Annotated in this window: 203 protein-coding genes, 1 tRNA gene and 3 riboswitches (1 of these 207 running past the window's edge); of the genes, 39 read left to right on the plus strand and 165 right to left on the minus strand. The window is 35.9% G+C overall.

Going from position 1 to position 230686, the window contains the following annotated elements; all coding sequences use genetic code 11:
- Positions 1 to 97: 97 nt before the first annotated feature.
- Positions 98 to 706, plus strand: coding sequence for an IS110 family transposase (locus ACECE_RS28775; RefSeq protein ID WP_010252053.1), 609 nt, complete (start codon positions 98 to 100; stop codon positions 704 to 706).
- Positions 707 to 818: 112 nt separating this feature from the next.
- Here the strand turns inward: ACECE_RS28775 and fabD are convergent, their stop codons facing one another.
- From fabD to ACECE_RS31390, 20 genes are all read right to left on the minus strand, one after another.
- A complete protein-coding gene (fabD, locus tag ACECE_RS0224065) occupies positions 819 to 1793 on the minus strand; it encodes an ACP S-malonyltransferase (RefSeq protein WP_010252056.1) in 975 nt (324 codons plus the stop codon).
- A gap of 63 nt (positions 1794 to 1856) precedes the next feature.
- A complete protein-coding gene (locus tag ACECE_RS0224070; RefSeq protein WP_010252059.1) occupies positions 1857 to 2852 on the minus strand; it encodes a beta-ketoacyl-ACP synthase III in 996 nt (331 codons plus the stop codon).
- Entirely contained in the window at positions 2836 to 3855 is a 1020-nt protein-coding gene (gene plsX, locus ACECE_RS0224075) for a phosphate acyltransferase PlsX (RefSeq protein ID WP_010252062.1), read from the minus strand. Before plsX ends, ACECE_RS0224070 begins: the two co-directional genes overlap by 17 nt.
- Before the next feature lie 155 nt (positions 3856 to 4010).
- Entirely contained in the window at positions 4011 to 4577 is a 567-nt protein-coding gene (gene fapR / locus ACECE_RS0224080; RefSeq protein ID WP_010252070.1) for a transcription factor FapR, read from the minus strand.
- A 355-nt stretch (positions 4578 to 4932) separates the two neighbouring features.
- A complete protein-coding gene (pgsA, locus tag ACECE_RS0224085; protein ID WP_010252072.1) occupies positions 4933 to 5550 on the minus strand; it encodes a CDP-diacylglycerol--glycerol-3-phosphate 3-phosphatidyltransferase in 618 nt (205 codons plus the stop codon).
- The gene (gene rimO / locus ACECE_RS0224090) at positions 5534 to 6892 is read right to left on the minus strand and encodes a 30S ribosomal protein S12 methylthiotransferase RimO (protein WP_010252073.1); all 1359 of its coding nucleotides are present in this window, start codon (positions 6890 to 6892) and stop codon (positions 5534 to 5536) included. Before rimO ends, pgsA begins: the two co-directional genes overlap by 17 nt.
- 153 nt (positions 6893 to 7045) lie before the next feature.
- Positions 7046 to 7294 (minus strand): hypothetical protein, encoded by a 249-nt coding sequence (locus tag ACECE_RS0224095; protein ID WP_010252075.1) that lies wholly within the window; start codon positions 7292 to 7294, stop codon positions 7046 to 7048.
- Positions 7294 to 8745 (minus strand): AAA family ATPase, encoded by a 1452-nt coding sequence (locus ACECE_RS0224100; RefSeq protein ID WP_010252076.1) that lies wholly within the window; start codon positions 8743 to 8745, stop codon positions 7294 to 7296. Before ACECE_RS0224100 ends, ACECE_RS0224095 begins: the two co-directional genes overlap by 1 nt.
- A complete protein-coding gene (locus tag ACECE_RS0224105) occupies positions 8742 to 9731 on the minus strand; it encodes a metallophosphoesterase family protein (protein WP_010252078.1) in 990 nt (329 codons plus the stop codon). Before ACECE_RS0224105 ends, ACECE_RS0224100 begins: the two co-directional genes overlap by 4 nt.
- A gap of 6 nt (positions 9732 to 9737) precedes the next feature.
- Positions 9738 to 10430, minus strand: coding sequence for a histidine phosphatase family protein (locus ACECE_RS0224110; protein WP_010252080.1), 693 nt, complete (start codon positions 10428 to 10430; stop codon positions 9738 to 9740).
- 31 nt (positions 10431 to 10461) lie between these two features.
- Positions 10462 to 11385 (minus strand): dihydroorotate dehydrogenase, encoded by a 924-nt coding sequence (locus ACECE_RS0224115; RefSeq protein ID WP_010252082.1) that lies wholly within the window; start codon positions 11383 to 11385, stop codon positions 10462 to 10464.
- The gene (locus tag ACECE_RS0224120) at positions 11378 to 12163 is read right to left on the minus strand and encodes a dihydroorotate dehydrogenase electron transfer subunit (RefSeq protein WP_010252084.1); all 786 of its coding nucleotides are present in this window, start codon (positions 12161 to 12163) and stop codon (positions 11378 to 11380) included. Before ACECE_RS0224120 ends, ACECE_RS0224115 begins: the two co-directional genes overlap by 8 nt.
- Positions 12164 to 12314: 151 nt before the next feature.
- Positions 12315 to 15527 (minus strand): carbamoyl-phosphate synthase large subunit, encoded by a 3213-nt coding sequence (gene carB / locus ACECE_RS0224125; RefSeq protein ID WP_010252087.1) that lies wholly within the window; start codon positions 15525 to 15527, stop codon positions 12315 to 12317.
- A gap of 34 nt (positions 15528 to 15561) precedes the next feature.
- A complete protein-coding gene (locus ACECE_RS0224130; RefSeq protein WP_010252089.1) occupies positions 15562 to 16632 on the minus strand; it encodes a carbamoyl phosphate synthase small subunit in 1071 nt (356 codons plus the stop codon).
- A 108-nt stretch (positions 16633 to 16740) separates the two neighbouring features.
- Complete coding sequence (pyrF, locus tag ACECE_RS0224135; RefSeq protein ID WP_010252092.1) at positions 16741 to 17679, minus strand: orotidine-5'-phosphate decarboxylase; 939 nt, start codon at positions 17677 to 17679, stop codon at positions 16741 to 16743.
- A 56-nt stretch (positions 17680 to 17735) separates the two neighbouring features.
- Positions 17736 to 19022: a dihydroorotase gene (locus tag ACECE_RS0224140; RefSeq protein ID WP_010252096.1), complete on the minus strand. Its 1287-nt coding sequence runs from the start codon at positions 19020 to 19022 to the stop codon at positions 17736 to 17738.
- Positions 19006 to 19944 (minus strand): aspartate carbamoyltransferase catalytic subunit, encoded by a 939-nt coding sequence (locus ACECE_RS0224145; protein ID WP_010252098.1) that lies wholly within the window; start codon positions 19942 to 19944, stop codon positions 19006 to 19008. Before ACECE_RS0224145 ends, ACECE_RS0224140 begins: the two co-directional genes overlap by 17 nt.
- Positions 19945 to 20295: 351 nt before the next feature.
- Positions 20296 to 20850, minus strand: coding sequence for a bifunctional pyr operon transcriptional regulator/uracil phosphoribosyltransferase PyrR (pyrR, locus tag ACECE_RS0224155; protein ID WP_010252103.1), 555 nt, complete (start codon positions 20848 to 20850; stop codon positions 20296 to 20298).
- Between the two features lie 352 nt (positions 20851 to 21202).
- Entirely contained in the window at positions 21203 to 21637 is a 435-nt protein-coding gene (locus tag ACECE_RS0224160) for a TIGR04086 family membrane protein (protein WP_010252106.1), read from the minus strand.
- Positions 21638 to 21717: 80 nt separating this feature from the next.
- Positions 21718 to 21885 (minus strand): hypothetical protein, encoded by a 168-nt coding sequence (locus ACECE_RS31390; protein WP_162862630.1) that lies wholly within the window; start codon positions 21883 to 21885, stop codon positions 21718 to 21720.
- A 185-nt stretch (positions 21886 to 22070) separates the two neighbouring features.
- Between ACECE_RS31390 and ACECE_RS0224170 the strand changes: the two genes are divergently transcribed.
- Together ACECE_RS0224170 and ACECE_RS0224175 are read left to right on the plus strand one after the other, a co-directional pair.
- Positions 22071 to 24227, plus strand: coding sequence for a YcdB/YcdC domain-containing protein (locus ACECE_RS0224170; protein ID WP_010252109.1), 2157 nt, complete (start codon positions 22071 to 22073; stop codon positions 24225 to 24227).
- A gap of 216 nt (positions 24228 to 24443) precedes the next feature.
- On the plus strand, positions 24444 to 24917 hold the full coding sequence (locus ACECE_RS0224175; RefSeq protein ID WP_010252111.1) for a carbohydrate-binding protein: 474 nt from the start codon (positions 24444 to 24446) through the stop codon (positions 24915 to 24917).
- Between the two features lie 70 nt (positions 24918 to 24987).
- On the opposite strand, the gene yajC is transcribed toward ACECE_RS0224175, so the two are convergent.
- From yajC to ACECE_RS0224195, 4 genes are all read right to left on the minus strand, one after another.
- Positions 24988 to 25272 (minus strand): preprotein translocase subunit YajC, encoded by a 285-nt coding sequence (gene yajC, locus ACECE_RS0224180; RefSeq protein WP_010252113.1) that lies wholly within the window; start codon positions 25270 to 25272, stop codon positions 24988 to 24990.
- 26 nt (positions 25273 to 25298) lie between these two features.
- The gene (gene tgt / locus ACECE_RS0224185) at positions 25299 to 26417 is read right to left on the minus strand and encodes a tRNA guanosine(34) transglycosylase Tgt (RefSeq protein WP_010252116.1); all 1119 of its coding nucleotides are present in this window, start codon (positions 26415 to 26417) and stop codon (positions 25299 to 25301) included.
- 19 nt (positions 26418 to 26436) lie between these two features.
- Positions 26437 to 27462, minus strand: a complete 1026-nt coding sequence (gene queA / locus ACECE_RS0224190; protein ID WP_010252118.1) for a tRNA preQ1(34) S-adenosylmethionine ribosyltransferase-isomerase QueA — start codon at positions 27460 to 27462, stop codon at positions 26437 to 26439.
- Between the two features lie 224 nt (positions 27463 to 27686).
- Complete coding sequence (locus tag ACECE_RS0224195; RefSeq protein ID WP_010252119.1) at positions 27687 to 29405, minus strand: SpoIID/LytB domain-containing protein; 1719 nt, start codon at positions 29403 to 29405, stop codon at positions 27687 to 27689.
- Positions 29406 to 29746: 341 nt separating this feature from the next.
- Positions 29747 to 29924: riboswitch (Lysine riboswitch) on the plus strand.
- Between the two features lie 254 nt (positions 29925 to 30178).
- On the opposite strand from ACECE_RS0224195, the gene ACECE_RS0224200 reads away from it, so the two are divergent.
- The 4 genes from ACECE_RS0224200 to ACECE_RS0224215 all read left to right on the plus strand — a co-directional run bounded on the left by ACECE_RS0224200 (position 30179) and on the right by ACECE_RS0224215 (position 33560).
- Positions 30179 to 31177 carry an aspartate-semialdehyde dehydrogenase gene (locus ACECE_RS0224200; RefSeq protein WP_010252122.1) on the plus strand — a complete coding sequence of 333 codons (999 nt, stop codon included), beginning with the start codon at positions 30179 to 30181 and terminating at the stop codon, positions 31175 to 31177.
- A gap of 105 nt (positions 31178 to 31282) precedes the next feature.
- The gene (dapA, locus tag ACECE_RS0224205) at positions 31283 to 32161 is read left to right on the plus strand and encodes a 4-hydroxy-tetrahydrodipicolinate synthase (protein ID WP_010252124.1); all 879 of its coding nucleotides are present in this window, start codon (positions 31283 to 31285) and stop codon (positions 32159 to 32161) included.
- 83 nt (positions 32162 to 32244) lie between these two features.
- Positions 32245 to 33003: a 4-hydroxy-tetrahydrodipicolinate reductase gene (dapB, locus tag ACECE_RS0224210; protein ID WP_010252126.1), complete on the plus strand. Its 759-nt coding sequence runs from the start codon at positions 32245 to 32247 to the stop codon at positions 33001 to 33003.
- Positions 33004 to 33083: 80 nt separating this feature from the next.
- On the plus strand, positions 33084 to 33560 hold the full coding sequence (locus ACECE_RS0224215) for an ACT domain-containing protein (RefSeq protein WP_010252128.1): 477 nt from the start codon (positions 33084 to 33086) through the stop codon (positions 33558 to 33560).
- Between the two features lie 226 nt (positions 33561 to 33786).
- Here the strand turns inward: ACECE_RS0224215 and ACECE_RS0224220 are convergent, their stop codons facing one another.
- The gene (locus ACECE_RS0224220; protein WP_010252131.1) at positions 33787 to 34317 is read right to left on the minus strand and encodes a cob(I)yrinic acid a,c-diamide adenosyltransferase; all 531 of its coding nucleotides are present in this window, start codon (positions 34315 to 34317) and stop codon (positions 33787 to 33789) included.
- Positions 34318 to 34505: 188 nt separating this feature from the next.
- Here ACECE_RS0224220 and ACECE_RS0224225 point away from each other — a divergent pair.
- Positions 34506 to 34588 (plus strand) — tRNA-Leu (locus ACECE_RS0224225).
- Between the two features lie 84 nt (positions 34589 to 34672).
- On the opposite strand, the gene ACECE_RS0224230 is transcribed toward ACECE_RS0224225, so the two are convergent.
- The 3 genes from ACECE_RS0224230 to ACECE_RS0224240 form a co-directional block, all read right to left on the minus strand.
- On the minus strand, positions 34673 to 36133 hold the full coding sequence (locus tag ACECE_RS0224230; RefSeq protein ID WP_010252135.1) for an amino acid permease: 1461 nt from the start codon (positions 36131 to 36133) through the stop codon (positions 34673 to 34675).
- Between the two features lie 115 nt (positions 36134 to 36248).
- Positions 36249 to 37304, minus strand: coding sequence for a HAMP domain-containing sensor histidine kinase (locus ACECE_RS0224235; RefSeq protein ID WP_010252138.1), 1056 nt, complete (start codon positions 37302 to 37304; stop codon positions 36249 to 36251).
- Positions 37301 to 37975 carry a response regulator transcription factor gene (locus ACECE_RS0224240; protein WP_010252144.1) on the minus strand — a complete coding sequence of 225 codons (675 nt, stop codon included), beginning with the start codon at positions 37973 to 37975 and terminating at the stop codon, positions 37301 to 37303. The genes ACECE_RS0224235 and ACECE_RS0224240 overlap by 4 nt, the downstream gene beginning before the upstream one ends.
- A 340-nt stretch (positions 37976 to 38315) precedes the next feature.
- Between ACECE_RS0224240 and dnaK the strand changes: the two genes are divergently transcribed.
- The 5 genes from dnaK to ACECE_RS0224265 all read left to right on the plus strand — a co-directional run bounded on the left by dnaK (position 38316) and on the right by ACECE_RS0224265 (position 43510).
- On the plus strand, positions 38316 to 40064 hold the full coding sequence (gene dnaK / locus ACECE_RS0224245) for a molecular chaperone DnaK (RefSeq protein WP_010252146.1): 1749 nt from the start codon (positions 38316 to 38318) through the stop codon (positions 40062 to 40064).
- Between the two features lie 69 nt (positions 40065 to 40133).
- Positions 40134 to 40955, plus strand: a complete 822-nt coding sequence (locus ACECE_RS0224250; RefSeq protein WP_010252148.1) for a DUF5685 family protein — start codon at positions 40134 to 40136, stop codon at positions 40953 to 40955.
- On the plus strand, positions 40952 to 41629 hold the full coding sequence (locus tag ACECE_RS0224255) for a J domain-containing protein (protein ID WP_010252150.1): 678 nt from the start codon (positions 40952 to 40954) through the stop codon (positions 41627 to 41629). Before ACECE_RS0224250 ends, ACECE_RS0224255 begins: the two co-directional genes overlap by 4 nt.
- Positions 41630 to 41661: 32 nt before the next feature.
- Positions 41662 to 42072 carry a hypothetical protein gene (locus ACECE_RS0224260; protein ID WP_010252152.1) on the plus strand — a complete coding sequence of 137 codons (411 nt, stop codon included), beginning with the start codon at positions 41662 to 41664 and terminating at the stop codon, positions 42070 to 42072.
- Between the two features lie 265 nt (positions 42073 to 42337).
- Positions 42338 to 43510, plus strand: a complete 1173-nt coding sequence (locus tag ACECE_RS0224265) for an ammonium transporter family protein (RefSeq protein ID WP_010252154.1) — start codon at positions 42338 to 42340, stop codon at positions 43508 to 43510.
- 117 nt (positions 43511 to 43627) lie between these two features.
- Here the strand turns inward: ACECE_RS0224265 and crcB are convergent, their stop codons facing one another.
- From crcB to yfmF, 26 genes are all read right to left on the minus strand, one after another.
- Positions 43628 to 44011 carry a fluoride efflux transporter CrcB gene (gene crcB / locus ACECE_RS0224270; protein ID WP_010252156.1) on the minus strand — a complete coding sequence of 128 codons (384 nt, stop codon included), beginning with the start codon at positions 44009 to 44011 and terminating at the stop codon, positions 43628 to 43630.
- Positions 44012 to 44057: 46 nt separating this feature from the next.
- Entirely contained in the window at positions 44058 to 44435 is a 378-nt protein-coding gene (locus tag ACECE_RS0224275) for a PH domain-containing protein (protein ID WP_010252158.1), read from the minus strand.
- A 58-nt stretch (positions 44436 to 44493) separates the two neighbouring features.
- Positions 44494 to 44913, minus strand: a complete 420-nt coding sequence (locus ACECE_RS0224280) for a GNAT family N-acetyltransferase (RefSeq protein ID WP_010252160.1) — start codon at positions 44911 to 44913, stop codon at positions 44494 to 44496.
- A 316-nt stretch (positions 44914 to 45229) separates the two neighbouring features.
- On the minus strand, positions 45230 to 46129 hold the full coding sequence (locus tag ACECE_RS0224285) for a cation diffusion facilitator family transporter (protein WP_010252162.1): 900 nt from the start codon (positions 46127 to 46129) through the stop codon (positions 45230 to 45232).
- Between the two features lie 16 nt (positions 46130 to 46145).
- Positions 46146 to 46556 (minus strand): hypothetical protein, encoded by a 411-nt coding sequence (locus ACECE_RS0224290; RefSeq protein WP_010252164.1) that lies wholly within the window; start codon positions 46554 to 46556, stop codon positions 46146 to 46148.
- 55 nt (positions 46557 to 46611) lie between these two features.
- A riboswitch (NiCo riboswitch) is annotated at positions 46612 to 46705 on the minus strand.
- 221 nt (positions 46706 to 46926) lie between these two features.
- Positions 46927 to 48549: a ribosomal protection-like ABC-F family protein gene (gene abc-f, locus ACECE_RS0224295; RefSeq protein WP_010252165.1), complete on the minus strand. Its 1623-nt coding sequence runs from the start codon at positions 48547 to 48549 to the stop codon at positions 46927 to 46929.
- Positions 48550 to 48884: 335 nt separating this feature from the next.
- Positions 48885 to 50312, minus strand: coding sequence for a copper amine oxidase N-terminal domain-containing protein (locus tag ACECE_RS0224300; RefSeq protein WP_010252167.1), 1428 nt, complete (start codon positions 50310 to 50312; stop codon positions 48885 to 48887).
- Positions 50313 to 50334: 22 nt separating this feature from the next.
- Positions 50335 to 50808 carry a DinB family protein gene (locus tag ACECE_RS0224305; protein WP_010252169.1) on the minus strand — a complete coding sequence of 158 codons (474 nt, stop codon included), beginning with the start codon at positions 50806 to 50808 and terminating at the stop codon, positions 50335 to 50337.
- A 173-nt stretch (positions 50809 to 50981) separates the two neighbouring features.
- Positions 50982 to 51530, minus strand: coding sequence for a hypothetical protein (locus ACECE_RS0224310; RefSeq protein WP_010252171.1), 549 nt, complete (start codon positions 51528 to 51530; stop codon positions 50982 to 50984).
- A 59-nt stretch (positions 51531 to 51589) separates the two neighbouring features.
- Positions 51590 to 52063: a GNAT family N-acetyltransferase gene (locus ACECE_RS0224315; RefSeq protein ID WP_010252173.1), complete on the minus strand. Its 474-nt coding sequence runs from the start codon at positions 52061 to 52063 to the stop codon at positions 51590 to 51592.
- A 367-nt stretch (positions 52064 to 52430) separates the two neighbouring features.
- Positions 52431 to 53840, minus strand: a complete 1410-nt coding sequence (locus ACECE_RS0224320) for a dockerin type I domain-containing protein (protein ID WP_010252177.1) — start codon at positions 53838 to 53840, stop codon at positions 52431 to 52433.
- Between the two features lie 426 nt (positions 53841 to 54266).
- On the minus strand, positions 54267 to 54677 hold the full coding sequence (locus tag ACECE_RS0224325) for a UDP-N-acetylglucosamine 1-carboxyvinyltransferase (RefSeq protein ID WP_010252179.1): 411 nt from the start codon (positions 54675 to 54677) through the stop codon (positions 54267 to 54269).
- 268 nt (positions 54678 to 54945) lie between these two features.
- Complete coding sequence (gene murG, locus ACECE_RS0224330) at positions 54946 to 56040, minus strand: undecaprenyldiphospho-muramoylpentapeptide beta-N-acetylglucosaminyltransferase (protein ID WP_010252181.1); 1095 nt, start codon at positions 56038 to 56040, stop codon at positions 54946 to 54948.
- A gap of 13 nt (positions 56041 to 56053) precedes the next feature.
- Entirely contained in the window at positions 56054 to 57163 is a 1110-nt protein-coding gene (gene ftsW / locus ACECE_RS0224335; RefSeq protein ID WP_010252183.1) for a putative lipid II flippase FtsW, read from the minus strand.
- A gap of 42 nt (positions 57164 to 57205) precedes the next feature.
- Positions 57206 to 58195, minus strand: a complete 990-nt coding sequence (gene mraY, locus ACECE_RS0224340; RefSeq protein ID WP_010252185.1) for a phospho-N-acetylmuramoyl-pentapeptide-transferase — start codon at positions 58193 to 58195, stop codon at positions 57206 to 57208.
- Positions 58196 to 58335: 140 nt separating this feature from the next.
- A complete protein-coding gene (locus ACECE_RS0224345) occupies positions 58336 to 59709 on the minus strand; it encodes a UDP-N-acetylmuramoyl-tripeptide--D-alanyl-D-alanine ligase (protein ID WP_010252187.1) in 1374 nt (457 codons plus the stop codon).
- Positions 59710 to 59728: 19 nt separating this feature from the next.
- On the minus strand, positions 59729 to 61183 hold the full coding sequence (locus ACECE_RS0224350) for a UDP-N-acetylmuramoyl-L-alanyl-D-glutamate--2,6-diaminopimelate ligase (RefSeq protein WP_010252190.1): 1455 nt from the start codon (positions 61181 to 61183) through the stop codon (positions 59729 to 59731).
- Between the two features lie 55 nt (positions 61184 to 61238).
- The gene (locus tag ACECE_RS0224355) at positions 61239 to 63437 is read right to left on the minus strand and encodes a PASTA domain-containing penicillin-binding protein (protein ID WP_010252193.1); all 2199 of its coding nucleotides are present in this window, start codon (positions 63435 to 63437) and stop codon (positions 61239 to 61241) included.
- Between the two features lie 331 nt (positions 63438 to 63768).
- Positions 63769 to 64260: an FtsB/FtsL family cell division protein gene (locus tag ACECE_RS0224360; protein WP_010252195.1), complete on the minus strand. Its 492-nt coding sequence runs from the start codon at positions 64258 to 64260 to the stop codon at positions 63769 to 63771.
- Between the two features lie 634 nt (positions 64261 to 64894).
- Positions 64895 to 65836, minus strand: a complete 942-nt coding sequence (gene rsmH, locus ACECE_RS0224365) for a 16S rRNA (cytosine(1402)-N(4))-methyltransferase RsmH (RefSeq protein WP_010252204.1) — start codon at positions 65834 to 65836, stop codon at positions 64895 to 64897.
- 24 nt (positions 65837 to 65860) lie between these two features.
- Positions 65861 to 66292, minus strand: coding sequence for a division/cell wall cluster transcriptional repressor MraZ (gene mraZ, locus ACECE_RS0224370; protein ID WP_010252207.1), 432 nt, complete (start codon positions 66290 to 66292; stop codon positions 65861 to 65863).
- A gap of 190 nt (positions 66293 to 66482) precedes the next feature.
- Positions 66483 to 67619 (minus strand): FtsW/RodA/SpoVE family cell cycle protein, encoded by a 1137-nt coding sequence (locus tag ACECE_RS0224375; RefSeq protein ID WP_010252210.1) that lies wholly within the window; start codon positions 67617 to 67619, stop codon positions 66483 to 66485.
- 225 nt (positions 67620 to 67844) lie between these two features.
- On the minus strand, positions 67845 to 68003 hold the full coding sequence (locus ACECE_RS30430) for a Spo0E family sporulation regulatory protein-aspartic acid phosphatase (RefSeq protein ID WP_010252212.1): 159 nt from the start codon (positions 68001 to 68003) through the stop codon (positions 67845 to 67847).
- A 179-nt stretch (positions 68004 to 68182) separates the two neighbouring features.
- Positions 68183 to 69169 carry a prolipoprotein diacylglyceryl transferase gene (gene lgt / locus ACECE_RS0224385; protein ID WP_010252214.1) on the minus strand — a complete coding sequence of 329 codons (987 nt, stop codon included), beginning with the start codon at positions 69167 to 69169 and terminating at the stop codon, positions 68183 to 68185.
- An 11-nt stretch (positions 69170 to 69180) separates the two neighbouring features.
- Complete coding sequence (gene yfmH / locus ACECE_RS0224390; protein ID WP_010252215.1) at positions 69181 to 70464, minus strand: EF-P 5-aminopentanol modification-associated protein YfmH; 1284 nt, start codon at positions 70462 to 70464, stop codon at positions 69181 to 69183.
- An 86-nt stretch (positions 70465 to 70550) separates the two neighbouring features.
- Positions 70551 to 71840: an EF-P 5-aminopentanol modification-associated protein YfmF gene (yfmF, locus tag ACECE_RS0224395; RefSeq protein ID WP_010252217.1), complete on the minus strand. Its 1290-nt coding sequence runs from the start codon at positions 71838 to 71840 to the stop codon at positions 70551 to 70553.
- A 207-nt stretch (positions 71841 to 72047) separates the two neighbouring features.
- On the opposite strand from yfmF, the gene ACECE_RS31395 reads away from it, so the two are divergent.
- Positions 72048 to 72218 carry a hypothetical protein gene (locus tag ACECE_RS31395; protein WP_010252219.1) on the plus strand — a complete coding sequence of 57 codons (171 nt, stop codon included), beginning with the start codon at positions 72048 to 72050 and terminating at the stop codon, positions 72216 to 72218.
- 208 nt (positions 72219 to 72426) lie between these two features.
- Here ACECE_RS31395 and ACECE_RS0224405 read toward each other — a convergent pair whose 3' ends face one another.
- A complete protein-coding gene (locus tag ACECE_RS0224405) occupies positions 72427 to 73911 on the minus strand; it encodes a methyl-accepting chemotaxis protein (protein ID WP_010252221.1) in 1485 nt (494 codons plus the stop codon).
- Positions 73912 to 74363: 452 nt separating this feature from the next.
- On the opposite strand from ACECE_RS0224405, the gene ACECE_RS29845 reads away from it, so the two are divergent.
- Positions 74364 to 75092 carry a stalk domain-containing protein gene (locus tag ACECE_RS29845; protein ID WP_010252223.1) on the plus strand — a complete coding sequence of 243 codons (729 nt, stop codon included), beginning with the start codon at positions 74364 to 74366 and terminating at the stop codon, positions 75090 to 75092.
- Between the two features lie 145 nt (positions 75093 to 75237).
- Here ACECE_RS29845 and ACECE_RS0224415 read toward each other — a convergent pair whose 3' ends face one another.
- The 19 genes from ACECE_RS0224415 to rpsB all read right to left on the minus strand — a co-directional run bounded on the left by ACECE_RS0224415 (position 75238) and on the right by rpsB (position 93395).
- Complete coding sequence (locus ACECE_RS0224415; protein ID WP_010252225.1) at positions 75238 to 76176, minus strand: bifunctional riboflavin kinase/FAD synthetase; 939 nt, start codon at positions 76174 to 76176, stop codon at positions 75238 to 75240.
- A gap of 152 nt (positions 76177 to 76328) precedes the next feature.
- Positions 76329 to 77216: a tRNA pseudouridine(55) synthase TruB gene (gene truB, locus ACECE_RS0224420; protein ID WP_010252227.1), complete on the minus strand. Its 888-nt coding sequence runs from the start codon at positions 77214 to 77216 to the stop codon at positions 76329 to 76331.
- A gap of 2 nt (positions 77217 to 77218) precedes the next feature.
- A complete protein-coding gene (locus tag ACECE_RS0224425; RefSeq protein WP_010252229.1) occupies positions 77219 to 78175 on the minus strand; it encodes a DHH family phosphoesterase in 957 nt (318 codons plus the stop codon).
- Positions 78176 to 78296: 121 nt separating this feature from the next.
- The gene (rbfA, locus tag ACECE_RS0224430; protein ID WP_010252232.1) at positions 78297 to 78653 is read right to left on the minus strand and encodes a 30S ribosome-binding factor RbfA; all 357 of its coding nucleotides are present in this window, start codon (positions 78651 to 78653) and stop codon (positions 78297 to 78299) included.
- A 30-nt stretch (positions 78654 to 78683) separates the two neighbouring features.
- Positions 78684 to 82049, minus strand: a complete 3366-nt coding sequence (infB, locus tag ACECE_RS0224435; RefSeq protein ID WP_010252235.1) for a translation initiation factor IF-2 — start codon at positions 82047 to 82049, stop codon at positions 78684 to 78686.
- Positions 82042 to 82380, minus strand: a complete 339-nt coding sequence (locus tag ACECE_RS0224440) for a L7Ae/L30e/S12e/Gadd45 family ribosomal protein (protein ID WP_010252238.1) — start codon at positions 82378 to 82380, stop codon at positions 82042 to 82044. The genes infB and ACECE_RS0224440 overlap by 8 nt, the downstream gene beginning before the upstream one ends.
- On the minus strand, positions 82370 to 82645 hold the full coding sequence (gene rnpM / locus ACECE_RS0224445) for an RNase P modulator RnpM (RefSeq protein WP_010252240.1): 276 nt from the start codon (positions 82643 to 82645) through the stop codon (positions 82370 to 82372). Before rnpM ends, ACECE_RS0224440 begins: the two co-directional genes overlap by 11 nt.
- A 49-nt stretch (positions 82646 to 82694) precedes the next feature.
- Positions 82695 to 83810, minus strand: coding sequence for a transcription termination factor NusA (gene nusA / locus ACECE_RS0224450; protein WP_010252241.1), 1116 nt, complete (start codon positions 83808 to 83810; stop codon positions 82695 to 82697).
- Positions 83811 to 83865: 55 nt separating this feature from the next.
- Positions 83866 to 84327 (minus strand): ribosome maturation factor RimP, encoded by a 462-nt coding sequence (gene rimP / locus ACECE_RS0224455; protein WP_010252244.1) that lies wholly within the window; start codon positions 84325 to 84327, stop codon positions 83866 to 83868.
- 420 nt (positions 84328 to 84747) lie between these two features.
- Complete coding sequence (ispG, locus tag ACECE_RS0224460) at positions 84748 to 85812, minus strand: flavodoxin-dependent (E)-4-hydroxy-3-methylbut-2-enyl-diphosphate synthase (protein WP_010252255.1); 1065 nt, start codon at positions 85810 to 85812, stop codon at positions 84748 to 84750.
- 127 nt (positions 85813 to 85939) lie between these two features.
- Entirely contained in the window at positions 85940 to 87229 is a 1290-nt protein-coding gene (rseP, locus tag ACECE_RS0224465) for an RIP metalloprotease RseP (RefSeq protein WP_010252257.1), read from the minus strand.
- Between the two features lie 107 nt (positions 87230 to 87336).
- Positions 87337 to 88476 (minus strand): 1-deoxy-D-xylulose-5-phosphate reductoisomerase, encoded by a 1140-nt coding sequence (locus tag ACECE_RS0224470; RefSeq protein WP_010252258.1) that lies wholly within the window; start codon positions 88474 to 88476, stop codon positions 87337 to 87339.
- A gap of 12 nt (positions 88477 to 88488) precedes the next feature.
- Complete coding sequence (locus ACECE_RS0224475; protein WP_010252259.1) at positions 88489 to 89331, minus strand: phosphatidate cytidylyltransferase; 843 nt, start codon at positions 89329 to 89331, stop codon at positions 88489 to 88491.
- Positions 89332 to 89333: 2 nt separating this feature from the next.
- Positions 89334 to 90098 carry an isoprenyl transferase gene (locus ACECE_RS0224480; protein WP_010252260.1) on the minus strand — a complete coding sequence of 255 codons (765 nt, stop codon included), beginning with the start codon at positions 90096 to 90098 and terminating at the stop codon, positions 89334 to 89336.
- 146 nt (positions 90099 to 90244) lie between these two features.
- Positions 90245 to 90445, minus strand: coding sequence for a hypothetical protein (locus tag ACECE_RS0224485; protein ID WP_010252261.1), 201 nt, complete (start codon positions 90443 to 90445; stop codon positions 90245 to 90247).
- Position 90446: 1 nt separating this feature from the next.
- Positions 90447 to 91004, minus strand: a complete 558-nt coding sequence (gene frr / locus ACECE_RS0224490; RefSeq protein ID WP_010252263.1) for a ribosome recycling factor — start codon at positions 91002 to 91004, stop codon at positions 90447 to 90449.
- Positions 91005 to 91053: 49 nt separating this feature from the next.
- A complete protein-coding gene (pyrH, locus tag ACECE_RS0224495; protein WP_010252265.1) occupies positions 91054 to 91761 on the minus strand; it encodes a UMP kinase in 708 nt (235 codons plus the stop codon).
- A gap of 98 nt (positions 91762 to 91859) precedes the next feature.
- Complete coding sequence (gene tsf / locus ACECE_RS0224500) at positions 91860 to 92507, minus strand: translation elongation factor Ts (protein WP_010252267.1); 648 nt, start codon at positions 92505 to 92507, stop codon at positions 91860 to 91862.
- 132 nt (positions 92508 to 92639) lie between these two features.
- Entirely contained in the window at positions 92640 to 93395 is a 756-nt protein-coding gene (gene rpsB / locus ACECE_RS0224505; protein ID WP_010252268.1) for a 30S ribosomal protein S2, read from the minus strand.
- 245 nt (positions 93396 to 93640) lie between these two features.
- Between rpsB and typA the strand changes: the two genes are divergently transcribed.
- The 4 genes from typA to ACECE_RS0224525 all read left to right on the plus strand — a co-directional run bounded on the left by typA (position 93641) and on the right by ACECE_RS0224525 (position 98812).
- A complete protein-coding gene (typA, locus tag ACECE_RS0224510) occupies positions 93641 to 95473 on the plus strand; it encodes a translational GTPase TypA (RefSeq protein ID WP_040428858.1) in 1833 nt (610 codons plus the stop codon).
- A 137-nt stretch (positions 95474 to 95610) separates the two neighbouring features.
- On the plus strand, positions 95611 to 96759 hold the full coding sequence (gene mltG, locus ACECE_RS0224515) for an endolytic transglycosylase MltG (protein ID WP_407636680.1): 1149 nt from the start codon (positions 95611 to 95613) through the stop codon (positions 96757 to 96759).
- Positions 96760 to 96833: 74 nt separating this feature from the next.
- Positions 96834 to 97472, plus strand: coding sequence for an O-methyltransferase (locus ACECE_RS0224520; RefSeq protein WP_010252274.1), 639 nt, complete (start codon positions 96834 to 96836; stop codon positions 97470 to 97472).
- A gap of 116 nt (positions 97473 to 97588) precedes the next feature.
- Positions 97589 to 98812: a peptidase U32 family protein gene (locus ACECE_RS0224525; protein ID WP_010252276.1), complete on the plus strand. Its 1224-nt coding sequence runs from the start codon at positions 97589 to 97591 to the stop codon at positions 98810 to 98812.
- Between the two features lie 126 nt (positions 98813 to 98938).
- On the opposite strand, the gene ACECE_RS29850 is transcribed toward ACECE_RS0224525, so the two are convergent.
- Positions 98939 to 100987, minus strand: coding sequence for a dockerin type I domain-containing protein (locus ACECE_RS29850; RefSeq protein ID WP_010252279.1), 2049 nt, complete (start codon positions 100985 to 100987; stop codon positions 98939 to 98941).
- 584 nt (positions 100988 to 101571) lie between these two features.
- On the opposite strand from ACECE_RS29850, the gene ACECE_RS0224535 reads away from it, so the two are divergent.
- On the plus strand, positions 101572 to 103227 hold the full coding sequence (locus ACECE_RS0224535; protein ID WP_010252281.1) for a peptidoglycan D,D-transpeptidase FtsI family protein: 1656 nt from the start codon (positions 101572 to 101574) through the stop codon (positions 103225 to 103227).
- A gap of 155 nt (positions 103228 to 103382) precedes the next feature.
- Here ACECE_RS0224535 and ACECE_RS0224540 read toward each other — a convergent pair whose 3' ends face one another.
- The 8 genes from ACECE_RS0224540 to ACECE_RS0224575 all read right to left on the minus strand — a co-directional run bounded on the left by ACECE_RS0224540 (position 103383) and on the right by ACECE_RS0224575 (position 113371).
- Positions 103383 to 104042 (minus strand): hypothetical protein, encoded by a 660-nt coding sequence (locus tag ACECE_RS0224540; protein ID WP_010252285.1) that lies wholly within the window; start codon positions 104040 to 104042, stop codon positions 103383 to 103385.
- 29 nt (positions 104043 to 104071) lie between these two features.
- Positions 104072 to 106423: an S-layer homology domain-containing protein gene (locus ACECE_RS0224545; protein WP_010252286.1), complete on the minus strand. Its 2352-nt coding sequence runs from the start codon at positions 106421 to 106423 to the stop codon at positions 104072 to 104074.
- A gap of 54 nt (positions 106424 to 106477) precedes the next feature.
- Positions 106478 to 107686 (minus strand): ABC transporter permease, encoded by a 1209-nt coding sequence (locus ACECE_RS0224550; RefSeq protein ID WP_010252288.1) that lies wholly within the window; start codon positions 107684 to 107686, stop codon positions 106478 to 106480.
- Positions 107683 to 108414 carry an ABC transporter ATP-binding protein gene (locus ACECE_RS0224555; protein ID WP_010252290.1) on the minus strand — a complete coding sequence of 244 codons (732 nt, stop codon included), beginning with the start codon at positions 108412 to 108414 and terminating at the stop codon, positions 107683 to 107685. The genes ACECE_RS0224550 and ACECE_RS0224555 overlap by 4 nt, the downstream gene beginning before the upstream one ends.
- Positions 108411 to 110279, minus strand: a complete 1869-nt coding sequence (locus tag ACECE_RS28795) for an efflux RND transporter periplasmic adaptor subunit (protein WP_010252291.1) — start codon at positions 110277 to 110279, stop codon at positions 108411 to 108413. The genes ACECE_RS0224555 and ACECE_RS28795 overlap by 4 nt, the downstream gene beginning before the upstream one ends.
- Positions 110280 to 110535: 256 nt before the next feature.
- Positions 110536 to 111150 carry a lipoate--protein ligase family protein gene (locus ACECE_RS0224565; protein ID WP_010252293.1) on the minus strand — a complete coding sequence of 205 codons (615 nt, stop codon included), beginning with the start codon at positions 111148 to 111150 and terminating at the stop codon, positions 110536 to 110538.
- A gap of 53 nt (positions 111151 to 111203) precedes the next feature.
- Positions 111204 to 112697, minus strand: coding sequence for a sensor histidine kinase (locus ACECE_RS0224570; RefSeq protein ID WP_010252295.1), 1494 nt, complete (start codon positions 112695 to 112697; stop codon positions 111204 to 111206).
- Positions 112694 to 113371 carry a response regulator transcription factor gene (locus ACECE_RS0224575; protein WP_010252297.1) on the minus strand — a complete coding sequence of 226 codons (678 nt, stop codon included), beginning with the start codon at positions 113369 to 113371 and terminating at the stop codon, positions 112694 to 112696. The genes ACECE_RS0224570 and ACECE_RS0224575 overlap by 4 nt, the downstream gene beginning before the upstream one ends.
- A 277-nt stretch (positions 113372 to 113648) precedes the next feature.
- On the opposite strand from ACECE_RS0224575, the gene sigK reads away from it, so the two are divergent.
- Entirely contained in the window at positions 113649 to 114359 is a 711-nt protein-coding gene (gene sigK / locus ACECE_RS0224580) for an RNA polymerase sporulation sigma factor SigK (protein ID WP_010252299.1), read from the plus strand.
- A 16-nt stretch (positions 114360 to 114375) separates the two neighbouring features.
- On the opposite strand, the gene ytvI is transcribed toward sigK, so the two are convergent.
- On the minus strand, positions 114376 to 115458 hold the full coding sequence (ytvI, locus tag ACECE_RS0224585; protein WP_026073991.1) for a sporulation integral membrane protein YtvI: 1083 nt from the start codon (positions 115456 to 115458) through the stop codon (positions 114376 to 114378).
- Between the two features lie 330 nt (positions 115459 to 115788).
- Positions 115789 to 118170: an endonuclease MutS2 gene (locus ACECE_RS0224590; protein WP_010252304.1), complete on the minus strand. Its 2382-nt coding sequence runs from the start codon at positions 118168 to 118170 to the stop codon at positions 115789 to 115791.
- A 286-nt stretch (positions 118171 to 118456) separates the two neighbouring features.
- Here ACECE_RS0224590 and ACECE_RS0224595 point away from each other — a divergent pair, with 286 nt between their 5' ends.
- A complete protein-coding gene (locus ACECE_RS0224595) occupies positions 118457 to 119104 on the plus strand; it encodes an HAD-IA family hydrolase (RefSeq protein WP_040428861.1) in 648 nt (215 codons plus the stop codon).
- Positions 119105 to 119271: 167 nt separating this feature from the next.
- Positions 119272 to 119484, plus strand: a complete 213-nt coding sequence (locus ACECE_RS0224600; protein ID WP_010252308.1) for a hypothetical protein — start codon at positions 119272 to 119274, stop codon at positions 119482 to 119484.
- 129 nt (positions 119485 to 119613) lie between these two features.
- On the opposite strand, the gene ACECE_RS0224605 is transcribed toward ACECE_RS0224600, so the two are convergent.
- The 28 genes from ACECE_RS0224605 to gpr all read right to left on the minus strand — a co-directional run bounded on the left by ACECE_RS0224605 (position 119614) and on the right by gpr (position 151307).
- Entirely contained in the window at positions 119614 to 120672 is a 1059-nt protein-coding gene (locus tag ACECE_RS0224605; protein WP_010252310.1) for an N-acetylmuramoyl-L-alanine amidase, read from the minus strand.
- A gap of 103 nt (positions 120673 to 120775) precedes the next feature.
- Positions 120776 to 120958 carry a hypothetical protein gene (locus ACECE_RS32730; protein WP_456049047.1) on the minus strand — a complete coding sequence of 61 codons (183 nt, stop codon included), beginning with the start codon at positions 120956 to 120958 and terminating at the stop codon, positions 120776 to 120778.
- A gap of 363 nt (positions 120959 to 121321) precedes the next feature.
- Entirely contained in the window at positions 121322 to 122176 is an 855-nt protein-coding gene (locus tag ACECE_RS0224615; RefSeq protein WP_010252312.1) for a carbohydrate ABC transporter permease, read from the minus strand.
- Entirely contained in the window at positions 122176 to 123159 is a 984-nt protein-coding gene (locus ACECE_RS0224620; RefSeq protein WP_010252313.1) for a carbohydrate ABC transporter permease, read from the minus strand. Before ACECE_RS0224620 ends, ACECE_RS0224615 begins: the two co-directional genes overlap by 1 nt.
- 145 nt (positions 123160 to 123304) lie before the next feature.
- Positions 123305 to 124708, minus strand: coding sequence for a sugar ABC transporter substrate-binding protein (locus ACECE_RS0224625; protein WP_010252314.1), 1404 nt, complete (start codon positions 124706 to 124708; stop codon positions 123305 to 123307).
- A 620-nt stretch (positions 124709 to 125328) separates the two neighbouring features.
- The gene (spoIVA, locus tag ACECE_RS0224630) at positions 125329 to 126810 is read right to left on the minus strand and encodes a stage IV sporulation protein A (RefSeq protein WP_010252315.1); all 1482 of its coding nucleotides are present in this window, start codon (positions 126808 to 126810) and stop codon (positions 125329 to 125331) included.
- Between the two features lie 332 nt (positions 126811 to 127142).
- Positions 127143 to 128165 (minus strand): NAD(P)H-dependent glycerol-3-phosphate dehydrogenase, encoded by a 1023-nt coding sequence (locus tag ACECE_RS0224635; protein WP_010252316.1) that lies wholly within the window; start codon positions 128163 to 128165, stop codon positions 127143 to 127145.
- Between the two features lie 10 nt (positions 128166 to 128175).
- The gene (gene plsY, locus ACECE_RS0224640) at positions 128176 to 128829 is read right to left on the minus strand and encodes a glycerol-3-phosphate 1-O-acyltransferase PlsY (protein WP_010252317.1); all 654 of its coding nucleotides are present in this window, start codon (positions 128827 to 128829) and stop codon (positions 128176 to 128178) included.
- Between the two features lie 5 nt (positions 128830 to 128834).
- The gene (gene der / locus ACECE_RS0224645) at positions 128835 to 130157 is read right to left on the minus strand and encodes a ribosome biogenesis GTPase Der (RefSeq protein ID WP_010252318.1); all 1323 of its coding nucleotides are present in this window, start codon (positions 130155 to 130157) and stop codon (positions 128835 to 128837) included.
- A 38-nt stretch (positions 130158 to 130195) separates the two neighbouring features.
- Positions 130196 to 131518 carry a DUF512 domain-containing protein gene (locus ACECE_RS0224650; RefSeq protein ID WP_010252319.1) on the minus strand — a complete coding sequence of 441 codons (1323 nt, stop codon included), beginning with the start codon at positions 131516 to 131518 and terminating at the stop codon, positions 130196 to 130198.
- 160 nt (positions 131519 to 131678) lie between these two features.
- Complete coding sequence (gene rpmF, locus ACECE_RS0224655; RefSeq protein WP_010252321.1) at positions 131679 to 131858, minus strand: 50S ribosomal protein L32; 180 nt, start codon at positions 131856 to 131858, stop codon at positions 131679 to 131681.
- Between the two features lie 58 nt (positions 131859 to 131916).
- A complete protein-coding gene (locus ACECE_RS0224660) occupies positions 131917 to 132414 on the minus strand; it encodes a YceD family protein (protein WP_010252323.1) in 498 nt (165 codons plus the stop codon).
- A 100-nt stretch (positions 132415 to 132514) separates the two neighbouring features.
- Positions 132515 to 133744 (minus strand): ABC transporter permease, encoded by a 1230-nt coding sequence (locus ACECE_RS0224665; RefSeq protein WP_010252325.1) that lies wholly within the window; start codon positions 133742 to 133744, stop codon positions 132515 to 132517.
- 123 nt (positions 133745 to 133867) lie between these two features.
- Entirely contained in the window at positions 133868 to 135073 is a 1206-nt protein-coding gene (locus ACECE_RS0224670) for an ABC transporter permease (protein WP_010252327.1), read from the minus strand.
- A gap of 10 nt (positions 135074 to 135083) precedes the next feature.
- Positions 135084 to 136019 (minus strand): daunorubicin resistance protein DrrA family ABC transporter ATP-binding protein, encoded by a 936-nt coding sequence (locus ACECE_RS0224675; protein WP_010252329.1) that lies wholly within the window; start codon positions 136017 to 136019, stop codon positions 135084 to 135086.
- A 62-nt stretch (positions 136020 to 136081) separates the two neighbouring features.
- Positions 136082 to 137107 carry a hypothetical protein gene (locus ACECE_RS0224680; RefSeq protein WP_010252330.1) on the minus strand — a complete coding sequence of 342 codons (1026 nt, stop codon included), beginning with the start codon at positions 137105 to 137107 and terminating at the stop codon, positions 136082 to 136084.
- A 212-nt stretch (positions 137108 to 137319) separates the two neighbouring features.
- Positions 137320 to 137952 carry a response regulator gene (locus ACECE_RS0224685; RefSeq protein ID WP_010252332.1) on the minus strand — a complete coding sequence of 211 codons (633 nt, stop codon included), beginning with the start codon at positions 137950 to 137952 and terminating at the stop codon, positions 137320 to 137322.
- A complete protein-coding gene (locus tag ACECE_RS0224690) occupies positions 137945 to 139147 on the minus strand; it encodes a sensor histidine kinase (RefSeq protein ID WP_010252334.1) in 1203 nt (400 codons plus the stop codon). Before ACECE_RS0224690 ends, ACECE_RS0224685 begins: the two co-directional genes overlap by 8 nt.
- A gap of 197 nt (positions 139148 to 139344) precedes the next feature.
- On the minus strand, positions 139345 to 140538 hold the full coding sequence (locus ACECE_RS0224695; protein ID WP_010252335.1) for an acetate kinase: 1194 nt from the start codon (positions 140536 to 140538) through the stop codon (positions 139345 to 139347).
- A 33-nt stretch (positions 140539 to 140571) separates the two neighbouring features.
- Entirely contained in the window at positions 140572 to 141564 is a 993-nt protein-coding gene (pta, locus tag ACECE_RS0224700; RefSeq protein WP_010252337.1) for a phosphate acetyltransferase, read from the minus strand.
- A 298-nt stretch (positions 141565 to 141862) separates the two neighbouring features.
- Entirely contained in the window at positions 141863 to 143293 is a 1431-nt protein-coding gene (gene gatB, locus ACECE_RS0224705; RefSeq protein ID WP_010252339.1) for an Asp-tRNA(Asn)/Glu-tRNA(Gln) amidotransferase subunit GatB, read from the minus strand.
- Positions 143294 to 143306: 13 nt separating this feature from the next.
- Positions 143307 to 144764, minus strand: coding sequence for an Asp-tRNA(Asn)/Glu-tRNA(Gln) amidotransferase subunit GatA (gene gatA / locus ACECE_RS0224710; protein ID WP_010252341.1), 1458 nt, complete (start codon positions 144762 to 144764; stop codon positions 143307 to 143309).
- Positions 144765 to 144899: 135 nt separating this feature from the next.
- Positions 144900 to 145187: an Asp-tRNA(Asn)/Glu-tRNA(Gln) amidotransferase subunit GatC gene (gene gatC, locus ACECE_RS0224715; RefSeq protein ID WP_010252343.1), complete on the minus strand. Its 288-nt coding sequence runs from the start codon at positions 145185 to 145187 to the stop codon at positions 144900 to 144902.
- 359 nt (positions 145188 to 145546) lie between these two features.
- Positions 145547 to 146104, minus strand: a complete 558-nt coding sequence (locus tag ACECE_RS0224720; protein WP_010252345.1) for a hypothetical protein — start codon at positions 146102 to 146104, stop codon at positions 145547 to 145549.
- 98 nt (positions 146105 to 146202) lie between these two features.
- Positions 146203 to 148194, minus strand: a complete 1992-nt coding sequence (ligA, locus tag ACECE_RS28800) for an NAD-dependent DNA ligase LigA (protein ID WP_010252347.1) — start codon at positions 148192 to 148194, stop codon at positions 146203 to 146205.
- A gap of 18 nt (positions 148195 to 148212) precedes the next feature.
- The gene (locus ACECE_RS0224735; RefSeq protein ID WP_010252350.1) at positions 148213 to 148905 is read right to left on the minus strand and encodes a M50 family metallopeptidase; all 693 of its coding nucleotides are present in this window, start codon (positions 148903 to 148905) and stop codon (positions 148213 to 148215) included.
- Between the two features lie 165 nt (positions 148906 to 149070).
- A complete protein-coding gene (locus tag ACECE_RS0224740) occupies positions 149071 to 149916 on the minus strand; it encodes an N-acetylmuramoyl-L-alanine amidase family protein (RefSeq protein ID WP_010252352.1) in 846 nt (281 codons plus the stop codon).
- A gap of 386 nt (positions 149917 to 150302) precedes the next feature.
- On the minus strand, positions 150303 to 151307 hold the full coding sequence (gene gpr, locus ACECE_RS0224745; protein ID WP_010252354.1) for a GPR endopeptidase: 1005 nt from the start codon (positions 151305 to 151307) through the stop codon (positions 150303 to 150305).
- A 155-nt stretch (positions 151308 to 151462) separates the two neighbouring features.
- On the opposite strand from gpr, the gene rpsT reads away from it, so the two are divergent.
- Positions 151463 to 151729: a 30S ribosomal protein S20 gene (gene rpsT / locus ACECE_RS0224750; RefSeq protein WP_010252356.1), complete on the plus strand. Its 267-nt coding sequence runs from the start codon at positions 151463 to 151465 to the stop codon at positions 151727 to 151729.
- A gap of 167 nt (positions 151730 to 151896) precedes the next feature.
- Here rpsT and holA read toward each other — a convergent pair whose 3' ends face one another.
- The 4 genes from holA to ACECE_RS0224770 form a co-directional block, all read right to left on the minus strand.
- On the minus strand, positions 151897 to 152910 hold the full coding sequence (gene holA / locus ACECE_RS0224755; RefSeq protein ID WP_010252358.1) for a DNA polymerase III subunit delta: 1014 nt from the start codon (positions 152908 to 152910) through the stop codon (positions 151897 to 151899).
- A gap of 5 nt (positions 152911 to 152915) precedes the next feature.
- Positions 152916 to 155246 carry a DNA internalization-related competence protein ComEC/Rec2 gene (locus ACECE_RS0224760; RefSeq protein ID WP_456049048.1) on the minus strand — a complete coding sequence of 777 codons (2331 nt, stop codon included), beginning with the start codon at positions 155244 to 155246 and terminating at the stop codon, positions 152916 to 152918.
- Between the two features lie 204 nt (positions 155247 to 155450).
- Positions 155451 to 156527, minus strand: a complete 1077-nt coding sequence (locus ACECE_RS0224765; protein WP_010252362.1) for an SH3 domain-containing C40 family peptidase — start codon at positions 156525 to 156527, stop codon at positions 155451 to 155453.
- Between the two features lie 296 nt (positions 156528 to 156823).
- Complete coding sequence (locus ACECE_RS0224770; protein WP_010252363.1) at positions 156824 to 157345, minus strand: GNAT family N-acetyltransferase; 522 nt, start codon at positions 157343 to 157345, stop codon at positions 156824 to 156826.
- 275 nt (positions 157346 to 157620) lie between these two features.
- On the opposite strand from ACECE_RS0224770, the gene ACECE_RS0224775 reads away from it, so the two are divergent.
- Positions 157621 to 157824, plus strand: a complete 204-nt coding sequence (locus tag ACECE_RS0224775; protein WP_010252365.1) for an alpha/beta-type small acid-soluble spore protein — start codon at positions 157621 to 157623, stop codon at positions 157822 to 157824.
- A gap of 141 nt (positions 157825 to 157965) precedes the next feature.
- On the opposite strand, the gene ACECE_RS0224780 is transcribed toward ACECE_RS0224775, so the two are convergent.
- The 11 genes from ACECE_RS0224780 to ACECE_RS0224830 form a co-directional block, all read right to left on the minus strand.
- Positions 157966 to 158787 carry a hypothetical protein gene (locus ACECE_RS0224780; RefSeq protein WP_010252367.1) on the minus strand — a complete coding sequence of 274 codons (822 nt, stop codon included), beginning with the start codon at positions 158785 to 158787 and terminating at the stop codon, positions 157966 to 157968.
- Positions 158788 to 158880: 93 nt separating this feature from the next.
- Positions 158881 to 159315: a hypothetical protein gene (locus tag ACECE_RS0224785; RefSeq protein ID WP_010252369.1), complete on the minus strand. Its 435-nt coding sequence runs from the start codon at positions 159313 to 159315 to the stop codon at positions 158881 to 158883.
- Positions 159316 to 159390: 75 nt separating this feature from the next.
- Entirely contained in the window at positions 159391 to 160002 is a 612-nt protein-coding gene (locus ACECE_RS0224790; RefSeq protein ID WP_010252370.1) for a hypothetical protein, read from the minus strand.
- Between the two features lie 845 nt (positions 160003 to 160847).
- Positions 160848 to 162146 carry a phosphomethylpyrimidine synthase ThiC gene (thiC, locus tag ACECE_RS0224795; protein ID WP_010252371.1) on the minus strand — a complete coding sequence of 433 codons (1299 nt, stop codon included), beginning with the start codon at positions 162144 to 162146 and terminating at the stop codon, positions 160848 to 160850.
- Entirely contained in the window at positions 162147 to 162812 is a 666-nt protein-coding gene (gene thiE / locus ACECE_RS0224800; protein ID WP_010252372.1) for a thiamine phosphate synthase, read from the minus strand.
- 102 nt (positions 162813 to 162914) lie between these two features.
- Positions 162915 to 163529, minus strand: coding sequence for a sulfur carrier protein ThiS adenylyltransferase ThiF (gene thiF / locus ACECE_RS0224805; RefSeq protein ID WP_010252373.1), 615 nt, complete (start codon positions 163527 to 163529; stop codon positions 162915 to 162917).
- A 95-nt stretch (positions 163530 to 163624) separates the two neighbouring features.
- Positions 163625 to 164728, minus strand: a complete 1104-nt coding sequence (thiH, locus tag ACECE_RS0224810; RefSeq protein WP_010252374.1) for a 2-iminoacetate synthase ThiH — start codon at positions 164726 to 164728, stop codon at positions 163625 to 163627.
- A gap of 47 nt (positions 164729 to 164775) precedes the next feature.
- The gene (locus tag ACECE_RS0224815; protein ID WP_010252375.1) at positions 164776 to 165543 is read right to left on the minus strand and encodes a thiazole synthase; all 768 of its coding nucleotides are present in this window, start codon (positions 165541 to 165543) and stop codon (positions 164776 to 164778) included.
- Positions 165544 to 165547: 4 nt separating this feature from the next.
- Entirely contained in the window at positions 165548 to 165748 is a 201-nt protein-coding gene (gene thiS, locus ACECE_RS0224820; RefSeq protein ID WP_010252376.1) for a sulfur carrier protein ThiS, read from the minus strand.
- Between the two features lie 64 nt (positions 165749 to 165812).
- Positions 165813 to 165914, minus strand: a riboswitch (TPP riboswitch).
- Positions 165915 to 165984: 70 nt separating this feature from the next.
- Positions 165985 to 166566 (minus strand): ribosome biogenesis GTP-binding protein YihA/YsxC, encoded by a 582-nt coding sequence (gene yihA / locus ACECE_RS0224825; protein ID WP_010252377.1) that lies wholly within the window; start codon positions 166564 to 166566, stop codon positions 165985 to 165987.
- Positions 166567 to 166736: 170 nt separating this feature from the next.
- A complete protein-coding gene (locus ACECE_RS0224830; RefSeq protein WP_010252379.1) occupies positions 166737 to 167777 on the minus strand; it encodes an SIR2 family protein in 1041 nt (346 codons plus the stop codon).
- Between the two features lie 127 nt (positions 167778 to 167904).
- Between ACECE_RS0224830 and ACECE_RS30800 the strand changes: the two genes are divergently transcribed.
- The 3 genes from ACECE_RS30800 (at position 167905) to ACECE_RS0224845 (ending at position 169420) form a co-directional block, all read left to right on the plus strand.
- Positions 167905 to 168042 (plus strand): LPXTG cell wall anchor domain-containing protein, encoded by a 138-nt coding sequence (locus ACECE_RS30800; protein WP_235716001.1) that lies wholly within the window; start codon positions 167905 to 167907, stop codon positions 168040 to 168042.
- 318 nt (positions 168043 to 168360) lie between these two features.
- A complete protein-coding gene (locus tag ACECE_RS0224840; protein WP_010252381.1) occupies positions 168361 to 168561 on the plus strand; it encodes a hypothetical protein in 201 nt (66 codons plus the stop codon).
- A 565-nt stretch (positions 168562 to 169126) separates the two neighbouring features.
- Entirely contained in the window at positions 169127 to 169420 is a 294-nt protein-coding gene (locus ACECE_RS0224845) for a hypothetical protein (protein WP_010252383.1), read from the plus strand.
- A 165-nt stretch (positions 169421 to 169585) separates the two neighbouring features.
- On the opposite strand, the gene ACECE_RS0224850 is transcribed toward ACECE_RS0224845, so the two are convergent.
- From ACECE_RS0224850 to ACECE_RS0224860, 3 genes are all read right to left on the minus strand, one after another.
- Positions 169586 to 171898 carry a YfhO family protein gene (locus ACECE_RS0224850; protein ID WP_010252385.1) on the minus strand — a complete coding sequence of 771 codons (2313 nt, stop codon included), beginning with the start codon at positions 171896 to 171898 and terminating at the stop codon, positions 169586 to 169588.
- Entirely contained in the window at positions 171885 to 172895 is a 1011-nt protein-coding gene (locus ACECE_RS0224855; protein ID WP_010252386.1) for a glycosyltransferase family 2 protein, read from the minus strand. Before ACECE_RS0224855 ends, ACECE_RS0224850 begins: the two co-directional genes overlap by 14 nt.
- A gap of 176 nt (positions 172896 to 173071) precedes the next feature.
- A complete protein-coding gene (locus tag ACECE_RS0224860; RefSeq protein WP_010252387.1) occupies positions 173072 to 173362 on the minus strand; it encodes a DUF503 domain-containing protein in 291 nt (96 codons plus the stop codon).
- 297 nt (positions 173363 to 173659) lie between these two features.
- On the opposite strand from ACECE_RS0224860, the gene ACECE_RS0224865 reads away from it, so the two are divergent.
- From ACECE_RS0224865 to ACECE_RS0224880, 4 genes are all read left to right on the plus strand, one after another.
- Positions 173660 to 174826, plus strand: a complete 1167-nt coding sequence (locus tag ACECE_RS0224865) for a SpoIIE family protein phosphatase (RefSeq protein ID WP_010252388.1) — start codon at positions 173660 to 173662, stop codon at positions 174824 to 174826.
- A 37-nt stretch (positions 174827 to 174863) separates the two neighbouring features.
- On the plus strand, positions 174864 to 176621 hold the full coding sequence (locus ACECE_RS0224870; protein ID WP_010252389.1) for a PAS domain-containing sensor histidine kinase: 1758 nt from the start codon (positions 174864 to 174866) through the stop codon (positions 176619 to 176621).
- A gap of 82 nt (positions 176622 to 176703) precedes the next feature.
- Positions 176704 to 178470 carry an Rqc2 family fibronectin-binding protein gene (locus tag ACECE_RS0224875; RefSeq protein ID WP_010252390.1) on the plus strand — a complete coding sequence of 589 codons (1767 nt, stop codon included), beginning with the start codon at positions 176704 to 176706 and terminating at the stop codon, positions 178468 to 178470.
- A gap of 14 nt (positions 178471 to 178484) precedes the next feature.
- Complete coding sequence (locus tag ACECE_RS0224880; protein ID WP_010252391.1) at positions 178485 to 179675, plus strand: pyridoxal phosphate-dependent aminotransferase; 1191 nt, start codon at positions 178485 to 178487, stop codon at positions 179673 to 179675.
- 135 nt (positions 179676 to 179810) lie between these two features.
- Here ACECE_RS0224880 and ACECE_RS0224885 read toward each other — a convergent pair whose 3' ends face one another.
- The 22 genes from ACECE_RS0224885 to ACECE_RS0224990 all read right to left on the minus strand — a co-directional run bounded on the left by ACECE_RS0224885 (position 179811) and on the right by ACECE_RS0224990 (position 200570).
- On the minus strand, positions 179811 to 180446 hold the full coding sequence (locus ACECE_RS0224885; RefSeq protein ID WP_010252393.1) for a thiamine diphosphokinase: 636 nt from the start codon (positions 180444 to 180446) through the stop codon (positions 179811 to 179813).
- A 104-nt stretch (positions 180447 to 180550) separates the two neighbouring features.
- Entirely contained in the window at positions 180551 to 181204 is a 654-nt protein-coding gene (gene rpe / locus ACECE_RS0224890; protein WP_010252395.1) for a ribulose-phosphate 3-epimerase, read from the minus strand.
- 27 nt (positions 181205 to 181231) lie between these two features.
- Complete coding sequence (gene rsgA / locus ACECE_RS0224895; protein ID WP_010252397.1) at positions 181232 to 182119, minus strand: ribosome small subunit-dependent GTPase A; 888 nt, start codon at positions 182117 to 182119, stop codon at positions 181232 to 181234.
- Between the two features lie 117 nt (positions 182120 to 182236).
- Complete coding sequence (gene pknB / locus ACECE_RS0224900) at positions 182237 to 184219, minus strand: Stk1 family PASTA domain-containing Ser/Thr kinase (RefSeq protein ID WP_010252398.1); 1983 nt, start codon at positions 184217 to 184219, stop codon at positions 182237 to 182239.
- Positions 184220 to 184359: 140 nt separating this feature from the next.
- A complete protein-coding gene (locus tag ACECE_RS0224905) occupies positions 184360 to 185097 on the minus strand; it encodes a Stp1/IreP family PP2C-type Ser/Thr phosphatase (protein WP_010252400.1) in 738 nt (245 codons plus the stop codon).
- A 74-nt stretch (positions 185098 to 185171) separates the two neighbouring features.
- Positions 185172 to 186215 carry a 23S rRNA (adenine(2503)-C(2))-methyltransferase RlmN gene (gene rlmN / locus ACECE_RS0224910; protein ID WP_010252402.1) on the minus strand — a complete coding sequence of 348 codons (1044 nt, stop codon included), beginning with the start codon at positions 186213 to 186215 and terminating at the stop codon, positions 185172 to 185174.
- Positions 186216 to 186219: 4 nt separating this feature from the next.
- A complete protein-coding gene (gene rsmB, locus ACECE_RS0224915) occupies positions 186220 to 187572 on the minus strand; it encodes a 16S rRNA (cytosine(967)-C(5))-methyltransferase RsmB (protein ID WP_010252404.1) in 1353 nt (450 codons plus the stop codon).
- A gap of 5 nt (positions 187573 to 187577) precedes the next feature.
- Positions 187578 to 188273, minus strand: a complete 696-nt coding sequence (locus ACECE_RS0224920; RefSeq protein WP_010252406.1) for a zinc metallopeptidase — start codon at positions 188271 to 188273, stop codon at positions 187578 to 187580.
- Between the two features lie 85 nt (positions 188274 to 188358).
- Positions 188359 to 189144 carry a DUF116 domain-containing protein gene (locus ACECE_RS0224925; RefSeq protein ID WP_040428867.1) on the minus strand — a complete coding sequence of 262 codons (786 nt, stop codon included), beginning with the start codon at positions 189142 to 189144 and terminating at the stop codon, positions 188359 to 188361.
- Positions 189122 to 190054 (minus strand): methionyl-tRNA formyltransferase, encoded by a 933-nt coding sequence (gene fmt / locus ACECE_RS0224930; RefSeq protein ID WP_010252409.1) that lies wholly within the window; start codon positions 190052 to 190054, stop codon positions 189122 to 189124. Before fmt ends, ACECE_RS0224925 begins: the two co-directional genes overlap by 23 nt.
- A gap of 58 nt (positions 190055 to 190112) precedes the next feature.
- Positions 190113 to 190580, minus strand: a complete 468-nt coding sequence (gene def, locus ACECE_RS0224935; RefSeq protein ID WP_010252411.1) for a peptide deformylase — start codon at positions 190578 to 190580, stop codon at positions 190113 to 190115.
- 49 nt (positions 190581 to 190629) lie between these two features.
- Entirely contained in the window at positions 190630 to 193077 is a 2448-nt protein-coding gene (gene priA / locus ACECE_RS0224940) for a primosomal protein N' (RefSeq protein WP_010252413.1), read from the minus strand.
- Between the two features lie 246 nt (positions 193078 to 193323).
- Positions 193324 to 193737, minus strand: a complete 414-nt coding sequence (locus tag ACECE_RS0224945; RefSeq protein WP_010252415.1) for a hypothetical protein — start codon at positions 193735 to 193737, stop codon at positions 193324 to 193326.
- Positions 193738 to 193816: 79 nt separating this feature from the next.
- Positions 193817 to 194338, minus strand: coding sequence for a Gx transporter family protein (locus ACECE_RS0224950; protein WP_026073997.1), 522 nt, complete (start codon positions 194336 to 194338; stop codon positions 193817 to 193819).
- A 54-nt stretch (positions 194339 to 194392) separates the two neighbouring features.
- Positions 194393 to 194785, minus strand: coding sequence for a NusG domain II-containing protein (locus tag ACECE_RS0224955; RefSeq protein WP_010252419.1), 393 nt, complete (start codon positions 194783 to 194785; stop codon positions 194393 to 194395).
- Positions 194757 to 195794, minus strand: coding sequence for an FAD:protein FMN transferase (locus ACECE_RS0224960; RefSeq protein ID WP_010252421.1), 1038 nt, complete (start codon positions 195792 to 195794; stop codon positions 194757 to 194759). Before ACECE_RS0224960 ends, ACECE_RS0224955 begins: the two co-directional genes overlap by 29 nt.
- A gap of 368 nt (positions 195795 to 196162) precedes the next feature.
- A complete protein-coding gene (locus ACECE_RS0224965; RefSeq protein WP_010252423.1) occupies positions 196163 to 196858 on the minus strand; it encodes a single-stranded DNA-binding protein in 696 nt (231 codons plus the stop codon).
- 347 nt (positions 196859 to 197205) lie between these two features.
- Positions 197206 to 197928: a Mur ligase family protein gene (locus ACECE_RS0224970; protein ID WP_010252425.1), complete on the minus strand. Its 723-nt coding sequence runs from the start codon at positions 197926 to 197928 to the stop codon at positions 197206 to 197208.
- Between the two features lie 13 nt (positions 197929 to 197941).
- Positions 197942 to 198712, minus strand: a complete 771-nt coding sequence (locus ACECE_RS0224975; protein WP_010252427.1) for a polysaccharide deacetylase family protein — start codon at positions 198710 to 198712, stop codon at positions 197942 to 197944.
- Between the two features lie 116 nt (positions 198713 to 198828).
- On the minus strand, positions 198829 to 199257 hold the full coding sequence (locus ACECE_RS28805) for a hypothetical protein (protein WP_010252429.1): 429 nt from the start codon (positions 199255 to 199257) through the stop codon (positions 198829 to 198831).
- 137 nt (positions 199258 to 199394) lie between these two features.
- Entirely contained in the window at positions 199395 to 200078 is a 684-nt protein-coding gene (locus ACECE_RS0224985) for an endonuclease III domain-containing protein (RefSeq protein ID WP_010252431.1), read from the minus strand.
- Positions 200079 to 200312: 234 nt separating this feature from the next.
- Positions 200313 to 200570, minus strand: coding sequence for a hypothetical protein (locus ACECE_RS0224990; RefSeq protein WP_010252432.1), 258 nt, complete (start codon positions 200568 to 200570; stop codon positions 200313 to 200315).
- A 247-nt stretch (positions 200571 to 200817) separates the two neighbouring features.
- Here ACECE_RS0224990 and asnB point away from each other — a divergent pair, with 247 nt between their 5' ends.
- Positions 200818 to 202662 carry an asparagine synthase (glutamine-hydrolyzing) gene (asnB, locus tag ACECE_RS0224995; RefSeq protein ID WP_026073999.1) on the plus strand — a complete coding sequence of 615 codons (1845 nt, stop codon included), beginning with the start codon at positions 200818 to 200820 and terminating at the stop codon, positions 202660 to 202662.
- Between the two features lie 119 nt (positions 202663 to 202781).
- Here asnB and ACECE_RS0225000 read toward each other — a convergent pair whose 3' ends face one another.
- Entirely contained in the window at positions 202782 to 204020 is a 1239-nt protein-coding gene (locus tag ACECE_RS0225000; RefSeq protein ID WP_010252436.1) for an MFS transporter, read from the minus strand.
- 191 nt (positions 204021 to 204211) lie between these two features.
- Between ACECE_RS0225000 and ACECE_RS0225005 the strand changes: the two genes are divergently transcribed.
- Positions 204212 to 204928, plus strand: a complete 717-nt coding sequence (locus ACECE_RS0225005) for a L,D-transpeptidase family protein (protein ID WP_235716004.1) — start codon at positions 204212 to 204214, stop codon at positions 204926 to 204928.
- Positions 204929 to 204951: 23 nt separating this feature from the next.
- Here the strand turns inward: ACECE_RS0225005 and ACECE_RS0225010 are convergent, their stop codons facing one another.
- Positions 204952 to 205959 carry a VanW family protein gene (locus tag ACECE_RS0225010; RefSeq protein ID WP_010252438.1) on the minus strand — a complete coding sequence of 336 codons (1008 nt, stop codon included), beginning with the start codon at positions 205957 to 205959 and terminating at the stop codon, positions 204952 to 204954.
- A 222-nt stretch (positions 205960 to 206181) separates the two neighbouring features.
- Here ACECE_RS0225010 and ACECE_RS0225015 point away from each other — a divergent pair, with 222 nt between their 5' ends.
- Positions 206182 to 206625: an EamA family transporter gene (locus ACECE_RS0225015; protein ID WP_010252439.1), complete on the plus strand. Its 444-nt coding sequence runs from the start codon at positions 206182 to 206184 to the stop codon at positions 206623 to 206625.
- A 220-nt stretch (positions 206626 to 206845) separates the two neighbouring features.
- Here ACECE_RS0225015 and ACECE_RS29855 read toward each other — a convergent pair whose 3' ends face one another.
- The gene (locus ACECE_RS29855) at positions 206846 to 207646 is read right to left on the minus strand and encodes a L,D-transpeptidase (protein ID WP_010252440.1); all 801 of its coding nucleotides are present in this window, start codon (positions 207644 to 207646) and stop codon (positions 206846 to 206848) included.
- A gap of 290 nt (positions 207647 to 207936) precedes the next feature.
- On the opposite strand from ACECE_RS29855, the gene ACECE_RS0225025 reads away from it, so the two are divergent.
- Positions 207937 to 209208, plus strand: a complete 1272-nt coding sequence (locus tag ACECE_RS0225025; protein ID WP_010252441.1) for a M14 family metallopeptidase — start codon at positions 207937 to 207939, stop codon at positions 209206 to 209208.
- A gap of 113 nt (positions 209209 to 209321) precedes the next feature.
- Here ACECE_RS0225025 and ACECE_RS30805 read toward each other — a convergent pair whose 3' ends face one another.
- Both ACECE_RS30805 and ACECE_RS0225035 read right to left on the minus strand, forming a co-directional pair.
- Positions 209322 to 209492 carry an orn/lys/arg decarboxylase major region gene (locus ACECE_RS30805; protein ID WP_010252442.1) on the minus strand — a complete coding sequence of 57 codons (171 nt, stop codon included), beginning with the start codon at positions 209490 to 209492 and terminating at the stop codon, positions 209322 to 209324.
- 25 nt (positions 209493 to 209517) lie between these two features.
- Positions 209518 to 213291: a phosphoribosylformylglycinamidine synthase gene (locus ACECE_RS0225035; protein WP_010252443.1), complete on the minus strand. Its 3774-nt coding sequence runs from the start codon at positions 213289 to 213291 to the stop codon at positions 209518 to 209520.
- Between the two features lie 215 nt (positions 213292 to 213506).
- Between ACECE_RS0225035 and ACECE_RS0225040 the strand changes: the two genes are divergently transcribed.
- From ACECE_RS0225040 to ACECE_RS0225050, 3 genes are all read left to right on the plus strand, one after another.
- Entirely contained in the window at positions 213507 to 214394 is an 888-nt protein-coding gene (locus ACECE_RS0225040) for a LysR family transcriptional regulator (protein WP_010252445.1), read from the plus strand.
- Positions 214395 to 214754: 360 nt separating this feature from the next.
- Entirely contained in the window at positions 214755 to 215306 is a 552-nt protein-coding gene (locus ACECE_RS0225045) for a helix-turn-helix domain-containing protein (RefSeq protein ID WP_010252447.1), read from the plus strand.
- Between the two features lie 15 nt (positions 215307 to 215321).
- Complete coding sequence (locus ACECE_RS0225050; RefSeq protein WP_010252449.1) at positions 215322 to 216974, plus strand: AMP-binding protein; 1653 nt, start codon at positions 215322 to 215324, stop codon at positions 216972 to 216974.
- 98 nt (positions 216975 to 217072) lie between these two features.
- Here ACECE_RS0225050 and htpG read toward each other — a convergent pair whose 3' ends face one another.
- From htpG to ACECE_RS0225085, 7 genes are all read right to left on the minus strand, one after another.
- Entirely contained in the window at positions 217073 to 218986 is a 1914-nt protein-coding gene (htpG, locus tag ACECE_RS0225055) for a molecular chaperone HtpG (protein ID WP_010252451.1), read from the minus strand.
- Between the two features lie 267 nt (positions 218987 to 219253).
- Complete coding sequence (locus ACECE_RS0225060) at positions 219254 to 219682, minus strand: Fur family transcriptional regulator (protein ID WP_010252453.1); 429 nt, start codon at positions 219680 to 219682, stop codon at positions 219254 to 219256.
- A 149-nt stretch (positions 219683 to 219831) separates the two neighbouring features.
- Positions 219832 to 220365, minus strand: coding sequence for an A24 family peptidase (locus tag ACECE_RS0225065; protein ID WP_083878939.1), 534 nt, complete (start codon positions 220363 to 220365; stop codon positions 219832 to 219834).
- Between the two features lie 150 nt (positions 220366 to 220515).
- Positions 220516 to 222171, minus strand: a complete 1656-nt coding sequence (locus tag ACECE_RS0225070; RefSeq protein WP_010252457.1) for a DUF6382 domain-containing protein — start codon at positions 222169 to 222171, stop codon at positions 220516 to 220518.
- A gap of 190 nt (positions 222172 to 222361) precedes the next feature.
- Positions 222362 to 227824 (minus strand): diguanylate cyclase, encoded by a 5463-nt coding sequence (locus ACECE_RS0225075; protein WP_010252459.1) that lies wholly within the window; start codon positions 227822 to 227824, stop codon positions 222362 to 222364.
- 498 nt (positions 227825 to 228322) lie between these two features.
- Positions 228323 to 228949: a prepilin peptidase gene (locus tag ACECE_RS0225080; protein ID WP_010252461.1), complete on the minus strand. Its 627-nt coding sequence runs from the start codon at positions 228947 to 228949 to the stop codon at positions 228323 to 228325.
- A gap of 79 nt (positions 228950 to 229028) precedes the next feature.
- On the minus strand, positions 229029 to 230686 hold the end of the coding sequence (locus ACECE_RS0225085) for a diguanylate cyclase (protein WP_010252462.1). 2098 nt of this gene lie beyond the right edge of the window; 1658 of the gene's 3756 nt are visible here — the last part of the coding sequence; the start codon falls outside the window, past its right edge; its stop codon occupies positions 229029 to 229031.

The raw sequence follows: 230686 nt of genomic DNA on the forward strand, positions 1-230686 counted from the left end.
AAGATATTTTCAGATACATTTGGTGCTACATCCAGCAGCATTATTGAAGAATTCTTTTCTGTTGATGAAATTTCGTATATGCCAATTGAAGAACTGGTTGACTTTATCAGCAAAAAAGGTAAGGGGCCGCTTTGATAATCCTGATGAAATTGCAGCCACTCTTCAGAAAGCTGCAAGAAGTTCATACCGTCTTCCCAAAACGGTTACTCATTCAGTAAATCAGGTACTTGCTGTGTCTTTTTCGGCTATAAAAGCTTATAAGGAACAGCTCAAAATCTTTGATAAGGCTATTGAGGAACAAATTAAACTTATTCCTAATCCTTTAACCTCTATCAAAGGAATCGGCCCTGTATACTCTGCCGGAATAATAGCAGAAATTGGTGATATTCATCGTTTCAAAGATCATGCTGCATTAGCTAAATTTGCGGGTATTTCCTGGACAAAACACCAATCAGGAAACTTTACGGCTTCAAATACTAAATTAATTAAGTTTGGTAACCGTTATTTGCGTTACTACTTCATGGAAGCAACTAACAAAGTGAGATTGCACGATCACGAGTTAAAACGCTTCTATGAATTAAAATATAGCCAAACCCCAAAAACAGCTCATAAAAGGGCACTTGCATTAACTGCCAGAAAATTCGTTCGACTTGTCTATGCACTGCTGCATAGCAATCGACTTTATATTCCACCAAAAGGAGATTAATTTCCATTTGGTTAACCATATCCTACCATATTTACAAACTTACTTTGGTAGGCTTAATAGGTGATGCCTTTTTATGCTCAAAACCGGTAAAATATCATCAATATTTCTAAATTTATTTCCAATTTGGTATTGACATTTTACCGCTGGACTTTAAAGCACCAAGTTCTCTGAGTGTAGTGTTTAAAGACTCCAGATCATCAACATTCAATGTTTTAACATCCTTATTTATCTTTTTGACAAACCCTATTAAGGTCTTTCCTGGACCAATTTCCACAAAAGTGTCTACTCCATCATCAATCATTTTTCTAATGGATTCCTCAAAAAGAACAGGACTGCTAACCTGACTGACAAGCAAGTCTTTAACCACTGATTTATCTAAAATATATTCAGCTGTAACATTTGTTACTACAGGAATTTTCATATCATTAAACATTATTTTATCAAGTTCTGCCGAGAGTTTTTCCCCTGCTGGTTTTAACATACTGCAATGGAAAGGTGCACTTACTGGCAGCATCATAGCCCTTTTAGCTCCAGCTTCTTTTGCCAGTTCCGCAGCTCTTTCAACTGCTTTCACTTCCCCAGCAATAACTACCTGACCAGGACAGTTAAAGTTTGCAGGTCCAACTATGCCATCTGAAGCTGCGGTCTTACAGCATTCTATTACTTTTTCGTTATCCAATCCCAGTATAGCCGCCATTGCTCCAACGCCTACCGGAACAGCTTCCTGCATAAACTTCCCTCTTTTTCTTACAAGCGCAACAGCGTCTTTAAATGACATAGTACCTGCTGCTACATGAGCCGAATACTCACCAAGACTAAGCCCTGCTACAACATCAGGCTTGATTCCGTTTTCTAAAAGAGGTTGAAGACACGCTATGCTTGTGGTCACAATAGTAGGCTGTGTATTCTCGGTTATTTTTAATGTTTCATCATCACTCTCAAAAACCATTTTTTTCACATCAAAGCCTAAAGCTTCTGATGCCTGATTAAACACCTCGTCTGAAGCCTTATATGCCTCAGCTATTTCCTTTCCCATACCAACATATTGTGCACCTTGGCCGGAAAATATAAACGCTAGCTTTCCCATTTACTCCCCTCCATATTCATAAAGATTTTTTCTGCCTTCTGCTTTCAATACCAATTTTAATCTTTACTTGCTCCATTTTATCACTGCAGAACCCCAGGTCAAACCACCCCCGAAGCCAACCAAAACTAAATTGTCACCCTTGTTGATTTTACCGCCTCTATAAGCATCATTAAGACCAACAGGAATTGAAGCCGATGAAATGTTACCGTATTTTTGAATATTAGAAAATACTTTATCACTAGTAACACCTAGTCTTTTTGCTGCTCCCTCAAGTATTCTGATATTAGCCTGATGTGGAACAATAAGCTTAACATCATCCAATTTGAGACCTATCTCTTCTAACGCTTTATTTGTTCCATATTCCATTATCTTTACTGCAAATTTAAATACCTCACTGCCATCCATCCAGAAGACCCTTTTATCTTCTCCCTGCCTTTTTGCCGCCTCAGCTTCATTTACATAACAGCATGGAAGTGTTATATTATGGCCCATTTCTCCTACTGCTCCAATGCAAGTATTCAACACACCATAGCCTTCTTCTACAGGTCCAAGTACTGCTGCTCCTGCCCCATCACCGAAAAGCACACATGTATTTCTATCATTCCAATCCATCGCCTTAGTGAGAGATTCACATCCAACTACCAGAATATGCTTATACATTCCTGTTTTAATAAATTGCCCTGCAACAGTCATACTGTAAATAAAACCGGAACATGCTGCATTAAGATCAAAAGCAGCAGCCTTCTTAGCTCCAATCCCATTTTGGATCAAGCACGACATAGATGGAGTAAGATAATCCGGAGTCTCGGTTGCAACAATAATTAAATCCAGATCTTCGGCGTTTAAACCAGCATCTTCCAAAGCCCTCTTTGCAGCCTTAACTCCAATTTCATGCCCCGGTTCATTCTTTTCAAGAACTCTTCTTTCCGATATACCTGTTCTTTTAGTAATCCATTCATCCGTTGTATCAACCATCTTTTCCCAGTCAAAGTTAGTTAAAATCTTTTCTGGTAAACAGCTTCCAATCCCTAAAATCCCATAGCTACAAGTCTTGTTCAATGTCCTCAACCTCCATATTCACAAACTCATTTTTTATTGTTTCTACAATCCTGGTCCTTCCCAATATGTTTGCTTTTAATATTACATTCTTTATAGTCTTCATATTTGAATTACCATGGCTTTTTAGTACCAGACCATTTACCCCAATAATTAGGGCGCCTCCATTTTCATCAGGGTCAAGCAATTTTTTGACTTCCTTCATATCTTTCTTAAGCAATAGTGCACCAAGTTTAGTCTTAAGATTCTTATAAAAAACACCTTTAATCATACCAAACAAGAATGATGCCGAACCTTCTATAGTTTTAAGTGCAACATTCCCAACAAAACCATCACACACAGCAACTTCAGCCTTACCTCTGAAAATGTCAGTCCCTTCAATATTTCCAACAAAGTTTATATTTGACTCTTCAAGCAAGTTATGCGCCTGCTTGATAACCTCGTTCCCTTTCCCTTCTTCGGAGCCAATATTCAGAAGCCCAACCTTTGGATTTTCAATATTGAACATCTCCTTCATAAATATTGATCCCATAATAGCAAACTGCTGATAGTTGACTGGTTTACAAACTGTATTAAGTCCCGCATCTATAATTATGCATTTCCCGGTTTTTGTTGGTATTATGGCCGGGAAAGCTGGTCTATCCACGCCTTTAATCCTACCTAATATGAGCAATGCCCCAGTCATCAGAGCACCACTATTTCCACAAGAAATGAATATATCACCTTTTTTTTCTTTTAATAAATCAAAACCTACTACCATTGACGAGTCTTTCTTAGTCTTTATTGCTTTAGTAGGAGAATCCTCCACAGTAATAACTTCTGAAGCATGATGTATCTTAATTCTTGGGTTTAATAAGTTTTTCTCCCCAAGTATTTCTTCAATCTTATCTTTATCACCAATTAACAATATATCAAAACCTTGCGACTCATTAACTGCTTCAACACATCCTTTAACAATGTCTTGTGGTGCATTGTCCCCACCCATCGCATCTACTAATATAACCAAGAACATTCACTCCTACAAAAGTTTTGTCCGATAAAGCATCTTTTCACACGTTAAAAAAGCCTCAAATCTCATAAATATTATTAAAATACTTCCCTCTAAAACGCTTCTTTAACCGCATATTACGATTACCGCACCTAAATAAAATACTATGTCTCTCATATTTTTTCAAGGGATACCAGTATATATTTCCCCCGAAAAACTTCAACCTGCTTTTCTGTAATCTTCACCCATACTATATATTTATTGTCAATAGCTTTTTTAACTTCTGCTTTCGCAACAAGCTTGCTTCCTGCATATACCGGAGTTTTATATTTTATATTTGCAACACCAACCAGTGCAACATGCGCATCTATAACTGCTATCGCAAGTGACTCTGCCAAAGAATATATATAATGTCCCTGGATAACTTTAAACTTTTTAAAAGCCATCTTTTCGTTAGTTTCCAATATCGATATTCCACTTTTACCAAGGGAAATATCGACGAGTTCTCCAACAATATCCCCGCTTTGAATAGACTTTACCTTACTGTAATTTTCTTCTGCTACGTTCTTAATACGTTCCCGCAGTTCAGGAATACCCAATTCCAGTCTATCCAATCTAATAGTAGGTATACTTACACTAAATATTTCAGACAATTCTTCATCTGTAAGGAATGGATCCTGCTTCAATCTTTCTAGAAGAATAGACTGCCTTTCCTTTTTCATGCCTGATGACCTACTCATCAATCCACCTCTTGTTCGTTATGATAAAAAACTACCTCCCAAATACCAGCGATTTTTAACATCAAGCTTTCCAATCACTATGTTAAAAATGTACATCACCCTTTAAGGGCCGTTATACTTCGAATTTTATTCTTTAAAACCAATATCTTTTGTACTATTATATGCAAATAATTTTTAAATTATTACCTGGTACTAATTGCTGCTGATAAAAGTATATAATACAATTCTAAATTATGCAATATTTTCATGGTAATTTTAAAAAAATTATTTTATTCTGAACTCTATTAAAACAAAAAAACGCACCAGTCTACAGCATCTCGCCGTAATCTGGTGCGTTTATATTTTTTTAAAATATTCAGGAATTGTGGTCGATCACATTTGCATTCTTAACAATATAATCATAAGCCGAGTAAATGGTGGCAATAACTGCTAAAAACATTGCTATTTCGTCAAAAGGGAAATCAACCAACCACCTGATAGGATAATTCTTGAAAAGCATCGCAATTATCGCAATCATCTGTGTTATTGTTTTAATCTTTCCCCAACTACTTGCAGCAATAACTATACCTTCACTGGCAGCTACGAGCCTTAACCCGGTTATTATAAACTCGCGGCCTATAATAATAACTGCTACCCACGTTGAAAGATCTCCCCTTTCAACTAAGGCAATTAATGCTGCTGATACTAAAAGCTTATCGGCGATAGGATCCAAGAACTTTCCGAACTTGGTTATCTGCTTTGTCTTTCGTGCAATATACCCATCAAGCGCATCCGTACTTGATGCAATTATAAACACCAACGCCGCTACATAGTTTCCATAGTTATAAATAAAGTTGTTTATCCAAGTTAATTGAGGATTAATAAAACCCAACAAACTGCTATCCACAATCCACTGCGGAATAGGAACTATAATGAGCATAAAAACCGGTACAAGTAAAATTCTAAGTATAGTAAGCTTATTTGGAAGATTCATTTACAACCTCTCCTATTAAATCATATTCATCAATATTCAATATCTTAACCTCGACAAAGCTCCCAAATTCGAGAGGATCTTTGCTTGTAAAGTAAATCAAGTTGTCAATTTCGGGTGCCTCAGCATATGATCTCCCAGTGTAAAATAGTCCATCATCAGCTACACCTTCAACAAGTACAGTATAAACCTTATTTAGCCTTGCATTGTTTTTTTCCAAAACAATCTCTTTCTGCAACTGCATTATATCACTTAATCTTGACTCTTTAACACTCCTCTTAATCTGAGGCTTCATATCAAAAGCTAAAGTCCCCTCCTCTTTAGAATAGGGGAATACTCCCAACCTATCAAATTGGTGCTTTTTCACAAATCCATACAAAATTCTGAAATCCTTTTCATCTTCCCCAGGAAAACCTACAATCAAAGTAGTACGGATTACAATATCGGGTATCCTTTCCTTGAGCTTTGTAAGAAGTGCTTCCAGATTCTCAAATGTTCCTCTTCTACCCATGGCACTTAATATTTTGTCACTTGCGTGCTGAATAGGCATGTCCAAATATTTCAGAATTTTAGGGTTACTTGCCATTTCACTTATCAGGTTCTCGTCAATTTCCTCCGGATAACAATACAGAAGTCTTATCCATTCAATGCCTTCTATCCTGCAAATTTGCCGAATCAACTCAACAAGTTTTTTTTCATTGTATATATCTTCGCCATACCGGGTAATATCCTGTGCTACAAGTATTACTTCCTTGACTCCCTGTTTAGCCAAATGACCGGCGTCTTGTATTATGTCCTCCATAGATCTGCTGGTATATGGTCCTCTTAATGAAGGAATTACACAATAAGTACAACAGTTATCACAACCTTCTGCAATCTTCAAATAGGCATAGCCCTTCTTAGAAGAAAGCACGCGCTCCTCTTTCATATACTCGACATTGTACTCAAAATCAAGAAATAATCTTTTATCTTGAGGAGTTTTCGCTTCAGCTTCATATAGCTTATCTATAATTTCTGCTATTTGCCCATATCCTCCGGTACCAACAACAGCATCAACTTCAGGTATCTCTTTTAATATCTGCTCCTTATATCTTTGAGCAAGACAACCAGTAACAATAAGAAGCCTGCATTTATGCTGCTTATAACCTACCATCTCCAGTATAGCATTTATAGATTCCTCAATAGCAGACTCAATAAATCCGCAAGTATTTACAATAATGATGTCTGCATGCTTTTCATCCGGAGTAATCTCATAATCTTTTTTCTTAAGTGTCCCAAGCATTATTTCACTATCAACAAGATTTTTTGGACACCCAAGTGAAACAATACCTATTTTCTTCTTCAAGTTATACACCTCGAACCAGAATTTATTTGATTTCTATTTTAATTCACCACTAACCATTATTTACTTTTCAGCTTGAAATGTCAATTACTTTTTTAACCTCTCCTAAATAAAATGAAAGCGGCAAAAACGCTAAGGTTTGATGCCCCAAAGCTTTTATTTTATAAGTTCTTCGGGAATAAGCTTTTCTGCTTTGTCTATCAAATCCTCAATTTCACTCTTAAGTCTACTTATTTCACCCTCAAGTTCCTCTGGTGACACTCCAAGTTCTTTAAGTTCTCCCAATATTTCTTCCTTTTGCTTGTTTAATTGTTCCAGTCGTGCTTCAGCCCTAATTCTCATATTCTTTGCCTTATCAAGGTTTTCCTTGATTTGACTAATCTTCTTTTCATATTCAAGAGCCATCAATGAACCTCCTCATATTGCTTAATGATATCGCCCAATTTATCCTCACTGATTTTGCTATTACATAAAGGGCATTTTCCATTTTCCTTCAATAAATCTACATAAGCCTTAAGGTATTTTTCAATGTCCTCTTTATTGCTGTTAAGATAATTATTTCCTTCAATAATATTATGTACTATTGGATCATATTTGCTTCTTAAGGATTCCAATCTAGCACAAAGTTCCCTTTTATTATTGATTGAGCTGATAATGTCATTGGATTCAACTAAATCAACACTTTTCTTTAACAAATTATGTACTTTCATAATCTCCTGATCATAATCAACAAGCTTTTCCTTAATTGCAATAAGCCTTATCATTCTTATAATATTTTCCCCAATTTGACTAACTAAAACATCGGACTTTACAATATTTTTTGTACTGTCTATTATATCTGTAGCCTTTACCAGTTCATTCCCTATCTCTTCCAATATTCTATTAGCCTTTATCAAACTTTCATACCTATTGGTCTTTTCATTTATCTGTTTGAGCAAACTTATACCATCATTGACCTTGTCCGTATTTGCAAGAATATTTGACATTTCCGTAGATGCAAACGAATTATCCTTGTATCTGTTACGCAAATTGTCCATTGACCTTAACCTCATATAGCCAATTTCAACTTTTTTTAAAAGCATCTCGCACTCATCAAGTTTTTCCAGCCTTGTAAGCTCGTAAGCTGCTTTACTATACATTTGATTAATATCTAAAAGGCTGCCGTTGATACTTGTCAGAGTACTGATTCTATCAAGATACTCTTCTATTCTTTTAATATGATTTGAAGAAACTTCTATTCTGTCCTCTAGTAAGTCAAGGTATCTAAATTCATTAAGCTTTTCATCTACGCTAACCAATTCATCATTAATCCTGTCCCGTGTTTGATTCTCACGCCTTAAATCAGTTGCACTGTCACGGATGGATTTGTCAATTATATGGAGTCCCGTAAGCCGGCCTATTGCTTTTGCACGAACAGAACCTGATTCTGATATAAGGAATGGTCCTTCAAGCTGCCCCCCCATATTAATGCTTGAATTTATATCGGTATCCAGCATTACCTTTGGTATTCCATGTGCCTTTATAACCTCATGAGGTACCTCGTTTCCAAAACCTTCATACACATTTGAATTACCATCATTGTCTGATAATATGTATCTATTCTTGCTCGGAGTACGTTCCCTGGTTATTGTATAGCCGGTATTTAGCCAAAGAGTTACCCTGGCAAAGTTTGATCCCTGACGTATAAATTCGTTACCTCTTGGCTCATTATATAAAACCCACTTTATAGCCCTTATGACAGCAGACTTTCCATGGTCAGAAGGCCCAATAATTACATTTAGGCCATCATGAAAAGTAAGCTCTGTATTCTCATGCGATTGAAAATTTTCAATTAACACTTTGTTAATACAAATCATTCTTCCTCTTGCCCCATCGCAAAACTTTCCTGGGCAAGTGCTATCCTCCTTAAAGCTTCTTCTTTTACTTCCCTGCTCAAATCCTGGTTTGAAGCTATCTCTTCAACTATATTTGCAAGGTCAATTTTCTTATAATCCATCGATTCTGCAATTCCCTGATAGAATTGATGCAGTTTAAGGCTCCGGTCCTTAGACATCTCCAATGCTTCCCTGTCTAAAACCTCTTCCCCGGGTAAAGCAGACTTCAATTCTATTTCCTGTATAGTAATTCTATCTGTAAGCTCTACATATACTACTTTTGGCTTTCTTTCAATCTCTCCTATGCTGTTGGAAATCCTAACAACACTTCCAGGATTGACAAAATACTTGCTGTCGATGTGTTTTACCCCAAAGCCGCTGTGGTAATGACCTGCAAACGTAATATCAGCCTCTGTGTCTTTGAGATCGTCCAGCAAAGTATACTGTATTCCCTCGTAAAATGGCTTCTGAAGCAACATTCCATGGACAATATTTATTGCATAATCCACATTATTGTTTTTCTTTACTATATAATATTTTGCGTAATCCGGTCCATCAATATCGTAATTGTACGACTTCCCTGTAAGCTGTACACTAACCCCATCCTTTTTGAGCACAACCTCATCATTATCATTGAGAAGCTTTACAACTCCAGTTCCCTCTAGTATCCCCAACATGGTTCTGCTGACTGTTCCTGGATTATGTCCATATATATCATGATTTCCGGCAACCGTATATACTTCTTTTCCAAAGTTTTTTATAATTATTGCAAACTCTCTTACTATGGCAGGTGATATATCCGGCCTGTCAAACCAATCTCCTCCATGAAGAATGTAGTCAACATTCAGTTCATTTGAAATATCATATATTTCGAGAAACTTTCTTTTTAATGTCTCATAAAAGTTGTCTTTGCGATTCTTAGGAGTAGTCCCTTTTATATGGGTATCTGTAAAAAAGAGGAGCTTCATTTATTCTCACTCCTCCAATTCCGATCTTTGGTCATACTTCGCCATGTATTCATTCCACCATTTTTGATTTTGCAGGGTACTAAGCTCCCTGTCCAAATGCGAAGCGTCTCCTTCAACAACAACATGAAACTCGCCATTTTCATAGTCAACTATTGAAATGGACGTATTATCATACCACTTGATATTGACCATCCCCTCCAGATTACAGTAAAAAAAGTGGCACATAAGAGCCCGTATAGCAGTTCCATGCGTTACAATACATATGTTTTTGCCCTTGTTGTTGTCTATAATATACATTACTTCATTTTTAAGTCTTTCCTGAAACTCTTGCATAGTTTCACCATTTGGCATTCTGTGAATATGCGGCTCGTTTTCCCATGTATGGTATTCATCCGGCCAGATTCCGGGCAATTCATCCCATTTTCTTCCTTCCCAATCTCCGCCATTAATTTCTTTAAGCTTGTCAGTCCTTATGATTGGAAGTCCCTTAATATCAGCAATGTACTGTGCAGTTTGCATGGTCCTCTTCAAACTGCTTGAATAAATGACATCTATTTTTACATCTTTTAATCTTTCTGCAGCTTTTTTAGCCTGAATATGTCCCTTTTCAGTAATACCTGAATCCGTCCAGCCGTGAAAAATCCTGTAAAGATTTCCCTCAGCCTCTGCATGTCTGACAAAAATAACTCTGGTTTTCAATCCAGTAACCCTCTTTCATTATCTTTAGGCCTTAGTTTAACTTAAGTGTTCCTATTATATCATTAACATCATTAGTGTTATACATACCAAGATAATTTTGAATACCTTTTACAACATCCAAACACGCAGCAGGATTTACAAAATTAGCAGTTCCCACCATAACTGCTCTTGCACCAGCCAGCATAAACTCAACAGCATCATCACCTGTCGTTATTCCACCCATACCTATTACCGGTATCTTAACAGTATTTGAAACTTCATAAACCATTCTCACAGCAACAGGCTTTACTGCAGGTCCTGACAGTCCACCAAAATTGTTGGCAAGGATAGGCCTTCTCCTGTGAATATCAATAGCCATTCCATATAGTGTATTAATTAACGATATAGCATCAGCCCCTTCAGCTTCTGCTGCCAATGCTATTTCTTTGACATCAGTAACGTTAGGAGTCAACTTTACTATCAAAGGCTTTTTACAATGCTTTCTTACTTCCCTTGTTATCTCAGTTATTCCAGCAGTAGTGTTTCCGAATGACATACACCCTTTTTTTACATTAGGGCATGAAACGTTTAGTTCAACAGCATCTATATCCTCAACCGATAATATATCTGCCATCTCACAGTAATCTTCAAGAGTATTGCCTGCTATATTTGCAATAATCGCTGTATCAAACCTTCTCAAAAACGGGATTTCCTCTTTTATAAATGTCTTTACACCAGGATTCTGAAGTCCTACACTGTTCAAAATACCTGCAGGTGTTTCAGCTATTCTAGGAGGTTTGTTTCCCTGTCTAGGTTCTAAGGTAAGACCTTTGACTGAAATTCCTCCTATTTGGTTTAAATCCATATACTCACTATACTCTCTTCCAAATCCAAAAGTACCCGATGCAGCAATAACAGGATTTTTCAATTTTAAACTTCCAATCCGAACTTCCATTTTAGGCATGTTGTCAGTCATCAAAAATCACCTCATCACTCCAGAATACAGGTCCGTCTTTACACACATGACTATATTCCCAACCATCTTCCTTTTTCGTTTTACATGCGCAAACCAGACAAGCACCAATGCCACAGCCCATTCTTTGCTCCATGGAAACCTGGCATTTTATATTATTCTTATGTGCAATTTCAACTACTCTTTTTATCATTGGCATAGGTCCACAGGTATATATCATATCAAACCCGCCAGCTTCCAGATCATCTTCCAGAAGTTTCGTAACAAGTCCCTTATACCCCATGCTTCCGTCATCTGTTGATATATTTAAGAAGTCGCAATTTGATTCAAATTCGTCTAAAAGCACTGCATAATCTTTATTCCTAAATCCAATATACGCTCTTTTATCTGCACCCTTTATCTCTCTTAGTAAGTAGAGCAGCGGGAAGATACCTATTCCCCCTCCAACTACTGCAATTCTCTTATTTTTCCCATCGATATCAAAAGGAGTTCCAAGAGGGGCAATCAAATCCACTTCGCTGCCTACCAGCTTCTGGGACAGGTATTCCGTCCCTATTCCCTTTATTTGAAATACAATATCGAAAGTTCCTCTGTCCCTATCAACGTTACATATGCTAATAGGCCTTCTAAGCAGGGCATTTATCCCTTCACTGCATTTTACATTTACAAACTGGCCAGGTCTGGCATATCCAGATACATAATCGGACTTAATTGTCATTCTGTATATCGACTTTGCCACTTGTTCAATTTTTTCAACCTTTTCAATTAAAACCTTAGACATTTTATCCTCCGAAACAATAGTTTTTGTTTATTAAAAAATCTCAGAGACTATTAGTCCTACTAGATTTTGCACACTTACTTCTCAAATTCCCCAATTAAAAATCTAGGGGGCATTTAGCCCCACCCAATTTTACAACATTTACATACAATTTTTAATCAAAAACACTTAGGTTTAGAACTTCGAGATCTTTTTCTTCTTTTCCAAGCTTCAAGCATTCCAATACTGCCTTTGCTGTATCTAGAGAAGTCAAGCATGGTATTGATATTTCAACGGCTTTTCTTCTTATCTTGAATCCATCTCTTTCAGGCTTTCTACCCTTTGTTGGTGTATTAATTATCAAGCTTATCTTGCCTGACTGTATCAAATCAAGTATATTAGGCTCTCCTTCTTCAATCTTCTTTACTGCATTTGTGGCTATCCCCTGATTATTTAACATATTTGCAGTCTTACCAGTTGCATAAAGCTTATAGCCCAACTTTTCAAACTCTTCAGCTATCGGAATCAATTCAGTCTTATCAGTGTCACGGACAGTCATCAGTATACCTCCGCTCTTTTTAGGAAGCTTAATTCCTGAACCAACAATTCCTTTAAACAGAGCATCCGGAAAATTCTTTGCAATTCCAAGAACCTCTCCTGTTGACTTCATTTCAGGTCCTAAGCTTGTGTCAACATCATGCAGCTTTTCGAAAGAGAACACCGGAACCTTAACTGCATAGTACTCAGACTCTTTATATAGACCAGTACCATATCCGAAGTCCTTAAGCTTTCTGCCCATCATAATTCTTGTAGCAATATTAACCATAGGAATTCCGGTTACCTTGCTTATATATGGTACCGTACGGCTTGAACGCGGATTTACCTCTATAACATAGAGTTCATGATTATAATAAACATACTGAATATTTACAAGTCCTATTACATGAAGAGCTTTCGCAAGCTTCTTTGTAAAGTCAACAATCTTTTCTTTTAGCTTGTCACTTATCGAAAGGGAAGGATATACAGATATACTGTCCCCTGAGTGAACTCCTGCTCTTTCAAGGTGTTCCATAATACCCGGAATCAATATATCTTCACCATCGCAGATAGCATCTACTTCTATCTCCTTGCCCATCATATATTTATCTACCAGTATAGGATGTTCCTGCTTTACCCTTGTTATGATTTCCATAAATTCTTGTACATCCTTGTCACTGAAAGCAATCTCCATACCCTGCCCACCTAAAACATATGACGGTCTTACAAGTACAGGATATTTAAGTTCATTGGCAGCTTCAAGAGCCTCTTCAAGAGTGAACACCGTCTTACCCTCAGGTCTTGGTATTCCTATTTCCTCAAGCACGGCATCAAACTTTTCACGGTCTTCTGCAGCATCTATATAGTAGGGTTCTGTACCAAATATCTTTACGCCCATCTGATCCAATGCTTTTGTAAGCTTGATAGCTGTCTGCCCACCGAACTGAACAATAACTCCATCAACTTTTTCAGTTTCAACAATGTTTTCAACATCTTCAGCTGTAAGAGGCTCAAAGTAAAGTCTGTCAGCAGTATCAAAGTCTGTACTTACTGTTTCAGGATTGTTGTTGGCTATTATGGTTTCATATCCTTCTTCCTTTAATCCCCACACTGAATGTACAGAACAGTAGTCAAATTCAATACCCTGACCGATTCTAATTGGTCCTGAACCCACAACAAGCACTTTTTTCTTATCTGATCTTTTTGCTTCACATACCTCATCAAAAGTTGAATAGTAGTATGGAGTCACAGCTTCAAACTCAGCAGCACACGTGTCAACCATTTTGTAGGTCGCACAAATGCCAAGCTCCTTCCTTTTAACAAGTATATCTTTTGCGGTGCATCCCATGTATTTTGCAATAACCATATCCGGGAATCCCATCTTCTTAATCTTCTTAAGGGTATCCTTTGTCATATCTTCAAGTTTCATCGTCTTAAGCTTTTCTTCAGTTGTAACAAGATCCTTAATCTTATTTAAGAAGTATAAGTCAATCTTCGTTATTTCATTTATTTCTTCAATAGTAATTCCCCTTCTTATAGCCTCAGCTAAGACAAGGAGTCTTTCATCATTTATGTCCTTAATTTTTTCACGTATTTCACTATCACTAAAGCTCTTGTATATATCCTGCTCCAGTGTAAAGATACCCAGCTCTAGAGAACGCAACGCCTTCATTAAAGCCCCTTCAAAGGAACTGCTGATAGCCATTACCTCTCCTGTTGCTTTCATCTGCGTGCCAAGAGTTCTTTTTGCCTTAACAAACTTGTCAAACGGCCACTTTGGAATCTTTACTACAACATAGTCCAACGTTGGCTCAAAACAAGCATAGGTTTTTCCCGTTACTGCATTCTGGATTTCATCAAGACCATATCCTATGGCAATCTTTGAAGCAACCTTTGCAATCGGATAACCGGTTGCTTTTGAAGCAAGCGCCGATGAACGGCTAACTCTTGGGTTTACTTCTATAACAGCATATTCAAAGCTGGTAGGGTGAAGTGCAAACTGAACATTACATCCACCCTGGATTCCCAATTCGGAAATAATATTAAGTGATGCCGTACGGAGCATTTGGTATTCCTTGTCTGTAAGTGTCTGTGAAGGCGCAACAACGATACTGTCCCCTGTATGAACTCCTACAGGGTCAATATTTTCCATATTACATACAGTAATTACATTCCCCTTGCCGTCGCGCATTACCTCGTACTCAACTTCCTTCCATCCGGAAATACACTTTTCTATGAGTACCTGAGTTACCCTGCTAAGCCTTAATCCATTGCTTCCTATTTCAAATAGTTCCTCTTCATTGTACACTATTCCTCCGCCGGAACCTCCAAGGGTATAGGCAGGTCTAACAATTACAGGATATCCGATCAGGGCTGCAAATTCCATAGCGTCTTCTATTGTAGTTACTACCTTGCTTGCTATGCAAGGCTCACCTATTCTTTCCATGGTATCTTTGAATGCCTGTCTGTCCTCAGCCATCTTTATAGTTTCAGTTGCAGTTCCAAGGAGTTTTACTCCCTGCTCTTCCAAAAATCCCGATTCTGCAAGCTCCATTGCAAGATTAAGACCTGTTTGACCACCTAATGTAGGCAATATACTGTCAGGCTTCTCTTCTATTATAATCTTTTTGACTATTTCAGGTGTGAGAGGCTCTATATATACTTTATCTGCAATGTTTGTATCTGTCATAATTGTTGCAGGATTGCTATTTACCAATATAACTTCAATGTTTTCTTCCTTTAATGCACGGCAGGCCTGTGTTCCGGCGTAGTCAAACTCTGCAGCCTGACCGATAATAATAGGTCCTGACCCTATAACTAAAACTTTCTTAACATCATTTCTTTTAGGCATTTAATATCCCCCTTAAATCCTTCTACACGATATATTACTTATACTTATTCATTAACTCAATAAATTCATCAAAAAGATAAGCTGTATCTTTCGGTCCTGGTGATGCTTCCGGATGAAACTGTACTGTAAATACAGGTACATCCTTATATCTTACACCTTCTATAGTACCATCATTCATATTTCTATGGCTTACTTCCATCCTTGAAGCATCTAAGGATGCTTCTATAATCGTATATCCATGATTCTGAGAAGTTATATATGTCAAATCCTTCTCAAGGTCCTTTACAGGATGGTTACATCCCCTATGGCCGTATTTTAGCTTTTCCGTATCAGCGTTATTTGCCAGTGCTGTAAGCTGATGTCCAAGGCAAATTCCAAACATCGGCTTTTTACCTATAAGTTTCTTGATAGTATCAATTGTTTCTACACAATCCTTTGGATCACCAGGTCCATTTGACAACATTATGCCGTCAGGATTGACAGCCATAATTTCATCAACTTTTGCATTTGCAGGATATACATATACATCGCAGCCTCTTTTTAGTAGTGATCTGACAATATTTTGCTTGATACCAAGATCGAGCAGAGCCACCTTCAGGCCATCCCCTTTGTAATGTATAACCTCTTTTGTCGTAACACACATAACAGGATCTTTAATCTCATAAGCCTTGATTTCATCAATCTTGTCTTCTAAACTAAAATTAGGATCAGTTGTAATAATCCCTTTCATAGTTCCTTTATCACGCAGTATCCTGGTAAGAGCCCTTGTATCAATTCCCTGAATACCAATTATATTATGACGCTTAAGGTATTCTTCCAAAGTCTCTACAGACCTCCAGTTGCTTGGATTGTCACAAAGCTCCCTTACAATAAATCCCTTAACCTGAGGCTTGCCCGATTCAATATCGTCAATGTTAACACCATAGTTACCAATAAGTGGATACGTCATTGTAACCACCTGCCCACAGTAAGAAGGATCCGTCAGTACTTCCTGATAACCTGTCATGCCTGTATTAAACACGATTTCTCCAATTACTTCGCCTTCTATTCCAAAGTTTTCACCGTGAAAAATCGTGCCGTCTTCTAATGCTAGTATTGCTTTCATTAATTAACCACCCCATATAATACGTTAGTTTTTTAGATATAGACAGCTAAACATTATTTTGCAATATTTGAATTAACGAATGAAAAGTAATATTGCAAAATGTAATCATCAAGCACCAATAACTTGATTTATGTCATCCTTCATTCTCAATGCTTCAGCTCTTGAAGCTTCATTAAATTTGTCTTCAGTATATATCCCACTCCAGTGTTCATCCTTATATGCACACATTATGCTCCTTGAAGCATTCACCAGGGCACCTAAACCATCACTGTTAAATGAATGCGCAACATCCCTTGCAGTTCCCCCCTGTGCTCCATAACCTGGAACCAGTATATAAGCGTTTCTTAATATTTTTCTTAATATCTTTGCCTGATTGGGGTATGTAGCCCCTACAACTGCACCAACACTACTGTATCCATATTTACCTATAACATTTGCGCCCCAATCATTTACATATTCAGCTACTTTTTCGTAAATGCTTTTGCCTTCCTGAGTCAGAAGATCCTGAAGTTGCCCGGAAGACTTGTTTGAAGTCTTTACAAGAACGAAAATTCCTTTACCAAAATTGGCACAATCATTTACAAATGGCTTGATTCCATCAACTCCAAGATAAGGATTTACTGTCAGCGCATCTACATCAAACGCAGCCTCCATGCAATTGTCATCAACCTTGGTATTTCCAAGGAAAGCAGAGGAATAAGCCTCTGCAGTCGTTCCAATATCATTTCTCTTACCGTCAGCGATACATATTAATCCTTTTTCCTTTGCATATTTGCACGTTTCGTAGAAAACCCTCACTCCCTCAACACCATACATTTCATAGTATGCAAGTTGCGGTTTGACAGCAGGTACAATATCATATATGGAATCAATCAACATTTTGTTAAACTTAAGTATTGCCTCTGCTACACCTTTTAAATTGGCTCCGTACTTTTGGAACATCTCTTCTTTAATGAAAGACGGAACATAATCAATTTTAGGATCAAGACCTACAACTGTAGGATTATTTTTCTCTTTAATTTTCTCAATCAGTGTATCAATAAACATCTTATACTCTCCTTATTTCATCAATTTATATCAAGAAATTAGCGAAACGCTTGCTTTTATAATAATACTTTCTCTCTAACAATCACATTACCATTTACAATTGTGTAATAAACTGTACCTTGTAATTTAAAACCATTAAACGGTGAATTTTTGCTTTTTGAACTAAACTTCTGTATATCCACTTCAAATTCTTCATTAATATCAAGTATTGTCAAATCTGCACAACTTCCTACTTCTATAGAACCTTTATTTAATCCAAGGATTTTTGAAGGATTTACGCACATTTTTTCAACCAATTGCTCAATGGTTAGATGTCCAGGTTTTACAAGGTAAGTTACGCAAAGTGGCAGAGCAGTCTCAAACCCAACCATCCCGTTTGCAGCAATAGCAAATTCAACATTCTTTTCATCAGCATGGTGCGGAGCATGATCTGTTGCAATTATATCGATTGTTCCATCCTTTAGTCCCTCTATTATTGCTTGAACATCCTTATTTGTTCTGAGCGGAGGATTTACTTTCGCCAAAGTGTTAAAACCCTCACACGCCTCCTCAGTAAGTGTAAAATAATGAGGGCAGGTTTCGCAGGTTACTTTGACTCCACGTTTTTTCGCATGCCTTATAAGATCAACTGAAAGTTCAGTGCTCACGTGAGCAATATGAACAGGAATTTTTGTGTATTCAGCCAATATAAGATCTCTAGAAACCATTATTTCTTCAGCAGCTGAAGGTATACCCTTTAATCCCATGATTGTGGACAGGTAACCCTCATTCATGGTACCTTCGTCTACCAGCTCCAAATCCTCGCAGTGTGATATTACTGTTATATCAAACATTGAAGCATATTGAAGTGCCTTTTTCATTAATGAAGAACTCTTAAGAGGCTTTCCATCATCTGAAATAGCAACTGCACCAGCAAACTTCAACTCTCCTATTTCTGAAAGTTCTTCGCCCTTAAGCCCCTTTGATATGGCTCCTATCGGATAAACGTTTACTACTCCTTCTTGTTTTGCTTTATTTATAATATATTTTACAATAGCCTGATTATCAATTACCGGGTTTGTATTGGGCATACATGCAATAGATGTAAACCCTCCCTTGGCAGCACTTCTTGTGCCTGTCTCTATATCTTCCTTGTATTCAAAACCCGGGTCTCTTAAATGGCAATGAGCATCAACAAGCCCTGGCAAAACATATTTACCCTCTGCATAAATAATATCACCACTTACAAACTCAAGGTTTTTACCGATTTCAACAATCTTGCCATCATCTATTAATATATCTAGACAATCGTCAATTTTCGATTTTGCATCAACAACATGACCGCCTTTAATTAATGTTCTCACTAGAATCCCTCCTTGTCAAAAGATACAACAGTGCCATTCTGACAGCTACTCCATTTTGAACCTGTTCATTTATAAGCGACTTGTCACCGTCTACAACACTAGATGACAATTCCACTCCCCTGTTTACAGGACCAGGATGCATTACAAGCGCATCTTCCTTGGCAAGCTTCAGCCGCTTTTCATCAAGTCCGAAGAATCTTGAATACTCCCTTATACTTGGGAACAGCCCTTTTTTCTGCCTTTCAAGCTGAATTCTAAGTCCCATAACCACGTCAGCATCAATCAATGCCTCCTGAACCGTATTAAACGCTTTAACTCCTGTTTTCTCAATTTCCGGCGGCAGTAAGGTTGATGGACCAGCCACACAAACTTCAGCTCCAAGTTTTGTCATTCCCCATATATTACTTCTGGCAACCCTGCTATGATACACATCTCCAATAATAGCAACTTTTAAACCTTTCAAACTTCCCTTCTTTTCGATTATTGTAAACATATCAAGCAGTGCCTGGGTAGGATGTTCATTCATTCCGTCACCTGCATTAATAACCGAAGCATTGATATTCCTGGCAAGAAGATGCGGTGCTCCGGACATTGGGTGCCTTATGATAACAACATCTGTTCCCATCATATCTATTGTCTTTCCAGTATCAATAAGTGTCTCACCTTTAGATACACTGCTGCTTGAAGCAGACACGTTTGCAGCACTTGCACTCATGTACTTCGACGCGAGTTCAAAAGACAATCTTGTCCTGGTACTGTTTTCATAAAACAAAGTTATTATAGACTTTCCCTGAAGGTGTGGAGTCTTCTTGTTTTTTGATGTAACAATAAGCTTCATAGTCCTTGCCGTGTTTAAAATGTGTTCAATTTCTTCGCTTGTAAGATCCTTAAGTCCTAACAGATCTTTTGACTTTAAAATCATCATAGCACCTCACTCACATAAACTTATATTTAAATGTAAATATAAAAAACTTGATTTAATTGACATTAGTTGCTTTATGCCATCTTTATACACATGTAGATTTTTAAATCCAATGTGAAAAATTGGCACCTGATAAAAAAAATAGTAAGGAAATATATCCTTACCATTTTTGAAAATAAGTATTCTATTAATTGAATCAAAAGTCGTTCCACTAACTATATAAATAAGAAAAGCAGAATACATCTCTATTTTTTGCTTTAATTTAATTATAAAGACGTTCATCAGACTTTTCATCACAAATATCCTTTCACTATAATCATTCTAAAATATCCACAAAACTTCTATATAAACCTAATGACTGATTCCTTTTTCAATATCACTGATCGTAACAATATTCACCTTATCAACATCATATAATTTAACATTTACTACCTCAAACTTAGAAGTTGGAACATTTTTCCCAACATAATCAGCTCGGATAGGAAGTTCTCTATGTCCTCTATCAACCAAAACAGCAAGCTGAATCATTTTCGGTCTGCCAATATCCATAATTGCATCTATTGCAGCCCTAGCTGTTCTACCTGTGTATATTACATCATCAATCAGTATAATCTCCTTACCATTAACAGAGAAATTTATTTCTGTGCCGTTTATTATTGGATGTTCTGCCAACATACTTAAATCATCTCTATAAAGTGTTATGTCCAAAATTCCTACAGGAACCTCTTTACCCTCAACACCCTTTATTTTTTCAGCAATCATTTTTGCAAGAGGCACACCTCTTCGCTGAATACCAATGAGAACAATATTCTCTACACCCTTATTCTTCTCAATAATTTCGTGAGCTATTCTTGTAACAGCTCTAATTATTCCACTTTCATCCATTATTTCAGCTTTATCAACCATATTTTATACACTCCAAAATTATTTAATACATTCAAAATCATAGGAACTGCATTTTAACATTTTGTATGACTAGAAACCTGAAATCTAAAAGTACTGGGCGTCAAAAAAGCTTCCTACCAGATGACGGCAAGAAGCTAAATCACAATGTGTATTTATACAAAATTGTATACTCTCAGCGCCACCTTTCTAGCCTCTCTGGACTCAATTAAAGGTAACTATTTAATTAAATATTATAGTAACACAATTTGTATCTATTGTCTATATATTTTTAATGATTTTTTAATCTTATTTTTGAATTTATATTCCTCATGGATGAAGAAAATATAACTTTTACAGCTATTTCACTTATTCCTTATCTACCCGACCTTAGCTTAGGCTCTCTTCTTAAATTTATTCCCAATATTCCGCCAATTGAACCTGTAAGAACACCGGCAACCAACATTATTATAACATGACTGTTGACCGAAAAATCTCTATATGTCAGACTGCTAACAAGGAACAGGATAGCCATATACAAAAAACCTATAATCCCTCCATTCATCCAACCTCTGCTCTGCACTCTGCAGGTAGAAGACCAGCCAGCTATTATTATGCTGATTAAGGTCGTAATAATCACCGCTGACGGAAGAAACTTTTCCGGGAAATCCATATAGGTTAGAAAGAATGAAAAAACCATGAATAGCGGTATCGTGATTAAGTATGCAATAGCAATGCCTTTAATCATTGATACTATATTGGCATGCTCACTTATAATATTTTTGGCCGTCTGGCTCGTTTTGTTTGTCATAACAACCCCCCAATAGATTAATAGTGTGTTTATACTATTAATCTATTGGAATTTTAAGCTTGTTAGAACAAGAAAATAAATTACTTGTTTTCTTCTTTCAAATCATTTTCGTAAAGCATTTTTAAACATTCATCAAGCTGTTCCTCGGTAAACACGCCATCCCGAACCATTTTTCTATATACCGGTTTATCTCTCATCATACTCAAATAAACTTCAGTCTCATTATTCGCTTTTTTGTCCGCTGTCATTCCAATACCCCCTACTCTTCTGTCATTTCCTTGAGCATACTATAATATTTTTAAAAAAAAGGTAATTTTTTTCAATAGCGAATTAATATTTTTAAATATATTTTAATTTTTGCAGAACTTTTTTTTGAGTCTACCTGTCTAATATGTATAAATTATCAAAATATTAACCAAGGAGTGAAGAAAATATGAAAACAAAAATGGCGCTATTTGTTGCGCTAATCATGATTATTACTGTATCCATACCCGGTTTTGTATTTGCTGCAAGTGATCCTGGGCTTGAAAGTGCAATTAAGTCAGCAAAGCAAATGTTTGATATCCCCGAAGACTATAACAATTTTTCTTATAGTGTCAGAACTGAAGGCGATACAAAGATATGGGATCTTAACTGGAGCTCAAAAAGCGATAACGGTTCAAGCATCCAGATAACAATTGATAACACTGGAGATATATTAAACTATTATAATTACAAGAATACAAACTACGAAAACATTAAAAAGCTCCCGGCAATAAGTAAATCTGCTGCTCAAACTAAAGCTGAAGAAACTGTTAAAAAACTGAATCCTGATATTTTTAGCAGCTTAAAGCCGATGGAAAATAGTCAAAGTATGTCTATTAATGAAAGTTGCTATTCTTTTGGCTATGAAAGAACATACAACGGCATCCCGTTTCCACAAAACGGAATAAGTATATACATAGACAAACAGACTGGTGAAGTTCAGAATTACAACAAAACATGGATAAAAAACATTACCTTTCCTTCAAGCGAAAAAGCCATAAGTCTTAAGGAAGCCCAAGAGGCATATATTAAGAACCTCGGTCTTAGGCTTACATACCAGACCTCTACTGATGAAGGCAGTTTAAAAGTATTCGGAGCATATGTACCTGTATATAATTCAAGCTATTATATTGATGCTTTAACAGGTGAAAGGGTAAATTTAGAGCAATATTATTACGGTGGGAGATACGGAGATGAAAAACTTAAGTACAATGTCGCCTTCAGTACTACTGCAGGAGATATCATACTCACGCCTGAAGAAATAGAGGCGGTAGAAGAAGTCTCAAAACTTATCAGCCAGGAAAATGCAGAAAAGATAGCTAGAGAATTAAAGATTCTCGAACTTGATGAAACCTTCACCCTACAAAGCGCAAGTCTTTTTAAAGGTTGGTCTGGAATAAAAGGCTACCAGTGGGAACTGTATTTTACCAAGTCAAATGATAAAGACTACAGGAATGTAAATGTCGCTATTGATGCTACTACCGGGGAGATAACAAGCTTTTACACAGGTTATCCAAGCAGTGAAGACAGTACTCCCAAATATGACAAGGATGCTGCAAAAAAAGCTGTCGAGGAGTTTTTAAAACAATTTCAAGCAAATAAGTTTAAAGAAACTCAATATGAAGAAATAAATAACTACCCAGGCACTTACCCTGCTGATTATAAGCCTACAAACTTTTGGTTTAAATATGAAAGAACTGTAAACGGTATCCCTGTTCCTGAAAATAATATTTCTGTTGAATTTGATGCTATATCAGGTAAGATTACAAACTACGGTTTAGCATGGTTTGATACAAAATTCCCTTCCCTGGACAATGCTGTTGCCATCGATGACATCTATGAAATTTTCTTTAAGGACATTGGATTGAAACTTCAGTATACAACAGGAAATTCAGATATTATTTACACTAAAGAATCGGGCCAAAATGCAACAGTTCAGAAGGAAGCAAAGTTGGTATACACTGTAAATCCCGACAAACCCTCAAGCCTTGATGCTTTAACTGGGGTGATTTTAGATTCATATGGAAAACCTTACGAAGAGAAAAAGCAATTGGAATACACTGATATTTCGGGACATTATGCTCAAAAAGAAATTGAGCTTCTTGCGCAAGCAGGTATTGGCCTTGAAGGACCAGAACTAAAACCAAATGAACAAATCAAGCAAAAGGACTTCCTGCTATTAATATCACAAGTAATCAGCAACGGATATCGTTTTTATGGAAAAACTACCCTGGCCAATACTGATGAAACAGAGGATCTTTATAAATTACTAATACAAGAAGGTATCATAAAAGAGAATGAAAAAAATCCTGAAGGATCTTTGACAAGAGAGGACAGCGTCAAATTTGTAGTAAGGGCATTAAAGTATGAAAAAGTAGCTGCACTGAGCGACATTTTTAATTGTAAATTTAAAGACAAGAACGAAATAAGCCCTGATCTCATTGGACACGTAGTGATTGCTAAAGGACTTAAGATTATAAACGGCCACGGAGATTACTTCAGACCAAAGGCAAAACTAAAAAAAGCAGACGCACTAATTATAATATACAATTACCTGCAAATTTAACATTTTATTAAATACACGAGGAGGTCCTTGTGCCTCCTCTCCCTCTTTAATTTTCAAATTTTTAAAAGGTCTTTAAGGCCTTTTTTTAATGTGATTTTGACTTTTTTAATTTTTTTAGTATATACAAGCTAAAATGGATTTAATTAATTAAATAAACTTTTTAAAATAGTTAAAACTAAATACGAATAAGAATAACATTTGAAGGAGGGTACAAACATGGGCTTTTTTGATTTTTTCTATAATAATGATGCGTTGAAAAACCTAAATAAATCGAGTGAGAATACACGTGAAAATGCTTCAAGGTTTCAGCCGTTTAATGAAGAGTTCTCAATGGATATGACTACAGAACCCTATGGTACCAATATAAAAGAATTGGACAATTCTTATTCAAGCAGCGGTGTTGAAATTCATGATACCAGAAACACTCTTAGGGTGTTGTACAGCGGTATATTAGCTAAAAATGGCGCTAAAGAGATATATGCAGTTATAGGATATGGTGATAATCTGAACTGGGAAAATGTTCAAGAGTATCCTATGCACAAGCTGTCAAACAAAAAATATGAGTTAATTTTCCCGGTGAACAGGGCAGGAGAAATAAATATGGCCTTCAAAGATTCGGCAAATAACTGGGATAACAATTCAGGAAGAAACTTTACATTTACTAACTATGTTTACGAGGGCAGCCATTAGGCTGCCCCCTTTTTTGAACACTATTGAAACCTCTTTATTGGTATAAAAAAAACGCTTGATCATCAAGCGTTTATTTCTTTTCCGGTGTTGTAATACTATCAATTGCAAACCTTAAAAGCTTTAACTGTGTTTTTGCAACGCCAGTTTCAATTGTAATCTCATCATCTTTAACATTTACTACTTTGCCTATTATTCCACCGATTGTTACTACCTCATCCCCATCTTTGATGGAATCTTGCATATCCTTCCTTGCCTTGTCTTTCTTTTTTTGTGGCATGAATATCATGAAATACATAATTGCAATGAATGCCACTGGCAGCAACAAAGCGCTGATTATTTGCTGAACACCTTGCATAGTAGACCTCCTAGTTTTATATAAATTTATTTATAGCCAAATTTACTAAAAAACTCATTTTTGAAATCTCCAAGTCTATCTTCCATTATAGCCTTTCTAACATTTTCCATCAAGTTAAGCAAGAATCTTAAGTTATGCCATGTAGTAAGTCTTATTCCTAAGACCTCTCCTGTTTTTAACAAGTGCCTGATATAAGCCCTTGAAAAATTCCTGCAGCAATAGCAATCACACTCAGGATCTAGCGTGGAATAATCTCTGGCATAAGCAGCATCTCTGATTATAACTTTTCCTTTGCTTGTAAGAACAGTCCCGTTTCTCCCAATACGGGTTGGAAGAACACAGTCAAACATGTCTATTCCTCTTAGTGCACCTTCTATCAAGTAATCCGGGCTACCAACACCCATAAGATATCTTGGTTTGTCTTGAGGGAGTAGTGGTACTGTACAGTCAAGCATAGCATACATTTCTTCTGCTGGCTCTCCTACACTCAACCCTCCAATTGCATAGCCCGGGAAATCAAGCTCTAAAAGTTCATAAGCACTTTGCTGCCTGAGTTCCTTGTACATTCCCCCCTGTACTATTCCGAAAAGTGCCTGTTTATCAGTATTTTTATGAGTATCTTTGCACCTTTTTGCCCATCTGGTAGTTCTCTCGAGAGAGTTTTTCGCATAGTTGAAATCCGCAGGATAAGGTATACATTCATCAAAAGCCATAATTATATCTGCTCCCAGATCATTCTGTACCTTCGTTGCCATCTCAGGAGTAAAAAAGTGTTTTGATCCGTCAATGTGAGACTTGAAAGTAACACCTTCCTCTTTGATATTTCTCAAATCACTAAGGCTAAATACCTGAAAACCTCCGCTGTCAGTCAAAATTGGTCTATCCCAATTCATAAACCCGTGCAATCCGCCGGCTTCCTTCACAATATCCTGACCAGGTCTCATATAAAGGTGATATGTATTGCTTAATATAATCTGGGCCTCAATAATCTTAAGCTCATCAGGCGACATACCCTTAACCGTTGCCTGAGTTCCCACAGGCATAAATGCAGGTGTATCAAAATACCCATGCGGCGTATGTACCCTTCCCAATCTTGCTCCCGTCTGTTTACATTTTTTAATCAATTCATATCTAATTGCGCTCATATTCACCATATTCCTTAATCTATTTTATAAACATGGCATCTCCAAAACTGAAGAACCTGTATTTTTCATTTACTGCTTCATTATATGCTTTCATAATTGTATCCCTGCCGGCTAATGCACTCACCAGCATCAGCAGTGTTGATTCTGGCAGATGAAAATTTGTTATCAATTTATCTACTACTTTAAAATTGTAGCCAGGATAAATAAAAATATCCGTCCATCCGCTCTGGGGCTTTAAAGCGCCAAATTCATCCCCAATTGTCTCAATAACCCTGCAGCTTGTCGTTCCCACTGCTATAATCTTTCCGCCATTTTTCCTTGTGTTATTGATTTTGTTACAGTCCTCTTCCTTCAAATTATAGTACTCACTATGCATTTTATGCTCAAGTATATTTTCAACTTTCACAGGTCTAAAAGTTCCAAGTCCTACATGCAGAGTAACATAAGCAATTTCTATGCCTTTTTCCTTAATTTTCTCCAAAAGCTCCGTTGTAAAATGCAAGCCGGCAGTTGGAGCCGCTGCAGAACCTTTGTGCTTGGAATATACCGTCTGATATCTCTCCTTGTCTTCAAGCTTTTTTGTTATATATGGCGGCAGAGGCATTATTCCAACTCTATCTAATATCTGTTCGAATACTCCCTCGTACTCAAATCTAACAAGCCTGTTTCCTTCTTCTACTACATCTATAATTTCAGCCTTAAGCTCTCCATTTCCAAACACAAACCTCGAACCTGGCTTAGCCCTTCTTCCGGGCTTCAATATCACTTCCCATATATCCCCGCCGGTATTTTTCAAAAGTACAAATTCAATCTTACCGCCTGTATCTTCCTTCTCCCCAAGAAGTCTGGCAGGGATAACTCTTGTATCGTTTAAAACCAGGCAATCGCCCGTATTCAAATATTCTATTATATCTTTAAATATTCTATGCTCAATCTCACCCGTTTTTCTGTCAACCACCATTAAACGGGATTGTTTCCTATCCTGCAAAGGTTCCTGAGCAATAAGTTCTTCCGGCAGATCATAGAAAAATTCACTAACTCTCATCGTTTACCAAACACCATTTCTTAAAAATTGATTACAACACATGTAGAATAATACATTAAAAAACTATCTATTGCAAGGTATAATAAGAAATTACATATACATATTATTATTGATAATTACATAAAAATTATGATAAAAAGCCTTATGTAATCAATAATTTTATCCCAGTTTCGGTAACAATGAAAAAGGTTATTTTGATTTTAAATGATACTAAGTATTTTCAGCTATTCAACCTTGGTACCTGTAAAGTAATGTGTTAGAATCTCCTTATACGTAAGTCCTGCATTTGCCATACCCTTTGCCCCTTCCTGACTCATCCCAATTCCATGGCCCCAGCCTTTTCCTGTAAAGATGTACGTAGTAGGAACAGCAGGTACTGTCTTTTTTGTATTATTCGAACTTATTATACTAACATTATTTGAGGTACTTATTGTCTTCACGCCTGAGGAAGTCATAACTTTTTTCCCTGAGAGTTGAGTATTTGAAGAGCTGCCATCCTGCTTCAAAACAGCCACGTCAGAATCGGTGGTAATGTCAAACCACTGGCTGTCAAGGCTTAGAAACGATCTGGTATTGCCATTTGTATAAATACGCTGATCATTTGCTCCCTTAACAACAAGTTCGGTTGCCCTTCCTGCTTCCGACCTTTTCGTAATAAATACAGCCTGTATATTTCCAAGTTTATAACCTCTTTTGGTCATTATTTCGCCAATTTTTTGTGCAGTATAAGATACCTGCCAATTGTAATGCCATGACTTACCCGATTCATATGGATCATCTACGCTTACCAGATACGGATAATCCTCACTACCCCATACATTCTTTACATCCTCTGTTTTACCACCACTTGAACTGAAATAAAAAACCGCTGCCGGTTTGCCTTTATATGTAACAATCTCTCCCTTTGTATCATCGATAGCCTTATTTGTTGCCTTATCTTCAACACTATAGCCTTTATAGACCTGAGAATAGGTTGTTGTACAAAGATTAAATTTCAGATGGCTGTATTTTGATAAATTATTAAGTGTATATGTTCTAGCTGCAACAGCTTGTGCCTTCAGTGCTTCAACATGTGAACCTGCACCTATTTCTCCGGGAACAACTCCATAAAGGTATTCTTCAGTAGGTAAAACATTTATAACCGTCATATCACTTCCGGTTTGTCTTAACACCTCAAGCCCTCCACGAAATACCTTTTTATTGTCGCTATTGAGCTTAAATAAAGAAGGTGAACCACCTTCATGCGGATAAACTCTAAAAGCTCCGTTTACGCTATCATACATCAATTTTACCTGGCCATCGGAAGACAGAATAACAATCCTCTTGGATGAAGGAGGAATAACACTATAGTCTGCAATACCTCCTAATGCCACCTGTGCAGCATTTTCATCCAAGTAAAATCCGCTCCATATCTGCCATGTATCTGAAAATACCGGATATGCATCAATCCCATTTTTTTTGTATTCTTCAAGCTGCGCAGTCATTGCGTAGTAACTGTCATAGCTGCCTCCCAGATTGGCATGATAAGCTCCAATTTTCTCACCATCAGGTATTGCTGCTGATTCCGGGCTATATTCGGTAAGAGTACCTTTATTATTTACATAAAAGGCATCCTTTCTTATTATTATAGCATTATTTGTCGTTTCTTCAGTAAGAACTGTAAAACCACTGTCTGAATAACTCCCTATCTGAAGTCCACTTTCACTATCAACGGTAAAGCTTGAGAGCGCTGTATATTGCTTAGTTTTATCATCATTAAAATACAGTCCTATTCTTACCTGCCCTGGCACACCTGAATATGCCCAACACACATTGCACATTAAAAATGAAATTATTAGCGGCAGTAAAATGAAAATTGCATTTTTAAAATGAAATAACCGAGCCTTATGTACACACTCTTCTTGCATAAACTCAATATCCCTATGACAAAATTCGCCCAACATACCCTTTCCCCCAATTTATCCTTTGTAAAATTAACTTTTTAAACCATATATATTCATATATTCGACAAAAGTTTCCACGCCCCTTTATTGTAACATAAATGTAAAACTTAAAATCACCATTTATACGCCTTAAGGGATTTTTATAAAATTGCTAAAGAATAAACTTTTTAGGAATTCTGAAAATATAACTTCAGCTAAGTTCACAAATTTATTGGGGGTGCATATAATATTAATATACAAAACAATAAAAAGGGCACCAAATATGCTTTTCTGTCCTTTTTCTACACTTCAAAAAACAGTTTGACAATCAGTACTCAAGATGTTAGAATAATAAAAAAATAATGTGTGGTAGAGGCGCGGTTTTCAATAGTATGCTTACTGAGAAGTATGGGCTTTGTTGATGTAAGTTGAAAGGGTAAACTGCCGAAGAATGGATTTCCCAAATAGAATTTCGTTCTGGTTATTCGGTTAACAGCCGTATGACTGTCATCAATCGTTTGATGGAGCGCTATCAGTTCATACACTAAAGTTGTACATAGTACTTCTTTTATACAAAACAAATGAACTGCTGGTATCCATACCAGCTTTTTTATTTGGTAAATCTTTGGAGCGGATGTCATAAAATTGAATGGAGTTAATGCTTCCAGAGATGATTATATTTGCATAGGAAAACGTTCTTTCCTAATAATATAAGATGGTACAGCGTTAAACACACATGGTTTTGAAAAATAATAAACACAAAATATTGTGAAAAATTTTAGGAGGCAATTACAATGAAGAAAATTAACTTGGCAGTTGTTGGAGCTACAGGAATGGTTGGTAGAACTTTTATAAAAGTATTGGAAGAAAGAAATTTACCTATTGAAAATATATATTTCTTTTCTTCAAGCCGTTCAGCAGGATCAAAAATTACTTTTAACGGAAAAGAATACACTGTAGAAGAGCTTACAGAAACTTCTTTCGACAGAGGCATTGACATTGCACTTTTCTCAGCTGGTGGAAGCACAAGCGAAAAATTTTCACCTATAGCTGCTTCAAAGGGATGTGTAGTTGTAGATAACAGCAGTCAATGGAGAATGGACCCGGCTGTTCCATTGGTAGTACCTGAAGTTAACCCACAGGACATCGCATGGCATAAAGGTATCATTGCAAATCCAAACTGTTCAACTATACAGGCAGTTGTAGCTTTAAAACCACTGCATGACAAATACAAGATCAAGAGAATAGTTTACTCAACATACCAGGCTGTTTCAGGAGCAGGTATGAAGGGTTATTCTGACCTTGAAAACGGACTTAAAGGTGAAGCTCCTAAGAAGTTCCCTCACCCTATTGCCGGAAACTGTCTGCCTCACATTGACGTATTCCTTCCAAACGGTTATACAAAGGAAGAGGAAAAAATGGTTAACGAGACAAGAAAGATTTTAGGAGACCAAAACTTAAGAGTTACTGCTACAACAGTTAGAGTACCTGTATATAACGGACACAGTGAATCAATTAACGTTGAGTTCGAAAAACAGTTCGATTTGGATGAATTAAAGGAAGCTTTAAAAAATGCTCCAGGCTTAATAGTAGAAGACGATCCACAAAACAATGTATATCCTATGGCTTTAAGTGCATCAGGTAAGGATGAAACTTTCGTAGGTAGAATCCGTCGTGATGAAAGTGTTGAAAGCGGAGTAAATCTATGGGTTGTTGCAGATAATATAAGAAAAGGTGCAGCTACAAATGCTGTTCAGATTGCTCAAGAACTCATTAAAATGTGGAATAAGTAATAAAATATTGGCCCAAGTTATTAGCAATTAAGCAACTCTAGTAGAGTAGATTTGCAGCACATAAAGTTAATGTGTTGCAAACTACCTTAAGAAAGGATGTTAAATATGAGAAATCCAGTATTCACAGGTTCAGGCGTAGCAATTATTACACCATTTACCGACAACGGTATAGACTTCGAAAAGTTGGAAGAACTCATTGAATTTCAGATAAAAGAAGGTACTGATGCACTTATAATATGCGGTTCTACAGGTGAAGCATCTACACTGCCTGATGATGAGCACAAATCAGCAATTAAGTTTGCTGTTGATAAAGTAAACAAGAGGATACCTGTTATTGCCGGAACAGGTAGTAATGATACAAAACACGCAGTACATTTAACGGAATACGCTGAATCTGTTGGTGCTGATGCTATTTTGAGCGTTACTCCTTATTATAATAAAACTACACAAAAAGGGCTTTATGAACATTTTAAGATAATAGCTAATAGTGTAAAGGTACCTGTTATACTTTATAATGTACCTTCAAGAACAAATTTGAATATTGACCCTCAGACTGTTAAAGCTCTATCTGAGATAGAAAATATAACTGCCATAAAGGAATGCAATTTAAATCAGGTTGGCGAAATTATAAACCTTTGCGGAGATAGCTTCTCAGTATATTCAGGAAATGATGATCAAGTACTGCCGCTTCTTGCTCTTGGGGGAAAAGGTGTAATTTCGGTAATGGCAAACATTATACCAAAAGATACCCACGATCTGGTTGCTACTTTTATGTCTGGTGACATTGCTACAAGCAGGAAAATCCAGCTTAGGCTTTTAGACCTTGTTAAAGCACTGTTCGTTGAAGTAAGTCCTATACCGATCAAGGCAGCAATGAACCTTATGGGTATGAATGTTGGAAAATGCCGTCTGCCTTTGGTTGATATGAGTGAAAAGAATTTTAAGTACTTACAGGATACCTTAAAACAATATGGTCTGATTTAATTTTGACTGCGCCGTATTTATACGGCGTTTAAAATTTTTTAAAAAGAGTATACTTAAAGTAAGAAAAGGAAGTGAATGTTCAAATGATAAATATATTGTTAAGCGGCTGCAACGGCAGAATGGGTCAGGTAATTACCAGACTTGCATCACAAAGGGACGACTTAAAAATTGCAGCGGGTTATGACCAAAACACATCCATCCAAAATACATACCCTGTTTTTTCAGACTTGAGCAAATGTGATGTGAACGTAGATGTTATTATTGATTTTTCTCACCCTGCTGCTCTAGACAGTTTGATGAGCTATGCAATTACAAAAAAAGTGCCCGCAGTGGTAGCAACAACAGGACTTTCCAATTTACAGATACAGGTTCTGAAAGATGCCTCCAAAAGAATTCCGGTATTTTTTTCAGCTAATATGTCATTAGGTGTAAATCTTTTGATTGATCTTGTAAAAAAAGCTGCACGTGTTCTTGAGAAAGACTTTGATATTGAAATCGTAGAAAAGCATCATAACCAAAAAATTGACGCTCCAAGCGGTACAGCATTAGCAATTGCTGATGCAATCAACACCTCTTTAGAGCAGCAACAGGAATACATTTATGACAGACACTCTAGAAGGAAGAAAAGAAGCAAGACAGAAATTGGAATACATGCTGTTAGAGGTGGAACTATAGTTGGTGACCATTCCGTTATATTTGCCGGCAATGACGAAATAATTGAAATAAACCATACAGCCATGTCAAAAGAAATATTTGCAGTCGGATCGCTTAATGCTGCAGCATTTCTATACAAGAAAAATCCCGGTATGTATAACATGGATGATCTCATTCAAAGTAAGTAATAAAATGGGGTACTTTCGCCCCCAAGCTGTTTTGAAATAATTGATTCATTATTCTCAAAAAACTTCAGGAGGTGTTTTTGATGTCTCAAAAACCAGTTACAAGTATTGATGTTACATATAATGTTTCACTCATTACACTCGATAACCTTCCTAACGACATCAAGCTTATATCGGAGATATTTACTTCTATAGCTAACGAAGGTATCAGCATCGATATGGTAAGTAAATCTCCCTCAGTGAAAGGTAATACAACAATATCCTTCAGCCTGCTTTACGATGATCTTGTTAAAGCTATGAGCTCCTTAAATAAATTTAATGAGCATGTTCATAATCTTAGCATTGAAATTGATAGTTTTAACACTAAGTTCTGTATATTCGGCAAAAATATGAAGGATATTCCTGGAGTTGCTGCGAGATTATTTACAGTGCTTGCAAGTGAAGGCATTGAGGTTAAGCTTGTTACTACTTCTGAATCGGATATTTCATGCCTGATCGATGAAAAAGATGCCGATAAAGCTTGTGAATCTGTAAAAAAAGAATTTTCCCTAGAAGAATAGCAAATTCTACTTACATAAAATTGCTATTTTAGAAATCACGTAAAGTATTACATAACTTATAAATATATAATAAAATTTTACGTTATTCGAACTTATTAATATAAAAAGAATATTTCAATAAATTTCAGAACAAGAATTATCAACCACTAAATTAGAAGCAGTTTTCCAGTTTAGTGGTTGATATATTTTTGAGCAACATAAACTAATTGCCAAAAATGCAAAGTTCTTAAAACTCTATACCTTCCCTTGCAGGTATACCTTTTTCAAAAGGATGCTTTATGCATGCAATTTGCGAAACATAGTCAGCCACTTCTATTATTTCTGCCGGAACATTTCTTCCTGTAAGAATCAATTCGACCTGCTCAGGTTTGCCCTTAATTACATCCAGTACAAAATCAATATCTATAAGCCCATTTCCAAGCACACCCATAATTTCATCAAGTATCAGCACGTCACATGATTTTTCTTTGAAAGTATTTCTAACAAAATCAAATGCTTTGGCTATTTCACCCTTTAGCTCTTCAATTTCTTCCTTACCCAGATTCCAAACAAAACCTCTTTGTTTTTCGAAGCGGAACACCTTAAACCCGGGCTCAAATTTCTTTAAAGCCATTAGCTCTCCTGTTTCGCTACTCTTAAGGAATTGAAGCATATATACTATTTTACCTCTACCGTAGGCTCTAATCCCCTGTCCAATTGCAGCTGTTGTTTTACCCTTGCCCTCTCCGGTATATACCTGAACCAAGCCCTTATCCATTTTCATCCCATGCCTTAAAGTTATTTGCCAATTATTTTAACAATTTTGCAAAAGTTTTTCAACCTTAATATTTCCAAAAAAAAATATAAAAAAGCTATTGACATAAACAATTTAAGTTAGTATAATCTATTATGCTGATTGAAACATTGCAAGGATTACTTCTTGTAGTTTATATTATCAGTTAATATGCGGTCGTGGCGGAACTGGCAGACGCGTACGTTTGAGGGGCGTATGGGAGACCGTATGGGTTCAAGTCCCATCGTCCGCACCAAAGAAAAACCATCGAGTAATCGATGGTTTTTTGTTTTTCTCTAATATTTTTTCTTTTAATATCTGTCATAGTATATGTTTACTGCTAATCTAAATCTTCCCTCTCGTCTCTGTTTTTCCTCTCCATATCTTCCTTATGAAGCTCTTCGTTTAATTCCTTTGATGCCTCGGTTAATAAACCCGATTGATATCTTTTACTCAGACTTCTATAAATCTCACGTCTTTTTTCTTTAAATGTAAATATCATATAGATGGCCGAATACAGAACCGTCATTATTATACCTGCTATCAGCCCAGATGCCTGTCCCGGAATAAAAGGCATACTTATAATTACAAAAATCAAACTTATTAATACTATCCATGAGGTATATGGGTATCCCGGTAACTGGCATTTTCCATTAGGCGGGCATCCGTTTGCTTTCCTGAATCGAATATGTGTGGCCATAATTACAGCATAGACGAATAATAATGAAAATCCCCCGGAACTTACAAGAAATAAATAAACTTTTGGGAGTAAAAGCCCCATTCCTAATCCTAAAAGCATTGCAAGCCCCGAAAATAATATGCCACGATAAGGTACTCTTTTTTCATCTTTTAGCCATTTAGGAGCAAGTCCTTCATCTGCAAGTGACTTTATCATTCTTCCAAGCCCAAACATAGCTGCCAGCATTGTAGAAAGTATTGCTGTAATAAGTACCAGATTAAGTACCGTACCAGCCCAGCCAATTCCCAATCTACTCAGGGCCGCTACCATTGGACTCACATCTTCACTAAGTTCAGCTGTAGGAATCAGAGGAAGAAGTACTGCTACAGAAATTATATAAAAACAAACTAGGCATATAACTGTATAATTAATTGCTTTTGGAACAACCTTTGCAGGATTATCTGTCTCTGATGAAGCCAAGCCGATTATCTCAAAGCCGGCATAAGCAAACATTACTATAAGCATGCTTCCCGCAATCCCCTTTAAACCTCCTGGCATAAAGTTTTCATTAGCTAATACACCTGTTCCGATTGGTGAAAATCCCGGCATAAATCCCGCAATCAATAGTAACGCTAAAATTATAAAGGATGCTATCGCTAACAACTTCACTGCTGCAAGTCCACTTTCCAGCTTGCTTAGCTTATCGGCTCCCAATAGGTTGAGCAGCGTAATAGCAATTATAATTATACTCCCCAGTAATGGTATTGATATATTAGGAATCCATTTCCTTACGAGAATTGATACAGCAGTAGCTTCACTTGACATAGCCAGAGACATCCCGGTCCAGTACACCCACCCTACAATAAACCCGGCTCCACGTCCAAAGCTTTGAGCTGCGAAAGTTCGAAAAGATACAGCATGAGGGTTTGCTATGGTCATCTCAGATAACGCATAAAGTATAAAATATACTAATACTCCCCCCAATATATATGATATCAATATTGCAGGCCCTGCAGCATGAATAGCTACTGACGAGCCAAGAAAAAAAGAGCCCCCAATTACTGTCCCTAATGCCATCATTGTAAGCTGCCATGCAGACAACCCTTTATGTTCTTTAACCATAATCTTCTTCTCCTTGCCTGGTGCTTTTTCATAAATTGAATTTCTGGACAATTAGTTTCAAAACTATTATCCCTCAAATTGAAAAATACATTCCAGCAAGTAAATAGTAATTATGTTACTCAGTCTGCTGACATTCGCTTTCCGATTTCGGCAACTTCACGGTAAAGGTTGTGCCCTTTTGAGTTTCACTATCTACTACAATTTCTCCTTTGCAAAGTTCAACAATTCGTTTGACAATCGAAAGGCCCAGCCCATTTCCCTGAACTGCATGTGAGTTATCACCTTGATAAAATTTATCAAAAATATGTTTTAGTGTATTTTCATCCATACCATTTCCGTCATCACTTATCTTAAATTGAATACCATTAACTGTTCCATAGCATCTGATTGCCACATGTCCATTGTCGTTCGAGTACTTAATTGCGTTTTCAATAAGATTTATCCAAAGATGTGAAAGCATCTCTTGATTATTGTAAATTTTTAAAGGTTCCAAATCGAGATTGATTTCTATATTTTTCTTACTCCACTGCTTTTCAAAAAGTATGATACAATCCCTGATTTGTTCATCTAATTCGTATTCTGTTTTATTTGTTATAAATTGTTGATTTTCAAATTTGTTAAGAATAAGAACATTTGCAGACATGTTAGCAAGCCTTTCGGATTCACTTATAATAATATCAGTGTATTCTTTTCGCTTTTCAGGTGAAAGATTGTCATTTTGCAGTTGTTTGGCAAATCCCCGGATTGAAACAATAGGTGTCTTGAATTCATGAGAAAAATCATTGATAAAACTATTACGAAACATTTCTATACTGCCAAGCTCTTCTGCCATATGATTAAAATTTCTAATTAAATTAGCCATTTCGGAATGGTCGTTAATTTCTTCAACACGAACACTAAAATCTCCCGTGGCTACTACTTTGATTGCCTTAACGAGCTGATTTAGCGGTTTCAACATTTTTTCACCTGCCATAGCCGAAATGGAGGTTCCAATAATGATGCTGACAAGTAATGCAACTAACGGATATAGAATTGGGGTAAGTTGAGGAATTGGTAAAATACCTGCTGCATATAAAAATAAAAAACATACCCCTGTCAATAATCCTGAAGATATCATAATGTAAAAAACCAGAATTACCATCTGTATATTTAAAGTTCTTCCTCTGTTCATGCTTTTACCACCGCCTTGTATCCAAGTCCCCGAACTGTAATTATTTCGAAATCCGGATTTTCTTTTAACCTATCACGCAAACGATTTATGTGAACATCTACCGTTCGTTCATCAGTATCAGAATTCATCCCCCAAATTTCATCCATCAAACTGCGCCTCGTAAAAATTTTGTTCTGGTAGGACAACAATTTGTATAACAGAGTGAATTCTTTATTCGGTAATTCCTGAACATAACCCATATAAGAAACAGTAAGTTCATCATAATCCAAAACAGTTTCTCCCACTGTAAGCCGATGCTCATTTACAATTTTGGAACGGCGAAGAAGTGCTGCAATTCTCAGAATCATCTCCTCCTCATCAACCGGTTTTACCATATAATCATCCGTTCCTACAAGAAACCCCTTCTTTTTATCGGCAGGTGTTTCTTTTGCCGTTACCATTAATATAGGCAGGTTACAGTTACATTTACGCAAAGTTTCACTTAATTCATAGCCATCCATGCGTGGCATCATAAGATCGAGAACAATCAAATCCACATGATGGTTGTCCATTTTTTCAAGCGCATCGATACCATCCTTGGCAAGGATAACTTCATAACCGTTTTGAATCAATACAGCTTCCATTAATTTTCTTGTATTGTTGTCATCTTCTACCACCATGATGTGAAACATTGAAATGCCTCCCTTTTTCTTTATATATTTACTTTATCATTCTATTTTAAACTGATTTTAAACAAACAAAAACCATTGTAACTTTTGACTTTTACTATTTTTCTTTGAAGTAGTATTTCGCCCGCCTCTTAATATTTTGTTAATATTCAGTCTATATTTACCCTATACAATGAACATTATAATTTAGTAAAATAAGAATCACAATCATATTCTGGTTCTTAAAGGATGAGTGAAGTACTCCCACTTTTCATGTAACCTGGTTTTCATCAAATAAGGCTTTAAGTGAAATAGCAGCGGAAGTTATATTTTCACTATTCCCAATATAGAGGAGAGAGGCATTATGTCTAAAGTAATTGGTATTGATTTAGGTACTACAAATTCTTGCGTTGCTGTTATGGAAGGCGGTGAAGCTGTCGTAATTCCTAATGCCGAGGGTGGACGAACTACTCCTTCGGTAGTTGCGTTCTCCAAAACCGGAGAGCGTATGATAGGACAGCTTGCTAAGCGTCAGGCAGTTACCAATCACGAACGTACCATCAGTTCCATCAAGCGTGAAATGGGAAGCAATTATAAAGTTGATATTGAAGGTAAAAAGTATACTCCACAGGAAATTTCGGCAATGATTTTACAAAAGTTGAAAACCGATGCAGAAAGCTATCTTGGAGAAACGGTTCAGGATGCAGTAATAACAGTACCTGCTTATTTTACCGATGCACAACGTCAAGCAACCAAAGATGCTGGAAGAATTGCGGGCTTAAATGTGCAGAGAATCATCAACGAGCCAACCGCAGCTGCACTTGCCTACGGTGTAGATAAAGAAACAGAGCAAAAGGTAATGGTTTATGACCTTGGTGGTGGAACATTTGATGTGTCGCTTCTTGACATCAGCAATGGTGTTATTGAAGTACTTGCCACTGCCGGAAACAATCGCCTGGGTGGTGACGACTTTGACGGTTGTGTGGTTGAGTATCTTGTAAATGAATTTAAGAAGGAAAACCGTTTTGATCTTTCCAAAGATCCCACTGCAATGCAGCGTGTAAAAGAAGCTGCAGAAAAAGCTAAAATTGAATTGAGCGCTTTAACATCAACTTCAGTTAATCTTCCGTTTATTACCTCAAATTCATCAGGTCCAATGCATATGGATATTACACTTACACGGGCAAAATTTGATGAACTTACATCACATCTTGTAAATGCAACAATGGATCCGGTACACCAGGCACTACGTGATTCCGGCCTTAATACTGCAGATATTAACAAGGTTTTGCTTGTAGGAGGTTCCAGCCGTATTCCTGCGGTACAGGAAGCTGTCAGAAAGTTTATCGGCAAAGAGCCGTTTAAAGGTATCAATCCAGATGAATGCGTTGCAGTTGGAGCCGCACTACAGGCTGGTGTTCTTTCGGGTGATGTCAGAGATTTGCTGCTTTTAGATGTAACTCCTCTTTCTCTTGGCATTGAAACTCTAGGAGGTGTTTTCTCAAAAATTATTGAGAGGAACACAACCATTCCGATAAAAAAGAGCCAGATATTTACCACTGCCGCTCCGTTCCAGTCATCTGTAGACATTCATGTTTTGCAGGGTGAACGTGAAATGGTAGCATCAAACAAAACATTAGGCAGATTCAAGCTTAAAGGTATCCGCCGTGCACCACGAGGAGTTCCTCAAATTGAGGTTACCTTCTCAATTGATGCCAATGGCATTGTCAATGTATCTGCCAAAGACCTCGGAACAGGTAAAGAGCAAAGCATCACCATTTCTGCTTCCTCAAACCTAAGTCAGGCGGAAATTGATCAAGCCATCCGTGATGCACAGCAATATTCTGCTGAAGATGCAAAACGCAAGGAGGAAGCCACAGCACGTGATCGTGCTGAGCAGTTGATTTATCAGGCATCGTCAATTATAAAAAAACTTGATAAAAATGACCGCAAATTACTTGATGAATCGGTTAAAAACACTAAAAAAGCATTAAAAAGCAAGGACAATGCACAGCTCACAGCGGCCTGCAATGAATTATCCTCAATGCTTGAAACCATGCACCAAAAAACTCCGGATGATGGAACTTCAAGTAATGGAGATAATAAAATCTAGACAAGTGAAAAATATTTTGCAATAATTGAATTTGCAAGCATCCCAAAATGAGAAAGGTGGGTGAATAATATGTTTGGTTATGTAGTTGCAAATGTTGATAAGCTGACTGCTGAGGAAAAGCAGCATTACCGTTCGTGCTATTGCGGCTTATGCAAGGCATTAGGAAGCCGTCATGGAGCATTAAGCCGTATAACACTTACTTATGACATGACTTTCCTTGTTTTGTTTCTTTCTGCACTATATAAAACAGTTAATAAAATCGAAACTGAGCGGTGTATTATTCATCCTCTAAAACCGCATCAATACTGGCAGAATGATATAACAAACTATGCTGCCGACATGAATGTTGTACTTGCTTATTACAATTTACTTGACGACTGGATAGATGATAAAAATATCCTGTCACTGTGTGAAGCAAAGCTATTCGAGCAGCAATACAGACAAATTATTAAGCGATATCCAAATCAATGTACGGTAATTAGTGAATGCTTGAATGAGCTTTCCAAAGTTGAAAAATCAGGAGAACTTAATGCAGATATTCCTGCAAATTTTTTTGGAAAGCTGATGGGTGAAATCTTTGTTTTACGTGAAGATGAATATACGGAAAATTTGCGGGCATTCGGAAGGGCTCTCGGCAAGTTTATATATATAATGGATGCCTGCCTTGATTTAAAGGATGATATAAAACATGAACGATATAACCCCTTGATTATGTCTTCATCTGAAGATTTTAGCTCAATTTTGACTCTGCTTATGGCCGACTGTACAGAAAAATATAAGCAGTTGCCGATCAAACAGGATACGAATCTGATTGAGAATATCCTTTATTCAGGTGTTTGGACTAAGTATGAAGCAGAAAAGCAAAAACAAAGGAGGCAAAATAAGCAATGATATCCGATCCTTACAAAGTGCTTGGTGTTTCTCCAGATGATCCAATTGAAGAAATTACAAAAGCATATCGCCGATTGGCGAAAAAATACCACCCGGATGTTAATTATGGAAATGAAGAAGCAGCAAAGAAAATGAGCGAAATAAACGCAGCTTATGAACAGATAAAGAGCGGGAATACGTCCCAAACAAACAGCAGCAGAGGATACAGCGGCCAAAGTTCATATGGCTACGGAAACAATTCTTCTGGGGAAAATGACCCCTTTGGTGGATTTAATCCTTTCGGATTTGATCCGTTTGGGGGATTTGGTCCCTTTGGTAACAATCAACAAAGGCGCCAATATTCTGAATTTGAGCCAGTAAAAAACTATCTGCGTGCAGGGTATTACGCAGAGGCGCTGAATGTGCTGTCCAATATAACTAACAAGAGTGCTGAATGGTACTATTACAGTGCCATTGCAAATTATAATACAGATAACAAAGTTACAGCACTTAATCACGCTAAAACAGCAGTACAGATGGAGCCGAATAATCAGGAATATCAGCACCTTTTAAATCAAATACAAAACGGTGGACGGGTTTATCAACAGCAAAGCCAGAACTTTGGTATGCCTGTAGTCAATTTGAGCAATCTCTGTTGTGGGCTCTGTCTTGCAAGGCTGCTCTGTGGTTGCTGATGATAACCATATCAAGAAGGAGTGATTTTTAAATGGGAAATTTAAAAGATAAATTAGCACGTTTTATGTATGGCAGATACGGAATGGATGAACTTTCTTATGCCTTATTTGTGACATATTTTGTTTTACTATTTGCCAATATATTTATCCATACAAAAATATTTAGTATTTTGATGTTCGCTGTTGTGTTTGTAATGGTTTTCAGAACATTCTCCCGAAATATTTATAAAAGGCGAATGGAAAACGAAAAGTTTATGAAGATCTGGAAACCTGTTAAATCAAAAGGTTCTTTGACAGTTCGCAGGATTAAAGAAATTAAGACACGACGTTTTCGCAAATGCCCTAATTGCAAATCCGTGCTACGTTTGCCCAGGAAAACAGGAAAGCATACAGTAAACTGTCCATGCTGCCATAATGAGTTTGAACTTCGCATTCTATGGTAATTGGAGTATAAAACACAAAGTATTTATTTTGAATTATGTATCTAAGAATCTTGCAAAAAATCATTTTTACTAATCATATTTTCTCAATAACTTCGACATTTTGAAACTATACGCATGATAACATTCATTTTCTATTGACAGAAATACATGAATAATATATGATGTATCTTGCGAACAATGGCGTTCAATACATGAAAGGTAAACCTTTCATGTATTTGTAATCGCCTCTTTTTATTTTCAATTATTTTACAAAGGGGTAAAAAACATGAAAAAGAACGTATTAGCTTTTTTGACAGGCATTATTTTTACTTTATTGATGCCTTTCAGTGTTTTGGCAGAGGAAGTAGCCGCCAATGATGTAGTTGGAACCGTGTGGCAGTTCCAGCAGTACAATTTTTCAATCAACATTTTAGCAATGCTCTTAGTAGGTTTTGGATTTCTAATGGTATTTGTAAAAAAATATGGTTATAGTGCAACAACCGGAACATTCCTGGTTGTTGGTACCGGGATTCCACTCTATTTATTGCTTCGTTACACAGGAATCATTTCTTCTGAATCTTTTGATCCTCAAAGTATAAAAGCATTATTATTCGCAGAATTCGCTGTAGCCGCTGCACTTATTTCAATGGGAGCAGTATTGGGAAGGTTGCGTGTTTACCAATATGCTTTGTTGTCAGTTTTTATAATACCTTTTTATATGATTAACGAATGGCTTGTATTAGATGGTAAACTTGGCGTAACTCAAGGTTTTGTAGATGCAGCTGGTTCTATTATTATTCACGCATTCGGTGCTTATTTTGGATTGGGGTTGGCTATAGCACTAACAAAGAAAGAGCACATGAATCAACCAATTGAATGCGATGCTACATCCGATAGATTTTCAATGCTTGGCTCAATGATTCTATGGATTTTCTGGCCAAGTTTCTGTAGTGCGATTGTCCCCACTGGAGATTTTCAAAAAACAGTAGTTAATACAATTTTAGCTTTATGTGGTGCAACAGTTATTACTTATTTACTAAGTACATTCTTAAGAAAAGGAAAGCCATCCATAGCTGATATTGCAAACGCAAGTCTTGCTGGTGGTGTCTCAATAGGTGCAACATGTAACCGTGTAGGCGCTCCAACTGCTTTCCTGATTGGATTGTTAGCTGGAACAATATGTGTTATAGGATATGTCATAATCCAGCCAAAATTACAAAAGGCATTAAAGATGGTAGATACATGCGGAGTTCATAATCTCCATGGTATGCCTGGGCTACTTGGTGGAATTATTGCAATTTTTGTAGTGCCTGGTGCAGCAAAACCACAAATCATCGGAATTGTTTTCACCGTGGTTCTTGCACTTGCAGGCGGTTTTATTTCTGGTAATATTATAAAATTCACCGGTTCTAAATTAAAGGTATACGAGGACTCTGATGAATTTGCAGAAGCTGAGTGATATTTCTGTCCTTAGTTTTACTGTACAATAATCCAAAGAAATTCAAAAATACGGCTGCATAATTTGCAGCCGTACTGTTATATATTCATTTACTTTTTAAACCTAATACAATTAGATTTAAATCTTTATGCAATAACGCACTAGGCTAATTCCTATCACTACTCCCACCAAGCTTAGACCCACGTTAAGTACAATATTGCTTATAAATGCAAAGTATCTTCCACCTTGAAGTAAAGAAATTGTTTCAAAACTAAAAGTTGAAAATGTCGTTAACCCTCCTAAAATTCCCGTTGTTAGAAACAATTTTAAATTTGGCGTAATACAGGTAAATCTTAGGCTTAGCTGCATGATGAATCCAATCAAAACTGCTCCTGTTACATTAACAATTAGAGTCCCAAAAGGAAAATCAGATTTAAACATTTTTAATGCCGCAATAGAAACCAAATAACGTAAGGAGGCTCCTAGAAATCCTCCAATTCCAACACAAAGTATCTTATCCATAACAAACTCTCCTAACATCAAAAACCATTTTATCTGCAAGCATGATTTACTTCAAAACATACGTAGCCAGTACACTTTGCAATTCATAAATATCCAAGCTCTTGTTAAACTGTTTTTGAATCGGCAGCTCTGCACCGGAAATCCATATTCTAAGTTCAGCATCCAAGTCAAAGTTTCCTGCTGTTTCAATACTAAAATGAGTGATGCTTCTATAAGGAATTGAGTGATATTCAACCTTTTTAGCTGTCGCACCCTGTTTATCAACCAAAAGTAACCGTTTGTTTGTAAAAATAATAAGATCACGTATTAGTTTGTACGCTTTTTCAACCTTTTCTCCACTTGCCAAAAGCCTTTTCATCTCGTGTTCTGCATCCTCAGCACACAACTCCCAAGCATTCCCCAAAAAGGCATCAAAGATACCCATCTCTACAGTTCCCCTCTCGCTTTATTCATTAAATTATTTTATATATTTTTTTATCATATTATTCTGCCCAATCCCAATGCATCCCAGCACCATATCCGCTCGTTGGACGTTTTATAAACCCGAACTGTTCATAGAAACTTTCTCTTCCTTCAGCTGCACATAGCATAATCCGGGTTCCTTTTACACAATTCTTTTCTATCCAGTCCATAATGTTTTTTACAATTGTTTTTCCTATTCCACACCCCTGATATTCAGGTATAGCAATAATATCAACTATAGTAAACATTATTCCCCCATCTCCGACAACACGTCCTATCCCCACTGTTTTGTCCCCGTCTTTTGCCAATACACAATAAAGTGAACCCTCAATCCCCTTTTTAACTGCTCCTTCATCATTGACAATATTCCATCCAACAGATGACCGTAAAAACTTATATTCTTCAACTGACGGAAGTTCATTCACAAATTCTATTTTCATAATCTTCACCCCTATTTAAATAAAAAGTTTCCTTGAAGCAATATTCCTTATCTTTTCTACTCATCACCCTCACCACTAATAAGTGTATTAAATCTTTACAAATATCAGTCAACTTCTGGTTAAAAAACCCCACAGAATCACAATTAATATGACTCCGTGGGGTCTAATTCCACGTGTAAGGCACTTGAAATTGCTTTGAATTTTCAAATAGTCTTGCCCCTATGCAGCTCGTGCTATTTACACCTTATGCATACTCACCTTTTGGATTATTTTCACACACATCTTCCATTTTGTCAATAGGCTCTAGCAGAAATGCTTATACTTCAATTTCAGAAGAATAAGGCTCAAGGTGAGCTATAACCTGTGCGTTCGCATTGATTTCATTACGTATTTGTTCTTCAATACTATGAATTAGTTTATGCGATTCTTCGACACTCATATAAGGTTCAGTCATAATATGCATATCTATATGCATATCATTTGCACTTCCACGGCTACGTATATCATGGGCATCTTTAACCTGATCAAAACGAAGTGCAATATCCCTGATTTTTTCTGTATCAACTGCCACTTTATCAACCAGCACACCACTATTATCTTTGAAAATTTCATATGCTGCATAAATAACAAAACCTGATACAACAAGAGATGCTATTGGGTCAATTATTGGGGGTAATCCCAATTTAACACCTACAAGTGTTGCCAATACGCCAATGGAAACATATATATCACTTCTTGTGTGCATGGAATCAGATATTAAAATCTGACTGCCCAGCTTTTTACCTACATTATACTCATATACTGACACAAATATATTAATGCAAAGCGTTATAATTAGTACAATCAGGCTTTCTATTGTTATATTTGGAGCAACAGGCTTCATAAAGCTGCTTATTGCATTCAGGATTATTTTCCCGCCTATAAAAAATAGCATTCCAGCAATAAAGAGACCTGTAAGCGTCTCGAACTTTTTGTGTCCATATGGATGATCCTTGTCAACCGGCTTCGAGGCCAATCTAATTCCAATCAAACCTACAACATTGGAAGACCCGTCAGTCATCGAATGAAAGCCATCCGCAGTCATACTGGCACTATGAATAATACTACCGACAACAATCTTCAACAATGCAACCGCTATGTTTGCAAATAGGATAACCCAGAGTACACGGCTTACTTTTTTATAAACATCTACTGCCACACTTATCAATCCTTTCAACTAGTTTCTCTTAAATTTACATGAGGTTATATCCAATCTCTAAGTGCATACCTTTTGTGGTACGCTTGAATTTGCCTCCATGGAAATATGCAGAAAGCACTGATAATAGCCGAAGAATTACAGTATTAATTAATGGCATTATAATTACGAGCATACGGGTATAAACTAATTGAGTTGTACTCAATAGCATTTGCAGAAACTTAAACAGTTTCCTTAATAGTGCTTCTAGCTTTCTATAAACTTTTTTATTACATACTGTACTTTTGTTGCTAACTACCGTTTGTTTCACCATCATTTCAAGCGTGTGGTGAGCATATGCCTCACCACCGTAATGAGGTACAGAAACAGTCAGCAACGAAAGTATTATAAGCACTATTAAAAAGAATACTCTATTTTTTTGTATTATACTAAAGTTCAAAAAAAACATATAATTCCTCTCTAACTAGACAAAAATACCTGTGGCATTATAATTTCATCAAAATTATAGTCCCACAGGTATTTTTCACCTGTTGCCAACTTTCGTCGGCCCAGCCCCACACACCTTATTAGGTGTATCGCCTGCTCTATTTTTATATTAAATTCTTTTATATAGTCTATGATAAAACAAGCTCATTTGTCAATGTTTTTTTCTTCATTCTTTACACCATATTAGATCGTATGAATTCTCTTTTACGTTAAGGGTCATTTTTTATATGCCTATAAAGCAAAAGTTGCTGTGTCAACTCATTACAAGCCATCATCAGCAACTTTTGAATTTATCGACATCTATTTCATCAAATATTCTTGCATCCGGCCTTTTAATTGCCTTTCAATTCAGCTATTAAACGCTGGTATTCTGTCTCAAGAGCTTGCTTGTCTGCATTAGGATTTGAAAGCTTTGCTACTGTCTCCGCTATTTTCATTTTCAGCATAACTTGTTCAGTATCACTTTTCACTTTGGTCTGTTTTTTTTGCCTGCTTAAATTGTAATCCTCCAACTTCCCTTCAAAGGTGGTTATAGTCTGATTTTCAAAAATAAGAACTCTATCAGCTACCGAATTCACAAACGCTCTATCATGTGAAACAAACAGAACTGTACCTTCGTACTCACACAGAACACTCTCTAGGGCTTCTACAGATAGCATATCAAGATAGTTAGTAGGTTCATCCAAAAGCAGGACATTGGCATCCGAAACAAACAATTTTGCAAATGAAACCTTTATTCTCTCTCCACCGCTCAAGCACTGAATGTCTTTATACACATCATCCGTACGAATTAACAGTCGTGCAAGAATTGTTCTAGCTGTTGTCTGCGATTGAACACTATCACGCATCACATTTTCAAGCACTGTTTTATTATACTCAAGGTTCTCAAAAGTCTGATGAAAATACCCTAACTTTGCTTTTGGAACAATACGTATGCCGTCATTTAAGTTTTTGTAAATCAGATTCAATAATGTACTTTTTCCGGTCCCATTCTCACCCCAAAGAGCAGTTTTCGAGCCATTCGGTATACTAAAGCAGGTTTTATCAAATATTTTCTTGCTGCCATAACTGAATGAAAGCCTGTCAGTGGAGATAACAACCCTGTTTTCAGGCGGATTTGTCATGGAAAAATCCAGTCTGATTTTCGGTAGTTCTTTTGGTTTTTCTTTTATTTCGAGCTTTTCAAGACGTGTTTTCATACTGTCAATTGCATTGTGGATTTTTTCCTGTTTTTCATTCGCACTTCGTCTATGAAGCCTTGCTTCAGAATTGCCCATCCTCTTTGGAGCTTTCCTCACAGATTTTGCCTTAGATTGCCTATCAACTATTGCAGATTCAAGGATTGATTTTTCAGAAATATACTTCTTATACTCATCTAATGCCTGATCATGCTCCATTCCGCTCTTCTTTTTGTAAAAAGAATAATTTCCATTATAGACCTTAAGCTTCCCGTCCCTAACCTCAATTATTTTATTGCATAAGCTGTCTAGAAGAAGCCTGTCATGACTGATAAGCAAAAATGAGTCTACCTTGGATAGCTTTTGTTTTAGAAGTTCAACCCCATGATAATCAAGGTTTGCAGTAGGCTCATCGGCAAACACCATAAGATTTTCACTATTAAAGGCATTAGCAATTTTGATCCTCGTATTTTCGCCTCCGCTGAATGCTTTTTGCTGTACCTTATGTGAAAGATTGAACTCCTTTAATAGCTTTTGTCCTGCATTTATACTCTCATCGGAAAACTGGCGTATATATGATATATTAAAAAATTGTCTTACAAAACCTTCATCGGGTTCTATATCCTTCGAAAGAATGTTCATAAGAGTGGTCTTCCCTGATCCATTTTGCCCAACTATACCTATCTTGTCACCCGAATATATTTTTAATTCATCAATCTCAATTATAAGTCTGTCACTATAGAACTTTTTAATATTTAAAGCATCTAATATAAGCATAAAAAAATCTCTCCTCCACCCTTTTTAGCGTGCTGGAAAGATACAAACAGCCATAAAAACAGAAAATACAGCAAGGCATTAACTGAAATATAGATGAATTGTTACGCTAATCCAGCACAAAATAAGAGCACACTGTACTCTCTTAAAATCGAATGATTTTTTGCCGAATTAGCCAATCTTCATCAGTAAATACCTTACCCTTTCATAACATTTAGGAATGCTGAAAATATAACTTCGGCTACAATACATGTGAAAAATCCCAAGTAACATTTCAACTATTCCTAAATTTAATTTTACTCTAGAAAAAACAACAAATCAAGCCCCACACAGATTCATTAATTATTTATTGTTAGTTTGTCTGTTTCAGATGGTGATACTATAACAACAATCCTTTTTGAATCAATTTCAATATTCCAACAGGTATTCTTACCTGAAGGTTTGTAACTTTGAGCTACAGGTTCCTTATCACCTAACGGATTCATAAGGTAAGGCCCATATAACGTCTCATTTATTTTAATTTCTTTCTGCAAATTAACTATAATTTCGTTTACCTCATCACCAAGATACTTAAGTTCTGAGTCACCTGAATCAACCATATAAGCAGTAATAGCCTTTTGCAGGTTATTTCCCTGATAATAATCACCTTTATCAAAGATTTCTTCAGCAACATATATATCTGATTCCTTTGGGATATCTATCTTTACCATCTCATTAAATTGAGAAAAGCTTATTGTACCTACAACACCTAGATTTTCACTTTCTAAATCCTCCACTAATAATTTTATACTTTTAACATAATTAGTATTTTTGTCAATTATCATCTCAAAATAATTTGGGGACTCAAACATGACGAACGAAAAATCTCCCATTGCATTATCCAACAGGATACTGCCTGTGAATTTGACCTCGTTATCTTCAACATCCATATCCAAAGAGGCACAAAGTGCATCATCTAATTTTAATAGACCTTCATCAGCAAATTGTTCCAAAATACCTTCAAAAGCCATATTAGTATCAAACTCTTGCCATTTATTCAATATATAGTTCTTTTTATAAGCCTTCTCGTTGTAACAAATCCCCTCACCTTTTTCCAATCTATAAACATCCTCACTAAATGTTTCCGCCTCATAATTCATAGCTAGTATTTTTTCCTCTTTATTGACCTTTAAGTCTAGAGATTCTCTTCTTTTTTCATATCCATAAAACTCTGCAGTTACATTGGCACTAAAAAACTTAACTGCTTCCATAGACTTTTTTACATTATCAAGAGCTTCCCTTGTTTTATTAAACTTAGCCTCATCTGCTATTAGTATCATTTTATACTCTTCATTCCAAACAACCTTTTTCCCTAAGCTTTGAGACACAAATCTCAATGGGATATATGTAGTATCCTTATATATAAATGGGACAGCATCAATAATGTCTTCTTTATCATTAATATACACTGTCTTACTATCAATTTGTAATGAGATTACAGTTGAATCCTTAATCACCTTGATACTTCTTTCTTGTCCGTTCCATATTATGTGCTTATCATCATCAGGAATTCCGAGATCAGTCATTAATACCCTTAAAGGCAAAAATGTTCTACCGTCTTTAACTAATGCAGAGCTTGCAGATCCATCCATTTGAGGTTTTTCTTTCCCATCAATAACAATTGTTAACTGCGAAACCTCAATTTCATCCTCCTGCGCAAATGATACAAGAGAGGACATATAAAAAATAGCAAAACAGGATAAAAACACAACTAAAAATTTCTTCATTTTTTTACCTCCTAATTAATTATTATTCTATCCAATCAACAGGCTTAAGGCCTCTATCCCTTAGAATACTGTTACAGTGACCAACATGATACTGTATATGCCTTATTTGCATGAAAACTACATCCAGATTGGTTATTTTTTCATTGAAGGCAGAAAGCATTGTAAGCCATTCATCATCTTTATCTTCAAAGTAGCATATACAAATATTTTTCACAATATCCTTATAATCCAGCATTTCGCTTTTTGAAACATAACCTTCCGGCTTATTATCCAATTCAGGATAAACCTTTCTTTCTTGGAAAGGCTCTACAAAAGCAATATTAGGCTGCCGCATCCAGTAATTTGCACCGCATAAGGCATGCACAATCTGCTGCCAAAACACATATCCCCCGGCATTTACATTCCATATTTCATCGGGGCACTGCTCAATCAACTTCTCCAGCATAGAAAACGATAGTGTAAACTGTACCCTGCATGTTTTAAGAATATTGTCCATATATCCACCTCCACGTCCATATCAGTATTTCCAATTTAACATCTATATCCAACAATATTATACTTCAATATAACACATTTGTTTAAATCCAACAATTCTTATTGTCGCCTTTTCCTAAATTGAGTAGAGCTTATGCTACAAATCAGTATAAACCCAACCATTGCCAGTGAGAATTATCTGAAATCCAAGGTGAATTCTTCAGTATACCCATCACTGTTAACAGAAACTGTTACCATGTTATTATCAATCCATTCAATGTTATAATTACTACGCTTAATAGGTAAATCAGGTTCTCCAAAACTGACCATATCCATTAAATTCACAACCTTAAAAATCGAATAGACAACCTTATATCCACGAACTGTACAACCAGTTATACTGCAATTTTCTTCAAGCAACAAAATGTTATTACCCCTGGGCGAAGAGAAATAATAGTAATTTGGATGACTAAGCATAAAATATGAAAAAGCATTTACCAAAAAGCAAAATAACATGAGTAATAAACCCAAAATAATAAAAGTAATTTTTGCTGATAATTTTCTTGAGAAGTATATCCCCATCAAGGCAGTAATAACTGCAATCAACCCATAATTGATGTAAGTGCAAATATCTTCATTAATTAAGCTGAAACTGAACTTTATCTTGAGAAACCACAGTAGAATCTTACAAAACACCAACATTCCTAATAAAAAAAATAAAAAGAACTTCCCAAACCTCTTCATTCTTCTCCTCCCATGAATCAAAGGGACACAGAATATGCTCCATTTATTAAGCCTTCCTGCTAATTTTTTATTGGCTTTTTAAAATATATAATAGTCAAATTATCATTTATCTTATCCGTTTTTCCAGTTTTCACATATCCCATTTTTTCATATAAATGATGATTTCTTTTTAAATCATGAGGAGTTTCCAAATCCCACTCCACAGCGGAATTATGTAATTTTTCAACATATTCAATTGCTTTTTGCCCTATTCCAAGATTTTGATACTCTGGCAAGACATAAATTGTATGTAATTTAAAATGTAAATCATCTGGATTCTCATGTACATATACTGCTCCTGAGAATTCTTCATCCACTAGAATTTTATAAAAGTAATGTTCCGCAATACTTTTTTGAATGCTCTCTAATTTTTCATTACATGGATTCATATCATGGTCTTGATACCTTTCCAATAAAGGTAAAAAGCTTTTTCGCTGTCCTTCCAGTATTAATTCTGCATCCTCCAATTTTGCTCTTTCAACTCTAATTTCCACCACTATTCCTCCACAAATATGTATTAAACTGCAAAGTTCCAAAGTCCGTCTAATCTTGTTTTAGCTTCATCTTATATCCCTTAGACCCCATCAATTCATAAGAACAAACAAATACGTAATAACTATCTTTTGTTTATGCTTCCATTATTTAATATTTTCGTATAGGTGTCAACACAAAACCTCAATACTTTACAAGAACCAAAATGATAGTTTTTTAAAGTCTATATACTTGCGATCTCTGCAGCTATGCTCTCTATTGAGAACTCAAGGGCTATGTAGTTTTTTATATGTTGCTTGTTTCATTAATTTGCATAAAAAAACAGGGCATCTCTACATTATAGAAAGTTACCCTGTTTTCTAAAGTCTATTATTCAGCAGGAAATTTGCTTATTATTCCTAAAAGGTACTGTCTGTATACTCCAAAGTCAATTGAATTCACATTTCCATCACCGTTAACATCTGCTGCCTCCATACCATACTGGTAAGAGAAGCTTTTAATCATTCCAAGCAGATATTGTCTAAATACTCCAAAGTCAATTGAGTTTGCACTTCCATCACCATTTAAATCCCCTACTATATAATCTGGTTCAATTATAACAGATCCCGTGTTCTTTGCAGCCATTTGATCTGAAAAAGGTTTATACAATGTTGATAATAATGTATCTCCATGTAAAACACAGAAATGGCTCTGTTTTATGTAATTGTAATTCCATATGAGCACACCTGCTGCATCATTCTCTAGAACTGTATCGAAAACTGCATCCCAATATCCCTCTTTATTGTTTATGCTATTAAATTCTCCTATTATAATTGGCTTCTTAACAACCTGATGAGCATCATCAATCCATGCTTTTACAAGAGTCCTCGTCTGATCAGTAGAAAGATTTGCCCAAGGTTCATCAGGATATGGATGAGCGGAGCAAAAATCTATGTAAGGAGATTGGTGAATATAAATAAATGGATTTCCTTCATCTCCACCAAAACCATATTTTGCTTGGTGACCTTCTATTCCCGTTCCAACCATATGATTTGGGTCAAGACTCTTTATATAACCAGCCATTTCATCAACCCAGGCTCTCAGTGTAGTCCCTGTAGAATTTTCATTTACAGTTGCATCCTGATACCTTGGCTCATTCATCAATTCCCATGAAAAAATTGTTGGGTCATCTTTATAAGTTACTCCTGAATAATGGTTTACTCTATTGATAAAATGCTCTGCATAAGCTTTGTATCCAGCTTTTAAATTTTCATTTCTGAAAAATTCCGTTCTTGCATTATGATTTCCATAAGGAAGTCCCTCCCATTTAAGTCTGGAGTCTATTCCACCATATGCCTCCCAGTAATTTTCCAGAGTTATAATTAACTTTATACCATGATTTTTGGCAGACTCCATAATATAATCGAACAACATAAACTCTTTTTCGTTATAAACTCCTTTTGAGAGTTCAAACCCATGCCAGTTTTCGGTAGAAAATCCCCAGGTTCTAACTACCTTAACCCCGTCTTCTGCCATATCACTCATGAAAGCATCAATCTTGGCCTTGTCCATATATAGCTTTTCAACATACTCGCCTTCATGAGCTAATCCACCATCACCAAAGGTAAACAAATTATAAGCGTTAAAACCGGCAAAATAAAACGGCTTACCATCGAGCACAAACTGCGTCCCGTTGGTAGTTACAAAACCGTCTGACTCTGCAGCAAACGTATCAATTATGGGACAAACTACAACGAGAATCATGACCAAAATAATTGTTCCGACTAAATACTTTTTCATAGAATCCCTCCCCAGGAAAAATAGATAAAAATTTCAGTATAATATATCTTATTAAAATTATACTTGACCAAGTAATATTACAAACACAACAGCAACAAATATACGCGTGCCTTAATTTTAAAAACAAGATACTGATATAAATATGGAGATTTGCTGAGAAAAGTGTTGTATCCAGAAAACTGCATTGATTATAGGGTTTTACTGCATTCAGACTTCTTGCTTATATAATAATTATATATATAAAGTACTTTTTTGTAAATACAAAAAGTACTAAACAAACCATTTAGGAATGCTGGAAATATACTTCAGCTATATCTTGTAATATTACTTTTTACAACTTATCATTCATCCTGATAAAACCGCCTAATTATCAAAGCAATCTAAAGCGAACTTATTTTCATCAATTCCGTTATCTATGATGTAAAATTACTGAAAATTCCGCTCATTTGGCAGCGTTTTCTCATTTAGAAAATGTGCCAATAACAAAACACACTCACCTGGGTAGCTAATAGTCACTTTTTTAAACCTTGACAGAATCGGTCCCATAAAAATAATAGAAGACCTCATTTCTACTGCGAGATCTTCAGGTATCTCAGTACTGTTCATCGTTGAAGAATCTACAGTAATCGTATCACCTTCAAAACTAACCTTACACCCAACTTTCTCCAAGATCTCTAGCATTGTTTCAACATCACTCAATCTAGGGCAATTCTTGATTACACTAATACCATCATTCAAAACAGTAGCAGCTAATATGGGCAACACAGCATTTTTTGAACCTTCCACCGTTATTTCGCCTCTTAACTTCTGCCCACCTGTAACAACCAGCTTACTCATATAAAGCACCTCCGTATAACTCGGTGGTTAACCATCATTATCAACTCTCTTAATTCAGTTATATATTAATATCTTATGCTGGGTTTACAAAAGTGTTACTTTATTGATTTATCATATGGTACGGCTATAAAATCAATGGTTCTGGCCAGCCCAAAAACTTTACAAAAAAATCCACATACATTAACCATATTAAATATAAGGACATTTGCTTAGTAATTCCTCAAACAAAAAAGGATCCATTAGGATCCTGTCATTTTCTATTCGCTTTTCATTTTATCAGATCGTCTATCATAGCATAAATTTGCTCACTGGCATTTGTGATTCCCATCTTCTTTGCATTGTCAGCCATCTTTTTTAATTTATCCGAATTACACAGCAAATCATTTATTTGCTCATATAAAACATTGTGATTGAGGTTTTTTTCCAGAATAACAATGCCTGCACCCTGCTTTTCCAGTGCCCTTGCATTGTATTCCTGATGATTTGCCGTAACATATGGTGACGGTATTAAAATTGATGGTACACCCATTGCAGTCAATTCACTTATAGTTATAGCACCCGCTCTGCCGACTACCAGGTCTGCAGCTGCCATAACATCCGCCATATCATATATATATGGTACTATTTTTATGAATTTGGAATTAATATTGCCAAGCCTTTTCATTATCTTCTCATGTTGTGCCTCACCTGTGGCAAATAGTATATGGAATTTATCCTCATCCTTGTGGCGCGAAATAAACTCACTTACTGTATTGTTTATAGTTTCTGCCCCCCTGCTGCCTGCAAATATTACAACAAGAGGTTTACCCTTTTCAATCCCAAGCTTGCTCCTTGCTGTGTTTCTGTCTGCCTTAAGCATTTCATTACGGATGGGGTTTCCTGTAAAAACAACCTTTTTCTCATTCTTAAAGAACTTTTCCGACTCTTTGAAACTGATAGCAACCTTATCAACGAATTTTGCCAGCAGCTTGTTTGTAACGCCAGGAAAAGCATTCTGCTCATGAATCAATGTAGGTATCTTCATTCTAGCTGCATTGAATACTACAGGTCCACATACGTAACCGCCTGTTCCTATAGCAATATCCGGTTTAAATTCCCTGATGATGGCTCGTGCCTCATGAAGCCCTTGAAACAACTCTTTCACAGCTACAAAAGTATCCTTGGACAGCTTTCTTCTAAAACCTCTCACCTTAATAAGCTTCAGTTCAAAATTTTCCCTCGGCACTAATTTAGTCTCAAGGCCTTTTTGCGTTCCTATAAACAGTATCTCACAATCTGGGTTCTTACTCTTTATATATTTTGCAATTGCAATACCAGGGTTAATGTGCCCAGCAGTTCCGCCCCCACTTATTAAAACCTTCAAAACTTAACTCACCTCAAATTCTATCATAATTGGAATATCTCGATATATTAAGAAGAATCCCTATTCCACTCATAAGGAAAACAAGCGACGTTCCCCCATAACTGAATAAAGGTAACGGCATTCCCGTAACAGGCATTGAAGATGTTACAACAGCAATATTAATAATGACCTGTATTGCTATAAGTGAAGTAATTCCTATAGCTACAAGACTTCCAAAAGCATCCGGCGCATTTATTGCTATTTTTACACCTCTCCATATGAATACAAGAAATAATAAAAGAACCGCTAGTACTCCTATAAATCCGAGCTCTTCAGCTAAAATGGAGAAAATAAAATCGTTATACGGCTCCGGAATGTAGAGAAATTTCTGCATACTTTTTCCCAAACCCCTGCCAAAAAGTCCTCCGGAACCAATGGCATACAAAGACTGAACAACCTGATAACCATCCCCTGATTTATCAGCAAATGGATTCAGGAATGAAACTAATCTGTCACGCCTATATGGGGAAAATATAACCAATGCTATCAACCCGGCAATCGCTGGTATTGAAAGCAGCGAAAAATGCCATATTTTCGCTCCCGCAGCAAAAAGAATTACGCAAGCTACACCAAATATAATAATTGTACCGCTAAGATGAGGTTCTAAGAGCAGAAGTCCACCAAAAACGGCCAAAATAAGCAGATAAGGCAGCAGTCCCGTGAAAAAAGAATTTAGCTTATTTTTATTTTTAGATAGGCTATAGGAAAAAAATAATATAACAGCTAATTTTGCTATTTCTGATGGTTGAAACTCAGTCACTTTAAGATCAATCCATCGCTGTGCACCATTATGTGCTGTACCAATTACAGGTACTAATGCAAGAAGCACAATACTACCTATTAGAAAAACAGGCGACCATTTACCAAGCTTCCTGTAATCAATATTCATTGTAACAAACAATGCAAAAAGCGCTACCGGTAAATATAATAACTGTTTCTTTATAAAGTAGTAAGTATCATTCATTTTATTGTTGGCATGCGGTGCACCTGCGCTGAACACCATTATAGTCCCTAAGCACAACAATATTAATACCGTCATAAATAATAAAAAGTCAAAAGGCTTTTTTGATGTATTGGAAGTCATAACTGCCCCCTTTTCAGCTCCAGCTATATCATTAAAATTTAATCAATAAAATTTTATCCCCAATGCCAACAAGCTTATTATACATAAAAGGACTGTCACTCCCCAAAATACATAAACCACTTTTACTTCCTTCCAGCCCGAAAGTTCGAAATGGTGATGTATCGGTGCCATCTTAAAAACTCTCTTACCAGTCAGCTTAAAAGACATTACCTGAATCACATCCGATAATACTTCAATAACATATATTCCTCCGGCAACTACAAGTACCAGCGGCATCTTCATCATTATTGCAATCGCACCAACAGCCCCTCCAAGAGCCAAGGATCCTGTATCCCCCATAAACACCTTGGCAGGATGAACATTATAAGCTAAAAATCCAAGACAACCACCTGAAACTATTGAGCAGAAAATTTTCAAGTAATCCCACTCACTTCTCGTCATAGCTACGACAGAAAAGAAAACAGTAACTATAAGGGTAACACCTGCACACAAACCATCCAGACCATCAGTTATATTCACTGCATTTGTAGCGGATATCAAAACTATTATGGTAAAAGGTATAAAAGCCCAAGCTAAATCAAAAGTCTTTTCCATCCCGAACAAAGGAATTATGATATCTGTCCCTATTTGAGCTTTAGCGGCATAGAACGAAAAAGAAACTGCAATTATCAGAAGACCAAGCATCTTCTGACTCCAGTACAATCCGTCCTTTCTTTTCTTTACCACCTTTATAAAGTCATCTATAAAGCCAATTAATCCAAATCCAATGGTAACAAGTGCAACAGGCAGTATTCTCATATCATATCTTGCATAGAAAACGGACAGTGCCAGTATTGGAACCAAAAAAAACACCCCACCCATCGTGGGCGTCCCTGTCTTTTTTAAATGAGATTGTGGTCCGTCATCCCTTACAGTCTGGCCAAACTTCAATCTAGTCAGAATAGGAATAAAAACAGGTCCTAAAATCAGTGTCAGAAAAAAACTCACAATAAACATCAATACATGTTCAGAAATATTAAAAGGTATGTTCAAATCTTATCTCCCCCCACTAAACTTTACCCAAGTAATTTATGTATTTATATTTTTACTTATTATTTGTATTTTACAAAATATCAAAGCATTTACTACTTGTTTATAATTAAATAGTCAAATATATATTTACACTTCTAGAGTCATGTTGTCAAGAGATTTACTATTTCCTCCATTTTCATACCCCTTGAACCCTTTACTACCAATACATCTCCCGGTTTGGTAAAATCTAAAAGGAATTTCCCCGCTTCGCTGTTGTCTTTAAAGTGAAAAACTCTAGCTTCCTCTGCACCAGCTTTTAAGGCACCCTCTGCAATATTTTTACCATTCTCACCAACTGCAACTATATAACTAACTTCTTTTGAAAAAGCAAATTTGCCAACACCCATATGCGCCTTAACAGCAATATCTCCAAGTTCCAACATATCTCCCAATACAGCAATAGTTCTGTTGTCACCTGCTATATCCTTCAGTACATTTATTGCTGCCTCCATAGACTGCGGACTTGCATTATAAGCATCATTTATAATCTTAATTCCATTATGGTCCATTATATTTAATCTCATCTTGCCTGGTGAAAATTCTCCTATACCTTCAATAATATCCTTTACAGGTATATTAAGCTCAATCCCTGCAGCAATAGCAGCAAGTGCATTGTGTATATTATGAATTCCCGGTACAGGAACATGTACCTTATAGTTTTCATTGCCTATTGTTATCTCAAAACTAGTTCCCTGTTCACCTTGGGAACTTATGTTATAAGCTTGATAATCCAGACCATCCTCCATCCCATAGAATACAGTTCTATAGTTAAGAAGATTCTTTAAACCAAAAAGTAAATTGTCATCTCCGTTTAGTATTACCAACCCTTGACTTTTTAATCCCTCGAATATCTCCATTTTTGCTTTGAGAATATTCTGCCTTGATCCAAGTTTTTCTATATGTGACAAACCTATATTGGTTATTATAGCTATATCAGGCTTAACAATGGAAGTAAGACGGCTTATCTCCCCAAAACCACTCATCCCCATTTCAACTACCGCAGCCTCATGAGTTGATTCAAGATTAAAAACAGTCAGAGGAACACCAATCTCATTGTTGAAATTTCCCTGTGTCTTAAGTACATTGAATTTCTTGTTTAAAACACTTGAAACCATATCCTTGGTACTGGTCTTCCCAACACTTCCTGTGATACCCACAAACGGAATATCGAACTTTTTCCTGTAATAAGATGAAAGCATCCTCAATGCAGAAAGAGTATCTTCAACTTTTATTACTACCTTCCCCTCATACCCGGCAGTATCCTTTTGGGTTAAACACCCCGATACTCCCTGTTCAAAAGAAGTAATTATATAATCATGACCGTCAAATTTTTCTCCAACCAAGGGAATAAAAAAGTCGCCTTTACGTACCTGCCTTGAATCAGTCGTAACATTTGAAAACTCAGTGTTCAAATCGCCTGATATTAATACTCCATTCACTGCTTTCACTATCTCTTTACATTTCAAAGTCTCCATCGTTATCCTCCATGGTTGCTTAATTGTTTACATTCATTTCATCTAGTATTTCCCTAACTACTTCCCTTTCATCAAAGTGTATGGTTTTATCATTGAGCATTATATATGTCTCATGCCCCTTTCCTGCAAGGACTATTATGTCCTTTGGCTGGGCATGCTGCATTGCATATTTTATAGCTTCCCTACGGTCTACAATTGTTATATATGCAGAAGTTGTCTTTTTAATACCCTCTTCAATATCATTAATTATCGCAGCCGGTTCTTCTGTTCTTGGATTATCAGAGGTAATCACTGTAAAGTCCGCAAGTTTTCCGGAAATTTCACCCATAATCGGTCTCTTTGTTTTATCGCGGTCTCCGCCGCAGCCGAATAAGCTTATTACCCTTGCCGGAGCATAGCCTTTTACAGTGGTAAGAATATTTTCCAAACTGTCAGGAGAATGTGCATAATCAATAATAATTGTGTAATCTGTTCCTGTCTGCACAACCTCAGCCCTTCCAGGTACTGTTACATTCTTTAATCCTTTTTGTATATACTCAAGTGGTATTCCCATCAAAGCACAACTGCCGATAGCCCCAAGCGCATTATAAACACTGAATTTGCCAGGAATATTAACTGCTATATCCCCGGTAAACCACGGTGTAATAACTTTAAACTCCACACTATCCGGATGTTTTACTATATCTACTGCCCTTATATCTGCACTGCTATCAATACCAAATGTATAAACTTCACACTCTGCATTTTCAACAACCTTTCTTCCATATTCACTATCTACATTAATAAGACCTTTTTTGCACATTTTAAACAGCTTTATTTTTGCTGCCAGGTAATTTTCAAAGGTTTTATGAAAATCCAGATGATCTCTTGAGAGATTGGTAAATACCCCGATATCAAATTCACTGCAGCTTACCCTATGGAGGTCAAGTGCATGGGAAGATACTTCCATCACCACGCTGTTTACCTGCTTTTCAACCATTTCTCCAAAAAGTTCCTGAAGATCATAGCTTTCAGGAGTAGTTCTGTCCGTAGGAAGAACTTCATCACCTATTTTGTTTGAAATAGTTCCAATAAGTCCAGTCTTCTGACCATACATCTCAAGTATTGATTTGATCATATATGTGGTCGTTGTCTTACCTTTTGTACCAGTTACTCCGACCAGATTAAAATCTCCCGATGGATGTCCGTGAAACTTGTCAGCAACGCTAGCTAAGGCATATCTGGTATCATCAACCCTTATCACTGTTATACCTTCCGGTACTTCAACTTCTCTTTGAACAAGTAAAGCTCTGGTGCCATTTTCAATGGCTTGAGGAATAAATTTATGCCCGTCAGCCTTAAAACCTTCAACGCACACAAAAAGTGAACCGCTTCTCGTTTTTCTTGAATCATATGCTATAGTGTTTACCTCAAGATTTAAATCACCTGTTACATCAACTATCTCTAAGTCCTTAATCAATTCTTTAAGTAACATAATACTCCTCCTATCATACCAATAGCTTGAAAATTAACCAAAAACCAACTATTATCTAATCAGTATCAAGATATCTGAAATCTACTTCTATTACCGTACCCTCTGGGACTTCTTTATCAGCTTCAAAACTCTGGTTCATTGCATTACCTATTCCGTTTATTTTTATATTTAATCCCGCATCATTAAGAGCCTGAGTTGCTTCATCAACTGTCTTCTTTGTTAAATCCGGTACTTTAACCATTTTTTCTGCATCTGGTGTATCTGTATACACAATAACCACAGAGCTTTTTGCTATACTAGCACCAGCTTTTGGAGTCTGCTTTTTAACAATTGTGCTATTACCTTTATTATCTCCTTCAATCTTCCATTCAAGTCCTTTATCTTTAAGAACTTTTTTAGCCTCTTCAACTGTCTTGCCCCTTATGTCAGGAACATAAACCTCTTCCGCCATAACTTTCAAATCTTTTTCGTTATATCTTCTTTCAACTCCAAGATAATTTAAAGTATCCTCAACTATTTTTCCGGCAACTGGAGCTGCAATAACTCCACCATAATAGGTGTCTCCCCTCGGATTATCCAGTGCTATAAGAACACATATCACAGGATTGTCAGCCGGCGCAATTGCTGAAAATGATGCTACATATACACCATTAACTATGGTTTGCGATGTACCCGTCTTACCTGCTACCCTATATCCCTTAACATAAGCATTCTTTCCGGTACCTTCCGATACAACTCCCTCCAATACACCCCTAAGCGTCTCTGAAGTATTTTGAGAAATAACATTTCTAACAACTTCCGGTTCAAACTTCTGAACAACGTTGCCGTTTTCATCAGTAAGCTCCTTCACAAGCCTTGGCTTCATAAGCTTACCACCATTTGCTATTGCACCATAAGCTGAAATAAGCTGTATTGGAGTAATCTGAAACCTCTGCCCGAACGATGCTACCGCCATGTCTATTTCAGAAGGCTTATCATGCCACATACTTTTACCTTCTCCCGGAAGAGAAATCCCTGTCTTATCATAAAAGCCGAAAGCCCTGACGTATTTATAAAATGTATCTATGCCCAATGACTGTGCAACCTTAACGAACGCAGGATTACAGGAATTATACACAGCTTCTCTGAAAGTTTCAGTGCCATGAGCATTAGGCTTCCAGCAGTTGATATTACTTCCAAGTACATTAATGGTTCTATCGCTTGTCATGGTATCAGGGGTTACAACTCCCTCTTCCAATCCAGCAGCAGAAGTAATGGCCTTAAAAGTAGAACCCGGTTCATATGTATCCATAACGCATTTATTTCTCCAGACAGTCTTGCTGAGTTTTGCTACTCCATCTGAAGAATATCCATTCCAAGTTTCAGTATTTTCCCCCGGAGGTGCCGATCTGGGATTATTTAAATCAAAATCCGGCTTTGATACCATAGCCAGAATATCACCGTTTCTCGGATCCATAACTATTGCTGTTGCTCCATTTAAAACTTTATTATCTTCTATAGCCTTATCCAATGCGTTAGAAGCAAAGTATTGTATATTTTCATCAATCGTCAGAACAACATTGAGACCATTCTGAGGATCAATACGCTTTTCCTCGGAAAAAGGTACATAACGCCCAATGGCATCCGTCTCACTTAGTATCTTGCCCGGAACACCTTTTAAATAATTCTCCATAACTTGCTCTATCCCGGAAAGCCCCTGGTTATCAGCTCCCGTAAAACCAACTACATGCGCAGCCAGATTATTCTCCGGGTAATATCTTTTAGTATCTTCATCTATATATATTCCTGTCGATTTTTCTTCTTTTTCCCACTCTTTATTCAATTCTTCCTTCCACTTTCTAACCTCATTGCCAACCTCTTTTTCAACCTGCTTCTTAACAACTTCATAACTGCTATTATTTCTAGTAATTCGCTTTAATACGTCTTCTTTCTTTAGCTGCAGTATTTGTGCAAGCTTCTCGGCAATTCTTTCCTTTTCATCTGCCGACAATTTTTTAATTTCCTGGGGATTAGCAACTATCCTCTCAACAGTAGCACTCATTGCCAGTATCTTCATATTCTTATCCATAATAGATCCGCGCTTCGGAGTAATTTCCCTGTCACGGTTTTGTTGTTCGAAGGCCATTTCCTGATACTTCTCACCTTCCACAATCTGGATCCACCCAACCCTCACAATCAAAGCAATTACAAGTGAAGTAAATGCCAACATCAGAAATAAAAGTCTTTTCTTCATTGCTACACCAGGACTAGCCACATTTATTCCCTCCAAAATACAATTTACACTAATTTAGGAATGCCAAAATATAACTTTAGCTATTCCTTACTATATCAAAATACTTGATTAAAAACGTACTGCGCCATAATTCTAATATAATAACCCGGTTTTTGTTTCAAGTTAGTCAAGTACTTTTATCAACTACCAACAACTTGAAGCTAAAACTCTGCTTTTATTTTAAAATTAAGACGCAGCTATATTTTTTAGAGAATACAAACACAAAAAAGTATGCTTCATTAAATCCTCGAATCTACTGTTTGTTCCCTATCAATAACGTATTTTAAAATTATAATTACTTATGTAGCAAACTCTAGTAAAAAAATCTTGTCAACTTATCAACCTTACTTAACAGAGAATAAAAAATGTTCTCGTCAGTTTTTTCTTCGTCATTAATTTCATTAGAAGCAGTAGTAAAATCACTTTTTGGTACTTTAACATATGTATACTGATATTTATCAGGTTTTTGCATGCCTAAATTTTCCTCAGCAATTTGTCTAACTTTTTGAAGATCCAGCTCACTCTCTAACTTGACCGTAAGCCTGGTATTATCATTTTTTATTTCTGTGTATTCATTCATCTTCTTGCTAATCTTATAGTTTAAATCTGTTATTAAAGCATATCTATACATAACTAATCCAGATAGTGAGAATATAACCAATAAGGCAAATACAACTTTAACTTTTACCTTATTGTTAACCCTTTGCTTTTTCTTCTCACTAAGAACTTTATTTTCCTCGTAAACGTCATATTCAAGTTTTCTTGCAGCAGTACCTTGTATGTAGTTTTTATCTGTTTTTATCATTTGTATTCACCTCATATACAATTTATTACGTTATACAGAAAAAAGTTAGCAAACCCTTTCCAAAAAACAGACAATAAATCCGGGGGGGTCAGCCCTTAGGCATACTCTCCCGGAATTAATCTCATTTAAATTTGATATAGCAACAAACCCTACCAAATTTAAGTGCCTACATTTTCACATTAAGCACATTCAAAATTCTTTCACTTCACTTATCTTTTGTAAGTATAACCTTTTTCTTTTGTTCTTAAGTTTTTTCTTTTGTAGTTAATCTTCTTTCATTTTTTCTTTTGTAGTTAATCTTCTTTCATCTTTTTCTTTTGTAGTTAATCTTTTTTTCTTTTGTAAGTAATATTATCTTTCTTTTGTAAGTCTTACATATTCTTTTTCTTTTGTAATTTGATGCTTGTGATCTTTAACTCTTTTTCATTTGTAATTTTGAACTTTTTAGTTTCTAAATCTTTTTCTTTTGTGTTTTAATTTCTTATCTTCAGTATGTCTTACGTATAGGTAAAAACTCTTATTTTTAGTCATTCCACGTTGCATTTTTTCTTTTGTAATTTCACTCTTTATCCTTTGTGTTTAAACTTTTTATCTTTTGTTTGTTTATTTAAACCTGGGGTTTAACCCGGGTTTTTTACTGTTTTTCCAGCACTCTCAGCTTTGCACTTCTTGCTCTCGGGTTTTCTTCCAATTCCTTAACTGAAGGTACAATAGGTTTTCTGTGCACCGATTCCGCCAACTTCTTCTTTCCACATACACATACCGGAAAAGTGCTTGGGCACGTGCATGGATTAATGTATTTATTAAACTCGTTCTTTACTATCCTATCTTCAAGAGAATGAAATGTTATTATACAAAACCTTCCTCCTGGTTTTAAGAGGTTGACACCTTCCTCTATTGCCTTAGAAAGTATCCCTAGTTCATCATTAACTGCTATCCTTAAAGCTTGAAACGTCCGCTTAGCTGGATGTGGTCCCTCTCTCCTTGCCGAACTAGGTATTGCAGCTTTTATTATTTCAACCAGTTCACCCGTAGTTTCAATTCTCTTTTCGTCTCTTCTCTGTACTATAAATTCTGCAATTCTAGATGCCCAGTTCTCTTCTCCGAATTCCCGGATTATCTTCTTAATTTCTTCTTTGCTATATTCATTCACTATCGTTTCGGCTGTGAACTTTTGTCTTCTGTCCATCCTCATATCCAAAGGAGCATCTTTATTGTAACTAAATCCTCTTTCAGCCTCATCAAGCTGGTGGGACGAAACTCCCAAATCCAACAATATTCCATCTACACATGCAATTTTATTTTCAAAGCATACACTTTTAATATTAACAAAATTAGTATTTGCAAAAATTAATGAGCCCTTACCATTTTGATCTTCCAACCGTTTTTTTGAGGTTTCTAAAGCAAATCCATCCTGATCAAGACCTATCAGCATACCCTTTTCACCAAGTTTCTGATATATCGCCGAAGAATGCCCTGCACCTCCGAGCGTCCCATCAACGTATACTCCATCAGGTTTTATGTCTAGATTTTCAATACACTCCTCAAACAGCACCGGCTTATGCTCAAAATCCATTAAACTATATCAACTCCCAAATTTTTAAATACCCAACATCGCCATCTTCTCCGCGATATTATCTGCGCTCATATTTTCATCGCCAGAGTAATTTTCCCATTTAGCCTTGTCCCATATTTCAACTCTGGTTGATACCCCAATAACATAAATGTCCTTATCCAATCCTGCATATTCTCTTAAGTTTTGAGGTAATAATATTCTTCCCTGCTTGTCCACTTCGCATTCAGTAGCTCCTGCAAAGAAAAATCTTACAAATGCTCTAACATCTTTATCGGTAAATGGTAGTGATTTAAGCTTGGTTTCAAGGTTGCTCCACTCTTCAGCTGAATACGCAAACAAACAGTTATCAAGACCTTTGGTCACAATAAACTTCTCGCCAAGTCCATCTCTAAACTTTGACGGTACTATGACACGACCTTTCGCGTCTACTGAATGCTGGTATTCACCATAAAACAACTATTTCACCTCACATTTTGGTACCACCCACCACTTCGCACCACTTTTCACCACTTCTAATTAAATTTTAGTCCAAATTGATATAATAATCAAGATATATTTTTAATTTCCATTAAAAAAATAAAAAAGATAGGACGCTAGTCCTACCTTTTCAAGCACTTTATCGATTTTTTGATTTATATGCTAATTTTTAGTCAGAGGAGTTAAAAATTTCTTTCTTTCTTCTCATCGATATACTTAAGACTATACCAACAGCTATAAAACTAGTCAGCATATAGCTTCCTCCCGTACTGACAAAGGGTAGCGGAATTCCTGTACAAGGCAATACACCTACACTCATTCCAATGTTCTCCATTGCATGAAAACCCCATATAGCTGTAATTCCAATAACAACAAACGATCCATATGAATCTCGTGCATGCATGGCAATATATATACATCTTATTAGAATAAAACAGATCAATCCAATTATTATTACTGCTCCTATAAATCCCAATTCTTCGCCCACTACAGAAAAAATAAAATCCGATTCACTAACCGGTACAGTTCCATTCTGTGCCTGAATCCCCCTAAAAAGCCCTTTACCATATATCTGCCCTGACCCAACAGCCATCTTTGATCTTATTACATTAAACCCTGCATCTAGAGGGTCAAGTTCAGGATTTAAAAAAACCAAAATTCTGCTTCTTCTCTCATCGTTAAATATAAAAAACCATATAAATGGAGTAGATAATAGTAAGGCACTCAACAGCATAATAATATATTTATAAGCTATTCCACAGATAAAAATCAACACAAAGAATATAAAAACAAATACCAGTGTGGTACCAAAATCCTTTTGAGCTGCAACCAGCCCCATAGGTATAGCTGAATATATTAAAAACTTAACTATATTGGCTTTTCTGTTCTTCTGATCGTCATATATTCTTTCCAAGAAAACAGAAGCAACTAAAATGTACGATATTTTTGCAAGATCTGCAGGTTGAAAAGTAAATGCCCCTAAATCAATCCAGCTTCTACTTCCAAGTTCTTCTCCTGTACCAATGAAGAGCACTGCTACCAAAAGCCCCGTTGTAACAATATAAAAAAAGATACCTAATGTCCTAAAATCTTTATAGTCTATGCAACTTATTATCAGGGCTATCACAATTCCAACTGACATCGCTCCTATATGAACTATAAACATCCTTTTTGCATTTGGCATATGATTCACAGCACTCTTGACAACAAACGCGCCAATAATCGACAAAATAATAATTGCCGAAAACAAAACATAATCAAACTTTTTAAAGAAGTTAAAGTCTTTTGTTTTTTCCACAAAGTACATAAATTCACCTTCAGTATAAATTGTTATTCTATTTTTTAAATCACTATATGGCTAAGGAATAAATTCAATTAAAAACTACTGCCTTACACATATAAGTCAAGCAGTAGTTCAAAACTATTATTTTAATACTATTATATTTTTCTGATTATGTAATGTCAATGCAGCACCAGTATTTAACACTATAAATCTGTTCAGTAAACGCCACCATATAAAATAGATGAGAACTTAATATTCACGTTCCTTCCTGTTTAGCATATGGTTATAGTATTCCACTATCAACGAATCCAGCTCAACACTCGTTTCATAAATTTTGTTGAAATCATCATCATTGTCTATCATAGCATTTAGCTCATACTGTAATTTCTGAATCTTCAATTCATTCATTTTTCGCACCGCCGTTATCTTTAGTAAAATCGTTTTGGACAAAATTTTGTCTTGTTTTGGTATAAGTACTAACATTTTGTCTTTACATTATAAGAAATTACTAAATATTCGTCAATATATTATGAAAAATGTAATATAAATGTAATGAAGTTTAAAACTAACAGTATTGTAAGTTTACGCTAAACACCTTCTTCCTTCTTGTTTTCAACTACTTCATGGTTTATTTCGGCTTCTTCTTCAGCAACATACGTTTCGACATTTTCCGAGCCCTGATCTCCTTTAAGATTATGCAGTAGTGCTGAATATTCACTCTCTACGACATTTTCAGATTCAATTTGCTTATTCTTTGCCTTAACCCGACTTATTATAAAAATCAGCCCAAAAACAATTACAAATACAAGGGATAGAGCCTGTGATATTCTAAAAGAGCCTAACCAAAGACTATCAAGCCTCAAGCCCTCAATCCAAAATCTACCTGCCCCATACGCAATCATGTATAGACAAAATACCTCTCCATTTTGCTTCTTCCTCTTTGTATACCACATCAGAAGGAAGAATACTCCCAGGTTCCATAGAGATTCATATAAAAACGTCGGATGAATAGGAATATCAGGATAAACAGTTGCTCCTAAATCCTGTAGATTCTTTAACTGACTTTTTATGACGTCACCCGTCATTCCCCACGGAAGATTAGTATTACGTCCAAACGCCTCCTGATTGGCAAAATTGCCCCATCTGCCTATAGCTTGTGCAAGCACGAAATAGGGAATACAAAAGTCAATAAAGTTTAATGGATTAATCTTCCTTCGCCTTGAAAATACTATAGCTACAATCGCAGCTACTATTAAAGCTCCATAAAGGGCAAGTCCACCGGTTCTGATATTGATTATTTTGAAAAAATCTCCGTTAAATTCACTCCAATTGAATATAACATAGTAAAGCCTCGCGCCTATAATAGACAAAGGCGCTGCAATCAATACAAGATCGATAATATCATCCGATTTAATACCTGCTTTCTTGCAATTCTTCATTGCGAGAAGAACAGCAAGAAAAAATCCTGCCGAAATAATAATTCCATACCAATAAACCGAAAGACCAAATACGTTGAATGCCTCTCTATTTATGGGAATGCTAAATCCTAATTTCGGGAATTCTATATAGCCCATTTTTATCCCCCTTATGTTGGTTTAATTACCGACATTGCAAGTTTGTCGGCTGCAAAATGTTCCTTAAATACCTTATTTATATACTCAAAAGATATTTTATCATAAACTTCCATATAGTCAAATAAATTAATCCCTTTAAAATATACCGAAACAAAGCTATGCGAAATTCTATCCACCGAATTAAGCTGCTTTACCAATCTTCCTTTATTGGCACGCCTTATTCTTTCATAAGTTTTCAAGTCAAGGCCTTTATCCTGAAGAGATTTTATTTCTTCAAGCACTCTGTCCTTCACTTTTAGTGGGTCCTTTGATTCTCCACCGAATACAGAATACGCATAGTTTTCCTCTATACTGTAATCAAATTCAAACGAGCTGTTAATAAGGCCCTCATTATATAACTGGTTGTATAACTTTGAGCTCTTTCCCATGATCATATCTAACAGGATTTTTATAGCAGTCTCCCTCATCAGGCAATCCATGCCTTCCGAGACAAACCCCGTATCTTTGTAACCCATCTGGAACAATGGCATTGATACCTCAAGGCTCTGCTCAACATAACTTTTATTAAGTTTATCGGATTCCTCCGGGAAAACCCTTTTTATTTCAGACTTGCTTGAAGATATGGTAATGCTTTTATCGATATGCTCAAATACTTTGACAGCATCGACATCCCCAACTACTACAATAATCATATTTGAAGGATGATAAAAAGTATTATAACACTTATATAAAATATCCTTGTTGATTTTGCTTATACTCTCAATACTGCCAGCAATATCGATCTTAACAGGATTTTTTTCATAAAAAGCACCCAACAGGTTAAAGAACACTCTCCAGTTTGCATTGTCATCATACATGCGGATTTCCTGTCCAATGATATCCTTTTCTTTCTCTACGCTCTCCTCTGTAATATATGGATTCTGGACAAAATCAAGCAGCAGAGAGAAGTTTTCCTCAAACTTATCTGTACAAGAAAAAAGATATGCAGTCTGAGCAAAGCTGGTGTATGCGTTTGGATTTGAACCAAGCTGTGAAAATTTATCCATAACGCTTCCATCCTTCTGTTCAAAAAGCTTGTGCTCCAAAAAATGTGCGATTCCATCAGGAACTTTTGTAACGTTAGTTTCGCCGGGTATTATGAATTCACTGTTTATAGAACCGTAATGAGTTGCAAAAGTTGCAAACTTCTTTGAATACCCTTTTTTAGGAATCACAAAGCACCTAAGACCACTCTTATGCTCATATGTATGCATAGTTTCGTCAATATTCTTATATTCAATAGTTTTAATATCCATAAATATTATCTCCCTTTCAGCATCCTATATTTTCATAATTCCAAATAGTTCAAGTAGTAAATCGTAATAGAACCTTCATTTATTTCCTACTTCGATGTAAGAAAATATACTGTATCCATTTCTATTTTTTTTGCAATATCAATAACATCCTGCCTTGAAACTTTTTTAATTCTTTCTATTATATCGTCCGGAGAATCTTTTGTTCCAGCAATCATCTGGCTTAAATTAAAATCTACTACTTGGAGTTGACTGTCTTTAAGCGACTTTATTCCCGTTTCAATACTTTTTACCGATGATTCAAATTCATAATCAGATATAACTCCGTTCTTCATATCCTCCAGCTGCTTCATTATAATGTCATATGCTTTATCCCTGTTGTTGATTTCTATACCTCCGCTGATAACCATCAGCCCTTTGAATTTCTCCAGCCTTGAAAACACATAATAGGCCAAACCGTTCTTTTCACGGACATTTTGAAAAAGTTTTGAATGTAATCCACCGCCAAGAATACTGTTGTAGACCATTAATTTATAATATTCCTCAGTCTTTGGTTCAACATTGGTTCTAAACCCGATGGACAGCTTTGCCTGATTGACGTTCATTTGTTCTGTAACTTCTCTTACTTTTGACACATGACTTTCTATACTAACAGGTGATATTGTTTTCACACTGCCTCGTTTAATCTGTTTTAACTTATCTATGACATATGTGGTCTGCTCTTCATTTATATCTCCAGAAATAAAGACGTAGACAGGCAAAGTTTCCAAAAAGTACTTGTAATGTTCAAACAGATTACCTGCATTTATGCCATCTATGTCTTCAATATTTCCATAATCAAATATACTGAAGGGTTCGTTCTCACACATTACTTCAAGACACTTATCAACACCATACTGAACTTTATCATTCACCCGGCTTTCAATAAGTTCTTTAAGGTTTTTAGCTTCCTGATCTATGTATTCCTTTTTAAATACTCCATTTTCTGTAACAGGCTTTGTAATTATCTCAAAAATCAGATCAAAAGCCTTCTGAGTTAAATCGGCTTCACCATTTGCATACTTATCGGATATAAAGTCCAAATAAAATTGAATTATCTGGTTTTCACCTTTCTTAGTCACTCCGCAATCAAAAGCAGCACCATACAACTCTTCTAGATAAAGCGAGATATCCTGTATTGTAGGAAAATTCACGCTTCCCCTTCTTAAAACTGCGGGTAACAAGGCATTTTTTGAAGCATTTTCCCTGCTTAAATTATCATGAAAAAATATGTTTATAGAATTAGTCTTAAATTTGTCAGTCTTAATTTGATAAACCTTTATACCGTTAAAAGAAGCAATCTCTGAAACATGATTTTCCGATGCTATAGAATTAATCATTTAACCAGTCCTCTCATTTTTAGTTTGAATGTATTTTAACTATTCCCTTTATTAGTATAATAAAAACGACATGCTTTATTCAATATTTGGAAAACATATTAATAAATTATAACACAGCAGTAGCAACAATCAAACAAGTTTGACATAATCTAAAAAAACACTTATAAAAAAAACACTATTGAAAATAATAATAGTGGAGGGATTTCAATGAGCCAAACCAGATATTATAGGAAACACCCCAGAAGCCATACCAAAACCAAAACTGAAGATGAGGAAAAGGAACTAAATCTCAGTGCACTCGCAGCTGTTGGCATTTTAGCCTTTACATTTGCAAACGGTATGTTTCTAGGATATTTATGTAAAAGAAGTATGTGCTGACAAAAGGAGAAGCTTTATGCTTCTCCTTTGATGTTCTTAGCCCGGAATATAAGCGCAAGAGGTAACACCATGGTCAAATTATGATACTAATAAAAGTGTTTTGATTAGAAATGCATGGCAAACCTATATTGTAGATTTTACTTCAAGTGCTACTGATACCAATGGGAGATTACTTTCAATTTATGTGAAGCATCAACTTAATGTCCTACTAGAGGCAGCTTATCATCTGTTTTAGCTGACTGCTCAAATTAAATATTTCATTTATGGAATTTATAATTTGTTGTATATCAGTGTTTTCATTTTCTATAGTTGCCAATACTTCCTCGGTTGCGGCAGCATTTTCTTGCGATATGCTAACCATATTTTCTATTTGATTCTGTGTAACTAAATAAATATTTGAAGCACATTCGATTTTTCCCATACTTTTTGATATTTCACTATGGGTATTATCAAAAGAATCCTTTAAATACTTGAAATAAGAGAATATATTTACAATAAGTTCCTGACCTTCATTCGTGGCCAATTTACCTTCATTAACTTTTTCGTAGGCTTCTTGAGATTTATGGAATAGTCCTGTTGTTACCTGTGATATATCTCCTACTATTGTCGAACTTTTCTCAGCCAGTTTTCTGACTTCGGAGGCAACTACGGCAAATCCCTTGCCATGTTCTCCGGCACGGGCTGATTCGATAGTTGCATTGAGGGCCAGGAGGTTTGTTTGGTCCGCGATTTCTTTTATTCCTTTGAGCAAGTTGTTTACTGTTTGCATACTTGATTGAAGTTCAGCAACAGTCTTATTTGCCGTATTTATTGAAGAGCTGATTATACCCATCTGATCTCTTATCCGCTCTATTTTATTCCATCCTTCATCGAACCTCTCGCATATTTGACTAGTGTTATCGATAACGCCTTTTGATATTTCCATTGTTTCATGTGCAATTTTCATGGAATTCATCATTGATTCATTGATCGTAAAAGCACTTGAAGCTTCGGATTGAATTGATTGGGCCATTTCTTGCATGGAAAAGGTTATTTTTTTGCTTGAATTTCCAATAGTATTAATATTACTGTTCAGATGGATAATATTATCTTCAAGTATACCTGTACCTTCCTCAACTTTGTTAAAAGTAGTTTGTAATTTTTCCAAAAGAATTTTTGTTTCAGCCTCTTTTATAATTGCTTCATCCACAAGCTTTCTTCCCCATTTACTTAAAAAATACAACAATATGGAGATTGCGTTTAGGATAACCATAATAGATATAAAATCATCTATCCCGGTTTCGCCAGGACCTGTTATACATTTGGGTTTTAAAAAATATACTGCAGTTAACATAACATTTAATGTAAATGCGTAAATAATGATAAGCCTTTTTTGAAAGTATAGTGCAATTAGAGCTACTGTTGTGAATATAATGTAATGCTTGTTTATTGCAAAGCCATCTATATAAAAGAGTGCAATAACAACTGCTCCGGGTATAAGACCAAACAAAAGACCTTTGATATTATCGTTATAGGGCATAATATAATTTATTAATGAGATAATAATTACTACAACCCCCGGAACTGCTATTCTCATAAAAAGACCTATTCCTTCTGTTAAAAGAGCTTGGACAGACAGGAGAACTACTATGAAGACTATTACAAAAATACTGACTTTGTGCACCCTCTTAACGTTGTATGTATCTTGTATCATAAATAACTTTCTCTCCTTTATTATAAAGAATTAACAATCATATCGACATTAGTTGTAAAATAATTAATTATTAATTTTTGACTATTAATTATGAGGCTACCAGAAATTATTAATTATTTCATATAGAATTTATCTTTATATTTGCCGATTATGGCTTTAGACAGTTTCTTATATATAATACTCAAAGTTATAAGTTAAAATGTAAAAACGATATACGTATTATTGGAGTAGAACCAGCATCATGCCCTTATAAATACTGTAGATGTGGGTACTTCTCCCAAAATAGCAAAGCTGTTTTATTGTCCACATCACAAAAATATTTTTTGTAACTTAGGTAAACATTAAAAAAATAATAAATAACCATAACATATATACATAATGATTTGACAATTTTACAACATAAGTTTAGAATGAAAACAAAATATAAATTATCAATGAAGGGAAGTTATGGAATGATTAGAAAACTAAAACTATTGACTGTAGCAACACTAATCTTCACAGGCGGTATGCTTACTCAAACTTTTGCAGTTCCAGTTGTACAGGATATTGTTGCAAAATTAAAACCCGATGTGACAATAATGATTAACGGACAAAAACTGCAAGCTAAAGACGGTAACGGTAAAGAAGTATACCCAATAATTTATAATGGTTCTACATATTTACCGGTGCGCGCAGTTGCTGATGCTGTTAAACTACCGGTTGACTGGGATGGAAAAACACAGACAGTATTTCTTGGCTCAAAGAATCAGGGACCAACGAGGTTAATAGATCTTCAGTCTACTAACAAATCAGGTGCTTTTCCTATCAAATCAACTATGGATAAAAGTATCTTATCTATTGAAACTGGAGATGTTATAAAGGAAAATGTAACATATGGATTCGGGCTATACGCAGATGATATAACCGACAGCTATAATAAAGTCACTTTCAATCTTGATAATACATTTACCAAAATGACATTTAAGGTAAAGTGTATAAATGCAAATTCTAATACTGTTGAATTGGATATGAGAAATGAAAATGGAATTGAACTGTTTGGTAAGAAGTATAAAACAGGTGATTATGATACATGCGAAATAGATGTTACAGGAGTTAAGACCCTTGAGATACAGTTTAAAACAGAGTTTACAGATATCTCCGACGGGCATAAATTCTTAGTTATAGAACCTACCTTACAATAATTTTACTATAACTTCAGTACATTAGATTCAAAAAAGAGTGTGTGACGAAGTGAATTGTCTGGATGGATAGATTTTTAAAAATTCTGTCCATCCAATTTATTTAAGCCTTACCTATAGACGATACATTCAATAAAGCTCATAAAATTTATTTGTTCATATCACTAAAGTATTCTCTTGCGCTTTTAATATCCCTTTTTATCTGATCAACCAACTCATCTACACCATTAAACTTTTTCTCCCCTCTGATTTTCTGTAGGAAAAAAACTTCAATGCCTTCTCCGTATATATCCTCATTATAATCCAGGATATAGGTCTCAATAGATAGCACTTTCTGGCCTTCAAAAGTCGGATTATTTCCAATATTGGTTATACTGTTATACATCCTGCCGTTTAGAAGTGTACGGGTAACATAAACACCGTCGAGTGGAATCAAAAGGTACTCTTCCGGATAAATGTTTGCAGTTGGAAACCCCAATGTATTTCCTATCCTTTTTCCTTTCTCTACAATTCCGGTTATGGAATAATGCCTCCCGAGCAGTTTAAAAGCACTGTCCATATCACCTTTTTTGACATGCTTTCTTATTAGCGTGCTGCTGACAATATCGTCGTCGATCTTTATTGGCGGAATGGTTACTACTTTGTAATTATATTTACGTCCAAGCACTTTCAGGTACTCCACATCGCCTTGGCCTTTATAGCCAAACCTGTAGTCAACTCCTGTCACTGCAAGTTTCATCTTTAACTTGTCTACCAGAATATCTCTCACAAATGCTTCAGGACTCATTCTTGAGAAGGACTCATCAAATTCTTCAAAATAGGTGTAATCCAGTTGAGTTACCTCAAGTAGTCTCATTTTTTTATTTACAGAAGTTATCAGGGGTGTAAACAGCTTTTTTCTAATAATATTTTCAGGATGCTTGGTAAATGTATATAAAATAGACTCAAGCGACCCCTGCTTTGACTCACTAATAAGGGTATTTATCAGAGCCATGTGAGCAACATGTAAGCCGTCAAAGTTACCTAATCCAATACCTGTAGGCCTTGTAAATTCAATTTGTTGATTCTTGCCATATATAACTTCCATATGCTTTCCTTTTAGAGCGTTTTAAAAAAATCCTCCAAATGCTTATTGAAACAATGTTATTTAAATTATTTTTCAGAAAACGCCGATTTTAATGTTTAATATATTTTTGTACTGCTATTTTCATATAATACAAGGTTTCTATAAACTATGCATTATACAAACTGCTTCTTCATTTTTAACGACAAGCAGCCATTTATAAATAAAACTTCACTTAATCCAATAAACTTGCCATTAATATCGTATGTTCTAAGTATGCTGTCTTTTTTTAATGCTGAACTCTTTAGTTCGACATAAGCACCGTTAGCTAATTTCTTTGTTTGTGGCCCGTTCAAATCTATTCTGCCAAGGTCTTTAAAGATATCTTCTATACTCGATAACCTCTCAGCTATTGAATTGTTCTTTGATAACTCATAAATCTCCTCAAGTGTAAGAGAATTTGATAGTTCAAAATGCCCTGCTCTAGTTCTTACAAGGAATGACATATGCCCTCCACAACCGAGCTTGTCCCCGATGTCGGAACATAAAGTCCTTATATATGTGCCTTTAGAACACTCTACCTCAAATATAGCCTTATTATCCCTGATTTCTATAATATTTATTGAGTGTATGGTTATATCCCTCGGCTGCCTTTCTATTGTAATACCTTCTCTTGCAAGCTCATAGAGTTTTTTACCTTCAATCTTGACAGCTGAATACATGGGCGGAATCTGCTTGTACTCTCCTATAAAGCTTTTTATGGCATCATATATTTGCTCGTGAGAAAAATTCGCTTCGCAAACCTTTAGAACAGTACCATAGCTGTCTTGAGTATCTGTAGAAATCCCAAGTGTAAGTTCTGCACTATATACCTTGTCCTTATCTGTCAAATACTCAATAGTCTTTGTAGCCTTTCCAATACATACAGGTAAGACTCCTACAGCACCAGGGTCAAGAGTACCTGTATGCCCTATCTTTCTTTCCTTAAGTAAACTTCTCAAATAAGCTACAATGTCAAACGAAGTCATCCCTGTGGGTTTTAGAACATTAAGTATTCCATCCATAATTACAAAACTTCCCTTATATCTTTATTAATCATCTCTTTTACTTCTTCCATAATTCCCCTGACAGTACATCCAGCCGCCTTCTTGTGTCCTCCACCTGAATACTTGTTAGCAATTGCAGAAACATCTACATAGTTTTGGGAACGGAAATTAATTTTATATTCATTATCTGTGCGCTGCCTTATCAAAACAGCTACTTCTACGCCGTTTATATTCCTTGCGACATTTACCAAACCATCACAATCTTCTTCTGCAGCACCTACTTTTTTTAGCATTTCATTAGTAACAGTTATAAATGCTACCCTTCCATCGTCAAAAATCTCTATTGAATCTATTGCCAAACCCATGAGTCTAAGCTTCTTAAGAGACATAGTTTCAAAAACCAATTGAGAAATTTTAGATACATCCGCACCATTGTCAATCAAATCCGCTGTAATTTGATGGGTTATGGGGGTTGTATTGCTATACCTGAATCCCCCGGTATCTGTGCTTATAGCTACATATAGGCATGTAGCTATACTTTCGTCAAAACTAATTCCCAGCATTTTGATTAATTGATATATCAGCTCTCCCACAGCTGCGGCAGTTGTTTTGACAAGATTTAACGATGCAAATTCGGTATTTGTAGTATGATGGTCTATGTTTATTGTAAGATCAGTATTATCGAATATTTCAATACGTTTTCCAAGTCTCGCTAAATCACCAGTATCAAGCGCCAATACCAAGTCATGCTTTTTGGGGTTAGATTTGTAAACTTCAACGTAGTCTTTTCCAGGCAGAAATTCATATGTAGCCGGAATCTCTTCTTCGATATAGACCGTGATATCCTTTCCCATCTTTTCCAAAGCCAATGCCAACGCAACACTTGAGCCTAATCCATCACCGTCAACAGAAACATGCGGCAAGATAGCTATGCTTTTCGCATTATTTATTGCATCTATAATTCTTTTTTCTATCATATACATACCTCTCAATTAAATATTAAAAAATACGTCACTTTAATAATTGTGTATATTATTGTGAGGTTGAAGAAATATCCTCAACCTCACAATAACAAACATATAGTTAAAATATTACAAATCAGTCTCTCTTATCATCATGTTTAACAGCATCATTTATCAATTTTGAAATATATGCTCCATGTTCTATTGAATTGTCCAGCTCAAATTGAATCTCCGGAGTATATCTGAGCTGAATTCTATGCCCAACTTCACGCCTTATAAAACCAGCAGCGCTTTTTAATCCGTCGAGTGCATTCTTCTTTTCCTCATCACTTCCCATAATGCTTACAAAAACCTTCGCATAACGCAGATCTTTAGTTACATTAACATTAGTCACACTAATCAACCTGGAAAGTCTCGGGTCCTTAAGTTCACCCTGTATTATTGCGCTTATTTCTTTTCTCATCTCTTCAGATATTCTTACTGTTCTATCCATAAAACCACTCCTGTTTTGTCACATTAGGACCTATCTCTGAACCTCTTCCATTGCAAAAGCCTCAATAACATCGCCCTCTTTAAGATCATTGAACTTTTCAATTGAAAGGCCACATTCAAATCCCTGTGCCACTTCCTTTGCATCGTCCTTGAATCGTTTTAATGAAGCAAGTTTGCCTTCATGCACAACAATTCCATCTCTAACAAGCCTTACTTCGGAGTTCCTTGCAACCTTTCCATCAGTTACATAGCCTCCTCCAATTGTACCTATTCCTGAGACCTTAAATATCTGTCTTAATTCAATATGTCCCATTACAACTTCTTTATACGTCGGCTCAAGCATACCTTTCATAGCTGCCTGAATATCTTCAATAGCCTTATATATTATACTGTAAAGCCTTAGATCAACTCCGGCATCCTTTGCGATTTCAGAAACATTTGTCGCTGGTCTTACATTAAAGCCGATAATTATAGCATTCGATACCTGTGCCAATGTAACATCGGATTCAGTAATTGCCCCAACTCCGCCATGAATTATCTTAACTCTTACTTCTTCATTGGTAAGTTTCTCCAATGACTGCTTTACTGCTTCAACAGAACCTTGAACGTCTGCTTTTACAATTATATTGAGGTCTTTTACCTTACCCTCTTTAATCTGGGTAAACAAGTCATCAAGAGATACTCTTGCAGATGATTTAAGAGTCTGTTCCCTCTGCTTCAATCTTCTCTTTTCAGCCAACTGCTTTGCTATTTTCTCATCAGTTATAGCATAGAATATTTCTCCTGCTTCCGGAACTTCAGGCAGACCAAGAATTTCTACAGGAGTCGAAGGACCTGCTTTTTTAATCTTATGGCCTTTATCATCCACCATAGCTCTTATCCTACCAACTATAGTTCCAGTTACAATTGAATCTCCAATGTTTAAAGTTCCTCTTTGGACAAGTATTGTCGCAGTAGGGCCTTTATCCTTATCAAGTTTGGCCTCAATTACGGTACCTTTTGCCTGCTTATTAGGATTTGCTCTTAGTTCAAGCATATCTGCCGCCAAAAGAACCATTTCAAGCAGGTTATCAATATTAATTCTCTTCTTAGCTGAAACTTCAACACAAATTGTGTCTCCACCCCACTCTTCAGAAACAAGACCATGCTCTGTGAGTTCCTGTTTAACTCTATCAGGATTTGCTCCCGGCTTATCAATTTTATTTATTGCTACTATTATAGTAGTATTAGCAGCCTTTGCGTGATTTATTGCTTCAATTGTCTGGGGCATAACACCATCATCGGCAGCTACAACCAAAATGGCAACGTCAGTAACCTGGGCACCCCTTGCTCTCATTGCAGTAAACGCTTCATGACCTGGGGTATCAAGGAAAGTAATATTCCTGTTATTCAGCTTAACCATATAGGCCCCGATATGCTGAGTAATACCACCAGCTTCACTTTCAGTCACATGTGTTGACTTAATAGCATCTAAGAGTGAAGTCTTACCATGGTCAACGTGTCCCATAACAACAACAACCGGCGGTCTGGGCTCTAATTGTGACTTATCCTCTTCCTCTTCATCATCAAACAAAATGTCTTCTTCGTGTACAACTACTTCTTTCTCAGCCTTAACCCCGAACTCATCCGATATTATTGCAGCAGTATCATAGTCAAGCTCTTGGTTTAAAGTAGCCAATATTCCTAATGCCATCAACTTCTTAATAACCTCTGCAGCCGCTTTTTTTAATGACTCTGCAAGGTCTTTTACAGTTATGGTTTCCGGTATTTTTATAGAAGTAAGCACCGCTCTTGGAGGAATATATTTTTCCTCTTTCCTGACTTCCTTCTTAGGCTTCTTTGTTTTCTTGACATCATCTACATAGAACTCCTGCAGAATAAAGTCATCAGATAATATCTGGGATACCTCTTTTTTACCAGCAAATACGTTCTTATCTGGTTTTGCATTATTCTTAGTGCTTTTTACTGGACCGCCTTTTACAACGTTCCCTTTTGGCACTTCTTTCTTCATTTCTCTCTTTGTGTCTTTGTCAGTATCCTTATTGGAGAACTCTCTCCTTACCTCACTTCTTTGTGAACTGACTTCGTCCTTTTTCATTGCAGGATCAACCTTCGGAATCTCTAAAGGTTTGTTAGCTGCAAAACTTGGTCTATTGCCCCCAAAATTCGGTCTATTAGATGAAAAGTTCCTATCACGGTCTTTTCCATCGTTAAACGGCCTTCCGCCCTGCCCCTGCCCCTGCCTGTTTTGATAATTTTGATTATTCTGACTATTCTGATTCTGGTTATATGGCTTGTTATTGGGGTTGTAAGGTGGTCTATTATTGGGGTTATATGGCGGCCTATTATTTTGATTATATGGCGGCCTATTATTTTGATTATATTGCGGTCTATTATTATCGCCATAAGCAGGACGATTATTCCCAGTTTTTGCATCTACTGGAGGTCGATTATCATTATTTCTTGGTTGATTGTTTTCCCTACTGTTATTATACTTATCATTATTTCTAGGGCCATTAAAATTATTTGGTCTGTTATTATCCCTGTTGTTATTATACCTGTTGTTATTATACCTATTCTCAGGAACTACATTCTCCGGCCTTTTTACCTCAACATTGTTTACTACAGCTTCTTCATTTTCTTTTGCTGCATTGGATTCCTGTTTCGCCGGAACTTCATTTTTCATTTCTTCAACCTTTATTACTTCAACGCTGGTTTTGTGTTCCTCATTAACCACCAAAGCAGGCTTATCATCAGTTTTTGTGATTGAAGGTTTCACTGCTTCATCATTAACAACAGGTGCTTTAATTTCCGGTTTTTGGCTAGCAACAGTTTCCTTGGGTTGTTCTTTAGATACTTCTTTATGAGTATCATTGGCATCATGTGAATTTATTATTTTCGTAACCTCCTGTTTCTTTTCTACTTCGAGAGGCCTCTTGAATTCAGGTTTAGGATCTCTGACAAATCCAGGCCTTAACCCTGAATTTGAAGTTGCAACCTTTACAAAATCATTTCTCTTATTTTTCGAGAAATCACGGTTTTCAACTCTTTTTTGTGTGTTGTTATTGTTATTATTATCAGTTTTCGTACTCCTGACCTCATTATCCGAGTCTACAATTATTTCGGTAGTTCTTATAATTCTCGGAGCATTTTTGGCTTCTTTTCTAGTATCTTTATTATTTTCATTGGTGTGAAGCGTCTGCAATATCTTCTTTTCTTCACTTCCGTCTTTATGCTTAATAACACCAATATGATCATATAGAGCTTCGAGTTCGTGTTCTTCCAACAAACTCATATGGTTTTTAACGACAACATTTATTTCAGCTAATTTCTCCATTAGCCTTTTGCTGGTTGTATTCATTTCCTTAGCGAGTTCATATACTCTTATTTTAGTCAATATTTTCACCCCCGCATCCATTATTGACACTGCAATCAATCATTTCCATTAACCGTTTTGAAAAGCCTTTATCCAATATCGCTACCACCGACCTTATATTTTTACCAGTAAACTTACCTAACTGGTCTTTTTTACCGTATATCCTTATTTCAATGCTTCTAAATTTGCACGCATCCGTGAATTTCTTTTTAGTGTTTTGTGAAGCATCGTCAGCTACGATTACCAAGCTGACATCCGGCCCCTTTAATGCCCTCTCACAGGTTTCATCCCCTGATATAAGCTTCCTTGCCTTTGTTGCCAGCCCCAAAAAAGAATATATTTTATCCGTCATTACCTTCCTCCAGTTCATTTTCCAAAGCTAAGTATACCTCAGTGCTTATAGTTGTCTCAAAAGCTTTTTCAAAGCGTTTGGCTTTTCTGGCTTTTTGGAAGCATTCTGTACTCTTACAAATGTATGCTCCTCTTCCGGCTTTTTTTCCGGTAAAATCAACGGATATTTCATTCTCCTTACTCTTTACTACTCGAATAAGTTCCTTCTTGGGCTTCATCTCCTGACATCCAAGGCACATTCGCAAAGGAACCTTCTTTTGCTTCAATATAAATCACATCCCCGGTTACAATTTAAATTAAAAGCTATATTTAATCCTATTCATCTTCATCTGGTTCATCTTCAGAAAACGCGGATTGAAAACCACCATCAAAGTTAAGAAGCTGCTGCTCTATAGTGGCTCTAAGCTGTGACTCGCTCTTTATATCAATTTTCCAGCCAGTCAACTTTGCAGCCAATCTTGCATTTTGACCTTCTTTACCTATAGCCAGCGACAACTGAAAATCAGGCACTGTAACCTTCGCACTCTTCTCTTCTTCACTAATATCTACCCTAACAACCTTAGCAGGGCTTAAACTACTGGAAATATACTCCTGTGGATTGCTGCTCCACTTAATTATATCTATTTTTTCGCCTCTGAGTTCATCAACAATGGTTTGAACTCTTGTACCTTTCTGTCCGACACAAGCTCCAACCGGATCAACATTATCGTCTTTGGAATAGACAGCAATTTTAGTCCTTGATCCCGGCTCTCTTGAGATGCTCTTTATCTCAACAACTCCCTCATGGATTTCAGGTACTTCCAGTTCAAAGAGTCTCTTTATCAAACCCGGATGTGTTCTTGAAACCATAATTTGAGGACCTTTTGTAGTTCTTTTAACTTCAATTACATATACCTTTATTCTGTCATTAAACTTGTATTCTTCTCCAGATATTTGTTCTGTAGGTGCCAAAACAGCCTCAGTCTTTCCAAGATCAATAATAACATTCTTCTTTTCAGTCCGTTGTACAATACCAGTAACAATCTCAGCCTCTTTGTTTGAGAACTCATCAAAAATAATTCCTCTTTCGGCTTCTCTAAGTCTCTGCACAACGACCTGCTTTGCTGTCTGGGCAGCTATTCGTCCAAACTTCTTGGGAGTAACCTCTACCTCAGCCATATCTTCTTCGTCAAGCTCGGCATTTATCTTTTTGGCATTCTCAACAGATATATCCATATACTCATTTTGAGGGTCACTGGTAACCCTTTTTAATGCATATACCTTAAAATCACCGGTTTGACGATCAACTGATACACGAACATTTTGAGAAGAACCGAAATTTCTCTTATATGCAGAAATAAGAGCTGCCTCAATTGCCTCAATAATAATATCTTTCTCAATTCCCTTTTCCTTTTCCAACTGTTCCAACGCATGAATCAAATCTGAACTCATTTAAGAACCTCCTATTCCGTCTTCTGGTTTCAAATATCCTTTCAACCCGACGATACTAAAATTTAATAACTCTCCTGACCAGTGCCACCTGATCCCGTTCGAATTCCATATTAGTATCATTTATCTTAATAATAATCTTATTGTCTATTAGACCAAGTAAATTCCCTTCAAAAATCTTCCTGCCATCAATAGGTTTAAACACTTTAACTTCTACAAGCTCTCCTTTAAACCTTTCAAAATCAGATTCCTTCTTAAGAGGTCTATCCAAACCAGGTGAAGACACCTCTAAAAAATAGCTTTGCTCTATAGGATCTTTTTTGTCTAATATATCACTAATCTCTTCACTAATAATCTGGCAATCATCTATTGTTATGCCACCCGGCTTATCTATATAAATTCGGAGATACCAGTTGGTTCCCTCCTTTATAAATTCAACATCTACAAGTTCAAAATAGTGGTTTGCTACAACAGGTTCTGCAAATTCAGCAACAATCTCTTCAATTTTCCTTTTGACCATAAACATCCTCCATTATTAAGCTAAAGGAACCATTCACAAATAAAAAAACTCAGGACATGTAGTTATTACTGATTCTAGGACATTTGCTGCGCAAATTCCTCAAATCAAATTATCAACGTGCCCTAACACACCTTTGAACCTATCAATAATACGAAAGAGTGGGTTCTACCCACTCTTTACAAACTAGTTCCTATACGCATTAATCCAAAAGTAATTATAACACTATTATTTGTAATTATCAACATTTTATTAGTTTTTATTAAAAATATTTTACTAAAGAATATCTACAATATCACTTTAGCATACTTTTAAAAACTTCTGCTCTGCCAGTGGATTTCAAATAATAGTTTCACAGTAGTTGCACAATAGCATTTACTTCTACTCTGATAGATAGACACTGTAATGGATAAATTTTCGAAACTACAACCTATGTATCTCCTCCAAAAACTCTTCTACAGCCCGTTCCTGAGGAATTTTTCTTATAATCTCGCCTTTTTTAAAGAGAAGCACTTCACCTTTGCCGCCTGCAATACCTATGTCGGCTTCCTTTGCCTCACCAGGTCCATTTACAGCACATCCCATAACTGCAACCTTTATATCCTTATCAACTTTCGAAAGTCTCTCTTCAATTCTACCTGCAATACTAATCAGATCTACCTGACATCTTCCGCATGTAGGACAGGATATGAATTCTACTCCGCCTTTTTTTAAGCCCAATGACTTTAAAATCTCGTTTCCCGCTTTAATCTCCTCCACAGGGTCGCCCGTCAGAGATACCCTTATGGTATCTCCAATACCTTCTGCAAGAAGACAACCCAAACCTACAGAGGATTTAACTGTTCCTTTATAAATAGTCCCAGCTTCAGTAACACCTATATGAAGCGGATAATCGGTCTTTTCAGACATCATACGGTATGCAGCAATTGTCATTGGCACATTAGAAGCTTTTAAAGAAAACACTATATCATAAAAGTTCAGCTCTTCCAATATACGTGCATGACCTAACGCACTTTCTACCATCGCTTCCGGAGTAACGCCTCCAAACTTTGCCATTACATCCTTCTCAAGAGAGCCTGAATTTACACCAATCCTTATGGGTATCTGCCTCTCCTTTGCCACTTCAACCACCATTCGAACTCTGTCCTTATCTCCGATATTTCCCGGGTTAAGCCTTATTTTATCTGCCCCGTTTTTCATACAGGCTATAGCAAGACGATAATCAAAGTGGATGTCTGCAACCAGTGGAATATGTATAGATTTTTTTATATCTCTTATTGCCTCAGCGGCTTCATTGTCCGGTACAGCAACTCTAACAATGCTGCACCCCTCATCTTCAAGCCTCTTTATCTGATTTACAGTTGCCAAAGCATTTCTGGTGTCAGTGTTTGTCATTGACTGAACAGTAATTGGTGAATCACCTCCGATAAAGGTGTCTCCAATTCTAATTTTTTTAGTTTTTTTCCGACTTATATAATCTCTATTCATTATAAATTCCTTCTATATTCTTTTATTTTAAATATTCCTTAGGTTTTCAGACCTCAAACTTTTGATGTTAAAAATGCAAATTTCTAATAAAAACCTTGCACAGCCCAAGAAATCTAACTCGTGAGCGCTAGAAGGAAAACCCAAACAATCTCGCGACATCATTAATCGATACAAATATAGAAAAACCAATCAATATAAAGAAACCGATAGTAGTTATTATTGCTTCCTTTTCAATTGGTATAGGCTTTCTTCTCACAGCCTCTATAGCCAGAATAACCAACTTACTTCCGTCAAGTGCCGGAAATGGTATAAGGTTTGTCGCTCCAACAGCTACACTGATAAACGCTGTCAAATTTAATATTGTCAATATAGCATCCATCATAGTAGGTGTACTTTGAACAGCTTCATTCATGGTACTTACTATACCTACAGGTCCCATCATCTCACCAATAGTGGCTTTTCCGGTAAATAACCAGGCTAACGCATAGGCAACATTTCTTGTATTACAATAAGCAAACAAAGCACCTTGTTTCATTGATGCAAAAATGTCACCTTTTGCATATCCAAAATTAAACCCTACAGCATATTGTTCTGTTGTTGTAGTTTCTTCCGGAGTAGCATTTAAAACGATTAATTCTCCACTTCTTTCAACAGTCATCTTAAGAGGATTATTCTTATTTTTATTAAGAAATTTTCTAATTTCATCAATATTTTTAACTTCAGTGTCATTCAATTCTACTATCCTATCTCCGGATTTAAGGCCTCCCTGGTCCCCCGGACCTCCCTTTGTGACAGTTCCAACCAAATTTGATTCCTGATCACTTGCTGAAAATCCGAGCATAAACCTTTTTTCTGATGGTATAATCTCAGGTTCCATAGTCAGGTTATATATTTCACCATTCCTGCTAACCTTTACTTCCGCTGGTTTTCCTTTTGATATATATAAAAATTGAATCACATCTAAAGGCTGGTATACCCTTTTGTTGTCATACTCTACAATTTTGTCGCCCACTTCCAAGCCAGCATTATAAGCAGCTGAATTCTGTGATATCTCACTTACATTCATCGTCTGATAGCCGCTAATAGAGTAATATATTGTTATTATAATAAGGGCTGATATTATATTGGCAAGAGGACCTGCAGCTATTACTGCCGCTCTCACCCATACCGGTTTCTTGTAGAAAGCATTTTCACTTGCAGACTCTTCATCTTCGCCTTCCATTTTCACATAGGCAAGCACAGGAAAAAGTCTTATTGAATACGTTGTCTCACCTCTAGTGATGCTAAACAATTTAGGCCCTATGAAGAGAGAAAACTCTTCAACCTTTATCTTTGACAGTTTTGCAACAATAAAGTGCCCAAGCTCATGAATGATTAGAATAAAGTTAAATGCAAGTATTATCATTAATATCTTCATAGTCAAACCTCCTAATATTCTTTCTATGTATGGCTATATATCTTTATTTAAAATTTCACTATCCATCTATACAAATTATACAATAAATAAATCTAAATATTCATATTTCATTTCTCTTTTATCATTTGTCGTGCCCACAAATCCACATCCAGAATATTTTCAATAGTTGGATCTTGGATGACTTGGTGCTTTGCCATTACGTTTTCAATCACCTTAGGTATATCTACAAATTTGATCTTTTCTTTTAAAAACAAACTAACTGCCTCTTCGTTTGCTGCATTCATTACTGCCGGCATTGTTCCACCTTTTGTCAATGCCTCAAATGCCAGACTTAAGCATGTAAATGTTTTCATGTCCGGTTCTTCAAAGGTCAACGCATTAGACTTTAAAAGGTCAAGTTTGGAGAAATCATTCTGCTTTCTGTCCGGATATGTCATTGCAAACTGTATAGGAAGTCTCATATCAGGGGATCCAAGCTGTGCTATAACAGATCCGTCAGCATATTCAACCATTGAATGTATTATACTTTGAGGATGTACAATAACTTTGATCTGATCCAACTCAAGCCCAAACAGCCACTTGGCCTCTATTACCTCCAACCCCTTATTCATAAGCGTTGCAGAGTCTATTGTTATCTTGCTTCCCATACTCCAGTTCGGATGTTTGAGCGCCTCAGCCAAAGTAACCATTTCAAGGTCTTTTTTGGTTTTTCCTCTGAACGGTCCCCCAGACGCAGTCAATATAACCCGGGAAATATCTTTTATATTATTCCCCATTAAACTCTGAAATATTGCAGAATGTTCACTGTCTACCGGAAGTATATTTACTCCCATCTTTGCAGCCTCACTCATAACAATATGTCCAGCTGTAACAAGGGTTTCCTTATTTGCAAGAGCAATATTCTTTTTGTTCTTTATTGCTTCCATTGTCGGAATCAAACCTGCAATACCCACAATAGAAGTAACTACCGTATCAACAGACTCAATTGAAGCTACTCTTTTAAAGCCTTCAATACCGCCAATAACTTCAATACTTAGATCTGATAACCTTTGCCTTAAAACTTTTGCCTGATTTTCATCTCCAACCGCAACAACTTTTGGCAAGAACTCTCTTGCCTGTATTTCCAGTTTATCTATGCTTGAGTTGGCAGACAAACCCTCTACCTTAATTTTTAGATTTCTTGCAACGTCAAGAGTTTGAACTCCTATTGACCCCGTCGATCCTAAAATTGAAATTGATTTAGTCATTTAATTTTCTCCTTAAAATAACAGATTTGACAGGTAAAAATATACCACCGGAGCTGTAAATAATATACTGTCAAACCTATCAAGAACTCCTCCATGACCAGGCATAATATCGCCATAGTCTTTAATTTTTACATATCGTTTAATTGCAGAAGCAGACCAATCTCCAATCTGAGAAATTATGCCACAGAGTATTCCCAAAATTATAAAGTGGTACAATTGAATTCCATTGGCTAGATTATTATAGTTTAGGTACATACCATACAAGCCCATAATAACGGCACATCCGACTATACCTCCAATTGATCCCTCTACTGTCTTTTTGGGACTTATCTCCGGCATGAGTTTATGTTTGCCAAATAAATATCCCGAAAAATAAGCAAATGTATCAGTTGCAAATGCGCCAATAAAAATAAGCCACACATAATAAAAACCATTAACCATATTCCTTATCAATATAACAAAACTAAAAAGAAAAACTATGTACAAAATCGCAAAAACAGTAACTGATATATCTGTTATATTGTATTTATTGTGTAAAAATATGATATAACAAAACAAAACCAATAGCGCTAAAAATATAGTAAGAAGAATTGATCTGTAATTAAACAAAAATCTTATGTTAATACCTAAGCTTTTTAAAGTGTCTCCTGAACAAAGTAATAACATATATATCGAAGACAAGTAACCTACAAACTTGATAGGTTTACAGCCAATATTTGATACTGCTGAATAAAACTCGCCCAAAGCCAATATGGATAGCAAAAAAATGAACAGGCCAAGTATAATCTGTCCGGACCAAACAACAAAAAACAGTAATATTGATCCGGCGATACCACTAGCAACTCTAATTTTCAATGTTATACTCCTCCAAACCTACGGTTTCTCTTCTGGTATTCCTTTATAGCTTCTAAAATATGCTCCTTTTGAAAATCCGGCCACAGCACATCGGTGTACCAGAATTCGGTATATGCCGACTGCCATATAAGAAAATTACTGATCCTCTTTTCTCCGCCTGGGCGTATCAAAAGGTCAGGATCTGGCATATCCCCTGTATATAATCTGTTTGTAATCATTGTCTCATCTATATTATCACACTTAATTTTCCCTTCAGCAACATCCCTTGCCAATTCTTTTACTGCATGAACAATTTCATCCCTACCACCATAGTTTATAGCAATATTCAAAGTCAGACCTGAGTTGTTTTCTGTAAGCTTTGTTACTCTCACTATTTGCTCCTGTATCTCTTTGCTAAGAGCACTCGAATCTCCAATAGTCCGAATTCTTACACTTCTTCCTCTCATATGGCTCTCTGCATTTTTTAGATAGTCCAATAAAAGATCCATTAATGTATCAACTTCACTTTTTGGCCTTTTCCAATTCTCTGTAGAAAAAGCATATACAGTCAAATATTTAATTCCTATTTCGCCGCAAAAATGCGCAATTCTATCTAAATTATTTGAGCCTTCCTTGTGACCTACAGTTCTTGGCAACCTTCTTTCCTTTGCCCATCGGCCGTTTCCATCCATAATTATAGCTATGTGAACAGGTAAATTGTTATAATCGATATCAAAATTTTCATTATCTATATTATTTTTCTTAAAAAACCTGCTTAAAAAAGACATCAAAACCTCCTGGCACTCCAACCGTGAAATTATAGCCGAAGTTATATTTCCAACATTACTAAACACTATTATAATATATAAACTTCCCCAATAGCAACCAATTTTAAAAAGGTAACCTCCAAGAAGCGAAGCAAAACCCCTCTTTGCTAGAGGGGCTTACAAATTATCATTTCAAACTCCTTATTGCTGGCTTTTCTTATACTTACAACTCTATAATTATCATCGTAATCATCACACTTAAGTCTTGGAGAAGATGTAACTTTTATAGAATAATCCTTAATATTATTATTCTCAAAAATAGCTTTTGCATCTTTCAAAGTAAAGCCTATAACATCAGTTACATTCATCCTATACCTCAAGAATTTCTGCGTCTTTTAGTTCAACAACCTTATCAATTTCAGCAATATATTTATCAGTCATATTCTGAATGTCTTTTTCTGCTGTCTTAAGGTCATCTTCCGTCAATTCTCCATCCTTCTTAAGCGTCTTCATATGTTCAATTCCGTCTCTTCTTATTGCCCTTATAGCAACCTTCGCATCTTCACCATACTTCTTTACAACCTTAGTAAGCTCTTTTCTTCTTTCCTCTGTAAGCATTGGGAAAACCAATCTAATAACTTTCCCGTCATTATTCGGATTTATACCGATATCCGATTTCTGTATTTCCTTTTCAATTTCCTTAATCATTTTCGCTTCCCATGGCTGAATCATGATTACTCTTCCCTCAGGTACGGAAACACTAGCAATCTGGTTAATTGGTGTTGGTGTTCCATAGTAATCAACCGTCAACTTATCCAAAATAGCAGGATTTGCACGGCCAGCCCTGACACCCGTCAACTCATCCTTTAACACGTTAATTGTTTTTTTCATTTTCTCTTCGATACTCTTGTACTCTTCCCTCGACATATTACTCCTCCTCTAATTATTTTGTAATGCCCAAATATAATTCCACTCATTACTTAATAGATGTACCAATGTTTTCGCCCATAACAACCTTGATAATATTATCCGGCTGGTCCAAACCAAATACAATAATGGGTATATTGTTATCCTTGCACAGAGAAGCAGCAGTTGAGTCCATAACACCAAGTTCTTTATTAAGAACATCCAAAAAGGAAAGTTTATCAAATTTCACAGCATTAGGATTTGTATTCGGATCGCTATCATATACACCATCAACCTTTTTGGCAAGTAAAATTACTTCAGCATCTATTTCTGCAGCCCTTAGTGCTGCTGTCGTATCTGTAGAAAAATAAGGATTTCCTGTGCCACAGGCAAATATAACAATCCTTCCTTTTTCCAAATGTCTTACAGCTTTTCTTCTTATGTATGTTTCTGCAATTTGCCTCATTTCTATTGCAGTCTGTACTCTTGTAGGAATTCCTCTTGATTCGAGAGAATCCTGAAGTCCTAAAGCGTTTATAACAGTAGCAAGCATACCCATGTGGTCAGCTGTGGTACGATCCATACCTTTGCCGCTTCTTCCCCTCCAGAAATTGCCTCCACCTACAACTATAGCTATCTCTACACCTAAGTCATGTAACTCTTTAATTCTATCCGATATACTGTTAATAGTCTCAGTGTTAAGCCCTTGCTTTTGTTCGCCCGCCAACGCTTCTCCACTGATCTTTAACATAATTCTTTTGTACTTAATTCCAGACATCAAAACTTCTCCTTTCAATTCAGGGCAATATATTCGCAATTCTCTCAAAAAAGGAACATATAATTCAAATTATATGTTCCTTCTTTATTTTTTATTTATTACTGTCCAATTTGTTTCATAACTTCTTCAGCGAAGTTTTCTTCTTTCTTTTGAATTCCCTCGCCCTTTTCAAACCTTACAAATCTTCTGATGCTTATATTTTCACCAATTTTTGCAATTTTTTCAGTCAGAAGCTGTTGTATTGTTTTATCAGGATCTTTTACAAATGGCTGTTCAAGTAAGCATATTTCCTTATAGAACTTATCGATTCTACCTTCAACCATCTTATCTACGATCTTTTCAGGTTTTCCTTCGTTTAATGCCTGAGCTCTTAATATCTCTTTTTCCTTTTCAATGTTTTCAGAAGGTACTTCTTCTCTCCTTACATATTCAGGTTTTGCAGCTGCAATCTGCATAGCCACATCTTTTACAAAAGCTTTAAATTCTTCATTTTTTGCAGCAAAATCAGTTTCAGTATTAATCTCTACCAAAACTCCTATTCTGCCATCACCATGAATGTATGAATCAACAACGCCTTCTGCGGCAATTCTTCCAGCTTTTTTACCAGCTTTTGCAATACCTCTTTCTCTTAACAATTCAACTGCTTTAGTCATATCTCCATTAGAATCAGTAAGAGCCTTCTTACAATCCATCATACCTGCTCCAGTACTTTCACGGAGCTCTTTTACCATTTCTGCAGTAATCATATGTATTCCTCCAAACCGTATTTGTTTTATATTAATATTAATCTATTCATTCAAAAAAAATATACATCAAATTATATCTTTCTATTAAAAAACCCGCCTTCATTCCTATTAAGACTGAAGGCAGGATTTATATTAAGCCTCTACAGAAACTTCCTCTACAGCTTCTACTTCCTCATTTGATGATTCCTGAGCAACAGAAAGCTGTTCTCCCTGTCTTCCTTCAATTATAGCGTCAGCCATCTTAGCCGCAATTAATTTTACAGCTCTAATAGCATCGTCATTACCAGGTATTACGTAATCAACTTCATCAGGATCGCAGTTTGTATCAACGATAGCAACAACTGGGATACCCAAATTTCTTGCTTCCAATATAGCATTTCTTTCTTTTCTAGGATCTACTATAAATAATGCTCCAGGAAGACCCTTCATATTCTTTATACCGCCAAGGTATTTTTCGAGTTTTTCCATTTCACCTTTTAACTTGATTACTTCTTTTTTAGGTAAAACATCGAATATTCCTTCTGTTTCCATTCTTTCTAATTCTTTAAGTCTGTTTATTCTAGTTTTGATGGTCTTGAAGTTAGTCAACATTCCACCCAACCATCTTGCATTTACAAAGTATTGATCTGATCTTTCTGCTTCTTCCTTAATTGAATCCTGAGCCTGTTTCTTTGTTCCAACAAACAGAACTCCCTGACCGTTCATAGCTACTTCTCTAATAAAGTAGTAAGCTTCTTCAACTTTCTTCACAGTTTTCTGAAGATCAATGATATAGATACCATTTCTCTCTGTAAAAATGTACTCAGCCATTTTTGGATTCCATCTTCTTGTTTGGTGTCCAAAGTGAACACCTGCTTCTAACAATTGCTTCATTGAAATTACTGACATTATTAATACACCTCCGAATGTTTTATACCTCCGCAATACTCATCTAATATGAGAAACCATCAATGGCAACATCTCATACATCATATTACGTGCGTATTTTCGTTTAGTAGTATAACACATAGTCTTCATTTTATCAATAATTTTTAATAATTAATTATATTGCGAAACATGCAATTGACAATCTATAAGCTAATGCTTTAAAATAGTAAGTTGGAATAGTTATGCTAATTCTTAATACTAATTGAATGAAGGAGATTTTTGTGAGTAATTCGAGAACAAATATAAGAAATGTTGCAATTATTGCCCATGTTGACCATGGGAAGACTACCCTTGTAGACGGGCTGCTTAGGCAAAGCGGTATCTTTAGAGAAAATGAGCAGGTATCTGAAAGAGTTATGGATTCTAATGACCTTGAAAGAGAAAGAGGTATAACAATCCTTTCCAAGAATACTGCAGTTACTTATAAAGATATAAAAATTAATATTGTTGATACACCAGGTCATGCGGACTTCGGAGGAGAAGTTGAACGTGTATTGAAAATGGTTGACGGAGTTCTTCTGCTGGTTGATTCCTTTGAAGGAACTATGCCTCAGACAAGATTCGTTTTAAGAAAAGCTCTGCAACTGAATTTACAACCTATTGTTGTTATAAACAAAATTGACAGACCTGAAGCTAGACCTCACGAAGTACTTGATGAGGTATTGGATTTGTTTATTGAGCTTGGAGCAGATGACCATCAGTTGGAATTCCCTGTAGTATATGCCTCCTCAAGAGAAGGTTATGCTGTTTTGAATTTAAATGATACACCTGAGAATCTCATTCCACTATTTGATACAATAATAGAAAACGTTCCTGCACCGGTAGGAACTGCGGACGAGCCTCTACAGTTCCTCGTATCGAGCATTGACTACGATGAATATGTAGGAAGGATAGCAGTAGGAAGAATTGAAAGGGGTACTATTCAAGCAAACCAGCAGGCTGTACTGTGTAAAAAAGAAGGCGGCCTTCAGAATATCAAGATTAGCAGGCTTTATACTTTCAGTGGATTGAAAAGGATAGAAACGCCTTCAGCATCGGTTGGAGACATTATAGCAATAGCGGGAATTAGTAATATAACAATTGGTGAAACAGTTTGTGATGTTAACTCACCTGATCCTCTGCCATTTATTGACATTGATGAGCCTACATTATCTATGACCTTCAGTGTAAACAACAGTCCATTTGCAGGCCGTGAAGGTTCTTTCGTAACTTCAAGGCACTTAAGAGACAGACTGTTCAAGGAACTTGAAACAAACCTCAGCTTAAAAGTTGAAGAAACAGATTCTGCAGACTCCTTTGAGGTGTCGGGCAGGGGCGAACTTCATCTCTCCATACTTATCGAAACAATGAGAAGACAGGGCTATGAATTTCAGGTATCAAAGCCTACTGTTATTTATAAGGAAGTTGATGGTACAAAACACGAACCTATCGAATATCTCATAATAGATGTTCCTGAAGATTTCATGGGCGTCGTTATGGAAAAGCTTGGTACCAGAAAAGCTGAAATGGCAAATATGCACTCATCACAACAGGGTTATATGAGACTTGAATTCAAAATACCTGCAAGAGGATTAATAGGATACAGATCCGAGTTTTTGACGGATACAAAAGGAAATGGTATAATGAATCATGTTTTCCATGGTTTTGAACCTTTCAGAGGTGAAATATCCGGAAGACAGAGAGGCTCAATGATTGCCTGGGAAGATGGAGAAGCTGTTACCTACGGTTTATACAATGCTCAGGAAAGAGGATCACTCTTTATAACACCTGGTACAAATGTGTACGAAGGTATGATTGTTGGAGAAAACGCTCGATCTGAGGATATCGTAGTTAATGTATGTAAGAAGAAGCACGTTACAAATATGAGAGCCTCCGGTTCTGATGAAGCATTAAGACTTACACCTCCAATTGTTATGAGCCTTGAGCAGGCATTGGAGTTTATTGCTGATGATGAACTTGTTGAGATAACTCCAGAAAATATCAGACTTAGAAAGAGAATTCTTAATTCCGAACAGAGAGCAAAAACCCGTAGTAAGTGATAAACAGAAATCCGTTTATCTATTAATGTTTGTAATTATGAAATAGCAGCTTCTGATATATAATCACCTGGCCTGTTTGAAAAAACAAGCCAGGTGATAAATGGAAAATATTATTTCATATATTTTTAATTAAAGTGGTGATTTTATTGAACGCAGAAACTAGCAGCATAAAAAAACAGAAGAAAAAGAAAAATAGATATGACTTAAAATCCCTTTTAGTGTATTTTCTGATATTTACGCTTCTTTTTACTATTACTTGTATTGTTTCCTACGGTTTGGTTTTAAAGGCTGAAAGCGGAGCAGATAAAGATGTAGAAGTCAGCGTCGATGCTGCAAATGGCATTGAAATCACAATTCCTCGTGGTTCAAGCACTTCTGACATAGCTGAAATTTTGAAGGAAAACGGAATAATAAAGTGGCCCTCTATATTCAAACTTCAATCTAAAATAAACGGATACGATGACACATATATGTCAGGAAAGCATATCATCAGCAAAGATCTATCCTACGACCAGTTAATGAGAGTGCTTTCAAGCAATCCTGTGAGTATAAATGTTACCATTCGAGAAGACTATTATTTTAGTCAAGTACTAAAGGCATTAAGCGATAAAAAATTGATTGATAAGGAAAAGTTCGTTAAATCAATGAATACTGAGAAATTTGATTATAAGTTCATTGATCAGATACCTGACAGGGAAAACAAGTTAGAAGGCTATTTGTTCCCTGACACTTACTTCTTTGACCCTAACTCAACTGATCGAGAAATAATAACCAAATTTTTAGACAACTTTGACACAAAATTCAAGCTGGATTATTATGCTAGAGCTAAAGAACTCAAAATGACTGTTGATCAGGTAATCACCCTGGCGTCAATAATAGAGAAAGAAGCTACTCTTCCTGAAGAAAGAAGCATTATATCAAGTGTTTTCCACAACAGGCTGAAGAGTACCGACCCGTCACTAAGGAAAATAAAAACTGATGCAACTATTCAGTATATTATCTATAAAAAAGAGGGAAAAATAAAGGAGAACCTCAGCGAAAAAGATACAAAAATTGATGATCCATATAATACCTACCTTTATGAAGGGTTACCTCCAGGTCCAATATGCAACCCAGGACTTGCATCAATTGAAGCAGCACTATACCCTGATGAAGAATCCCAATATTATTACTTTGTTGCAAGAGGTGATGGCAGCCATCAATTTTCTAAAACTTTGAGCGAACACGAAGCTGCTACGAAAAAGTATACTGCAAAGATTAAAGCAAATGATGAAAGTGAAGAATAAGTTTTCTTGTAGACTATTCAACAAATTGTGAGGTTTTAAAGCCTCACAATTTTTATGAGGACGGATAAATTATTATGATATGTTATGACTACATAAACGATTACATTCGCAATACCATCAAAAAGAACGAAGGAATCCTTAAAGATATGGAAGACTTCGCCGCAGAAAACCATGTACCTATAGTACATCCGGAAGTAGCAAAACTGCTGCAGGTAATAGGTATGACAAAAAAGCCCATGCGTATCCTTGAGCTTGGCACAGCTATAGGCTATTCGTCTATTCTGCTTTCAGGGATTTTACTGCCTGACGGTAAAATCGACACAATAGAAAGATATGAATTGATGGTTGAAAGAGCAAAAAGTAATATAAAAAAGGCCAATCTTGAAGATGTAATTAATATTATTAACGGTGATGCACTAGAAGTTTTAAAGTGTCTGGACAAACAGTATGATATTGTTTTTTTGGATGCTGCAAAGGGACAGTACCCCGAGTTTCTTCCGGAATGTCTCAGGCTGCTCTCCCCTGGAGGTCTATTGATTTCTGATAACATTCTCTATAAGGGAATGATTGCAAATGATGAACTTGTCGTAAGAAGAAAAAAAACAATTGTAAAACGCTTAAGGAGCTATCTCAATATATTATGCAACTCGGAAAATTTAGAAACAAGTATAATACCTATTGGAGACGGTGTTGCTTTAAGTTATAAAAAATAGATCCGGGAATGATGAAAATTATATTTCACTTAAAACTTATTTGCTTAAAAAACAGTTCGGACGAAAAAGTGTAAACAATATTTCACTCATTCCTTAATGGTTAGGAGAGAATTTTTATGAATAAAGTAGAATTGCTGGCACCTGCCGGCAATCTTGAAAAATTGAAAATGGCAATAATGTACGGTGCTGATGCAGTTTACCTTGGAGGAGAAGAATTCGGTCTCAGAGCTAACGCAGATAATTTCTCCAGAGATGACCTTATAGCGGGAATAGATTTTGCACACAGCAGAGGAAAAAGGGTTTATGTTACGATGAATATCATCCCACATAACGATGATTTTCCTGGGATGCCAAATTATATACGAGAACTTACCGAATTTGGCGTTGATGCCATTATATTATCAGATCCTGGCGTATATTCTATTGTTAAGGAAATTTCTCCTGATATGGAAATACACTTGAGCACTCAGGCAAACAACACAAACTATATGAGCGCAAAATTCTGGTACGACCATGGAGTAAAGAGAATCGTGCTTGCAAGGGAACTTTCTATAAATGAAATTAGTGAAATCAGAAATAATATTCCTTCTGACCTTGAATTGGAAATCTTCGTCCATGGTGCAATGTGTATTTCCTATTCCGGAAGATGTCTATTAAGTAATTACATGACTGGCCGTGATTCAAACAGGGGCCTTTGTGCACACCCATGCAGATGGCAATATCACCTAGTTGAAGAAAAGAGGCCTGGTGAATATTTTCCTGTCTTTGAAAATGAAAGAGGAACCTTTATTTACAACTCCAAGGATCTTTGTATGATAGAATACCTTCCCCAAATAATAAATGCAGGAGTGACAAGTCTTAAAATTGAAGGACGTATGAAAAGCTCCTACTATGTTGCAACTGTAGTGAAAGCCTATCGGCAGGCTTTAGATTCGTATTATAAAAATGGAGATAACTATAAGTTTGATCCTAAATGCTTGGAAGAAGTATCAAAGGCAAGCCATCGTGAATTTACAACAGGTTTTTATTTTGAAAAACCGACTTCCGAAACTCAAATATACAACACAAGTTCTTATATAAGAGATTACGATTTTATTGGTATGGTGTTGGATTATGATAAAAGTTCTGGTATCGCTACAATAGAGCAAAGAAACAGAATGATCACAGGAGAAGAAATTGAAGTCGTAAACCCCACTGGTGATTACTTTGTCCAAAAAATTAAATCCATGAAAAATGCTGATGGTGAAGAAATCGACAGTGCTCCTCATCCTCAGATGACAGTCTATATGCCTATGGAACAGGAAGTCTACCCTTATACAATGTTAAGAAGAAAAGGGTAAATTGGGTTTAAAGAAATTTTAAAACACTGCCAAAAATCTTGGTGCTAAACACTTTACGTGACTTTTGTTTAAATGATATAGCCCGCAAAATAAGCTTTGCGGGCTATAGTTCATATAAACATGATTTTATTTAATCCAGATATTTTTGTAGATCAGTCCCATATCTTTACCGTAAAACTGTACAGTACCATCATCCATTATAACTTCTGTACCAACGCCACCTGCCGATATTGCTTTAACTCCTTTTAAACCTTGTATACTGCTGCACTGTTGAAAATAGTCATTCCCCCATGCAACAACTGTACCATCACACTTTAATGCAACGGAGTGACTCATTCCTGCCGAAACTGCTACAACACCTGTCAATCCTTCCGGTACGTTACATTCACCATCACGATTGTTTCCCCATGCTACAACAGTTCCATCTTCTTTTAGTGCCAGTGCATGCTCTGAAGAAGCGGATATTGAAACTACATTTGACAATCCTTCAGGTAATGATAATTGAGAATATTCATTATTACCCCATTCAACAACTGTGCCATCATTCTTAAGTGCTACTGCAAAATTTCTTCCCGCTGCTACTGCTTTTACATCATTTAAATCTTCTGGTATCGTGCATTGACCATAATCATTGTTACCCCAGCCGATTACAGTTCCATCCTCATTTATCGCAAGCACATATTCGAATCCTACGGAAATATCCAAAGCATTTTTTAAACTTTCAGGTACGTCGCACTGCCCTCTTGAGTTACTTCCCCATGCTACAACTGAGCCGTCTTCTTTTATAGCCACAACATTACAAACTGCTGAACCAACTTTTTTGATATCTGAGCCAAAAGTTTCTGGTAAAGTTTCAGTTTCTGCATCACGATTGTTACCCCAAACAACAACACTTCCATCTTCTTTAAGTGCAGCAGAAAGACCAGCAAAAGAAACCTGCTTCACATTTGAAAGATCAGGAAAAAGTTGATTCTGTAAAAAAGCATTGTCTCCCCAACCAGTTACTTCTCCTGTTTCTGAAACAGCCAAAGTACGGTTATCACCAGCAAAAATTGCAGCTATTTTAGGTAGACCAGCCGGGACCTTGTTCTGATTATACGTACCTAATCCAACTGAAATAACCGAACCATCATTCTTTATTGCACTCAGATGATACCAACCGGCGGAAATTGCTTTTATATCAGATAAATCTTTTAAATAAGTATTGCAAAAATCTGAATCTCCCCATGCCACAACAGTTCCATCTTCTTTTAGTGCAGCAACCCAATTAGCGCCTCCTGTTATTTCCTTAACTCCTTTCAATCCTTCCGGCATTTTCAAATCTGTTCCATAACCTTTTCCCCATGAAACGACATATCCATCTTCCTTCAGCGCAGCTATAATCGTATCACTAATAGCAACAGACTTGACATCTATCAAATTTTCCGGAACTTTATCCTGATTAGAAACGTTATCTCCCCAAACAACAATCGTTCCATCTTCTTTTAATGCAACAGAAAGGTGGGATTTGGCAATGATTGCTTTAACATTGGTTAGCCCTTCCGGTATGTCGCACTCTCCAAAACTGTTATCGCCCCATGCAACTACTGTCCCATCTTTCTTTAATGCTAACGAATGCCATAAACCTGATGCAATGTCCACTACATCTTTTAACCCTGACGGTACCTGACACGAACCTTTCAAATCATTTCCCCAGGCTGCTACGGTACCATCATCTTTTAACGCCACAGTATATTGATATCCACATGAAAAATCAATAACATTATCTTTTTCCGTTGCCTTAACTACCGGCATTGTTGTTTCAGCAAACTTTGGTGCATGCCGTATATTAGATAAATTTTTCTCTTTAGGGAACATTTCCCCCTTTAAAATAAACTTTCTCATATATGCAAAATCAAGAGCGTTTATTTCTCCGCTTTCATCCACATCTGCCGCCCAGATCTTATCTTTTAAGTTTGAATAACCTGGCATTCCAAGTAAATATCCTCTAAAACAGGCCAAATCAATTGAATTTACCTTACTGTCATCGTTTACGTCTCCAATCAAGCCTTCTCCTAATATCGTTTCTTCACTAGTGGCTGCAAAGCTATTAACAAATGTAAAAGAGCTTAAAAGCATTGAACCAACCACTACAGATAAAAAGATTTTTTTACCTCTCCCTAAATACATATTCATAATAACCCTCCCATAAACATAATTAGTTTATTTTTTAATTCATCCAGGTTTTAAGAATATACACCTCCCTCATTTAGTTAGTTTCTATACCTGCAAAGTATAGTTCTCCTGGAGAATTTGCATTTAACAGATTAAACTTCCCAATACGGTGGCAGTCAATAATGTTAAGTAAAATTATGTTATCTTTTACTTAACAAAATCTTTGTTGTAATTATTGCTTCGTGTATGGTTTATAGAATGATTAGATGATTGCATTATAGATAAGAAATTAGAATTATATCTTTAAGACCCCAATTTAGTAATGCTAAGTATATTATAACAAATTTTATAAGCAAATCTACACAAAATATCCATAACAAAATAATATACCTATACTTTTATAATTTCAAGCAATTCCAACTACTTATAGAAAATTTAATCTTTTGTAGCGTAAATGTATTCCAACATAATTCATCCTTACCATTATATAACTAGTCAGGTCAATAAAACCAAATACCTGCTTAAAGATTAAGTATAAAAAGCTACAATATTGGAAAAATTCATTGTATAGTTTTTAAAATAAAATTTATTTGGGGAATATACTTATGAATATGAGGAGAGCAGGTTTTCTGCTTATTAGTTTTACATTGGTTCTAATTACTCTTGGAGTAAGAATTTTTTACTTACAGTTCTATACTGGAAAAAGTTTATCTATTGCAGCCGACACACAGAGGATATCTGACATAGACATTGATTTTCCCCGCGGAGATATCCTTGATAGGAATTCAATCCCCCTAACCAATAGAACCAAAGAGATTTATGTAGTATTAAAACCAATTTATCTAAGAGAAAAGGAAAGCGAAATGGCAAGTATTGCAGAAATACTTGGCCTTGAACTAAGCGGACTTAAGAGAGACATAGCCTTTAGGAAAAGTCCTATGATAATGACCTGTAGTCAATATGAAAAGGATGCCTTAACAAAACTAAATTCCCAAGGTATATCCTTTATAAACTCTCTTAAAAGATATAGCGAAAACTCTGTAGCAAAACATTTAACAGGTTATATAAATGAAATTGATAAAACAGGACAAACGGGGTTAGAAAAATTCTTTCAAGACACACTAAAACTCAATTCCAAAAGCAGCGTAGGTGTAATCACGGATGCGAAGAATAACCTGGTTACAGGTCTAGGTTACAGGTTCATAGAGCCGGAGCCAGTAAATAAGCTCAGCGTAAAGCTTACTCTGGACTATCATATACAAAGAATAGCTGAAGATGTTATGAAAAAAAGCGGCTTAAAAGGTGCAGTAGTCATAGAGGATGTAGTAAGTGGAAATGTCGTTGCAATGTTAAGTAAGCCCGATTATGACCCTAATAATATTGAAAAATATTTATCAAGCGCTGACAAAGAACTCTTTAACAGGGCAGTAGCTTCTTACAATCTTGGCTCCATATTTAAGATAATTGCCCTTGCAAGTGCTTATGAAAATGGTATTGATCCTAATATGAATTACTTTTGCCCAGGATATATTAATTTGGGAGATAAAGAGTTTAAATGCGGTTCGTATGCCAAAGGAGGCCATGGTTTTATTGGTCTTGAGGAAGCTTTTGCATCTTCATGTAACCCATATTTCATAGAACTTGGCATCAAAGTTGGGGCTACAAAAATTATTAACACTGCAAAGAAGTTTGGATTGGGCAACTACACAGGAGTTAACGAACAGGGTATTGAGGAATCAGCCGGTAACCTTCCCGACCCAAACAAATACTATACCTATGGGGACATCGCCAACATCTCAATAGGTCAGGGGGATGTACTTTCAACCCCGCTTCAGGTGGCTGATATAGTTTCAACGATTGCCAACGGCGGTATAAAAAACAGGGTAAACATAGTTGATTCTATAATTGACTCAGATAACAATACTTTAAAGGTTGTAAAAAGTAACGAAGGTAAAAGGATTATCTCAAAAAAAGTATGTGATAAAATAAAGCTTTTAATGGAAATGGTTACCATAAGTGGCACAGGAATAAAAGCAAACCTCGAAAAGTATGGTGGAGCTGGAGCAAAAACGGGAAGTGCTGAAACAGGGCAATACATAAACGGTGAAAAAATCGTTCATGCATGGTTTGCAGGATACTTTCCAAGATTAAACCCAAGGTATTCTGTTTGTGTATTTATTGAAAATGGAAAAAGCGGTGGAACAATTGCGGCCCCAATATTTGAAGAAATCGCCAGAGAAATCCTTGTAAAGGGTCTGTAAAAAAGAATAAGGCTTGTGTCTTGATAATCTTTGGAGTAATACTCTTTTATGGGATATTACTCACTTGATGTCTTCAAGCCACAAGCCTTTATTTTATGTACTCGCCATACAATAGATAATTTACAAAGTAAAATCAGTTGAAGTTTCTTTTGGAGTTATTTCTTTTGCCCAAAATTACTTATACTGACTCTTTCAACTACGCTATTAGCTTCATCAGAAAACCATACCTGCATAATGTCTCCTGCCTTAATATCCGTAATAGCCAGTTCCGTCTGCTGTGCTCCGTTATCGCCTCTGCTCATTTTTGTTATGGATACGCCTTCTGGTATTGTTATAGTTTTAGTTTCTCCTGTGTAGGTCAATTCCATTTTAGGGGCTGCACCGGACGCCATATCTGGTGGTGCTCCATCCCTTTTAGGAGTATTACCTGATTCCATATCTGGTGGAGTACCACGATCCATTTTTGCACCATCACCAGTTGCCATATTAGGCCTTTCTCCTGGATCACCTTTCATTTTGCCTCCTTCGGTTCTTTCTCCTCCTCCACCTGGTCCTCCTTTTCCCCCAAACCTAGGCATTTCAACTATCTTAAGGGAAATCTCTCTACCATTAACAGACACAACCTCTCCTCTTAATCCAGCAGCATCTGACGGGTTCTGACGTTCCCCTCCGCCGTCCTTATTGTTATACCCACTATTAGAGGCTACCTCATTCCCATCATAAGTTGGATCTGTACCTTTGCCAGCTTTTGAACTACAACCTGTAAATGTCGCTACTATCAAAACTGCTAAAATAATTGCCAATCTTTTCTTCATTTATTCTGCCTCCTGATTATTTATGTTAATTAATCTTCAATGACTATAATCTCAACTTCCCCACCATACTTTAATGAATCATCAAAATAGACGGAGATTTTATCATACTTGTGTGTAACATCAATTTCATCAGTACCTTTTTTCTCGTAATTGCCATCATAATCCAAGAAATATATAGATGCGTTACTCTTCAAATTGTAAATTTTTCCGCCTATTTTTACTCTGGTGGAATCAACTGCATCAAATGTAAAAGTCTTAAGCAATGGTTGTCTTGTAGAATTTATACCCATAATTTTCCCATCTCTCATCTCAACCTCTACAACACACCCCTCGTATACATCATCCGAGTTATAGTTGGTTGTATATTCTTTATCACCAATTAAAATGGTATTTGTGTACACTACTTCGCTTGAGCGCGAATAGGATGATTCCTTTTTGGTAACTACACCTAAGTACTCATCTTCATCGAGAATGTTATCAACTAACATTACATTTATATCCTCAAAAGGTCCTACCATGTTAAGGTACTTAATCTTACCCGGAAAAACAATTCCGTCCGGAAGTTTTGAAGGATCCATCAAATAAATATTACAGTCGGTTCCATAAACTTCATTTACAATATTAAATATTTTTATATTGTCTGCAAAATAATGTGAATCTATTGTCTTTTTGTTAGTGTCAATTTCATATTCCTTTGAATTTAGATAATCTAATTTCTGGAGTTCAACAACTGGAAACTCATCAGCTGTTTCCTTGTTAACCTCCTTATATTTTACTAATTTTGCAGTATAAGTTAAATCATTATTATCATCACCATCATCCGCAAGCCTGTATGTCTTTGTTGTATTATCAGTATGTAAAAGCTTTACATAGGTATATTCTGTACCATAGTTTTCCACCGATGTTGATTTCTCTTTATAGTTGTTCAATACAATGGCATAGTCCGAATTGTCTTCTTCATCACTTGAATACATATCAACAACCTTGCCATCATAACCTAGTAAGACGGTAACACTGTCTTTTACTTTCATAACGCCCTGGCTGTTTATTTTGCTCAAATCCATATATTCTCCAAGTTCATAGGAAACACCATCAACAGATATTTTTTTCGGTGATACCTTATTGGGAAGAATATCTGTAAGCTCACCGTCAACACTGTTCTCAACATCTAGAATATATTTATTTCCTCCCCAAATGTCAGTTACCTCATATATAACATCATCCTGTTCAATTTCCGGTACCGTAATTATGGTACCGCTTTTTGTAATTTCGATTCTGGATTCAAACTTAATTTTTCCAACACCTTCATTTGTCTTATTGGATTTACCAACCACTTCGGGTTTACTGTAAATCGGATCGGATATAACTGCATATTCATATCCAGTTCCACTTGCGTTTTTGTTAAAGACAATAGAGGAGCACTTTTCAAGAAGCCCAGGAATAGCATCATATTTCTGCTGAACACCTTTATAATAGTACGTTGGTGCACTCGGAAGAATCATACTATGGGTTCCGGTGGCATCTTTGTATGTAATGGTAGTACTACTGATACTGTCAATGCTTAGGTTCAATGAATCACTCATATTGCTGTATACACCATAAATAGTATTGTCATCTACATTCAATCTGTACTTATTACCCAGTTCAAGCTTTATACTGGCATCTCCGATAATAAAGGTCCCTTTATCCGTTAAAACCTCTCCTTCAGATACTGAAGAAGATGTTTCAGACGTAGCAAGTACAATATATTGAGCATAACTGTCAATTGTTTCAGAAAATTTCTTCGCAGGGTTTGACTTCAATGAAGAGTCAAGCAAATTGTCCAGCATTACTGCAACAGCCCATCTTGGCATCTGATCATTACTGGTAAAATTAACTCCATCGGAAAGTCCAATTTCCTTGGCTTTTACCAAATAACTCTGAGGCCATGTACCAGAAAGGTCGGAATCGGTGTATCCAAGCATCTTCACTAAAACAGTACAAACCTGTGAATATGTAACACCCTCAGTAGGATGGAACTTACCGTCAAGCATTCCTTTCATATACCCCAATTTTACCGCTGCGTTTACAAATCCGGATGACCATCTCGAAGAACTTATATCAGGGAAAACTGTCGTTTTCTTATATATATCAGCCTTATAATCCTCATCTGCCGCTGCAATAATAAGCCTTGCAAACTGCTCTCTAGTAATCATGTCATTGGGTTTGAATTCACCGTTTTCATTTCCGTTTATGATTCCTAAAGATGCCAGGTGGTTTACCTCATCTGCATACGACGCCTTTGGGGATACATCTGAAAATGCAGCAAAGGCAACACTTGAAACATTTAAAGCAATTACAGCACTTAGTACTGAAACAGCTAATTTTACTTTATAGTTCATTGTATCTAACCTCCATTTTATAGAATTTTATTCGTATCTTAAACCAAACAATATTTATTCATAACGAAGTGCATCAATAGGATTAAGACGCGCTGCCGTTTTCGCCGGTAGATATCCAAATAACATTCCAATACCGACTGAAATACCAAATGCAAGGAGCACCGAAGCCGTAGACGGGGTTACAATTATATCCGTCTCTGTCAACATTGAAATCACCTTAGTGCCTACACTTGACAATGCATATCCAATTATTATACCTATAATCCCTCCAATCGCACTTGTAGTAGACGCTTCAATAACAAACTGACGCATAATGTGTTTTTGTTTTGCCCCAAGTGCTTTGCGTATTCCTATCTCTCTTGTACGCTCCGAAACTGAAACAAGCATTATATTCATAATACCGATACCACCCACAACAAGTGATATACCTGCAATAACTGCAAGGATCGTAATAACAATATTGATCATCGAGGTCATAGTATCGAGAAGCTCGGACATGCTTGTTATTACATATGCATTATCATCTTCAAATACATCATAGAGCTTTTTGTCTATAAGGTCTTTTGCCTTTGAAACCAGATCATCACTCTTTACAGCGAAAGAATAACTTGTTCTCGCACCAAATGAGGCAAACATCTTTGTAGCAGTACTATATGGAATATAGACTGCATCATCGGTGCTGCCTTCATCAATTTCATCAACATCATCAGTTTCAGCATCAAGTACACCTACAATCTCAAACTTCTGCCCATTGATTCGAAGTGTTTCTCCTATACCTCTTCCATTAAAGTATTCATTACTTAAATACTTTCCAATGACAACAACCTTGTTCCGGTTTACTGTATCTATATAGCTAATAAAGCGGCCTATAGCAAGTTTGTAATCCTTCATATCCATATAGGCCTCGCCAACACCGGTTACTGTGGTTTCACTCGTGGTTTCGGAACCGATTTTAACCTGTCCTGTTACACTTACATTCGGAGAAAGACTCTCAAGATATTCCGGATTTTCCTCCACAATTTTGAACATATCTTCAGTAGAAACATTACGGGTGGAACCACGTCCTGTTATATTAACAGTAAGTAAATTAGTACCCATGCTCTTAAAAGTGTCAACCAGGTAATTCTCCATACCGTTTCCAAGACCTACAATAACAATAACTGCTACAATACCTATTATTATACCAAGCATAGTGAGAAGGGAACGCACCTTTCTTGCAAGTATATTGCCTATTGCCATCTGAAAAGATTCAAAAAAACTCATGCATGCTCCTCCTCCCTTTTGGCTCCAACTAATGAATTATCTTCATTGGATGGCCCATCGTATATAATTTTTCCATCTGCAAGACGAACAATCCGCTGTGCTTGTGCCGCAATTGAGTTGTCGTGGGTAATGAGGACTACCGTATTCCCTTCTGAATGTAACTTCTTAAGAAGTTCAAGAACCTCTTTACCGGTCTTGGAATCAAGAGCGCCTGTTGGTTCGTCTGCCAATATGACAGACGGGTTACCTGCCAACGCCCGGGCAATAGACACACGCTGCTGTTGTCCACCAGAAAGCTGGCTTGGGAGGTTATTCAGTTTGTTTTCCAACCCAACACGAGTAAGTGCTTGAATGGCACGTTCTTTCCGTTCGCTCTTTGAAACCCCTGCGTACAACATGGACAATTCGACATTTGCCAGCACAGAAAGTTTAGGTAGCAGATTGTACTGCTGAAAAATAAATCCAATCATTTTATTTCTGACTTCCGCAAGCTCATCATCATCCATGTCGCTCACATCCTGCCCGTCTAAAAGATACGTACCGGATGTAGGAATATCAAGACAACCTATAATATTCATACAGGTAGACTTACCGGATCCTGACTGTCCTACAATAGCTACAAACTCTCCATGCATAATCTGCAATGAAATGTCGTCAACTGCACGTACTTCAGTATCTCCCATTAAGTATATCTTGAAAAGATTTTTGAATTCAATGAGTGGCATCATCTCATGCCGCCTCCTCCCGCAGAACCACCGCCTTGTTGGCCGCCGCTTCTTTGAGAGCTGCCACTTTGACCACCACTCCTTTGCCAGTTACCTTTTTGACTACCGCCCATTTGACCGCCACCTGGCATTCCGCCACCCATTTGGCCGCCTGTCATTCCGCCGCCCATTGGCCCCATCATCATACCCATCTGATTGTTGGCAGTACGATTTTGGATAGCAACTTCATCACCTTCTGACAACCCACTCTTGATCTCAATGTAATCAGTATCCGATACACCAGTAGTAACCTCTACATATTTATACCCTTCTGGTGCCTCAAATTTTGTATTTGACTTTGTATTTGACTTTGTATTTGGTTTTGTATTTGATTTTGTATTTGATCTTGCATCGGTTTTTGTATCAGATTTTGCATCTGCATCGGTAGTTGGTACAAGCACCTTATTTTGACGTACGACAGCTTCAGAAGGCACACACAGAACGTGTTCATAGGATTTAAGCACGATTTCTGCATCAACATTCATTCCTGGCAGCAATCCATCTGTTTTGTCAATCTGGATTGTAATAGGATAAGTTGTATTCCCGCTTGAAGTTGTTCCATTGATGTTTACTTTAGTAACAACCCCATCATATTTTTTATCTGCTATGGATTCCGAAGTAATACTAACTTTCTGTCCAACGCTTACCTTTGATATATCCAATTCATCAATGTTAAGAGTCATCTTGAGATAGCTCAAGTCAAAAATCGTACAAAGTGTCGCTCCGGATTCAACTTTATCACCTTTTTTGTAGTTTTTTTCAATAACAGTTCCTCCAATCGGTGACTCGATAGTGTAACCGTCCAACGATTTTTTCTGATTGTCTAGAGATAGTTCTGTTTTGCGAAGATTATTCTTTGCACTTTCTATTTCATCCTCAAGAGTAGCACTGTCAAGCACAACTACTACTTGATTTTTATCAACATAGTCTCCTTCATTAAATTTTATGTTCTGAACTTCTCCTGAAGTTTCAGTAACCACTTTGGATTCAGTCTTATATGTAAATGCTCCACTAGCACTGGAATCAATACTTTCTATCACTGCCGAAGCCAGCTGTCCGGATTGAATTCCGCCCGGATTTGTTACATCTATAGTTACTTGCCTTACCAGCATTCCTCCTGTTAATATCTCATCAACTGCATTGATTTCCGAAATAGTACCAGGTAGAACCTCAAAGGAACCATCAAGAGTCACAGATGCCTTCTGGCCGACCGTGAACTTTTTAGCATCCTCTACTCCAAATGGAAGCTTAAGACTCATAACAGAACTGTTCCTTATAGTTGCAACCGTCTGGCCTTTTTGAACTTCATCACCGACTTTTACATCTATCGAAACAATTGTCCCACTATCATCAGCATGTACAAAGAGATCATCGAGACTTTCCAGTTTTCGTTCATAGTTTTTACGGCTCTCATTCAGACCGATTTGGGCAGACTCAAGGTTTGTTGATATATTTGAACTATCGATCTCATAAAGGACAGCGTCCTTATTGACAACATCTCCCTCTTCAAAATCAGCCTTTAAAATATCACCTGAAGTAAGCGTCGTTACCGTGTACTTATCGGCAGGCTCCAACGTTCCTGTACCTGTAAGCGAAACTTTCAGATCACGATACTCGGCTTTTTCAAGCGTATAAGAGCTTGCTGAAGCTGGCTGCATTCTCCTTGTATTAAGGAAAAAAGCAGATGCCGCAATAGCAAAAACAATTACAACCGAAATTAAGATAGCTAAACGTTTGCGAGTTTTTTTCTTCTTTGGTTTTGTAGAATAAAGTGGGGCAGCCATACTATCTGCCACGTTATTTCGTTTTTTCTTGAATAGTAGTGCCATTTTTGTTAACAACTCCTTTTTAATGCTTAAGTAAGTATTAATTAAATTATATCCCTGCCAAATGAATTCATTGTGAACTCTTGATGAACAATTGGTGAAAAATATTTCCTTCAGCCCATATTATTTATCGTATTTTTAAGAGTTAGCGTTAATATTTATGCCAGATACTGTTTATGAGAATTAATTACAGTGATAAAAAAATCAGCTATAATTCATAATCATAGCTGATTGGATATTAAATTTTGAGGAGCAATAATTAATGTTCTTTTTTAATATGCCCCTTATAAAAAAATCGTGGAAATCCATTGCCATCCCATTCTTGAATCTTCTTTGTATATTCAGAAACTATTTCATCTGCCTTTTCTTGCGTTATCTTGCCTTCCTTTACTCTCAAACCAATATGTTCTTTAAATTTAGCTATTAGCTTTGCTCTTTTTTGTTCAACAGGAAGCTTATTAAATTCCTTAATATCTTTAATTCTTGCATCAATTTCCCTGATCTTCTTATCTGCTTCTTCCTTTGAAATCTTACCTTCCTTCTCAAGCTTTAAGATTTCTTCTCTTTTGTTTTCCAATGCTTTTATCGGGTCTTTACACATTTCATCATTCCCCTTATGGCATCGCGGCTTAATACATTTGTCCTTTGTAACATCACCGTCTTTTTGATGACTTGCATTGGGAGTTGATGATTTTGAATCAACCGGAACGGCAAATGCCGCAGTGGCAAAAAGGTTCCCTGCTAATACAGCAGCTAGCAATATTCTACATATTTTCATTTTTGCATCTCCCCTTGATTTTAAGTTAGTGTCTGAATTCCCTTCGCTTGCCTCGTTCTCTTCATTCGAAAGAGGCGAAATGTAGATAACATTCACTTCCTTAATATAACCACCTTCTGAGATTTTATATTGAAATTATTGTGGCTCTTTTATGAGCACTCTTCCACCAAGTCCAAGTTAAACCAAAATTCAACGCCACCTTCAACATTTTTTACGCCATAATCATTACTGTGGGCTTGCTGTATAGCTTTAACAATCGAAAGTCCCAAACCGGTTCCTCCATATTCCCTTGTTCTAGACTTATCTATTTTGTAAAAACTTGTCCATATCTTTTCCAAATGTTCTTCATTAATATTTTGTCCAGAATTATAAACCAATACAACACATTTTGATCCAGCTGTATTCACTGAAACTCTAATTATCCTATGATTGTCTGCATGGTTAATGGCATTGTTAAGATAATTGCTGAAAATCTGTTCAATTCTGTCATAATCTGCATTTACCATAACATCAACACTTTTCTCAATGCTTAAACTTATGCCCTTCTCTTTAAAAATCAAATCGTTCTTTTTTACAACCTGTTCAATCAAGTTAAGTATTTTAAAATCACTTCTGTCTAAAATCAGTTCTCCTGACTGTATTTGTGAAAGTTCGAGAAGCTGTTTTACAAGCTTGTTCATTTTACAAGCTTCATCAACAATAACGTCACAATAAAAGTTTTTGTTCTCTTCATCATCATTGACATTTACCTTAAGACCTTCTGCATAGCCCTGTATTAATGCAATTGGAGTCTTTAGTTCATGAGATACACTGGATATAAACTCTTTTCGCATCTCATCTATTTTTCTTTCCTTTTCAATATCTTCCTTCAACTGTTCATTGGCGTCTCTAAGCTCTGTTATAGATTCCTCCAACTGTTCTGACAAGGAGTTAATACTCTGACCTAGCTGTGCAATTTCATCTCTTGTTGTTACAGTGTATCGTTCACTGAAGTCTAAGGTTGACATACGCTGTGCAATACTATTTAGCTGAAGAATGGGCTTTGTAAACTTCCTCGAAAACAGGAAAATAAAAATACCCCCTGTCAGCAAGGTTATTGCCCCTGTAAAAACGAAAAATTTATTGGCCACGTCGACATTTTCCTCAATAGCTGCAACAGCAGTATTTAAATAAATATAGTCTCCGTTATATAATGTTGAAAACACGCTTAAAAAGTTGGAACCCATTCTTATATCCTTACCGTTTTCAATAATTATTCCTTCTTTTTTAAGCTGTTCTTCCTTTGCTTTAATAAAAAACTCAGGTGCATTCTGTATATTCCGCTCAGGCTGTCTGAACCTTGTTCTTGGTGATGAACCTGCTTTTTTTTGCATGGAATCATATACAATATTGAAATCATGATCCACAATAACTATATGAAGACCTTTCATCCTCTCAATCTTTTCGAGTTCAAGATACATTGTATCGTTGTTATGCTCGTACAGTTCATCTATCTTCTTTAAGTTATCTATCAATGTATTCTTTTTATTGTACAGGTAATAATCTTCCAAAAATACATTATTTAAAATCCATGACATCGCAACAAAAAAAAGAACAAGGCTTATCAATCCCTTAGCCAGTTTAAAACGAATTGAATACTTCATTTCTTCACCTCAAACTTGTAACCCAGTCCACGGACTGTTTGAATAAAGTCCCCCTTGTCACCAAGCTTAAGTCTTAACTTTTTTATATGTGTATCAACTGTTCTGGCATCTCCAAAATAGTCATAATCCCAAACGGAGTTCAGAATCTGATCTCTTGATAAGGCTATTCCCTTATTATCTGCTAAAAAGACAAGAAGTTCGAATTCTTTTGGACTTAAGTCAAGTTTAACACCGTCTATGTATACATCCCGGCCAATCTCATTTATTTCAAGTCCATCAAACAACTTTGTCGAATACTCCGCATTTCCAGACCTTCTTAATAAAGCCTGGACTCTCGCAACAAGTATCATTGGGCTGAAAGGCTTTGTAATATATTCATCGGCTCCAAGGTCGAACCCAAAAAGCTCATCAGACTCGTCACTTCTTGCAGTAAGCATAATAACAGGTACACGCGAACTTTTTCTGATTTGTCTGCAAACCGACCAGCCATCTAATTCCGGCATCATTATATCCAATATAATCAGGTCAATACTCTGGTCACTATTGAAAATATCCAATGCTTCTTTTCCATTTTTGGCTTCCAAAACTTGAAATCCTTCTTTTTTTAAGAAGTCCGATAACAGCTTTCGCATTCTTGCTTCATCGTCAGCTATTAATATTTTCATCCCGTTCATCCAAACCCTCCTCATAGCTTATAAAGGCAATGCTAATGACATTATACGTTTGAAATGTCAGGCTGCTCTATATTAATTATAAATCCTCTTCTAATAATTATACAAATACTAAATGATGTAATTGTGACAGATTTGTGATATTTCTGTGAACGTCAAATAAAATTCGGAGTATTTAACCCAATCAATTTATAAATATTTTTTATCAATGTACTTGCACCTTGTAAAATAAATACTCATATAATTAAAAGGTAGCTTATTTATCGGAGGTGCCCCTACCTTGTTTACAATAGCGTGCACATTACTTCTTGAAGCAATCAGAAATATATTCTTTCTTTTTGGATATGTATCCAATGTAAATTCCTTTCCACAGCCACTAAGTCCTGATGAAGAACAGCACTATATCAAGCTTCTTAAAGAAGGAGATGAAGAAGCAAGAAATATCCTAATTGAAAGGAATTTGAGGCTAGTAGCTCATATTGTTAAAAAATACAATGCAACAATCGGCGACTGCGATGACCTCATCTCCATTGGAACTATAGGCCTTATTAAAGCAATTGCAACATTTAATCATGAAAAAGGAACGAGGCTGGCAACATACGCTGCCCGATGCATTGAAAATGAGATTTTGATGCAGATTAGATCCAGCAAAAAGATCCAGAGTGAAGTTTCTCTTCAGGATCCAATAGGTGTTGACCGTGAAGGGAACGAAATTGCACTCATTGATGTAATCGGAAATGAAGCTGAATCAGTTGTGGAAGAAGTAGAGCTAAAAATGCAGGTTAAGCGTTTATACAACAAAATGAAGGTAGTACTTAAGAGCAGGGAAAAAGTTGTCCTTGAACTGAGATATGGGCTCTTAAACGGTACCAGCAAAACTCAAAGGGAAATAGCGAAAATGCTTGGTATTTCGAGATCCTATGTTTCCAGAATTGAAAAGAAAGCTATAAAGAAATTGGGTAAAGAATTAAAAGCAGAGGGCTGTCAATGACAGCCTTCTTGATACATCAAGAACTCTTACACTCTTTTACATATTCTTTGAACGACTTCTTTTTAAATATTCCTTGCAGTATATTCTTCAAAAGCAAAATAGTTATTGGACCAATTATCATCCCTATAAAGCTAAACACCCTTAATCCCACATACATTGAGAGCAAAGTCACTAACGGATGTAACCCTATTTGCTGGCCTAAAACCTTTGGCTCTATCATCTGTCTTACCACTAATACCACTCCATAAAGTATTATCAGCGAAATGCCCATTCGTATATCACCTGTGATGAAATTGTAGATAGACCATGGAATCAAAACCCCTCCAGTTCCAAGAATAGGCAGCGCATCTATGATACTAACTAATAACCCTAACAGTAAATTTTGCCTGACACCAATAATGCCAAAACCTATACTTAACTCAACAAATGTAATACTCATCAATATAAGCTGTGCTCTAATATAGCCAAATAGTGCTGCGAACATATCGTTTTTTATGCTCACAACATTATCTACCCATGATTCCGGAACATTGAATTTAATATAATTATAAATCTTTTCCCTGTCAGCTGCCATAAAATACGTTGAGAGTATAGTGACAATAACAAAAATTATAGCCTGTGGAATTGATATAGCAGTATTAAATACTCCTTTTGCAAATCTACTTCCTATACCTGATAATGTACTCGTTAAATCTGCTATCATACCTTCAGCATTCTTAGTTACCTCTTGTGGAAGTTTAAAGTATATATCCGACGCTTTATTTATATAATTTCTTATATTATTATAAATCTCTATGGAATACTGAGGCATCATGTCATACAAACTCAGTGCTTCCTGATAAATTCTTGATATCAACAGCGCGAGCAGTCCTCCCACAATAACTAAAACCAGCAAAAGTGAGAATACTGTGGCAATCTTTCTATTAAGTCTCACCTTCTTAATGAGAAACTTAATCAAAGGCTCTACTAAAGACGATAAAGCAAATGCAATTAAAAATGGTGCGATATATAGAATTGAATTAAAAAATACAAAAATTCCTAGTACAGTACCCCCAATAATAAGCAACAACCTTAAAAATAGCTTTAAACCTTTATTCATATGAACTCCAACATATATTATATTTGTACTAAAAAAGCTAATACAGATATATATATGATAATATTTTATTGCAAATAGAGCAAGCATAAAGTATAAATAACATTTTTATACATTTCAGGAGATTTAATAGAATATAACACCAAAGAGAAAGACCCGTATCTACTGGTCTACGAGTCCTCTTAATATAGTTAGTAGTTTGTCGAACTACTTATAAAATATAACTTTTTTTGCCACCTGTCAATGCTTTTGTATGTTCTACTTTCCAAACGATGTAATTTGATGTTTAACATGTTATAACAGTCAACTTTATGCTAATGAATAGCTAAAACATTATTTTAGCTCAACAATAGTAACCCCTGTTTCGCCCTCTCCATACTTTCCAAGCCGGTATGACTTAACTCTTTTATTTGATTTTAAATACTGGTGAATTCCGCTCCTTAATATACCGGTTCCTTTACCATGTATTATAGATACCTCAGCGAGACCAGATATCACTGCATCATCCAGATATTTATCCACATTTTCAAGAGCATCCTCGAGATTCAAACCTCTTAAGTCTATCTCGGTACTGATATTCCTTGCCTTAGATACGCCAATCTCTCCAGCTCCGGTTCTTTTTATCTGAGCTTTCTGTTCATCAATGACTTTCAAATTGGTAATATGAAGATTTATCTTCATAATTCCAGCTTGAACAATAGCTTCACCATTTTTGTCAGGTAGAGCTACAACAGTTCCTTTCTGGTTCAGGTTGATAATCAGAACACTATCTCCAGGTTTCAAGTTCTTAGGCGGCTTAACTAGCGTGTTCCTAGGGATAATAGGCTTACTCAAAGCTTCTTCAATATTATCAATCTTATTTTTTATCTTAAGCCTCATATCTTCGGCTTCCTTCTGGCTTTGAGAGCTTTCCTTTTCCCTTTGAATTCTTCTCATTTCTGAAAGTATATTTTCAGCCTCATGCTTAGCATCTAATAAAACCCTTCTTGCTTCTTCCCTTGCCTCTTTTACTATATTTTCCTTTCTATCCTCAAATCTTTTCTTCTGTTCTTCTATCTCATTTCTTATTTTCTCTGCTTCAAGTTTTAAAACCTGCGCCTGTCTTTTTTCACTTTCAGACTGGTTAAGGTTTTTTTCAATTGACATAAGCATATCTTCAAACTTGATTTCCTCACTTGTCAGATATCCCTTTGCACGTTCAACTATTGAATCAATAAGTCCCAATCTGTTTGATATTGCAAAAGCATTACTTCTGCCAGGCACCCCAATCAAAAGCTTATAGGTTGGCTTTAGGGTTTCAACATCAAATTCACAGCATGCATTTTCAACATGAGGTGTTGTAACAGCATAAACCTTAAGCTGGCTGTAGTGGGTTGTAGCAACAATTGTACACCCTCTCTCCTTTAGATGTTCCAGAATTGCCATTGCCAGAGCAGCACCTTCCGTAGGGTCCGTTCCAGCTCCTAATTCATCAAAAAGAACAAGTGAACTGCTATCCACATTTTCCAGTATGTTTACTATATTCTTCATATGAGATGAAAATGTACTAAGACTCTGCTCTATACTTTGTTCATCCCCAATGTCCGCAAATACCTTGCCAAAAACACTTATCTCCGTACCCTCATTGGCAGGAATCTGAAGCCCCGCCTGTGTCATAAGGGTAAATAGGCCTACTGTTTTTAGCGTAACAGTTTTCCCCCCAGTATTAGGACCTGTAACAACAAGAGTATCAAATTCATCCCCTATCCAAAAGTCTATCGGCACTACAATTTTAGGATCAAGAAGAGGGTGTCTTCCCTTCTTAATAACGGTCCTGCCTTCTCTATTTAGTTTAGGACATACACAATTATAATCCAGACTAAGCTTTGCTTTGGCAAAAATAAAGTCAAGCTTTGCCAACAATTCAACATTTGTCTTTAAACCCATTGATATTTCAGACACATCACAGGAAAGCTCCTGAAGTATCCTTTCAATCTCAGTCTGCTCTTTTATTTTAAGTTCTCTAATAGTGTTATTTGCTTCAACAACAGCCATGGGCTCAACAAAAAGGGTTGCACCGCTGGCAGATGAATCGTGTACGAGACCCGGTATCTCACTTCTGTATTCCTGCTTTACCGGAACAACATAGCGATCTCCTCTTAAAGTAACTATTGACTCCTGCATGTATTTCTGATATTTCGATGATCTGACAAGGTCGTTTAGTTTATCCTTGATAGAATTTTGAGCATGACGTATCTGCCTCCTGATATTTCCTAACGCAGGGCTTGCATTGTCAGATATCTCCTCTTCGCTCACAATACACATATTAATTTTGTCCTCTACCCTTTTGCTTGCTTCGAGGCAATTAATTAATTCTCCAACAACATTGTCTTCACCAGTTCTTATATTGTCACCGCTGGCATAATTCTTTAAATTTCTAACAGCGCGCAATAATCCGGATACACGGATCAACTCGCCGGGATTTAGAATTGAGCCTATCTCTGCCCTTCTAATGCTGTCTCGTATATCATTCACTCCACCTAATGGAGGGCTTCCTCTCCTTGAGATAAAGTTCACTCCATCACTGGTTTCCTTCAGATTTATTTTAATCTTTTCAAAATCAACTTCCGGCAGAAGCTGTTGTGCCAATTCAGCTCCAAGACTTGACGCGGTAAGTGTTACAAGCCTATCTATTATCTTGTTAAACTCTAAAATTCGTATTGTCTTTTCATTCATGTATATAATTACCTCTCTTAAGCATTAATTAGGAATTATGAAAATGTAACATCGGCTCAAAAAATGATAGTATCAACAACCATTTTTTATGTTTTATATATTATAGCAAAAAATTATTATAAGTAAAATATTTATATTCCTATACTATCCTATACTACCTTTATACACTGTTTTAAAAAAATTCTTGTTAATAAATAATTTTAAATTGTGTAATTACTCTTTTTTTTCTTAAGCTTATCACATGAATTGCAGCAACTGTTTTGATATGTTATAATAAACCCCGGTGATGAAATTGTATAAATATATCCTATTCGATTTTGATGGAACACTTATAGATACAAATGAATTAATAACACTCACGCTTAATGAAACTTCACTCAAATACCTTCATCATAGCCTTTCTACTGATAAATTAAACAGTATTCTTGGCAAGCCTCTTGAGGAACAAATGAAATGCCTGTCTTCCGAACATTGGCCCTCCATGGTTGAATACTATAAGGAATTTTACAGATCACATCAGAAAGCTCTAACTAAGGAATTCCCTCAAATAGATATAATGCTGCAAAAACTTAAAGATCTAGGTTGTAAAAATGCTATCGTTTCAGCCAAAGGTATCAGCGGAATCTTACATGGATTAGAACACTTTGACTATAAGAAATATATTGACTATATAGTAAGCGCTTATGATGTCCAGAATAATAAACCTCACCCGGAGCCCGCCTTAAAAGCTTTAGCACATTTTAGGGCTGAAAAAAAGGAAGTCCTTTTAGTTGGAGACAGCCCATATGATATTCTATGTGGAAAAAATGCAGGAATCAAAACTGTTCTGGTAAATTGGACTATATTTCCAAAGTCTCAGTTTATAAACTTTGAACCTGATTATGTGATTAATACGCCCTTAGATCTCCTTAAAATAGTGGAGGAATCTTCCTAAAAAAATTAATACTTTTTTAGGAATTTCGTTTAGAAAAAATGCACAATATTATGTGTTGAAAAATCCCAAATAGTTATAACAGACTTTACCTTGCATATTTTTGTGCCAAAAGAAAATGCTATACTTAAAGACTGATTTCATTTATATCTATATGGGAGGTTTTTATTTTGACTAATGAAAAAAAGCTTGAGATTATAAAGACTTATATCGATGATATAAAGGAGTTTCAAAGCAGCCCTGAATGGAGCTACGAAAAGAGACAACATATAAGAAGAGCTTTAGAAGCCTATGAGAATCTATTTATAGATGCTCAGAAAGGAAGATTGGACCCCGACATCTTACACGAGAATATAACAAGTTTTATGTATATGCTTCAATAATATATATCAAATAAAATTAGATGCAATCTAAATATTATTTGATATATATTATTGCACTAAAATTTCTTTAATATAATTAAGTTCTATATGATGAAGCAAAGAGCCATTTTTAACACCTTAGGCTTCAAGTTACTCATACATCAACTGAAGGCTTTCAATAACAGCTTTTTTTAATGACTCGGCCGCCTTTTCTCTATACTCTGAAGTCTTTAATTTGCTAAGTTCTGATGAGTTTGACATATATCCTACCTCAGCTATTACAGCAGGAATATGGGATGTTCTCAGTACAGCCAGTTCTGACCTTGCAATAATTCCCATATCTTTTGAACCTAAAGTATTACACATGTTTTTTTGTACAATACTTGCAAATTCATAGGATGAAAGTTTTCCTTTGGTTTTAGATGAACTTGGATAATATAGTGACATACTTCCTGAATATCTTTTAAGCCCAGCATTATTATGAATGCTAATAAGCAAATCAGCACCTTTTTTATTTGCAAGCCCTGATCTTGAATAAAGACTCACATTGTAATCATCATCTCTTGTCATATAGGTAATAACACCTATCTCACTTAACTTTGTATTCAACCTCTTTGCAATATCAATATTTAAATCCTTTTCTTTTACTCGGCCATATACTGCTCCTGTCTGAGCGCCTCCGTGCCCTGCATCTATTACAACTGAACGACCTTTAACATTTGAAGAATTATTTTCGTCCTCAATAATTGTTTCAGGAATATCCCCTAGATAAACTGTAGAATTTGCTTCATTCCATCCCACTTTCATATTAAAAGTTTCTGCAACAAACCTAATCGGTACCATGACAGTTCCATTTACCAATATAGCAGGTGCTTCCATTTCTTTCTTAGCACCATTTACATAGCAATTATTATAACCTATATACATTACAATTGCATTATTGTCTTTAGTTATAACTAAACGATTTTTTATTACATTCCATTCTACGTCTGCATTGATTTTTGAAAAAACAGTCCTTGCAGGTACTACAGTACGGCCATTTATTAACACCGGGTCTCTTTCTAAATCTAATTTTGTGCCTCCAACAGCAATTTTAAAACTGGATGTAACTCCCCTAACCCCTGAATAAAGTTGACCTGAAGCATATGCTTCTCCTATGCCAATCAAAAAGGTAGTAATAATTAATGATAGTAAAAACGCTCTTTTCATGTCCACATCCCCTAAAATTTATTTACATAATACTTCTTCGCGCCATTCACTTATCCTTTATGTAATTTTTTCAAGGGGCTAATAGAGCTATCAAATTATACTTTTATAGATCTTTTTTCACACTAAGGATTCTTCTTATTGGAGGGAATATCCAAAACCCAAGTGCCATCGCTACAAGGCATGCTCCAATTCCTGAAAGTATTGGCAAAATAGTATAATACAAATCTGCCAACTTTATGTTTGAATCACTTTTAAATAACATTGAAACCTTTACAATTGTAAACATAAATAAAAAAGCTATTCCGGTTACTTGAAAAATAAAATGCTGTTTAAGCAAATTTAGTACTGACGCTGAGATTAAAACTACCAAAAAAAACGCAATAGAATAATTAATACTCAAATTATATGCCAACTTTCATTCCCCGCCTTTATTTCAATTGTTGTATTGCTTTCAAAAGTCTTTATACATCAAAACACTTAACCCCTTAATTGCAGATCTCTTTAATTAAATATATTTTAAGATGTATGTAAAATTTATTCAATATATTTCCCGATAATCCCCGTAAAAACAATTTTGGCTTTGATAGAAAACTCTACCAAAGCCAAAAAACTTTTAATCCTCATTTTTTATTTAATGCTATAACAAGTATTAACCCTTTACAGCACCTGCAGTCATACCGCTTATGAAATACTTCTGTAAGCTGAAGAACGCTATCAACACAGGAAGAGTAACAACTGTACCAGCTGTCAAAAGCAAATCATATCTTGACTGTGTAAATCCAATAAAGTTTCTTATACCAACAGGAACGGTCTGTACACCAAGAACCCAGGCAAATAACAATTCATCCCATGCCATGAGGAATATATATACTGCTGTTGCTATTATACCCGGTACAGCTAATGGAAGCATAACTCTGTAGAATGCAGAAAACTTGTTGCATCCGTCAATTCTAGCAGCTTCCTCCAATTCTCCAGGAATAGACGCAAAAAATCCTCTTATAATCCATATACTAAAAGGAACATAAAACGCAGAATATATAAATATTAAGCCATGTAATGTTTCTGTCATTTTAAAGTGCGTTGTATTTTGAATATTTACAAAATTCATGTACAAAGGAAGTAAGAACATCATACCAGGCAACATTTGAGTTGATAAAACAATTATACCAATTACACCCGAACCTGGAAACTTATACTTAGCAAGAGCATACCCTGACAGCGTCGCAATAACAAGTGCAACTAAAGTAACAACACTGCAGACTATCATACTGTTAAGAAAATACTTTCCAAGCGGGAGATTCTGCCAAACTTCAATGTAGTTATAAAAATGATGCGGCCAACCTAATTGACTAGTTGCAATTTCATTATGCTTCATCAAAGAAGCACAAACCATATAAACTATTGGTGCCAGTGAAAACAAGGCAAATATAAATAATACAAAATTACCCGCCATTGCTGTCATTCTTTTTTTCCTTTTTATTGACTCAAAATATCCTACTCTCATTATTTCACCACCAAATCATCTTTGAAGATTAAGTACCAAATAGCAACGATTACTAACATAATTAGCATACAAATTACCAGAGCCGCAGCCCCTTGACCGAACTGCCACAATTGGAATGAGTTCCTCTGAATATTAGTCATAAGGAGGTCTCCCCAATCTCCGGGCTGCCCAGCACCGTTACCAAACATCATCGAAACAATATTGTACGAATAAATATTGTTTATTAACGAAAACATGATGTTTATTGATAAAATAGGCTTTAACAAAGGTAAAGTAATGCTCCAGAATTTCTGCCAGCCGTTTGCACCATCAATTTCAGCTGCTTCATAATAATCAGGTGAAACGCTCTGCAAACCAGCTAACATAAGAATCATTGACATCGGTAAACCTCTCCAAATGGTTGGAATAATAATAGCAACCAATGTCAGAGGTCCAACAAGCCAGAATGGCCATGTAGCTTTATCAGGTCCAATTAAGTGCAACCAACTGAGTACAGTATTTATTAAACCTTCCTGCCTCCATAACTTTTCCCAAACTATACCTACAACATACGAAGGTATAACCCATGGCATAAGAAGTGCAGTTCTAGCAAGCCCTAGCAACTTGAACTCTCTGTTTAAAAGCATCGCCAAGACGATACCTAATGCGAGTGTTAAAAAGGTAACGGATACAGTATAAATTAAAGTATTTCTTAAAGCGAATCCGAAACCTGTATTCAACCCACCGAAAAAGAGATCGTAATAATTCTTAAAACCGACGAATGGGGCACCTAAGAATTCTTTCATATGAGCCATGTTAAGATTTATAAAAGAAATATAAATCCCCTGTATCATAGGAACAAAATGAATAATAAGCATTGCCAATATTGCGGGTAATATCATAAAATATGCAAATTTATTCTGTTTTACCGAATACCAAAAATAACTTTGCGTCCCCTTTTTGCCATTAACCCCTATACCTGATTTTTTTATTTGAATATTCATATAATCAAGCTCCCACATTTTTTTCGCATTTTACATATAAAACCATATCAATAAAAGTATTGAGTTAGTGCGTGGTATATTCTACCCGCACTAAACTCAATTATTTTTGTAAACTCTTTATTTAAAAGTTTAATCTATATATATATTATTTTTTAACTCCAGTATCATTCTGTGAAATTACTGTATTAACTTGGCTGATAACTTCTTCAACAGCTTTCTTGGAAACTTCCCAATCATACTTACCGCTAACTTCCATAGCGTTATCCCAGATCTTACTCAAACCTTGTTGGAAGTAAGTTTCTGAAGGACCCCATGAAGCGATTGATGGGTATGCTTTAGCAAATTCCATCTGAGCTTTGAATACTTTACGCATTGGGTGATCAGCTATTGAAGCATCGTTGTAAGCTTCCTTGTTTGTAGGAAGGTTACCAGTAATAGTAGCATAAGCAACCTGTGCATCTTTATCAGTTAAGTAGTTTATAAGTGCAACAGAAGCATCTTTGTTCTCTGATGAATCAAATATTGCAAGTGTACTACCTCCGCAGAATGCTTTTCTATCCTTAGGACCAGCTGGTATCATTGCTACGCCAACTTTGTCAACAAGGTTATTTCCTTCAGCAGGATTAGCTTCGAATTTCTTTTTGTTGCTTTCGAGAGTAGCTATATTCCAAGGTCCTAATATAGCAGTAGCATAACCACCATTTGTAAATGCTGATTCAACGTCTGATGTATTCTTTTCAAGTGATGCTTTGTCCATCAAACCTTCTACTGCAAGTTCTGAATAGAACTTGATACCTTCTAAAGCTTCTGCAGAATTAAATACAGCTGATTTTCCATCTGCTGCTATATAATCTCCGCCTGCTCCATAAATCCATGGTGCAAAGTTGTGCACAACGTTCCAGTCATTTTTACCTGGCATACCGAGTGCAGGTAATTTCTTGCCATCAACTTCAACATTGTTCAATTTCTTCAAAGCAGCTTTGAAAGAATCCCAAGTATCGAAATCCTTTGTAGGATCTACGCCAGCTTTTTGACAAGCATCTGTTCTGTAGAATATTGCTCTTGTTTCGCAGAACCAAGGAGCAGCAGTCTTTTTGTCAGAACCCATAAGTCCAGCAGTTGCAAGAGTTGCATCTGAGAACTTAGTGAAGTCAACTTTATCAGTCAAATCTGCTAAAGCGTTCATGTAAGAAATAGCTCCAACCCAAGTTGTTCCAAGCTGTGTAACATCTGGTGCTTCACCGCTAGTAGCAGCAGCTGTGATCTTTGTCCAAGCTGAACCCCAGTCAATAACTGTAGGTGTGATTGTTACATCTGGATTAGCATCTTGGAATCCTTTACATACTGACAACAAATCTTTGTCTGGTGCAGCACTGTTAGGCATTAACCAGAAATCAATTTTGCCAGTCAATTTAGCTGCTTCAGGAGCTTTTGTTGCTTCACTGCTAGTTGGAGCCGCTGATGGTTCCACCTTTTCATTCTTGTTACATGCTACAAAACTTAATGAGAATGATGAAATTAATAAGAATGCAATTACCTTTTTTAGCATAATTTTTTTTCCCCCTTTAATGATAATTAGATATTGCTTATACAATAAATTATATTATAAATTTATCCTCAAAAATACAACATGAAAAATTTACTATTTTTAAGCAATTTATTACGATATGACCAAAACACTCTCGTTTTTCTTTCAGATCGTCCGTTTTTTTCTCGGTTTCTCCATTTTTACACTTCTTAAGTTTTCGTATTTTTACACACTTTACATATATTACTAATCACATCATAATTAATTTATAAACAAATTTAGCTGCCGCAACTAATTCAAACAAAGATTGCTTTTATACTTATTTTTGACACACATTACCGCATAATGGGTTTTTAGTAAAACATTGCATATATGTAATATTTCCCAACAGCATATACCAATGTCTATAACTTACCCTTAATTAATCATAAAACCAAATCCTATGTTATGTCAAGTGCTGACAACACTTCATTCTTCACCTAAATAAAAAGACATTACCCCCCAAAAAATACATAAGTAATGTCAATAAAGTGATTTATAACCCACACTTGGCTTTATAAAACAAGCTGAAGGCTTTTTTATCGTCAAATAGCCACTTTAGAAAAGTAATATTTTACCCGCGCTTGTTTTTACCTGGAGGATTAAAGTATAATACAAATTAAACCTCCGCTTCCCTCATTGATTATCTTTTGAAGCGTTTCCTGAAGTTTTAGCTGAGCATCTTCCGGCATTCTGTAAAGCTTATTCTGAAGTCCCTCACTTACCAACTCATGCAGAGACTTACCGAATATATTCGATTGCCAGAGCTTTTCAGGCTCATTTTCAAATTCTTTTAACAGATAATTTACCAATTCTTCAGATTGCTTTTCCGAACCAACCAAAGGGGCTATCTCTGTCTCAATATCAGCACGAATCATGTGAATTGAAGGAGCACTTGCTCTAAGTTTTACCCCAAATCTGTTACCCTGCTTGACTATTTCAGGTTCTTCCAAAGAAAGCTCATCCATTTGCGGTGTCACAATTCCATAGCCTTTTAATTTAACCTCGTGAAGTGCAAATTGTACCTTCTCATACTCCTTCTTGATTTTTGCCATTTCCCTCATAAGACTGATAAGTTTATGCTCTCCTTCGATCTCCAGCCCTGTCATTTCGCTTAACACACTATAAAACAAACCATCTGTTTCACTGATATCAACTAAAGCACTTCCTGTGCCGAGATTTATTCTGTCAATCTGCGCTTTTTTGATGAACGTTTTATAATCTCCAAACCTGTTCATACTGCTTTTTATTTCCCTGATCTTTGTTATTCCGCTGAAAGATTCCTTAATTGAATTAATCAAGTCAACCTTCAACCAATGGTTGTCATCAAGACATTCAATCCATCTTGGAATATTTACACCTATTTCACTGATTGGGAATTCAAGGAGTACTCTTTCCATTATTCCGTTTAGATCTTCAATCCTTAGCTGTGCACAATTTGTTCCTATTACTGGAACTCCATACTTTTCTTCCAGTTCTAATCTAAGCTGTTCTGTTTCTTCGCTTGAAGGGTCCTTAGAATTCAAAACAATTACAAACGGTTTGTTTATACTCTTCAGTTCCTTTACCACTCGTTCTTCAGCTTCAACATAGTCTTCCCTGTCTATATCCGTAATGCTTCCATCTGTTGTAATCAAAAGCCCTATAGTTGAGTGTTCGTTTATTACCTTCTTTGTGCCAATTTCAGCCGCCTCAACAAAGGGTATTTGATGTTCGTACCATGGAGTGGATACCATTCTCGGTGTATCATTTTCCATATGTCCTAATGCACCTCTAACAAGGTATCCAACACAGTCTACCAACCTTACCTTAAACTGCACATTTTCATCAAGGACAATCTGAATTGCTTCATTCGGTACAAATTTGGGCTCTGTTGTCATTATTGTGCGCCCAGAAGCACTTTGTGGCAGTTCATCATTCGCCCTGTTCCTGGAGTACTCATTTTCAATGTTGGGCAAAACCAGCAAATCCATAAATCTTTTAATAAATGTTGATTTTCCAGTCCTTACAGGTCCTACAACACCTATATAAATGTCTCCTTGCGTCCTTTCTGATATTTGCTGGTATATATTGTATTTTTCCACCCGCAAACCCCCCTTACTTTTATTTGAAACTATCAATGGCAAAACAATTCACCCAAAACTTAAGCCAGCACTTTAAGAGTTGTGGAAATATCCCCCAAAATACTGCTTTTAGTTTATAAAAATACAACTTAAGTTTTAAGTACTAGTACCCTTATCAATATAAATATATTTTCTGTTATGTTTTATTATTACAAAAAGGACAAAAAAAATATGAACCGGTAATCTTATCATTTTTACCGGTCCATATTTGAAAAGTTTTTAAAGCAAATGTCCTAAAACTGAATGGTGCTATATTATCCCAATATTTACTTACTAATATTTAAGTTTCATTTTTACATCCAAACACTTTCATCCAACACTTCAACTTCATTCTTTTTATCCCGCATCATTAAGTCTGCAACAGCCTGTTTTGCATTTTTTTGATTGAACAATACATTATACGCCTCAGTTGTAATAGGCATTATTATCTCTTTTTTCTTCGCAAGTTCGAAAGCTGCTTTAGTGGTTGTAACACCCTCTACAACCATTTTTACTTCATTCACTGCCTCCTGCAACGTTTTCCCCTGCCCGATTAAGATCCCGGCACGTCTGTTCCTGCTGTGCATACTTGTACAGGTCACAATCAGGTCACCAATTCCGGCAAGCCCTGCAAAAGTTTCCCTCCTTGCCCCCATAGAAACACCCAGTCTTGTTATTTCTGCAATTCCACGGGTCATCAAAGCAGCCTTTGTATTGTCACCAAACCCAAGTCCATCCGATATTCCTGCACAAAGTGCTATAGAATTTTTCAAGGCTCCTCCAAGTTCTACTCCTGTTATATCTGAGTTTGTATATACTCTGAACTTTGGAGACATAAAAATATCCTGTATAAACTCCGCTGCCTTTAGGTTATTCGATGCCGCAACAACCGTTGTAGGTATATCCCTTGCTACCTCTTCAGCATGACTCGGACCTGATAGGGCAACTACTTCACACTGAGGCATCTCCTCTTTTATAACTTCCGAAAGTCTAAGACCTGTGCTCTCTTCAATACCCTTTGAACAAGATACCACTATCATTCCGTTCTTTATATGTTTTGATATATCCTTTGCGTTGGCTCTTATCGTCTGCGAAGGTATAACCATTACAATTGCATCAGCGCCGCTTATTGCCTCTTCAACATCGTTAGTGGCCAATACCCCATCAGGAATTAGAACACCGGGAAGTTTATCAATATGTTCCCTCACGTTATTAATCATATCTACTTCTTCTTTGAAGACTGACCACATTTTAACGCTATGCCCAACTTTTGAGAGCGATATCGAAAGCGCAGTCCCCCAACTTCCAGCTCCAATAATAGCTATATTTCTATTCATAACAATCCCCCTAACCTTCTGTTTTCTTTTTTGAACCAAATTTTGACTCAGTTCCATTTATTAGCCTAACAATATTCTGATTATGTCTGGCTATCGCAAGTATAGCTACAAATGCTGCAAATATGACAAACACCGCATTTGTGTAAAATATAGCTATAAAAACAGGAAACAGCGCAGAACCAATTATTGATCCAAGAGAAACATATCTGGTTATTGCAACTATAACAACAAATATTCCAAGTAATACCAGACCTATGTACGGAGCAGTCATCATTACAACTGAAAATGTCGTCAGTATTCCCTTTCCGCCCTTGAACCCGAAATATAACGGCCAGTTATGTCCTAAAATAGCACCTAACCCGCCAAAAAACATCCCCACATTCCACGGGATATCAATAGATGATACTAAACTGGCAATCTGTATATCCTTTAAGATATAATATCCTATTAGGCAAGATAAAACACCTTTTAATATATCTCCTAAAATAACAAAGAGTGCGGCTACCTTGCCAATGGTTCTCATTGTGTTGGTCAGCCCGGCATTCCCACTTCCGTGTTTTCTGACATCTACTCCATAAAATTTGCCTACTATAAGCGATGTATTTGCACTTCCCAGCAAATACCCTATCAGCAAAGCTAAAAAGACCTTAACAAATACATCCACAACGATCACTCCCTGTCTTTCTCTCTAAGCATGAACCTTATTGGTGTTCCTTCAAATCCAAAGCTCTTTCTAAGCTGGTTTTCCAAATACCTTTCATAGGAATAATGCATCAGTTCAATACTGTTTATAAACAACACAAATGTTGGTGGCTTTACACTAGCCTGAGTCATATAATAAATTTTGAGTCTCTTACCTTTATCAGATGGTGGCTGAACCATTGCAGTAGCTTCATTAAGCAAATCATTGAGCACACCGGTTGAAACTCTTAATGCAGACTGGTTGGCAACAAATTTTGTGAGTTCGAAAACTTTATTTACACGTTGCCCACTCTTTGCAGATATAAACATAACTGGCGCATATAACATGAACCCTAGCTTTTCAAGCACTGTTTTACGATATTCTTCCAAAGTGCCCGTATTTTTCTCCACCAAGTCCCATTTATTCACCACAACAATTGAGGCTTTTCCCTGCTCATGAGCATATCCTGCGATCTTTGTATCCTGCTCTGTAACCCCTTCTTCAGCATCAATCATTATAAGGCACACATCCGCCCTTTCAATAGCGGTCCACGACCTTATAGTGCTATACCTTTCGATATTCTCGTTTATCTTACTTTGTCTTCTAATACCTGCAGTATCTATAAAGACAAATTTGCCTTCTTCATTTTCTACATACGTATCAATAGCATCCCTTGTAGTTCCAGGTATATCGCTTACTATAACCCTATCCTCACCTAAAACCTTGTTTATGAGAGAGGATTTACCCGCATTCGGCTTTCCGATAACAGCTACTTTTATGACTTCTTCATCATATTCTTCTTCTGTCTCGTCAGGGAAATATTTGTAGATTTCATCCAGCAAATCCCCCATTCCAAGTCCGTGAATCGAAGAAACTGTCATTAAATCTCCAATCCCTAAGTTATAAAACTCATATACTTCAGCCGGAAGTTCCCCAACCCTGTCAACCTTATTTACAACAAGGATAACAGGCTTTTTAGATTTTCTCAAAAGAGTAGCAACCTCATTGTCCGAGGCAGTAAGACCATCTTTCCTATCAACCATGAATACAATTACATTAGCAGTTTCTATAGCTATTTCAGCCTGACTCTTCATCTGCTGCATAATTTTATCCTCTGAATATGGTTCTATACCTCCAGTATCTATGAGAGTAAACTTTCTGTTTCTCCATTCAACTTCTGTATATATCCTATCTCTTGTAACACCAGGTGTATCTTCTACTATTGATATTCTTCTTCCTGCAAGATAATTAAAAAAAGTTGATTTTCCTACATTTGGCCTTCCAACAATTGCAACTACCGGTTTAGGCAAAATATTCCCCTCCAATTATACTTTTACATTCTCGTATATTATAAAGTTTTTCCCACTATTTTCTCAATAAAATCTTTACCACTATTTTCAACAATAATTATTTTAATATTTAATTTTTCTTCAAGATCACTCACACTGTAATCATCAAGGAAAATCTGTTCACCCGACCTCAGCATTGATCTTGAAATTAACAGCTCGCTTCCCAGTTCCTTGTCATTTAACTGTTCATATATATCTTGCCCTGTAAGTAAACCTGTTACTGTAACATTTTTCCCAAAAAAACTATTTTCTATTTTATAAATATTAATTTTCAATTTTTTGTATTTATCTTCAAGTGTTTCCGACATCTCCCTTATATATTCATAAGAAGAAACTCCTGTAGCTATACTAACGCTTCTTAACTCAAGCAGTTCATAATCAATTTCTTCAAGGCATTCTAAAAACTCCTGCTTTAATTGAGCAATTAATCCGACTCCATTTTCAATCTGAGGGAAATCCTCATATGCCTCATAATCTGGAAGCTTCTCTCCTGACATAATATAAAATTCATCAGCAATATATGTAATCCTGGAACCATACTTCTTTAGAAAAGTTCTCTGCCAGCCTTCCACCTGCTTTATTACCTTTAAGGATGAATCCATATCATAAGGCTTTAGAGAACTGAGCCCTTCCCTATATCTTGTAATGCCCACTGGAACGATAGAAATACTATTAACCCCCGGATAAAGAGATGCCAGTTCACTAATCGACCTGTCAAGCTCCTCCCCGTCATTAATTCCCGCACATAAAACTATCTGACAGTTGACTTCAATTCCGCCATCAATCAGCTTTTGTATCTTTAGCATGACGTCACCGGCATTTTTATTTTTAAGCATTAATACTCTAAGGTCGGGATTTGTAGTATGAACAGACACATTGATAGGAGACATTCTATACTTTATTATCCTGTCTATATCATCAAAACTCATATTTGTAAGAGTAACATAATTACCCATAAAAAATGAAAGTCTGGAATCATCATCCTTAAAGTAGAGAGTATCCCTCATACCTTTGGGAAGTTGGTCAATAAAGCAAAAAATACACTTATTCATGCAGCTTTTCGCTTCATCAATCATCAGGCTCTCAAATTCAATTCCAAGATCTTCATACTCTTCTTTCTCAATTTCTACTTCCCATATTTCGCCATCTCGCTTCGAGATCTCAATTAACAAATTTTCTTCTGTAATCAAAAATCTGTAATCAAAAATATCTCGTATTTTTTCACCGTTTATACTTAAGATTGCGTCCCCTGCCTCAATTCCGGCTTCTTCTGCAATGCTTCCTGGCAAAACACTCTTCACAGGTATAATCTGTTCTTTCAAAAGTTACCTCCGAATATACTCTAAAAAAGAGGCTTATTTTTTCTCATAATAAATAAAAATCTTTAGGGTATTTAGCCCCACCTGATTTTAATACACTTGTTAAATAAATTTTCCTAGTAAAAAGCAGCAGTATAAACTGCTGCTTTTTACTAAAATTTATTTAGGATCCAACTTTAATAACCTCTTTACCATCATAAAAACCGCATTGCTTACAAACTCTGTGAGGCATCTTTAGATCGTGACACTGCGGACACTCTACCAAATTAGGTGCCGATAACTTCCAGTGAGCTCTTCTACTACCTGTTCTTGCCTTAGACCATTTACGTTTTGGATTTGCCATGTATAACACACCTCCTCATCACCATACAAACGTCACTTGTATATAAATTAAGTAATTTCTAATTTTTAAAGAAATCCTTAAGAGCTTCCATACGAGGGTCTAATTCCTCCTTGCTGCAGCTGCATGTCTCATTATTAAGATCAGTACCGCACTCCGGGCATAAACCTTTGCAGTCTTCGCTACATATCTGCTTAGCAGGGAGATTTAAGATTATATTATCTTTCAAAACCTTATCAAGCACAATGACTTTATCTGTATATTCATAACTGTCATCGTCCTTGATTTGCCCCTCTTCAGCAAACTCTTCCTTAAGGTCTGCTTCTACTAATGACCTGACATCATTTAAACATCTTGAGCACTTAACCACGTACCCGGTCGTAAAATGCCCCTCCAGTTTCACAATGCCGCCCATATTCGTAAATCTGCATTTGAACTTGACAGGTGAATCAAAAATAAATTCGTCACCTAATGCTGTAAAGTCTTCAAGCACTTCTTCAAGCTCAACATCTAACGATGCTCCATTTACCTTAAGTATATTTGATATATCAACCTTCATATAGTCACCTCTTAAACCGACAGAAAATATTATACTAACTAATGAAACTTTTGTCAATAACGACACATAAGGAATTTTTCAGTTATAGTGATTTCCCAAATCAACTTTCTCTTTTATTTAGTCTATTAATCCCACCCTTAAGCATTTCACTCATTATAGCAAGTATAAAAAATACTAAACCCATTAAAATCAATACCAGCAAAGGAATAACAACCGAGCCAATTCCCAAGTTTGCATTTACAGTGTTTTTGAGTCCACTCACTACCCAATATTGAGGAAAAAACATAGCCAGCTTCTGCATAAACTCAGGAACAAGTTCTAATGGCCAGTAACATCCAGAAAGCATTGATGTGGTTACAATCACTATAGATCCATATGCTCCCAACTGAGCATTAGTTTTCACTAACGTTGCTAAAAGAATTCCGAGTCCTGTCACACATAAAAGATATACACTGAATATAAGAAAATTCGAGAAAAGGGAATCTCCCCAATCAACTCCCATTACAAATTTACCAAACAGCATCAGTATTGCTATCTGAGACCACCCTTTAAGAAATTCTCCTATAACCTTACCAAGCATTACCGTAGTTCTGCTTGTTGGAGTTGTATTTAATCTATTCCATGTATAATTTTTCTTTTCCTCCAGTATATCTCCTATACCAAACACAACAGAAAACATAATAAACATAACCACTATACCAATTATACTACTATTTTTTGCGTTATAATCGGTACTCTGAGTATCACCTGAAACTCTTGTCTCCCTAACGGAAATAATGGGTGCTTTTGCAAGCTCATTATCCATTTTTTCTGCAAACTTTGAAATTACTATTCCCTCATTTTCAGCGCTTATGTTTCCAATCTTATCCACTACATAACGTGCTGTAATATCAGACATACGCATCTTACTAAAAGCTTCATTCCACACTCCTTCTACTGCTCCATAATCGGCCGATGCAGGGAGCTTTAACAGCTGCATTTCAGGTTTTTTCCCAGCTAAAACCTTATCTTCAAAGCCATCCGGAATTATAAATCCCATTTCAACAGAGGCATTTCTGACACTTTCAGTCAGTTCATCCTCTTTCATCTCCACTACTCTGATGGTATCATTCTTTCCAAATCTTTCCATAAGCTCAGCTACCATTTCACTGTTATCGTAATTAACAATTCCCACAGGAATTTTGGATTTTTCAGTTGATTCTCCTGTATTGCCATATGCCAATCCAATAAAAAAGATTACCAGCACCGGCAGCACTATCATGAGAATCAAAGCTGCCTTATTCCTCAAAAGCTTTATAAAATCATATTTCACAATACTTAGTATTCTCATATTTTTCCCTCCTGCTATTCCTTAGGAAAGCTTCCCAAATAACTTTCATTACTATTTTTTGCTTAAGGCTTATTTGAAGTCAAATAGCCACGCAAAAAGTGGAAGTAATATGGAAGGATTTCCTTAGGTCTTAAACCTGAATATTCCAACTGCAAGGTAAACAATTCCCATTAAAACCAAAACACCACAATATGGCAAAACCGTCATAACACTGCTTCCCAACATTAAATCGTAATATCCGTTTACAGCCCACCAGTTCACAGTAAGTTTAGACAAAGTTTTAACAGCATCCGGCATTATATATATTGGTATCATCCCACCACCTAAAAGTGTAAAACTCTGTATTACCATCTGCGATATTCCTTCTACTGTTTTAGATGATTTAGCTATGGCAGCTATCATCATGCCAAGGCCTGATGCTGCAAAAACACAGCTTATTGTGACAATAAGTATTCCCCCAATAGAATTTCCCCAGTTTACCCGATATACAATAGCAGTAAAAAGTATCAGTATTAAGGCTTGTGTGAGGGTAATAAACAGCAATCCCAAAAACTTACCCGCAAGAATAGAAGCTTTTCCTGCTTTAGTTGTCATCAGCCTTCCTAAAGTCTTTGTTTCCCGTTCTTCAATCATATTTCTGACACCATTGCTTACTCCAAACAAAACAAACATCAACAACATTCCTGCACAATAATACTGCATACCTGTTACAATTTTGTTTTTTTGCTGATCAGCTTCATTAAACTCAATAAGATTATCCTCTAACTTACTTCCAAGGTCCAACATAAGTGCATCCCTGTCAGACATGTTGCTAAAAGGCTTATCAATCGTATTCAATTTATCTTTTAGTGTTTCTTCCAGCACATTGGCAACTGTATTGGATCTTGAGAAACCATTTGCATATCCTTCAGCTACAGTTTTTACAATGTTTGTCTTATAAATGTCATTCACACTTGATTTAACTTCAATCTCAACAGGCCGTTTATTTGAGATATTTTCTTCAAATTCATCAGGAATAATAATTATTGAAGGAACAATTTCTTTTTTTAACATGTCATTAGCTTTTTCTTCACTAACTACAAAAGTTTCAAACATATCTGCCATCTGACCCCTGAGCACATTCTGGTAAAAATACTGTGAATTCTGGCTTCCGTCCTTGTCAACAACAGCAATCGAAAACTTTTCAATAGCAAGAGTGCTTTCGAACATTGGATTTAAGGCAGAACCCAGAATCAACATAATTGCAGCAGGCATAAGCAGCATTATGGCAAGAGCTTTTCTGTCTCTGAAAATAACTTTAAGGTCCTTTAACGCTATTTGTAAGATCATAATTTCACCCCTAATCTCTTAAAGCTCTTCCTGTAAGATGCAAAAACACGCTTTCAAGGTTTGGCTGTTTTATATCTATAGTTTGAATTTTACACTTATGTGCATCTAAAGTTGAAATAATCTTAGCCAGGACTGCATCAACACTTTGGACGGCAATACTCAGATTACCGTCAACCATAGTCAAATTCATAACTCCCTCTATTTTTCTTAATTCTCCTTCTACAGAAGCTTTCATATTAGTCATGGAAATATTTATAGTGTCGTTACTTCCAACAAGTTTTTGCAAGTCTTCCTTACTGCCGGAAGCTATCACTTTTCCATGATCCATAATCGCAATTCTTGAACATAGGAACTCAACTTCCTCCATATAGTGACTTGTATATATTACGGTCATTCCTTCCTTGTTAAGCTTTATAACCGTCTCTAATATATGGTTTCGTGATTGCGGGTCAATACCGACTGTCGGCTCATCCATAATTACTATCTTAGGATGATGCAGCAATGCCGCAGCTATATTTATCCTTCTTTTCATTCCGCCGGAATATGACTCAATAACTTCCTTTGCCCTATCTTTAAGACCTGCCATTTCAAGTGCTTCATCAACCCTCTCTCGAAGAAGCTTTCCACCAACTCCGTACATTCTTCCCCAGAACATTAGGTTTTCTCTTGCTGTAAGCGTAGGATATAATGCTATTTCCTGAGGTACAAGCCCGAGAACTTTTTTTATTTCAGCAGAACTTTTTTTTAAATCGTGATTGTTCACCAATATTTCACCACTGTCAGGTGGAAGAAGTGTACAAAGAATAGATATCAGGGTAGATTTCCCTGCTCCATTAGGTCCCAAAAGTCCAAATATTTCACCTTCATTAATATTAAGACTTACATTATCAACAGCGTTAAGGCTTCCATAGCTTTTTCTCACATTTTTGATTTCTATTAATCCCATAAATGATTCCTCCAAATTGCTTTGATCATGTTGTTACGTGATCTCCTAAAAAAACGTACACTTTACTGTTTATCTTGCTTTCCAAATAATTCAGAAAATGTCTCATCCATTTCCTCATCGAAGTTTGATTCATTCATCAAATCTTTTTCACTAATCTCAGGTATATTTACATTTACTTCTCTATTTATATTCCACCTTGTTGTATTGATATCAAAGCTGATTCTGATCTCGCCCTCATACTTTATTACGATCTCGCCATGAAAAGTTTCATCTATTATATATGAGTCCTTATCAATTTTTGCAGTAAGTTTCAAATTTTCTATACTGAATTTTTCCTTATAATCCTTCATATTCTCTGGAAGTTTGTCAAACCATTCACTTATATTATTGATTACCTCTTTCTTTTCTTCTTCATCGGATTTCTCGTAGTTTCCATACTTCTTGACATTTTCAATTGCAGTTTTTTTAGCAATTTCACTACCAGATAACACTCCTGCCAAACTGTCCAGTATTTTCTTGGATTTTTCATCATTCAATTCCAACGAAAGCTGTGTTATTTTTACATCACCATCAGGAGTACTTTCAATAAAATTGCCTTCCCCGGTTAATATTTCTTTTTGAACTGTATCTTTCCAAATCGTAGCCAGTTCATTGCCAAGCTCTTGATATTCCTTATTTATCTTACCATCTGCTGAAACAATTGTTCCATTGTCTTGAGGAGTCATCTTTGCGTATTTATCATTAACTTTTAAGAAAGCCTTATCTCCGTCAATATAAAGCTTTGTACCCCATGAATACTTACCAAAACCAATAAAGCAATTTGTTTCACTTCTTTTGCTCTTATTATCCACAGTCTCGTCAACATTAAATGTAATGTCTTTAAAATTCTCAAAGTTCTTTTTAGCCTCATCTGATGCCTTTGACAAATCAATTGTAATTTTTGATTCAGTTTTCGACTGCATGGTATCAGCTTTTTGAGTATTGTTTAGCGCCCCCAGATATTTTTGAGTAGTTGAACCAAGCATAGAACATGCAACAGTATAAAACATAAACATCACAACAATCACAGGTATAACAAGTTTTTTCATAATAGCACTCACCTTTCAAAAAATTTATAAACTTTATCTTTACATCTTAATTATAGAGAAAACCCGATTCACCATCATCTAGAAAAAGTCATGTTTCATATATGACTTTAGTCATGTTTTGCATAGCTAAGACAGTATAAATTTAAAAACGCATTAAAGATACACGCAATATTACTTCCGCTTTTGATATGCTATCTTGCCTGCAAATAAGCTTATAAATTGTTTTCGATTACGTATAGAGCAATCTTCGTTCTGTGATTAAGATCCAATTTTGAAAGTATATTGGTAATATGATTTTTGACAGTTCCTTCAGTAATAAAAAGCTTTGCAGCAATCTCTTTATTCGAAAGAGCTTCCGCAACAAGCTTTGCTATTTCATGTTCCCTTGAAGTTAACTCCTCAAGTTGATTAGCACTATCCTGACTTTCAGAGAGTCTGTTTACAAGTTTGGCTGCAATATTGTTATGCAGAACAGCCCCCCCTGAGTATATAACTTTTATGGTATTTATAATTTCCTCTGACTCAACATCTTTTAGCAAGTAACTGCTTGCTCCATTTTTTAACGCTTCAAAAATATATTGATCGTCATTAAATGTTGTCAAAATTATTATTTTAACCTTTGGAAATGATTCCTTTATCAATTTTGTAGTTTTAACACCATCCATAACGGGCATCCTAATATCCATCAGTACAACATCAATACCACTATTACAAAGGTCAAGAGCTTCTTGACCGTTAGATGCCGTCGCTGCAACTTCAATTTCGCTATCTAAAGATAGTATCATTTTAAGCCCATCTCTAACAACCGGTTGGTCATCAACTATTAAAACTTTTATTCTACTCATTAATTATTCCCTCCATAGGAACAGATATATTTATCATAAAACCGCCGTTCTTGTAAAAACTAACAACCCCATTGTAAAGCCCGAACCTTTCCATCATACCTGTAAGACCTGTTCCATAATTAAGTTCTTTGGCTCCCGTACCGTTATCCTTAATGAACATTGAAAACTCTCTTTTACCATATATTATGCTTATCTCAACCTTATCAGCCATGCCATGTCTTATAGAATTTGTTATGGCCTCCTGACAAGCTCTATAAACCGCAAGATTAAATTCCGGCTGAGTGTTAAATTTCTCACCTTTAATATCAAGCAAAACTTCTATATTAAACTTATCAACCGAACTCTCCACTAGTTCTTCAATAGACTTTATCAATGTAAGCTGTTCAACCTCTGCATTCTTTAATGCTCTTACAGATTTTCTTATATCCTCAAGACATTCCTTGGCAATTTGCCTGCTCTTCCCCAAGTATTCCGCAACACCTGACGGGTTGGTTTCCACTATCTTTTTGCAAAAATCCAGATTCATAATTAATCCGGTAAGATTATGGCCGACACTATCATGAATCTCATGGGCTATACGATTTCGCTCTTCAAATATGGTAAGCTCCTTTATTTTTCTATTTTTTTCTTCCAGCAAGGAGTTTGCACCAGTCAGTTCTCTATTCAGTTCATCTAGTTTTTCTTTTTGTTCCGAAAGCATTCTGGAGTAGTTAAAAAACACCCCTACAGTAATAAACACCATAAATGTAAAGAAAATGTATGAAACGATAAAAGTCATATTTGCTGGCTTGTTCCCACAGAAAACTGCTTCAAAAAACCTACTGTACTTGATAAATGCAGCAAGTATTACCCCCAAGCTGACAAAAAGCATGCTCTTTTCCTTTAACATAAAACCCGCTGCAATCAGAACGTAAAAGTAATAAACATTAAAGTAGTGATTAACAAGGTATTTTGAACTCTCATCAAGCATTACCAGCATCAAAACGTCAAGAACAAAGGAATATGGCAAAAACTTTTCAAATTTGCCTTTAAATACTTCCCTTACATGCAGCCAGCTAAAAAGCAACGTAAAAATTAGCAGCATCAAATAAAACCTGCTGCCTACTGCCCGTTCAAGGTAAAGTGCTAAAACAAATGTAACCAGCATTGATATATCACGAAAGATTATATACAGCAGTCCAATTCCTTTTTTCACGTAAATCACCCTCTTCATTTTATCAGACAAACCTTTAAAACAGAAGATTTAATTGTTATGTTTTAAATAAATACGCTCCATATATGAAACACAGTTTTATAATAAACTTGTCCCATATATGGAGCGTATGAATGCTCCGGAATACTGAAAATATATCTTCGGCTATTCCTTAACTCTTTTTCTTCAATCCTAAAAAACTATTTCAATAGTTTTATAGTTTCTCTTGCAATTGCAAGCTCTTCGTTAGTAGGAACTACAAGCGTCTTAACTTTTGCATCAGCAGCGCTTATATCTATTTCCTTACCAATTACAGTATTCTTTTCAGGGTCTATCTTTATTCCCAAGAAATCCATATCACTTACTACTTTTTCTCTTATAAGCCCATTGTTTTCACCAATTCCAGCTGTAAATATTACTGCATCCGCACCATTCATTAATCCTATATAATCGCCAATAAAGCGTTTTACCCTATAACAGAATATATCCAAAGCAAGCATCGCCCTGTCATTTCCAGCCTCAGCTGCTGCCTGAACATCCCTGAAGTCACTGCTTACACCTGAAACTCCAAGTACCCCTGATTTCTTATTTAGAAAATCGCTTATGTCACTAATAGTCATTTTTTCTTTTTTCATTAGGAATGATATAATATCCGGGTCAATAGATCCGCTTCTTGTACCCATACACAAACCTTGAAGAGGAGTGAATCCCATTGAGGTTTCTATAGACTTTCCGTTTTTAACAGCACATACACTTGCACCATTGCCCAAGTGACAGGTAACTAATTTTAATTCTTCTATAGGTTTTCCAAGCATTTCAGCTGCTCTATAAGCTACATATTTGTGTGAAGTACCATGGAATCCATATTTCCTTAAGCGGTATTTCTCGTATAATTCATATGGAAGGGCATATATATATGCCTGGCTTGGCATTGTTTGATGAAATGCAGTATCAAAAACTGCTACCATAGGAATGTTTGGCATAATCTGTTGACAAGCTTCGATTCCTACAATATTTGAAGGATTATGCAAAGGTGCAAGCTCTATACACTCTTTTACTGCATCCATTACTTTTTTGTCAATTATAACGGATTCCTTGAATTTTTCTCCTCCATGAACTATACGATGTCCAACAGCAGATATCTCATCCATGCTCTTTATAACACCTGTTTTACTGTCAGTAAGAGCACTTAACACCTCCTGTACAGCAATTTTGTGATTGTATAAATCCTTTTCAATTACAACTGTATCACTTCCGACTTTTGAATGCTTAAGGAATGAATGTTCAAGGCCAATCCTGTCACAAACTCCCTTTGCAAGAACGCTTTCATTTGTCATATCAATAAGCTGATACTTTAATGAAGAACTACCTGTATTTATAACTAAAACCTTCATTACGACATCTCCTATTCTATAATTAAGATTGGATTATGCTTTTTGAGCCTGAACTGCAGTAATTGCTGCAACCCCAACAATATCTTCCGCGCTGCAGCCTCTTGACAGGTCGTTTACAGGTCTTGCTATACCCTGTGTTATTGGACCATATGCCTCAGCTTTTGCAAGTCTTTGAGTAAGCTTATAGGCAATATTACCACAATTAAGGTCAGGGAAAATCAAAACATTCGCTTTTCCCGCCACTTTACTGCCTGGGGCTTTTGACTTCGCAATAGCGTCAACAAGTGCTGCATCAGCCTGCAATTCGCCATCTAAAGCAAGATTTGGTGCTTTTTCTTTTGCAAGCTGGGTAGCCTTAACAACCTTTTCAGTCAGTTCACTCTTTGCACTTCCGTATGTTGAATATGAAAGCATCGCAACCTGTGGTTCAACCTGTATCAATTGTCTATATGAACTTGCAGAAGCTATTGCAATTTCAGAGAGTTCATCTGCATTAGGATTTTCAACCAGCCCGGAATCTCCAAATATGAAAGTTCCGTTATGTCCATATTCACAATCCGGAACTACCATGACGAAAAATGCTGATACCAGCTTTGTACCTGGTGCAGTTTTCAATATCTGAAGAGCAGGTCTTAATGTATTACCGGTTGAGTTTATTGCACCGGCTACCATACCATCTGCCTGTCCCTGTTTAACCATCATAACTCCATAGTAAAGAGGGTTGTTCATTGTTTTTCTTGCCTCTTCAATAGTCATTCCCTTTGATTTTCTAAGTTCATAAAAAGCAGTAACAAAGTTTTCAAAATTTGCAGAATTTTGCGGATTCTCAATTTTAACTTTTGACAGGTCAAGATCCCCTGCAAGCTTTTTAATCTCACTTTCATCCCCTACAAGTACTACATTTGCAATACCTTGCTTTGAAATCATAGATGCTGCTGTTACCACCCTTAAATCTGTGCTCTCCGGAAGCACAATTGTCTTAATGTCAGACTTGGCTCTTTCGATAATTTGTTCTAAAAAACCCATTGTTTTACCCCTTTCAGTCTATTTATTCGATAAATATAGAATTACTTTAATTGACTCTTTATTTAGGTTGCCCCGAGTAATTATTATTAATAATTATCACCAGGTAATAGTATCAGATACCTTGAAACCTTTATTCCATCAGCTATTTATTATATACAAAATGTTTATTGTATACAAGATTGAGTTCATTTATTTTTTCATTTTGTATACAACTGAGAGCTAATTAAATCCAAATACTTAACTCTACCTTTTACTAACGCGCATAAAAAATGCGGCTCCACTTTCAGCCGCATTAGTCTTATTTTTCCAACTCTTCCTTCAGTATTTTATTAATAAGTTGAGGGTTAGCCTTCCCTTTTGTCTCCTTCATTGCCTGTCCGACAAGGAAACCAAACGCTTTTTCCTTACCATTCCTATAATCTTCTACAGATTGCGGGTTACTTTCAAGTATCTTCCTTACAACTGTTACAAGTGCACCTTCATCACTTACAACTTCTAATCCCTCTTCTTTTACAATTACCTCCGGGTCCTTACTTTGGTTAAACATCTTTTCAAATACTTTCTTGGCTATAGTACCGCTAATAGTTCCCTTTTCAATAAGCAAAACTAGCTTTGCAAGATATTCACCAGGGAAAGGAATTTGTTCAACCTCCATCTCCTTTTCCTTAAGTATCCTCAGGAGGTCCCCCATTATCCAATTACTGATAGCCTTAGCATTACTAACTTTCTTAACAGCATCTTCAAAGAAGTCAGCAAGAACCTTTGAACCTGTGAGTATTGATGCATCGTATTCAGGAAGTCCAAACTCATCAAGATATCTTCTTTTCCTTGCTTCAGGAAGCTCAGGCAAGCTGTCTTTTATCTCCTGCTTCCACTTTTCATCTATAACTATAGGCATAAGATCAGGCTCCGGAAAATACCTGTAATCGTGTGCTTCTTCCTTGCTCCTCATTGCATAACTCATGCCTTTGACATCATCCCAGCGCCTTGTTTCCTGTACAACAACTCCACCATCTTCGATAACCTCAATCTGTCTCCTTGTTTCCCCTTCGATAGCCCTAACAATAGCTTTAAAGGAATTCAAATTTTTCATCTCAGTCCTTGTACCAAACTCTTTTTGACCCACCGGCCTTACTGATAGATTAACATCTGCCCTCAATGAGCCTTCCTGCATCTTGCAGTCAGATACATCAATATACTCCAATATTGCCTTAAGGTTTTCAAGATATGCTTTGACCTCCTGGGCTGACCTCATATCAGGTTCAGATACAATTTCTATAAGCGGCACCCCGCACCTGTTGTAATCAATCAACGAGCCAGTATCCCACTCATCGTGCATAAGCTTTCCTGCGTCTTCCTCTATGTGAATTCTTGTAATACCTATTCTCTTTGTATATCCTTCAACTTCGATATCGATATACCCATTTGAACATATTGGAAGATCATACTGGGAGGTCTGGAAAGCCTTTGGCAAATCAGGGTAAAAATAATTCTTTCTGTCCTGCTTGCTGAATTCTGCAATATGGCAGTTGGTAGCAAGACCGGCTCTTGCAGCATACTCAACAACCTTTTTATTCAAAACCGGCAATACTCCAGGCATACCTGTACAAATAGGGCAGGCGTGAGTATTTGGTTCTCCTCCAAATTCAGTTGTGCAGGAGCAATATATTTTTGATTTAGTTGAAAGCTCAGCATGAACTTCAAGTCCTATCACTATTTCGTATTCCATCTCTTAACTCACCTCAAATCCTTGCCTTTTTATGGTAATCTGTATTTTGCTCAAACGTAAAACCTACTTTTAAAAGAGTACTTTCATCAAAAGGTTTTCCTATGAATTGGAGCCCTATAGGAAGTTCTTTGCTGTCAAACCCACATGGCACAACCAACCCAGGGAGTCCAGCAATATTTACTGAAACAGTATAGATATCCCCAAGATACATTTCAAGAGGGTTATCAGCTTTCTCACCCAGCTTGTATGCTGTTGTAGGTGCAGTTGGTCCTAAAATAACATCGTATTTACTAAACGCTTCATCAAAGCCATTTTTAATCAATGTTCTGACCTGCAATGCTTTCTTGTAATACGCATCATAATAGCCTGAACTTAACGCATAGGTTCCAAGCATTATTCTCCTTTTTACCTCTGTACCAAATCCATCACTTCTTGACTGTTTATAAAGGTCCAGAAGATCAGTATATTTTGGAGCCCTATATCCATATTTTACTCCATCATATCTTGCAAGGTTTGAGCTTGCTTCTGCTGAAGAAATAAGATAATAAGCAGGAATTGCGTATTCAGTAAGCGGAAGTGAAAATTCTTCACACTCTGCGCCAAGCTTTTTGAGCACTTCTACTGCATCTAAAACTGCCTTTCTGACCTCAGGATTCAAACCTTCTCCCATATATTCACTGGGTATTCCAATTTTCATACCTTTCACATCATTTACAAGAGCTTTTGTATAGTCAGGATACTCTACTTTTGCAGAAGTAGAATCCATTGGATCATATCCGGTTATGCAGTTTAATGCAATGGCACAATCGGTAACGTCTTTTGTCAAAGGTCCAATCTGGTCAAGAGACGAAGCAAAAGCAACCAATCCAAAACGTGATACAGCTCCATATGTAGGCTTCATACCTACAACACCACAAAATGATGCAGGTTGTCTTATAGATCCACCAGTGTCAGAACCCAACGCAAATCCTGTAAGATCTGCGGCTACTGCAGCAGCTGAACCTCCACTTGATCCTCCAGGAACCCTTTCTAGATCCCATGGATTTCTCGTAGGCTTAAAATGAGAATTCTCGGTAGAACCACCCATTGCGAACTCATCCATATTCAACTTTCCGATAATAACAGCATTATCAGCCAAAAGTTTTTTAGATACAGTGGCATTATAGGGCGGTACAAAATTATGGAGCATTTGTGACGCACACGTCGTCTTAACTCCTTCTGTACAAATATTATCTTTTAAAGCAACCGGTATTCCTGCTAGAGTGGATTTTGCTTCACCTTTATCAATTTTTTCCTGAGCTTCCGAAGCTCTTTTGACGGCATCTTCGCCTAAAACAGATAAGTAACTTCCGACTTTGGAATCTATCTTCTCAATTCTATCTAGAAATGATTTGGTAATCTCTACAGCGCTTGCCTTTTTGCCCCGCAGTAAATCACTCATTTCGTGAACCGTAAGTTCGTATAATTCCACTTTTCTTCCTCCTATCCAAGTACTTATTAAAATTAAACCAATAATTTTAACAATGTACTTAATCTTATTATGCCTCGTTTTGTCTTGGAATTAATTTTTGTGAAGAGGCATCTCAACACATTCAACTATTCAATTTTACTCAACAATTTTGGGAACTTTAAAACACCCATCTTCACTGGAAGGTGCATTTTCCAGTATCTTCTCTCTGGGATATGATGGTTTTGCCTCATCTTCCCTAAATACATTGCTTATCGGTATAACATGATCTGTGGGCTTTACCTTCGATGTATCAAGCTCATTGAGCTTGTCCACATAAGATATAATTTGTTCCATATCTAAAGTCAACTTTGACTTTTCGTCCTCAGTAAGGTTTAACCTTGCAAGATTTGCTACATGTTCAATAGTATCTTTGGTTATTTTCACAAGTCTCCCTCCTTTTCATAATGACTATTATATAAAATGTACCAGACTACGTCAATTATACCTTTGGGTATTATTTAGGAATGCTGAGAATATAACTTCGGCTATCCTAAAGCATGCTGCAAACCAAATACTTTTCTTCCATAACACAGCCATTTTGCCTCAAAAAAAGGCCCTGTAAAGGGCCATTCCTCTCCCTTAGGGAAGGGGAAATATGTTAATAAGTTTAAGTGTACATCAATTAATTATAGAGATTAATTAATACCACGTCAACCATAAAATGCTATTCGCTTCTATAAAATAGCTAAAAAAATCAGTATATTATACAACGTCTTTCCAAAGCACTTATTACTAAAAAACTACTAAGCCCTGCACCTTGCAAGTAATCTTAGTATCATATTCCCCAAATCCTTATTTTCAACAGTTTCCGGCAAAGTGATATCATAAGTGTTCATGTTAAACCGGTACGCACCGTCACTTGTTCGTGTTGTTGTGTTAAAAACAATTCCAACGCCCTGCTTATAGTATATGGATATACTCCTCCGGTTTTTAGAAAAATCCTTCCAATCCTTGAAATCAAGTTTCTTCATAAGCTCGCCGCTATTACACGGCAAACCTTTTTTGTAAAGTGCCATGGAGCTTCTTATTGTTTCTCCAAGTTTTTCAGGACTATAAGGAGCATTTAAGCACTGTGGATTTTCAAGAGCCCTGCCAATACCATATTTGTCTTTTGCATATGCAATTACAGTCACGTTATTACTGGTATCAAAAAAAACACTTACATTTCCACCTTCAATTTTCTCCTGCAATGGTGGACTAATGTTCTGCGTTTTGTAAATTTTCACAAGCACGAATATCACTGCAAGCAGTAATATTATTAGACCAATACAAATTACATATATCAAAAAGTCTTTATCCATAACAAGCTCCTTGATAATATTTAATGTTTAGGAATGCTAAAAATATAACTTCAGCAATAATTTCACTTCAGGCCTTTAATGTAAAAACAGTGCCCCCATCAATTCAGCATATTTTTAAGTTCTTCTTCACCAATAACCTGAACTCCCAATTCTTGAGCTTTAGCCAACTTACTTCCCGCATCTTCACCAGCAAGAACATACGATGTCCTTTTTGATACGCTTCCTGAAACTTTTCCTCCATGCATTTGGATTAACTCAGTTGCTTCTTCTCTTGTCATAGATGGCAAAGTACCGGTCAATACAAAGGTTTTTCCTGAAAAACGATCATCCTTCTTGTTGACTGACGCTTTTGATAACATATTAATACCAACTTGCTTTAGTTTTGAAATCAACAAAAGATTTTCGCTTTTTGAAAAGAACTCAAGAATATCCTTAACCATAATATCACCAAAATCAGGCAAAACTATCAACTGATCATAAGTTGCATTTTCAAGAGACTCAATATCCTGAAAATTAGCAGCTAGTACCCTTGCAGTTTGTTTACCTACATTCCTAATTCCAAAACCAGTTATAAGCCTGTCAATATCATTGTCTTTTGACTTTTCAATAGCCTTTAGAAGGTTGTCGATTGACTTTTCCTTTCCTACTATACCTTTTGTTATTAGTTCATCACGACTATCTTTCAAAAGATAAATATCAGCTACATCCTTAATATACCCTTCTGACATTAACGCCTCTACTGAACTTGGTCCAAACCCTTCAATATTCATGGCATCTTTAGATGCAAAATATATAACTCCTCTTATTGCTTGAGCAAAACATGCTGAACCTGTGCAGCGAATTTCAACTCCATCTTCCTCACGTAGCGCAGGTGCACCACACATAGGGCATTTATCCGGAATAATATACCTCTTAGCCGTGTCAGGACGCTTTTCAGGAATACTTTTTAATACTTCCGGTATTATGTCTCCCGCTTTTTGTATAATTACCGTATCACCAATCTGAATATCTTTTGAATCAATATAATCCTGATTATGTAGTGTAGCTCTAGATACAGTGGTTCCCGCTATCTTTACCGGCTTTAAGATTGCTAAAGGCGTAAGCCTCCCGGTACGTCCAACCTGAACTTTTATATCCTCAACAACGGTTTCCTTTTGTTCCGGCGGATATTTAAAAGCTACAGCCCATCTTGGAACTTTACTCGTTATACCCAACCTTTTTCTATCATCCAAACTATCAACCTTAACTACAGCTCCATCAATTCCAAATGAAAGCTGCCATCTGGTTTCTCCAATCTTTGATATACATTCCCATACTTCATCGGCCGTTTTACATATCATAAATTCCGGGCTAATTGGAAACCCTTGCGTAGAAAGCCAGTTCAAGCTTTCAGAATGGGATGAAAAATCCTTCCCCTGACATATTTCAAGGTTGAATACATATATATCCAGATTTCTCTCCCTGACAATACCTGGGTCTAATTGCCTTAAGCTGCCAGCTGCCAAATTCCGCGCTGTCTGATAAATTTTTCCGCCTGTTTCTTCCTGCTTTCGGTTAGCTTTTTCAAAAGCTTCAGCAGACATATATACTTCTCCACGTACTTCCAAATAAGGCAGTTTGGTTGGAATAGTTCTGGGAATAGACTGAATTTCCAATAAATTTTCGTACACAGATTCTCCAACCAGTCCATCACCTCTGGTTATTCCTTCTACCAAATTACCGTCATTATAGCGTAAAACAACCGAAAGGCCATCAATCTTTCTTTCAACAACAAAAGTAGGGTCACCCAACTCTTGAATCATTTTATTGACAAAGCTATATACTTCTTCCTTTGAAAATACATCCTGAAGGCTTATTACAGGTACATCGTGCTGAACTTTTCTTAATTCACGTTTAGCAGTCCCCCCTACTTTCTGCGTAGGTGAATTAGTTAAAGCAAGTTCAGGGTGCTCCTGTTCAAGTTTTCTTAACTCTAGGGAAAGTTGATCATATTCATAGTCTGAAATTTCAGCATCATCTTGATTGTAATATCTATCGTTATGGTACTCAATCGTCTTTCTTAACTCTTCAATTCTTTTCTTTATATCCATATGCCCCTCCAACTGTTATCATTTTTTCTTTCCACCAGATTTTATCAACAGCATATTAACTGATACAACTGCAATAGCCAACCAGATCAATCCCCACACAACTATTGGAAAACCGGTTAGATCGGCAAGCTTTACTATGTCACTCGGAGGCTGGTTACTCCAACTCTTCATGATTGAAAGCTGCCCGTTTAGCTTCAGTAAAATTGTATCAACAAATGTATCATATATAACATATGCCGCCAAAGACATTCCAACGACATCCAGCATCAAATCATTTAGGGTATCCTTCCCAATCATCAATATCAGAATTGTAATCACTGAGAAAGCTAACGAGGTTACCAGTGCTCCAGTTGAAGAAGCAAATGCTATAGAAAAAACAAGATATATTATTGTTATGCTGCCAACCATATACTTCTTTGCAGGGGTTCTTTTCAAATACAATATGAGCATGGAAAACAATATACTTGAAATATAGCCGCTATTAACTATTACAAATGAGGTAATCCAACTACGTGTATCAACTATCGCATCCCCATTGTTCACAAAAGCAATATTGAAAGCCGTTCCGCCAAAACCAAATATTGTTGACACCAAGGCATGTCCAATTTTGTGGAAAATTGAGGAAAGCACTTTAAAAGGACTTGCAACTGTCTGATTCCACAAAATAACAAGCGATGCTAGAATTAAAAGGTACTTCCATATATTTTTCATGTATACCACCTAAACAAATTTTTGAGTACTACTAAGAACAGATTTACTAAAAATTATACATTTAAGAAACAAAAAAAGAAAGGGATTTCCCTTCTTTTTTTATATAACTCTCCGATTTTATTTTGGTTTGGTTTAGAAATTCTGAAATATAACTTTGGCCATCGCTTAGTCCATAATCATCCATACACCGTTTTCATTTTTCTCTGCCTTCATATACTCCAAAGCCTCCATAACTGCTTCCGATAAAGCCTCCGCTGCATTTTCTCTAAAATCTTCATCTACAAGCTTTGCTCTGTCTGAAGAATTGGATATATATGCAATCTCTGCAATCACAGCAGGCATATTTGTTTTCCTGAGTACGACAAGATTTGGTCTGTATATTATGCCATTATCTACAGTCTTTAGGTTTCCTATAAGTTTCCTCTGAACAATAGTAGCAAGTTTCATTCCATCCATCTTGTTTTCTTCAGTGGTAACAGGGGGACAGTATAAAGTCTCTGTTCCCTTATATCCAGCATCATTAGGCATATAATTATTATGTACACTTATAAATAGTGTAGCATCCAGATTATTAGCAATGTTCACCCGTTCATCAAGACCTACTGCAACATCCTTTTCCCTCGTATATATGACATTGATGCCTAAATTCTCAAGCAATTTACCCGTTCTCTTAGAAATATCAAGATTTAATCTTTTCTCACACAAATCGCCTTTTGTAGCTCCAAGATCTTCTCCTCCATGCCCAGGATCTATAACAACTTTAACCTCTTTGGGCTCAGGAATGGTATTTTCCTCCTCAATGACAGACGGATTACTTCCATTTTTCGAGTTGTTTTGGACATGATTGGGGTTACCATATATTTTTTCCTCTTTATATTGGTACTGTTTGAGGCTTACACTTACTAAGAAAAGTATCATGAAAAAAGACACCACAATAAGGAACCTAATTCTCATTGGTAGCTTTCCATATGAATCATATGCTTTTTTTAGAAATTTCAATATGATATCCATCCTGCATCTCCAGAAACCCTTATGGGTTTTATATCTGATACATATTTGACCTAATAAAATGCGGTTCAGCACACTTGATATTTTTGCACAAAACAAATTATTTTGTATGAAGTAATCCATAAACCCTAAGAATCTAAAATTAGTTCACAATTATTATCGTACAAAAATGATTTTTTTTCTATATGAATTTATTTACATAGTATGTATTTTTATTTAGTACTTAATCAAAGGTTAGTTTTTTTGCTTTTGCTAACACATCTTTACGCTAAAAAATAGCTGAAATATTTTTTAATAGTACAACCAAAAAAACAGCAAAAAAAAGGAGGTTCTCCCTCCCTCAGTTAAACTTTTATAAAATATCGCTCCAAATCAATTACGTTCCTCTACTACTGCAAATATCTGTTAACATCATCTAATGTTATTCCCTGATGTAGTGCAATATTTAAACCATTAGCTATAACCTTTGCAATTCTGTCAACTACATCGTCAATCTCCTTCGGAGTTACAATGAGGTTGCCTACATATGGCTCCAATACTTCCTGTATCAGTTGGTATTTCTCATTTCTGTCAATGTTCTTGAGCATACTGTAAAATTGCTTGTCTTCCTGAGCCTCATTTAGTAAGCTATCTATTACAAGATCAATTGTATCATTTGCCATTGTTGCAGCATCAACTACTGTTGGGACTCCAATAGCAATTACAGGCACTCCCAGCGTATTTAACGAAATCTCCATTCTCTTATTTCCAACGCCCGACCCTGGTGAAATTCCTGTATCCGCTATTTGAATAGTTGTATTCACGCGTTCCATCCTTCTAGAAGCAAGCGCATCAATAGCTATTACGACATCTGGCTTTATCCTCTCAACAATGCCTTTTACAATCTCTCCAGTCTCAATTCCAGTAATACCAAGCACACCAGGTGCAACGGCACATACTGGTCTAACACCCTCATCTACCTGTTTAGGTACATATTCGAGCAGATGCCTCGTTACCATCAACCCACTTGTAACCTTTGGTCCTAAAGCATCCGGAGTAACATTCCAGTTCCCCAGCCCTACAACTAAAATAGTAGATTTTTCACTAAGATTTAGTATTCTTACAAGTTCCTGTGAAAGTGCTTTACAGGTGTCCTCGTACAATACCTGATCATTTTCCTTAAGTCTTGGAACTTCAAGTGTTACATAGTTTCCCATCGGTTTTCCAATTGATGCTTCACCTGTCGGCGAGGTTACCTTTACCCTGGTAATTTTAATATCTTGGGTACCTGCATGTTCAACAACTACGCCGGGTAGATCCGGTTGTTGCACAGCACCCTTTGCTTGTTCCTGCTCTTGTACAAACTCATGAGCTTCAAGCGCTAAGTCAGTTGTAATATTTCTACTCTGAATCATCAGACTCTTCCTTTCATCGTTTGTTAATTATCCTTAATCGTTAATTTAAAAATCATATTCATATTTTTTCACACATTTCATTTTAAATACCTTGCTTTTTATTTTCTTTCATGTTAAAATACAACTTGTTAATTAACTCGCAGGAGGTGAATGGATTGCCAAATATTAAATCAGCCATAAAAAGAGTTAAAGTTACTAAGGCTAAGACTCTTAAGAATAGTATTAAAAAGTCAGTTTTAAAGACTACTATTAAAAAGTGTAAAGAAGCTATCGCTACTAATGATGCTTCAGCTGCTACTGTTCTCAAGAGTACAATTGAGACTATAGATAAGTCAGCAGCAAAGAATATATTACACAAGAACACCGCTGCGAGAAGAAAGTCAAAACTTGCTAAGGCACTTAACGCTGCAAATAAAAAATAATAAAAAAAACGTACATAAAAGTACGTTTTTTATTTGAGGAATTTGCGTGGCAAATATCCTAAAATTTCTGGGGCTTAATGCCCCAGAAATTTTTATTTCACCCTTATACATGTGCTTAAACTTATAGATATAAAAAAATAATTTTCAACATAAAATTTCCTGTTTCCCTAACCGTTTCCCAGTTTATTAATAAGTAATTCTGCTGCTATCCTATCGTTTATTCTCCCTGTTTTTATCGCCAAATCAAGTTCAAAAGCTTCCTTTATTCCTTCCTTAAGCTTTTCAATACTAAAGCTTTTAGCCTGATTGGATACTTTTCCACCTGCATATGGAGTAATTCCTATTTTTGCGGAAGCATCCTTAACACTTAACCCTTCCTTGCAGAGGAGTTTCATCTCCAACACATGCCTTAGCTGCCTTGTAATCATAAAAAGTATTTTAGGAAGTGGCTCCCTTAGTATAACCATATCATTTAAGAGTTTAAGTGCCTTATCAATATTTTTCTCTGCAACAGCATCTGTCAAATCAAATATCCTGCTCTTTACCGATTTGGTACATACTTTTTCTATATCCTCTATAGTAACCCTTGTCCTATCCCCTACATACATAACAAGCTTGTTTACTTCATTCAGAATTTCGGTCATTCCCTGTTCACAAATCTCAATTAAATAGGACGCATCTTCAATAGTTATTTCCTTCTTATTCGACTTCAAAACTTTTGTGACCCACTTAACCAACTCTGCCGGCTTTTGAAAAGCAAATTCTACGATCAGCCCATTCTTCTTCACAGCATCAACAGTTTTGAGCCTCTTATCAATCTCTTCCTCATAAAATACAACCACCGTATAGGCTGGCACATTTTTTAAGTAATTTTGCAGATCATCCTTTGCACTTTGCTGCTTTGCCCCTTCTTTACCAGACTTAAATACGCCGGAATTTTTAACAAGAACCAGTTTCTTTTCCGAAAAAACAGGCAAAGTTTCACAGGCATCCTCAATTTTTTGCATCTCAAATTTCCCCTCTAATACTATCTTGTTTAACATTGATAGGTCATTATCAAGGATAGCTTTCTCAATACTCTCCAAATAGTATTTCTTCAAAAATTCCTCATGTCCATAAAAAAGGTACAGATTCCCCAGTTTATTATTTTTAAGTTCTTCCTTTAGAACATCAATACTCATATAATTCACCCTGCCCGCTCTACTGTTCTTTTTATTTTAATATCCTTGCCGTATGTTTTCAGAACTATTGCACCATCAAAATCCGTTCTGAACATCATAATCCCGCTGTTTTCAAGTACTTGTAATACATCATCCGAAGGATGTCCGAAGTTATTCTTTCCTACACTTATTACTGCAACATCAGGTCTTGTACGTTCTAAAAACTCACTGCATGTTGAGCCTGAAGATCCATGATGCGCAACCTTCAACACATCCGCCTTCAAATCAATATTATCACTTATCAGAATGTCCTCAGCTTCTTTTTCAATATCTCCTGTAAATAGAATGCTGATATCTTTATAATGCAATTTTAGCACTAATGAATTATTATTTAAAGGCGATTTTTCAATATATGTACCTTTTTTAGGTGCCAGAACATCTAGATATGTCATATTATCAAGCTTTATCGAGTCTCCGCTAGCACACATTTCCAATTGAATTTTCTCCTGACCGGCAATCTTGCATATGCTTTCGAGCCCTGCATCCAGAGTAATTTCTGGTATAATCAAATTATCAACCTTTAATTCCTTGAGTACCGATATCAATCCTTGAATGTGGTCGTCGTGCCCATGAGTTGCGATGACCAGATCAAGTCGGCCAATTCCGCAATCCAACAGGAAAGGAAGTACAATATTTTCACCTACACTTGTACTTTTATTAGTTGCACTGCTGTATCCTCCCCCATCTATTAATACAGTCTTACCCTGGCTCGTTTTAATCAGAGCACAGTCCCCCTGCCCAACATCTAGAAATGTCACTTCAAGTTCCTTAGGAGTTATTACTCCATACACAATTGTTCCAAATACCAACAAGGCTGCCAGCGCAAAGTATTTTACATTTAATTTTGCTTTAAACTTTGGCTTGTACCAGAAAAAATATGTAATAGCTGCATAATAGCAAATAACCAATATTACCGAAGGCGTAGTAAGTGTTATCACAGACCATGGCATACTTGCGGAAAACTTGGTTACAAGAAGCACAAAACTTAATAGTACGTTATTTATATATCCTATAAGTATGGAAAGCCCAACATGTATTTGGCCCAATAGAGCCATTAGTGATCCAAGGATTGTTATAAATTCGACTATAGGTACAACAAGTAAATTCGATAGAATAGATACAACCGAAACTTTGTTGAAATAAAATACTGTTATTGGCAATACGCCTATCTGTGCTGATATTGTAGCTGCCAATACATCTACAACAAAGGACGGAAGAAATTTAAAACTGAGCTTTTCTTTTATATATTTGTAAAAAAGGACTAAAGATATGGTAGCTGCGAAAGATAATTGGAAGCCTATATTAAAAAGGATTCCAGGGTTATAAAAGAGCAATAACAATGCAGCAAAAGATATGCTTGTAAAAACCTCCGTCTCTCTCCAAATTATCTGCCCTATCAAAATTACAGCAGCCATAATTACAGCCCTAAGAACTGAGGGTTCAAATCCAGTAATCAGGGTAAATATCATTAGAATTGCAATTATTGATATATTGGCATACTTTTGCCGGATTTTGAGCTTACCGAATATAAAAACAAGAGGCAATATGATAAACGCGACGTTACTACCTGAAACGGCCATAATATGCGACAAGCCAGAATCACTAAAGGCGTCCTGTACCTCTTCACTCAAATCCTGCTTGTAACCTATCAACATACCGTTTAGAAGTCCAGCCTGCTGAGGCGGCAAGCTTTCATTTATAACATAAACTATTCTTGACCTCATATATAGCCCAAGTTTAACAAGAAAATTACCCCTGTTTTCTTCTCCAAGTCTCAAGTTATATTCCATGGCAAAAAGTGTTGCAGAAATACCGTTATGACTCAAATATGTTCTATAATTAAACCCCTCAGGATTTGTACTCCCTTTAGGAATATTGAGCGTGCCGCTAACCATAACTTCCCTGCCATAATCTATAAAGCCACCATCACCCTTAGGTGTAGTTAAAAGTATCCTCCCTTTTAACCTATCCGGTTCTGAAGACCAATCTCCAATAGAAACCTCTTCTGTCTTAAGCTCATAAACTACTTTGTAGCTATCTGCATCAGGCGCCGAATCAATATAACCTCTGATGTATACCTGCTCACCGGCATAATCGCTGAATTTATATGTATTTTGATTGTATGTATACAAATAGTATAAAGATCCCATAAGATAGAAAATTACAATACCAGCCAGTAAAAACCCAAACATGTCCTTTACTTTCCACAGAGCAAGAGCAATAAGTATAAGAAGAATGCCCGAATAGAAAACAAACTGATAAGATTGAGTTATATGAGCAAATAATATCCCTGCCATAAAAGAAATGCATAAAAAAACAAGCGGCCTATTCATACATTCACCCCAGAACAATTGCTGAATAATGCTGAAAATCAGTATGGCTGTAACGAAACGATTCACCATATGATAACTGTGAAGTAACATTTCAGCTATTTCTTATCATATTTTCTAACTCAAAAAAGCTCCTGTATTATAAGGAGCTTTTTAATAAAAAATAATGTACTATTCAAGAACTCTTCTGCCTGTCATATAACATTCATTGTAAAAACCGCTGGTTATATTGCTTATCACTACCTTTTTGGCTGAGCTTCCCGAAGACGCATGAATAAAGCAGCCATTTCCTATATATATTCCTGCATGGTTAATTTTATTCATACCTCCATTTGTATCGAAGAAAACCAAATCTCCAGGCTGCAATTCAGCCTTTGATACCTTTGAACCCTGTGTTGCCTGATCAGAAGCAACACGATTTAAGCTAATTCCAAAATGATTAAAAACATACCATACAAATCCCGAACAATCAAAACCATTTGGCGAAGTACCTCCATAAACATACTTCACACCAAGAAACTGCTTTGCATACTCAACAATTTCAGCGCGCTTGCTTGAAGAATCGGAGCTAGTGGTATCTCCACCTCTTGATGCAAGTGTGGAATCAGTCAAAACATACGTACTGTATACCCAACCATTTACACCACTTGAGGTCTTTATATGATACCATTCAGGTGCACTCTCCAAAATCTCTACTTTCTCACCCTTATCCACCTGACAAATTACACCGTAGTTTTTCCCAGGACCTTCTCTAACATTAACATCATCTCCATCAATAATCCCTTTTATCACTACAGCAACAGTTTCAGTCTCTTTTGATGAAGTCACATTTTCAGCTTTATCGGTATTTTCTGTCGTCTCAGTAGACACTTCCTGATTCTTATCAGTAGAATCTTCCGTTTTCTCTGAATCCTTAGCTTTCTCTGAATCTTCCGTTTTCTCTGAATCTTTTGCTTTCTGGGTCGACTTTATACTTTCCACAGGGAAAATATCTCCGTGCACCCAACCAGTCTTACCATTAATACTAATCTTGTACCACTTGCCTGAGTTTTCTAGAATAGTTGCATCAGAATCCCTAAAAATTTTCCCTGCTATATTGTTTGATATAATTGAATCCTGCTGAACATTTGAAGTGCTTTCAGCAACCTTACTATCATCGACGGCATCTGCATAAGAAAACGAAAACGTTAAAAAAACTGAAAGGTTTAATACTGCCAAACACGAAATTGCTTTACTGAACCTTAACATACTTAACCTCCTACTTTATATCTTTCTTTTATTTATAGTAGTCAGCTTTATCAGCTTCATTTGGGTATATCGTAGGACTTTTCATTTCTATAATATTGACAAAATAATTATACATGTATGTCTTTTCTTTGTCAAACCATTAATATCCCGCTAAACATCTCTTGTGTCAATTATAACACGGTCCCTTATCTGTTAACATAATGTATAAGTCCCAAATTAAGAATAATGAACATAGTATATATCGACTACTTATTTAGGATTATTAACACATAAAGAATAGATATCAATTATGTCTCCTACACTAGCCTATGCATTATTATTGCGTTTTGCACCTCTCCGCTTAATCTGATACATTCATCTATCCTTCCATACTTTTCAAAACCCAAGCGGCTCCAGAACTTGTCCCCCCTGCTATTACATTCTGCAACAGCTAAATATACTCTTTGAATATTACTTTTCATTTTTGTGTAAGCAATAAACAAATTAACAATTTTTGTTCCATAGCCTTTACTCTGAAAGGCTTGATCTATAATAAGCGTATTAATCCAGGCTGCTGATCCATTGTTAAATTTGATTTGCCCCTTTAAAACCCCTATCATTTCTCCAGTAGCAGCAATAAAAATGCCCGAAAAAAAGTGATCCTGGCTCTGTTGAATTTTATTATACAACACTGTCAACTGATTCAATGTAACTGGCCCTTCAATGCCTGTTGCATATTTAAAATCATCTTCATTATACCATTTAAGTACATATTCAAGGTTTACGGGAGTAATATTCTTTAAATAAACATCTTCACCTTTGACATTTACATTATACATAAGACCTCCACGCTTAAACCAAATTGCTTTTGCTACTTTAACCCTTACTTTTAATTATTCTACAATCTAATTTGAAAATCCTTCAAAAAAATTGCTATAAAATTCATATCATAAAAATTAGTTTTTGTCTAACAATAATGTTGTACAGGTAAATAACATTAAAGCAATTTAAGTAAGTTTACTTTGGCTAACCTGGATTTAATTAATATCTGCATTATTCTTATCTTCTTAAGAAGGTTTAGTGCAGTTAGTGCTAACAAGGAGGTGAATCAATTATGGCTAACAATAACAATCAAAAAGTTGTACCAGGCGCAGGAAATGCTCTTGACAAAATGAAATATGAAATCGCATCACAAGTTGGCGTTAACTTAAAGCAAGGATACAATGGTGATATATCAGCTAAAGATGCAGGTAAAGTAGGCGGAAATATTACTAAAAAGCTTATTCAGATGGCTGAACAGCAGTTGTCTGGCAAATAAGAACTAACTACTTCAAAAAAAGGCTGTGCGATCATATTGCACAACCTTTTTTGTAATGCTTGTCATAGCCGGATAAGTCAAATAGCTTTACAGCCTATTTCTCTCCCAAGAACCATACATGAAAGTTTTTCCTCCCACGGCTCAATCTCCTAAGAAAATCTGCTTGAGTTTACTGCCCTTGTATATGTAATAATAAGGTTCATTCGCATTACCAGATTCAATAATCCACCTGCTGTTTTTATTATACAAGGTAGAATACTCCATTTTGGTGCATGTTGTAACATCAGCGCTTTCAAAGCAATTCCCATTCCACTTGAATATCTCTACGAATGTAGGAAGACTTCCCCTAGATGTTGCTGTAAGTTCCTGTCTGCCATCCTCATCCAGATCATTAATGTTTAAATTACTATAATCCAGGAAGCAGTGCCATTTACCATCCTTGTATCCTATGACCCACGCAGTTTCACAAGTAGCTCCTGACCCTCCCATTATGAAAAAATCCTTAATCCCATCGTTTGTAAGATCTACCAGTTCAACCTGGCTTATCCCGTCAAACCCAAAACAACTGATCAGGCCTAAATTATATACTTTACCTCCTGCTTCTAGATAAGCATAAACATCCTTTAATGTATCCGACTGGCTTTCACAATAGAAACTAAGGGTTGCTTTTTTCTTACCTGGTAAATCACCGTAATATACGCTGCTACCCTTTACCCATCTTTTATCAGGCGTGCCCTCTATAAGAGGTTTTATCTCATGCGGTATAAATATCAGATCAATATTATTAAGCATACGGGAACTTCCAACTGGTGTGGGAGCAGAAGTATTCAGTGTATTGCTCGTAATTTGAGGAGTTAAGACAATCGTATTCTGCAAATTAGCATCAGGTCCAACGCTTGCAGTATTGGCACAACCTGCTGTTATAAGTAATAGAATCATTATGTATGGCCAGAATTTCTTCATATGCATACCTCTCTGTATAATTTCGAAATTACTTGAATTATACTGTCACTGGGTTTTTAAGTCAAGATATCAATACAAAATATATATTTCATTTCACCGGCCATTCCTTCTTTGCACAATATTAAGACTATGATCAATAAATAGTTTTCTTAATTTCTTATTAATATCTTCCGGTATAGAAAAATAGGTTCCATTATAACGCACATTACTACACCCATCTCCTGCAATATAAATATCTAAATTTCCTGTTTCTTTGTATATTGTAATCCTAGGATCTCCTGACCCAAAACAAGCTGGTGGATTATTGAGTTTTTGGGTAGCATTTAGCCAACTGCAAATATTAATAATAATATTTTTATCACTAATATCCGATGTCTTTCCATCTGATGTATTTAACTCAATCTTGACTACATCTTCATAATTGAATTCTAATGCTCTATTTCGGTTTACTTGAAAATATATAACAGTTAATATTAAAAGAATTATAACTGCGCTAATTAAATAACCACATTTATACTTTTTACTCATTTAACTCCACATCATACCTTTCGTAATAATTTTTCATTCATGCCCAAGGAATGAATCACAAAAAGTTTACGATAATTACAACATCATTGACTCTACTTGCTTTATTGCTTTTTTATCAAGAACTCCACCGCTTAATGCTTTAAATATGTAGCTTTCTATCTTATCATTTGTTTGGTACTTTCTTATCATTGTAAGAACTTCTAAAATATCTAATAAAACAAGTTTTTGCATTGTTGCCCTAATGCTTGATATATCAATACCTATGATTTTATCCGCAATTATTAAATGCAACTGCTTTTTGTATGGTATAATTTTCTTCAATGACTGGATGCACTGCCGAACAGTAATTGGTTTGTCATCATTAAAAAGCAGAGCGTAATCATCAATAATTTCTTCAAATTTGTTCTCATTATCCCATCTAACGTTCTCAGCAATAAGCATTAAACCAATACTTCTCTGATATGAATTTTCACTTTTAAGTTTTTTATAAAAAACATCCCAATAACCATAAATATCATCAAAGCTACCAGAACGGCTTTGTAGAAGAAGAAAAGCTTGATACCTTACTTTATCATCTTTTTCAGATAACCATTCTATAAGTTGATTTAATTCCTCGCTATTAAGATTATTTGACGCTTCCAATATATCATTTTTTTCAATTGACAATAACCTTTCAAGACTTATCATACCAAACCCTCCAACTCCTGAATTATTCATTTGTTCTAAATAATTTCACCTTTCATCGTCCTGTCGAACTCAATTTATCAAGTTCTTCATTACTAATACTATCTGTATAATGTTGAATTTTCTGGCGCAACTCCACTTTTTACTATTTTTAAACAATTATAACACAATCATGGTAGATTTGGTACTTTGTTTATTTTATCTAGCGGTAATCCCAGCTTAATCCAGTTATAATGCCTGAAATAAGGTGTTAGAATGTTACGGCACATGTCTAATTTCTATTAATCCCCAATTATGTATTTTTTGCGCACAAATTTGTTCTTTCATACATTTATACTACCTATAATTTTCAACTTTGCTATTACATAATGATACTTTTTCACAAAAGACCAAGCAATAATTCATTATTATTTATGAACTATTTACATTAACATTTCCATTCAAATATTATATACTTATTACATACACTGATACTTTTTCATACATTCCTTCTATACAATATAGATTGAATACGCTACGACAATAAATCGTAGCTTTTTGTTTGCACTTTATTGCATGCTCAACAATATTCAACAATATAACCCAACTTTCATTTATATAATTTAGACAGAAAAATTTACCTAACCAGCAATATTATTGTATAGATTACCCATTAACTTAATATTAGTATATCTATATAATAATAACTGTACGGTTAACGTACTTTTCCTCTATACATTTTATTTGCCTGCGGCAGAAACCAGCTGCAGTTTTTTATTAAGATTTCAATTTTACAAGCTCCAAAATTTTATACCACTCTATGGGGGCAAACCCCCTTTGCTCCCATAGTAAGTTATTTTCAAACTATCTTAAAGTATATTAAGTTTCTCTCCCTTTAACACCTTGTTCATATTTCTTACTGCACACATTTTGCCACACATAGTACATGTATCTTCATGTTCGGGCATAGAGCTTTCTCTATACTTTTTTGGTTTCTCGCTGTCAATTGAAAGTTCAAACATCTTATTCCAATCTAAATTTTTTCTTGCTTCACTCATTTTGTAATCCCAGTCTCTAGCGCCCCTTATTCCCTTGGCGATATCTGCTGCATGTGCAGCTATCCTTGAGGCTATTATCCCTTCCTTCATATCGTCAATATCAGGAAGTCTCAAATGTTCAGCCGGTGTGACATAGCAAAGAAAATCAGCTCCATTGGCTGCTGCTATAGCTCCACCTATTGCACTTGTTATATGATCGTAGCCTGGAGCAATATCAGTTACGAGAGGCCCTAACACATAGAATGGTGCCCCATGGCATAATCTCTTTTCGAGTATCATATTTGCAGCAATTTCATTAATTGCCATGTGCCCAGGCCCTTCTATCATAACCTGAACATTCCTTTCCCATGCTCTTTTAGTAAGTTCTCCTAATGCAATAAGTTCGTCAATCTGGGATGCATCCGTTGAATCATTTATGCTTCCAGGTCTACAAGCATCTCCAAGACTCATTGTCACATCGTATTTTGCAAATATCTCCAGTACTGTGTCATAGTATTCGTAAAACGGATTTTCATTTCCAGTAAGCTCCATCCATGCAAATAAGAGTGAGCCGCCTCTTGAAACAATATTGGTGAGCCTTCCGTTTTTCTTAAAGCGTCTAGCTGTTTCCCTGTTTATACCTGCATGGATAGTCATAAAGTCAACACCGTCAGCAGCATGTTTCTCAACTACCTCTAAAAACTCCCTAGCGGTTATATCTGAAAGCTCCTTATCATAAAAACCAACTGCATCATATATCGGCACTGTTCCAATCATGGCAGAAGATATACTAACAAGCTTCCTTCTAAATTCCTGCGTTTTTCCATAAGAACTCAAGTCCATTATTGCCTCAGCCTTAAGCTCAATCGCCTTTTTCACCTTCTCGATTTCAAGATCAAAGCTACAGCAATCCTTTGATATTCCCAAGTTTACATTTATTTTTGTCCTAAGACCTTCACCAATGCCCTCTGGATCTATAGCATGATGGTTTTTGTTTGCAGGAATTATCACCTTACCTTGAGCTATAAGTTCTTGGAGCTCTTTTATATCCTTACCTTCCTTCCTAGCTACAATTTCCATTTCATTTGTCACAATACCTTTTTTAGCTGCATCCATCTGAGTAGTATACATCTATAAAGCACCCCTTTTCATCTTATTTTTTATAGTCTTTATCTTTTCTTTAATATTGTCTGACTCTACAATTTCAGTTACCATAGCTACACATTTTGCACCCCTGCCTATCACCTCATCCAAGTTGTGCTCTTTAATACCTCCTATAGCTACATAGGGAATTGATATATTTTGGACAACAAACTTCAGATATTCAAGTCCAACGGGATCACATACATCTTTCTTGGTATAGGTTCTATATATAGGCCCAACTCCTATATAATCCGCTCCCCGCCTTACCGCATCCTCTGCCTGCCGGGGAGAATGAGTGGATAATCCTATTATCATATCATTTCCTACAAGCTCCCTGACCTTTTCAATAGGAAGATCATCCTGTCCAATATGAACGCCGTCTGCTCCAACCAGCATTGCTATATCAATGTTGTCATTAACGATAAATGCAACTCCGGCTTCTTTCGTCATTACTCTAATCTTCAAACATTCGTTATACTTATGTAAAAGCTTTCTATTCTTTTCCCTATACTGAATTATCTTTACACCAGCACCAATCATTTCCTTTACAACCTCTATATTGTTTCTGCCTTTAGAATGCTCCTCGTCAGTTATACAGTACAGGTCAGTATCAAGCATATCCTTTTTGGCAGTTACCCAGCAAATTTTTTCCATTTCATCACATCCTACATTTCATTTAAATGTTCCCCCTGGCAACGCTTCATGTAATATACTGTCAATAAATCAATTTTCTTAAAGCACCATTTGCTAAGTTATTCATTCAATATCACCTAATACAATACTCAGGACTACATCCGCCTGTTTTGCAGCAGCAATATTAACCCTCGGTGAGATTGGCAGAACGTTCTCATTTACCTCTCTTTCAAAATCTCCTACAATATAAAACCTTTCATGCACTTTCCTTACAATGATATCATCGCTTCTCCCCCACCCACCCAATCCGGATGCCGAAACAAGCAACTTTCCTGATGAGAAAAAGCTTTCTGCCATAACTGTCTTGTAAAAAACTTTATCAAAGGCTTCAACAACAACATCACAATCTTTAAATATCTCCTTTATGTTCTCACGATCTACTTTTGTTTGGAGAATATCAATTTCAATATCAGGATTAATTTTCAAAAGGTTTGACTTGAGAGCTTCTACTTTCGGAAGATAAAGTTGATCCAAAAAATAAAATTGTCTGTTCAGATTTGATGGCTCTACTAAATCGAAGTCCACAATTTTAAACTTTGTAAATCCACTTCTTACAAGGTTAAACGCACAGTTTGATCCCAAACCTCCAGCACCTGCTATTCCTATTTTTATTTGTTGAATTTTACTCAACCTGTCATGTCCTATATAATCTGATAAGCCCTTCTCAAAACTATTCATTTTTTCACCATCCCGAGTGATAAATAGAATACTACTCTCATTTTTTTACTTGCCCTCGCACGAGTACAATACAAAAAGCAAATATTTGATTATTTCTAAATTGCTTGCCAATCCTTAAATACAGGTTGATAGCCCTTACTATAAATCGATTTTTTCATTTCTTCAACATTTCTCTTATCAGATATATCGAATTGTCCTTCACTCTTAGATTCAAGCGTATGTCCTCCAACCTCAGTCGATGAACCTGCGGACATTTTTGTCGCTCCGAGCCCAATGAGATTATCACGAAACTCCGCGCATTCTCTGGTTGAAACAGTTATCCCTGCCCTGGGCATAAACAATCTGAACGCCAGCATTATTTGTACAAGGCTCCTGTCATCAACATTAAACTTCGGATGAAATTCCCCATTATGTGGTCTCATTCTGGGCATAGAAACACTAATTTCGGTATCCGCATATTTGGTTTGCAGATAGTCAGCATGCAATCCTGTAAAAAATGCCTCCTTTCTCCAATCATCCAGCCCCAACAAAGCACCTATATTTACACTTCTCATTCCTGCAATACAGGCCCTTTCAGGTGCATCAAGCCTGAACCTGTAATTCCTCTTCGGTCCTTTGAGGTGAAGTTCCTTATAAATATCTTCATTATATACTTCCTGATACATCGTAAACCCGTCAACCCCCGCTCCAATAAGCTCTTCGTACTCACTTATATCCAAAGGATATACTTCTATGGATATGGACCTGAAGTACTTTTTGAGAACAATTATACATTCCTTAATGTACTCAACGGAACTATGAATTCTAGACTCCCCTGTCAAAAGCAGAATATGTCTTAAACCAGTTTCGGATATAATTTTCGCCTCTTTTTCAACCTCATCTAATGTGAGCTTCTTCCTTAGAATGTCGTTTGATATGTTAAACCCGCAGTATACACACTGGTTAACGCAGTAGTTTGCCACATAAATGGGGGTATAAAGGAAAATTACCTTTCCAAAATGCTGTAATGTAAGCCTCTTTGACTTTTGGGCCATATCCTCAAGATGTCTTCCTGCCTTATCCGACAAAAGAGCAAGGAATTCCAGGTCGCTTATTCTCTCCTTGTTAATAATACTTATAATATAATCATCAGTAAGGTTGCTAAAAAAATCTTCAAAATTGAAATTCTTATACTCCACATAATTTTCGTAAAAACTCATTAATACACCTCTTTTCAAATGCTGGATGGAAATACTTTGCTCATTCCTTATGCAAGAAATCCTGTCAGTGGTGAAGATGCTTCTGCGAAATCCTTAACAGCACCTGCACCTGAAAGAAATGCTTTTCTTCCTGCCAAAACCGCATGTCCAAAAGCCTCTCCCATCTTAACAGGATCACCGGCCGTAGCAATAGCAGTATTGACAAGCACTGCTGCAGCACCTAATTCCATTGCTTCAGCTGCTTCGGATGGCTTGCCTAAACCTGCATCAACAATGATCGGCAAGTCTATTTCATCAATCAAAATTTTCACCAGTTCCCTTGTCTTGAGTCCTTTATTGGTTCCAATCGGAGCTCCCAATGGCATAACAGCTGATGCTCCTGCTTTCTTAAGCAATTTAGCTGCCATAAGATCCGGACTCATGTATGAAAGTACTACAAACCCTTCATTTGCCAGCATCTCTGTTGCCTTGATAGTTTCAAAGTTATCCGGCAAAAGATATTTATTGTCTGATACCACTTCAATCTTTATCCAATTTCCACATCCCATTGCACGGGCAAGTCTTGCTATCCTTACAGCTTCATCTGCATCTCTGGCACCTGATGTATTTGGCATCAGAATACAATCCTTCGGTATGTGATTTATCATGTTCTCTTCTTCAGAGTCAAAATCTATTCTTCTTAAAGCAACTGTAACAACCTGAGCGCCCGAGCTTTTAACAACCTGTGGAATAATCCGGTTTGATGGAAATTTGCCCGTACCGATAAACAGCCTGCTGCATAGCTCCTTTCCACCAATAAGCAACTTATCTTCCATTTTATCAACCTCCCCCAACAAATCTTAGCACTTCAACATTATCAGCTTCTTTCAATACAGTGGTTTTCCAGTCATCTTTAATTAAAATATCAAAATTGTATTCAATTATAACTCTTTCAGGCTCTATACCTTTAAATTCAAGCAGTTCAAACATAGTCATTACTTTTTCAAGTTCTGTATTCTTGCCGTTTAATGTAATTTTCAACAATCTCACCCCCATTCAAGCACTAAAAAACGCTTGCACATATAGGCAAGCGTTATAATTCATTGTAAATCTACACAAGCTTCCCTACGGCGGCACTAACCGCATCAGGTTCAAAGGGTTAAGAGCAATGCTCTTTCTCAGCCTAACGGCACCCCCAGCAAATATTCAATTTCATTTGACGACATTATATATTACCAAAAGAAATATGTAAATATAAAAGTTTCCAAATTTTTTAATCAGACAAGAGAAGCAATGTAATTCATTATTTCTTCCCGGCCATCCTTAGTCTCCGAAGAAAACGGAATCAACATATTACCACTGCCAAGTTCCAAAGTGTTTGAAATATCTGAAAGTCTTTCTTTTACCTTCGACCGTGGTATCTTGTCCTTCTTAGTTGCTACAACTATAAACGGCAGTGATGAACTTGTCAGCCATTTAGACATCATTTGATCATCCTCAGAAGGTGAATGTCTTATATCTACAAGCATAACAACAAGTTTAAGCTTCTTGCTCTCATTCAAATAAGTCTCTATTGACTCTCCCCATGCAGACTTAATGTCTTTTGAAACCTTGGCATAACCATACCCTGGCAAATCAACAAAATACAAGACATCATCAATATTATAGAAATTGATTTCCCTTGTCTTGCCGGGTTTAGAAGCAATCCTTGCCAAACTCTTTCTATTTAGAAGAGCGTTTATCAATGATGACTTTCCCACATTAGACCTGCCAACAAAAGTTACCTCCGGTATATCATTGTCAGGATACTGCTCAGGCTTTACAGCCCCTTTTTCAAATCTTGCATTATTGATGTTCAATTTAATAACTCCTTAACATATTTTTCTAGTATTTATGACCAATACCTTCCGCTATATTTTTCTTAAACTCTATTGCTCCAAATAGCTTATTTAAAAAAATCGAAAATAATATATAAGCGATTCCTTACGTCATATTATAGCAATAAAGTATGAAAATATTAAGTCTATTTCTAATTATATTTGAGATATTCCTCTATTCCACCGTTGTATATCGTGCTTATTCTGTCTCCAAAAAAACTCTTATATGTTGCAACAGTGGTTGTACTGTTTAGTAAGACAACAGCCATCTCAGGTTTTCTTTCTTTCCTATGGCTTAATTTGAGTTCTGATATTTTCATAAGGTGTTTAAACTCATAATCCGCCTGTGGCAGTGAATACCCTACAAAAATCCATTTCTCCGCACCAGTCAATGCATCCTCTGCCTGATTCCATAATTCTGGGAAAGAGCTCTCCCTAAAAGATTTTCTGAAGCTGAAAGTAGCAATGTGCGATGATATTTTATCTCCGCAAATAAAACAATTCTCACTGTCTTTGGTTTGAGGCCTGATTGCCCTAAATTCATCAAACAACTCAAAATCCATTGTTTTAAAACCCGCTTTCTTTATCAGTGGAATATCATCATAGTTATCATTAATTAACACTCTACAGTTATCACAATACAGCCAATTGCTTGAACCATGAATTTTAATTATCTTCAGAGGTTCTGTTGTGTCACCAATCTCCTTTCTCCAGCTTTTACCACCATTACAGTAATCTATAGCAATAACCGGATTTATAAGTTTTATATAGTTTTCCAATACAGTGTCCCAGTTAAGAACTATAAAATCTACTTTACTATAATTTGCTATCAACTTGCAAATTAAATTCTTAACGTCTTCAGAATAACTATATTTCTCCTTCAAAATTGTAAACAGCCTATAAACCAGAAATCTTCTAACAGCCCTAAGGCGTATAGAAGAATATTTTATACCAAGATGATGTCCTGAATTTGTAGCTATATCTATACTGGTCAAAATGTCATCCAAACCTGGCATTGTTGAGCCCTTTGAATAACTAAAGACTTCTTCATAAAATCTTTTTAATACTAAAGAAATCGCATTTTCAAATTCATCCTTATAGCAGCTTTCAACCAGTAATTCCGGTATCTCAGATTGAACAGGCAGCCCGGAATTTTTTGAAAAGCCTGCCCCAAGTATTACTGCAACTCTCATGTTTACTCCCGATTAGTTTCTTAGTTTAGTCTTAGTTTCTCTAAAAAAGTTAATTTTATCAATTATTTTCTTCTAATTGATTTTAAGACACTTTTATGATAAAATTTTTATATTATTGGAGGTGAAAATGGGTATGGCATCTTTTCAGAATTGGATTTATTTGCTTGCAGGTGCAGCTTTGTTGGGTGTTTCATTTTTCTTTCTTATGCGTTCTGCCAACAAAAATTTAGAGGAACTAAAATCAAAGTCAAAAAAGAGAAGGTAATCATTTTATAAAACAATTATCCAGGAAGTTTAAATAAAAAAAATAGATTATACTAAAGTTTTGCTTTTTTGCAATGCTAAAAGCTTAAGATTTCACTTTCTTAAGCTTTTTAATTTGATAGATTTTCAAAGCAGATGTACTTTAGGCTAACTACCTCTGAGATTTTGGTTTATAATCAATACATAAGTTGTATCTTGATAGTACAAAACTTTCATGGTATAATTTATAATAAGATAAAGACAGAGAATGTGTTACAACTATACTATATTAACTATGCAATTTATATATAGTATTTTATTTTTTAAGGGGGAATTTTATATGGATTCATCTCAGGATAAACAAAAGCTGGTAACAAAGTTCAACGAAATTCAGGAGGAGATATTACGAATCGGCTGGAATGGAGTTCTCGAAAAATATCATCCGGATATGAATTGTGACGATGTTGATGCAGCTAAAACATTTAAAATGTATAAGAGCATTTATGAGAACATGAAAAAGCGCATGATAGTACAATATTAAATAAGTTTGGTTAAAGGTTGATTGATAAAGTCAACCTTTTTTAATGCCTAAGAAAGTGTATTCCTTCCACTTTTTTATTTGGGAAATTCAAAAAAAGAAGAGCTTGATTAAGCTCTCTTCAAGGGAGTAAATTTATATTTAAAAGGTCTTCCGACCTGTTGTATTTATATTATCTCTAGTTAATTAATAAATTGTGAATAATCTATTAATTTTAAAATCTATATACAGTATTGCGGCCTCCACTTACTTGAATCCTTTATGGTTTGTTTAAGTATTACTGCTGACAGGATTTATTTTTTGCAAGCAAAAAGAGCCATCATCTGTGGCTCTAAATTGGAGGGAAAAATATTTAAAATGTTTTTCATTATTATATTTTTATTTTACCTTTAAATAATTACTAATTTGTGAATATACTATTAACTTTTATAATAAATTTCGTTATTCCATCTTATATTAACCCATTTGTACTTCAAAAAACTTCACTAATAGAAATAAAACTGACAATTTTAAAGGGACGCAAGAATATATTAGAAATAGAATATTTCTAATAGTGAAGTGATTATACATGAAAAAATCAAGAAAAAAAAGGCGCATATATAGGTTGGTAAGTATTGGTGATACCGTGTTTGCCCCCTGTGCAAAAGATGTTTATAGAAAAGCTATAGTTGTTGATACTCAAGAAAAAAATGATAATATAGCATTGAGAATACAATTTGATACTGGTGCTGTCCATTTTATTTCAGCGGAATTATGTTATAGAGTAATCAACGGTGTAGCTATTCCTATAGAAAAACCACGAACAAAATTGCAAAAATTTATTGTTTGGGTTTTAAGAAAACTTGGCCTGAGTGAGATGTAGGCCTGCACTTAATTTGGTAATATCCTCTGCCAAAAATTACTCATATGAACACATACTCTTTAACAGATAGCAAAAAGTTCCAAAAATTTAGAAGAACAGCAAAAAACTCGCCGTTTTAAGGCGAGCGTCAATGGTTCTATCTATATGCAATCATTTAACAGATGACTACTTTGGCTTACTAACAGGAAGCTTTTTCGTTACCAGAAGTAACATTAATACTAAAAGCGAAGGTACTAAAGATATACATATACCCTCGGTAAACCCAACAGGTGTATAAGTTATTTTGATTTTGTGTGTACCAGCAGTCAGTGGTATAGTAATCAGTGAATCGGCAAATGTCTTTAATTCAACTTCCTTACCGTCAACATATGCCCTCCACCCCTGATCATACGGTATAGAAGTAAAAAGTACATCACCTTCATTTGCGCTAACCGTACCACTAACACTACCATTATGATAATTATCTACATGAAGTTCCTTTGATTTTAGAGCAGCCACAGATCTTTCATAGATTTCCTTATTCAAATAGCACAATTTCCCTTCAATATTTCCCGAGTTATTGACTGCTACTTTAACATTTTCTCCTTCATTAAAAGTTCCTATATATTGAACGCATCTTGTTTCATTTGTAAACAATTTAGCTGTATTTTCACCATTAACCAAAAGGTCGCCATCGCCTTCGCTAGTTGTAAAAAATGCATAAACCGGCATACCATTTGAAACAAAATTATATTCTACTGCATTTCCAATATCCGTAGCAGTGTTTTCTAAATAATTAAAGCAATCATCATTTGAATTAGTTAAAGCCTTAATTAGTCGATTCTGTGACTCGAAAGAGTTATCACTAAATTGGAATCCAAATAGCGACTGTTCATTTACTGCAGTTCCAATAGAAAGCGCATTGGAATTGTGATATAGCTTTGCAGAGCCACTTTCTTTCACAGGGCTATAGTATGGTGAAACGGGATGCTCCGATATAACATATCTCACCGAAAATACTGCATCTGTTACCATTGTGGAACCAAAATATGAACTCCACATCCAAGATTGAGCCATCCCCATCTTTTGTAGTAAATTATTTACATATCTGTTATAAGTCGAACTATAATGAGTAATTCCATTGTAGCCAAAACCTATAGATTCATTCTTGGTTCGTTCAAAAGTTGCACCAACTCGGAAAAAACCGTCTTTATCCTTATTTGTTTCAGCAACTAAAGGTGTAATCCGTTCTTTATATTCATGATATGATTCATAACTTTCATAACCAAATTCATTGTTCAGGCCTTTAAAAATAGCAATAGTATTTCCGTACATATCAACTGAGCATATTATAAGAAGTACTAAGGCAATAAGTGGCTTTGTCAGCTTTAATTCTAAAAAAGCTCTGTATGCCGTGAGTATTATCAAAAACGAAAATACAAAACTATACCGGTATGGAAACCAGTTTGGAAACTGAAATACATGCCACACCTTATCCAATGAGCAAATCCATAGACTAAAAAACAACAAGAGAGTAAACAGCCCTGTTAGAAGTTTGCTATGCAGGCTTATTTTCTTTAAAGCGAAAAAGATCACGAACAGTAACAACGCAATAATTCCACAATAAATAAAAGGACTACCAGAGTTTGTAATAGAATCGTAGCTCCCTGGCTGCAACTTTTGTAAGAAGTCATGCATAGAAAAATTGAATTTACTATTGTAATCTACACCTCTTGTACCGATTTTACCTTGGAATAAGGATGCCAAAGTTGGTAGGAGTAAAAAAGCCCCCCAAGAAGCAGCTACAATAACACTAAAAACAAACTTACGCAAACTTTGCAGAATCGCTCTTACACCAAGTTTTTCCTCCAAGCAACGGTAAAGAAAATATATAGCCGTAAAAATACCAATCATATATGAAATATAATATGTTGATATGAAGGATACAAACAGTGCAAACGTTAAAATCCAGTTGTTCTTGCCCTTGAGGATTTTTTCGATTCCAATAATTATCACAGGCAGCCAAATTACACCATCGAGCCACATGATACACATGGAATATGCTATGTTATAAGACATAAGTCCGTACAACATTGAAAACAATACTGTAGACAGATCATATCTTCCGAATTTGTACTTCAGCATAAAACTGAATGTAAGCCCTGCCAATCCAATCTTCAGAACCGTCAAAAACAATACACCAATGGGCATCTGAGAATTAGGGCACAGGAGTGTAAGAAGTGATAGAGGACTTGATACATAATAGGTAAAAACACCTATATAATTTCCACCTAGCGATTTTGACCACGAAAAGAAAACATCCCCATTTTTCAAACCACAGAGAAATTCTACATACTGTCCGGCCATATCCATGATCATTGTCGAACTTTTACCAAACGGTGCCATTCCCATTTTTGCAAATGCTATAAGCGTAATAATCGCAGGTAGCATAAAGCAAAGCAAGGCTGTAATTATCGTTTTATTTTTATTTTGATTCATCATTGCCTCCACTCTGTTCCCTCACAATATATATAGGTCGATTTTTTGCTTCTAAATATGTCTTTGAAAGGTATTGACCTAAAATACCTATACAAAACAACTGTATACCTGATAAAAACAGAATAATACACACCATTGATGACCAACCATAGGCCGATCCTCCCCAAACTAGCTGCCTCACAATCGTAAAAATGATGGTTATAAATGCAATCAGGCATAAGAAAATTCCCAGCAAAGATGACAATGCAAGTGGTGCAGTAGAAAACGCAACGATACCATCAATGGAATAGAGAAACAGCTTCCAAAATGACCACTTGCTCTCGCCACCCACACGTTCAACGTTTTCGTATTCCAACCACTTGGTACTAAAACCAACCCATGAAAAAATCCCCTTAGAAAAGCGGTTATATTCATAAACAGATAATATAGAATTGGTCATTTGACGTGTCATCAACCTAAAATCTCTGGCACCATCAACAATTTCAGTATTACTGAGTTTCCTCATGATTTTATAAAATTGTCGTGCAAAAAAAGAACGAATCTTTGGTTCACCAATTCGGTTGACTCTCCTTGCAGCTACACAATCAAATCCTTCTTCTTTGATTCCTTTATACATTTGAGGTATCATCGTTGGAGGATCTTGCATGTCGGCATCTATGATAGCAACATAATCCCCCGCTGCCATCTCCATTCCTGCATACATAGCTGCTTCCTTTCCAAAATTTCTTGAAAAAGAAACATATTTAACTTTTTGATCTTTTGCTGCAAGTGCACGAATTATTTCTAATGTTTCGTCTTTTGAACCATCATCAACAAATATGTATTCAAAACTAACTTCCGGCATCATTTGGGCTATCTCACACAATTTATTGTGTAAAACATGCAACACTTTCCCCTCATTATAACAAGGTATAATAATTGATATATAATCTGACGTTCTCGTCCTTCTGGTAATCTCACCGTCTGGTTGAATTTGAGACTCAAGAGATTTATACATTCTGATTTCTCCTTTAAATCATAATTCCGGCGACATTTAGTTCCGCTCGATTTTACGACAATTGCTTCATAAATTAATCAAATAAGAAAATAAAGGCTTTATCGATGGTTTCATTCTATAAATTCAGAGTAATGCTTAGTCGAGCAAGATCGTTTTGGTCTTTGCTAGTTATTTCATTAGTCAATATGAATTATTTCAGTGCTATAGTCAAAAAGCACTGCTCTTCCATCATTTTCAATAAAGTTAACAATGCTGGCCATCATACTGTCTGCATGGCCTGATTCATTTGATACACACGATATGCCAATTACAGCTCTTTGCCATTTATCATTAAGATCAACCTCTGCAACTGATGCATTGAACTTTGACTTAACCCTTTCAACCAAACTCTTTACTATATGCCTTTTTTCCTTTAATGAAAAAGCTTCATCTATTGCCAAAACTACTTTGCAAACTCCGATAACCATTTTTCACCTCTAAATATCACTTACATGTCTACAAATTAATTATTAATATATACTTCAACTGCGCATTAAATCAGGTTTTTATTAAACTACCTTATAAAATTATTGTCTGATTTAGAATATCCTAATTACTTTATAACATTATAACATAACTTTTCATATGTGGAAATTCAAAATAAAAATTGTTATAATAGTTTAAGTATATGCTAATTAATAACTTGCTGTTGATGCTTCAAGTACTTTATTTTGTAGTTCGATTTTTTTTGATAATTTTAATCAATACTTCAAGGAGCCAATGCTATGTCTAAAATACTTGTTATAGATGATGAAAGAACTATCCTGGATAATATAAAATTTGTTCTTGAACTTGATAACAATGAGGTAATCACCTTTTCAAAGAGTGAGGAAGGTTTTGAATTTTTTAAAAATAACTATACAACTATTGATGTTGTACTTACTGATATGAAAATGCCTGATTTATCAGGGATGGAAATGCTCCGAGAAATAAAAAAGATAATGCCTGAAATGGGCGTAATTATACTTACAGGTCATGGAGACCTTGAAAATGCAATTCAGGCAATGAAAGAAGGAGCCTTTGAATATTTAAAAAAGCCAGTAACTGCTGATAACCTTACCATTGCAATTAATAATGCCGTAAATAAGAAGAATCTTCTCTTGGAAAATGCAAGAATCCATAGGGAGCTTTTAGAGCATAAGAACTATCTCCAGGGTCTTCACGATTCTGCTGAGAAAATATTAATTAATATGCTGCCCAAAAAACTTCCTTCTATTTGTGGTTTCAATTTCGCTGTCGAATATAAAAGCTGTGAATCTGTTGGCGGTGACATGTACGACGTAGCTGATATTGGAGATTATCTGTGTTTCTATGTATTTGATGTCTCCAGTCATGGAATACTTGCTTCCGTAATATCTACGATTATTAAAAGCTTTCTTCAAAATATTGAGTACAATTACCAGCAAGGCATAAATAAACGTAGATTTCCAGAAATAGTTCTCGACCTGAACATGGTACTTTTGTCCAATACTGCACAAAACGTGTTTGCCACCCTTCTTTTAGGGTTTATTGATAAAGAAACCAAAATCATTTACACAGTATCGGCAGGACACATAACGCAATATATTGTAAGAATTGATGGCAGCCATATCCCCTTAGAATCTACCGGTCCTATTCTTGGAGTCTTTGAGGATGCTACTTACAGCTGCTGTGTCAATCAGCTGTGCCCAGGTGATAAAATCTGGCTATTTACTGATGGATTGGTTGAAGCGACTCCAACTGAAGATACACCCGTATTTGGTGAAGACAGCCTTTTATCACTGCTCAAAGAAAATAAAGATACTCCCCTGCCAAATATAGTTAAAAAAACAGTGCAAACAGTTAAAGACTATTCAAAAAATACATTTTTCGATGATATTACCCTTCTGGGAATTGAGGTAAGTAATAAATGAAATAATACTACTAATTATGCAGCTATCGGAGGTTCAAATGAAATATCATATTTTCTCAGATCCAGACAATACCATACAACTGTTTGAAAGCATAATTACCAGTTCTTCTGAATATGGTGTTATTGCAACTGATAAAGATAACAGGATAGTTTTATGGAACAGGGGCGCTGAACTTATCTACGGTTATTCTCCTGATGAAATGCTTGGAAAGCATCTTCCACACGATCTGAACAAAAAAGCCGGAATTGATAGCGACTTCCTTTTTCTTGTTGAGAATGATTTTAAGGGAAATATAATTGACTATAAAATGAGTGCAACAACCAAAAATGGGCAAATTAAACCGGTATCTATAGCTATTTCACATAGAACTAACGAAGAAAACATGTTTTGCGGTCTTTTAATCCTAGTCAGAGATATAACAAAATATATGTATGAAGAACAGTTTAGAGATTTACTGCTTGAGATAACACAAATTGTAAACTCTCCCCGCCCTTTAGATGATATGTGTCTTTCTATTTGTACTACTGTAAGCGCAATTCTTGATGTCCCTATAGCATTTATATGCCTGTTTGACTATCTAAACAATAATTTTTATATTAACTCTCAGGTTGGACTTAGTGGCAAAAATTGCAATCACGAATGCATATATTACCCGGATGAAGCCAATATTCCCGAAAGCATAAAAAGTTGTTATGAAACTTACTCACAGTTCGTGATAACTTCTGAATTACTCAAAGATCATGACATATTAAAATGTATTAATAAACGAAAACTTAATGAGAATGACAATTATATAATTCACATTCCGCTCACCTCTGATGATTCTCTGATAGGCATTCTTCATATTATAGCACCCACCTTAAAGAGGGAGTTTCTTATTAAAGAGACACAAATACTAGGTCTGATAGCTAATGAAATAACTGCAGGCATACAAAGAAAAAGGTTGGTAGAAGAAATCCGAGAATACGCCGACAATCTTGAAAAAATGGTTAAGGTAAGAACTTCACAGCTTAGAGAAAAAGATGCACTTTTAATTCAATCCGGCAAGCTTGCTACTCTTGGAGAAATGGCAACCGGGATAGCTCACGAGATTAATCAGCCGTTAGGAGGAATCAGCCTTATAACTCAGGGTCTGATCCTTGCAAAAAACCGTAATAAACTAACTGAAGAGATGCTGTCTGAAAAACTGAATTCCATAGTTGATCAGGTAGAAAGAATTAACAAAATAATTGGGCACTTAAGAACGTTTGCAAGGCAATCAGATGACACAAAAAAAGAAGTTGACGTAAAGCAACCTCTGCTTGATGTATTTAAACTTATAGGCGAACAGCTTATAAAAAAGAATATTACTGTAGAACTGGACCTTGCTGATAACCTACCCTTAATACTTGCAGACCATAACAAGCTGGAACAGATTTTTCTTAATCTGATAGGTAACGCCCGTGATGCCATAGGAGAGTTGGAAAAACTTGGCCGAAAACTCAAAAAGGAAAGTGAAGCGTCCGATTGGATTAAATCACTTGATAAAAAAATAACTATCAGGATATATACCAATGAAGAGGATGAAATTATTGAAATATCCGATAACGGCATTGGCATACCTGAATCGATAATAAATAAGATCTTCGATCCTTTCTTTACAACAAAAGAAGTGGGAAAAGGCACAGGACTCGGGCTTTCAATAACCTATGGAATTGTAAAAGAATTTGATGGTACCATAGATGTTACATCAAAGGAAATGCAAGGAAGTAAATTCACAATAAAATTCCCGATTTATAGGCGGAAATCCCTTTAAATCCATTATTTTGTTTGTTAATACGCTTATGAAGTGTTATACTATTTTAAATGAATAGTATAGTAGAAATGAGGTGTGAAATTTGCCTTTCGATGGTGTAGTAGCCAAAAACGTAGTAATCGAATTATCTGATATCCTTGTTGGTGGACGTATAGAAAAAATATACCAACCCGAACAGGACGAAATATTAATCCTTATAAGGACTAAAGGTCAGAATCTTAAATTGATTCTCTCAGCTAATGCCAGCTATCCAAGGATTCATATAACCAATTTATCGAAGGAAAATCCTGCAAATCCTCCTGTTTTCTGCATGCTCCTAAGAAAGCATTTATCTGGAGGCAAGATAATAAAAGTTGAGTTCTATGACTTTGAGAGAATTATCTCTGTTCATGTTGAAGCAGTAAATGAGCTCGGAGATACTACATATAAAAAACTTCTGATTGAAATAATGGGAAAACACAGCAATATAATGCTGCTCAATGATGGAGATATAATACTTGACTCTATCAAGCATATAGACAGTGATATTAGCAGAGTAAGGGAAGTTATGCCTGCAAGGCCCTACATACTGCCACCCGCACAGGATAAAGTGAGTCCTGAAACACTGGATATTGATTCCTTTTTCAAGAATGCAAAAAACCACAGTGAACTTCGTATTTCTAAATATCTTTTAAACAATATCAAGGGATTTAGTCCCCTTCTTTGCGAGGAAGTATGCCATAGAGCTGAAATTGATGGAAGAACTATAATTGATGACTTATCAGATACAGATCTTGAAAAAGTCAAATACAATTTAAATAAGATTATATCAAATATAGCTGTTTCAAGTTTTTCCCCATGTATTGCATGGGCTGATGAGACTAAAAGCAAACCAATAGATTTTCATTCATTAGAAATAACACAATATTCAAATATCGAATATATCCCTTCTATCAGCAGTACACTGGATTTGTTTTATACATCAAAAGACACTGCTGAGAGGCTCGTTCAAAAGAAAAGTGACCTAACAAAGGTTCTAAATAATGGAATTGATCGATGCAATAAAAAAATATCTATTCATCAGGAAACATTAAGGGATGTAGCTGACCGTGAAAAACTCAAGCTTTACGGAGAGCTTCTCACTGCAAATATATATTGCATACCCAAAAACTCAAAGCAAGTGTCACTACTTAATTATTATAGCGAAAATAGTGAATATGTTGATATACCTCTTGATGAAAATATGCTGCCCCAGGAAAACGCTCAAAGGTATTACAAGAAATTCACCAAGGCAAAAAGTGCCTATAGTTTTACAAGCACTCAGTTGGAAGAAGCCTTTAGAGAGCTTGAGTATCTTGAAAGTGTCCTCCAAAATCTTGAAAGTGCAACTACCACTCAAGAAATAGATGAAATAAGACAGGAACTTGTTGAGGTGGGATACGTAAATCAAAGCAGAAAATCAAAAATCAAGAAAAACCTAAAAGCCTTAGAACCTTTTTTATACAAATCATCTGATGGCTTTGACGTTTTTGTAGGTAGAAATAATATCCAAAACGATTTTTTGACTTTAAAAATGTCTTCCTCCAACGATATATGGTTTCATACAAAAAATATACCCGGTTCACATGTAATTGTTAAGAAACAATCGGGGGATGTACCGGAAAATACTCTACTTGAAGCTGCTTTAATAGCAGCATACCACAGTAAGGGAAAATTATCCTCTCATGTTGAAGTAGATTATACTCAAGTAAAAAACGTAAAAAAAACAAACGGTGCGAAGCCCGGAATGGTAATTTACACCAACTATAAAACCATAATCGTAACACCTGATGAAAACAAAATTAGAACTATAAAATATAAAAACAAATAAGGAGTGGCTTTAAAATGTTATCACAAAAAATAGTTAGTAGTCTTTCCAGTTCTTCATGGATAAGGGCCATGTTTGAAGAAGGTGAAAAGCTTCGTAAGATTTATGGAAAAGACAAGGTCTATGATTTTACATTGGGTAATCCAGATCCTGAACCGCCAAAAGAGGTTAAGGAATTTATTAAGAATATGATTCTGGAGGACAAGCCCGGAATGCATGGTTATATGAGCAATGCAGGTTATGAAGATGTCAGGCAAAAGATTGCTGACAGTGTTAGTAAGGAGACGGGTCTCCAGCTTAATTCACAGCACGTTATGATGACCTGCGGTGCTGCTGGTGGGTTAAATGTAGTTTTAAAATCCATTTTAAATCCTGATGAAGAGGTATTAATACTTGCTCCATTTTTTGTAGAGTACCTGTCTTATGTGGACAACCATGGCGGCAAATCCGTTATAATACCTCCTTTGAAAGACTCTTTTGACCCTAATCTTGACATATTAAAAGAAAAGATTACTGCAAAAACAAAGGCTATTATTATAAATTCACCTAATAATCCTTCTGGGCACATTTATAGCGAGGATACTTTGATAAGAATTTCCAAAATCCTCATAGAGAAGGAAGCAGAATATAATTCAACTATTTGTGTTATATCTGATGAACCCTATGTCAAACTAGTATATGACGATATAAAAGTTCCAAGTATTTTGAAGATGTTTAAAAATTCTTTTGTAGTAAATTCCTTCAGTAAATCACTATCTCTTCCTGGAGAAAGAATAGGGTATATTGTTGTAAATCCCCAAATAAAGGATGTTGACCTTGTTGTTGCATGTCTTGCAACCTGTAATCGTTCTTTGGGTTATGTCAATGCCCCTGCTCTATTCCAAAAAGTTATAGGTGCAACACTAGACGCTTCTGTTGATGTTAATATATACAAGGAAAGACGTGATACTCTATATGAAAAACTGGTTAGTCTTGGTTTTTCGTGTATAAAACCGCAAGGAGCCTTCTACCTGTTTCCAAAATCCCCAATTGAAGATGATGTGGCATTTATTCAAAGTGCGCTCAAGTATAACCTTCTTCTTGTACCGGGTAAAGGTTTTGGAGCACCAGGTTACTTTAGAATGGCTTACTGTGTAAGTGTAGAGACTATAAAGAATTCCTTCCCTGCCTTTGAAGCCCTAGCTAAGGATTATAACCTTGGAAAATAGTGCTCAAACAAACTTATCAAAAACGAGAGGAGCATTTAGCCCCTCTCGTTTTTATATTTCTCATCAAATTTTCAATATAAGCTTTTGTTCCAATCAGATTAACTGAAGAATCGAAAGTAACATTTCACTATGTGTCTAATCTCTCGACTTAATAACCATTAGTAAACCTTTTTTTATTGTAATTTCAGCAGTTTCATCCAAAAACTCATTGCTAACTCCCCTGCTTGATCCCATCTCAATATCTTCACAATTCAGCTCATAATACAATCCCTTGGTAGTTATTCCTTCCACAACGTTAGTTAAGGGAAGCAAAGTCAGCTTATACCCCTCTTCGCGCATAACAAAAATTCTGTCTTTGACTAGCATGATCTCATTATGTTCATTGACAATCATACCTTTTATTCCTCTGCTTAGCATCTGCTTAAGCAGAAAAATATTTGCCAATGAGTGGTCAAGTCTTGATCCAATACCACCAATAATAATTATTTCAGTGTATCCACTCTCAACAGCAAAATCGACAGCAATTTCAGTATCTGTCATATTTTTTTCACTTGGGTATTTTATAATCCTTACATTCAAACTGTTTAAATATTCAAGATCTTCTTTTTGTATGGAATCAAGATCACCAATCAAAACATCAGGAACCAACTCTAAATTTCTTAGATGCTTAGCTCCTCCATCAACACATATTATAGACTTCGCTATATTAAAATATTTTTCATGATAGGAGTAATCAATTATGCTCCCACTACATACAATTATTGCAACCATATTAAAAATCACCCTGTAAATTTCCTGCTTATGAAACAAAAATGCCTTAAATGGCATTTTTAGCATTATATATATTCAAAACTTGTTATGTAAAAGCACTATTATCAGAATGCTTTTTCTTTCAGTTCCCTGATTATTTGGGACGTATCTGGTGAATTGAATATTGTAGAACCTGAAACGATAATATTAGCCCCTGCTTCAGTAACCTTGTATATGTTGTTACTGTCAATTCCCCCATCTACTTCTATATCCACGTTGATCCCTCTACATACTAAGTTGTCTCTTAAAGCCTTAATTTTTTGAGTAACAGAATCAATATACTTCTGACCACCAAAACCCGGATTAACAGTCATAAGCAAAACCATGTCCAACTCATCTAAAACCCAATCAAGCGCATTAAGCGGAGTAGCCGGATTTAAAGCTGCAGAAGCCTTTATCCCATGCTGCTTTATCTTCTGTATGGTACGATGAAGATGACAGGATGATTCAACATGAACTGTAATTATATCTGCACCCGCATCAACAAAACTATCAATATATTTATCAGCATCCTGGATCATTAGGTGCACATCAAAGGGCAAATTCGTTACCTTCCTCAATGCCTTAACAATAGGAGGCCCGAGTGTTATATTAGGAACAAAATGTCCGTCCATAACATCGATATGTACTAAATCAGCACCAGCTTTCTCTATTCTTATAATCTCTTCACCCAGTTTCGAAAAATCTGCCGAAAGTATGGATGGTGAAATTTTAATCAATCTTGAACACTCCTTTTCAATAAAAATCTAAGAATACTTTTTTCGTTGTTTTTCCTTTAACATATTGCAAAACTCCACATAACGCGCATGTCTTCCGTAATCTAAAATTCCTCTTTCAAGTGCAGCCTTTACCTCACATTCTGGTTCGCTTATATGCATACAACCGGTAAACTTGCATCTCCCAAAATATTGTCTAAACTCCGGGTAAAAATTTTGAAGTTCACCAGCTTCAAGACCAGATAACTCAAAAGAGCTAAATCCTGGTGTATCAACAACAAATCCACCCGACTTTAGCTCTATAAGTTCTGCATGCCTGGTAGTATGTCTGCCTCTTTCAATTCTGTCACTAACCTTGCCGGTTTCCATTACATATGAATCCAATACTCTATTAAGAATAGTGGACTTTCCAACTCCTGATTGCCCAGCAAAAGCAGTCGTTTTATCTTTTAAAGCACTTTCCAGTTCGTCAAACCCTGTCTCAATTGCAGAACTAAGTGCTAAAACCCTGTAACCTGCTTTTTGATAAGATTCAGCTACATTTTTATATTCCATATCTTTATCAAGGTCAATTTTATTAATACAAATAACAGCGCTTATATCCTTTTGCTCGACAGTTATAAGGAGCTTATCGAGCAGTGTAAAATCCGGCTGCGGTGATTTTATTGCAATTACAATTGCTATTTGGTTTACATTTGCAACCGCAGGTCTAATAAGCTGAGAATCCCGTGGAAAAATCTCTTCGATGTTTCCCACTTTTTCATCTTGGTTTGAAACAGAGATTGATACCTTATCCCCAGGTAATGGAGTAAACGAGTCTTTCCTGAATATGCCCCTTGCTTTGCATTCAAATAGCCCAAACTCGGTTTTTACGTAATAAAACCCTCCAATACCTTTAATGATTATGCCTGGCAGCAATCCTTCTTCCTCCTCTTATAGTGTTTCAAAAAATTACATTATACAGATGCCTTTACACAATACCCTGTTGTAATAACTTTTTTGAAACACCAGTTATAAATTTCTCTTTATTAAAACCTAATATTGCTCAGTAAATTGTGTATATGGTTCAGGTTCACTGTTTAAGAAAACCTTGACCTCTGTGCTGCCGTCCTTTGGTATAGGAATAGATAATGTCAGCGGGAAGTTTGTCTTACTTATAACTTCGCTATACAACTGTTCCTCGGTATTTGTATCAGATCTGGTTATCTTAACCAGAACATTTATAAATTCTCCATACTGATCAGCGTCGGTTAATACTAACTGTCTAGCCACAACTTTATCAGCGTTACCACTGTTACCATTATTATTACCACTGTCACCAGGGCCTTCGGCAGGAATATTCTCTTCCAGATAAATATCTACAGGTTTTCCCTCAACTATACTCTCTCCTGGTTCAGGATTCTGCTTGATTATTTTATCGACAGCATTGGTCTTATCTTCAGGATAAATTTTTCCAACTATTAAATTTTTCTCAGCTAAAAGGTTCTTAGCTTCGCTTTTAGTTCTTCCTTTCAAATCCGGAACCGTTGTTGTTTTAATTTCAGGCCCCTCACTTCTGTAAATTCTTACAGTTTTTCCACGTCTCACTTCATCACCCTCGCCGGGTTCTGTTCTAGTAACCATTCCCTCTGCAACTTCATCACTGTATTCGTCCACTACTTTAGCCACGAGGCCAAGAGATTCAACTTGAGTTACAGCCTCCCGGTAGTCAATATTTGTAAGATCTTTTATTGTAATCATCACAGGACCATCACTCACAGTAAGAACGACCTTGCTGTACCCTCCCTGCTTAAGCTCAGTACCTTTGGCTACATCTTGGGACAATACTACATCCTTATCAACATCCTCATCATTTTTCCTGTTCACTTCAACTTTAATTTCATTGTTTTCCAAATCAGCCTTCGCCTCATAATAGTTCATTCCAGTGTAATCTTTTACAACATATTCGTCCGGCTCTGATAATGTAGGCCAAATAACTGTACCTAGTATAAACCCAATAACCGCTATAACAATTATAGAGGTAGTTATCGCCAGTATAGTAGTAACTTTGTCTTTATCCCTTTTCTTTTCCATTTTGTCTTCACCTGTTTTTTTAGGAGAATCCTTTTCAAGTAATGCTGTTTTTTCTCCAATAGACGGAATCCTTACTGTCGGACTATCATAAACAGTATCACCATCTCCAATAATTATTTCCATATCAGGATTTTTTAAAACCTTATATAAGTGATCCAACATCTCTGAAGCTGACTGATATCTGTTTTTCTGATCCTTTTCTATTGCAGTCATTATCAAATCATTTACACCCTTCGGCAAATCCTTTTTGATATTGGACGGTTCCTCAGGCATATCCTGTATATGCTTAAGAGCAATTGCAACGGGTGATTCTCCGTTAAAAGGAAGCCTTCCTGTGACCAATTCATACAAGACTATTCCTAATGAATAAAGGTCTGATTTCTCATCCGAAAAACCTCCTCGAGCCTGTTCCGGTGAAAAATAATGAACGGAACCAATTGTACTTCCAGCAACAGTTATTGTTGAAGACGTCACAGCTCTTGCAATACCGAAGTCTGTAACCTTTGCGATTCCATCCTTTGTCAGTAAAATATTATGCGGCTTTATATCCCTATGAACTATATGATTCTTATGCGCATGCTCAATAGCAGAACATATTTGGATAACTACATTTACTGCTTCTTTCCAATCCAGCGCACCATTTTGAACTATATAATCCTTTAATGTTATACCATTAACATACTCCATTACTATATAATGCATATCATCTTCTTTTCCAACATCATATATAGATACAATATTAGGATGAGAAAGACTTGCTGCAGCTTGAGCCTCAACTCTGAAGCGTTTAACAAATTCTTCATCTGCCGTAAACTCCGGCCTTAACAATTTAATTGCAACAAACCTATTTAAAAGTTTACATTTCGCCTTATATACAAGGGCCATTCCGCCCCCACCAATTTTCTCTATTAATTCATACCTTCCACCAAGTATGCGACCTTCCATAACAACACCTCTTTTTATGGCATTTTGATATTAAATCTGATCAGATTCAATCAAAACCCACTTCACATATTTAAAATAAAGGATAAAACATACAATATTCTATAAAGATATATATATGCTAATAGTTTGCTTAAGAATGATTAAGAATTTTTTACAATGATAACTGTTATATTATCCTCTCCACCTTTTTCATTTGCAAGTCTAACCAACTCACTGCATGAATACTGTGGGTCATCATTATTTTTTATCATTGATAACATCTCATCTTCACTTAACATATTAGTTAATCCATCAGTGCACAAAATAAATATGTCTTCATCATTTACATCAACTGAATATGTATCAACAGCAACGTTCTCTTCACAACCTAAAGCCCTGGTTATTACATTCTTTTTAGGATGGTTCCTTGCTTCCTCTCTGGTTAGCGAACCATTTTTTATAAGCTCTTCAATATATGAGTGATCAGTAGTCAGCCTTTCTAGTGAACTATTTCTTATAAGGTACACTCTGCTATCACCTACATGCCCAATAAATAGTTTTCCCTTTAAGAGAATACCGACAACAAAAGTAGTACCCATACCATAGTTTTCATCTGATTCCTTTGCTTTAAAGTAAATACTTTTGTTAACCTCTTCCATCATGCTGCAAATAAAGGATACTATGCCTTCTTCACTTTCATCAGGTTGTAAGTATTTAAGCAAATACTCTTCAGAAAGGTCAACAGCCATACGGCTTGCTAGTTCTCCCGAGTTATGTCCACCCATTCCATCTGCTACAATAAAGGTATCAGGTATACCGTCTTTCCCTGTAATAACTTTATAGCTGTCCTCATTCATTTCCCTTACTCTACCTTTATCGCTTTCCACTCCAAATCTCACTATACCACTCCCCAGAAAACACGTAAAATGTTTTATAGTTTAAACTACTGCGTAATCATACCAATGAAAAACGTCTATTCCTTAACAGCTTCAATAAGGCTTCTTCGAAGCTGACCACAAGCTGCATCAATGTCAGCACCAAGTTCCCTTCTGACAGTAGTCTCAATGCCACGCTTTTCAAGAACCTCCTTGAACTTATAAATTCTTTCCTTACTGCTCTTTTTAAAACCAGTATTGGTAACGCTATTTACAGGTATTAAATTAACATGACATAACATACCCTTCAACAGATTAGAAAGCTGCTGGGCATATTCAATCAGGTCATTTACCCCATCAATCAAGGCATACTCAAATGTTATTCGCCTACTTGTAGTCTCTGTATATATCTTACATGCTTCAATCAATTTGTCAATAGAATACCTTTTATTAACAGGCATAATTTTTTCTCTCGCCTCATCATTAGTTGCATGTAGCGAAATAGACAGAGTTATAGGTAAATTCTCCTTGGATAGTTTTAAAATTTCGGGTACAAGACCGCAGGTTGAGACAGCAATATGTCTCGCACCTAAATTCATACCATCCTTATGATTTATCAATCTTATAAACTTTACGAGGTTATCGTAGTTATCAAACGGTTCTCCAATTCCCATTACAACTACGTTTCCCACTCTACTTCCTGCATCGTTTTGAATAGTTAAGACCTGATCCAACATTTCAGCTGAAGTGAGATTCCGTAAAAATCCTACTCCAGTAGAAGCACAGAATTTACATCCCATCTTGCAGCCTACCTGTGAAGAAATACAAACAGAAAAACCATGCTCATATTTCATCAATACACTTTCTACTATATTCCCATCTATAAGTTTAAAAAGATATTTTGTCGTACCATCTATCTTTGATACAAACTTTTCAACAACTTCAAGCTTATTTATATATGCTGAAGCCCTAAGACTCTCTCTTATATCTTTTGAAAGATTAGTCATTTCATCTATATCTTTAACACCCTTGTTGACCCACTGAAAAACCTGCTTTGCACGAAACTTCTGCTGTCCCATTTCCAGAAAAAAATTCTCCAACTCTTCAATTGTAAGATTAAGAAGGTCAACCTTCCCGTCCATAAGCTTAGCTCCTTTTCCTCATTTTAGAGATAAAAAATCCATCAATACCGTCCCTATTAGTGTACAACTGAATATATCCATCTTTTGTTGTATCTTTTACTAATCCATCCGGCAGTTGCTTCGATATATCTTCCATTGTATATTCCTTATTGTCTTTTAAGAATTTTTTAACCATTTCCTCATTTTCTTGAGGTTCTATGGTACATGTACTATAAACCAATACTCCTCCAGGCTTTACATACTTCGAAGAAGCATTAAGTATTTTCTCCTGAAGTTTTACTATCTCGTTTAAATCGTTTGAGTTTCTCGCCCACTTTATATCCGGTTTTCTTCGTATAATACCAAGTCCAGTGCATGGCGCATCAACTAAAACACGGTCAGCCTTGTCCGTCAAACTTGCATCTTGTTCTGATGCATCAAAAATTTCGGCCTTTATTATATCTATGCCCAACCTGCTTGAAGCTTCGTTTATCAATCTTATTTTGTGTTCGTGAATATCTCTAGCTATAATCTGTCCCCTATTTCCCATAAGCTCTGCAATATGAGTAGTTTTACCTCCAGGAGCACTGCATACATCCACAATAAATTCCCCCGGCTTAGGATCGAAAATCCTTCCGACCATCATTGAACTTTCATCCTGAACCTGAAAAAAGCCTTTAACAAACGCCTCCATCTTTGTAAGAGAAGATGGATTATTTATTGTCAAAGCATTTTCAATGTATTTGGCTGATTCAGTTTCAAACCCTTCTTTTTTAAGGGTATTTTCAAGTTCTTCTCTAGTAGTCTTTAAAGAATTTACTCTAACAGTTAATGGTGCAGTTTCATTATTACTCTTTAGAAGCTCCTCTGTAAAGCTTTCCCCAAAACGGTCCAGCCATTTTTTGACCATCCAGTCAGGATGTGAGTATTTTATAGACAGATATGAGATCAAATCTTTGTTTCTGTCGGGATAAACTATCTTATTCTTTGACCTTGCTACATTTCTAAGCATAGCATTAACGTACCTGCTGCTGGCAGAGTGTCCATACCTTTTAGCAAGGTTGACACTCTCATTACAGGCTGCAGATTCCGGAATTTTGCTCATATAAACAATCTGATATACTCCCAATCTTAAGATATTGAGTATCCACGGAGAAAGCTTATTAATTTTCACTGAGGAAAATTGATCAATGATATAGTCAATTGATAGTCTCCATTTCAACGTACCATAAACCAGCTCAGTAATAAAAGCCTTATCCAGACCACTTAATGCTTTATCTTCAAGGTACTTGTTAAGGGCAATATTGGAATATGCCCCTGATTTATTAATATCGTATAGTATTTTAAGAGCAGTTTCTCTTGGTAAATCAAGTTTCATAATAATTAATCATCTCTTCTATTCGCTAATAATATAAGACGCAGTAAGTTTGCTATTGCAACAGCAGCTGAAGCTACATAAGTCATAGCTGCCGCCCTTAAAACCTTCTTTGCAGGATTTATTTCATTATCGTTAAGCATGCCTGTATCTTCAAGGGTTCTTATAGCTCTTCTGCTCGCATTAAACTCTACGGGCAAAGTTACAAGGTAGAAAAGCACAGCCGCACCAAAGAGTATAATTCCAAGATTAATGATTAACGGCATACTGAATATAAGTCCGATTATGGCCATTGTCGGGCCAATTGAAGAACCTATATTTGCTACCGGAACCAAAGTGCTTCTCAAAACCAACGGAGCATATCCGTCCTTATGTTGAATAGCATGACCCGTTTCATGTGCAGCAACACCTACAGCAGATATCGAATTACTTCCATAAACAGACTGTGACAGTCTTACAACCCTTGTCTTTGGATCATAGTGGTCTGTCAGATCGCCAGGGTACGCTTCAACACGTACATCATAAAGTCCGCTTCTGTCTAGTATCGACCTTGCTATATCCGCTCCAGTCATACCTTTACTGTTATAAACTTTGCTATAATTGCTAAAAGTACTCTTCACCTTAAATTGAGCATATAGTGAAAATAAAAACGCTGGCATCACAAGTACCAGATAATAAATATCAAATCCATAAAAATAGCCCATAAAATAACCTCCTATCAATTTTTGTAATGCTTAAAACATAACTTTGGCTTTATTTGCAAATCAAATGTCCTAATATCGAATAGTGCTAAATGCCCTCAAGTTTTTTACTAACATCTAAAATACCATCAAGCCGTGCCCTTAAAGCATCCACATTAACAAAAGTATTATAGCATGGTCCATTAGGTCTATCATTAATCAACCCGATAACAGGTATTTTACCTACATCAATTATTCCACTCGTAAGATCCCTCTCGCAAGCAACCGACAAAATCAGCTTAGGTCTGAGTTTTTTGACTATATTCCTTGCCACTGTCCCCCCGGTTACAATGCTAACTTTAACCCCGCGTGTTTCGGCAGTATTAACAATATCCCCAATTGAACACCTTCCGCATCTTCTGCAGTTATCAGAATTATTTGTAATTTTATACCCGCATTCCGAATACTGCAAACAATGTGGAAGCAGAATAAGGACGTTTTCAGGTGAATACTTCTTTCCTAGAGCATTTACCATAATATTATTAAAGTCTATATAAAACTTACGTATTAAATCCTTTTTTGTCTTAAAAATGCCTGCAAAAAATATTGCAAGGGGAAGCAGCGTCTTTATGCCTGTTCCCGCTATATAGCCTATTATCTTGTTCCTTGATTTGTATTTGTACACATAAAAAATGCATAAAATAGAAATCATATAAAATACTATTATTAGTATTGTCATCATGATCAAAATTAATAATATAAAGTTATATGTATTTATTGTTGAATAGCGGTAAATCAGTCCAAAAACGAACAACATGAATAACAGGACAAAAACAAGCAAGCCTGATAGCAAGACAAACTTTTTTAAGCCTTTATCCAAGTATTTCACCTTCATCCATTTTGTGCCCGCAGATATAATCCTCAACGCACATTTTTCTGCATGATTCAAACTGTACCTCTTTGATATTGAGCTTCCCGGTTCCACATGCAATTACAATACCATTCTTACCCACTTCACAAATGGTACCCGCCCTCAAATCATGCTTATCCTCGGATACAACCGAAGTTATCCAGATTTTCATCTTTCCACCGTTATAATATGTATAAGCTCCAGGCCATGGATTTGTACCTCTAATCAAATTGTGAATCTCTTTCGATGACCTTGTCCAGTCAACAAGTCCTGTATCTTTTGTCATCATGGAGGCATATGTAGCTTCTGCGTCAGACTGAGGCGCCCTCTCAAGGGTTCCCTCCTTTAACCTCACGAGTGTTTCCTTTAATACTTCTGCACCTAAAATTGATAACCTGTCATGAAGTTCTCCTGCAGTCATACCCTCAGTTATTTCAATCTCACCTTTAAGAAGCATATCTCCGGTATCCATGCCCACATCTGTAAACATGGTTGTAATACCTGTCACTTTCTCTCCATTTATAACTGACCACTGTATTGGAGCGGCACCTCTATATTTAGGCAGGAGAGAACCATGAACATTTATACACCCATATTTCGGTATATCCAAAACCGACTTGGGAAGAATTTTACCATACGCTGCTGTAACTAGCAAATCTGGATTTATATCCTTAATTATATTAGTAAATTCTTCTGTTTTTACTTTCTCAGGCTGTAGCACATCAATGCCATGCTCGAGAGCATATTCCTTAACCGGCGGCAAAGCCATTTTGTTACCCCTGCCTTTTGGCTTATCAGGCTGTGTCACTACAGCTACAACATCATATCCTTCCTTTAAAAGCATATCTAAAGATGGTACTGCAAACTCCGGGGTACCCATAAATATAATTTTCAATAAAGTCACCTCTTACATGTCAAAAAATCTTTCTAGCGTTTTTTAAACCTCGCAGAAATTAGTCTTTCAATTCTTTTTTATTAATCAATTTAATAGCCCTACTCTTAAAAAGAATCCCATCTAAATGATCAATCTCATGGCAAAAAGCTCTCGCAAGCAGATCTTCACCTTCCAAGCAAATCTTTTCTCCTTTTGTGTTTAATGCCTCAACCCAAACCTTTTTAGGTCTTACTACCTCTCCAACCAATTCAGGTACACTAAGGCATCCTTCTATATCAAGTACTTCTCCCTCTTCCTTTACAATTTTAGGGTTGATTAACTCTATCAGTCCTTCACCGACATCAATTACAACAAGCCTCTTTAAAACACCAACCTGCGGAGCAGCAAGCCCAACTCCATTTTCAGCATACATCGTATCAGCCATATCCTTTAGCAATATCAATATTCTGTTATCTATAACATCAACCTGCCTGCATACCTTTCCTAATACATCATCGCCATCAATCCTAACATTTCTTAATGCCATTTAAACTTTCCCCCAAACCATTTTTTATAGAATACTGAAACAAAAAATATTATAACATACTTATTGGATTTATATCCACACTAATACTTATGTCATTCTTGCCCTGTTTTTGATAAAAACTGTCTGAAACCTGTGTTAGTATATCTATAAGTTTTTCCATCTCTTTGTATTTAATAACAATTCGCCACCTGTATTTGTTCTTTATTTTTGTTATTAAAGAACGCGAAGGACCTAGTATACTAAAATTATTACCCTCATCAGCAAAATATGAATCAACAAATTTCTTAACTTCTACGGCCTTGTTGTATACCAATCGATCATTTACTCCACTCAAAACAATAGATCCAATGTTTGTAAACGGAGGGTATATGAGCTTTTCTCTAACCATCAGCTCCTTTTCAAAAAAGCCGACATAATCCTGTGAACACGCACACTCGATACTATAATTTTCTGCATTATAGGTCTGAATAATAACTCTGCCTGGAATTTTACCTCTTCCAGCTCTTCCTGCCACCTGTGTTATAAGCTGGAATGTTCTTTCAGTTGCTCTAAAGTCACCGGTATTTAGAATGCTGTCCGCCGCAAGTACACCTACAAGGGTAACATTAGGAAAATCATGTCCCTTTGCTATCATTTGCGTACCAACCAGTATATTAATGTTTTTTTCACGAAAGTTCCTTAAAATATCCTCATGCGAGTTTTTGTAGGTTGTTGTATCCATATCCATTCTTAATACGGTACTTTCCTCAAAATGCTTTCTTATTTCATCCTCAATCTTCTGAGTCCCAGTTCCAAAGCCTCTTATATGCGGACTTTTGCATTTTGGACAGCTACTCACGTTTTTAATGGTATACCCGCAATAGTGGCATATCAATCTTTCATCATATGAATGGTAGGTCATTGATACATCACATTTAGGACACTTCAATACATATCCGCAGTTACGACATAGCACAAAAGATGCATAACCCCGCCTGTTTAGAAAAATAATAGTCTGCTCTTTTCTTTTTATATTCTCTCTCATCTCACAAGAAAGTGCCCTGCTGAATATTGACCTGTTTCCCTCATCAAGCTCGCATCTCATATCTACAACTTCTACTTTGGGAAGAGTCAAATTATTGGCACGTTTAACCATTGTAAAAAGTGAAATTTCGCTCGAAACTGCCCTGTAATAGTTCTCTATCGAAGGTGTGGCAGATCCATACATAAGTATGGCATTCTCATTTTTGCAACGTTCCCTTGCCACCTCAACAGCATGGTACTTTGGAGAAATTTCCGACTTATATGAATTTTCATGTTCCTCATCTATAATTATAATTCCAAGGTTATCAAACGGTGCAAACACTGCTGATCTTGCCCCAACTGCAACCTTTATATTACCCGACTTAATCAGCCTCCACTGGTCATACCTTTCTCCTAAGGATAACCGGCTATGAAGTACAGCTACATATTCTCCAAATCTTCCTTTAAATCTTTCCACCATCTGGGGAGTCAAAGAAATCTCCGGCACAAGCACAATAGCTTGCTTTCCAGCATTTATTGCGTGATCGATAAGCTGCAGATACACCTCAGTCTTTCCGCTTCCCGTTATACCGTGCAGCAATACCTCGTTAAAGGCTTTGCTATCCAACATTTCTTTTACTTTAACTAAAATATGTTCCTGTTCTTCTGTTGGCCTTAACGGACTGGTTCTCTCAAAAGTCCTGTTGTTGTACGGATCTCTTGTAACTTCTATATCTTTAAACCCTATGTATCCATATTTATTAAGGGTATCCAATACACTCTTTGAAACACCCGCGAACCTTGCCAGATCTGTTACTGAAATATGCTCATTTTCCAAAAGCATTTCAAGTATTCTTACCTGTTTTATACTTCTCAGCCTGTTTCCTTCTATGTCTTCGAGCACTTCTTCAATAGGTTTTATAAGGTATGCAACCTTAACTAACTTTTCACTGACCTTTGACCCAAATTCTTCACTAACGGCTACACACCCAAGCTCCTCTAATTTGCTTAAATACTTTGATATACCCTTAATATTTGTTTCAGAGCTTAAATCATCATATTCAAGTTCCCCTCCAAAATCCATCAGTTTTTGAAGAATTTTATTATAATTTCCCTTTAAAGCATTGTCAAATTTAAGAAGTCTTACCGTCTTACAACTTACCATGCCTGTCCCTGGAGGAAGCAAACATTTAAACACATCAGAGTATGTACTTATATATCTATGTCTCATCCAATGCGCCAGCTTTATCATATTTATATCAACAACAGAACTTTTGTCTATAACTTCACTTATTTCCTTCAAGTCCTGCATATCGCTTTCACTTAAAACGCCCACAACATACCCTTCCCTGAGCCTGTTGGATTTACCAAAAGGTACAATCACCCGTATCCCAGGAGTTACATTACTAATATAATTGTCAGGTATCATATAGTGATATACCCTGTCAAACTGCCTTGTAGAATTGCTTATTACAATTTCAGCAATATTATTCATCATTGATCCCTTCACAGTAAAAATCCTTTTTATATTATAACAACTAATATTAATCCTAATCAATCATTTTAGAAAGTGTGCAATATAAAATTCCATAAAAAAATATAAAGTGGAACAGCAAACAAATAAGCTATTCCACTTAAATACTCATTACACACTATGTCAAATTAACTGCCTTCATAGGCTGTCAAAGTCCCGAAACATTTAATCCCCATTCAATTTTAGGACATTTAATCCCAAAATTTCTCAATAATACGCCTTGATAAAATCCGGCATGGATTGCGGGTCACCTTCAATAGAAAAATGAAACTCAATATTAAACTTGGATGAAAGCTTATCAACTTCTTCAAAAAAGCCACTTAAAGTTTCAATTTCATCCTCAATAATCCCGGTGATGTCATCAACAAACACACCCTTAATGTCATAATCTTCAGAAATAATTCCGCATAAAAACCCTAGAAAAGAACACGCTCTGTTTATCCTCACAGGAAACTCTGATAAATTGATGAACCTAACCTTATGTTTCAAATCGTACATAGACTGGCCAGTTCCATCAATAAACACTACATCGCCAGAATTTTCCGATGCCAGATTATTTGCAGTCTCTACTAAAACTCTGGTCTTACCAACACCTTTTTTTCCGCAAATCACTTTAATCATCAATATCAATCCTCCTTTTTTATACTTTCTCAAGGTACAGGACATACCCAACACACCTTTTTCAAAAATCTTCTGCACCCTAAGTAAATATTTTCGTATTTCTTAAAGCCTTTTCCAAAAAGTTGCTGCAAAGTCCTACAAAAAGCCCCATAATAACCCCTGATATAAGAAGTACCGGAAGAATTGTATAAACCACTATATCTTTCATCACAAAGCTTGCAATAACTACCTGCCCAAGATTATGACAAACTGCCCCTGCAATACTTATACCTATAATACTAAATACCTTAGAACCCCTCTTGTATAAGAAATACATTACAATTGCACTTAGCAGCCCTCCTGCTATACTAAAAAGGAAACCTGTCAGCCCTCCTCCAAAGATTGATGATAGTACACACCTGAGCAGGACTACTGCTAGAGCATCCTTTAGATCGAAAAATATAATCACTACAAGGGTAATTATATTTGCCAACCCCAACTTTACACCAGGTACTGGCACAAGAACCGGAATCCAGGATTCAATTATTGAAAGAACTAATGCTTGAGCCACCATCAACCCCAATATCACAATACGCTTTGTATTATTCACCCATGCTCCCATCTTTCCCAAAAAACATTTCCAAATGTCCGAATTCAATATATTTATTGCACAACACTAATATGTTACGACATCTACCTTTTCCGATTGACCCTCAATTTTAATTAAGGCACTGTTTGGAATGCATGCTGCCATATCTCCTCTTTCCGATAACCATCCAGTCTTTACACATAACTTATCAGGACATTGAGCCTCCTCAAATCTTATCCGACCTTTTTCCACAAGTACTACCTCATTATAGTATCCTGGAATTTCAATCTTCCTGGGCTCTGTAACAGTGTCTAGATCAATCTCCTCAATTACTCTGTCATTAACCTTAATAACCGCAACCTTATGCGTATTCTTCCCACCGCTTTTATATATTGATATACCGCCAAACGAAATAGCTATAATAGCTATAACAATAGCTACAAGTATGATATCACCTTTTTTCAACATATTCATACTCATTGCTCTCATCCTCAAATTCGAATATATCCTTTAGTCCTTCAGTTATATAAACCTTTTTATCGCTTGTTACAAAAACGGCCTCTACACCATCAAGCTTTTCAATCAAGTCCATACCCTTTTCCAGCCCTAAAACAAATGTAGCAGTTGATAACGCATCTGCATCAATCGAAAAGTCCGAGATTATTGTAGTACCTATAAGTCCTGAATTAGCAGGGTAACCTGTTTTCGGGTCAAGAATATGGTGGTATCTCACACCATCCTTTTCAAAATATCGTTCATAATCTCCGGAGCTAACTACAGCTTTATCTTTTACACCTACAATTCCAATATAAGAACCCTCAGGCCCCCTAGGATTTCTTATCCCTACTTTCCATGGACTTCCATCAGGTTTACCTCCCAATGTAACAACATTCCCTCCAAGGCTTATAAAAGCCGATTCAACACTCTGTTCCCAATATATTTCCATTGCCTCATCGGCCGCAAAACCTTTCGCAATTCCACCCAAATCAACTATTTGGCCAGATTTCTCAAGCTTTGCCATAGATCTGTTCTTATCAATTGTAATACTTCTATAATCAACAAGGCTCAACAAGCTATTTATCCTCTCCTTAGCAGGCACAGAAGGGTTATCCATAAATATCCCCCATTCCTTAACAAGCGGCCCTACTGTCACATCGAAAGCTCCCTGTCCTATTTCAGAAAACTCTTTAGCCTTCTCAAGTACAAATATGGCATCTTCGTTCAATTTTACAAAGTCTGTTCCCGAAGCGTTATTGAGCTTGTTTATTTCCCCTCCTGCTTTAGTTATAGTCATATCGCTTTCAATTTTTTTGATTCTATCCATTACCTGCTTACCGATTTCTTCTCCATTCTTATTATAGATCCTCTGCGTAATTACAGTTCCCATAGCAAAGTCTGTAATTTCATATGGAGCAGATTTAGAACTGCCACATGCTGTCATGGATATTGCCGCAAACATAATTAATATAATTAACCAGTTTTTTCTCATAATTGTTTCTCCATTTAGGGCGTTTCCAAAAAATCCTTATCCCGGAAAATATTTTGTAAAACGCCAATTGAAAAGTATTTAACTTCGTTCTGCTTCAACAAAATAAAGCTCCACAACCCACTTGGAGCACTCATTATTTTTTTGCCACCATATCACCTTACTATTTATTGCCTTATATTGAATACTTTAAACACCCACAAAAACCCCTCGGATTAATTATCCTATATAATAGCATAATTATATTATCTTTACAAAACCGTGTCAAACAAAAGCCCCTTTGTAAATAAAACTTATCTTACTTAAGTACATGTTAAAAGCTTAAAACAGATAAAATAAAGTGATGACACTCGATCATCACTTTTTTATTCTTAAGGTTCATCAGTAGTATTCTCTTGCTCATTTTCATTTTCATTTTCATCCTTACTTTGCTCTTCAGAGCAGATTTCCATCTTGGAAACCGAAACCTCATAAGCCACCTTTGTCATCACTTCGCCATTTTCCAGCTTCTTCTGGTATTCTCTGCTTTGAATCCTTCCCCAAACTTTTATATTGTCGCCGATCTCCAGGTTTGATGAATATCTTGCATTTCTCCCCCACGATATACATGGAATATAATCTGATTTATTGTAAGGCCTGTTTACTGCCAACAATATATCAGTTATTTCCCTTCCAAAAGGAGTTGTTCGATATACAGGCTTTTTGCAGATAAAGCCGTTAAGATATATCTGATTGGGATTCTTTATTTTCCTTTCATCCTCAAGAAAATTGATTTCCCTGGCAAAAACCGTCAAAATAAGTTTACTTCCTTCCGTATTACCGTTGAAATTATTATATGACCGGAATTGCCCTTCAACCTCAATAAACTTACCAATCTCTAAACACTCTCTGGAAATCAAACGCTCTGAAACAGTCACGCTTATTTTATCGTAACTATCACTTAGTCTGGGCACTTCGAGCGAAAAAGAGTAAAACCCTTCACCGTATACCTCATGGCTAAATTCTGCTTCAGTTGCTATCTTACCGGAAATGGTCACCATGTTGTTCTCAATGATGTTTCCGACCATCCGACCCCCACACTCCTCTCTTAGGCTTGCGTACATTAAATATTTATCTAATGTAATGTTTATTCGCAATGGGTAGATTTTAGAATTACTTTATATATAAATATTAAATCTTTAAAGTTATATCCGGAGATTCACAGTATAATTATCTTAACATATAGATAACGAACACTAAAGTTAAATCTATTTAGCACTTAAACGTTATCTAATTTAGATGAAAACATCCTTTAGATTTAGTTTTAGAGTTTTTCATCTATACTATTATCGGTTTATTTCTAATTATATTACACAATTTTAAACTTGCAAATCCCCGAAATCACATTTTTATATAATAATCTCTTTAGTTTCTTCTAATTGTTCAGTGAATTTAAATCTACACCATTTACCAGAGCAAATGTAGCTGCAGCTAAAACATTATACGGATCATACATGTCAGGTTGAGTTTTAACTATAAATTCCTGTGGTTCAATTACGTTTCCGTTTCTTGCAAACACAGTCCGCTGCAAACAGCACATTATATTGTTTTTTGCTACTAGATCGCCTACGCTTGATGTGGTTATACTGGCCTTAAGGTTAAAGCCATATGTTATGATATAATGCTTGATTCCATTTAGAAAATTAGAAAGTTCGTTGTCATCAGCATTGACTATTGCAATGCCTTTTTCATCTAAAAGTGAGAATGCTTTTCTCATTGATTCCTTATAAGCATCAGAAATAGACTCTTTAAAATCATCGGATTTATCAGTGAAAATTATTATATCAAATTTCAAGTAATCAAAAATTTCTTTATCGAGATCAAAGATATTTACCTTCAGTATTAAAATATCCGTATTATTCTTCAATAGCTCGGACAAATATGCTTTGAATCTCTTACTGTCAAGATTTGTCAAACTTTTCGAATCCACAAAACTAAACCTCTTTTTTGAGGCAGAAAAGATTGAATTAATGAGATCGGCTGTGCTTTCCTTATTACTTTGACTAATAATGCCAGCTATTAGCACTTGTTTAACCCCATTTCTTGTGATAATTGTAATTTTATAATGTACTTTTTTTTGATTTTTTATGTAAAACATTATAATACCAACTTTATTCCTTCTTTATCTGCCTTCCTTCATCATTGATCTCATAATTCTCCTTCAAAATTAATTCAGATACAGGAACAAGCTCAAAGCCTTGACTTTTTAGTGATGTAATAATTGATGGCAAAAGCTTCGCTGTATGTGGAGTGTCATTATGAAACAAAATAATCGAGCCATTATTTACCTTCTTTAAAACTCTGTTATGTATTTCCTCAGAGGTTATGCCAGGTTTCCAATCAAGGGAATCCACATCCCATTGTATCGTATACTCATTATACTCCCTAGCTATCCTTACAACACTATTGTTATAGTCGCCATAAGGTGCTCTGAAAAGATCAGGTTTCTTCCCGGTAATTTTCTTTATCACATCATCACATTTGGCTATCTCAGATCTGATTGTACTATTGTCAATTGCTCCCATACGTAAATGCGCATATGAATGATTGGCAACATCATGCCCGTTCTCCGATAACATTTTTACTGCATCAGGATATTTTTCCGCCCAATTACCTACTAAGAAGAAACTTGCCCTGACATTCTGCTCCCTCAAAGTATTTATGATTTCCGGTATATCATTAGCCTCCCAAGCACAATCAAATGTAATAGAAGCTCTCTTTTGATTACACTCTACAGAGTATATTGGCAGGTCACGTTTCTGCTCAAATACCTCTGCCATTTCTTCTTTTGATAAAAAAATGCCAGTAAGTATGGTAAGTCCTGCAATCACTAATAATGCATACTTATACATGGCGTTTATTTTTATAGTGTATAATTTCATCTTTTCTCCCTGAATGTCCTTAATTATCCTAAATAAATAATATTCATACTTTTAAGTTTATAGAATTAAAATTTGAGACACAATATTTTATAATATAAAGTGTCTCAAACGCTCTTTTATCTATAATAGTATTTATCACAGTTATTAGTATCCTTTACTGGAGCTTTATTCTTTTGGCAGCCCTCGTCTTTTGGATAGCTATTTGCATCTTCTTCCCAACCTTCAACGCCGTCTTCTTCTGTATTATAAACCTTTACATCGTTTACCCATACTTTTATTACATACCTTTTACCTGGTTCAAGCGGTCCAAAGAAGAACTGTCCACATTCATCCGTAAAAGCGTGTGTTATGGGCTTTAACGAGCATCGTTCGTCACAGTCTTTAGCCTTAAAAAGCTTAACTACTGCATCTTTAACAACTTTCCCTTTACAATCCTTGATAATACCAAATAACATACTTCTTGTTTCATCTTCCAATGTAATGACTGTATCTATTTGTTCATTCGGTTTTGGGATAAAAGAATATGTGGTAATTTTAGACCTCATAATCACATCCTCCTCAATAAATATCATTCTCACATATTTATAATCCACAATATGTAGCAGTTATAAAATATGTGAGAATTATTGAGGCAACTGTAAATAACCTTTAGTCCCGCCTTTCTTTACCATTCTCAATATTTTCAGCATTCATTATGACTTCCTGTTTCATTACACCGACTTTTTAAAACACAAGAAGCACATTTTGGTTTTTTGCCGGAACAACAATCGCTTCCAAGCTTTACTATAAGGGCATGAAACTGATTATACAAATCAACTTCCTCAGGCAGGTGCTTCATAAAGAACGCTTGGACGTCATGGTACTTCTCATCATTTTTGATAAAACCTAATCGCGAGAATATCCTTACGGTATAGGCATCCACAACAAATATCTTTTTATACCCTGCATATAATAATATTGAATCCGCAGTCTCCGGACCTATACCTCTGACCTTTAAAAGCATTTCTCTTAAAACGCCAAGCGGGGTTTTAAACATCTTGTCGAGGTTTCCTTCAAACTCTTCTACCACGAAGGCTACAACTGACTTAAGTATTACAGCTTTTCTGTTGAAAAATCCTGCAGGCTTTATTAATTCCTTGATTATCTCTATGTCACACTCATATAGTTTACCGGCATCCAACAAATTACTTTTCTTAAGGTTATCTATTGCTTTAACAACATTACTCCAAGATATAAACTGAGTTAACACCGCACCCACAATTACTTCAAACTGTGTTTTTGCTGGCCACCAGTGCTGATCTCCAAATTTTTCAAAGAGCAACCCATATATCTCAAGCAGTTGATCTGCTATTTTCTCACTGTCCAAATTATCACCCCCGTATGGTCACAATTATAATGCTAACATTTTATCACAGCTTTGGTAGTTTAAAAACTATAAATCAAAATCTCAGCGGCATTTAACCCCTCCTGATTTTGGAACGTTTGCTTTCCAAATTCCACAAACAAAAAAGCAGACAGAAATTTACTTTCCATCTACTTTAATTATTCCTTTAGCCCAAAATTATAGCCGAAGTTACATTTTTAGAATCCCCAGAAAACACTAATCTCCTGAAATGCTTAAAGTCTTAGCCTTAACACCTTCAATACCGTTTAGTTCGTCCTCCAAATCCGTTATTTCGCCTTTATCTCCACCTACTTGAAGTAATACCAGACCTTCCTCCGAACAAACATCTCCGGCCTCGTGAAGCCCAAGCCTCATTTTTATTGAGCAGCCATGTTTTGTAAAGACTTCCTGAACCGTTGGAGCCTTTTTGGAACGATGATTAATAACTACTGCCATGATATTATACTCGCTCATATATCACTTTCCTCCTCAAAATTATTCAATATAAATATACCCAATCATTTATTATTCTAAAACATTAATATAAAATATACTACAATAAGAGAACAAAAATACAATACACTCATATAATACTATAGATGCAATTAGGGATGCTGAAAGTATAATTTCGGCTATTCCTTAGCTTCAAATAATTTGCTCGGCAAAGGTGCCTTCTTAATTGGGGTACCTTTTTATTTTTGACTTGGGAGATGATGAAACAATGTGTGGAATAGCTGGATGGATAAACCTGAAAGAAGATTTACGTCAAAAAGAAGAAATTATGAACTCAATGATCAAAACGTTAGCAAACCGCGGCCCCGACGCATCAGGAACATGGTTTTCTCCGAATGCACTTTTAGCCCACAAACGCCTTATAGTAGTTGATCCCGCTGGGGGCAGCCAGCCAATGACCCGGCAATATGGTGAAAATGAATATGTTATCACATATAATGGTGAGCTTTATAACACAGTTGACTTAAGACAAGAACTAGAAGCAAAGGGACACATTTTCAGAAGTAATTCCGATACCGAAGTACTGCTTGTATCGTATATCGAATGGGGTCCAACATGTGTTGAGTACCTTAACGGTATATATGCTTTTGCAATATGGAGTGAAAAAGACCGCAGCCTGTTTATGGCACGTGATAGATTTGGTGTCAAACCATTATTTTATACTTCTTCCGGAGATTCTCTCATATTTGCATCCGAATTAAAAGCTATACTGTCAAATCCGCTCATCAAGCATGAAGTAGCCTCAGATGGCTTGGCTGAAATATTTACCCTTGGCCCAGCAAGAACACCCGGCCATGGTGTATTCAAAAATATCTATGAGGTCAAACCTGCCCACTGCATACTTTTTGATGTGAACGGTCTGCATGATAGAAAGTACTGGGCTTTGGAAAGCAAACCGCATACCGACAGCCTTGACACCACCATTGATAAAGTACGCGAACTTGTACTTGATGCTATTAACCGCCAACTTGTAGCTGATGTACCCATCTGCACTTTCCTTTCAGGGGGACTGGATTCAAGTATTATTTCTGCTGTAGCCGCAAATTCCTTTAAAAACAATGGAAAGGGACAACTTCACACTTTTTCAATCGATTATGTAGATAATGATGCATACTTCAAACCAAGTTTATTTCAGCCTAATTCAGATGCACCATGGGTAAAAAGGCTTTCCGATGAAATAAACTCCTGCCATCACTACATAGAATTCGATACTCCGAATGTTGTAGACGCACTTACTGATGCAGTGAAGGCCAGGGATTTGCCAGGTATGGCGGATATTGATTCATCCTTATGGCTTTTTTGCAAGGAAGTTAAAAAACATGCTGTTGTTGCTCTATCAGGTGAGTGTGCAGATGAGATATTTGGCGGTTATCCATGGTTCTATAACCCTGAAATGCTAAACTCCAACACATTTCCATGGTCAAGATCGGTAAAGGAAAGAATATGTATACTCGCACCAGGTATATTACAAAACATTGATGGTGAGGAATATGTTAAACAAAGGTATATTGAAACCCTTGCAGAAGCGCCTGTATTAGCCCAGGAGGAAAAACATGAAAAGCGCACGCGTGAGATGATGTATTTAAATATCGTATGGTTTATGGCAACACTTTTAGACCGTAAAGACAGAATGTCCATGGCGACAGGTTTGGAAGTACGTGTACCTTTCTGCGACCATCGTATAGTTGAATATTTATGGAATGTTCCCTGGGAAGTTAAGTACCTCGATCAAAGGGAAAAGGGATTGCTGCGTCGTGCAATGAAAGGGATATTGCCTGATGATGTATTGTTCCGCAAAAAAAGTCCTTACCCTAAAACGCATAACCCTGCATATTTGGGAGCCGTAAAAAATTGGTTACAGAAGATTATTGATGACCCATCATCACCTCTACTTCAAGTAATTAACCGCAAACGGATACAGGAGATTATTGACACTGATGGTGCAGCCTTCGGAGTACCATGGTATGGTCAATTGATGACTGGACCTCAACTCTTTGCATATCTTATACAAGTCGATATATGGATGAGGGAGTATAAGGTTAGTATTATATAGACTATTGTTTTAATATTACAAATTACAAAAAATCCCTGATAAATCAAGGTTTATTGGGGATTCTATAATATAAGCAGTTTTTCTATTTTGATTCAGACTATTACTATTCTTCGAATATTCTAGTTAGAGAATAGTCTATTTGAATGCCTTTTTCTAACTAACAAAATTACTAATCTATAGGCTAAAAAAGCTATTAAAATAAAGGAATTGATAACAAATAAAAACTGTACTCTAAAAATTTTCAAAAACATATATGTAAAAGGTATGCTTATAAGTTTGCCAACATTACACAAGAAGTCATTACACGCTGTAACTCTTCCAACAAAACCTTTTTTGGTCTCAATAAGCAGAAATGAACCCAAAAGAATCCACAATAGAGATAGCGCCGTACCTTCTATTAATTGCAACATTATTATTGAATGTAAGTCATTTAAAACGCTATATAAAAGCCATATAACTGAAACTGCAAATATAAACAGGTAGGTGTTTGCAACTTTAGTCTTTTTTGTTTTCCTTGCAAATATCATTGATACAAACATAGCAACAAGATTTGTTCCGTATAATATTGACAGCATAATGCTCCAACCTTTGCTTGTTATACCAAGCGTATCAAAAGCAAAGGAATAAAAAGTAATATTGATTGAAGTTATTGCCAAGCTCATAACAAACCCGATCTCAAGCAGTTCGGCAATACGCTGGAACTTTAAACTGTAACAAAAGCTTTCCTTAATATCTACCCAAATACCATAAATCGATAGCTTCCCATAACATGATACATAACTTTTCTTACACTTTACAAATATAATTATCATAGCTGAAGTAAAAAAGGATAAGCTGTTTACAGTAAACGCCATGTTCAATCCCCACACTCCAACCCCAATCCCCGCAATGAGTGTACCAAATATAAAAGCTGCTCCAAATACTCCACTTTGCAGTGAACTGGCTACTATTAAGTCTTTACTATCTACAACACTTGTAATTACTTTATTTCGGGCCGGATTATAAAGAATGTCCAACGAGTTAAGTAAAAATATAAGAATATAAATTACACCTACATTGCAATTAATTGTAAACAACATTACAATTATTCCTCTTAGAATGTCAATTATAATTAATATACGTTTACCTGAAAATATATCACCTAAAACACCTGCGATGGGCGATAAAAATAAACTTGCAAGGGGCGTACATATTAATGCATAACTTGCAGCCAATCCTGAACCTGTTATTTTTACAAGCAACATAGTAGCAGCAACCGCCTGGAAAGCATCTCCAAAGTTTGATATACCCTGACTAAACAATAAAAGCATAAACGGTTTGTTTGTTATTATTCTTGCATTTTTATTATTAAGTGACATAGTTAAACCCCTTTTAATGTATACAAATAGATATTATTAAAAGCATTGAACTAATATAACCACATATTTGATATACCTCAACAGTAACCATATTTATAGGATTATGTCTCATACTTTTGTGATTAAGAATATTTTTAATAGCTTGTATTTAAGTCTAAAAGTTCTATTCTTAAAATAATAATTTTAAGGGGGTGAAAAATTTGTTCGTTGTTATTAAATTGAAAGCCAAGAATATAGTAATGTATACTATAGCAATAATAGCCTTTCTTATATGTTTCATGCTCGTTACAGAGCAATGTATAACCTCTTTTTATGCAAATAAAGCTAAGCCTCAATACCTTATTGTCATTTATATTGATGAGAAGAAACTATATTTGTTTGAAAACGAAGAGTGTATCAAAAAATATCCTATTGCTTCAGGCATGCCTGGTTGGCCTTCTCCTATAGGAAGTTGGAAGATAGTAACAAAAGATGATTGGGGTGAAGGGTTTGGTGGGCGCTGGTTGGGCCTTAATGTTAAATGGGGCAGGTATGGTATTCATGGAACATCTGAAGAATATACTATCGGAAGTGCTGCCAGCCATGGATGTATCCGCATGTTTAATAAAGACATAAAGGAACTATATAATATAGTTCCTCTCGGTACGAATGTAATTATAAAAAACGGAAGTTTTGGACCGTTTGGTACAGGATTCAGAGAGCTGCTTCCTGGTGACAGGGGAGCTGATGTTCTTGCCGTTCAACAAAAACTAAAAACTTTAGGATACTTCCATAGCAAAGAAACTGGAATATATGAAGACGATTTAAAATACGCCTTACATAAATTCCAGAAAGATAAAAAACTCGAGGTTAAAAATGCAATTACCCGTGCAGATTACCATGCCATGGGGTTTAGAGAGTTTGAATAGCAAACATTAATCTGCGCTTTAAACTATTTATTTTTTTCAATAATATATGACATTGGGTTGTAATAACTTTTACCAAGCTCTTTGATAGCTGTTGTGCCATCTGGGTTTTCAATTGTCACCCAGGATCTAACAACTCCGCCATCCATGCCTTCAAGGATAACTTTTTCCGTACCGGCAGGCAAACTTGTGTTTGTTTTATATATTTTCTCAGCCTGATATACTTTAAGAGTTTCATGGTGCCACTGTACTTTTGGGGGCTTTGTTTTCCCGTAAAATCCGATATACAGTGTGTTATCAACTCCCTGCGCCCAAATAAGTATTGGAAATGTTGTATTATTTTTAAATTTAAAATCTTTTGCTCCATAAGAAACTGTAGCATCTTGTCCATAAGGTACATATGGTACAGGCATATTATGGTTATACCTTTCTACAACCTGCAGATTGCTTAAAATGGCAACATTATATAGTGTAGAAGCAATCTTGCAAACTCCCCCACCTACCGTAGTTATAAGTTGAGTACCGGCATATGTCGGTCCTTTTTGAAATCCCCTATCCAGTGTGTATGGGCCCACCTTTTGGTTTTGTGAAAACACTTCACCCGTTTTTACTATTGTTCCTGCCAAATAACGGGCTGCGAGATGTACATTATCTTCTTCCCCAGGGAGTGGGTCACGTAAAACTGTTTTGTACCCTGCCAGGAGTTCATTACAATCATTCGTCGTTTGAACTGCTTTAAACTTGTCATCATTTTCCCATGGAAACGATGAAGTTTCTCCTGACTTTATTGATTCAACAGTTAAACTTTTAGGGCCATTTTCATTATTCAGGTCTGACTTTTCTGGACCAGTAGTCTCAGCTCTTAATATAGCATCGCTATTAATATTATTGTTTGAATAGTTTATCTGCTCTGCTTTGGCATTTGATAAATTCCTATCAGACTCTATCCCATTTGTAGAATACCCGTTACTGCATGAAATAATTGAAAATGCTAACATGATTATTAAAAAAAACAAAATATGTTTACTTCTCATGTTTCAAATTTCTCCTTTTTGAAAATTTCCCAAAGATTCATTAAGGAACGCTGAAAATATAGCTTAGGCTGTAATCTCAGCATTCCTTAATAAAATATCCATGCCAATTTGTATTTTTTGCATTTCATATAATATTACTCAAAAATAATCTTCCAGTTCTAAAATAATGCCATCAGTCATATTCTGAAAGTAACGAAGCGAAAAAAGTACAAGGGGAAAAAAATGCAAAAATTTGCAGGGGGAAAGAGTCCAATGGTTTTCGTATTGTCAATTATAGGAATGATTTGTTGGGGTGTAGCACCAATATTCGTAAAATTAGGCTTAAAGAATATTGACCCTTTGCTAGGGTTAGCCATAAGGACTATGTTCACTGCCATACTTATTACAGGATGGATGTTTTTTAGCGGAAATATATCAAACGTAAAAAGCATTTCCTCTTATACATTAATTTTGTTGGCAATAGAAGCAATCTTGGCAACACTAATTGGAGATCTTTCATATTTTGCAGCTATTAAAAGGGGTTCCGTTTCATTAGTAACCATAATTATGTCAAGCTCACCTTTAGTAACTATGCTATGTTCAGTTTTATTTTTAGGAGAACAAATTACCACATGGCGGTTAATTGGTGCCGGTTTTATAATTGCAGGTATTACACTTATATTATAAACTCAACTTTCCCACAGCATTTTGGGCTCTTTGCTGCTTACGCAGCATTGCTCGCTGCGGTCAAAAAGTAAACTTTTTTCCCTTAACATGCGAGCAACCAGAGCCTCAAAATGCTAAATGTGGGAAAGTTGAGTTATAAATATATAAAATTAGGCCTTTCCCCTTAAGAAAAGACCTACTCAATATAAATCTTATGTTTTCATTATTACTAGCTGTTTGATCATTTTTGAATTACAACCTTTGTTCCAACTTTAACGTAATCATAAAAGTCTTCTACTGAGCTATTGCTCAAACCTACACAACCCCAAGTCCAATCACTTCCTAATTCAGCAGTACTTCCACCGTGTATTCCGACACCGCCGCCTAAAGAAGTGTTCTGCGGAGTAGTTTGAAAGTTTTTGAATGCAGTTACTATCTCTTCATATATACTACTGCTAATTATCCCATCTTCAAGTCCACGTTCTGCATCTTCGATATTTGGATAACTTAGTCTCATCCATCTTGAACCCAGATATTCGTCTGCTGGATCTAAAATTGACTTTTCCGATATATAAAATGTTCCTTCAGGTGTCTTATGATCACCTGAAATTTCCTTATCCCCTAAATCGCTATCTCCTAACTCGACATGGTATGACTTTAGAAGTTTTCCATTACTTATCAAGCTTAGAACATGATCGGATTTATCAACATAAATCTCTAACCCATAAGTTTGAATATCAATACCCTTCTCATTTATTATATCACTAAGTGGCCTTTGCTGGTTTATCGGAGTTTCTTGAACCGCTTCAGCTGTCTTGGTATCTGACTTTAATGGATCCTCCTGTTTTAAAGCATCTATATCCACGTTATATTTATTGGTTGTAGTATGAAAGTAACCTCCAACCTTTGCTATATACTGATTTGTGTTCAAAAAAGCCTTTGCAGCTGAAAAAGAACCCGGGAATGCCGCAAGTATAATTGTAACAATACCTGCTCCAAATAATACATAAGCGATTCTTCTTAAAATTGGCCTCTTTATCATTTTTATCACCCCTACATATTGAAAAAAATAGTATTTTTGTATAGCTCGACTATTCTAACACATCAAGCATTACCCCTTCCAATGTAATATAAGGAAAAAGCATTAAGAAACCATATAGTAAAACCTTTTGCAAATCGGGCTGCAGCTGGTATAGGTTTTTCCAAAAGATAAATTACAGAAGTTTTAAGCCAACTTTATTATAAGAAAGTTTACAATAAGTGAAGTAGACAGCCACATTTTTTCCTCACTTATAATAAAATATTATAGAAAAATAAAAGTAGGGGATGGAAATGGAAACATTAACTTTAGGCTCCACAGGTCCAAACGTGAAGTTAATTCAAAGTCTGCTTAATAGAATAGGTTATAATGCAGGTCCAGTTGACGGAAAATTGGGACTCCAAACACAGCAGGCAATCAAAGCTTTTCAAAGAAACTACGGCCTTGTTCCCGATGGTGTTGTTGGCCCAGCTACATGGAGGATATTTGAAAGATTTCTTTTGGGCTATGATATTTATACCATCCAACCTGGTGATACTTTAAATAATATTGCCAGAAAGTATTACACAACTTTAAACGCTATATTAACTGCAAACCCTGGAATAAACCCAAATGCCCTAACTATAGGACAGCGGATTACTGTACCCTATGGAATAGATATTGTGTATACAGATATTGATTATACATATGATATTTTAGAAAGACAAATACAAGGACTTAGGGTAAGATATCCATTTATCGAAGTCGGCTCTGCTGGCAACAGTGTTATGGGCAAAATGTTATATACTATAAGACTAGGAAGAGGTTCCAATCAGGTTTCCTATAATGCCTCCCACCATGGAAACGAGTGGATTACTACACCGTTATTAATGAAATTTATCGAAAACTTTGCAAAGGCATATTCAGGTGGCAGAACTCTAGGAGGCTATAGCACCACCAATATTTGGAACCGCAGCAGTATATATATTGTCCCGATGGTTAACCCTGACGGAGTTGACCTTGTAAACTATTGGCCAAATTATTCAAATTCCACTTATATTCAGGCATCCCGCCTGAATACCACAGGACTGCCTTTACCAAGAGTATGGAAGGCAAATATACGTGGAACTGACCTGAATTTAAACTATCCTGCAGGTTGGGAAAACGAACATGAACTTGAGCTTCAACAAGGAATTACCGGTCCAGCTCCAAGAGACTATGGCGGACCTTTTCCGCTGTCCGAACCTGAATCTGCTGGCATGGTCAGCTTCACCAGACAACATAACTTTAGACTGGTTATAGCATACCATACGCAGGGTGAGGTTATATATTACCAATATGATAATCTTATGCCTCCCGAATCACTAAGAATTGCCCAACTGTTTTCAAGGGTAAGCGGTTATGCTATTTCACAAAACCCTGGTGAAGCATCTTATGCAGGATACAAAGACTGGTTTATACAGGATTTCAGGCGTCCCGGTTTTACTATCGAGGTTGGAAAAGGTGTAAATCCTTTACCAATAACCCAATTTCCTAAAATATATCAGCAAAATGAAGAAATTCTATTACTTGGCGCTCTGGTTTAATTCTCCGTTAATAAAATCTTTACATCATTTAGACCCTCCCAATTTTAGGATATTTGCTTCGCAAATTCCTCAAATAAAAAACCAACCATCATTTTCTGAGGTTGGTTTTTTATTTATTTGCCAAGTACTCTTATATAGTTTACATATGAATCAAAGGTAAGCGGACCAGCAGTTTTATGAATACTTACAGCACTCATATCCGCTCCTACTACCATTGCTGTCAATGGGAAATCGTCATGAAATGACATATGAGCCCCATGCGCTTCATCAACTAAAACAGCCATCCATTAAAATACCTGAACCATATTTTTATTTAAAGTAATTTACACCTGCTTCAAAAAGCTTCTGATCCTTCTCTCCTGGAACATTTTTAACTACATTGGTTCCAATTCTCTCGGAGTGCCCCATCTTCCCAAGAACTCTTCCATCAGGACTTGTTATTCCCTCTATTGCTTCAAAAGAACCGTTAGGATTAAACCGTATGTCATAACTCGAATTACCATCAAGATCTACATACTGTGTCGCTATTTGGCCATTCTTTTCTAAAGCTTTAAGCACCTCTTCACTTGCCACGAATCTTCCTTCACCATGTGACACTGCTATAGAGTGAATGTCACCAACTTTAAGGTTGCTAAACCATGGGGACAGTGTAGATGATACTCTAGTATTTACCATACAGGAAACGTGGCGTCCGATTGTATTAAAGGTCAATGTAGGGCTTTCATCAGTCAGATCCCTTATTTCGCCATAAGGAACCAACCCCAGCTTGATAAGAGCTTGGAATCCGTTACATATACCAAGCATTAACCCATCTCTTTCTTTTAACAAACGCATAACCGCATCCTTAACCTTAGGATTTCTAAATGCTGTAGCGATGAACTTACCTGAACCATCAGGTTCGTCTCCTCCGCTGAAACCTCCGGGGATCATTATGATTTGGGAATTATCAATCGTCTTAGCCATTAAATCCACGGATTTATCTATTTCAGAAGATGACAAATTCTTAATAACAAATATTTCCGCCTGTCCACCAGCTCTTTCAAATGCTTTTGCAGTATCATATTCGCAATTGGTTCCTGGGAATACCGGTATAAATATCCTCGGCTTTGCATATGAAACTTTAGGTCTTGAAGTATTTCTTATTTCATACCCATATTGCTTTGGTTTACTATTAACAGGCTCTGTCCTGGTTGGGAAAATCTTTTCCAATGGTTCTTCCCAATTTTCGATCAAACTCTTTATGCTCATACTTACACCGTTTAAGTCAATAGCTTCCTTCTTTTGAGTAGTACCAAGGACTTCATAATCAATACCGGCAAACAATGTGCTTAAATCTTCATTCTTATTTATTTCCAGAACTATTGACCCGTATTCTGGAGCAAACAGCTTGTTAACCGGTAAGTCTCCCTTAAATGTAAAGCCTATCATATTTCCAAAACTCATTTTGCTTATTGCCTCTACTAGCCCACCTGACCTTACAGTCTGTGCTGCCAAAACTTTTCCGGCACTCATTATTTCATTTATTCTAGTATAGTTTTTATCCAAATTATCAAAATCCGGCAATTCATTTGCATCTCTCTTTAATGCTACAAGTACTACATTACTGTCAATATTCTTAAACTCTGTTGAAACAACATTTCTCACATCTACGATATCTACTGCAAAGGAAACAAGAGTAGGAGGAACATTCATATCCTTAAAGGTTCCAGACATACTATCTTTTCCGCCTATTGCAGGTATACCAAGTTTCATCTGTGCATAGTAAGCACCCAAAAGTGCACTGAAAGGTTTGCCCCAACGCTTCGGATCCTTTCCAAGCTTTTCAAAATATTCCTGTAAGGTAAGTCTTGCAGTCTTGTAGTTTCCTCCCATAGCAACTATTTTTGCTACCGATTCAACCACTGCAAACACAGCTCCATGGAAAGGACTCCATTTAGCTATTAGCGGATTATACCCATAAGTCATTATTGTACCTGTAGTTGTATCTCCATTCAATACAGGAATTTTTGCAGCCATTCCTTCTGCAGGACTTAACTGACACTTCCCTCCAAACGGCATCAGAACAGACCCTGCTCCAATAGAAGCATCAAATCTTTCAATCAGTCCCTTCTGGCTGCACACATTAAGGTCCTTTAACGTATCAACCCACTTCTGTTCTAAGTCCTTCGCATTTTGCTCGCTCAATGCTGCCTTGAAGTAGGTATTGTCTTCTGAAGGCGCAGTTATAATAATATTGGAGTTTTGCTTAACCCCGTTAGTATTTAAAAACTCCCTGCTTAAACTAACTATGGTCTTTCCTCTCCAAACCATAGACAATCTTGGCTCAGCAGTCACATCAGCAACCGTTGATGCTTCAAGGTTCTCATCTCTTGCAGCTTCAATAAATTTAACTACGTCCTCTTTTTTAACAACAACAGCCATTCTCTCTTGAGACTCAGATATAGCTAGCTCTGTTCCATCCAAACCTTCATACTTTTTAGGCACCGAATCCAAATTAATCTTAAGACCATCTGCCAACTCCCCTATAGCAACAGAAACTCCTCCAGCTCCAAAGTCATTACACCTTTTTATCATAGTACTAACTTCAGGCCTTCTAAATAGTCTCTGAATTTTTCTTTCAGTAGGAGGATTACCCTTTTGTACTTCAGCTCCGCAAGTAAGCAATGACTCTTCCGTATGCTCCTTTGAAGACCCTGTTGCTCCTCCACAGCCGTCACGGCCTGTCCTTCCGCCTAATAGAATGATTACATCACCAGCTTCAGGCGTTTCTCTGACAACATTTTTCTTTGGTGCTGCACCAATAACTGCTCCGATTTCCATTCTCTTAGTCACATAATCTTCGTCATATATTTCTGCTACCTGACCTGTGGCAAGACCGATCTGATTTCCGTATGAACTATACCCTGAAGCAGCTCCGGTTGTTATCTTCCTCTGTGGAAGTTTACCCGGTATCGTATCTTGAATACTGGTTCTTGGGTCTCCACTTCCTGTAACACGCATAGCCTGATAAACATAGGACCTTCCTGATAACGGATCTCTTATTGCTCCGCCCAGACAAGTCGCTGCTCCACCAAATGGTTCAATTTCAGTAGGATGGTTATGTGTTTCATTTTTGAACATCACCAGCCACTCTTCGTTATTTCCGTTTACATCAACATTTACTACTATACTGCATGCATTTATCTCATCAGACTCATCAAGATCTTCCAAACTTCCCTTTTTCCTAAGTTCCTTCATTGCAATTGTTGCAATATCCATGAGGCAGACATCCTTTTGCCTGTCTCCATACACATACTTCCTTGATTCAAGATAGCTCTCATAAGCATTCTTTATAGGTGCACTAAATTTACCATCCTCAATCTCGATACTCTGAATATTTGTGAGGAATGTTGTATGACGGCAGTGGTCAGACCAGTAAGTATCAATAACCCTTATTTCAGTATAGGTCGGATCTCTCTTTTCCGTATCTCTAAAATACTTCTGGCAAAACTCAAGATCCTCTAGTGACATCGCAAGGCCCATTTCATCCATAAAGTCCTTAAGCTCATCAAAATTCTTATTTATAAAGCCATTCAAGATTTTTACATCAGCAGGTATACTAACTTCGACCTCCAAAGAAGCAGGCTTTTCCATAGATGCTTCGTGGCTTTCAACAGGGTTTATCAAATAACTCTTTGCCTTTTCATATTCACTGTCTGATACTTCACCCTCTAAAACAACAAGCTTCGCAACTTTAGTATTTGGTCTTTCACCATGAGTAAGTATCTGCACACATTGAGAAGCAGAATCAGCTCTCTGGTCATATTGTCCTGGCAAATATTCGATAGCTATGACCCTACTCCCACTATTTATGTCAATTTTTTCATCAAAAACCTCATCAACAGGCGGCTCTGAAAATATTGTCCTCTTCGAACTCTCAAACTCCTCATCGGATATACCTTCAATATCATACCTGTTTATTATCCTTACACTATTTAAACCTCCTATACCGAGATTGTATTTCAAGTCGCGGTATAGGCTGCCAGCTTCTACATCGAAACCTTTTTTCTTTTCTACGAAAATTCTTCTAACATTATTAATCATTTTTCTACCTCTTTTCAATCAATAATAAAATTATATTTTTGCAAAGCTCATTTTACATATATAAATTCAAATGTTGCAAAATAATGTCCATCTATATAAACTGCGCTTCTTAATATAATTTCTTTTGTGCAGCTTATATATTACATGTATTATTATAGTATGATACAATGAATAAGTAAAATTAATAATTTTAATGTATAATATAAGAGGTTCTTATGGATATTAACTTTGAGTTATATAAAGTATTTTATCATGCTGCCAAGAGTAACAGTTTTTCTGATGCAGCCGCTAAGCTCCACGTATCCCAATCAGCGATCAGTCAGTCTATAAAAAACCTTGAGGATAAAACGGGCTCCCAACTTTTCTTCAGAAAGACCCGGGAAATAAAATTGACTTCTGAGGGTGAACTTCTATTTAAGCACATAGAGCAAGCTTATAACTTTATCAAAACTGCTGAAAGCAAGCTACTTGAATCTCAAAATCTTGAGAGCGGTGAAATAAGAATAGGCGTAAGTGATACTATATGCAAATACTACCTTATAGATCCGATTGACAGGTTTATTAAAAAACATCCTAAAGTTAAAATTCAAGTTATAAACAGAACCTCGCATCAGATTCAGGATATCTTGAAGGAAGGTATAATTGACTTTGGAATAGTAACACTTCCTATTCATATCAAGGGAATAACTATTGAAAATTACAAGTCGGTAGAAGATATCTTTGTTGCTTCAAATAAATTTATTGAGCTAAAAGGAAGACAGATTTCATTAAAAGAGCTCTCTAAATATCCCCTTCTAATGCTTGATAGAAACAGTTCAACCCGGCGCAACATTGATTCTTTTTTACAGAAAAAAGGCTTAAATTTGCTTCCTGAAATCGAACTTGAAAGCATTGACCTTCTACTTGAATTTGCCAGAATAGGGCTTGGGATTGCCCATGTTCTCAAAGAAAGTGCAGATTTCCTTATTGATAAAAATGAGCTGTTCGAAGTACGCCTTAAGGAAAAGCTAACTTTGAGGAAACTTGGAATCATCACAATGAAAAATGTTCCTCTTTCCAGAACATCATACGAGTTTATCAATTTTCTCATGGACAAAGATTAACGAATCTTATTTAATTTACTTCTGATATTTAACGATAATAAGCTTTTTTAGACATCTCCTTTACATTCTTGCCCAAATTATGCTACGATATTATAGATTATAAGCTTACAGCTCATTTCAAGGTATTAAGACGATATTTAAAATCAAAGCGCAGCAAAAGTTGAAATTAAAACAGTAAATTCCGCTTCGATTAAGTATATAAATTATCTCTTTTCGAAAAGTATCTTACGACGCTAAGTTGTAAGACTTTCGGCATATATTTTTGCTAAAAGCCAGACTTTTTGAGAAGAATAGTATGTGTTGTATTATTGACGTTTTATTTATAATTTACTAAATTTATAAATACGAAAGGATGGTTCTATGTCAGAGCAAATTAAGCAAATCAGCAGGAGAATTAAAGAACTTCGTGAGATTTCCGAAATATCACCAGAGTCCTTATCTAAAGAACTTAACATTTCTATTGAGACTTATCTTGAATATGAAAGCGGAAATATAGATATTCCTGTAAGTTTCCTTTACGGAATTGCCAATAAGTTTAATGTCGAACTTGCTGCAATTCTTACAGGGGATGCTCCAAGGCTTCATACATATTCCGTCGTACGTAAAGACAGCGGTGTAAGTGTTGACCGAAGGAAAGAATATAAGTACCAGAGCCTAGCATATAATTTCGTGCACAAAAAAGCAGAACCTTTTATGGTTACTGTTGAACCTGACTCTGATCCGAAGGTACACTATAATTCACATCCAGGTCAGGAATTTAATTATGTTATCGAAGGAACTTTAAAAGTAATAATTAATGGCCATGAAATCATCTTAAATGAAGGTGACTCACTTTTCTTTGATTCCGGAGTAAACCATGGAATGAAAGCTATGAATGACAAAACTGCTAGGTTTTTAGCAATAATTTTATAATGGAGGTTTGTTGTAATGCTAGAAAAATATATTCACCGGACAGAATTTACTTCATATGAGGATTTTGTTGAGAATTTTAAAATAAACGTACCGGACAACTTTAATTTTGCCTATGATGTTGTCGATGAAATTGCTGCAAATAACCCAGACAGAGTCGCAATAGTCTGGTGCGATGAAAAAGGCGCTGAAGCAACCTTTACTTTTGGGCAGCTAAAACACTATAGTGATAAAACCGCTAATTTTTTTAAAAAAGCCGGCATTGGAAAAGGCGACCCTGTAATGTTAATACTAAAAAGACGCTATGAGTTCTGGTTTGCCATTCTTGCACTGCATAAGATAGGCGCAATATGTATTCCTGCAACACATCTTCTTACTTCAAAGGACCTAGTTTACAGGAATAACGCTGCTGATATAAAAATGATAGTTTCTGTAGCTGAGGATGAAGTTATAAAACATATAGAAGATTCTATGGCTAAATCTCCTTCTCTGAAAGCTAAAGCACTTGTTGGAGGTACCAGGGAAGGTTGGTACGACTTTACTAAAGAAGTAGAAGAAGCATCTTCAGAATTTACCAAACCTGTAGGTGACAATGCACCCCAAAATGATGATACAATGCTCTTATATTTCACATCAGGAACAACAGGTATGCCTAAAATGGTTAGGCACAATTTCATGTACCCATTAGGTCACATTCCTACCGCAAAGTACTGGCAAAATGTTCAGGAAGGTGGCCTGCATCTTACCGTTGCAGACACCGGATGGGCTAAAGCAGTATGGGGCAAAATTTATGGACAGTGGATGGCTGGAAGTGCAGTTTTCGTATATGATTATGATAAATTTGTCCCAAAAGAGCTCTTAAGTGTTATATGCAAACATGGTGTAACAACATTTTGTGCTCCTCCTACTATATACAGGTTCTTTATAAAAGAAGACCTGACGCAGTTCGATTTAAGTAAACTTAAATATTGTGCTATAGCTGGCGAACCTTTAAACCCCGAAGTCTATAACCAGTTCCTTAACCTGACCGGTATAAAACTCATGGAAGGTTATGGCCAAACAGAGTTGACTGTAGTATTAGGAACCTATCCATGGATGGAACCAAAACCAGGTTCAATGGGTAAGCCAACACCAGGATATGATGTTGATATAATTGATGAAAACGGAAAATCCTGCGAAGTTGGTGAAGAAGGCCAGATAGTTATAAGAACAGGAAAGCGCATGCCTGTAGGTATATTTGGAGGATACTACAGAGATGAAGCACTAACCAATAAGGTATGGCATGATGATATATATTATACCGGAGATATGGCCTGGAAAGATGAAGATGGCTATTACTGGTTCGTAGGAAGGGCAGACGATGTAATCAAAAGCTCAGGATATAGAATCGGACCTTTTGAAGTTGAAAGTGCTTTATTGGAACACCCTGCTGTATTAGAGTGCGCCATAACAGCAGTTCCAGATCCGGTTAGAGGACAGATTGTCAAAGCTACAGTGGTGTTAACAAAAAAATATTCCGCCAGTGAAGCTCTTGTTAAGGAACTGCAAGATCACGTAAAAAGGGTAACTGCTCCTTATAAGTATCCTAGGATAATCGAATTCGTAGAGGAACTTCCAAAAACTATCAGTGGTAAAATTCGTAGAGTTGAAATACGTCAAAAAGATTCTTAAAATAAATTACAAAAATAGCTGCAGTTTGTCGTCCAAGCTGCAGCTATTTTAATATTCATATTCTTAAATTTGCTATTGCTTATTGTATTAGCTTTATCTTATTTTGACTCTTCTTTGGCAAGTCTTGAAAGAATCAAATTGCTTCTCTCGATAAATTTTGTCATAGCTTCAGGCTCAAGAGACTTGTGACCCATTAGTGCAAGGTCATATACGTGTTCGCAGATAAGCTTAACGTCTTCCTTCCTATCTTCTTTATCCTTAAGACTAAGCAATGAACGAATCAAACTGTTATTTCTGTTCAGTACAAGGGTTTCATCATTACCATACATACCGCCAAAATTAAAGCTGCCGTAATTTCTAGCCATTTCCTGCATTCTTCTTGATTGTTCTGACAAAAGTATCATTGCAGGAACTGATTCTGACTTCAATGCTTCAACCTGAACCTTCAAGCTCTCATTATTCAGGCTGCCCTTAAATACTTTTTCAATGCTTTCAGCTAATTCTTTTACAGCCTCATCATCTTTGTTATCATCCGTATTCTTTAAGCTGTCACTGATATCAGAATCTATACGCAAGAACTTTACGTCCTTCTCTTCCATTTCAAGATACTGAATAAAGTGGCTGTCGATCAAGGTTGAAAGAATAACAGCTTCCATACCCTGTTCTTTGAATAACTTGATATATTGAGCCTGCTGCCTTTCATCAGTAACATAAAATACCTTGTTCTCATGCTTTTCCTTGTTATGTTCCAAGTATTCCTTCAATGTAACATATTCATCTTTAGTAGTCTTAAAGATTACAATATCTTTAACTTTTTCAAAGAATTTCTTTTCCTTTATACATCCAAATTTAACAAATGGGTTTATATCATCCCAGTATTTATTAAAGACTTCACGGTCCTTCTCAAAAAGTGAGATAAGCTTATCAGCAACCTTTTTTGTTATGTGTGTTGAAATTTTGCTAACATACCCATCGTTTTGCAAAAAGCTTCTTGATACATTAAGAGGCAGATCAGGACAGTCAATTGTTCCTTTAAGCAGCATCAAAAATTCCGGTATTACTTCTTTAATATTGTCAGCCACAAATACCTGGTTGTAGAAAAGTTTTATCTGCCCTTCCATAGTATCAAATTCATGCTTTAATTTAGGGAAATATAAAATGCCCTTAAGGTTAAATGGATAATCCATATTTAAGTGTATCCAGAATAAAGGCTCGTTGTAGTCAAAGAATACTTTTCTGTAAAAATCCTTATATTCTTCATCGGTGCAATCCTTAGGATTCTTGAGCCACAAAGGATTTGTATCATTAAGAGGCTTTGGCTCCTCAGGCTTTGACTCCTCAGACTTTCCTCCCTCTACATCCTCAACATCCTTTTTCTCATTAGTATCTTCTAAGTACAATTCATAGGGTAAAAATGAGAAATATTTTACAAGTATTTCCCTAACTTTGTAGCTTTCAAGAAATTCCTTGCTGTCTTCCGAAATATATAAAGTAACAGTAGTACCTCTCTCCGTTCTATCAGATTTATCCATTTCAAACTCAGTACCGCCATCACTTGCCCATCTTACTGCCTGTGCTCCGTCCTGGTAGGAAAGAGTGTCAATCTGCACCTTGTCAGATACCATAAAAGCTGAGTAAAAACCTAAACCGAAGTGTCCTATGATCTGGCTGTCATCAGCCTTATCCTTGTACTTTTCAACAAAATCCTTTGCTCCCGAAAAAGCAATCTGATTGATATATTTGTTTACCTCTTCTTCAGTCATTCCCAACCCGTTGTCTATTATCTGTATGGTCTTTTTATTTCCATCCACAACAACTTTTATAAAATACTTCTCATCACTATTGATATTTGCTTCTCCAATTGTTGTAAGCTTTTTCAGCTTGCTTATGGCATCACTTCCGTTCGAAACAAGTTCACGTACAAAAATGTCCTTTTCGGAGTAAAGCCATTTCTTTATAATTGGAAAAATATTTTCTGTATTTATGGATATAGTTCCACTTTGGTGATTCATTAAAGCACCCTCCTGTCCAAAATTAATTTTTTATCTAAGGGGTAAATAATATTACTTCTGTTTTTCACATAGCCTGCTTGATATAAATAAGCCAAAGGTGAAAATACAGTAGAAGTTATTATTTTGTTTTCCCCTAATAAATATATTACATTCGTTTGTAAAAGCTTGTCAAGACAATTTTAGCACTCATCAAGTATGAGTGCTAACAATTTTATAAAAAATTCACGGTAATGAATAGCTGGAATATTACTTCGGATTTTTATCGACTTACTCTTTTTTTCTGCACTTTGGACAAAGACCGTATAATTCCAACCTATGACCAGTTATATTAAAATCCGTTTTATTTCCTACATCTCTTTCAAGGTTTTCAAGAGGGCAAATATTAATTGATACGGATTTATGGCAACTGGTACATGTTATATGATGTTTATGACCTTCAAGAATAAGCTGATACCTCGCTCTACCGTCACTCATAACGCACTTTTCCAGTAACCCTTTGTTCTCCATCAGATCAAGAGTTCTATAAACAGTTGAAAGGTTTGTAGAGGCTCCAGAATCCTTGACCCGAAGAAAAATTTCTTCAGCTGACAGAGGTATATCTGATTTCTCAAGTACTTCAATTATTACCTTTCTGGATTTAGTATTTTTGCATCCGATTTGTGCAAGTATCAAGTCATAGTTCGGACTTTTTTCCATAATAAGTTCATCCTTTAAATCCTTAATTACTTTTATTTTACTTTAAGCCTGAAGATATTTCAACACATCTGCGTTTTTTACAGTATTCTTTTTTCATTTATAAATCCTATTTGTGCAAACAACACTTCTCTGTATATAAGCTTCTTTTTTTAATGCAAACTCCATATTAGTAACTTATTAACAACAAAAGAGAAAGTCCCCATAAACACCGCATATGCAAAACGGAACTTTCCATTATCATCCTTGTCTTCAAATTCTGTATATGGCTTAAAGCTTTGTGTCAGAAACACCAATTTGAAATAATTGAATAAGTGTCTGGCTCTGTCCTTTGAATTTCTTTTTGCAATTATAAATCCTGATGCTATTATTCCACCTGCAATAAATGAATATCCCATAATAGCAAAAATGTATTCCACACCGAAAATAGCGCCCAATGCGCTAAAAAGCTTTATATCACCAGCGCCAAGCATCCTGAGAGCATATAGTACAATTAATAATATAATAGGAATAACAGTGCCAAGAAGGGCGTCCAATAGACCTTTATATCCTGAAATACAAAAGTTTGTCAGCATACCAACTGTCACAAAAGTTAAGGTCACTTTATTTCTTATTTTATAACTTTTAATATCACTTATCAGTGCTATAAATAAAAGAACAGTGCCCTCAAAACACTTAACTATTATTTAGCCCACCGCCTTTCAAATGTGCTGCTATTAAAGCTTCATGAGAGAGTTCCAAAAGATTCGTGCAACTTGTAGATAGATAAACACTGTTTTAGGATATTCCAATTAATTCGAAAGATTATTGCGAAAATGCAACCTTCAAAGATTTAATTACAGTACTATAAATATAAATTCACTGTTTGCAAGAGTAATCTTATCGTTGTTTCTTATCTCATATTCTTTATTGCTTTCTAGTCTTTTACCGTTTATATATGTACCGTTTTTTGAATTCAAATCCTTTAAATAATAGCACCCTGCACGGGTAATAATTTCGGCATGCATTTTTCCTATAGCATTGTTTGAATGTACATAATCCACCTGTCCATCCAGCCTTCCAATAATAAAGCTTGGCTTGTTTATTACAACTTCTTCCATAATGCCATCCTTAAAAACCTTAAGATGCGGATTATTTATGATTGCGCTTCCCAAATAAACAGTCTCATTCACATTACTATTTATCATAACTGGTTCATCTGCATGCTTTATTTCACCAGCACCTTCCCTATTTTTTTCTTGTTGTGGATTTTCAGAATAAGCATTATGTATGGTGTCAATTCTGTTCATTCCTCTATTTTCTGGCAAAACAACTTTTTTAAGTTCTCTAGGTCCAGTTGCATCAGGGTCATTGAATTTCGGTGTTCTTGTTGGCTTTATAACCGGAGGCATATTGACTTTACTTCCAGTTTTACTCTTTTCAGTTCTATTCTTATCACTTGCATTCTCTACGACTTTATTCTCTGTAAATTTTATCTCAAGTACTTTCTTCCACATAAAGTAGCTAACTGCTCCACAAATTAGCAAAAGCCCAAAAACTGTAGAAACTTTATCGTTACCAAGGCGGTCAAGCGTTCCTGTCAGAAATAGCACTAAAACAGCTATTAATAATACCGCTTGTATCACAGCACCTATAACAATATTAGGGCTGCTGCCAAAACTCTTTAAAATATTTTGATCCGCTAGAAGGCCTTCAAACTTTTTCCCTTCACCGTTTACTGCATTATTATTGACGTTTAAACCTCTTTTAGCATCTTTATCTGCAACGGACTTTGGCTTAGGAATCTCTATCTTTGGTCCATTCTGCTTCACCATCTCCTCTTTCAGAGGTTGCTTCTCCACCTGTACTCTTACTTGCCTGTCTTCAGTAATACCTGACGGCTTTTGCAATTCAATCTCTGTTTCAGGCGCAGTACTTCTTTTGATTTCCTTTAAAAACCTATCAAAATCCAATATATTAAATGTATCTTTCTTTAGAAAGCTTAAAACCTGCTGTAAAAAGCTATCACTATCCTCTTCATAGATATTTGCGCTATATACTACAAAATTCATTGCAAAATCCTTTAAAGCTTTGGTTATATCAATATCTAATTTAAATGGTAGGTATACAAGTGAAATGCACATTGTATCAGGACTGATATAGATATATTCTTCATCTAATAAAAACGATTTGTCAGAGAGCAAAAAACTTTTAGAATTCAAAAGTGTTTTTACAATACCTGAAAAAATACCTATAAATTCATTTTTACTTAACCTATTACGTTTTAAATATTGTGACAATGATAATTTTGAAGTAATATTGTAATATATATTAATTCTGTCATTATTCCGCCTTACATCCAAGGGTAAAATATACTTGTTCGGATTTTTTGACAGCATATTCACTTGAAATTCCACAATACTCTCATTTTTATTAGTACTTGCAACCAAAAAGCTTCCGGTTACACCACTTTCATAAGTGAAGATAAACCTGTCTTTAATTGCATTTTCCATAAAAACTTCCCCCTTTTTCCCGAGCTTTTGTCCTTTCAATTCTATATCGGAAAAATTTGAGAATTATTAATCTAAAAGCCAAAAAAACTGAAGATAAATAAAAATCTCAGGGGTATTTAGCCCTGAGATTACAGGTTATTAGTTAAGAACCAGCTTAAATATTGCTTGAGGTTTTTCAGATAGCTGGCATCTAATCTGCTTTATGAGTGATAATTCCCGATAGCATATTTCCAATTACTCCAAGAAAGTTTAATTCACTAAAACCGTATTCTTTTCTACTTATTGGACAAGACAAATACAAAATGCCTCTGATAGATTTTTTCTTAATAATAGGTTCAGCAAGAATAGAGTTAAATACGGGTTCTCCTGTTTCAGAATCTATTATTTCTATGTCATCCCAGTCTACTATATAAACCCCGCTATTAGTTTTTACTACTTTTTCAACAATCTTTCTGCTATAATTTTCTCCATCCTGCCATCCTAAAACTGACCTTTTACGTGTATAAACATTTCCTATTCCATTATTCACTCCGGATACTGTTAACAGCATTCCATATTCAGAATCAAAAATCTCCATTATTACTCCCAGTATTTTATAGATTTTATCTGACAATCCAATATTCTCATTGACAAGTTGTATAATTTCCAGCATTGCCAGCACATTTCTCTGATCTTGAACAACATTACCTGTTATAATTCCAGCCAGCTTATCCATCCTGTTTGTAAGTTTACGCATTCTGGTGTTCCATACACATGATCTGTTTCTTCCTGACTCCTTTGCATAATATAATGCCTGATCAGCCTTGCCAATTAGCTCATCACGCCATTCACCATGTTTCGGGTATGATGATACACCAAGACTTACTGTAAGATTATTACCCTGCCCCATTAATCGCTCTTTTTCAATGGCACTTCTCAGTTTTTCAGCTACAGCTTCGGCTTCGTTTATACTTGTATCAGGCAGAATAATTACAAATTCTTCTCCTCCATACCGACAACAAACATCGGCTGATCTTATATTTTCCATAAGAATTCTTCCTACATTACTCAGTATTTCATCACCCTTTTGATGTCCAAAATTGTCATTAATACTCTTAAACTTGTCTATGTCAATCATAATTAGAGATAGAGGCGATTTCTCACTATGGGCATTATTAATTATTTGATCGATAACGCTCTCAAAATATTTTCTGGTATATACCCCAGTCAGTTTATCAATTGAAGATATTATTTTAAGGGCGTAGTTTTCCATGTGCAGAAAAGCCTGACCTGAAAGAATCTTACATAATTCGAAATTTTGCACTGTAAAGTTATTGAGAACACTGGAAGTTGATAAATATAAATAGCCTTTTATATTTGCAGTTGATTTTTCAATATTTTTTCTCTTGCTAAGAACATTTTTCTTATTACTCTTATTATTGCAAATAGGTATACACATTACACCTGTAACATCTTGAGGAAGAACGATACTGGCATCCCCGCTTTTTCTTCCAAAGATATCACTCGCAAAGAAGCCGGATCTCTTTAAATTTGAATGTTCAATCAAGTATTGGTAATAGCCATTATCAGCACCATTTTTGCTCATTGCAACGACTTCCAGTTCATTCTTGTCATTATACTGAAGAACATATCCTAGCTCTGCAGATGTCAACTCACATGCTGCACCAATAATCAACTCCATATTTTTTTCATACTCATTTGAAATCTGCGTCAAAACCCGCTTCATTATATCGTTTGTATTCTCAAAATCATGTATTCCATTATTTTTACTATCGGAAACTATAGTCTCATTGTAAATACTGTTAAAAAAGAACTGTACCAGATAGTTATCATCACAACTAAGCGGTTTTATTAACTTTCTTTCTATCAATAGCTCCTGTTCTTTTAAATTATTTACCTTGATAGTAAGCAATCTTTCTCTTGGAACATAACGTTTGTGTGTGCATAAAAACAATTTCTGGTATTCCTTTGGAACTTTTAGTACAATCTTGTACAATATATCTAATGCCTTGATATAGTATGTAGTTGCACTGGAACTATCTCTATTTGAATAATAGATATCACCCATAGCTTTATAACATTTCCATTCCAATCGGAGACTTTTATATTCTCTATTAATTTCCATGGCCTTTTCTATTAGTTTAATGCCTTCAATCCCTCCGGTAAGCATACCCTTAATATATAAAAACTCTATTTCAAGCCTCTTCGTATTAATATCTGAGCTCAGCTTAAAGCTTTCATCCATTAATATAGAAGCTCTTTCCATTTCTCCTATTTCGATCATAAATCCAGCAAATCTGTGCAAAACTTCACGTCTGTCCTTAATCATATTAGTATTTTGGTACATAGCCAGCATGCTTTGCATTCCGTTAACCAGTGTAGCCTTAGATTCACTACTGTCACAATCCAACAGGGCATAATCCGACATCATAGCTATACTTTTGCATTTTATACTCTCTTGAATGTCTGCTTTTTTTGATGAATTAGCTGCCATTTGTGCATAATCGCTTGCTTCCTTATAACTTCCCATTTCATAATAAAAATGAGCAGCATATTCACAAAAGAGCTGAAAATCAATTCCCCTTTCAGGATTACACTCTATTTCACTTTTGCACTTTTGTAGATACTCGTAAGACTTCTGGTATTCATCCAATTCAAGGTACGCAAGAACAATATTTTTGTAAACAGAAAACAGCAGAGAATACAATTCGCCTTCAATTGCCTGCTCCTCGCACTTAAAATAATATTCAATAGCTTTCGCATAGTCATCTTCAAGGCGGCATGTTTCTCCAAGATTATCATAACAGCTTGAAATGCCTTCAACCAGATTACTTGCCAAATTTATTTCCAGGGATTTTTCAAAGTATTCCCTTGCCTTTTTATTATCATGTAAAAACTCTGCAAATACTGTAGCAATATTATTAAGCGGATAAGCTATTTCAACTTTTTCTCCATTACTTTCAAAAAGCTCAATACTTTTACCATAACATTCTAATGCTTCCTCAACCTTGGAATACTCCAAATAATGAGTCCCAAGAACATTATAAAGCTCTGCTTTATAATAATTATACCTGTCGTCGGCATACTCTTCGATTACCTTATTGATAATACCTATAGCTTCTCGATTCTTTCTTTTATAAATATACACCCAACAAATCCTTCGCACTGCTTCAAGATATCCTTCTACAAACTCGCATTCCCTTGATATCTTTAATGATTCATTAAGAAACGAAAGTGCCCTATCGAAGTCATTCTTTCTGGTATATAATGCACCAATCATCTCGTTAGCTTTGGCAATTGTATGTTTGTCATCTACTTCCATCGCAAGCTTCAGTACTACGTTATAGCACTCAAAAGCTTTTCTGTTTTCTCCCTTTCTTCTATAAAGTTCTCCCATCATAAATTGGATCTTAATAATATCTCTAATTGATGAAGTTTCCTGTGCAATCACATGAGCCTTTTTGAGATATGCTAAAGCTTGATTATTTATATGAAGCTTTAACATCCGATCGGCAGCTTCAACCATTAATGCCAAAGCCCTCTCTTTTTCTTCACATCTTATAAGGTGATATATCAGCTCATCCTTATTAATTCTCTCCTCCTCTTTAAACCTCTGCTCCAGTATAATGGAGGCATTTCTATGATATTGAACTTTTCTGGCACTGCTAATTCTATTATAAACATCACTTTTTATGCTTCTGGAATGGAAATCATAGGCATATCCCCAATCACCGAGCCTTTGTTCAATTATCTGATGGGACATCAATTCTATAAGTGCATCCCTTGTACGCTCCCGATCACCGTTTACCATCTTTTCAATAACTTCGAATGACACTGGCGTATCAAATGCAGACAACATCTCAAGAATCATGTATAAATAAGGGCTAAGAGCATTTATATGCTTCCAAACTGCCTCATGCATGTTTGACGGGATATAAAGCCCTGAATAGTCTGACTCATCATCAAAGTCTGTGCTCCATAGTCCATTTTCATCAAGATACAATTTCCGCTCTTTAAACAAGGCTGTAATTACATCTATAATAAATCCCGGATTCCCCTCAGTATAACGAAATATCTCCGTACAAAAAGCTGTAGGATAGTTCTTCATACCTAGAGTACTCTTAATGAGTTCTCCCGTTTCTTCAAAGTCAAATCTAGTTAAACTCATCTCATTCACAATATCCAAGGTTGCCCATTTATTCATGAAACTACTTAATAGCTTCTTTTTCTTAAGCTCTTGATTTCTAAAAGACAGAATAAAGCCGAACTGTCCAGTCTTTGCAGTACTGATAATATAATCTATAAGTTCAATAGTAGAATCATCCATCCACTGAGCATTATCAATTATTATGATTGAAGGCCAGACCTCAATAACATTGAGAATGAAGCTGGCAATACGCACCTTTAACCTTAATTTCTCTTTGTCTTCTGATAAATCAGCCTTTGGAATAACTCCTTTTATAATCCGTTCATCAGGTAACACCTTTACCAATTCAGGCTTGTACTTTTCGAGTATTTCAACAGGTGCTAAAGGTAACAACTGCTTTAAAATCTGAAGTATTGGCTCATATTTTTTACCATTGTTTTCATAAGACATGCCTCTTAAAATCTTAACTCTATCCAGTTCCATATAAAAGCTAAATTCATTTAACAGGCGGGTTTTCCCTATACCGGCTTCGCCAGATATACATTCAATCCTTCTATTGGAATTATTATTGAATATCTCATCTTTCCACTTAAAAAGTTGATTCATGTTTTTTTCTCTACCAATTAATCTAGTTGCACTTGTCAGCTTTTCTAAATACTTTTTTTGGAATAAAGGATAGTTCTTATCGCACAATTTACCAATTGCCCTAACTACTTCATGTACATTCTGATATCTATTCTCAGGTTTATCTGAAGCAAGTCTGTCAACGAGTTCAACGAATCTTTCGTTATCGATTCCATCATAAATACTGTTTACATTTTGCAGCAAACTTTTATATTTACTCCATGTATCGTAAAAGTTATTCCTATTCATGTTTTTTCTTGAAATAAGACAAAATATCAGTACTCCTAATGAATACATATCCGACAAAGCACCAGCATCGTCATTTTTAATCACTTCTGGTGCTTTATAAAATGGGCTGTTTTTTCTTCCTTTAAACAAAGCTCTTTCCAAATCTTCATTGCCTGCAAATCCAGTCAGTTTTACTGACGTGATACCTCCATTTTCACTTACTATTATACTTTTCTCATCAAGATTTTTATAAGCCAGTCCTCTACTATGCAAATAATCGAGTGCATAACATACTTCTACAACAAGATCCATAACTTCAATAAATCCCATACCTGTTGTAGCATTAAATATAGACCTTCCTTTAATATACTCATAAGTACAAATATATTGTTTTGCACTTATATTATTTCCGTCTATAGTATTTAATGCTTCAAAGCCATAGATATTCATAATATTAGGATGGGCCATAGAAGTAAGAAAGCCTATTTCCCTTTTAAGAAAATCGAGAGACTTGACTGGTACTGATTCTTGATAAATTATCTTTAATGCTACATTTCTGTTATCATGAAGCATATCAGCAGCAAGAAATACGGAGTTTGATAAATCCTCTTTAATAGATGCAATAATTTTATAGCGATTATTAAGAATCTTCATAGTTCCTCTCCATTTCTGACTAGAAAATGGTATCAATATAACCTATCTTGCTAAGAAAAATGGAAAAAACAATTACTCATTACCCTGGTATTTAACCAACTATACAAATTGCAATATTTGATAATACATATAGAATTGTGTAACTTATAGACAACTGAACAATACTTTGCAATACTTGACCATGAACGTAAAAAAGAATATTGTAAAAAACGTATCATATATATTATATCATATATTACTGGAGAATAAAACATCAATAACACAAAGTCATAACAAATTAACATAACATAAAAAAATAATCACAATATTTAATCAATTTTAACTATTTTGTAACCACTTTTGATTAAACATGATTTAATATTTTATTAGAGTATATCATATAAAACCATTTATTATTAGGGCTGTGTTCATAAAGGACCATCCCTTTTTATTTTTGTAGCTAATGTTATAAAATCGAATGCAGTCAAATGGATTGGGAATTTTGTTTATCCTTTCATTCTATCCGGTAATTATAGTTAAAACAACTCCAAATAGCACGAAAGGCGCAAAAGCCATTGCACTTTTCCTATTAAGTTTTTTAAACAATACTGAAAATACACCAAATAAAGCACTGGCTAAAAAAGATATGATCATGACAGATATGGTTTTTTGAGCTCCAAGCAGCATTCCTGTGCATGCTATCAGCTTGGCATCCCCTATACCCAAACCGCCCTTTGAAACAAATGAAATTGAAAGTAGTATTCCTCCTGCCAGAACAAAGGTGGTCAATGAGTCAGCAATCCTACCGAAACTAAAAAAAAGGCAGTTTAAAATTACACCTAATATTAATCCCAATACAATCAATTTATTGGGTATAATCCTGTTTTGAATGTCCTTAATGCTTGCTGCAAAAAGTATAGCCGTTAATATCATATAACTTAAAGAGCAAAACCCTGTTCCATATTTTGTATAAACAATATAAAATATCAGGCCTAACCCGGCAGTAGTGAAAATAGATCTAGCATTTTGGTAATATAATGTGAAATACCATTTAATTAACGGTTTATATCTACCTTCAAAATTGACAAACACATTAACCAAACTGCCAACTAAAACCCCTGTTAACACTGCCAAAAGGCTACTCATCACATCTATCTCCTTGTAGAAATAATTAAATGATGTTTTATATAAAATTAAAAAATACGAACTAATATTGCAGCTATTCTTAGTTATTTTCTGAATTATCCTGCATAGCAAAGTCTATTGCAGTTTCTATTGACATGGAATGTCCTTCATTCCACGCTGAATTGAATTCCTCAATTTTTAATTTTGCTTGGACCTCTTCAAAACGTCGTCTATAGTCATCAGCATCATCTTTTGAAATAAGTTTTCCATTGACTTCAAACAACCTACCTGCAGTTCCAAAAAGAGTTGCAGCCTTAATAAGCTGACCGTCTAACGCAGCCAATCCTGCTAAACCTCCTAATGTAAGCAGTACAAACATTGCATTTCTTTGATTATATTCACGGAACACTTCCAAACTCTTTTTATATAACTCTCTTGCCTTATCATGATTTCCCTGGTACATTTCCAATTCAGCCATATTCCTATATATCCACATTGTCTCTCCATTATGATTTACTTCCAGAGATATTGATAATCCTTCATTATAAAGCTCACTTGCCATCCTAAATTCACCCTGGTATCTTGCTATCTCACCAAGGTCTTTCATTGCACTGGCAACAACACTCTTATATCCTATCTCCTGTCCTAATTTTAAACATTCTTTATAATATTCTGTAGCTAAACTAAGCTTACGCTCTGAACGTGCCAATTCTGCCAAGCACATCAGCGCACCAACTTTTCCAGTCTTATCCTTAAGCTCATCACATGCTGCAAGGTGTTCTTTAAACAACTTTTCTGCATTTTCGAAGTTACCCTTTCCCCTTGCTAAACGCCCCAGCCTGTTGAGTGCAGTAGCTATGCCTCTCTTGTCACCTAACTGCTTACACATTTTCAAACTTTCATTTGAGTACTTTTCTACCAAATTGAAGTCACCTTCATAGTACTTTGTATAACATAAGTCCTGTAAAAGAAGTACCACACCGGGCTTGTCATCCATATCCCTAAATAAATCCAGACTCTTATTCCACATCTCCTCAGTTCTCTTATGGTCCCCAAACATGTAATATACCCAGCCAAGTTTATGTAAAATTCTCGCTTCCCCATAATAATCATGATTTATTTTGCTAAGTTCCAATCCTGTATTTAAAACTTCAATCGCCTTTTTGCAATCTCCTTCCAATTGAACCAACCTGCCAAGCCAATGATATATCATGGCAAATTCCTTTGATTTTAGACTTCCAGCATATTTATTAACTATATTATTCAATATCAGTCGGCCTTCGCTCCAACGGCCCCCAAGTTCCCAGTACTCTCCAAGTCCAACTGCCAACGCTACTTCAAGCTCTACATTATTTTCTTTCTTAGCCCATTCAATGGCTGCCAATACATTTGAATATGAGCGTTCAAGCCTATTAAGGTATAAATATTGTTCAGGCCCATTTATATTATTTTGCACGTCTTCAACTAATGACATGTAATAGTAAGCATGTTTTTTCTCTAAAACATCCTTCTTACCACTTGAATTCAAGCACTCCACCGCGAACTCATGAATAGTTTCAAGCATTCCAAAATTAATTTCTTCTCTATTTGAATTGTCAGTAACATTTCTAATTAAACTTTTGTCTAAAAGTGACATCAAACAGTCAGATATACTTATTTGAAGTTTAATATCGCCGCTCATAACCTTATCAACTGCATCCCTTGTGAAACTGCCAATAAATACACCTAAACCCATAAATAATTGTTGTTCGTCCTCAT

Origin of the sequence: Acetivibrio cellulolyticus CD2 (assembly GCF_000179595.2) — a bacterium.
GTDB classification, from domain to species: Bacteria; Bacillota; Clostridia; order Acetivibrionales; family Acetivibrionaceae; genus Acetivibrio; species Acetivibrio cellulolyticus.

What these genes read in the sequence shown, in the direction of transcription:
- ACECE_RS29855 (WP_010252440.1), bottom strand. Translation starts at nt 207,646, where the DNA reads ATGATAAAGAGGCCAATTTTAAGAAGAATCGCTTATGTATTATTTGGA.
- ytvI (WP_026073991.1), bottom strand. Translation starts at nt 115,458, where the DNA reads ATGAATAAAGGTTTAAAGCTATTTTTAAGGTTGTTGCTTATTATTGGG.
- ACECE_RS0224105 (WP_010252078.1), bottom strand. Translation starts at nt 9,731, where the DNA reads ATGAAGCTCCTCTTTTTTACAGATACCCATATAAAAGGGACTACTCCT.
- ligA (WP_010252347.1), bottom strand. Translation starts at nt 148,194, where the DNA reads ATGGATATAAAGAAAAGAATTGAAGAGTTAAGAAAGACGATTGAGTAC.
- ACECE_RS0224485 (WP_010252261.1), bottom strand. Translation starts at nt 90,445, where the DNA reads ATGAATGTAACTGATGTTATAGGCTTTACTTTGAAAGATGCAAAAGCT.
- ftsW (WP_010252183.1), bottom strand. Translation starts at nt 57,163, where the DNA reads ATGACTTCCAATACATCAAAAAAGCCTTTTGACTTTTTATTATTTATG.
- ACECE_RS0224240 (WP_010252144.1), bottom strand. Translation starts at nt 37,975, where the DNA reads ATGTTTCACATCATGGTGGTAGAAGATGACAACAATACAAGAAAATTA.
- ACECE_RS0224860 (WP_010252387.1), bottom strand. Translation starts at nt 173,362, where the DNA reads ATGGTTATCGGAGTTTGCAAAGTAGTTTTGGCAATAGATGAAGCTTTT.
- ACECE_RS0225080 (WP_010252461.1), bottom strand. Translation starts at nt 228,949, where the DNA reads ATGAGTAGCCTTTTGGCAGTGTTAACAGGGGTTTTAGTTGGCAGTTTG.
- ACECE_RS0224975 (WP_010252427.1), bottom strand. Translation starts at nt 198,712, where the DNA reads ATGAAATTATACACTATAAAAATAAACGCCATGTATAAGTATGCATTA.
- truB (WP_010252227.1), bottom strand. Translation starts at nt 77,216, where the DNA reads ATGGATGGAATACTTAATGTTCTAAAACCCACAGGGATGACTTCGTTT.
- yfmH (WP_010252215.1), bottom strand. Translation starts at nt 70,464, where the DNA reads ATGGATATTAAAACTATTGAATATAAGAATATTGACGAAACTATGCAT.
- ACECE_RS0224885 (WP_010252393.1), bottom strand. Translation starts at nt 180,446, where the DNA reads ATGGTTGCAATAATTGTATGTAGTGGGAGCATAATTGATTACTCCTAT.
- rpmF (WP_010252321.1), bottom strand. Translation starts at nt 131,858, where the DNA reads ATGGCAAATCCAAAACGTAAATGGTCTAAGGCAAGAACAGGTAGTAGA.
- ACECE_RS0224780 (WP_010252367.1), bottom strand. Translation starts at nt 158,787, where the DNA reads ATGAAGAAATTCTGGCCATACATAATGATTCTATTACTTATAACAGCA.
- ACECE_RS0225075 (WP_010252459.1), bottom strand. Translation starts at nt 227,824, where the DNA reads ATGAAGATTCTTAATAATCGCTATAAAATTATTGCATCTATTAAAGAG.
- ACECE_RS0225015 (WP_010252439.1), top strand. Translation starts at nt 206,182, where the DNA reads ATGCAAAAATTTGCAGGGGGAAAGAGTCCAATGGTTTTCGTATTGTCA.
- rbfA (WP_010252232.1), bottom strand. Translation starts at nt 78,653, where the DNA reads ATGGATAGAACAGTAAGAATATCTGAAGAGATGAGAAAAGAAATAAGC.
- def (WP_010252411.1), bottom strand. Translation starts at nt 190,580, where the DNA reads ATGGCATTAAGAAATGTTAGGATTGATGGCGATGATGTATTAGGAAAG.
- ACECE_RS31395 (WP_010252219.1), top strand. Translation starts at nt 72,048, where the DNA reads ATGAGCCAAACCAGATATTATAGGAAACACCCCAGAAGCCATACCAAA.
- ACECE_RS0224215 (WP_010252128.1), top strand. Translation starts at nt 33,084, where the DNA reads ATGTCTCAAAAACCAGTTACAAGTATTGATGTTACATATAATGTTTCA.
- pyrH (WP_010252265.1), bottom strand. Translation starts at nt 91,761, where the DNA reads ATGTCTGGAATTAAGTACAAAAGAATTATGTTAAAGATCAGTGGAGAA.
- ACECE_RS0225060 (WP_010252453.1), bottom strand. Translation starts at nt 219,682, where the DNA reads ATGGAAAAAAGTCCGAACTATGACTTGATACTTGCACAAATCGGATGC.
- ACECE_RS0224250 (WP_010252148.1), top strand. Translation starts at nt 40,134, where the DNA reads ATGTTTGGTTATGTAGTTGCAAATGTTGATAAGCTGACTGCTGAGGAA.
- ACECE_RS0224880 (WP_010252391.1), top strand. Translation starts at nt 178,485, where the DNA reads ATGTTATCACAAAAAATAGTTAGTAGTCTTTCCAGTTCTTCATGGATA.
- ACECE_RS0224415 (WP_010252225.1), bottom strand. Translation starts at nt 76,176, where the DNA reads ATGGAAGTTATATATGGCAAGAATCAACAAATTGAATTTACAAGGCCT.
- ACECE_RS0225035 (WP_010252443.1), bottom strand. Translation starts at nt 213,291, where the DNA reads ATGATTAATAATGTTAGAAGAATTTTCGTAGAAAAGAAAAAAGGTTTC.
- pyrR (WP_010252103.1), bottom strand. Translation starts at nt 20,850, where the DNA reads ATGGTTGATAAAGCTGAAATAATGGATGAAAGTGGAATAATTAGAGCT.
- ACECE_RS30430 (WP_010252212.1), bottom strand. Translation starts at nt 68,003, where the DNA reads ATGAATGAATTGAAGATTCAGAAATTACAGTATGAGCTAAATGCTATG.
- ACECE_RS0224660 (WP_010252323.1), bottom strand. Translation starts at nt 132,414, where the DNA reads ATGAAGGTTGATATATCAAATATACTTAAGGTAAATGGAGCATCGTTA.
- ACECE_RS0224305 (WP_010252169.1), bottom strand. Translation starts at nt 50,808, where the DNA reads ATGGACAATATTCTTAAAACATGCAGGGTACAGTTTACACTATCGTTT.
- asnB (WP_026073999.1), top strand. Translation starts at nt 200,818, where the DNA reads ATGTGTGGAATAGCTGGATGGATAAACCTGAAAGAAGATTTACGTCAA.
- rsmH (WP_010252204.1), bottom strand. Translation starts at nt 65,836, where the DNA reads ATGGATTTTGAGCATAAGCCGGTGCTGTTTGAGGAGTGTATTGAAAAT.
- ACECE_RS0224595 (WP_040428861.1), top strand. Translation starts at nt 118,457, where the DNA reads ATGAAATTGTATAAATATATCCTATTCGATTTTGATGGAACACTTATA.
- ACECE_RS0224350 (WP_010252190.1), bottom strand. Translation starts at nt 61,183, where the DNA reads ATGTTACTTAAAGAATTGATTAAGGACTTAGAGATAGTTGATGTAACA.
- ACECE_RS0225045 (WP_010252447.1), top strand. Translation starts at nt 214,755, where the DNA reads ATGTCAGAGCAAATTAAGCAAATCAGCAGGAGAATTAAAGAACTTCGT.
- ACECE_RS0224760 (WP_456049048.1), bottom strand. Translation starts at nt 155,246, where the DNA reads ATGGCAGGGATATTATTTGCTCATATAACTCAATCTTATCAGTTTGTT.
- ACECE_RS0224775 (WP_010252365.1), top strand. Translation starts at nt 157,621, where the DNA reads ATGGCTAACAATAACAATCAAAAAGTTGTACCAGGCGCAGGAAATGCT.
- ACECE_RS0224345 (WP_010252187.1), bottom strand. Translation starts at nt 59,709, where the DNA reads ATGGAGACTTTGAAATGTAAAGAGATAGTGAAAGCAGTGAATGGAGTA.
- ACECE_RS0224300 (WP_010252167.1), bottom strand. Translation starts at nt 50,312, where the DNA reads ATGAAGAAATTTTTAGTTGTGTTTTTATCCTGTTTTGCTATTTTTTAT.
- ACECE_RS0224195 (WP_010252119.1), bottom strand. Translation starts at nt 29,405, where the DNA reads ATGTTGGGCGAATTTTGTCATAGGGATATTGAGTTTATGCAAGAAGAG.
- thiH (WP_010252374.1), bottom strand. Translation starts at nt 164,728, where the DNA reads ATGAGTTTTTACGAAAATTATGTGGAGTATAAGAATTTCAATTTTGAA.
- ACECE_RS0224175 (WP_010252111.1), top strand. Translation starts at nt 24,444, where the DNA reads ATGGGCTTTTTTGATTTTTTCTATAATAATGATGCGTTGAAAAACCTA.
- ACECE_RS0225025 (WP_010252441.1), top strand. Translation starts at nt 207,937, where the DNA reads ATGGAAACATTAACTTTAGGCTCCACAGGTCCAAACGTGAAGTTAATT.
- ACECE_RS0224870 (WP_010252389.1), top strand. Translation starts at nt 174,864, where the DNA reads ATGAAATATCATATTTTCTCAGATCCAGACAATACCATACAACTGTTT.
- rpsB (WP_010252268.1), bottom strand. Translation starts at nt 93,395, where the DNA reads ATGTCAGTAATTTCAATGAAGCAATTGTTAGAAGCAGGTGTTCACTTT.
- ACECE_RS30800 (WP_235716001.1), top strand. Translation starts at nt 167,905, where the DNA reads ATGGGTATGGCATCTTTTCAGAATTGGATTTATTTGCTTGCAGGTGCA.
- rlmN (WP_010252402.1), bottom strand. Translation starts at nt 186,215, where the DNA reads ATGGACGGGAAGGTTGACCTTCTTAATCTTACAATTGAAGAGTTGGAG.
- ACECE_RS0224320 (WP_010252177.1), bottom strand. Translation starts at nt 53,840, where the DNA reads ATGAAAAAGTATTTAGTCGGAACAATTATTTTGGTCATGATTCTCGTT.
- ACECE_RS0224865 (WP_010252388.1), top strand. Translation starts at nt 173,660, where the DNA reads ATGTCTAAAATACTTGTTATAGATGATGAAAGAACTATCCTGGATAAT.
- thiC (WP_010252371.1), bottom strand. Translation starts at nt 162,146, where the DNA reads ATGTATACTACTCAGATGGATGCAGCTAAAAAAGGTATTGTGACAAAT.
- gpr (WP_010252354.1), bottom strand. Translation starts at nt 151,307, where the DNA reads ATGATTCAGAGTAGAAATATTACAACTGACTTAGCGCTTGAAGCTCAT.
- ACECE_RS0224535 (WP_010252281.1), top strand. Translation starts at nt 101,572, where the DNA reads ATGAATATGAGGAGAGCAGGTTTTCTGCTTATTAGTTTTACATTGGTT.
- ACECE_RS0224095 (WP_010252075.1), bottom strand. Translation starts at nt 7,294, where the DNA reads ATGGCTCTTGAATATGAAAAGAAGATTAGTCAAATCAAGGAAAACCTT.
- ACECE_RS0224960 (WP_010252421.1), bottom strand. Translation starts at nt 195,794, where the DNA reads ATGAGAAAAAACTGGTTAATTATATTAATTATGTTTGCGGCAATATCC.
- ACECE_RS0224605 (WP_010252310.1), bottom strand. Translation starts at nt 120,672, where the DNA reads ATGAAAAGAGCGTTTTTACTATCATTAATTATTACTACCTTTTTGATT.
- ACECE_RS0224520 (WP_010252274.1), top strand. Translation starts at nt 96,834, where the DNA reads ATGATATGTTATGACTACATAAACGATTACATTCGCAATACCATCAAA.
- ACECE_RS0224925 (WP_040428867.1), bottom strand. Translation starts at nt 189,144, where the DNA reads ATGAAGGTGAAATACTTGGATAAAGGCTTAAAAAAGTTTGTCTTGCTA.
- ACECE_RS0224235 (WP_010252138.1), bottom strand. Translation starts at nt 37,304, where the DNA reads ATGAACAGAGGAAGAACTTTAAATATACAGATGGTAATTCTGGTTTTT.
- ACECE_RS0224555 (WP_010252290.1), bottom strand. Translation starts at nt 108,414, where the DNA reads ATGATGCCACTCATTGAATTCAAAAATCTTTTCAAGATATACTTAATG.
- ACECE_RS0224540 (WP_010252285.1), bottom strand. Translation starts at nt 104,042, where the DNA reads ATGAAGAAAAGATTGGCAATTATTTTAGCAGTTTTGATAGTAGCGACA.
- ACECE_RS0224765 (WP_010252362.1), bottom strand. Translation starts at nt 156,527, where the DNA reads ATGTTAAGGTTCAGTAAAGCAATTTCGTGTTTGGCAGTATTAAACCTT.
- ACECE_RS0224685 (WP_010252332.1), bottom strand. Translation starts at nt 137,952, where the DNA reads ATGAGTAGAATAAAAGTTTTAATAGTTGATGACCAACCGGTTGTTAGA.
- ACECE_RS0224735 (WP_010252350.1), bottom strand. Translation starts at nt 148,905, where the DNA reads ATGAAAAATATATGGAAGTACCTTTTAATTCTAGCATCGCTTGTTATT.
- ACECE_RS0224990 (WP_010252432.1), bottom strand. Translation starts at nt 200,570, where the DNA reads ATGAGCGAGTATAATATCATGGCAGTAGTTATTAATCATCGTTCCAAA.
- ACECE_RS29845 (WP_010252223.1), top strand. Translation starts at nt 74,364, where the DNA reads ATGATTAGAAAACTAAAACTATTGACTGTAGCAACACTAATCTTCACA.
- ACECE_RS0224790 (WP_010252370.1), bottom strand. Translation starts at nt 160,002, where the DNA reads ATGATAAGTCTTGAAAGGTTATTGTCAATTGAAAAAAATGATATATTG.
- thiF (WP_010252373.1), bottom strand. Translation starts at nt 163,529, where the DNA reads ATGAATAGTTTTGAGAAGGGCTTATCAGATTATATAGGACATGACAGG.
- ACECE_RS0224970 (WP_010252425.1), bottom strand. Translation starts at nt 197,928, where the DNA reads ATGTTTTACATAAAAAATCAAAAAAAAGTACATTATAAAATTACAATT.
- ACECE_RS0224950 (WP_026073997.1), bottom strand. Translation starts at nt 194,338, where the DNA reads ATGGGAGCATGGGTGAATAATACAAAGCGTATTGTGATATTGGGGTTG.
- ACECE_RS0224770 (WP_010252363.1), bottom strand. Translation starts at nt 157,345, where the DNA reads ATGTATAATGTAAATGTCAAAGGTGAAGATGTTTATTTAAAGAATATT.
- ACECE_RS0224785 (WP_010252369.1), bottom strand. Translation starts at nt 159,315, where the DNA reads ATGAGTAAAAAGTATAAATGTGGTTATTTAATTAGCGCAGTTATAATT.
- ACECE_RS0224830 (WP_010252379.1), bottom strand. Translation starts at nt 167,777, where the DNA reads ATGAGAGTTGCAGTAATACTTGGGGCAGGCTTTTCAAAAAATTCCGGG.
- ACECE_RS0224525 (WP_010252276.1), top strand. Translation starts at nt 97,589, where the DNA reads ATGAATAAAGTAGAATTGCTGGCACCTGCCGGCAATCTTGAAAAATTG.
- pgsA (WP_010252072.1), bottom strand. Translation starts at nt 5,550, where the DNA reads ATGAATCTTCCAAATAAGCTTACTATACTTAGAATTTTACTTGTACCG.
- queA (WP_010252118.1), bottom strand. Translation starts at nt 27,462, where the DNA reads ATGAGAGTTAGTGAATTTTTCTATGATCTGCCGGAAGAACTTATTGCT.
- pknB (WP_010252398.1), bottom strand. Translation starts at nt 184,219, where the DNA reads ATGGAAGGTCGCATACTTGGTGGAAGGTATGAATTAATAGAGAAAATT.
- ACECE_RS0224480 (WP_010252260.1), bottom strand. Translation starts at nt 90,098, where the DNA reads ATGTCTTTTTTAAGCAGGTTTTTTAAGAAAAATAATATAGATAATGAA.
- ACECE_RS0224720 (WP_010252345.1), bottom strand. Translation starts at nt 146,104, where the DNA reads ATGGATAAAGACTTTTTGATATATGTAATTTGTATTGGTCTAATAATA.
- ACECE_RS0224145 (WP_010252098.1), bottom strand. Translation starts at nt 19,944, where the DNA reads ATGATTTTAAAGTCAAAAGATCTGTTAGGACTTAAGGATCTTACAAGC.
- abc-f (WP_010252165.1), bottom strand. Translation starts at nt 48,549, where the DNA reads ATGCTTATATTAGATGCTTTAAATATTAAAAAGTTCTATAGTGACAGA.
- ACECE_RS0224290 (WP_010252164.1), bottom strand. Translation starts at nt 46,556, where the DNA reads ATGTTTTTTTTGAACTTTAGTATAATACAAAAAAATAGAGTATTCTTT.
- ACECE_RS0224590 (WP_010252304.1), bottom strand. Translation starts at nt 118,170, where the DNA reads ATGAATGAAAAGACAATACGAATTTTAGAGTTTAACAAGATAATAGAT.
- frr (WP_010252263.1), bottom strand. Translation starts at nt 91,004, where the DNA reads ATGTCGAGGGAAGAGTACAAGAGTATCGAAGAGAAAATGAAAAAAACA.
- ACECE_RS0224545 (WP_010252286.1), bottom strand. Translation starts at nt 106,423, where the DNA reads ATGAACTATAAAGTAAAATTAGCTGTTTCAGTACTAAGTGCTGTAATT.
- ACECE_RS0224160 (WP_010252106.1), bottom strand. Translation starts at nt 21,637, where the DNA reads ATGACAAACAAAACGAGCCAGACGGCCAAAAATATTATAAGTGAGCAT.
- ACECE_RS28805 (WP_010252429.1), bottom strand. Translation starts at nt 199,257, where the DNA reads ATGAGGTCTAAAATTACCACATATTCTTTTATCCCAAAACCGAATGAA.
- yfmF (WP_010252217.1), bottom strand. Translation starts at nt 71,840, where the DNA reads ATGATTAATTCTATAGCATCGGAAAATCATGTTTCAGAGATTGCTTCT.
- yajC (WP_010252113.1), bottom strand. Translation starts at nt 25,272, where the DNA reads ATGCAAGGTGTTCAGCAAATAATCAGCGCTTTGTTGCTGCCAGTGGCA.
- holA (WP_010252358.1), bottom strand. Translation starts at nt 152,910, where the DNA reads ATGAGTATTGATGTTCTAAAGGAAGAACTTAAAAATAATAAACTGGGG.
- ACECE_RS0224115 (WP_010252082.1), bottom strand. Translation starts at nt 11,385, where the DNA reads ATGACTGACAACATGCCTAAAATGGAAGTTCGGATTGGAAGTTTAAAA.
- ACECE_RS0224275 (WP_010252158.1), bottom strand. Translation starts at nt 44,435, where the DNA reads ATGGGTATCTTTGATGCCTTTTTGGGGAATGCTTGGGAGTTGTGTGCT.
- ACECE_RS0224440 (WP_010252238.1), bottom strand. Translation starts at nt 82,380, where the DNA reads ATGACGGATAAAATATATTCTTTTTTGGGGCTGGCAACAAAGGCAAGG.
- ACECE_RS0224470 (WP_010252258.1), bottom strand. Translation starts at nt 88,476, where the DNA reads ATGACTAAATCAATTTCAATTTTAGGATCGACGGGGTCAATAGGAGTT.
- ACECE_RS0224550 (WP_010252288.1), bottom strand. Translation starts at nt 107,686, where the DNA reads ATGAGTTTTTTTGAATCTTTTCAGATGGCAATAGGCAATATACTTGCA.
- tsf (WP_010252267.1), bottom strand. Translation starts at nt 92,507, where the DNA reads ATGATTACTGCAGAAATGGTAAAAGAGCTCCGTGAAAGTACTGGAGCA.
- ACECE_RS0224675 (WP_010252329.1), bottom strand. Translation starts at nt 136,019, where the DNA reads ATGGGATTAATAGAAATCAAAAATGTGAGAAAAAGCTATGGAAGCCTT.
- ACECE_RS0224740 (WP_010252352.1), bottom strand. Translation starts at nt 149,916, where the DNA reads ATGGATATCATATTGAAATTTCTAAAAAAAGCATATGATTCATATGGA.
- ACECE_RS0224100 (WP_010252076.1), bottom strand. Translation starts at nt 8,745, where the DNA reads ATGATTTGTATTAACAAAGTGTTAATTGAAAATTTTCAATCGCATGAG.
- ACECE_RS0224265 (WP_010252154.1), top strand. Translation starts at nt 42,338, where the DNA reads ATGAAAAAGAACGTATTAGCTTTTTTGACAGGCATTATTTTTACTTTA.
- priA (WP_010252413.1), bottom strand. Translation starts at nt 193,077, where the DNA reads ATGAATAATATTGCTGAAATTGTAATAAGCAATTCTACAAGGCAGTTT.
- fapR (WP_010252070.1), bottom strand. Translation starts at nt 4,577, where the DNA reads ATGAGTAGGTCATCAGGCATGAAAAAGGAAAGGCAGTCTATTCTTCTA.
- ACECE_RS0224695 (WP_010252335.1), bottom strand. Translation starts at nt 140,538, where the DNA reads ATGAAGGTTTTAGTTATAAATACAGGTAGTTCTTCATTAAAGTATCAG.
- carB (WP_010252087.1), bottom strand. Translation starts at nt 15,527, where the DNA reads ATGCCTAAAAGAAATGATGTTAAGAAAGTTTTAGTTATAGGGTCAGGA.
- rimP (WP_010252244.1), bottom strand. Translation starts at nt 84,327, where the DNA reads ATGGTCAAAAGGAAAATTGAAGAGATTGTTGCTGAATTTGCAGAACCT.
- crcB (WP_010252156.1), bottom strand. Translation starts at nt 44,011, where the DNA reads ATGGATAAGATACTTTGTGTTGGAATTGGAGGATTTCTAGGAGCCTCC.
- ACECE_RS0225000 (WP_010252436.1), bottom strand. Translation starts at nt 204,020, where the DNA reads ATGTCACTTAATAATAAAAATGCAAGAATAATAACAAACAAACCGTTT.
- dapA (WP_010252124.1), top strand. Translation starts at nt 31,283, where the DNA reads ATGAGAAATCCAGTATTCACAGGTTCAGGCGTAGCAATTATTACACCA.
- ACECE_RS0225010 (WP_010252438.1), bottom strand. Translation starts at nt 205,959, where the DNA reads ATGAGAAGTAAACATATTTTGTTTTTTTTAATAATCATGTTAGCATTT.
- ACECE_RS0224670 (WP_010252327.1), bottom strand. Translation starts at nt 135,073, where the DNA reads ATGATCTTACAAATAGCGTTAAAGGACCTTAAAGTTATTTTCAGAGAC.
- ACECE_RS0224230 (WP_010252135.1), bottom strand. Translation starts at nt 36,133, where the DNA reads ATGGTTAAAGAACATAAAGGGTTGTCTGCATGGCAGCTTACAATGATG.
- ACECE_RS0225050 (WP_010252449.1), top strand. Translation starts at nt 215,322, where the DNA reads ATGCTAGAAAAATATATTCACCGGACAGAATTTACTTCATATGAGGAT.
- thiE (WP_010252372.1), bottom strand. Translation starts at nt 162,812, where the DNA reads ATGGAAAAAATTTGCTGGGTAACTGCCAAAAAGGATATGCTTGATACT.
- ACECE_RS0224130 (WP_010252089.1), bottom strand. Translation starts at nt 16,632, where the DNA reads ATGAAAGCAATACTAGCATTAGAAGACGGCACGATTTTTCACGGTGAA.
- ACECE_RS0224665 (WP_010252325.1), bottom strand. Translation starts at nt 133,744, where the DNA reads ATGAGAATACTAAGTATTGTGAAATATGATTTTATAAAGCTTTTGAGG.
- htpG (WP_010252451.1), bottom strand. Translation starts at nt 218,986, where the DNA reads ATGAATCACCAAAGTGGAACTATATCCATAAATACAGAAAATATTTTT.
- ACECE_RS0224680 (WP_010252330.1), bottom strand. Translation starts at nt 137,107, where the DNA reads ATGAAAAAACTTGTTATACCTGTGATTGTTGTGATGTTTATGTTTTAT.
- lgt (WP_010252214.1), bottom strand. Translation starts at nt 69,169, where the DNA reads ATGGGCTATATAGAATTCCCGAAATTAGGATTTAGCATTCCCATAAAT.
- ACECE_RS0224920 (WP_010252406.1), bottom strand. Translation starts at nt 188,273, where the DNA reads ATGGGCTATTTTTATGGATTTGATATTTATTATCTGGTACTTGTGATG.
- ACECE_RS0224220 (WP_010252131.1), bottom strand. Translation starts at nt 34,317, where the DNA reads ATGGATAAGGGCTTGGTTCAGGTATATACCGGAGAGGGCAAGGGTAAA.
- ACECE_RS0224200 (WP_010252122.1), top strand. Translation starts at nt 30,179, where the DNA reads ATGAAGAAAATTAACTTGGCAGTTGTTGGAGCTACAGGAATGGTTGGT.
- ACECE_RS0224845 (WP_010252383.1), top strand. Translation starts at nt 169,127, where the DNA reads ATGAAAAAATCAAGAAAAAAAAGGCGCATATATAGGTTGGTAAGTATT.
- ACECE_RS0224815 (WP_010252375.1), bottom strand. Translation starts at nt 165,543, where the DNA reads ATGGAAGATAAGTTGCTTATTGGTGGAAAGGAGCTATGCAGCAGGCTG.
- ACECE_RS0224615 (WP_010252312.1), bottom strand. Translation starts at nt 122,176, where the DNA reads ATGAGAGTAGGATATTTTGAGTCAATAAAAAGGAAAAAAAGAATGACA.
- ACECE_RS0224955 (WP_010252419.1), bottom strand. Translation starts at nt 194,785, where the DNA reads ATGAGTATGAATATGTTGAAAAAAGGTGATATCATACTTGTAGCTATT.
- ACECE_RS0224840 (WP_010252381.1), top strand. Translation starts at nt 168,361, where the DNA reads ATGGATTCATCTCAGGATAAACAAAAGCTGGTAACAAAGTTCAACGAA.
- ACECE_RS0224625 (WP_010252314.1), bottom strand. Translation starts at nt 124,708, where the DNA reads ATGCTAAAAAAGGTAATTGCATTCTTATTAATTTCATCATTCTCATTA.
- ACECE_RS0224170 (WP_010252109.1), top strand. Translation starts at nt 22,071, where the DNA reads ATGAAAACAAAAATGGCGCTATTTGTTGCGCTAATCATGATTATTACT.
- ACECE_RS0224360 (WP_010252195.1), bottom strand. Translation starts at nt 64,260, where the DNA reads ATGATAAAAACAGATAAAAACTACATACAAGGTACTGCTGCAAGAAAA.
- dapB (WP_010252126.1), top strand. Translation starts at nt 32,245, where the DNA reads ATGATAAATATATTGTTAAGCGGCTGCAACGGCAGAATGGGTCAGGTA.
- rseP (WP_010252257.1), bottom strand. Translation starts at nt 87,229, where the DNA reads ATGAAGATATTAATGATAATACTTGCATTTAACTTTATTCTAATCATT.
- ACECE_RS0224405 (WP_010252221.1), bottom strand. Translation starts at nt 73,911, where the DNA reads ATGATACAAGATACATACAACGTTAAGAGGGTGCACAAAGTCAGTATT.
- tgt (WP_010252116.1), bottom strand. Translation starts at nt 26,417, where the DNA reads ATGAGCGCAATTAGATATGAATTGATTAAAAAATGTAAACAGACGGGA.
- ACECE_RS0225040 (WP_010252445.1), top strand. Translation starts at nt 213,507, where the DNA reads ATGGATATTAACTTTGAGTTATATAAAGTATTTTATCATGCTGCCAAG.
- ACECE_RS0224260 (WP_010252152.1), top strand. Translation starts at nt 41,662, where the DNA reads ATGGGAAATTTAAAAGATAAATTAGCACGTTTTATGTATGGCAGATAC.
- ACECE_RS29850 (WP_010252279.1), bottom strand. Translation starts at nt 100,987, where the DNA reads ATGAATATGTATTTAGGGAGAGGTAAAAAAATCTTTTTATCTGTAGTG.
- rsmB (WP_010252404.1), bottom strand. Translation starts at nt 187,572, where the DNA reads ATGAAACTTGATTTACCAAGAGAAACTGCTCTTAAAATACTATACGAT.
- ACECE_RS0224570 (WP_010252295.1), bottom strand. Translation starts at nt 112,697, where the DNA reads ATGAAGTATTCAATTCGTTTTAAACTGGCTAAGGGATTGATAAGCCTT.
- ACECE_RS0224425 (WP_010252229.1), bottom strand. Translation starts at nt 78,175, where the DNA reads ATGATAGAAAAAAGAATTATAGATGCAATAAATAATGCGAAAAGCATA.
- ACECE_RS31390 (WP_162862630.1), bottom strand. Translation starts at nt 21,885, where the DNA reads ATGACAGCGGACAAAAAAGCGAATAATGAGACTGAAGTTTATTTGAGT.
- gatB (WP_010252339.1), bottom strand. Translation starts at nt 143,293, where the DNA reads ATGGAATACGAAATAGTGATAGGACTTGAAGTTCATGCTGAGCTTTCA.
- pta (WP_010252337.1), bottom strand. Translation starts at nt 141,564, where the DNA reads ATGGGTTTTTTAGAACAAATTATCGAAAGAGCCAAGTCTGACATTAAG.
- ACECE_RS0224325 (WP_010252179.1), bottom strand. Translation starts at nt 54,677, where the DNA reads ATGAGTAAGCTGGTTGTTACAGGTGGGCAGAAGTTAAGAGGCGAAATA.
- ACECE_RS0224945 (WP_010252415.1), bottom strand. Translation starts at nt 193,737, where the DNA reads ATGATTAAAGTGATTTGCGGAAAAAAAGGTGTTGGTAAGACCAGAGTT.
- ispG (WP_010252255.1), bottom strand. Translation starts at nt 85,812, where the DNA reads ATGAATAGAGATTATATAAGTCGGAAAAAAACTAAAAAAATTAGAATT.
- ACECE_RS0224375 (WP_010252210.1), bottom strand. Translation starts at nt 67,619, where the DNA reads ATGTACTTTGTGGAAAAAACAAAAGACTTTAACTTCTTTAAAAAGTTT.
- pyrF (WP_010252092.1), bottom strand. Translation starts at nt 17,679, where the DNA reads ATGTTTATTGATACACTGATTGAGAAAATTAAAGAGAAAAATAATCCT.
- ACECE_RS0224855 (WP_010252386.1), bottom strand. Translation starts at nt 172,895, where the DNA reads ATGTATAAATCTCTTGAGTCTCAAATTCAACCAGACGGTGAGATTACC.
- ACECE_RS0224120 (WP_010252084.1), bottom strand. Translation starts at nt 12,163, where the DNA reads ATGTCTAAGGTTTTAATTGAAAAGGTTGAAAAAATTGAACAAGTGGCA.
- dnaK (WP_010252146.1), top strand. Translation starts at nt 38,316, where the DNA reads ATGTCTAAAGTAATTGGTATTGATTTAGGTACTACAAATTCTTGCGTT.
- ACECE_RS32730 (WP_456049047.1), bottom strand. Translation starts at nt 120,958, where the DNA reads ATGTTTACAATTGTAAAGGTTTCAATGTTATTTAAAAGTGATTCAAAC.
- fabD (WP_010252056.1), bottom strand. Translation starts at nt 1,793, where the DNA reads ATGGGAAAGCTAGCGTTTATATTTTCCGGCCAAGGTGCACAATATGTT.
- ACECE_RS0224635 (WP_010252316.1), bottom strand. Translation starts at nt 128,165, where the DNA reads ATGAATAGAAATATAGCTATTATTGGAGCTGGAAGTTGGGGGACTGCG.
- ACECE_RS28795 (WP_010252291.1), bottom strand. Translation starts at nt 110,279, where the DNA reads ATGGCACTACTATTCAAGAAAAAACGAAATAACGTGGCAGATAGTATG.
- ACECE_RS0224280 (WP_010252160.1), bottom strand. Translation starts at nt 44,913, where the DNA reads ATGAAAATAGAATTTGTGAATGAACTTCCGTCAGTTGAAGAATATAAG.
- ACECE_RS0224620 (WP_010252313.1), bottom strand. Translation starts at nt 123,159, where the DNA reads ATGAATATTCAAATAAAAAAATCAGGTATAGGGGTTAATGGCAAAAAG.
- ACECE_RS0224255 (WP_010252150.1), top strand. Translation starts at nt 40,952, where the DNA reads ATGATATCCGATCCTTACAAAGTGCTTGGTGTTTCTCCAGATGATCCA.
- ACECE_RS0225070 (WP_010252457.1), bottom strand. Translation starts at nt 222,171, where the DNA reads ATGGAAAATGCAATTAAAGACAGGTTTATCTTCACTTATGAAAGTGGT.
- ACECE_RS0224310 (WP_010252171.1), bottom strand. Translation starts at nt 51,530, where the DNA reads ATGAAGAGGTTTGGGAAGTTCTTTTTATTTTTTTTATTAGGAATGTTG.
- ACECE_RS0224575 (WP_010252297.1), bottom strand. Translation starts at nt 113,371, where the DNA reads ATGAACGGGATGAAAATATTAATAGCTGACGATGAAGCAAGAATGCGA.
- ACECE_RS30805 (WP_010252442.1), bottom strand. Translation starts at nt 209,492, where the DNA reads ATGGCTGTTTTAGTTGATGAAGCGCATGGGGCTCATATGTCATTTCAT.
- ACECE_RS0224965 (WP_010252423.1), bottom strand. Translation starts at nt 196,858, where the DNA reads ATGGTCGGAAACATCATTGAGAACAACATGGTGACCATTTCCGGTAAG.
- nusA (WP_010252241.1), bottom strand. Translation starts at nt 83,810, where the DNA reads ATGAGTTCAGATTTGATTCATGCGTTGGAACAGTTGGAAAAGGAAAAG.
- ACECE_RS0224850 (WP_010252385.1), bottom strand. Translation starts at nt 171,898, where the DNA reads ATGAATCAAAATAAAAATAAAACGATAATTACAGCCTTGCTTTGCTTT.
- typA (WP_040428858.1), top strand. Translation starts at nt 93,641, where the DNA reads ATGAAGGAGATTTTTGTGAGTAATTCGAGAACAAATATAAGAAATGTT.